Origin of the sequence: Pseudomonas sp. JV241A (assembly GCF_900275665.1) — a bacterium.
Taxonomy (GTDB): Bacteria; Pseudomonadota; Gammaproteobacteria; order Pseudomonadales; family Pseudomonadaceae; genus Aquipseudomonas; species Aquipseudomonas wadenswilerensis.
Map to the genome: position 1 here is coordinate 1 of NZ_OPYO01000037.1, position 228555 is coordinate 228555.

The window sequence follows — 228555 nt, forward strand, 5'->3', positions numbered from 1 at the left end:
AACTGGGGCAGTTGGACCGCCGTCAGATCGCCGCTCTGGTGGGCGTAGCGCCTTACAACAACGATAGTGGTAGCCATCGAGGGCACCGCCAGATATGGGGTGGTCGGGCCCATGTAAGGCGAGTGCTGTACATGTCGAGCTGGATCATCATCCGTCACAACACAGAATTTAAAGCACGCTACGAAGCACTTCGGGAGCGTGGGAAGTGCGCCAAGGTAGCCCTCGTAGCCTGTATGCGGGTGCTGATCGTCAGGCTGAATGCAATGCTGCGGGACAATACCCCTTGGCGAGAGCAAACAGCCTGATCAAGACAGTTGCTCCCACAGGGCTTGTCTCAACATAGAGACAAATTCAATTAAATTCATTAAAGAATTCATTTTTTACCTTTAAATTCAATAGCTTATAAACATGGCACGATTCCCGCTATCTCCTCCTAACCAACAAAAACAAGATGCACCCAAGGAGACACTCGATGAGTGTGATCATCGCCCTGGCAGCCCTGGCGCTGTTGATGCTGGCTGCCTACCGTGGTTATAGCGTTATCCTCTTCGCCCCCATTGCCGCCCTTGGCGCGGTGCTGTTGACTGACCCTTCCGCAGTCGCCCCGGCCTTTACCGGGGTGTTCATGGAAAAGATGGTCGGTTTCATCAAGCTGTACTTTCCGGTGTTCCTGCTCGGCGCCGTGTTCGGCAAGCTGATCGAGCTGTCGGGCTTCTCGCGCTCGATCGTCGCCGCCGCCATCCGCCTGCTCGGCACCCGTCAGGCGATGCTGGTGATCGTGCTGGTCTGCGCCCTGCTCACCTACGGCGGTGTGTCGCTGTTCGTGGTGGTGTTTGCGGTGTACCCGTTTGCCGCCGAGATGTTCCGCCAGAGCAATATCCCCAAGCGCCTGATCCCGGCCACCATCGCCCTGGGGGCGTTTTCCTTCACCATGGATGCGCTGCCCGGCACCCCGCAGATCCAGAACATCATCCCCAGCACCTTCTTCAACACCACCGCCTGGGCCGCGCCCTGGCTGGGCCTGATCGGCACCCTGTTCGTGTTCTGCACCGGCATGCTCTACCTGCAGCGCCAGCGCAACAAGGCCCAGCGCGCCGGTGAAGGCTATGGCAGCGAGCTGCGCAACGAGCCGGAAACCGCCGCCGACCTCACCCTGCCCAACCCGCTGCTGGCGTTGTCGCCGCTGCTGCTGGTGGGGGTGATGAACCTCCTGTTCACCCACTGGATTCCGGCCTGGTACGGCAAGACCCATAGCCTCAGCCTGCCGGGCATGAGCACGCCGGTGCAGACCGATATCGCCAAGCTCACGGCGATCTGGGCGGTGGAAGCGGCGTTGCTGCTGGGCATCCTGCTGGTGCTGGTGGCAGGCTTCGGCGCGATCAAGAACCGCCTGGCCGAGGGCAGCAAAAGCGCGGTGAGCGGCGCCTTGCTGGCAGCGATGAACACGGCCTCCGAATATGGCTTTGGCGCGGTGATCGCCTCGCTGCCGGGGTTTCTGGTGCTGGCCGATGCACTGCGGGCCATCCCTAACCCGCTGGTCAACGAAGCGATTACCGTGACCTTGCTGGCCGGTATCACCGGCTCCGCTTCCGGCGGCATGAGCATCGCCCTGGCGGCGATGTCCGACAGTTTTATTGCCGCCGCCAACGCCGCCAACATTCCCCTTGAAGTGCTGCACCGGGTCGCAGCCATGGCCAGCGGCGGCATGGACACCCTGCCGCACAACGGCGCGGTGATCACCCTGCTGGCGGTCACCGGCCTGACCCACCGCGAGGCCTACAAGGATATTTTCGGCATTACCCTGATCAAGACCCTGGCGGTGTTCGTGGTGATTGCTACGTTCTATGCCACCGGTATCGTTTAAGGAGCACCCTATGAGTCTCATCGGCAAGACAGCAGTCGTCACCGGCTCTACCAGCGGCATCGGCCTGGGCATTGCCCAGGTATTGGCCAAGGCCGGCGCCAACCTGATCCTCAATGGCTTTGGCGATGCCAGCGCGGCGATTGCCGAAGTCGCCCGCCACGGTACCCGGGTCGGCCATTACCCGGCGGACCTCAGCGACGTGGCGCAAATCCAGGACCTGTTCACCTACGCGATGCGCGAGTTCGGCGGCGTCGACATTCTCGTCAACAATGCCGGCATCCAGCATGTGGCGGCGGTCGAAGACTTCCCGGTGGAGCGCTGGGATTCGATCATCGCCGTCAACCTGTCGGCCGTGTTCCATGGTACCCGCCTGGTGCTGCCGGGCATGCGCGCGCGCAACTGGGGGCGGATCGTCAACATCGCGTCGGTGCACGGCCAGGTCGGCTCCACCGGCAAGGCTGCGTATGTGGCGGCCAAGCATGGGGTGGTGGGTCTGACCAAGGTGGTCGGGCTGGAAACCGCCACCAGCAACATTACCTGCAACGCGATTTGCCCGGGTTGGGTGCTGACGCCGCTGGTGCAGAAACAGATCGATGACCGTGCCGCCAACGGTGTCGATCCGCAGCAGGCCCAGCACGATCTGCTGGCCGAGAAGCAGCCGTCTTTGGCCTTCGTCACTCCCGAACACCTGGGTGAGCTGGTATTGTTCCTCTGTAGCGAGGCTGGCAGTCAGGTTCGTGGCGCTGCCTGGAACATCGATGGCGGCTGGCTGGCCCAGTGACGGGCAACCTGGCAACCTGGCTGCGGCATCGTGTTTTTTGACCTGCAAGGAGGCCTTATGCGCCCACTCTCCCTCACCGCGTTGTTCACCCTGACCCTGGCAGTCGGTACTTCGGTACAGGCCGCCAGCCTCAAGGACGTGGCGCCCTACCCCGAGGCCGAAAAAGGCTTTACCCGCCAGGTGATCCACCTGCCAAAGCAGGCTGACGAGTCGGCCTACAAACTCGAAGTGCTGGCTGGCAAGCAACTGGAAGTCGACTGCAACCGCCAGCACCTGGGCGGCAACCTCGAAGAGCAGACCCTGCAAGGTTGGGGTTACAACTACTACCGTCTGGAAAAAGTCATGGGCCCGGCCTCGACCTTGATGGCCTGCCCGGACGGCAAGAAAAAACAGGCATTCGTGCCGGTGGTCGGCGAAGGTTTTATGCTGCGTTACAACAGCAAGTTGCCGGTGGTGGTGTACGTGCCGGAAGGCGTTGAAGTACGTTACCGCGTCTGGTCGGCCTCGAACAAAGTGAAAAAAGCTACAGTGGAATAAAGCACTGCTGATCGCTGGCAATGCCAGCTCCCACAGGAATCGAGTGAACCCAGATCTTGTGGGAGCCGGCGTTGCCGGCGATGGGGTGCGAGCAGCCCTGGCCAACCGCAAAAAGGAACGCCCATGAACGAAGTGCTCTGGCGCCCGAGCAAGGCGCGTATTCAGGCCAGTCGGATGGATGCCTTTCGCCGGCAGGTCAATCAGCAGTTTGGCCTTGCGCTCAGCAACTACGCCGACCTGCACCGCTGGAGCATCGAACAGCGTCCCGCGTTCTGGCAAACCCTTGCCGACTACTTCCAGGTGCGCTGGCAGCAGCCGGCCACCCAGGTGCTCGACGAAGGCCCGCAGATGCCCGATGCGCGCTGGTTCCCCGGCGCCACTCTGAACTTTGCCGAACACCTGCTGCGCCGTCGCGATACTCATCCGGCATTGATCGTCGTGCGTGAAGACGGTGAGCAACGGGTCATCAGCCATGCCGAGCTGGCCGCACAGGTGGCCGGCCTGCAACGCAGTTTCAAGGCTGCAGGCATCGGCGTTGGCGACCGGGTTGCCGCCTGCATGCCGAACACCTGGCAAACCCTGGTGGCAATGCTGGCCTGCACCAGCCTTGGGGCGATCTGGTCGTGCTCGTCGCCCGAGTTCGGCACCCACGGCATCATCGACCGCTTCGGCCAGATCGAGCCAAAGCTGCTGATGATCTGCGCCGGTTACCAATACGCCGGCAAACAGATCGATCAAGTCGACAAGATCAACCAGGTACTGGCACAACTGCCGACCCTGCAACACCTGCTGGTGGTGCCCTACACCCGCGCGCACACCCGCACCGATGAATTCAACAGTCAGGCCCGGGTCAGCCTCTGGGACGACTTCTACCAATCCGGCGGCGAACCCCAGTTCACCCCGCTACCGTTCAATCACCCGCTGTACATCCTCTATTCCAGCGGCACCACCGGCGTGCCCAAGTGCATTGTCCACAGCGCCGGCGGCGTGTTGCTGCAGCACCTCAAGGAGCACGGCCTGCACAACGACCTGGGCGATGATGACGTGCTGTTCTACTACACCACCTGCGGCTGGATGATGTGGAACTGGCTGGTCAGCGGCCTGGCCGTGGGGGCAACCCTGGTGCTGTACGACGGCTCGCCTTTTCATCCGGGCCCCGAACGCCTGCTCGACCTGGTCGACAGCGAGCGCATCAGCGCATTCGGCACCAGCGCCAAGTACCTGGCGGCCCTGGAACAAGCCGGCCTGCAGCCACGCCTGAGTCATCGCCTGGACTCGCTGAAGTTGCTGCTGTCGACCGGCTCGCCGTTGTCGCCGGAAAGCTACGACTACGTCTACCGCGAATTCAAGCGCGACCTGTGCCTGGCGTCGATGTCGGGCGGTACCGATATTGTCTCTTGCTTCGTTATCGGCAACCCGCTGTTGCCGGTGCGCCGCGGCCAGATCCAGTGCAAGAGCCTGGGCATGGCGGTTGAGGTCTGGGATGACGCAGGCCATGCGCTGATCGGTGAAAAAGGCGAACTGGTCTGCACCCGGCACTTCCCGGCCATCCCCCTGGGTTTCTGGAATGACCCGCAAGGCGAACGCTTCCATGCCGCTTACTTCAGCCAGTTCCCCGGGGTCTGGGCCCAGGGCGATTATGCCGAGGAGCTGGCCGATGGCGGCATGTTGATCCATGGCCGCTCGGACGCGGTGTTGAATCCAGGCGGCGTGCGCATCGGCACGGCGGAAATCTACCGCCAGGTCGAGAAGATCCATGAGGTGGTCGAAAGCGTCGCCATCGGCCAGCGCTGGCATAACGATGTGCGTGTGGTACTGTTCGTGCGCCTGCGCGACGGCCTGCAACTGGATGACGCCTTGCAGGCACGCATCCGTCAGGTGATTCGCAGCAACACCACGCCGCGCCATGTGCCGGCAGTGATCGCGGCCGTGACGGACATCCCCCGTACTATCAGCGGCAAGATCGTTGAACTGGCGATACGCAACGTGGTGCACGGCGAGCCGGTGAAGAACACCGATGCCCTGGCCAACCCCGAGGCCCTGGGGCAATTTCGTGACCGCGAAGAATTGCGCGATCAGGCATAATGCGCGGTTTTTACCCTTTGCGAAGGTAGGTTGAGATGAAAGCACAGGCCCGGCATATTCTGGTCAAGACCGCTGAAGAGGCCGAACAGCTCAAGCAACGCATCGCCAAGGGCGAGGCATTCGATGTGCTGGCCAAGAAGTACTCCACGTGCCCGTCAGGCAAGCGCGGCGGCGACCTGGGCGAAGTGCGGCCGGGGCAGATGGTCGGCGCCATCGACCAGGTCATTTTCAAGAAACCGCTGCGTACCGTGCACGGCCCGATCAAGAGCAAGTTCGGCTATCACCTGGTGCAGGTGTTCTACCGCGATTAAAGGCTGTCGCGGCGCCGCTGCGAGCGTTGATTACGCTGATCTTCAAGGTCATTGCGCAGGCCGACGATCAGGTTGGAAATCGCCCGGCTGCTGGTCAGTTGCTCGGCACTGATGCCGGTGACCAACAGGTCGACCCGCTCGCAGCTGCGGTCGAACACCCGCACGGTCAGTGAACGGTCGGCGGCCAGGGTGCACTGGCAGCGGGTGGGTAAAAAACTGCTTTCTATGATGTTGCGCAACTCCAGGGTCGAGAGCATCGGTACGTCTCCTTGGCAGGTGGCGGACAGCGGTTCCGTGTTGCCCGGTCCAGCTGCAAGACTAGGTCATATTTCCCAATCGAATCAGACCCTTTCACTATAAGCACCTGAGGCTTTTGCCGGCTGCGGGGCAGTAGCGGCCATTCGCCACCTAGCATTTTTGCCAGTTGTCGATATTTCTGTTTGCTCTATACATCAACGCAGACCCCGTCCAGCGCTCACAGGGAAGCTGGATCTGCAGTGGTCAGCGCCCTGTATGGAAATGGAGCCTGCCTGATGCGAGCCTCGCTTATCGTGGTACTTAGCGCCCTGCCTTTGACTGCCTTGGCACAAAACCTTGTTGTCGGCCAAGGCCAGACTCTAGGCGCCCAGATCCAGACATCGGGAATCGATGACTTTCGCATGACCGGCGGGACTATCCAGTCGCTGGCTCAAGGCGACGGTCTTGATACCTTTTTCATGTCTCAGGGATGGATCATCAATTTCTTCGAAGACGGTGACTTTGCAATCTTCACGGGCGGACGTATTGGCCGCGTCAACATGAAGCTGGACGACAACACCTTCGACATGTCCGGCGGCACCATCGACGGTAATCTGGTCACCGGCTTTGGCAACGACACCATTATCCTCAGCGGCGGCACCATCGGCGGCAACATCAGCACCAGTGGCGGCACCGACACGTTCACCATCACCGGCGGCGAGCTGCTGGGCAACCTGCTCGCCAGTGTCGGCAACGACGTGCTTACCTGGCAAGGTGGCGGGGTTATACATGGCACGGTGGACATGGGCGGTGATAACGACCAGGCCACGTTGAGCGGCCTGGAGGCCAGCGTCCTGAACATCACGGTCAACGGTGGCGCCGGCCAGGACACCCTGACCTTCGACAACAGCAAGCCTGTCGGTGGCGCCCTCTATACCAACTGGGAAACGTTCAACCTCAACAACGGCAGTGCCTTCACCCTCAATGACACCCTGGCCCTTGGCGACGCCGCCAGTGCTAGCGGCGTGGTGAACATCGATGCCAGCAGCAGCCTGGTATCGCAAACGGGTGTTATCAGCCCGTTCACCAACGGACAGCCTGTCACCGTGACCAACGCCGGGCTGATCGACCTCAGCAGTGGCGGCAATGCCCAAGGCAGCCTGACTATCAACGGCAACTACACCGGCAACGGCGGCACGCTTGCACTCAACACGGTGCTGGCCGGCGATGACGCGCCTTCCGATCACCTGGTGGTAAACGGTGGGCTGATTTCCGGCTCGACCAATCTGCTGATCAATAACTTTGGAGGTACCGGGGCCGCCACTAACGTCAACGGTATTCCCGTGGTGATCGCCGCCAATGGCGCTACCAGTACCAATGGAGCATTTGTTCAGACCCAGGTACTGTCAGCTGGTGCCTTCGATTATCGCCTGGTCAAGGGCGGCTCCACTGCCGGTAGTGAGCAGAGCTGGTTTCTGGTCTCGAGTATCACCGCCCCGCCCGCGCCGCCGCCGGTGGATCAACCTCCTCCGGTCGACCAGCCGCCACCGGTAGTGCCACCGGCAGTTACCCCGCCGGTATTGGCTCCCGCACCCAATCAACCAGTCCTGTCCATTCCTCCGGCTGGCCAGAGCCTGGTGATCTACCGCCCGGCAGTACCGGTATATGCTGTCGCGCCGCGGGCCGCCGCGCTGGTATCGCGATTCAACCTGGGCACCTTCCACCAGCGCCACGGCGACCAGACGTCGCTCCGGGAGCAAGGTGCTTTCTCAGCCAGTTGGGGCCAGGCATATGGCTATAACTTTCACCAGCGCTGGTCCGGCACGGTAAGCCCGAGCCTGGATGGCAATCTCTACGGCTTCAAGGTCGGGCAGGACCTCTACGCGCAGGTCAGCGAAAGCGGCTACCGCCAGCATATCGGCTTTTACGTCAGCCACAGCCGCCTGGACGGCGACGTCAAGGGCTATGCCCAGGGCATCCAGGACCGCTCGGTTGGCGACCTGAAGCTGGACGGCGACAGTGTCGGTGCCTACTGGACCCTGATCGCTCCCCTGCAGTGGTATGTTGATGCAGTGGTGCAATACACCGACCTTGATGGCCGCGCCCGCACCGATCGAGGCGATAAGCTCGACCTGGACGGCGATGCCTGGACCGGCTCGCTCGAATTCGGCTACCCCTTCCTGCTGTCGACGGCCTGGACACTGGAGCCCCAGGCACAGTTGATTGCCCAGAAAGTGTCACTCAAAGGCCAACGTGATCAGGTATCCAAGGTTGACTTTGACAGTGATACCGAGCTGACCGGTCGCCTCGGGCTGCGCCTGGAGGGTGACTTCAAGGCGCAAACCGCAGACTGGCGTCCTTTCCTGCAAGCCAACATCTGGCACGTTGACGGTGGCCAGGACACTGTGACCTTTGATGATAGCGACAAGATCGAGACCGATTTCAAAGGCACTTCACTGGAAATCGAAGCTGGTCTCGTCGCCCAACTGACCAGTAATTTCGCGGTTCAGTTCAGCCTCAACCATCGTCGCAACCTCGATAGCTCGCAACTGGAAGGCACTGGCGCTAACGCCGGTGTGCGCTTCAGTTTCTAAGCCCGCCGCGCTGCCAGCAAGCCGATCCCGGCGCAGCTGAGCAGCGTGGCACTGACCCGATTGAACAGCCGCCGCGGCCCGGGCTGGTTGAACCAGCGCTGCAGGTAGGCGCCCAGCCAGGCGTAGATGGCGATGGCCAGCCACTCCAGCAGCAGGAACATACCGCCCAGCCAGGTGAACTGTTCGGCCACCGGCAGCGGGCTGCCGACGCTGATGAACTGCGGCAAAAAGGCAGTGAAGATCAGAATCGCCTTGGGGTTGCCGGCCGCCACCCAGAACTCCTGGCGCGCCAGGCGCAACGTACCGCGGCGGCGTTCGCTGACCAGCGCCGCCTCGCCCACAGGTGCCCGCCATAACTGCCAGGCGATGTAGAACAGGTACGCAGCGCCCAGCACCTTGATGGCCAGGAACAGGTACTCGCTGGTATGCAGCACCACCGCCAGGCCCATGGCCGCCAGCACGATCATCCCGGCAAAGGCGAACAACCGGCCAATCCCCGCCACACAGGCCGTTCGCAGGCCATACCGGCTGGCATTGTTCAGCGACAACAGGTTGTTCGGCCCGGGGGCCATGTTCAGGGCAAAGCAGGCCGGGATGAACAGGGCCAGGGTGGTCAGGTCCATGGGGGCGCTCCGGTGGCAAAGAACACAAGGTTCCGCTCGCCGCTGTACCCGCGTCAAGGTACAGCTGGACGGCAAAACTGTGCAGCCCCTGGCGGGCCATGCAGTGATAGACTTCTGGCCACGTTTTCATCGGCTCCTGCACATGCCCCAGCCAACTGACGCCGCCCGTACAGCGTTCTGGCGCGACCCGGCCTTGCCCTATATCGAAAGCCGCCGCGCCTGCGACAGCCGTGCCTGCTACAAGGCGCACAGCCATCCAACGTTCTCCATTGGTGCGGTCGATCAGGGCAGCAGTGTGTTTAGCGGCGCGAACAAAGCGCAAACACGCCTTCACCCTGGCACGCTGGTGTTCGTTCCGGCGCACTGCGTGCATGCCTGCAACCCCGAACCCGGGCTGAGCTGGAGTTACCAGATGATCCATCTGGACGCCGCCTGGCTGCAGACCTTGCGCCTGGAGTCGGCACTGGCGGCGCAGGTAGAGGGAACGCCGGCGCACGTCACGTGCAACCGGTCGACCTACGCCCGTTTTACCCGGCTCAACGATCTGTTGTTCTCTGCGGCCAGTGCCCATGAGAAAGAAGCCACTTTGATCGCGTTCATTGGCGATCACTACAGCCCGCCAACCCAGACCTTGTCGCCGCCACCGCAACGCCTTGAGCGCAACCTTGAAGCGTTGCTCCAACGGCTTGCCCAGGAAGACGCCCGCAGCGTGTCGCTGGGCGAACTGGCGGACAGCGTCGGCATGGGCCGATACCAACTGATCCGGGCGTTCCGTGCCGCGACCGGCCTTACCCCCCATGCCTGGCAATTGAACCTGCGCATCAACCGCGCGCGCCAGTGGTTGCGCAAGGGCCAGGACATGGCTGACATCGCCTATCGCCTGGGCTTTGCCGACCAGAGCCACTTCCAGCGCGTGTTCAAGGCCCACACCGGCGTAACACCTGGGCTGTACCGCGGCTGAACACGCAATTTCGTTCAATACAGGCCCCTCGCACGGCACCGACAATCAGCCCCCCTCTCGCTGAAGAAGTCCGTCATTCATGGAGCAGTTTCTGATCGTGGCGGCAGCGCATTTTCTTGCCCTGCTGTCCCCCGGCCCTGATTTTTTCCTGGTTGCGCGCACCTCGATGAGCGCCGGCTGGCTAAAGGCGACCGGCGCCTGCCTGGGTATCGCCCTGGCCAACGGCGTGTTCATTCTTGCCGCTTTCAGCGGAGTCTCGGCGCTGCGCCCGGACAGTGCGCTGTTCGTCGCCATCCAACTGGCCGGTTGCGCCTACCTGCTGTACATCGGCGTGTTGTTCATTCGCCATGCCGACAGCACCTCGCTGATTCAGGTAACCGCAGCGAATGACGGGCTGGCGAGCCCCTGGATTCAGGGTTTGCTGATGGGCTTTGTGTCCGGCATTCTCAACCCGAAAAACGCCCTGTTCTATGTCAGTCTGGCAAGCATGGTCAGTGGCAGCCACACCAGCCTGGGCTGGAAGCTGGTCTACGGCCTGTGGATGTTCAGCGCCGTGCTGCTGTGGGATGTTCTGGTCGCCGCAGCCATCGGCAACCTGCGAGTACGCCGGCGCTTTTCCCGGGCACTGCCGTGGCTTGAGCGGGTGTCCGGCGCCGTGCTGATCTTATTGGCACTGGCAGTGATCATTCACCTGGGCTGGCGCTGAGCGCGGTCAGGCTGGCCAGGTCCAGCAGGCTGAACTGGCCGCTGGCCCAGCCACCGGTATCGATATGCCATATATTGCCCAGCACCTTTACTTGCCGCTGGGGGGTATGGCCGACAATCAATGCGCGCAGCCCGTCGATGGGCGTGACATCGCCGACATACAGGCGCTTGCGCGACCATTGGCAGACCTCCTGGACCTCGCTCGGCGGGGTGCTCGCCAGTTGCTCACGCAAGTCGGCCCAACGGCGGTAAGGGCTATCGGCATGCAGCAGGCCGATCAGCCCCCCTGCGGTTTCGACCTCGATTGCCAGTGGCATGCGCCGAAAGCGTTCGGCAAAGCGCACCTGTTCAGCCTCGCTCAGGGCCAGGAACCAGCCGCCGCCCGCAGCGCGGTACTGGCTGTAATCAAGCAGGCCGCCATCAACGTGGGTGATCGCCAGCGCCTCGTGATTGCCTTGCACGGCGTGGAACCAGGGTTGCGCCAGCCACTGCAGCGCCTGCGGGCACTCCGGCCCGCGGTCGACCAGGTCGCCAACGCTGAACAGGCGGTCCGCCGCCGGATCGAAACCGATCGCCGTCAGCCGTTCCTGCAGGCGCGAGAAATACCCGTGGATGTCACCCACGGCGATGTCCCTGCCGCGCCGATTGGCGGTGAATCGCTCGATCCTGCGCACTACCCACTCCTCTGTTTTCAATCGCCACAGGCGTACAATGAAGCCTGTGCAGCGAACTGCGCAAGGCTGCACCTGGAGGTGAATCATGCGCCCTGCCCTGACCTTGGCCACATTGAGCCTGATGGCCTTCAACAGCCTGGCGCAAACCGCGGCCACGCCCAACGTTGAAGTCACCTTCGACAAACCCGAACACTTTCGCGACGCCAGCCTGGACAGCAACGGCTACCAACGCGGCGCCGATGCTTACGTCATGAAGGAGCTGAGCGCCTACCTGGTCAAACTGGGCCAACGCTACCTGCCCGCGGGCCAGACCCTGCGCATCGACATCCGCGACATCGACCTGGCCGGGCACTACGAGCCTTGGCGCAGCAATGCCTACTCGGTACGGATCCTGCGCGACGTCACCTGGCCCAGTATCGACCTGCACTACACCCTGTCGCAACCCGGCCAGGTGCTCAGCCAGGCCGACGCGCACCTGAGCGACAAGTTCTACCTGCAGCGCCCGGGCCGGCGCGCCGACACCGACCGCCTGTATGCCGAGAAGGCCATGCTCCAGGAGTGGTTTCGCAAGCAGTTCAGCGTGCAGCAACAGACCTCGGGTTTTTAGCCAACTCCAGTAGGTCTGTGTATACCAAACCTGTGGGAGCGGGACTTGCCCGCGATCGACCGCGCAGCGGTCGTAGTTCAGGCAACACAGAATGTACAGGCTGCAACAGCCTCAGGCACAGCTGTCATGCTCGCCAATTTCCGGCCGTCCGATGATGACTGCAAGCACGGATGCTTATGCACAAAACCACCCGCCCCCGGGATAGCCACACCCTGAGCCTCCTCGCCCTTGCCTTCGCCGCGCTGACTATGGATGACGCTGTTGGTCACCAGCGAGTAGCGCCGAACCTGCCCGTGCCCAAGCGGTCCAATCCTAAGAGCCTGTTGTCAAGCAACAGTGCCGAGGAGGATACCAATGGTCACCCACTACAAGACCGCCGGCCACCTTGCTTGCGGTCACCACGGCAAGAACCTGGTCACGACCACCGAACTCAATCGGGTCAAATGCCGCAGCTGTCGCAACACCGAGGCGTTCAAGACTGCCCGCAAGGACCAGCGCAATGCCGCTCGGCGCAGCGCACGCAAGGCCAGAACTCAACACACCGGCACTGACTGGCGCAGCGCCTGGGTCGAGCGCCTGAGCGCCCTGCCCGGCCGGCAGCGTTTGCCACGCGGGTTCGCCGGCCAAGGCTTCGTCTGAGGCAAGCCTTTACCTGGCGCGGATCAAGCGCTTGAGGGCGATGGGCGCGATAAATCGGTGAAACGGCGCGACCGGCAGCATGTACAACCGGCCGAGACGATTGTGGGTGTGCACCACGGTGGACACCACGATCTCGCGGCGGTTGTCGGCGTCCAAGGGTAGCCGCAGCAACGAGATGTAGACGTCCAGGTGCTTGTCGCGGTCGACCAGCAGCACTTCATCCGGGCTATTGCTGATCAGGGTGAAAATCCCGACGCGCTCATTGACCTGGTAAGACGCCTCGTCGCGCTGAAGGTCGACTCTCGACAAACGCCCCAGGTCTTTCAGGCCGCACAGTCGAACCAGGCGATTGCGCAGCACCATAAGGTTGTCGATCCAGCGCGGCATGCTGCTCATCAACGTCAGAAAATGCCCCAGCGCCGAGCGTTCGATATTGCCGACTGCGGCTCGGTGAGCGTCAACGAAGTCGGCGCCGGGCAGTTGCGGGTGGATCTGCGAGTTGGCAGGTACAGCACAGGCATTGATCGGTTGGTTCATCTGCAAGTGCCCTTACCGGCAGTTTCGCATTCCCAGGTTCTCGCTGAAACGCAACAGGTAGCCATCCGGGTCCTGGATGAGGAAGTTGCGCTGACCGTTCAGGCGGTCGTTACTGCGGTACCAATGCGCCTCGACCGCCCGGCGCAAGGGGTACCCCGCTGTTTCGAAGGCATCTGCCAGGTCCTGGGCGTTATCGCACAGGATCTGCAGATTGAGGCCTCGTCCGAACGGTTGTTCCAGCGGTTCCACGCGCCAGGGCGAATCGCTGTGCCAATCCTGCTCCAGCATCAGCTGACTTTGGCCAAACGACAGGAAGGCGAATTTGTCTTCAGGGCGCTGGTATTCCAGGGTGAAACCCGCGGTGCTGCAGTAGAACTGCAGGCTGCGCTGCAGGTCGCTTACGATCAGTTCGGGCACCAGGGCGTTCATCGTGAACATCGGGATCTCCATGGCAGGTTCAGGGGCCAAGCTGCGCGAGTCTACAACAGCGCGGTATCAGTATCACCCCTCCTTCTTCCTTGCTTGCGATCGGCTTCAGCCCGTTTCGGCGGGCTCTCTGTTGCAGTGGCATTCACAATCCTTTCACAAGCCAGGGTGCATAGTCTTGCCACTCCTCGTGACACCTTTGGCCCGCCTTCCTCTGCGGGCTTTTCTTTGCCAGGATGATGGGCTAAGTGCCCTGCCTTGAACGCTCGACAGCACGGGCAAGGAAGAACTGACGGGAGATCTCAGTCGGTTGCGCGACACCGGACACCCCAAAGCACTCCAAAAGCGATATTCGGCAACATCATGACCGCGAACATGCCCCAAAACCTCGTTTCAGCACACTGGGCTGGTGCACTACTCAAAGGAGATGAAATGGCATGAAAGATCAATCTGGCCCTATCCCACTTGTTATCCTTGACGTCCAAGATGCCATTGATCGGCCGAACTGGGATGGCAAAAATAATCCTGACTATTTGCTGGTCATCCTACGCCTTCTCAATCACTGGCGATTGATCGGTTGGCCGGTTCTTCACGTGAAGCACGATGAGCAGACTCCTACATCCAGCTATTACGTCCATGGCCCATGGAATGGCATTAAGAAGGACGTCGCCCCTATAAAGGGAGAAACCATCATCACCAAACAGGAAAACTGCGCTTTCATTGGCACCGAACTAGACGCCATTCTTAAACGGATGCAGGTTACGCGATTGGTGCTGACGGGTGTTGTCATTCACAACAGCATGGATGCCACAGTCCGTGCGGGAAAAGCACTCGGATACAGCATCATCCTTCCCTCAGACGCCACGACAGCTGTGCCCGTCATTGGGGCGCATGGAAAGTCATGGGACGCCATAACTGTCCATGAATTGACCTTGGCTATATTGGGTGATGAGTATGCCGATGTCATGTCATCGGATGAAGTGGTCGCTCAGTTCACCCTATGAAGTTATCTGCCGCCATGCACGGCGTGGGTTGACTATTCTCTGCGACTTCTCTTCCACCCTGAATAGGTCATGGCGAGACCAATAACCAGAAGAGAAATCACGGGAATATCAATTCTCTTCGACCTCAGAAAAAAGTTTATGGCCATCCCTGTCCCGGCCAGCAAAAGCAGAAGACCAGATACAAATGAGGAGCGATTAAAAGCCTTGTCCATAGCGAACTTCTCCTAAAACGTTACGCATTGATTGGGGCTGATCGCTTGACGCGCAGGGCCTTTAATCCAAGCGTTGGTATAGAGCCAATGTGCCGGGCGAACGAGTAAAAATTAACCGAGGCTTTGCCCGGAATCTTTAGGACAAGCCTGAAAAATTCAAAAAGTACCTGTCTTGCGATGAGCGACGGACAGCCGAACCACTTGCGTCCCCCTATCCATGGCAGCGGCGAGACTCCATTCCAGACCAAGGCAACCATCCGTGGCCATGAACTGGAGGGCAGTGTCAGGGCGGCCTGTGGGTGTCGGAGCGCGAGTGGCTGGGGCGTAGCCATGATCGCCACAATCGCCCCGCCCATCCCCGCCGTGAAGTACGCGGCGGCCATGGCCACGTCCACTGGTCAGCCTGGGGCGTGTATTGCGCAAACAAGCGTCTACTAGTGGTCATGCCCTCTGGCTCTACAAACAAGAAGCCAATCGAGGTGTGCCACCCATGAGACGCATCCAGAAGATCACCCAGCAGCGCCGCCGGCAACTGCATGTTCACTTGCCGCCAAGCGGATTAAAGGAGGCGTCACATGGCGATGGACCAGGCCGAGCGCGACCGGCGCAGGTGCGAGAAGTCCGCGAAGCTGCAGGAAGAAGACCTGCGCTTGAAGGTTCGACCAGGGACTAAGCAGGCCCTAGAATGGGTCAGGCTGATATTCGGCCAGATTTTCATTCAGAGACGAGGCTATCTCCTTCGCCTTTTCAACGATGAATTTGACGCGAGTCTTGTAGGCCATTCTCGCTCCTTGACCCGGCCCCATGCCGATCCCCCGCAATACCCCATCCCAAACCACATTGCCACCATGCCGCATCCGGCCACGGAGGACGGCGCATGCATGGAGAAAGCCACGAGCTGCTACAACTGCGACTACGTTCGCCGCCACTACAATGTGCCGGCCGAGATCGAGCGCCGCGCAATTGCCAACGGCGAGCCTGGAGTGCTCATACGGCGAAATGGCCGAGAAGCTACCGCTGAAGGAATGGAAAGTCATCCCGCCCTGGTGCGACTGGTTCAACGTCGAACACTGGGTTGGCGACGACCACCACTGGGTGCAACAGGTATGGGGCGCGACGCGCTCGCAGGCGAAGTACCTGGCCTACCAAGAGTTGCAGGACAAGCAAGGCGATGTGTTACTTCAAAGCACGGCTTGCCTGCCCCTCGTCTGCTACCCGCCAGCACACTGGTATATCAGTCCTGATCTGTCAGCTCGCACACTCCATTCGCACCACCCTTGCCGGTGTACGACACATCGGGCGAGCCATCGGGCTTGATGGTGAGCGAGATAGTTACCCCGCTGCCTTTGGCCTCGAAATAGTTGTCGTTGAATTTCTTCAGCTTCGCCTCTTTGCCATTGATGTAGATCGGGCCGCCTTCATCGGCATGCACCTCAATGTTTCCTGGGCAAGTTGCATTCACCAGTGGGATGTCCGCATTGGCAATGCCGGCGACGGAAACCAGCAAAGCGCCCAACAGTAGCTGCTTCATCGAATCACCTGCTGCTTATCGACCAGGGACAGTCACCTGACGTAGAAGATGAATATTGATATCAATCTTCGTTATCCAAGGTAGTTGCTTATTCACCGCTCGCATCGCCAGGTAGGTCCTCGTTCTGTCCTTATCGAGCCGCCACTCTCCTCTCAGGATCTGTTGGACTAAGAACCTCGGAACTCCGTAGTAGCCACACGCGGGGCAATCAACTTCGACAAATACAGCAGCTGTAGACAGTGCCCTCGCCTTCTCACCGCAGATTAAGCATTCCATGCTTCACCCGTTGTTTGTGCCAAAAAATCTCAATTTTAGTCGCTTCTCAGCGAGGTATCCCCATGCCCACAGAAAACCGATCCAGCAATACCGAACAGATGGTCAGCGTGCCGTGTGAGCAACTGACCGAGTGGCGGGTCGCTCCTTCCCAGAGTTGGCCCAGGCCATCCGTGCATTACCGCTGCCGCAGTAGCTTTTGATGCAAAGAGTACATTTGTACTCCGCCCGCTTTAACCCCTCTCCCCTGTATTGAACAGCCGTGATATGGCGGCAAGGACGAAGTCATGTCTGAAGAAAAAGTGGTGATGTACGAATCCCCTGAAGCCACCAACATCCGGACCGTGACAGGTTGGGTCGATCCTTCCGGCCGATTCTGGGGTAACGATGAACACGCCGAAGCATCCGGCGCATTATCGTCGATGGCCAGCCAGAAGACCGGACCAAGACAAAGCACCACCGGGTTTATCCTGCTCAATGAGCGCGCGCTCCACGCCCGGCGCCCGGCCGATCTGCGTCGGATTGCTTCGAAGTCCGCGACTCCCACCAGCCCATTTGTATTCCAACCGGGCAAAGGCGGGATGTGGATCAGAGAGCCAAGTTTTACAATCAAGCACTTCAAGCTCGCGCTCAAGGCGCTGGGCATCCGTGAACGTCGGCAGTACGACACGCGCCACACCTACGCAACCATGTGCCTGATGGCTTGGATGAACCCCGCGTTCATCGCGAACCAGCTCGGCCATAGCGTCGAGATGTTGCTCTCTACTTACGCAAAATGGATCAGCTCCTCCTCGGATTGGAGGGAGCTGGAGAAGCTGCCGGCTAGCGTCTGATCGGCCCAGAATTGGCCCCGATCAGGCGACGGCACCTAAACACACCTCTGGAACCCCCGCAGGATAAGCACTTGATTTCTACCGCTAACATCCCCATGCGCTATCAAACAGGTGTTAGCGGGTTCCGGTGAGTAGGTTTTACTGGGCCAAACCCCTCGCGCCTACCCACTGAAACACACCTGCTGGTCCGTGAATTGGTCCGGCAGGATATTCCCCTCTTCCATGCCGTTTCGGCATATCATGGCGTCCTGTCGACCGAACACAATCCCTTCCTCCTGCAACTCGTCAGCTTTCTAACCTGCCTCCTTCACATCCCGGAAATGTCCACTACCGTATATTCCCTGCACCGTTCAAAACGCACAGGGAATAGCCATGATAGGGAAGCAAATTGCCATCTGGTCAGCGGTGGTATTAAGCCCGTGGGCACATGCTGCCCCCATTACAGCCCCGTCCGATCCTAATGCTGAGTATTCGATTATCAGCGTGACCGAGACCGATCCAGGCCTTCAGGTGATCACTCAGAGAACAGGCATCAGCGGGATCAGCTACTCGAAGCGGCAGTTCGATTGCGTCCAGCGCAGGGTACTGTTCTTGGGCGCCGGCTCTTCGGTGACGGACCTTGAAAACGCCAGCGGTGACGATGAGCCTACGCCCTTGTTCAAAGGATCCCTTGCCCGGGCCATATCGGATGTAGTGTGCAGAGACTTCGTCGCCGGAGCACGCTAGCGCCAGAGTCCCGAAAGGTTAGTTCCCCAGACTGCTCTGCCTCTCGTCAGCTCCGATGGTCAGAATACGCCCACCTCGATTACTGTACATCCAAACAGTATTCATAGGCGGAACCGTGATCATCGAAGACGACAGCTTCGCGCTGGGCATGCCCACGCCTGTTCAAATGTTGCGCCAGCATGCGCGCCTGGTCGAAGCCGAGTGTGAGCAGTTGCGGCATGAGCTCGATCGGGCCAGAGAGAACATCGAGAAGCTGGTGGCCATTCATCAGGCCCAAGCCGCTGAGATCACCAAGCTGAACGCCAGGATCGAGCACATGACCTGGGAGCTGTCCGACGCACTCGTGGAAAATACAGAGCTGAAGAATCGGCAGATCGGCGGGATTCCTCGCACCTACGGCGGCATGCCGCCGACGCCAGACGGCCGGAGATAAGTTGAAATTAGTGCAACGAGCGTGCAGGCCCGCCGAGCGACCGCAGTTGGTACTCGGTGACAGCCTGGTACAGCGACTCGGCCTCCAGACGCAGGCGTTCGACTTCCTCTGCCGGCTGGCCGGCGTCCTGGGCTGCTTGGTAGCGCCGCTGCGCATCGATAGCCTGCTGAATCAGCGGCTCGCCAGCCTCAATTGCTCCCCCCAGGGTCTTCTTCACGCTACTGCTCCGGATATTTGGTCAGAACATTATAGGCCAACGGCTATTCGGGCCTGGCCGAAGATCAGCCGAGTCAGCGACGACCACCGACAACTACTTTAGGCCAGCTAAGGAGCGCCAGGGATGCCCGTAGAAGCCCGGAAAAGTACAGAATCGGTAAAACTTGTGTTCCAGAAACAGTGAGCTAATGTCTGGATTATGTTGACCAACTCTCGGCAGGGAGACATGGATGATTCGCTACCTATCGAAGGTTTTACTTATAGCTGCCATTGCATTTTCTGCTAAAGCCAGCGAAACAGAAAACCGTGTTGACAACGTATTTAATGTTGGATCCGAAATCCCTATAGAGCTCAGGTATTTCACACAGCTCATGGGCGGAAATTCACTTGCGGACGCTAAGAACAGGTTCAACTGTTTGAGAAAAACGAATCCTGACATCCCTGCCGCCATCGTCGCCTACCCTACCCCCCCCCTGAAGATCATGCAGTCTTCATCCATCGCAGGCATGCGTCAAACATTTCCATACTCGGTTGTCGTTGCTAGCTACGCTACGGAAATCGAAGCCCACGAATCTCTATACTGGGCAAGAAAGAGCATTGATTTCAAGCCTCTTTTTAAATGCCTTGGCTTCGACAAAACAGGCGATCCAACCATACTCGAAGGCCAATTCTATGTGTATGAATTACGCGTCGCAAAACAGAAGTGGCCACAACTGATCGCGAGAGCACCTCTACCGAGCTTTGATGGCATAGGTTATGCTAGGACCCAGTACGCAGGCGTCAGCCAGGACTTTATAGCGCTTATCAAAAGGAAGATTTATACCAATATTGAAATGGTGAAGGCCGAACTTGCGGCCATCCGTAACTTGTATCCTGAAGTGAGTTTTGCAGCCATCAAACAAGGCGAGTACTACTACCTCACGGTAGCGTCAAACGTGGAGAAGTCAACGCTTGACGAGGCCATCCTGCAGATGCGCAGACGTGGACTGTACGAATATACCTACCTTGCCAGCATTTCAAGTGAAGTGGAGGTCAGTAGAGTTCAGCAACCACCGCGTATTGTGGGCATCTTGAGCCAGGCATCCGACTTTGATGCGAAACCTCAATTAGGGACGGTGAAGTCGTCCCTGACAATTTCAGTTCTCGATATGCAGGACTTGGTAGCGCCAGTACAGGAACGGGTGAAGTCATGCTTCGACAAAGTTAAAACCAAAGTTTCGTCAACCGGTGAGGACATTGAGCTGGGCCTTCCAATAGAGGAATTTGCCGCGTGCTCGGGTGTGGTGCTGGACAACAAAAGCATCACAAAATGCCTGTTGGACTCAAGCTGCACCGGGCTTCGCGTACCGTTGCATTTCAATATTCCTCCCTCGAAACTGGTTCGTGAATGCCTGACAGGAAATGTCGAGCTTTGCACTGGCACCTTTTTGGACCCGCTATTTCAAACGACGTTCAACAGGCTAAACGGGGTGCAATGTCTCGACAACGGAGCGTCGCCGGCCTGCCTGCAAGTCATGTCACTGCTGGACAAGTTGTGTGATGACCCCGCGAACTTGGACAGTTGCACTCTCTATCCGACTTTGATGAGCAGTATCCCCAGACGGTTCTTGGATGTGCTGAGCTGTGTGAGGGATGGACATTGTCAGAACCTCGTGCCTAGGCCGCCAAATATTGATGTGATGGTTAACGAGGAAATCGAGCGGATCAAGACGACGACAGAGGGTTTGGTACGCCCGGTCAAGGAAGGCTTGGCAATGCTGAGTAAAAACACCGATGAGCTCGTTACGGCATTCAAGGCATGTCAGGACCTCGCAGCATCCAAGGACAACAAGGAGCAAGCCAAGGCCTGCTTTGCCAGGTTATCCCTGACTCCGGACGAGCAAAATACACTCAGTTGCTTCGCTGCTGGCGGCGAGCAAAGCAGAACCGATTGCTTTCTCAAGGATGATCGGCTCAAGGAAGTCGTGGAACAGGCAAACTGCTTGAAAGCTGCAGGTGCGGATCTGACGGAAATGGCCAAATGCAGTGGCGACGGAGACCTGGCCAAGATCGAGGAAAAATACAAGTGCGCAACCGGCGAGCAAAGTGCATTGAAGGCCGTGCTCAAATGCAATGACACCCTGCCTCCGGAGATGACCACAGCGATCAAATGCATCGAGTCCAGCAATAGTGTGGAAGACAAAGTGCTGGCTTGTCTTCCCGAACAAAGTGAGGGCGTGAAGACGGCGCGCTGCATTGCAACCTCAAAAAGTGATGCGCAGCGTCTGGCCTGTTTGAACGATAGCATCCCGATGGACCCTACCGCCAAGAAATCCCTGGCCTGCGTTATTGCGGCAAATGGTGACACCCAGGCGACAGCGAAGTGCGCCATCGGTGAAATCATCCCTGGTGACCTTGGTAAGGCATTGTCCTGTGGTACGACCTCGACAGGAGCGGTCGATTTTGCGCTTTGCGTCGCGGGGCCACAGATGAATGCCGAGCTTCGCATGGCTGCCGAATGCGCTGCATCCTCGGGCGGAGAGCCGATTTCGTTTGCAAGTTGTACGGCGGGGCGCCTCACTGTTGCAGAATTGACCAAGTGCATGAGTGGACAGATTGGTCAGGAAGGCGGCTGTTTCGGGCCGAACAATACAATCGTAAAAACGTTGAACAATGCGATTCACGATCTAACCCACGGCCTGGGCGATGGCAACGACCTGGTCAAGGGCTATCAAGAGCTGCAAGAAATTGGCAACAAGCTAGTCGTGCGGCTGGTTGATCTTGGACGTACCGTCGGCCGGGTACTCGACGACATCGTGAATGAAGCCAAGCGCGGGGATGTGGGTAGAACCCTGTGTAACTGGTTTGGTTGCTGATGACAGCATGAACACCAGCTGACCCAATATGCGAGGTATTTCCATGAAGTTTGCACATGCGTTTCTGTTGATGCCCCTGCTCTCTTCGACCGCGGCTGTGGGCTTGACCTTTGATGTGCTGAATGCGCCGCCGGCTCAATCGACCTCTTCGACCTGTCAGTCATATTCGATGGCCGTCGGTGTGTCTCTTCTATCGCTCAGCCCTTTCCTGATCGACTCCGAAGCTACCATGAAGGAAAGCGAAACCAGGATAAGGGCGGTGCTGAAAACGACGTGCCCGTCGTGCACTGAGTTCAATCGTGATCACTGGAAAATGGCGCTCGAAGCCTACAGCAGTAATAAGCTGACCCTCGGCAGTAAAGCGTTCTCCAATGTGCCCCTGCTTTACGAATACCTCTACCAAAATGCCGTGATCACAAAGAAAACTCCGCTCGACCCTGCTTTGCAAGTTTCCATATCAAAGCCCTCGACCGGCTTTTTCCTGTCGGTGACTGAACTCGACGGAAAAATCTATCCTAGCGGACACGTTGTTACCGTCCTGGGGGTTGATGCTCCCAAGACTAGCGACCCTAGTTACCGTCCTGCGCTGCTCATTCTCAACAGTGGGAACAAGAATGTCCCGGACCAGCCTGTCAGCGACACCCAATGTATCGCCTGGCCCGACAACGGAAAGCCGAAATATGTAGGCTCACTGACATGGATTTCAAACTACACGATCAAACACAATCGCCTGGATTGGGTTATCAAGAAGTAATGATTGCCCAATGCTTAAGAAGGTGCGTCGCTAAGTTGCAATCGCTACCGCCCCGATCAAAAAAGCAGGCTTGCCAGAGTTCCGAGAAACGTACAAGGATCCGCCTCATGGAAACCCTCATGTCAAGCACTCGCATAGAGCCGCGATTGCTTGCGCTCATCAATGATTCAGACGTTCTGAGCAGTTGCTCAGCCTCGGTACGTGGTACGTGCTAGGGAATTTGCAGGGATTGTCTTGGCTTACCAGTGAGCGCAATGATGTCCAGCAGACGGGCAACCTTGCTATCGAACGGGGCGCTACCAGATATGTCCGGTCGCTAGGAGTCGTGCTCGGCTATGTCCGCTTTGGGTCGAAAGCATCCGACGGGGCTTGCTGTTTTCCAGCTCACCGCCCGACCTCTCGAACGTAGGCCTGGCACGCCCGCAGGGCAATCAATCCTTGGTCACCGGCATCGGTGATGGCGACAATTCGTTGAGCAGCCGATGGGTCAAGTTCGCCTCGCGCGGTGCCATGAACCACGCCCCCGGGGCTGGAGGTGGCTGGCACCCCACTTCCACCACCCGGGGCGGCGAGAAGGACTGACAGCCGGAGATCAGAAGTAGCGAGGCGATCGCGCAGGCGAGCCTGGTTTGCTTGAGCATTGGTCAGCTCCTGGAGGTGGGTTTTATCGTTGGCCTGCAGCTGATCTTCAAGGGCGCGGCGCCGGGCCTGCTCTGCGCCCTGCCAGTCGATCACCGCCACAGCGGCCGCCTCTCTCTCTCGCTGGAACGCATTGGCCTGTTTCTCGCTTTTGGCCTGCCACTCGGCATCCATGGTCGAGCGCCCGTGCTCGTATGTGCCCCAGAACGCCCAGGCCACCAGCGCCAGCGATACCGCCGCGCCGGCCGTGCGCACGCTGATCATGCAGCCTCCAAGAACAGCGCCTGCTCGGCCTCCCGGCGGCGCACCAGACCGGTCAGGACCTTGCCCCCAGCTTTGTTCCAGCGCGGGAATTGCTCGGCAGCACCGGCATAGTCGCCACGGTTCAGCAGGCGCAGCAGGGTCGACGACTCGAGGTTGGCCGAGCCCAGGTTGTAGGTGAAGCTGATCAGGGCGTCATGCTGGTTGACGTTGAGCGGCACCTTTACCAAGCGCTCCATCTCCGCCTCGAAGCGCTGTACGTCATTGGCCAGCATGCGCTCGGCCTGTTCCTTGGTGATCGACATTCCAGGCTTGATGCCGCGAGTGGTGCCATAGCCGATGGTCCACACGCCGACGGCGTCCTGGTAGGACTGCAGACGCAGACCCTCGAAGGATTTGATGAGGCTCAGGCCTCGTTGCGATGTGCGCATTCACTTTCTCCAGGCAAAAATAAACCCGCTCGAGGGCGGGTGCGTTGGCTGCGATTGGTGTCAGGCCGGCGGCGCTGGCCAGTCGATCGTGTCGGGGTATTCCAGCTGATCCGGCACACGTATCAGCGCGATGCGGTATTTCTTCCAGGCCTTCAGCTGTGCCGTTTCTGTCTCAGTGGCCTCATCGAGATCCACGGCATCCTGTAACGGCTCTATCGCCGCATCTGCAACAGCGCGGCGGGCAGCGGTCTCTGCCACGATCTCGCTCAAATGGCGTACGACCGCAGCGCGATCCTTCATTTCCTGCGTGACCACCTGTGACCAGTCGATCACACCCTGCCCGACCGCAGCCGCTGGCTCGCCTACGCCCGTCGGCAGCAGAACAGGGCCATCAGCGGGATTGATGATGTCGCTCGGGAAGCGCACATGCTCTGGCGCATCATCGGGGTGCGGTAGCAGCAGCGTGATCTGCAGTGCGCCGTCGATCCGTTCGACCGGACCGATCACCCATTCACAGGCTACGGCCGCCACCGGCAGGGTTGCGCCATCCGGCAGCGGGCCGAAGTCGAATGACTTCAGCTCAACCACGTTCATTTCGCCACCATCTTGTGCGTCTCGGCATGGGCATGCCCCTGCAGAAGCGCAACGATCATGCCCTGCGGAAGCCCAGCAGACTTAGACTCGGCGATAGCCTTGATAAGGCTCGCGTCCAGACCATTGATTGCCGCTACCACATCAGGCGGTAAAGGTAGGGCGTGATGCAGGCGGGTTACGTTGCTCATGGGGCCTCCTCGCACTCAGCTTGCATACCTTCCGTCGAATCGTTCCGACCTTCGTGGCAGCTATCCAAATGAGTGACTAATAGTTAAATCTCTGCCTGGGGAGGCACAAAAAATGCAACCAAGATTCGTTATCGTTCCAGCAGTTCCAATAGCAACGGAGTCGTTTCAATCGGGTGGCCGCTTTTACGCCACTACTCTGTCGGGCGGCTTTGATATTTACGACAACCAGGAAAAGATGCGGCTCAAGCCAAGCTATGTAAACAAGGGCCTGGCAGGTGCGGCATGCGCAAAGATGAACATGGAATCGCGCAATCCCACTGAGCTATTTCCCCTGTTGCGAACGGACTGATCCACGAAAAGACGCGCACACAAATTGTGGGGCGGACTACAGCGTGTCCGCCTTGCGGCTCATGAACCGGTCAGAGTACTCGCGCAGCTTCTCCACCCCGATGAAGCCAACCATGCAGCCAGCAAACACCGCCAGGTTGGTGGGCAGCGAGAAGTACTCCAGCACCGGCATCAGGCTTGTGCCGATCAAGCCGCAGAGGATCCCTTCAAGGATAACCTTGCGGCGACCACCACCACCGTAGATAACGCGGCACATCGCAACGGCAGCTGCCGTTCCACCGGTGTACAGCTGGGGCTGGTGGGCAACCAACCAGGCCAACACTGCGGCCCAAAGGCCAGGATCTTTCTCAGGCATATGGGCCATTCCGGTTCCTCCCTTTCGGGGAGCGGTGAATAAAAAAGCCCGTTTAGGGCGGGCAGTGGCTCCGTGCTATGTTTAGGCGCTATCGCCGAGCTCTCCCGGCTTAGCGGCAGGTAAATCAACACCAACGACAACGAACATAGGACGTCTGGAGGTACATAAAGCAACACTCAGAGACCCATGCAGATATTTGTCTGCAAGAGCCTTAAAGGTCTCGACCTCATCCTCGAAACCCAAAAACAAACCATCCATGAACAGGCGCCCTCTTCGATCAAAGTTAACCGACCGCGCACTATAAGACATAGCTACACCCCTCTAAACAATAGATAAATCACGAAGGAGATGATAGTGAGCAATACAAAATCTAGAAAAAACATCCTAAGCACCACGACAATTCTGATTGAAACATCTGGATCTCGCGGAACCGGATTCATGTTCAACTTCATGATCAACAAGGACACTGGAGTCCCTCTACTAATTACCAACAAGCATGTATTAGCAGATGCAAGAAATCTGAAACTTCGCATTTCAACCTCATCCCCTGAAGACAACACCAAGAGAAGTGGGGTGGCTGAATATTTGATCTCAGGCGGCTTGGAACACATCATTATCCAGCACCCCGATCCAAATATAGACCTTGCAGCAATATGCATAGGGCCGATATTGAACGACATGACAAACAAAGGTCTCTTCGGCTATGGAAACATGTTCATGGAAACCGACATCATCACCACGGATGAACTTGAAAGCATTTCAATTGCAGACGATATCCTGATGGTGGGTTACCCCACCGGATTATCAGACTACAAGCACAACCTACCAATTGTAAGGCGAGGCATTATTGCTAGCGACCCGACCATTCCATTTGATGGCAAAGATCACTTCCTCATCGATTGCGCATGCTTCCCAGGTTCAAGCGGCAGCCCAGTTGTTACCAAAGAACAGTTTTTTTTCAGTGACACAACAGGAAGAATTATGGCTGGAAAAAAACGTAGCGCATTAATTGGAATACTTTGGGGCGGCCCAGTTCACAACTCCGAAGGAAAAATCGTTGTCCGTAGCATACCTACCGCCGCGACCCCAATCCCTCAAGTCCCGCAAATGATCAATCTGGGATTCGTAATCAGCGCAGCCCGAATTCTTGACTTGAAGACATACGTTCTGAATCAAAAGCAAATTGGAGGAATTGAATTTAGATTTTCTCACACATCAATTTGATACTAACTTTTAATTGGTAGTCCAGTGGCTGCTCAGATCCGGCTAAGTCACATGCCCGGCATCTCATGCTTTATCGACCTGAGGTGCAAGGCTTTGATCGACGCCGCTACCGACTTAGTGCAGCTGCTTACGCGCGTCATCTGCAGAAATGATAAAGCCCAGTATTCGAACTGGGCCTTATAGGTTGATTCATTCAGCGATTATCTGGATGAATCCATGCATTAAGGATCTCAGCCATCTCTTCGACTGAAAACTCGTAATCCCAGTGCCCTTTTCCAAGAGACTGGCTAGCATTAAGCATGCGACGGTATGCATCTGCCATCGGCATATGAGCGTTCAAGTCTCGCCCCCGGAAAGTGCTCCAGCGCTCGAGCTCTTCAATCATAATGCGCGCAATACTGTAGCCGTCGTAGTCGCTGCCATTACCATCAAAGCCCGGGAAGCGGACTCTCTCACCCATTTGGGACAATGTATTTAGAGTCGCTATGCCCTCTTGATTAAGCGCAGCGTGTGACTGCTCTAATCGCTCCCAAAGATCCAAAACGTCCGCAACAAACTTAACGTTCTCAGGAGGCTCGACGCTATCCTGAAAGAGGCCCGGATACTTCCAGCGCAACGCCCAAGTATTACCGCTACTAACCTTGTCCTGAATGAACTCGGGGTCAAGACCGTTTTCAATATCAAGCTCTTTGTGAATTTCCGTGAGCAAGGCGACGATCAATTTCTGCTCGTTCGTAAACTCCATCTACTCCACCTCCAAATGGACTGATGGCGGGATGCCATTCAGTCAATTGGTATCGTAACGGAACGAGGTACCCCAAAAACAGCAAAGCCCGACTCAATGGCCGGGCTTTCGAATGTCACTCCTAAACACGCGCAGGAATGACAGGATGGGTGAATATTCGGCGAACCGGCAGGCCCTGTCAAGGCCCTCTATGCAACATCTTGCTCATCGAAGAACACCCCCTCCTTGGTAAGGATCTCCCCAGCCTCAAGGAGCGCCTGATTCACCAGCGTATCCAACCCCTTGAATATCTTCCTGCGCCAGTCGCGCCTGGTGCGCTCCGGCGTCCCGTCGACGTCCCAGGTGTTCATGTCGTAGTTGTGGGCTGGCAGGATGATGACGCCTTCACATGGTGCCTCCTGACGCTGCTTGAGCTTGGCGTTGATAGCCTTCTGGGTTTTCGCCACAGCCGCCTTTCTCCAGGCCGGAGCATCATCATCCACCTCAAGCGATACTTTTTCCGCAGGCGCCCGCTCAGCGCCGCCCAGCTGCGGATATGCCCACGCTGTAACGGCCTTGGTCAGGAACAGGCGCGGGGCAGGCGAAGACACGTGCGATACGATCCGCCCGATAGCGCCGACCTTCGATGCCATGTGCGTTGAGTAGCAAGCGTTCAAGGCCATCCAGTGCTTAGGCTCCAGGCAAGAGTGGAGTCTGCCAAACACCCAGCAGTCGGAGAGAAAAGCCGCCTCTTTACCCACGATCTCGCCTTTGAGCTTGCTGGCCTGGATTTTTGGTGTGTAATCGCAGCCGCCGGCGCTATTGATCGTCTCGGATGCCAGTGCACGAATTACTGCGGAGATAACGTCGCGATAGATCATTGCCCACCCCCTGCCCGCTTGGATTTCCTCAAGATGAATTCTTCGTAGCTGCGCTTGCGGGCGACTGCGGCACCCCAGACAACCACGGCGCCGGATGCCACGAGCATCACGGCCAGAATGAAAAACGCCCATGGTGTGGTCATGCTGCAGCATCCTTCAGCTGTTTGATCTTTGCCCGGTACTCGGCCTTGATGGCTTTCAGGTCGTCGATGGTGTGCTTGCAGGCCTGATGAGGCCCTTCCAGCCAGGCCACCCGGTCGACGCCGATGCGCTGCACCAGCCGGATGCGGTACTCGACCGCATTACCGGACAGGTTGCGATTGCACTTCACGCATTGGCGGTGAACGTTGAGCGGCTCGAAGCGCAGCTCCGGGCAGGCGCCCACAGAGCGGTAGTGGCCAGCGTCCCAGCGGCTGCCGGTGATCAGGTCATAATCGCTGGGCAGCGAGTCGCAGCTGATGCACGGCTGACCGGCATCGCGCAGGCGGATGTAGGTGTTGAACTCGGCCTGGGCCTCGCGCATGTACGTGATCGTCGATATCTGCTTGCGGATGCTACAGCCCCCAGAGCTGTACCGGGCCCAGGGCTTCCCCGCTGACTACCGAATTGATGAGGGCGCCGACGGCAGGAAGTTCACCAAGACCGAGCAGGTGCACATGTGCGGCAACAGCGTCAGTCCGCCTCCGATGGCAGCCCTAGCTCAGGCCAATGATCCGTGGAGGAGGCAAAAGCAGGACGCCGTGGCCGCCTAGCCTCCCATCAGTACGGAGTGAATACGCACTTTAGACACTAACAGACGACCGGGGTACCAGTTCAACCTTGACGAAATCTTGAAGCATCGGGCCAACCGACTTTAGTATTGCTCTCAACTGCTGTCCGATGTGAAGATCCCAGTCATAAACAATGACTAATTTTAGGTTGAAGTCAGCAGGTGAAACAGCCGCCTTAACAATGCGAGCCTGGTTAATATATTTCACCAGCAGGTTTTTGAAACTTGATACAGACCGCAGATACTTCACCTCCAAACACTGCAACCCGGACTCTGTATAAGCAGCAGCATCGTATACAACTCCGGTCCCGCCCATTTTCACGTTAAGCTTTACATCAACACCAGAAAAGCGCTCATCAGAACTTATAAAATGCTGAGTAAGTTCAAATACTTCCTTCATTTGAAAAAGTTGCTTTTGTTTCTTAGCGTGCTCAATCAGATCCAAATCATTTTCAGTATCCGAAGCCGCGACAATAGTCGAAACATCCGACTCCTCAGCGACTTTGTTAATGGGATCTACGGCCTGTTCAGTCGCCGGACATGGCGCGGTGTCGTCGGCCTGCAAAACAGGAGCGTCGGCTGGATTAGCGTTGCCTTCAACACCAGATGCTATTTCAGCATTTTGATCGTCCTTCACTTGCAAATCATTCGAAGCCTGTGGAGTTTCGCCAGGGCGCTCCTGATTAGAACCAAACGTCTCAGTTGTCAGCCTCACAAAACTATCGAAGGGATTTAATGTCTGTAGAAACGACTCATCTTTATTATAATCTTTTGGCGCATAAAGCTTTCCATGATGATTAACAACCAGATAACAGAAAGCCCCTAGAATCAGCACAGGAAACAAAACTATGAACCAGATTATAATTATTCGCTCGCACGACACCAATGTATTTGCCGTACTACCTAACATCCAGTTAGCAAAACCATAAATAAGAGAAATAAAGAGCCCGATTATACCCAGTGGGTTTCGTGCGACATCGCCCAATTTCATGACATCCCTCCCTGACATTCAACTTCCAAGCTCACCACCCTCTAAAGCTGCGCTATCGAAACGACATCATCACAAATGCCAAAAGCCGAGGCAATGGGTTGCTGCATTTCATCAGCACCCCGAAAACCACAGGGCCTGTTCGAGAAAGCGACAGGCATCCGCATCATCAAGCAGTAACCCCTCTATTCACTGCCGCGATATGGCGGCCAAGGACGAAGTCATGCCTGCAAAACAGTATCCCCTGGAGGTGCAAAGCGTCGGTAGCGACACCTACATCGCGATGAGCAAGGGTCACCACGACCTTGAAGTGTTCATGGCCGCGGCTGTGAAGGAATGCCCGGGCTGGTTCCTGGGCGGCCCGCAGCACAAATGGTGCAAGACGATGCCGGATCGCTCCGGCGAGTTTGCATACCGGTACGTGTTCGTCGAGGAAGGCACCCCAGGCTCATGGCCGGCCACTTACTGCTGGGAGTTCGGCGAGGACTACAAGCGCTACAACGCCGAGGTGCAGCCATGACCCGCCTCGCCCTCTGCCTCCTGCTGCTGGCCACCGGCGCCAGCGCAACCGAGAACGTCATCGACGTGCAGCACGACAGCCAGCGCGGCGTCACCTGCTACCTGCTGAACGGGGTCGGCATCAGCTGCATCCCCAACAGCCAGCTGAGGGCCGGCAACGAGCGCCAGCTCTCCCCGCACGAACAAGACACCCCTACCCCTGCAAAGGCGCCAGTGCGCTGGAATGAAAAGAGGTATTCACTGTGATCGACAAAGAGAAGCTGAAGGCTCTGGCCGGAGATGCGGCGGGATTCACGGACATGAGCTTGCCGCCTGATGTCGTCCTGGCCTTGCTCGCGGAAATCGAACGGCTGCAGGGCCTTCAGCCTGTGCCCCCACCGCGCCCACCGGAAGGCGATGGCCTGCCCCGATACGGTCTTCGCTGGAATGGACCAAGCAGCCCACTGGCGGTACCGATGGAGGACGGTTACTGGACGCCCTGGCATCTGGCTGACCAGTTTAAGGCCGAGAATGGGGCATTGCGCAAGGATGCCGAGCGGTACCGTTGGCTGTGCGACAGGTTCGGCATCACCAAACTGCCGTGCGCCGTAGAGCGCATCCTCGGCGGAGAGGTATATGTCGCCGATGGCAAGGTCTCCATAGACGCCGCTGTCGACGCTGCAATGCAGGAAATCACGCCATGATCCTCCTACCCATCGCCGCCCCGCTCTACATGGCCTGGATGATCTGGAAGGGGCCAAGGCCCTGAGAAAAGGATAGAGCCGCCCAGCCAGGCTTACGTCGGTCTTGGACCCAGGACAACTGACTGTGCGAGCAAGAACATCATGTCGGCTGGCTTGATCAACGTCTGTAGGAAAATCCTGACTTACTCCCCCTACAACTCAAGCCAGCCGATATGCGCGGGCGAGGATCATGGCTTAGCCGAGGTTTTCAGGTAAGTCAGTGCATCGCTGAATCGCTGCGCTCGTTCCAGGCTACCGGTCCGGATTGAGCCAAGTTCTCTGCCGTCTTGTCCACGAATGACCACCGTGAAGCGGCTAGACCTGCCACGCTTTTGATAGATGGAGATATCGTCAATGGAATTCAGATAGATACGCCTGCTGGCGTCTTTGGTAACACTCCTGCTGCTGCCAGCAGCGATAGCGCCCGCGCCAAGAGGCGCAGCAGAAGCAAACCCCGTAGCCTCCGAAATCACGCCGTCGGACAAGATGATGATCTTGTCCGTGATCAAAACAGATTGCGGCCGGAATTTCTTTCCATAGTCCTCAAAAAACGCCTGCTCGACTAAATCGGCAGCCTGCTGACGATCACTGAATTGTGCAGCAGATGGTGCGTAGCTCAAGCGCTGGCTACCACAGCCTGCAAATAGAAAGCTCAGCAGGATAACTGCACACCATTTGATTCCATTCGACATGCGGCCCCCTGGCTTTGGAAATAGAAGCCGGAGATTACCCGCGACCAGATGAATTATCCATAGCCCAACCTGCCGCCGCTGGCGGCGTGGAGCCTATCCCATGGAAACCGAAACCAGCGGTGACGTCGACAAGGTCACCGAACAACGCATGGCTGAACTACTCGGCTGCACCAAACGAGCACTTGAAGGCCGGCGCCTGCGCGGCGTACTGCCCGAGGGCGTCTGGATGAAGCACCACGGCCGCATCATTTATAGCAAGAAGAGGTACGACGAATGGCTCGAAAACCAATGGATTTACCCCCAGGGATCGACATCAACCACGGATCGCTCCGCCTCCGTTTCATGTGGGAAGGTACTCGACGCACCGAAACCCTTCCCTACCCCACGACACCGAAAGGCCTCAAGGCTGCATCCCAGCTTCGCGATCAGGTAACAAGCCTCATCAAATACGGGTTACTGGACCAGGACAAATACGCGGAGTTGTTCCCAAACTCCGCCACCGTCGTCGGTGGGGTGCCGGTATTCGGTGAGTACGCTCAGCTGTGGCTGGATAGTCGCGAGATCGTCGACGGCACGCGCAATGGCTACAAGAGCGCGCTCAACCTTTACTGGATGCCGCACCTTGCGCTGGTCCGGATCGACCTGCTGTCAACGACGCGGATTCGCCAAATCGTCAGCACAACGAAATGGACCTCACCTTCGGTCAAGCGCAACGCACTGGTGAAGCTGTCGACCATCCTCAAGGCAGCCGTGGGTGACGGACTGATACTGCGCAACCCTGCAGAGTCGGTGCAGCTGCCCAAGCGAAGCAGAAAAGAGATCGAACCTTTCACCCTGGACGAGGCAAACCGCGTCGTCGCGAGGATGTACGCGGGAAAGCACTGGCCCAGCTCGATCTATGCCGCGTTCTACGAGTTCGTATTTTTCACTGGAATGAGGTTATCCGAAGCGCTGGCCCTTCGTTGGGACGCGGTGGATCTTGAGAAGCGAACGGCGCATGTGAAGCGCACCGTTGCATTAGGAAAGGTGGTGGAACGCACCAAGACAGGAAAGGATCGTTTCGTACTGCTGAATGAACGCGCGCTGCACGCGCTGGAGTTTGCCAGGCAGTACGCAGAGCGGCGCAAGCTGGGCAAAGGAAAGGTGACTGAGACGCCGTACATCTTCCCTCCGTCGAAAAACGCAGAATTCGTGCAGCAAACGTCCGATCTGCATCACCAATGGCGGCCAATCCTCAAGGAATTGGGGATCGGCTACCGGCGGCCATACAACTGCCGTCACACCTATGCGACAATATGCTTAATGTCTGGCCTCAACCCCGCATTTATCGCCCAACAGCTCGGGCATAGCGTGCAGATGCTCTTATCGACTTATGCACGTTGGATCAACTCGACCTCGGATTGGCAGGAGCTTGAAAAGCTCCAGATTGGTCTCAAATTGGTCTCAGGCTGTGAAAGCGTCACATAAGTTATTGATAGGTAAGCCCTTTGATCTCCACCGCTAACATCACCATGCAGTTCGGCGCCAAGCCCTTGTTCGAGAACGTCTCGGTCAAGTTCAACAACGGCAACCGCTACGGCCTGATCGGCGCCAACGGCTGCGGCAAGTCGACCTTCATGAAAATCCTCGGCAACGACCTGGAACCGTCCGCCGGCCAGGTCATGCTCGAGCCGAACGTACGCCTGGGCAAGCTGCGCCAGGATCAGTTCGCCTACGAAGAATTCACCGTGATCGACACCGTGATCATGGGCCACGAGGAGCTGTGGAAGGTCAAGGCCGAGCGCGATCGCATCTACTCGCTGCCGGAAATGACCGAAGAAGACGGCATGGCCGTTGCCGAGCTGGAAACCGAGTTCGCCGAGATGGACGGCTACACCGCCGAATCCCGCGCCGGTGAGCTGCTGCTGGGCCTGGGTATCCCGCTGGAACAGCATTTCGGCCCGATGACCGAAGTCGCGCCAGGCTGGAAGCTGCGTGTACTGCTGGCCCAGGCGCTGTTCTCGAACCCGGAAGTGCTGCTGCTCGACGAACCAACCAACCACCTGGACATCAACACCATCCGCTGGCTGGAAAACATTCTCACGGCGCGTAACAGCACCATGATCATCATTTCCCACGACCGGCACTTCCTCAACAGCGTCTGCACCCACATGGCCGACCTGGACTACGGTGAGCTGCGCCTGTTCCCGGGCAACTACGACGAGTACATGACCGCCGCGACCCAGTCGCGCGAGCAGCTGCTGTCGGACAACGCCAAGAAGAAAGCCCAGATCGCCGAGCTGCAGACCTTCGTCAGCCGCTTCTCGGCCAACGCCTCGAAAGCCAAGCAGGCCACTTCGCGGGCCAAGCAGATCGACAAGATCCAGCTGGCCGAGGTCAAGCCATCGAGCCGGGTCAGCCCGTTCATCCGCTTCGAGCAGACCAAAAAACTGCACCGCCAGGCCGTGACCATCGAGAAGATGTCCAAGGGCTTCGACGGCAAGACCCTGTTCGAGAACTTCAGCTTCACCGTTGAAGCCGGCGAGCGCGTGGCGATCATCGGCCCCAACGGTATCGGCAAGACCACCCTGCTGCGCACCCTGGTCGGTGAACTGGCCCCGGATGCCGGTGCGGTGAAATGGACCGAAAGCGCCGAACTGGGCTACTACGCCCAGGACCACGCCCACGACTTCGAAGAAGACCTCAGCCTGTTCGACTGGATGGGCCAGTGGACCCAGGGCGAGCAAGTGATCCGTGGCACCCTGGGGCGCATGCTGTTCTCCAACGACGAGATCCTCAAGTCGGTGAAGGTGATCTCCGGTGGTGAGCAAGGCCGCATGCTGTTCGGCAAGCTGATCCTGCAAAAGCCCAACGTACTGGTGATGGACGAACCGACCAACCACCTGGACATGGAATCGATCGAGGCGCTCAACCTGGCGCTGGAAAACTACCCGGGTACGCTGGTCTTCGTCAGCCACGACCGTGAGTTCGTGTCGTCGCTGGCCACCCGCATCATCGAGCTGAGCCCGAGCGGTGTGGTGGACTTCAGCGGTACCTACGATGACTACCTGCGCAGCCAGGGTGTGGTGATCTGATCCAGACCTGATCGCGGGGCAAGCCCGCTCCTACAATCCTGTAGGAGCGGGCTTGCCCCGCGATGCTGGAAAATCCGTTAGCCTGCTTCCTTTTCTCTTCGCACCCGGCGATCATGGGCCCTCTCCCACCGCCCGCCAGCGAACGAGCTCATGTCCGCGCAACAACCCGCTCCCGTCGACACCGGGTCGATCACCCGGCAAATCCTCTCGATTGTCTTCTACACCTTCATCGCCTTCCTCTGCATCGGCCTGCCGATCGCGGTACTGCCCAGCTATGTGCATGATCAATTGGGTTTCAGTGCGGTCATCGCCGGTATCACCATCGGCCTGCAGTACCTGGCCACCCTGCTCAGCCGGCCCTTTGCCGGACGGGCGGCGGACAGCCTGGGCAGCAAACGGGCAATCATCTACGGGCTGATCGGGATCGCCGCCAGTGGTGTGCTGACCTTTGCTTCGGCGCTGACTGTAACTGTGCCGCTGCTGAGCCTGCTGGCACTTCTGGGCGGGCGCGTGCTGCTGGGGGTTGCCCAAGGGCTGATTGGTGTTGGCACCTTGAGCTGGGGCATCGGTGCGGTAGGCGCCGAGCAGACTGCGCGGGTGATCTCCTGGAACGGGATTGCCTCGTACGGCGCCATCGCCATCGGCGCGCCGCTGGGGGTGATGCTGGTCGACCAGGTCAACTTCGCTACCCTGGGCCTGGCCTTGAGTGGCCTGGCGCTGTTGGCGTTGCTGGTAATCCGCAACAAGCCGTCGACGCCGGTGGTGCGCGGCGAACGCCTGCCGTTCTGGGCCGCATTCGGCCGAGTGGCGCCGTGCGGCGTCAGCCTGACCCTGGCATCGATCGGCTACGGCACCCTGACCACCTTTGTCACCCTGTTCTATCTTGAGCAGGGCTGGAGCGGTGCGGCCTGGTGCCTGAGTGCTTTCGGCGTGTGCTTCATTCTTTCGCGACTGCTGTTCGTCAACGCGGTCAACCGCTTCGGCGGCTATCAGGTGGCGGTGGCCTGCATGGCCACCGAAGCCCTCGGCCTGGCCTTGCTGTGGCTGGCGCCAAGCCCGGCGCTGGCGCTGATTGGCGCCGGGCTTGCGGGCTTTGGCCTGTCGCTGGTGTATCCGGCGCTGGGTGTGGAGGCGATCAAACAGGTACCCAGCTCCAGCCGCGGCGCGGGCCTGGGCGCCTATGCGGTGTTCTTCGACCTGGCCCTGGCGATTGCCGGGCCGGTGATGGGCGCGGTGGCCCTGTACCTGGGCTATGCCTGGATCTTCTGCGTGGCGGCCTTGCTGTCCCTGCTAGGGGTCGGCCTGACCGTGCTGCTGTCGCGTCGCGCCAACGCTCACTGATCGGCCATAGGCAGCCCGCCCCGGTGGCGGTCACCCAGGGTGTGGTTGAAAAACCGTGCGGCCTCCGCCTGCAACGACAGGTGAATATCCTCCCGGTCGACGCCGTCCGGGTCGTTGCACAAGGCGGCCATCTTCTGCCGCTGTTCGTCGTCGCACGGCGCCATGAAGACAAAATGCCCGGCGCCGGCCAGCAGCTTGTAGTTGGGTGTGACCGGCAGTTTGCGCGCCAGGGCCTGGGCGTTCTTGTCGATGGCCAGCAACTGGTCCTGGTCGCCGCTGTAGATCAACGCCGGCACCTTGACCTCGGCCAGGGCATGACGGCCGAACATCAGGCTCAGGGGCGCCATCAGCAGCAGCGCCTTGACCCGCGGATCAGGCGCAGCCCGCAGGTCGGCACGATCGGCGATCAGAATCCCCTGGGTCTTGCAGGCATCGGCGTCCAGCGGGCGCTCCCGACAGTAACGTTGCAGACGTTCCAGGTCCGGTTGCGCGCCGGACAGGATCAAGGCGGTCTCGCCACCGGCCGAGTAGCCGATCACACCCACCTGCGGGCCATTGATGTAAGGCGCCAGAAAGGCATCGCTCAGGCTGGCAGTGATCGCCGCGCTGATCTGCAAGGGACGTCCGTAGAGGTTGCTCAGGGTCCCCAGGCGGCTATGGTCGCGGGCATTGTCGCCCGGATGGGTCACGGCGACGACGATGAAGCCGCGACGTGCCAGGGCGGTCGCCAGGTCATGCAAGGCCAGGGGCGTACCGGTGTTGCCGTGGGAAAGCATCAACAGCGGATAGCGGCCCATGACCATCGGTGCGCCTTCCCAGGCCTGGATCCGATAGCCGTCGATACGGCTGCTGCGTTCGGGGCCGCTGGACGGATAGAACGCCAGTGCCTGCACCGGTTGCGCATCCAGCGGGTCGGCAAAGCTCAACCGGTGCACGCCGACACTCCAGTGCGCAGCCGGCTCGGCGTGCACCGTCAGTGGGCCGCCCAGCAGCACAAGCAGGAATAACGCGCCAAGACGCCGCATCGTTTTGCACCTTACCCAACGCTGTCGATCAATGCTGACAGTGCGCAGCATAGAACGGGCCGGATCGGCGCAGATGAAGACTCCATGAAAAAACCGACTGCAGGCCATGCCTGCAGTCGGTTTGGGTGGCGCTAGTGCAATCAGGCAGCGGCGAACAGGTCGTTGCTGATCTGCAACTGGGCAGCGTTCAGGGCCTTGACCCGGTGCTCATCACCGTAGGCCAGGCCATGGGCGCGGACGATTTCCAGGTCGGTGATGCCGATGAAGCCGAGGAACACCTTGAGGAACTCTTCATGCCCGACCGCGGTAGGCTGGCCGGCATGCAGGCCGCCGGCGGTCGATACCAGGATCACTTTCTTGTTGCCGCACAGGCCTTCAGGGCCGGCTTCGGTGTAGCGGAAGGTCTTGCCTGCCACGGCGACACGGTCGATCCAGGCCTTGAGCTGGGTCGGCACGGTGAAGTTGTACATCGGCGCAGCCAGCACCACGGCGTCGGCGTCGAGGAATTCCTGCAGGGTCTCGGCGCTGAGTTTGGCCTCGTGCTGTTGCGCGGCATCGCGCAGTTCTTCCGGGGTACTGGCAGCCACCAGGGTCGCGGCCGAGAAGTGGCTGATGGCGTCGCCGGCCAGGTCACGGTAGGTCACCTGCAGCGACGGGTCGGCGGCTTTCCAGGCTTCAACCACGCTGCGGCTCAGCTGACGGGAGGCGGAATTGTCGCCCAGAATGCTCGAATCGATATGCAACAGTTTCATGGGACTCTCCTGAATGAAGACCGCGAGTGGGCGATCACGATGGGGAGAATCCTACTTGGGTGGCGAATAGCTGATAAGTCAGCAAAAATGCGTTAGTTTGTCCTACTGGCAGGACAATGGTGATATCCCATGCAAGACCTCAACGATCTTTTCTACTTTGCCCGCGTGGTCGAAGCCGGCGGTTTTGCTGCCGCCGGCCGTCTGCTCGGTATTCCCAAATCACGCCTGTCCAGGCGTATCGCCGAGCTCGAAGAACGCCTGGGTACGCGTCTGCTGCAACGCACCACGCGCCAGCTGAAGCTGACGGCCGTGGGCGAACGCTACCTGCGCCACTGCCAGGCCATGCTGCTGAAGGCAGAGATGGCCGACGAAGCGGTGGCCAGCATGACCAGCGAACCACGCGGGCGCTTGCGGGTGTCGTGCCCGGTGGGCCTGGCCCATGAATTCTTGCCCGATGTGATCAGCCGCTTCCTGCAGCAATACCCGCAGGTGCAACTGGACATGATCCTGCTCAACCGCCGCGTCGACCTGATCACCGAGGGCGTCGACGTAGCCCTGCGCGTGCGCGACCTGGGTGATGAAGACCCGGCCCTGGTCACCCGCCGCCTGCGTCAGGCGCAGATGCTCCTGGTGGCCGCACCGCAATTCGCCGCCGCGCAGGTGCTCAATCACCCGCAAGACCTGGCCAGCCTGCCGGTACTTGGCGCGGTGGACGCCGACCGCCTGGTGCATCTGCGCCTGCTCGACGCCAAGGGTCACAAGCATGAGCTGGCCATGGAGGCACGGCTGGCGATCGACGACTTTGTCGTGCGCAAGGCCGCCGCCATTGCCGGGCTGGGCTTTACCGCCCTGCCGATCATGCACTGCGAAGAAGAACTCGACCGTGGCGAGCTGGTGCGGCTGCTGCCAGACTGGTCGCTGCCCGGCGGGTATCTGCAGGCAGTCTACCCACATCGGCGCGGGCTGCTGCCGGCGGTGCGGGTGTGGATCGATCATCTGGTGGCGGAATTCGCCCAATGCGGGGAACGTTATGTCTGAAGGGAAAATCACCGAAGCCCAGGTCGCGGCCTTGTGCCTGAGCCTGCCGGGTGCGCGGGAAGACTACAAGTGGGGCGGCGTGCGCGTGTTCTCGGTGGCCGGCAACAAGATGTTCGCCGTGCTTGACCTGGCCGGCGCCGGGTTGTCGTTCAAGGTCGATAGCGATCTGTTTCTGGGTTACGCCGACCGCCCCGGCGTGCGCCCGGCGCCTTATCTGGCGCGAGCGCACTGGATCAGCATGGCGCCACCCTACCCCATGGGCCGCGCTGAACTGAGCGAGCTGCTGCAACGCTCCCACCAACTGGTGGTCAGGCGCCTGCCCAAGCGCCTGCAACCGGGTTTGCTTATCTGAGCACTGGCGCCAACGCCGCACCCAACCAACGGCCGTCGAGCAGCAGGTGGTCGACCCAGAACAGCTGATGCACGGCGACAATGGCCCAAAAGCTCAGCTGGAACGACAGCTTGCGGGTCTTGTGCCGAAAGCGTTGCTGGGCGAGCAAGGCGCCCGGCCAGCCGCCACACAGCTCACTGGCGTGCAAAACCTTCTCCGGCGTGCGCCAGGCCTGGTTGCGGGCCTGCTGCTTGTCGCGCCAATACAGTACAAAGCTCACCAGGCTGGCCAGCGGATAGGCCAGCGCCGGCACCCAGGACTGCCCGCTCAGCAGCATCTGCAGGGCCCCGCCCACGGGCAGCAGGCACAGGGCGACAAAAACCAGCAGCTTGCTGCGCGGGTTTTGCATGGCGCCGCTGGTAGAGGCCGCGCGGCGCTGTTGGCTCTGGCTACGGCTCATCTCAACCGTGCGCCGTGGTCCAGTCGACCCAACCGAACAGCCAGGTGCCGAGAATGATCAGGCCGAACCCGATGCGGTACCAGGCGAAGGCCGCGTAGCTGTGGTTGGCGATGAACTTGAGCAGGCCGCGTACCGCGATCATGGCGAAAATGAACGACACCACGAAGCCGATGGCAAATACCGGGAAGTCGTCGGGCTGGAACAGCTCGCGGTATTTGTAGCCCGAGTACACCGCCGCACCGACCATGGTCGGCATGGCCAGGAAGAACGAGAACTCGGTGGCCGCCTTGCGCGACAGGCCGAACAGCAAGCCACCAATGATGGTCGAGCCGGAGCGCGAGGTACCCGGGATCATCGCCAGGCACTGGGCGCAACCAATCTTCAGGGCATCGCTCCAGCGCATGTCGTCGACCTGGTCAACGCGGATCACATGCTCGCGGCGCTCGGCCCAGAGCATGATCACACCACCGACCACCAGGGCTGCGGCCACAGTGATGGGGTTGAACAGGTACTCGTGGATCAGGTCGGCGAACAACACCCCCAGGACCACCGCCGGCATGAAGGCGATCAACAGGTTGACGGTAAAGCGCTGTGCTTCACGCTGACGTGGCAGCCCCACCACCACGTCGAAGATCTTGCGGCGAAACTCCCAGACCACCGCCAGGATCGCGCCCAGCTGGATGATGATGTTGAAGGCCATGGCCCGCTCACCACCGAAGTTGATCAGGTCGGCCACGACGATCTGGTGGCCGGTACTGGAAATCGGCAAGAACTCCGTCAAGCCTTCGACAATACCTAGAATGACAGCCTGCAGGCCGGTCCAAAGATCCATGCTTCCCCCGTGAGGCAATGCCTGCGGCATGCCCCTTTATAGTCTTTTAGTTGCCAATGGCTGTTCAGCGCCTGGCCGTTTTACAGCGACAGTCGGTCGCAAAGCCAGCAGAAAAGTTCACGCGGCCTTCAGGTTTACCCCGTCGAGGCCGAAATCCTATCAGACCTCTCGGATAAACGCTGCTGGGACGACGCAACAGACCTCAACGAATCAAGCACTTAGCCCTTGGTCGAGTAGGTTCGGGGGGCAAAGCATGCTTGGATGTAGGCAACAATAAAAAGAATTCGGGGTAAGCATTCCATGAAAACTCTTCGCAGTATGTCGATCAGCCGGCGCTTGTGGCTGATCCTGGTGGTGGCAGTGGTGATGCTGGTAACCCTGGGGCTGCTGATGCTGCGCCAGATCCATGGCGACCTGTACCAGGCCAAGGCCGAAAAGACCCGCCACGTGGTCGAGACCGCAGCCGGGGTGCTGGCGTATTACCAGGGCCTGGAAGCGGCCGGTACCCTCAGCCGCGATGCCGCCCAGCAACAAGCCTTGAGCGCGGTGCGCGGCCTGCGTTATGACCAGAATGACTACTTCTGGATCAATGACCTTGGGCCGAAGATGATCATGCACCCGACCAACCCCAAGCTCGACGGCCAGGACCTGTCGGCGATTCGCGACCCGGACGGCTTTGCCCTGTTCAACGAGATGGCCGCCCTGGCCAAGGCCAAGGGCGCCGGCAGTATCGACTACCGCTGGCCCAAGCCCGGTGCCAGCGAGCCGGTGAAAAAAACCTCCTACGTTCAACTGTTCAAGCCGTGGGGCTGGGTGATTGGCTCGGGCGTCTACATCGACGACATGCAGGCCGAGTTCATCCGCCAGTTGCGCGACGCCTCGATTCTCGGCCTGGGCATCGCCCTGGTGATGACTCTGCTGGTGGTGCTGATCGCCCGCAGCATTGCCCGGCCGCTGCAGGAGGCGGTCGATGCCATGGCCACCATCGCCAGTGGCGAGAGCGACCTGACCCGGCGCCTGGATACCCACGGCAGCGATGAAGTGACCCAGCTGGGTACCCACTTCAACAGCTTTACCGGCAAGTTGCAGGGCGTGGTCAGCCAGTTGCAGGGCGCAGTGCATGCCTTGGGGCAGTCGGCCACGGACGTTGGCAACAACGCCGGCCAGGCCCAGCAGCGTAGCGAGCAGCAGTCGCAGCAGATGGAACAGGTGGCCACGGCAATCAACGAAGTCACCTACGCGGTGCAGGATGTGGCCAAGAACGCAGAGCAAGCCTCCAGCGAGATGCACGATGCCCAGCTGCGCGCCGAACAAGGGCAGCACAGTATCCATGGCAGCCTGCAGCGTATCGATCAGCTGTCGGCGACCATCGATGAAGCCGTGCAGGTCATTCGTGCCCTGGCCGGCCAGAGCACACGCATCGGCAGCGTGCTTGAGGTGATTCGCTCGATTGCCGAGCAGACCAACCTGCTGGCCCTCAACGCCGCCATCGAAGCGGCCCGCGCCGGCGAACAAGGTCGCGGCTTTGCCGTGGTTGCCGACGAAGTACGCTTGCTGGCCCAGCGCACCCAGCAGTCCACCGCAGAAATCCAGAGCATGATCGAGCACCTGCAGGGCCAGTCCGAAGCGGCCGTCAAGGCCATCGACGCCAGCAGCGAGGCCTCGCGCCAGACCGTCGAGCAGGCCAGCGAAGCCGGGGTGAGCCTGGATGCCATCAGCCAGGCGCTGCACAACCTGACGGCGCTTAACGCCTCGATTGCCAGTGCCACCTTGCAGCAGTCCCATGTGGTCGAGGAGATCAACCGCAACGTGACCGAAACGGCAGACCTGTCCCAGCAAACCGCCCTGGCGGCGCAGCACTCCAGCGACTCGGGCAAAGCACTTGCGCGGCTGAGCACGCAGCTTGAACAACTACTGCGACAGTTCCGGGTTTAACGCAAATCATGTAAGACTTTTGCCAATAGACTGCCTGACGAAATTGCCCCTAAGGTAAAGCCTCCCCCATGGAAGGAGGCTACACCCATGCACAAGCACCCCTTGGCAATCGCCTTGCTGCTTTGCCTGCCGGCGGCACACGCAGCACAATCCGTTACCAGCGCACTCGATCCAGCCCATGCCCTTGAGCGGATCAACCGCAACTACAACACCGTCATCAGCGCCGCTGCGCCGTGCAAGGAGCCCGACACCGGAGCGCCGCGCGGGCACAACTACTGCAGCGGCGTGACCGTGCGCATGGTCGACGACGGGCCGTTCAACTTCTGGGATTACAGCGAGTTCGCGAAAAAGCTCGGCGCCAGCTCATTCACCTGGATTCGCAAAGACCTCAGCATCAGCAAACTGGTGCGCCCGGCCGGTTTCATCCTGCGCACCCCTGCCGATGCCTGGGCGTTGAAGCAGCCCGTCATGGAAACCGGCTACCTGTGCATCTTCGCCTTTGACGGCTACACCGGCACCGAACGCCAATGGCACGGTTGCGGCCTGTACAACCAGCCAATCCCGGCGGGTGCGGCGCCAACCCCCAACCAACCCAACAAGAACCGCAACCTGGCGTTCGGTAGCTGCGATATCAGTGGCGTCGACACCGCCGGCCAATGGCGGGCCAAGTACCGTAACGGTATCCAGCAGGGGCAATGCTCATGGAATGCCGAGCAGCCGGCCGACTGGGACGCGATGATCGATGTCCACCAGAACCCCGGCAAGCAAGGCGAAGCCTGGATTGCCAAGGACCAGTTCAACGAGTTCCTGATCCGTACCGCCACCGACACGGGTGACGGCAGCGCACGCCTGCCTCACATCGACGCGTTAGTGTACGACCCCAACAGTACCTTTGTTGCGCCCACCCGCGGCGACGTGAAAAGGCCGGTGCCCACCAATGGTCTGGAAGTGGCCCGCAGCTTTCAGCGCAAGCTGTTCGCCCAGGGCTATGCCGTGCCGGTGCTCAGGATGGACTTTCAGCAGCCTGCAGAAAACCGCTTCGCCTACCTTGCCAACGACCAGGTGGTCAGCCTCGGTATCAGCGGTGTGATCGAGCAAACGTACATCCAGTCGGCGAACTGGGAACTGCGCCTGGACCCGGGCAGCGGCCGCCAGGAGTGGACCCTGGTAGTCATCCCTACCGCGCTGGGCAAGGCCCGTCAGGCCAGCGACCAACAGGCGCTTTATGCTGAACTGTTCAGCTTGCGCGGCGCCGATCCGCAATGGCAGCAGCATGAAACCAGCGCGGGCAGCATGCGCCAGCAACTGGCCTGCCTGATCGGCAACTACCCGGCCAAGAGCCAATGGAACATCGAGCCGTTCCGGCCGAAGGTCAGTGACAGCGAGGCCGCCAAGGCAGGCTGCAACCCCTTTGCGCCGACAACGTCAGGGTTGATTGCCGCCTCGTCCTGGTCGCAGTTCAAGGACTCGGTCAGCGGCAGGCAGGTCTGGGGCTTGCGCGTGGTGCCGACCGCCGCGGGACGCACGGCCCCTGGCGAGCAGCTCTACGCTGAACTGCTGCGTCTGCGTGGCAACGATCCGCAGTGGCAGGAAGGCGGCCCGGGCAGCATGCGCGAACAACTCGATTGCTTGCAAAACAACTACCGGGCCAAGGCGGAGTGGAACCTTGAACCCTATCGCCCGGCAGCCGGCAAGGAGCAAACCAGGGCGCAGGGGTGCAATCCGGTCTAGGCAACTGCGCCTGTAGCAAAAAAGCCTGCCGCCCCCCCCTGAAGGGCTCGGCAGGCAGCAGCGTTCAGGCTGACAAAGCCCGGTTTATGTCAGTCAACCCGGCTCAGTACGGGTTGCACTGCATGGCCACGGCTTTCTGCTGATCGACATAGGGACGCGCCGGTTCCAGGTTCCACTCGGGCTTGTTGCGTACCGGCCGGCCATCGTAGACCGCCGCCAGATGGCAAACCAGTTGCCGGCGGAGGGAGCCACCATTGATGCTGTATTGCCTCCATTGATCGTCGTTTTTGTGGGCGTTGTACAGTTCGGCAAACATCCTGTCGGTTTCATTATCGGCGATCTGGCGTCCGCACTCGGTCGGTACTACCTGAAGCGACCAGGTGTTGGGGCCAAGTTTCGGGTCAGGACGTTGTACCCAGCTGCTGGACTGGATGTACTTGTCACAGAACGGCTTGGCGGGCGGTTGCGGTGCTGCGGCGCAGGAGAACGTCGCCTTGCCATTGGGGGTTCTCGGAAAGTCGATCTTGATGATATTGCGCTGCTTGCCGGTTTTTCTTTCATAGTCCTGCTGGTTGAGCTGGGCATCCCTCAAGCCGCGTGAGTCGCTGTAGAAAAAGGCCAGTATCGGCAGTTCATCTTCTTTCGGGTTGCCCAGGCGAAACTCCGTCTGGGTCTGGAACTCGCGGGTATTGATGACCTGCCGGGCGCCCATGAAGTTTTTAAACGCGTCCACCCGCTCCTTGCTGCTCATCGGGTTGCGCATGTTGAAGCCGCACTGCAACTGATCCTGCTTCCTGTCGTTGTTGAACCTGGTGAAATGCGCAACCCAGGCATTGGCACTGCTGATCGGTGGGTTCATGGCCTGGCAAACGGCCTCGGTCTGGGTTGTATTCCTGTTGTTGCCACAACCACGGTCGTCACGAAAGTCGGTCCAGGCATCATTGGGAAAAGCGCAGTAAACGTGCACCGGGGTCTCGGGTTTGCGAACCAGGTCGACCGGTGTAATAAGGTAGCCGTTCTGCGTACTCATGCCGGGGTCTTCATAGCTGATGCCGTCCGCGCGCATCCAGGAAGCGGCGAACGTGCCCAGTTCCTTGGCTTTCGGGCTGGGGTTCCACACATCCCATTGCTGGCCCTTCGCCGGGTCCGCACGGTGGGTGCCCCTGACCAGCAACCCCGAACAATCCGATGCCGGGTCTTCCCCGCAACTGGACACGGTCTTGTTGTACAACGTCTCGACCTGTTTGAGCGTCTCTGCGCATGATTCGGCATGGGCCGAGGTCGCTTGCAAGAGCAGCGGAAACACGAGGACCGGGATGATCTTGTTCAAACGTCTTTGCATGGCGTGCATCTCCCTGATTAGCCAAGCTCACAGCGTATGGGCGTGTATCTGAAGCAGCTTCAGCTACGGCGAGCCGTTGCAAACGTCAATTTGCCAAGTACGGCGTCCTGCCGAAACTGAGCAAAATTCTAGTTTGAAATCAGCACGACGAACGCTGTTAGCGTTAAGAATCTGTCCAGCGGCATGTCGTACGACTCATCTGCGAAAGACTGCATGGCAGTCAGAGGCGATGAGCCAGGTGGACGACCTAGGTGCAATCCTCGACCTTGAGCACCTCGAAAAGCTCAAACCCTTGCGCAAACTGTCGACCTTCAGCAACCACACCAAAATGTTCTCGCGTTACAATTTTGCAAAACTGAAAACAAAAAGACCGCTCCAAGTGGAACGGTCTGTTAAAACCCGATAACTTTTAAGTAAACGTCATGGTTTTGCTAATGCGCAGGGAGCCATGGGCCACGGTAACGACGACGGTTTGTCTAAGATTATTCGTCACATCAAAGAACACACCTGTTAATCCCCCTGTAACGGGCAGGCGTATTATTGCGGTTTGCTCTGGGTAGCCCACCAATCTGGCATTGCCCGACACACTGACAGTCGCATTCGGATTTGACGTGTAAAAATTGCCCTCAAAGACACATCGATTGATACTACGATTGTCACCCCGCGCTCCGCTAGCAACATTAAATCTCAGATTGTACAGCCCATCATTATCATCTACTGGAAAGCTGGTTCGGAAATTGAGATTGGCAATAACATCGGAATACCCAGTTTGAGACGCTGTGATTGTTGCATTAGGCATTGTACTTTTAACAGTGACTCGTGCCTCGCCGTAGCCGTCCAGTGTCACGTCACGTTCTTGGCTATCATCAGCGAAACTTGCACTACCAGACAGTTTTAGAGTAAGGGCACTACCCGCCACACCAATGACGGTGACGGCATTTGTCTCTCTCGCAAAATCCCAGTATGAAGACAGCAAATTGCTCGTTATACCTCCCGTGGATACCGCCAGCGCGGCGAGCGATCTGGTCAAGAGCTGATACCCGCGCACCGGCGCGTCGATGGCATTTTCCAGGTCACCTGTACCGCGTGGATCAACCTGTACATGAATCGTCAGACTTGAATCATGCACCAGTGTGTTCAGTGTCTGGCGCGAGAGCGCCCTGCTGACACCGCTGCCAAGTTCCTGTCGTGTTACAGGCGCTGCCTCAGCCAGCCAAACCTTCAACTCCTGGTTACTAGCCAGTCGCCCTATCACACTAATCCAGATAGTCTGACCTTCAGCTATGCCCGCCCATGGGGGCATCCAAACGGTGGCATCACCATTGAAGTATGCAAGATCCAGCACGGCGCCCCGGGCTTCAGTTATTTCAGGGGCGGTCAGAGCGACACTGAGCTGGCGAATCTGGTACCTGCGCAGTGGGAACCTGATTGCCTCGGCCTCCTCAGCATCCTCCCGCAGCCCAACCAGCATCTCCAGAACAATCTCGCTGAGATCAGCAAAGCCTTGGAGTTCAAAGCGCGTCAGCGTAGCGCGGATACCCAGGTCCACTTCGCCAGGCGCCACAAGCTGGCGCTCGGCAAGGACAATGGTCTTGTCGTTACCCTCATGGTCTACCCCCCGGCAACGGAACCAATACCGCTGGCGCAGATTGATCCCATTCCATTTCGCCACCGTGGCCAGCGCATTGCCCTGAAAACTCCGTAGATCGAGCACATCACCATTGGCCTCCTCGATCCGCGGCCGTGGCGGGTTGCTCAGCACCGGCCCGATGCCCAGGTGCAGGAAGTCCGAATAGCGTCGGCGTTCTGCAGGCTCAGTAACGAAGTAACGGACGCGCACCTCATGCCCCAGGCTGGGCACGATGTCTTCCTCGTAGACGGGGAACGCCACGTCATCGGCAATTTGCACCGGGAAGCTATCGAAGATGTCCGCGTCCTCTACCGGGCTCAGCCACTCCATAAACACCGTCTGCCCGGGTGCCATGCCGTCGTACAAGGGAGCCTCGACGGTGGCCACCACGATGCCGATCGGATCAAGGGTGTCGTTCTCCGCCTCCGGCACGGTCGGGCGGACCAGCTCGGGGGCCGGCTCACCGACCCACAGCGGCAACACCTGCGACTCCCGCGGCTCGCTGCTGCCGAAGTACACCCGGTAGAACAGTTCCAGGTTACCGCCCGACAGCGCGGCAATATGCTCGGCCGGTACGATAAGCACGACCGGGTTGTCCACTTGGGACCCGGTCAGGTACCAGTCGCGCATAAAGGCGTAGGCGTGGCCGTTCTCCCGTTTGCCTTGCCAGACCAGGCGGACCTGTTGGCCGGCAAACATGCCCACCCACGGCGGAATCCGCACCACGGCTTGCGGCAATGTGTCGGGCAGAAAGTCTTCCTCGCGACTATCCACATCCGGCGGCAGCAACTCGGCCGCCTTGCCCCTGACACCGACGGCAGTGGTTCTGGACGGTATCTGCTGCCCGTCGCGGGTCACCTTGTAGGAGACATAGGCCAGGCCACCGGCGATCGACTCGGCGATGCTGTTGGGTACTTCGTGCCTAATGGGACGAGGTGGCGGCATGATGCCCACCGGGTATTCAGGCGAAACATGCGGCGGGATCGCCACGACGTCTTCGGTATAACCGCGAAAGGTGAACACCACCCGATCACCGACCCGGAAGGGGTGCCCATCGGCGATAACCGATATGCCGACATCGGCGCCCTGCAGCACCCCCAGGTCGAGAAAACCTTCCTCGTCGATCCCAGCCACTGCTGGCCGTGGCAACAACACCAGGCTGACTTCGACAAAGGCATAGCTGGGCAACGAGGCACCGTCGGAGTCGTTGCCCACCTCGTCTTCCAGCCAGTACAGGACCAGCAGGCGCTCGTCATCGCCGCCCGCCTCGATGGTGGCAAAGTCGACGAACACCGGTATGACTTGGCGCACCTCGCCTTCCTGGACGACGTGTGTGACCTTGGCCCCGCCCCAGCTCAAATTGAGGGTGTCGCCGACTTCCATGTAGCGCCAGGGACTGACGCGCACCGTCACGCCATCCTGGGCCATCTCCCAGTCGATCAGGCCGAAGGGCACTTCCGGCGACATCAAGCCAGCATGATACTCACTGCCAGGCATGGGGTTTGGCCCGCCGGGCAAGGTGACCTTGACCTTGACTCGCAAGCGCGCAGACGCCCGTTTGTTGCCGCTGAGCGGCTCGACCGTGAACCATACCTCGCTGACGCCTTTGGGAATGCGGGCAGCCGGCACGAACAGGGTGACCAGGTTGTTCACGTCCTCGGGCAATACCACGATCGGCAATGGCGTGGCAGGCACCTCTTCGTCGCCGAAGTGCACGTGAATCTTGTCGCCGGCGGCCATTTGCAGGTAAGGCTCGACCAGCACCAGCAACCCCTTGCTGTCGGCTTCCATGGCCCGCACGCCAATGCCGCCATCAAGGCCTCTGGGATGATCGCTGAACTCGCGCATGTGCGGGATGCGCACATGGCTGGTTTCGACGCTGCTGATCTGGTTGACGCGCATGAACCAGGGAATGCCGTCGGTCGCCACACCCCGGGCCGCATAGCGTGAAGCCAGGCTGGAGAAGTACAGGGTCTTGCTGAAGCGGGTCCAGCTGCCGCCCTGGGGCAACAGAAAGGTCACCGTCACTTCTTCGGCGACGCTGTCGACCACGTCGAACTGGCAATCACCGGTCAGTACCGTCAACGGCAGGCTGACCACCTGGCCAGGGTGGCCGACAATCCGCGCACTGCCGCTCAGTTCAACCTGCACGTAAGTGACATCGGTGAGCCGCCAGCATCAAAACACACGCGGTTGGCGGCACGGCCGTTGGCCAGCGCACCGCTGGCCGCGCGGGCGCGCACGCGTTGATCTTCCTGCTGTTGATCGAACGGGAAGACATCGGTAAAGCGCACCGGCACATGCTGGGCCTGGCCCGTGCCGATCGCCGCGCTGACCAGCACCGTCTCGGCGTAGGGGTCGCCCAGCCAGGCAATGAACTCACCCTTGGCATCCAGGGTGAAGTCCAACTGCTGGCTGTCGTTGTCGAATTGCGCCGAGCCATTGACGCTGAGGCTGCCTTGCGCGCCCGACCGCCCGACCAGGGTCACCGCACAGGTCTGGGTCGGCAGCGTCCAGTCCTCGGGCAAGGCGGAACGGGCCAGGCCCGAATCGGAGACACCGATGTGCAGTTGCCCCTGGCGCACGGTGTAGGTTCTGACCGGGAAATCCAGCGTCGCAGCGCCACCGAAGTTGACCCTCAGGTGCAGCGACAACGCGCTGCCATCGTCGAGCTCGTCGAGAAATTCGCGCGGTAGCGCCACGGTCAGCCCCGCCACCTGCTCTACCGGGCTGTCCACCAACAGCGGCAGCGTGGCATTGGCGCTGCGCACCTCCAGCCACAGCCGCTGACCCAGAGCAATGAACGGCCAGGCGCTGACACTGATGCGGGCATCGCCCTCGAACAAGTCCAGGTCCAGTTCGCTGCCGTTAGCCTCATCGATCCTCGGGCGCGGCAAATCATCGGCGCTCGGCGCGCCAATTTGCACGGTTTGCCTGGGCGATTCGAGCGCCGCCAGTTCATTGCGCAGCACCTCATAATACAACTGCACCGAACCGTTGAAGTTCGCCGCCACCGCCGCCGCCGGCACGCTGATGGTGATGCTGCCGGTGTCACTGCCCGCACGCTCAGGCAGCACCGGGGTGCCAGCGCCCGCAGCGCCTTTCCAGAACAAGACAATCCGATCACTGTCGCGCATGCCCGGGTAGCTGATCAGCACCTGGGCGCCATGCAGCCCGAGCATCGGGTCGTAGCTGCCGTTCTGCGCGCCCGTCAGTTGCGGCAGTTGCGGCACTGGGGCGACTGAGCGCAACGCCAGCGCCCGCTCCTGGGACGGCAACGGCCGCCCGCCCAGCGCCGGCTCGACCTCGTAGCGCATCAATACCGTGCTACCCAGGCCGGCGTTGGCGATGGCCTGGGGTACACGGAACGTTGGCAGCGCGCCGCTGCTGTCGACTGCCTTGGTTTCGCTGTAGCTGCTCTCCGGTCCGGCGCCTTGCCAGGTGAACGTGACCTTGTCGCCTACCTGCTTGCCCGGGTAGTTGACCGTCACCTGCACCCCGAGAGGGTAGAAATGCGGGTCCAGTTCATTGACCGGCTCGTCCACCTCCGGCGCCGGCAACAATCCGGCGGCGCTGATGCGCAGTTCCAGCGGTTGCGATTGCCGAAAGCCGACGCTGCGCGTGCTGAGCATGCGCACCTGGTAGTAGACCTTGACCGAGCCCGACTCCAGCAGGCGGATGTGTTCCGTGCCGACATTGATCGCCAGCTCGCGGTCCCCTGCCCCCTCCGAGGCGGTCACCACACGCCGGACTTCATGCAGGGTTGGTCTGCCGCCAAGTTGGGTGCCCTGCCACACCAGGGTAATCTGGTGGCCCGCCGTGCGCCCCTGGTACTTGGGGATCATCACGGCAGCCCGGGCAACATCGTAAGGCAGTACGCCCGCCACAGCCTGCGCCACCCTCGGCACGCTCAACGCTTTGGGCTGCCCTTTGAAACCGATGCTCAGGCGCTGCGAGTGCTGCTCGCCGCCAGCCTTCACCAGCGTGTAGCCCACGACCGCCAGGCCGCTGGCCAGGGCCCAGGCTTTGTCATTGGCAATGCTGAAGGTCAGGGTCTGCGGCAAGCTCCCGCGGAGGGTCTGGTCCAGGTCGATTTGGGTCGGCTGGCCCGAATCGATGTAGCCGGTAAAGCGCAACCTGACCGTGTCGCCGATGGCGAACGCCGGTGCGCTGGCCAGCACATGTATCAGCAGGTCATCGCTACCCAGCACCTCGAGGTTGATATAGCCCTCGTTATCGAGCCCCGGTACCGAAACAGCCGGCAATTGCGCCTGGCCGGTATCGACCACCACCGACACATGGGGCGCCCAGCTCTGGCTGGTGTTGTGGACAATATCGTGCACTTCCCAGGTCACCACCAGGTTGGGGCTGTCACCGGCCTGGCGAATGACGCTGCCGGGCACCGTGAACACCACCGGCTGATTGAGATCGGCCTCGACCAGGGTATAGCTCAACATCACGCCGCCCCAGCTCAGGCGGATCACATCGCCAACGGCGCGGTGCTCGTAGAAATAGACCTGCACCTGGACGCCGTTCTCCAGGTGTTCAGCGGTCACCGGATTGACTGCGACATCCGCCGCCACCAGGCCCTGGTGCCCGGGCTCGGAACCGCCCGGGCGGTCCAGCTTGACCAGCACCGAGAGGTCGCGGGAATTGCCATACTCGATAGTGTTGCGGCTGAAGCGGTAGCGCAGCGCATGCGCGCCCGGGGTAAACCGCTCGGTGGGCAGGTGCAGGTGCAGGGGCCGGCCGAGATCGAAACCCTCGAGCACCAGCGGCGCAACAACCGGGGTGCTGTCCGCGTCCATGTACACCCGCAGCTCGTCGCCGGCACGCACGTCGGCGAACGCCGGCACGGTTGCCAGCACGCCTTTGTCGTCAGTGCTCAGGGTATGCAGGTTGACGCCCGCGTCGTAGCCGCTGACCGGCACTACCGAGGCGAACAGCGACAGCGCAGGCAGCTCGCTGGTGGTAGTGGATTCGATGGTATCGGTTTGCATGTCATTCATGGCAGACAGCCTCGGTAGCAGGGGAAACAGCGTTTCGGCCCTACGTGCTTACCGCCATGAAAAAGGGCCGACTGGGTGAGAGTCGACCCTTATTCAATACCTCGTTATCGAGGCCAACAACTGACAAAAATGCTAGGTGGCAGTCCGAACCTCATGCCTGGGCGTCCCGCGCGTATGCCAGAAGTGGCGCCAACGGGTACAATCACACCTTTGTGCAAACTACCAAGGAACGCCGATGTCCGGCCTCGAACTGTTCGCCGCCGTGCTCGGCGTCATCGCCGTCTGGCTCACTGCCAAGCAGAACCCCTGGTGCTGGCCGATCGGCCTGGTGATGGTGCTGCTCTACACCTGGGTCTTCTATGACGTGAAGCTGTATTCGGACATGCTCCTGCAACTGGTGTATGCCGTGCTGCAGCTTTATGGCTGGTGGCAATGGACGCGTCCGGACAGCGTGCGCGAGGCGCGCGAGGTCAGCCTGCTGACGCCGCAGGCGGTTGCCTTTGGCCTGGGCATAGGCTTGCTCGGCAGTCTGGGCCTGGGTGCGGCCATGGCCACCTGGACCGACGCCGCCCACCCTTGGCTGGACGCCGCCCTGACCGGCTTCAGCCTGGTCGCGCAGCTGTGGATGGCGCAAAAACGTCTGCAGTGCTGGCCGCTGTGGATCGTGCTGGATGTGATTTTCGTTGGCCTGTTCCTGTCCAAGGCCATGTACCTGACTGCCGCGCTGTATGCGCTGTTCACCCTGATCGCGGTGCAGGGCTGGCGCGATTGGCGGCGCGATCCGGCGCTGGCGTACACATGAAGGTACTGGTACTCACAGGCCCTGAATCCAGCGGCAAAAGCTGGCTCGGCAACGAAATCCAGGCGCACTTCGGTGGCGAGCTGGTGGGCGAGTTCGTACGTCACTTCATTGACGAACAGGCACGCGATACCTGCTATGCCGACATTCCGACCATTGCCCGCGGACAACTGGCCTGGGAAGACGCGGCCCGCGCCCGGCAACCGCAACTGCTGATTCTCGACACGCACCTGCTAAGCAACATGCTCTGGAGCCGTACGCTGTTTGACGATTGCCCGGCGTGGCTGGAACAAGCATTGTTGGCACGCCATTATGACCTGCACCTGCTGCTCAGCCCCGAGTCCATCGCCTGGCACGACGATGGGCAACGCTGCCAGCCGCAGTTGTCTGAGCGCCAGGCGTTTTTCCAGGCCACCGGTGACTGGCTGGTACGGCACCGGCAGCCTTGTCAGGTAGTCCAAGGCGACTGGGAGCAGCGCAGGTGCGCAGCCTTTGCAGCGGTAACGCGCTTGCTCAAGGTATAAATGGCCGCCCAATGCGGCCAGATGTCCATTCCTGAAACACTGCTCACGGCGCAAACCCGCGATCTAAAGCGGGCCCGGCGCGTGTACGCAAAAGTGTTAAACACCTGAAACAGCCGACCTCCGGGCCCCTTGATGAGCGCGGGCGCCCACTGGATCCAGGTTTGTACGATGCCTGTGTCTCAAAGGCGTTACACGAATTTTTCACAATTGCGGTGAATAAACTCAAACCGTTGTTTTTCCATGACAAATAAAAACCGGCACACCTTCTGCTCTCTTCCTCGCAACGCTGAACAGGCCTGCGCACCGAAGAAGGAATTGCCATCGTGGGAAATATTGGTAAAGGCATGTATCGCCTCCTGTTGCTCGGATGTGTACTGACACCGAGCGTCAGCCTGCCGGTTCAGGCCGAAAACGGGATCATCGTCATCACCCGCGATGTGCAACCGCGCAACGCAATGCGTCCCCCCCTGGTTCCCGACCCCTACCCGGTCACCGTCAATACCAACCCGTCCGCACATGTCATCAAACAAACCAACGAGTTGAGCGATGGTGACTTTGCCAGCATCAGCAGCGGTGCAGGCATTACCCCCCTGATCACGCAACAGACCAACAACCTGGGCGGCAACTTCGGTAATCAGACCCAACTGCCCAACCTGGCTGGCGGACGTTCCGGGGGCTCCGGCAATGGCATTTCCAACATGGTCAACTCCAACATCCAGAAAGGCCTTGCCCCCCTGCAGATCTTGACCGGAGGCCAGTGAGATGAGGCACACGCTGCTGATTCTGGCCACGTTTTGCAGTGCACCGGCCTTCGCCCAACCCCCAGTAATCAATAACGCCAACATCGACAGTTCCGGCAAGCAATACCAGGGCAACCTCACGGTCAACCAGGCTGCCGGCGATCAACAGCAGCAGGCTAACGCCCGGGCCATCGCGGTTGGCCATGGCGCCAGCGCAACCACACAGATTCGTCAACGCTTGCGCACCCATGTCGACCCGGCGATGGATGCCCGGTCCGGCATCCAGGGCGACGCCTTCAGTCACGGCAACGGTGCGCTGGGAGTCAACCAGAGCGCGGGCGCCAGTAACCAGCAAGCCAACGCACTGCGCATCAGCATCGGTGCTCAGCCGCAAAGTATCGACGACAGCGTCCTCCTGCAACAGAACGTGGCGCTGCTCAACAACTCCGATCCAACCGACTCTGCACCCGGCTATCGCCAGGTCACTACAAGTGACCAGGCTTTCACCGGTAGCCGTGGGGTGATTCAGTTGAATCAGAGTGCCGGGGTGGGAAATCGAACGGCCAACACCCTGAGCATACGGGTCGCGGACTGACCCAAACAGGTAGGAACAACACTTAACCTAAAATAAAGTACGGAGAATCACCATGAAACCCTCGATGGCATTAAAGCCTCTGGTTTTCGCAATTGCTGCGGTCATGGCTGTTGCTGTACAAGCTGGGCAGAACGATCGGCGTGGCAATGATCACCATAATAATGGTCATCATAACAACGGCCACCACACCCCTCCTCCAACCAAGATCCCTGTCTATGCGACTGCCAATGCCTATGACAGTCAGCGCAGCACCGGCAACCGGATCCACAACGAAGGGACCGAGAACTCAGCCGAGATGACCGATTCCGCCGAAGGCTCGAGCGGCAACGTCGGTGTCAACGTGGCGGCCGGTAACGGCAACCAACAAGACAACGCCGCGGCCATCGCCAACGCTCAGTCCGAATCGAGCGTCGACAACACCTTCGTGTTCGGCACTGCCGAAGCTACCGCCCGCGTCACGCAATACAGCAACAACAACAAGGTCAACAACTGGTCGACGCAAAACTCTGCGGTCATGAGCGGATCTGCCAGTGGTGCCAACGGCAACGTCGGTATCAACATTGCTGGTGGCGACCTTAACCAACAGAAAAACACCATGGCCATTGCCAATACCAATGCGCCACTCGGTAACGCAAGGGCCACCGCCTCTGCCAATCAAAACGGCCCTGGCCTGACTGTCAACAACTACGCCGATCGGGAAACCCGTCTGGATACGCTGACCTTTACCAAAACCATCAGCGGTTCGTCTTCTCGCGAAGGCACCTTCGACGCCAGTGTTGATAAGAGCGCTTCGTCGAGCTCCAGTGCCAGCGGTTCGCGCAGCTCTGAGGCCAGCGGTTCGAAGAGCTGGAGTGCCAGCGGTTCCAACAGCATGACTGCCAGCGGTTCCAACAGCTCGAGTGCCAGCGGCTCCAACAGCTCGAGTGCCAGCGGTTCGGGCAGCTCGAGTGCCAGCGGTTCCCACAGCTCGAATGCCAGTGGTTCCAACAGCCGCGATACCAGCGCAACCAGCAGTGCTTCGCTGGACGTCGCGCTGAACGCCGCCGCCGAGGCTGCCAGGTCCGTCACCACGGATGATGGCCGTCGCGAACGCACCCGCAGCGAAGAAGCCAGTGCATCGCTTGATGTAACGCTTAATGCATCGATCGATGCATCGCGCGAAACTTCGTTCGACTCTTCGTTCGACAGATCGCGCGACTCGTCGTGGGATAAATCGCGTGACTATGCGTACGATAAATCGCGTGATTCTTCCTACGATAGATCCCGTGATTCTTCTTACGATAAGTCCCGTGACTCTTCTTACGATAAGTCCCGTGAATCTTCGTACGATAAATCGTCGTCCTCCTCGTTCGAGAAAGCCTACGAAAAAGCTTCTGAGTCTTCGAGCTCCATCTCGAAAAGCTACAGCGAAGCCGACTCGTTTGAGCTGAGCAACAGTGTTTCCTTCCAAGTGCTGACTCCAATTGGCTGGGCAAACCCTGTGACCAACACTGCAACCCTGAACGGTTCGGTTAATGGTGGCAGTGGCAACCTGGGCGTCAACGTAGCTGCCGGTGTGGGCAACCAACAAAGCAACTCGCTGGCCATCTCCAACACCTCGATGTAATTGCCGTGGCCTGGAGGCCCCCTTCGGGGGGCCTTTTTTCACTACCAGCAGGGGGGCATCGAACATGCGCATTATCGCTTTGGCGTTTCTGCTTTGCCTGGCCAGTCTGAGTGAAGCTGCACAAATGCCACTTTCCGTATTGCCGGGTGGTGCGGTGATATTCAAGCCCATCCAGAGCATACGCGAGCGCAAATTCGCCGACCTGGTGCAACAGAAAACCGACTTCAGTTGCGGCGCCGCGGCCCTGGCGACCATATTGCGCCAGGCCTATTGGCTGGACGTGGATGAACAACAGATCATCGAAGGCATGCTGGCCCATGCCGATCAGGACCTGGTCCGTACCCAGGGCTTCTCCATGCTCGACATGAAGCGTTACGTGGAAAGCCTGGGCATGCGTGCCCGTGGTTACCGGGTGGCCGTCGAGACCTTGCACACCATCCGCATTCCGGTGGTGGTACTGATGGACATCCGTGGCTACAAGCATTTTGTGGTCATGCAAAAAGTCGCCAACGGCTGGGTATACATCGGTGACCCGGTACTTGGCCATAAGCGCTTCAAGGTCGACGACTTTGTCAAAGGCTGGAACGGCATCATCTTCGCCGTCATCGGCCAGGGTTACGACAAGACCAATGCCCTGCTCGACCCGCCTCTGCCGCTGACCGCCAAGAACCGCATCAACAACTTCACCCCGGTGCAAGACGCCGAGCTGATGGATTTCGGATTCATCCAAAGCGACTTCTTCTAATGACAAGGGAGCACGAGGCTCCGGGAGCATCCAATGAAGACCCCAATCTGGCTAGCGGCCGTTTGCCTGGCCGCCAGCCTGCCGACCCAGGCACAGACGCTCAAGCCGATTGAACTGAAGGATCAGGAACTGGCGAACCTGCGAGGCCGCTATGTCATGCCGGGGCGAATCATCAGTTTCGGCATTGTCATGACCAGCACCTGGCAAAATGCCAACGGTGAAGTGATCGGCGCCACGTCGTCGATGCAAATTCAACAATCGACGATCAAACCGCAGTTCTATGTGTCGATGATCGACGAAAAAGGTCATGCCTCGGCACACTCGCAAAGCAGCGGTACCGGTACCATCACGGGCGGCAGCGGCCTCAACAGTACCGAGGGCGTCACGCAGGTCGTGCGGGCTGCCGGAGACAACAACACGGCCTACAACAACGTTGATATCAACGTCACCAAGGCTAACCAGGCGCCAGCAACGCAGCAGCAGGGCCAGGTACTGGCCGCTGGCTCGACCCTGGTCGGCGCCAACGGCGCGGGCTCGCTGAGCGTTTCCTCGAGCGGTACCGGCGTGCAAATGAATATCGTCGCCAACAACAACCAGGGCAGCACCGCGCAACGCCTGGCCCAGGGTGGGCTGATGCAGAACACCACCTTGCTCGGCGGTGGCAACCGGGTCAGCAACCTCACGTCCCTCAATGTCGTGCTGCGTGACAACGCACCGACCGCAGGGTCGGTCAACGGCAACCTGGATCAGCTCAAAGGTCTTCGCACTCTCGGATTCTGATCTACGCTCAGTCTCATCAAATGTAGTCAGAAGGGACGGCCAACCCATGCATCGATCGTTAACGTTCAGAGCTATCGTCTGTTTGAGTAGCCTGACTCCGGCCACAATGCTTTACGCAGCCGCCGACCCTCAGGTAGAAGCATTAAAACAAGAACTCATGGAGTTGAAACAGCGTTACGAAGTACAGCAGCAAGCACTGATGGTCCTCGAACAACGCGTTCGCCAAGTCGAAGAAACACCTGCGACACCTGCTCCCAAACGCCTGACCAAATCCCCGGCTGAGACGGTCAAGGGTGGTCAGACAGTGGCCGCAGGCGCGCCGGGCACCACAGGCAGCTCATACGGCCAGTCACTCAAGGAAGATTCGGAGCCCGCGCAAAGCGTTTCCAACCTGTATGACGAGGCCAGCGGATTCTTCGGTGGCGGCAAGTTCAGCGTCGAAACCGGCCTGACCTACACCCATTACGATACCCGGGCGCTGGTGCTCAACGGGTTCCTGGCCCTGGACTCTATTTTCCTCGGTAACATCAACCTCGACCGCATCAAGGCGGATAACTGGACCCTGGACCTGACCGCCCGCTACAACCTGGATCAACGTTGGCAGTTCGACATCAACGTCCCGGTGGTCTACCGCCAATCCACGTATTCCTCTGGCGGCGCGGGTGGCGCCGGGCCGGTGTCATCCGACGCAACCGTCAGACGCGATCCCACAATCGGCGATGTCAACGTCGGCATAGCCTACAAGTTCCTGGACGAATCGGAAAACTGGCCCGACGCAGTCGCCACCTTGCGGATCAAGGCCCCCACCGGTGAGGAGCCCTATGGCATCAAACTGGTCAACGATCCCACCAACGACAACCTGTCGGTACCTGAAAGCCTCCCTACCGGCAACGGGGTCTGGGCCATCACCCCGGGTATCTCGCTGGTCAAGACCTTCGACCCTGCCGTGCTGTTCGGCAGCCTGTCCTATACCTACAACATGCAGGACTCCTTCAGCGACATCAGCCCTACCATCAACACCAAGGTCCCGGGTGACGTGAAACTCGGCGACTCATGGCAGATCGGCGCCGGTATTGCCTTTGCCTTGAACGAGAAGATGAGTATGTCGTTTTCGTTCTCCGACCAATTTGCCAGCAAAAGCAAGATCAAGCCTGATGGCGGCGACTGGCAGTCGGTTCCCAGCAGCGACTACAACTCGGCAAACTTCAACATCGGCATGACCCTGGCGGCCACCGATAACCTGACCATCGTCCCCAACCTCTCCATTGGCCTGACCGACGACTCGCCGGACTTCTCCTTCAGCCTGAAATTCCCTTACTACTTCTAAGCAAAAAGCCCGCTTCGGCGGGCTTGTGGTATCTACCAGGCTTAGCGGATCTGGTGCTTGTGCAGCAGCCGGTAGAAGGTCGGCCGGGAAACCCCGAGTACCTTGGCGGCAATGCTCAGGTTATCGCTGTGCCGGTTGAGCACATCGCACAAGGCCTGGCGCTCGGCCCGATGTTTGTAGTCTTCCAGGGTGCCCATGCTCGCTTCGAAATTCTGCTGGCTGTGCAACCCCAGGTCCTGCGCCTCGATCTGCCGGCCTTCGGCCAGAACCAGGCCCCGCCTCACCCGGTTGGCCAGTTCGCGCACATTGCCCGGCCAGTCATGCTTGCCCATGGCCGCCAGGGCTTCCTCGCTGAACGAACGTGGCCGGCGGCCGGTTTCCAGGCTGTAGAAGTGCGAAAAATGGCTGGCCAGCATCGACAGGTCGCCATGCCGGTCGCGCAGCGGCGCGGTCACGACCTGCAGCACATTGAGGCGGTAGTACAGGTCTTCGCGAAAGCGGCCGCTATCAATGGCTTTTTCCAGGTCCACGTGGGTTGCCGCCAATACCCGCACATCCACGGCAATCGGTTGGCTGCCGCCGACCCGCTCGATGTGCTTTTCCTGCAAAAACCGCAGCAGGTTGGCTTGCAGCTCCAGCGGCAGGTCGCCGATTTCGTCGAGAAACAAGGTGCCGCCGTTGGCCACTTCGATACGGCCGATCTTGCGTTGATGGGCGCCGGTAAAGGCGCCTTTCTCATGGCCGAACAGCTCGGACTGGATCAGGTGTTCGGGGATGGCACCACAGTTGATCGGCACGAAGGGCTTGTCGCGGCGCTGGGACTGGCGGTGCAAGGTCCGCGCGACCAGCTCCTTGCCCGTGCCGCTTTCGCCACGAATCAGCACCGGCGACTCGGTAGGCGCCAGCTTGCTCAGCAGCTTGCGCAGTTCGCGGATCGGACGGCTATCGCCCAACAGCTCATGCTCGGTCTCGTCGACATGCACATTGCCCTTGCCTCGCAGGCGCGCCATGCCAAAGGCGCGGCCGAGGGTGACCTGCACCCGCGAGACATCGAACGGCAAGGTATGAAAGTCAAAAAACCATTCACAGACAAAATCGCCGACATTCTGCGCTCGCAGCTCTTCGGCGCTCAAGACCGCGATCCATTCGGTGTTGCTGCGGCTGATCAGGTCCTTGACCGCATCCGGGGGCTGCAGGTGCGAAGCCTGCAAGCGCAACAGGCCTACGTCGCAGGGATGCTCAAGGGCCGAAGACAAGGTACAGCTATGCACATCCCAGCCCACACTGCGCAAGCCTGGCAACAGGCGATGACAGTCATCGCACGGATCGACGATCAGCAGGCGGCGGTTGGATGCAGGCTCTAGCATGACCTTTTCCTTGGCGCCAATAGTTGGAATTTTAAGTAGAAACAGGGTGTTGGCAGGCCCGTTTTAACAGTAGCAACGATGCGTCAATATCCCACTACCGTCTGTCTGTTGAGAGGGCGCATTGGTCGCGGGTTTCGGGTCAAAAGCGGCGCCGCAACGGGCTGGATACCGGGGCGGTATCACTGCGGCCACCGTGGGGGATTATGCAGTCAAGCGCATAAGGTGATCTGTGAGGCCTGGACTCAAGAACCGGACCGTTTCACAATTAATCCGCACCATCTCATTCTGGGACCGTACACCTAAGCCCAGTGCGCAGGGTCAGGCAAAGCAAGGGGAAGGTTACCGCATTACTTTCCTGCGGCGTCTGATCGAAGCTGACTTTGAATTCAACCCGAAACTCGGAGTTGTCCCGTAGCAGCAACAAACGATTGCGGGCAAGTACCCTGCTGAGGCCACTCGCAGCTTCATCTTCATTGAGCTCGCCTGCGCTGATCAACTCGATGAGATCCGGCTCACCATTGAGCTTCGTACCATGACAGCGTAGCCAGACCCTTTGACCCGCCCGGGCGTAACGCCAAAGTATTAACGAGACAGCCGAGTCGCCGACAAAACGATCAAGGTCCAGAGTCGACCCGACTGCACCCGCGACCTCGGGTAGTGGCAAGCCTGCCAGGGGCTGTATACCGAGTCTCAGTAGCGGTGACTCCTGCGCTTCAGCCCCCAGGCGAACCACGCCATAGCGGACCGCCACTTCGCGCTGGCTGGGGCCAATGTTTGCGCCTACAACGTCAGGGGAGGCGGTGAACTCAAGCTCACCGGCGGGATCGCCCGTAAGCGGCCCCAGCGTGGTCGACCCCAAAGCCGTGCCTGTCCAGTGCAAGGTGATTCTTTCCTGCGTGGTCATATGCGCATAGCGAATCTTGATCCTGACGCCAGACAACGCCAGCAGCGGATCAAGTTGGCCACCACAGGCCTGGACAACCGAGGGTAACTGTAGCTCCAGGGTCTTTAGCCTGATCTGCAGCAACAGAAACAACGAGTATCTGGCTCGTACACCCGCTTCAACCACCCAGTAATAGAAAATAATGTTGTGGCTAACGGCCGGGGTGATGAAGTCGACAGGTACGGCAAAGGTCAGATCTTGTATGTCGGTAACCTGGATATGCTGGGAATGGCGTCCGCCGACACCTGTTCTCACACACTCCAGGTACACCGTCTGCCCAGGTAACATGCCATCGTAGATTCCAACCCGCACGGTGGCGGCCGTCAGCCCGACAGGATCCAGCCTGCCGTTCTCGGATTCGTCCACCAACGGAGGGGGAAGTACCAGTTCAAGGCTACCCACCTCCAGGTCAAGGTATTCAGACTCGTGCCAGCCGCTGTCATAATCGAACACTCGATAGTGCACCGACACTGTACCGTTGTTGAGCGAAGCGATATGTTCCGCCAGCACGATGAAATCGATGGCCCCTCCCACCTCATCGGCTTCAATGACACGGTCCTCGCTATGAAAATAGTGCTGGTTGTTCGCCCGCCGGCCATCCCAGATCATTCGCACCAGCTGCTGGGCGGCCATTTGCGAGTACGCAGGAATTTGCACTGTCGCACGCTCAAGTGTATCGACGAGGTTGTTTCCCACGGCCTCGAGAACAACCGGAGACTGCAAGCCCTGCCTCGCTGATGTTCCTTGGCTCATGCCTCCCCCTGTCATCATTAGTGCCCTGCGGCCGAGACCTTATTCAACTCCCCTCCCAACCTGGCCGCTACTGACAAAAATGCCAGGTACCCCGGTATGAACCGATAAACGGTATTAAAATATTTTCCAAAGAAGTGTGACTTACCCCCCGGTCGGGTGCATCAGTACAAGTAACTCACCGCTGCGCAAACAGGCGCGCGGGTTTATTCCATGTTTGGGCCCACAGAGAGACCGAACCCATGAACGCCCCGCTGCGTATCAACGATGCCCTGCTGATTGCCGACCACGCCTTTGAACCTTTCCAGTGTGTTGCCTGGGATGTACCCAACGGTACCGGCGAGTTGAGCCTGGCGGTCATCGACCGGACCAGCACCCGCATTGGCAGCAAGCAAGTCCCTTGCAGCACCTACTCCGACCCTGCGCAACTGGCTCATTTGATTGAAGAAGTTCGCGCCGAGTTGAGCGAGAAAGGTTATGCGTTGCAGCCTTGGTCGATGCCCAAGTAATAGCGGTTAATTGCCAAAGGCGCTGTATTCGCGCACGCCTTTGGCAACTTTGCTATAACTCGCTGGACAAACTGCGACACTTGGCCGCAGTTGTTTTTATTGATACCAGGTTATCCGCCGAGCAGTGCCAGTGTCTCCAGGTGCTGGTAATCGGCATGCAGTTGTTGCGCAAGTAACTGTGCCCTTCCCAGCTTGACCGGCGAACTTTCGATATCCACCAACAGCGATTGGCAAGGCAGCGGCTGCAGCGCCTGCCAAGCCTTGAGTCGGCCATCGGTCACGATCAGGCATCGCTGCAGTTCTGCCGGATAGCGTCGTTGACGCTCCTGCAGCCAATTCCGTGCCTGCTCCAGTGCCGCCAGCAATGGCGTACCGCCCCCCGCCCCCAACGCCTCCAGCCACGGCTGCAAGCTCGCCGAGGCTTTTAGCCCGTGACGTTGCCAGCGCGGCGCATTGCCGCTGGCGGTGAGCAGGGTCAGTCGCGCGCGGTTGCGGTAGGCCTGATCGAAAAACCCCGCCAGCATGCCCTTGGCCCGGCTCAGGGCCTGGTGACGGCGGGTTGACGCCGAAGCATCGACAATCACCAGCCACAGCTCTTGGGCGCTGGCCGTGCGCTGCTGCCAGCACAGGTCGTTGCGCGTGCGCGGGCGGCCCTTGAGCAAGGTCGCCGGCCAGGCCACCGCGCCGGATGCAGCCTGCTTGCCACGCCCACGCGGGCCCGCAGTCAGTGCACCGGGTCGGGGTTTGGCATCCGCGCTGGTGTGCCGGCGGATGCTCAGGGCTTTTTTGCCCAGCTCGGTACCTCGCGCCGGGCGCCGCTCGGGGTGGCTTGTGGCGGCAGTTCGCCCCATTGACCCTGGCCTTGCTGGCCGGCCGATGGCGGCATCGCCCCACCGTTGTCTGGCGCTTGCGATTGTGGCGCCGGGGCTTCACGGCGGCGATGGCGCAAGGCGAATTCGGCCACGGCATCGATATCCTCAGCTTCGATCGCCAGCGCTCCGCGCCAGGCCGCGTGGGCCCGGGCCGCACGCAGCCAGACCAGGTCGGCACGCAGGCCATCGACGCCAGCGGCAAAGCAGCGCTCGGTAATCTGCGCCAGGGCCAGGTCGTCCAGGGCAATCTGTTGCAGGCGTTCACGGGCGCCATGGCAACGCTCGCGCAGGGCCGCCTGAGCGGGTGCCCACTGGGCACAGAACGCCTCGGGATCACTGTCGAAATCCAGGCGCCTGCGAATGATCTGGCCACGGGCTTCGGGCAACGGCTGGCCCTCGAGCAGCACATTGAGGCCGAAGCGGTCGAGCAATTGCGGGCGCAACTCGCCCTCTTCCGGGTTCATGGTGCCAATCAGCACGAAACGGGCACTGTGGCGGTGGGAAATGCCGTCGCGCTCGACCCGGTTGGTGCCACTGGCGGCGACGTCCAGCAACAGGTCGACCAGATGATCCGCCAGAAGATTGACTTCATCGACATACAGCACGCCGCCGTCGGCCTTGGCCAGCACCCCGGGGGAAAACTGCGCCTTGCCCTGGCCCAACGCCGCATCCAGGTCGAGGGTGCCGACCAGGCGCTCTTCGCTGGCACCCAGCGGCAAGGTCACGAACGGCCCCGCTCCGAGCAAATCCGCCAGGCCCCGGGCCAGGGTGCTCTTGGCCATGCCGCGCGGGCCTTCGATCAGCACGCCGCCGATCTTCGGGTCGATGGCGGTCAGGCACAGCGCCAGTTTCAGCTCATCGGCGCCGACCACGGCAGCCAGGGGGAAGTGTGCAGGTTCACTCATTTCAATTCTCTTCTTCGCCGTCCAGCAGCTGTTCTTCCAGGGCTTCGCGGTACTCGCCGGGCTCCTGCCAGAGCCCGCGTTGCTGGGCTTCGAGCAGGCGCTCGGTGATGTCGCGCAGCGCCTCGGGGTTGTGCTGGCGGATAAAGTCGCGGGTCGGGCCATCGAGCACATAGGCGTCGGCCAGCGACTGGTAATGGTGGTCGTCGATCAGCTGCGTGGTGGCATCGAACGCGAACAGATTGTCGACGGTGGCAGCCAGTTCGAAGGCACCTTTATAGCCGTGGCGCTTGACCCCGTCGATCCACTTGGGGTTCAGCGCCCGGGCACGGATCACCCGGTTCAGCTCTTCTTTCAGCGTGCGGATGCGCGGCCGATCCGGCTGGCTATGATCGCCGTGGTAGCTGGCGACGCTGCTGCCGCCCAGGCTTTCCACGGCGGCGAGCATGCCGCCCTGGAACTGGTAGTAGTCGTTGGAATCGAGCAGATCGTGCTCGTGGTTGTCCTGGTTCTGCACCACCGCCTGCACCTGGCTCAGGCGCCGGGCAAAGTGGGCGCGCGCCGGCGTGCCGTCATCGGCAGCGCCGTAGGCATAGCCACCGTGGTTCAGGTAAACCTCGGCCAGGTCCTGGCGGTCATTCCACAGGCGCCCGTCGATGGCATTCTGCACGCCAGCGCCATAGGCGCCCGGCTTGGCCCCGAACACCCGCCAGCCGGCCTGACGGCCCGCCTGTTCGGCATCCACACCCTGGGCCAGCAATTCAGTACGTTCGCTACGGACCTTGGCCGCCAGGGGGTTGAGGTCATCCGGTTCATCCAGTGCCGCCACCGCTTGCACAGCAGCGTCGAACAGTTTGATCAGGTTGCCGAAGGCATCGCGGAAAAAACCCGAGACGCGCAAGGTGACGTCCACCCGCGGCCGGTCGAGCAGGCTCAAGGGCAGGATTTCGAAATCGTCGACCCGCTGGCTGCCGCTGGCCCACACCGGTCGCACACCGAGCAAGGCCATGGCCTGGGCGATATCGTCACCACCGGTGCGCATGGTCGCCGTACCCCACACCGACAGGCCCAGTTGGCGCAGGTGATCGCCATGATCCTGCAGATGACGCTCGAGGATCAGGTTGGCCGAGGCAAAGCCGATGCGCCAGGCGGTGGTGGTCGGCAGGTTGCGCACATCGACAGTATAGAAGTTGCGCCCGGTCGGCAGCACGTCCAGGCGCCCGCGGCTTGGCGCGCCACTCGGGCCAGCGGGCACGAAACGGCCGTCGAGGGCAGCGAGCAGGCCGTGCATTTCTGCCGGGCCGCAGCCGTCCAGTCGCGGTGCGACCTGCTGCTCCAGCGCCTCGAGAATGGCCTGCACTTGCGCCCATTCCGGGCCGCCGGCAAGCTGCACGGTGCCGTCGAGCGTCTGCTCGATCAACTGGCTGGCATACAGCTCCAGGCGCTCGCGGGTATCGCCCGCCGTGCGCCATGCCTCGTCCAATGTAGCCAGCAGTGAAGGCCTCGGGCCCTGCCAGGGTTGGCCAAGGTCGCAATCGAGCGGATCGAAGTCCAGGTTCAGCGCCCTGGCCAGGGCCCGCAACAAACTGCCGTTGGCCCCGCGCCCATCACCGCGCTCCACCCGCAACAGGGCCAGCAAGGTATCGGTGCGCAAACGCCCGGCAGGCGACTCGCCGAACACATGCAGGCCATCGCGGATCTGCGACTCCTTGAGGTCGCACAGGTAGGTGTCCAGGCGCGGCAGCCACACCGCGGCATCGTCCAGCGCACCTTCGATCTGCAGCTCGCGGTCGATATGGTTGTCGCGCACCAGCGCCAGGATGTCGCGCTGCAGCTCGCGGGCCCGGCGCGGGTCGAGCAACTGCGCCTCGTAGTACTCGTCGGCCAGCAGTTCCAGGTGACGCAAGGGCCCATAGGTTTCGGCGCGGGTCAGCGGCGGCATCAGGTGGTCGATGATCACCGCCTGGGTGCGGCGCTTGGCCTGGGCGCCCTCACCCGGGTCGTTGACGATAAACGGGTAGATGTTCGGCAGCGGCCCGAGCAAGGCGTCCGGCCAGCAGCTGTCGGACAAGCCAACGCCCTTGCCCGGCAGCCATTCCAGGTTGCCGTGCTTGCCGACATGGATCAGCGCATCGGCGGCAAAGCCGTGACGCAGCCAGAAGTAGAACGCCAGGTAAGCGTGCGGCGGCACCAGGTCGGGGTCATGGTAGACCGCGCTCTGGTCCAGCTGGTAACCACGGGCCGGCTGGATGCCGACGAAGGTCAGGCCGTAGCGCAGGCCGGCGATCATCATCCGCCCGCTGCGGAACATCGGGTCCTGGCTCGGCTCGCCCCAGCGTTCGCGCACGGCTATCTGGTTGGCCTCGGGCAAGGCGGCAAACGCCGCCAGGTAATCGTCCAGGGCCATGCTCTGCATGCACGGGCGCAGGTCGAGGCTGTCCAGGTCATTGCTGACGCCACCGAGCAAGGCCTGGATCAGCGCCGTACCGCTGGCGGGCAAGGGGGCCAGGGGATAGCCCTGCGCCTGCAAGGCGCGCAGGATATTCAGCGCCGCGGCCGGGGTGTCGAGCCCCACGCCATTGCCGATGCGGCCATCGCGGGTCGGGTAGTTGGCGAGGATCAGCGCCACACGCTTCTGTGCGTTGGGTAGCTGCGCCAGGTCACACCAGCGCCGCGCCAGCTCGGCGACAAAGTCCATGCGCTCGGGCTGGGCGCGGTAGCAGACCACGTCGGACTGGCTGCGCTCGCTGCGCCAGGCCAGGTCCTTGAAGCTGATCGGCCGGGTGATGATGCGCCCGTCCAGCTCCGGCAAGGCGATGTGCATGGCCAGGTCGCGGGCACCCAGGCCCTGCTCGCTGGCCTCCCAGGCCGGCTCGTTGTCCTGGGCGCAGATCGCCTGCAACACCGGGATATCGCGGCGAAACGGCCGCAGGTGCGGCTGCTCGGGGCTCGACTGGGCAAAGCCTGTGGTGTTGATGATCAGTGCAGCGTCGACCTGGTCCAGCCAGTCCTCGACCTGCTGCAGGCAACCGGCCTCCTTGAGGCTGGCCACGGCAATCGGCAAGGGGTTGAGCCCGGCCAGCTGCAAACGCTCGCAGAATGTATCGATGAAGGCGGTGTTGGCCGCCTGCAGGTGCGAGCGATAGAACAGGATCGGCACCACCGGCTGCTCGACCTGCCACTCGCCGAACCAGTCCTCCAGCGCCGCAGCCGCCTTGCGCGGGTGATACACCGCAGTGCGCGGCAGTTGTTGCGGCTCGCTCCAGGAGTAGGCGCAATTCAAGTACTGGCTGGCGAGGCAGTTGAACAGGTTCAGGGCATTGGCCTTGCCGCCCTGGCGCAGAAAGTGCCAGAGCCGTTCGGCCTGCTCGGCCGGCACCGTGCTGAGGCTGGTCAGCTCCGGGTCCGGACGGTCGTCGCCCGGCACCAGGATCAGTTGTACACCACGGGCGGCCAGCTCCAGCAGCTGTTCCACACCATAGCGCCAGTAGCCGACGCCACCGTGCAGCGACACCAGGATGACCTTGGCATGGCGCAGCACCTGGTCGACATACAGGTCGACCGAGGCGTGATTCTGTACCTGCATCGGGTTGGCCAGACGCAGGCTGGGGAAATCCTCGGGCAACTGCTGGGCGGTTTCGGCCAGCAGCGCCAGGTGCGAGTCACTGCTGCAGAGGATTACCAGCTCGGCCGGGGTCTGGCCGAGGTCGGCAATGCTGTCGTCCGGTACAAAACCACCGGGCTGGGTCCGCAGCAGGTGCATCGGTCAAGCGCCCAGGGCGGCGCGCAGGCTCGCTTCCAGTTGTGCCGCATCCAGTTCCTGGCCAATCAGCACCAGGCGCGTGGTGCGCGGCTCTTCGCTGCGCCAGGCGCGGTCGAAGTGTTTGTCGAAACGGGTGCCCACGCCCTGGATCAGCAGGCGCATCGGCTTGCCCGGGATAGCGGCAAAGCCCTTGACCCGCAGGATGCCGTGCTGCACGACCAACTGGGTCAGGGCATCGAGCAGCAGGCTTTCGTCGGCTTGCGGCAGCTCGATGGAGATCGAGTCGAAGGCGTCGTGATCATGGTCGTCGTGATCGTCACCGTCGTGGTGCGAATCGTGGTGGGTGCGGCGGCCATCGATATGTGCCTCGGATTCGGCGCCCAGGCCCAGCAGCACGTCCAGCGGCAGACGGCCGCTGCTGGCTTCGATCACCTTCACCGCCGGTGGCAGCTCTTCTACGACTTCGGCGCGCACCTTGGCCAGGTCGTCGGCAGCGATCAGGTCGGCCTTGTTCAGGACCACCAGGTCGGCGCTGGCCAACTGGTCGGCGAACAGCTCGTGCAGCGGCGATTCGTGGTCCAGGTTGGGGTCGAGCTTGCGTTGGGCATCGACCTGGTCCGGGTAGGCGGCAAAGGTGCCGGCGGCGACGGCCGGGCTGTCGACCACGGTGATCACCGCATCGACCGTGCAGGCGTTACGAATCTCTGGCCACTGGAAGGCTTGCACCAGGGGCTTGGGCAGGGCCAGGCCGCTGGTTTCGATGAGGATATGGTCGAGGTCGCCGCGACGGGCCACCAATTCGCGCATCACCGGGAAGAACTCTTCCTGCACGGTGCAGCACAGGCAGCCGTTGGCCAGCTCATAGACGCGGCCGTTGGCCTCTTCTTCGCTGCAACCGATGCTGCACTGCTTGAGGATTTCGCCGTCGATGCCCAGCTCGCCAAACTCGTTGACGATCACCGCGATGCGCCGCCCCTGGGCGTTGTCGAGCATATGCCGCAGCAGCGTGGTCTTGCCCGAGCCGAGGAAGCCGGTAACGATGGTGACGGGGAGTTTGGCCAGTGTTTTCATGTCGATGCCCTTGGCAGGATGGCGGGCATGCGGGACGAGCGCCAAAGGTGTCACGCACCTGGCCTGTTCGCCACCGGATCACCCCGCCCGGTTGAATGTCGGAAACTGTCCGAGGCAGGTCTCCTGGCTTGCATTGCACCGGCGCCAGGGCCAGTCGAACGACGCCTTCCCGCACGCGGTGCAGTGGCTGTGTCGAACGCTTCAATGCTTACAGTTGCGGGGGCAGCCGCGGCTTCAACCGCGTTCCCGTCTTAGCTTCGGCCAGCGCCGAAGAACCTCGAAGCGGCTAGGCTACGCAGTGCCCGGTGAGCGGTCAACTGCTGTCACGATTGACGCCTGCCCGCGCCCGTGATTTGCTAACGCCATTCGTTTGGGTGCCCCTTGAGGGTGAAACTGGGAAACCGGTGCGTCATACACTCCTTTATTAGGTGTACGACAAGTCCGGTGCTGCCCCCGCAACGGTAAGTGAGAAAAGCGTCAGAACCACTGTGCCCGCTGCCTGGCATGGGAAGGTGACGCCTGTGGTGTGGCCAGCTGCCAACCCTCACCAGCCCGGAGACCGGCCCGACGCTTGACCGAACAAACCCGCGGTGGGCGGGCGCTGTTACACCCCCTGGGCGATCCTCGTGCAGGGGTTGGCTGCGCTTGCCTGTTGCCGACAACACCAAGAGGAAAGCGCCATGCGTACCAGTACCGCCAGTAATGAAGCCGTTACCCCTTCAAGCCTCAGCCAGCGCCTGCTGGTTGCTGTCGGCGCCTCGCTGCTGGGCCTGTGCCTGGTCTACTTCGCCGGTTTCTCGCACATCGAAGCGGTGCATAACGCCGCCCACGATACCCGCCACAGCGCCGCCTTCCCTTGCCACTGAGTGCTGCCCCGATGATCAAGCGTATCGCCAGTACTGCAGGCTTTACCGGCCTGCTGGCCGCCCTGCTGCTGACCCTGCTGCAAAGCTTCTGGGTCGCGCCGCTGATTCTCCAGGCGGAAACCTATGAAAGCGCCGCGCCTGCGGTCGAGGCGCCCCATGAACATGCGGCCGGTACCGCCGAGCATCATCACGACAGCGAAGCCTGGTCGCCGGAAGACGGCTGGCAGCGGGTGCTGTCGACCACCGGCGGCAACCTGGTGGTGGCGGTCGGTTTCGCCCTGATCCTCGCCGCGCTCTACACCCTGCGCGCACCGAAGACCGTGATCAGCGGCGCGCTCTGGGGCCTGGGCGGCTTTGCCGTGTTCTGCCTGGCGCCGACCCTGGGCCTGCCCCCGGAGCTGCCGGGTACTGCTGCCGCCGACCTGGCCCAGCGCCAAGCCTGGTGGGTCGGCACGGCTGCCGCCACCGCCGTCGGTCTGGCCTTGATCGTGTTCGCCCACAACTGGCTGCTGAAGATAGTCGGTGCAGTGTTGCTGGTGGTGCCTCACGTGATTGGCGCGCCGCAGCCTGAAGTCCACCAGATGCTCGCCCCAGAAGCCCTGGAAGCCGAGTTCAAGGTCGCTTCGCTGCTGACCAACGCCGCGTTCTGGCTGGCCCTGGGCCTGATCAGTGCCTGGCTGTATCGCCGTTCGAGCCAGGCCTGAACGGATGCAGCTGTACCTCGGCCTGGGTTGCCGTCGCGGCTGCCCGGCCGACGCCCTGAGCGACCTGCTCACGCGTACCCTGCTCGCCCATGACCTGCCGCCCGGCGCGGTCATGGGCCTAGCCAGCATCGACCTCAAGCACGACGAACCCGGCCTGCATGAACTGGCCCGGTGCCTGGGCGTGCCGCTGCTGTTCTTCAGTGCGGCGCAACTGGCTGTTTTCGAACAACGCCTGAGCCATCGTTCTGCGGTGGCTTACCGGCACAGTGGCTGTTATGGCGTGGCCGAGAGCGCCGCCCTGGCCCTGGCCGAGCAGCTTGGCAGCCCGGCCCGCCTACTGGTACCCCGCACCCTGCAGGCCGACGCCAGCCTGGCATTGGCCTGCACCAGCGGTTTTCGCTGATAATCAGCACTTTCCCCGCAAGGACTCCCCATGACCGTCTATTTCATCGGCGCCGGCCCCGGCGATCCGGAGCTGATCACCGTCAAGGGCCAGCGCCTGATCCAGCGCTGCCCGGTGATCATCTACGCCGGCTCCCTGGTCCCGGCCGCAGTGCTGGAAGGTCACCGCGCCGAGACCCTGATCAACAGCGCCGAACTGCACCTGGCGCAGATCATCGAGGCGATCAAGCGCGCCCATGATCAGGGCCATGATGTGGCCCGGGTGCACAGCGGCGACCCCAGCCTGTATGGCGCCATCGGCGAGCAGATCCGCTACCTGCGCGAGCTGAGCATTCCCTACGAGATCGTCCCCGGCGTCACCGCCGTTGCAGCCAGCGCCGCCCTGCTCGGCTGCGAGCTGACCTTGCCGGACATCGCCCAGAGCGTGATCCTCACTCGCTACGCCGACAAATCACCGATGCCCGCTGGCGAGCAGTTGGCCGACCTTGCCCGCCACCAGACCACCCTGGCTGTGCACCTGGGGGTCAAGCACCTGGCAAAAATCGTCGAAGAACTGCGTCCGCACTATGGCGCTGACTGCCCGATTGCCGTGGTGCACCGGGCGACCTGGCCGGATCAGGACTGGGTGCTGGGGACCCTGGAGACGATTGTCGAGCTGGCCGCGGCCAAGGATTTTCGCCGTACCGCGCTGATTCTGGTGGGCCGGGTGCTGGGTAACGACACCTTCTCGGAGTCGGCGCTGTACCGCGCCGGGCATGCCCACCTGTACCGGCCCTGAGCGTATACACTGACGATTCCGATCCGCCTGCGAGGACCTGACCATGCTCGAACTGCGCCCGAACTGTGAATGCTGTGGCACTGATCTACCCGGCGAGAGCCCGGACGCGTTGATCTGCTCGTTTGAATGTACCTTTTGCCGCGACTGCAATGAGCGTCAGCTCAAGGGCCAGTGTCCCAATTGCGGCGGTGAGCTGGTCAAGCGCCCGGCGCGCTCGGTGGCCAAGCTGGTCAACAACCCGGCGTCGACCCAGCGGATCGTCAAGGAACAGGGCTGCCCCACCCATTGAGGTAAACCTGACTGGCAAGGCTTTGCCTTGCATCGCCGGCAAGGCCGGCTCCCACAATTGATCTGTGTACGCCGCCAAACCTGTGGGAGCTGGCTTGCCAGCGATGGGTTTCATGGGCTCTGGTACTGGCTCAGGTATTTATCCAGCACCGCCTTGTCCCCCGCACCATCCCCGGCCACCTGCCACAAGCGCCGTTCAATGCCCTGGGCCAGCAAGTGCCCGACCGCCGCCTCGATCGCCGACAGCACGCAGAGCTGCGCGGGCTCGTTGGTGGTGTAGCCGACCTCGGCTTCCAGCAGCTTCTTGAACTCGATGAACTTGAACACCCCGGCGCTGCGCCCGACCGAGTAGATGGTCTTGCTGGTCATGACGTTGGCCAGCACCTGGCCGCTGCGCACATCCACCGCCCGCAGGTTGACCGAGACCTGGTCGACCCGGTACTCACGCGACAGGTCGATGCCCAGGTAACGTGCGCCCTCGCCGCCGCTGCGCACGTTGGTGTCGTAGGCGATGATACCGCCTTCGAGCATCAGGTTGGCCGCCTGCAGGGGCGGCAGTTCACCCAGGATATTCACCGGCGTATCGGGCTTTTTCTGCGAGGCGCGAATGATCTTGCGTTCGGTCAGCAGGTTCTGCAGCCCTTCGCGTTCGAGCACCACGAACCAGCCGCTGGCCTGCAGGGCATCCATCAGCATGCTCGCCGCCCCCTGGGTGACGCTGGTGGAAAACGAACTGGCCGGGGTCGGCTTGTATTGCCCGGTCTGGTCGCGAAAGCCATACACCACTGCCATCAGCCGGCCCTTGGGCCGCGGCATGTTGAGCAGGTCGTAGTAGGTCGAGGCCCGCGGCGTCAGGGTCGGGCTTTCGCTGTCCTGTTCGGCCGGCATCGGTTCGCGCAGGCTGCAGCCTTGCAAGGCGGCCAGGATCAGCAGTGTGCTCAGAAATCGTTTCATGGCTGTTTCTCCCCGTTGTCCTGTGCCCTTCAAGGGTTCAGGCCGTTGACCTGAATTTCCGAAATCTCACCGGTCACCCGATCGGTCACCTGAATGCTCAGGGCCCCCGAGTCGTCGATGACGTTGATGATGAAAGCGTCGGTCTGCAGGCTGCCGGTGTTGCCGTTGTTGATGTTGGTCAGCAGCTGCGACAGCAGGCGCGACTCCAGCTGGCTGGTGAAGCGCTCCAGCGCCGAGGTGCTGGCGAACGCCGAGGCGCGGTCCTTGATGGCCGGGTCTTCATGATCGTTCTGCGCCTGGGCGTTGTTGAGCAGCCAGGTGCCGTTCAGCGGGTTGCCGCCAAACGCCGGGTTGACCGGGGTGTAGACCAGTTCGGTGGCACTGGCCTGGCTGGCGAGGGCCGCCAGCAATACCAGGGAGGCCAGGCTGCAGGTTTTGTTGTTGTTCATAACTCATCCCTCTCCAGATCAGTGGTGTCCTGCAGCAGCATCTGCAGCTTGCGCTGGATAATCTGCGCCTTGACCAGGTCCGCAGCCTCATAGGCGGCGTCCTTGAGCTCAGTTGTGTTGGGTGGCAGAAAACGCCGGTACACCACCCGTTGCTCGTACTCGACCGTCACCAGGCTGCCCCAGCGCGGATCGGGCCGTTCGCGTACCACCAGGTTGAAATCCAGGCGGCTGGTGGCACGCAGCCGCTCGGCGAAGCTGTAATAGAAGTCGTGGCCGATGTGCGAAATGGTGTTGTCGACGATAAAGCCCATCATCTCGTCCTCGGCGCCGCCCCTGGCGCTGCCGGCCAGCAGCACCAGGGCCAGGGCCAAGGCACTCAGGCGGCGGTTCATTGCCCGGCTCCCTGGGCCAGGCCCTTGCGTGCGCCGGCGGCGGTCTCGGCAAAGGCCTTCTCGGCAACGAACTGCCAGTCGCTGTAGTGCTCCAGGCCCTCGAACTCCGACCACTGGGCGGCAAAGCCGGTTTGCTTGAGCGGCATGGCCTGTGAGCGGCTGTAGACGCCGGTGATGCGCCCGTCGATCGAACGCAGCAGGCCCCAGTCGTCGCTGACGGTGATCGGGTCCAGGTACAGCCTGCGCAAGTGCCGCTTGGGCTCGGGATAGCGGGCATCTTCCAGCAGTTCCTCAAGGCTCTGCGGGTACTGGGCCAGGCCCGGGGAACTGCGAAAGTAGCTGCGCAGGGCCTGGGCATACTGGCCGCCGACCCATAGCAGCTCGCGTTCGCGCTCGCGCTGGGCGACGGTCGACCACAGCGTGCCGGTGGCCGCCAGGGCCATGCCGGTGACGGCGATCAGCAGCAGCACGCCCAGGTAGGTGAAGCCTGCCTGCCCGGCATTACCACTCGGCATAAAGGCTGCCATCACGGGCCCTCCCGGTTGAACCGCTCTTGATGTCGGCGACGGAACCGGCAACGCCTTCGGGCGGCGCCACCACCTGCCAGAGGTCGCGGCGTTCGGTGATCGGGTCCAGCGGTGCGCTGCGCAGGTAGCGTTGCTCCACCAACTGTTCAAGCGACTCGGGGTAGCGGCCGGAGTCGCCGTAGTAGTGGTCCAGCGCCTCGCGCATCACCGCCAGGCTCTGGCGCAGGGTGGTCTCGCGCGAGGTTTCGAGGCTGTTGAAGTAGCGCGGCATGGCGATGGTCATCAGGGTGGCGATGATCGCCATCACCACCAGCAACTCGATCAAGGTAAAGCCCTGGCTGCGTTTCATCATGCTCACCACTGCCCGTAGGCGATGCCGTTGAGGCCCTTGCCACGGGCCCTGGAATACACGTCGAAAACATCCTGGCCGTCGCGCGGGTTCTGCGCCGAGCTGTCGTAGGCGCGTAGCCCCCAGCCGCCCTGCTCATCGTCCTTGCGCGCTGCTACCAGCGGGTCCTGGGGAATCCGGCGCAGGAAGTAGAACTTCGCACCTTTGGCGCTACGCACATCGCGCACGCCATCGACCAGTACCTGCAGGTTCGGCGGATAGCCGCTGGCATCGAGGGATTTCTCGATGTAGCCGGCGTCGAAGGCACGCTTGTAGGCATCGATGGCATCGCGCAGCTGGTACAGCGCAGTGCGCAGCGCCTGCTCCTTGTTGCGCCGCACCAGAGTCTCGGTCAGCGGCGCGGCAATCGAGGCCAGCAACCCGAGCAGCGCCAGGGTCAGCATCACTTCGATCAGGCTGAAACCTGCCATCGGCCGTTTCATGATTCAGGGCCTCACCGCGCCAGGTACCGCCACCAGCGTCTGTTCGTCCTCCACCTCGACGCTGCGGTTGAGGTTGCGGATCTGCATGCTGGTTTCGGTACCGGTGGCAAATTCCATGTCCGACGGGCTCTGGTACGGCAGGTTGCGGATGATTCGCGGGGTGATCGACAGCACCAGCTCCGACTGGCTGTTGTCGCTGCGGTTGCTGCCGAACAGCCGGCCCAGGCCGGGAATGTCGCCAAGGCCGGGGATCTTGTTGCCGCTGGCGCCCTGGTCGTTACGCACCAGGCCCGCCAGTACCTGGGTTTCGCCGTCGTGCAGGCGCAGGCTGGTCTGGGCGTTGCGGGTGTCGACCTGGACCGGGATGGTGCCCTGGCGGGTCGGCTCCAGCGGCTTGGCGTTGCTGACTTCCAGGGCCACCTTGATCGCCACTTCGTTGTTCAGGTGCACCACCGGGGTCACTTCGAGCTTGAGGCCGACATCCAGGTAGGTGACGCTTTCGGTGATCACCGGGCCCTGGGTCGAGGGCACCGAGGTGGCACTGATGATCGGTACCCGCTGGCCGATGTGGATGCGCGCCTGCTCGCGGTTGCTGACGCGGATCACCGGGCTTGCCAGGGTGTTGATGTCGTTGTCCTGGGCGTTGATCTTGGCTTGCGGTGCCGGCGCGATGCTGATGCGCGAGGAGTTGATGCCGCGCAGTTGGTCGAGAATGCCCACCGGGTTGCCGTCGGCGTTGAGCAAGCCGAAGGTGTTGGGCCATTGCAGGCCGAGCTCGAGGATCCGCGAGCGGGCCACTTCCATCACCTGCACTTCCAGCACCACTTCCGGGTTGGACTGATCCTGGGACTGCAACAGTTTCTCGGCCATGCGCACGGCATCGGGGGTGTCGCGCATGGTCAGGGTATTGAGGCGCTCGTCGACGAATACGTCGCGGGTCTTGAGCATGGTCTTGACCAGGTTCAGTGCAGTGTTGGAATCGATGCTGGTCAGGTAGAAGGTACGCATCACCAGTTCCTGGTAATCCTTGGTCTTCTGTGGCGAGTCCGGGTAGATCAGCAGGGTGTTGTCGTTCACCACCTTCTGGTGCAACTGGTTCTGCTCCAGCAGCAGGGCCACGGCGTCTTCGATACGCACGTCACGGACGAAGATGGTTGCCTTCATGTCCGGGCGCAGGTCCTTGTCGAAGATGAAGTTCAGCCCCGCCACCTGCGACAGCACCTCGAAGATGGTCTTCAGGTTGGCGTCGCGAAACTCCAGGGTCACCGGCCGTTCGAGCTTGCTGCGCAGTTGCGGGTTGGGCTGGGCGGTGCGGCTTTGCACCAGCTCGATGTCCTTGCGCAGGGCCAGGCCGCCTTCGTTCTGCGGGTCGAGCAGCAGCACTTCGCGCATGTGCCGCTCGGCGCCGAACAGATCGCCCCCACGCAGCGCCGCCTGGCCCAGGGCGATGCGCTCGCCAAGGTTGCGCATCTGTTCGATCTGGCGTACCGCATCCAGGGCCCGGCGGTTGTTCGGCTCCAGCGTCAGCACCCGGCCGTAGCCGCTGCGCGCACCGCCGAAATCATGGCGGCTGCGGTCGCTGTCGGCCTGGGTCAGCAGCGCTTCGATTGCCTGGCGCCGGCCCTGGATCAGGGCGATGTTCAGCTCGGTGTCGCGCGGGTGTTGCTTGAGCGCTTCTTCGAGCTGAGCGATCCCGGCCTCATATTGCCCTTCACCGATCAGGGCCTGGGCGTCCTTGCGCACACCGGCGGTGCCGCAACCGGCCAGGGCGACACACAGGGCAAGCATCAGGTACGGCGCTTTGTGGCTGAGCCTTGGCAAATTCATGGTGCGCTCCCTACAGACAAAGTCTGGGACAGGTGCAACGGCAGGTAGACCAGGCTCAGCTCCGTGGCGGAGATCTGCTCGATCCGGTAGGTGTCATCGATCACGTCGCCGCGACGCACGACATAGAGTTTTTCGCCGCTTTGCAGGAACACCTGCTGATCGTCGCGATCATCCAGGCGGCCAACGAACTGGAATGGCAGGGCTGGCACGGCAGGCGCCAAGGCCACCGGGGCCATGGCGACGGGTTGCTCGGTGACCGTGGTCATCTGCACCGCCGGCTTCCAGCTTTTGCTCGGGAACAGGTCGCGAGGCTTGAGGGCTGCGGGTTTGGCGTCTTTCTGCGCCAGCGCTGTCTCGGTTGCTACGGCCTTGCTGGTAACGACAATACCTGCCTCGCCGTCTTCAGCCGCCTCTTCGAAGAAGTACCCTGGCCCCCAGGCCAGCACCGCGGCGGTGCCGAGAAAAACCAGCCAGGCCAGGCTGCGTTGAGTGTTCATCATGACCTCGACAGGTAAAGGGTCATACGCAGGCGCCCGGTCAATTCGCGGTCGCCGATCTTCTTGCGTTGCAAGTCGATGTCTTCCAGCACCAGCGCCGGCAGCTGGCCGAGCAAGGCATGCACGTAGCGGCGGATCTGCGGGTAGCTGCCGCGCACCGGCAGGAGGATCTGGTAACGCGCCAGCTGGGTCTTGGGGTCGACACCCAGGGCGTACTCGCCGCGGGCCAGGGTGATCTGCTCGGCCTTGGCCAGGGCGTAGATGCGGTCGATGGCCACGGTGGCGTGGGGCTGGGCCGGCAGCTGCTTGTGGAAATCTTCCAGCTCGTGCTGTGGCACCTGCGGCAGCTTCCGCGTGCCCTGCTTGAACTGCGCGACCTGCGCCAGGGCCTGATCGCGTTGTTGCTCCAGCTGTTGCAGCTGTTGCCATTGCGCCAGCAGCACGGTGACGCCGTACAGCAGCGCCAGGACCAGCAGCCCGGCACCGGCCAGGCCGACTACACCGAGCTGGCGGGCGCGTTCATGAAGGATCAGGCTAGGGATGCGCATTGCCGTTCTCCCAGGTGGCCGACAGGTTGAACTGCACCGGATGCTCGGCCTGCTTGGCGATGATTTCGTGGTTGAGCAGCGACACATCGCGCAGCTCGGCACTGGCTTCCAGGCGCTTGTGGAAGGCCAGCATGGCTTCCAGGTCGCGGGCCTCGGCGCTGATGCGCAACTGGCCCTTGCGCGCGTCGGGGGTCAGGGTGAGCAAGGCGATGTCGTCTTGCGGCAGACCTTCGAGCATGCCGAACAGCCGCTCCCAAGGCCGTTGCAGTTGCTGCGAGACGCTACGCATCTGCGCCAGTTTCTCGGCCTGCTCGCGGCTTTGCGCGGCATTGAGCGGTTGCCCGGCCTGCGGACGTTTACCCAGTTGGCGGTCGAGCTGTTCGAGGTGCTGCTCAAGGTCGGCCTGTTGTTGATCGAGGCCGTGCTGCAGTAGCACGGCGCCGAGCAGCAGGCTCAGCCCGGCAGCCAACAGCACCCAGGCAGGCAGACCGGTACGGGCGGGCTGCAAATCCAGCATCAGGCGGCGCATCTCAGGCCACCGCCCGGGACATGCTGCACAGCACGTCGCGTACCGCTAACGGGGTGGGCGCCAGCTCGCACAGCTGCACACCCTGCAGCGCTGGCGGTTGTTCCAGGCGACCGGGCGCATGCAGGTACACCGGCAACTGCCCGTGGCCCTGGTGCAGCTCGGCCTGGCGGGCAATCAAGGCGTGCAGGGCCTGGTCGCTGTCAGCACAGCCCTGGGCGCTGACCTGTTGCCAGGCGCCGTTCTGTGCCAGCAGGCAGACACTGCGTTGCGGCTCGGCCAGGACGAAGAGAAAGTCGCCCTGCCCCAGTTGATCGGCAAAGTGGTTATAGGCCGCCATCAGGTAAGGCCGTGCCGAGCGCAGGCGCAGCCCCAGGCTGCGGCACAGGGCATCGAGCTGATCGAGCAAGGCCTGCGGCGTAGCGCTGGCGATGCGCGGGCAACCGGCGGCTTCGGGCGAGACGACGATGCGCCAGCCTTCCAGGCTCTGCCCGTAATGCGCCTCGAAGCAGGCGCGGGCGTACTGTTGGAGCTCGTCCGGACGGCTGATGGCGGCGCTCCAGGGCACCAGGCAGAAGCGGCTGTACTGGGCCGAGAGCAACACTTGCAACTGTGCGCCTTTGCACGGTTGTTCAGCCAGCAGGTGCTGCAGCGACTCCAGGGCAACCGCCCAGGCCTGGCTGCGTTCGGCGCTAAAGTCCAGGCTGCCGAGCCACTGTTGCCGGGTGCCCTGGCGTTGGCCCAAGCCCACACCCTGGGCGCCGAGCACGGCGATAAAGCGATCAGGCGATAAAAGTGACACGATTGATCTCCTCCAGGGTGGTCCGGCCATCACGCACCAGTTCCAGCGCCGAGCTGCGCAGCAGGCGCAGGCCGCGTTGACAGGCCAGGGTCTTGATCTGGGCCAGGGGCTTGCGCTCGACGATCATCTGGCGCAGGTCGTCGTCCAGGTGCAGCAGCTCGGCAATCGCCGTGCGCCCGCGGTAACCGCTGCCCCGGCACTGGCCGCAGCCGCTGCCGTGAACGAAGCGGTAATGGCCGACCTGGCCGGGCTCCAGGCCCGAGGCGCCGAGTTCGTCATCCGTGGGTTGCTGAGGGGCGGCGCAGTGCGGGCAGACCAGGCGAATCAGGCGCTGGGCCAGCACCGCGTTGAGCGCCGAGACGAAGCTGTAGGGGTCGACCTGCATCTGGCTGAAGCGGCCGATCACATCGAAGACGTTGTTGGCATGGATGGTGGTGAACACCAGGTGCCCGGTGAGCGCCGACTGCACGGCGATCTGCGCGGTGTCCGGGTCGCGGATCTCACCGACCATGATCTTGTCCGGGTCGTGGCGCAGGATCGAGCGCAGCCCGCGGGCGAAGGTCAGGCCCTTCTTCTCGTTGACCGGGATCTGCAGCACCCCCGGCAACTGGTATTCGACCGGGTCTTCGATGGTGATGATCTTGTCCACGCCATGGTTGATCTCGCTGATCATGGCGTAGAGGGTGGTGGTCTTGCCGCTGCCGGTGGGGCCGGTGACCAGGATCATGCCGTAGGGTTCGCTGGCCAGGCGGCGCAGGCTGCGCAGGGTCTGCTCTTCAAAGCCCAGAGCCTGCAGTTGCACGCCGCTGACGCGGTCGGCCAGGTCCTGTTTGTCGAGCACCCGCAGCACCGCGTCTTCACCGAAGATGCTCGGCATGATCGAGACCCGGAAGTCGATCTGCCGGGCGCTGATGCCGATCTTGAAGCGGCCGTCCTGGGGCACGCGTTTTTCGCCGATGTCCAGCTCGGCCATGACCTTGATCCGCGAGATCACCTGATCGGCGAACTCACTGCCGCTGACCTTGCTGATGCTGTTGAGCACGCCATCGATGCGGTACTTGATCACCAGGCCGCTGCCGGTCACGCCCAGGTGGATGTCGCTGGCGTGCATCTTCAGGGCGTCGTACAGGGTCGAGTTGACCAGCTTGACCACCCGGCTCTGGTCTTCGCTGATGCTGGCCAACGACAGGCTCTGCAGGCTGTCGAGCTCGTTGACCGTTTCGTTTTCGGTGTCCAGTGAATCGACGGCGTGAAAGCTTTCTTCGTGGCGGGCGAGAAAGCCCTTGAGTTCGGCGGCTTGCACCAGGTATAGCGGCGCACCTTGCAGGCACTCGTCGATCCAGGCCAGGCGGGCGTTGTCGAAGGGGTCGGCGAACACTCCGAGGGTCATGCCGGCATGTTGCAGGAGGATGAATTCGCGTTTCAGGCACTGCGCCAGGCTGACCCGTTCGAACAAGGGCATGGCGGCAAACAGCGACGGGCCATCGAGCACCGGGTAATGCAGGGTGGCGCCCAGGCACTGGACGAAATCGGCAGGTTCAAGACCGCTGAGTGCTTGCAGGGTATCGAGCAGGCGCTCGCCGCTGAGTTCGGCACTGGCCCTGGCCTGGGCCAGCAACGCGCGGCCAAGGGGCGCCGGGGTGCTGGCAACAACGGAAGGAACGAGCGACAACGGTTCCATGGCTTGCTCTCCAACGCGGGGCGCGGAGAGCCTGGTTCAGCCCTGCTCGCGCGTCATTCCCCGGTGAGCAGCTGGTCGTCGTCGGGCCCCGGCGGCCGTGCGCCATTACGTCGGCGATCGGCCAGGACCCAGCTACCGTCGAACAGCTGCAGGGGGAAACTCTCACTCCTGCTTTGGCGTCGTTCGACGAACCCTGTGTCCGTGTCGGCTACGCGTCGGTTTTCTCGCTTGATGCCCATCAGGTCGAGGACTGCGCGGGCCAGTTCCGCCAGGGGAAACGGCTTGAACAGGATATGACTGACACCCAGTTGGCCGGCCCGCTCACGGACCTCGGCGGTCGGGTGGGCGGTGATCAGCACGAAATGACAATCCCTGCGTTTGCGCACAGCGTCCAGAACCTGAAAACCCTCCATATCGGGCAAGCGATAATCCAGCACGATCACGTCAGGGGTGGTGCGCTCGGCCAGGCCGATGGCACTTGCTCCGTCGTGGGCAACATGGACGTTCAGGCCTTGGGCTTCCAGGTACGCCTGGATATTGCCGGCAAGGGTCTGTTCGTCATCGACTACCAATACTGTGTTCACCAAGGTCCACTCCCTGAAGCATTGCTGGCCCGGTTTCCCGACCCGGCAGAAGTGCGGCCTTGTAGAGGCTTACGCATGCTTCGTGCCAGGCGTGATACCGCGCAAATCGCTGTGCTATGTCGTTGATTCTGTAAGCATAGACGCAAACGGGCGCTAGCCCCTTCCCCAATCCCGGGGGGTAGATGGCGTTTTGCCCCTTGGCCTGCCCCAACATTGGGGGGCGGCCTGGCGCTCAGTCAATACGCTGCAGTTGGCCGCTCTCGCGCAGGCGTTGCAACAACGCCTGACGCGCCTGCGCCTGCAGCTGATCGATAAGAAGGGTTTTAGCCAGTGCAAGTCCCTGCTCGCGTTGGACAGGGCCTTGCTGGCTTTGGTTCTGCGCGCCGGCAAAGGTTTTGCCATTGGCCGCATAGAAGGCCAGGACCTGAGCCTGGCTGGGCTCTGGCACGCGGCTGGCGGCAAGGAACACCTGCTGCGCCGCCAGCTCCTGACGGGTATAGGCGGCAAAGCTCTGTACATCGAAGCCGGCTTCGGCCAGGCGCCGTTCGAACACTTCATTTGAGCCGAAGGCCTGGCGCAGGTGGCCGATACGCGCCTGGACTTCGTCATTGCTGACCGTCACGCCCTGGCGCTGGGCTTCCTGCCACAGCAGCTCGCGGTCGATCAGGTCGTTCAGCGCCTGTTCGCGCAGGCGCTTGTACACGCTGGGGTTGCGGATGCTGGTCAGCGCCCTGCCCTGGTCTTGCAGGTATTCGGCAAAATAGCGCTCCAGGCGCAACTGGCTGATTACCACGCCGTTGACCCGCGCCGCGGGCGGAGCGTCTGCGGCGTGCAGCGAAAGGGCCAACAGGCACAGCAGCAACGGCATCAGGCGGTTCATGGCGACCTCGTCTCAAGGACACTCTGGTAGGCGGCGACCGGGTAGAACACCGGGCCGGGCATTTCAACCGTTACCACATGGGCCCCGTTAAGGCCCTGGCGCCGGCCCGGGCCAAAACCCAGGGCCGGGGTCAGGCCGGTCTGCACGTCGTGCAGGCCTTCCAAAGCCTGGGTGAGTTTCTCGCGGCTGGCATCGCGCCCGGCGCGCTTGAGCGCTTCTTCCAGCAGTTGCATGGCGCACCAGGTGCTGACCTGCAACAAGCCCTGGCGGCCATCCAGGCCCTGGCGCTGGCGCATGGCGGTGAGCGCCGCGCGGCCTTGCGCTGTCCAGTCGCCGGGAATAAACGGATAGGCGAGAAACACGCGCCGCGACCAGGCTGGCGGCACCAGCAGCAGCTCACTGGCGACCTGGTTTGAAGACGCGAACAGGTAAGGCGTGCGCCCCGCCTGTTGCAGGGCTTCGGTCAACCGGCTGAAGCCCGAAGCCTTGCCCAGGTAAAACAGCGCCTGCGCCGCCGGTGCCTGCTGCTCGAATGGCTCGGCGCTGACGTTGCGCCAGCCACGCTCAAGCAATGCCTGACGCAGGTTGGCCGCCAGGGCGGCAAAACTTGCGTCGGCATATACGATGTTGACCTCGGCCCCCTGCAACGACAGGCTGCCCTGGGCGTAGTCGGCCAGGCTCAGCAGTTGTTCGCGCAAACCGGGCAACGGGTCGAACACCTGGCGGCTGCTGGCCAACTGCGGCGCTGCGCCGATCAAGGGCAGGCGCGCCTGTTCCAGGCGGGAGACCAGCGTGGCCTCCAGCCCCGGCGCCATGGGCGCGATCAAAGCAAACACCCGCTCCTGCCCGATCAGTTGCCCCAGCGCCTGCTCGGCACTGGCCTGATCGGGGCCGGGATCGAGGTTGATCAACTGCAAGGCGCGACCATGAATACCGCCCTGGCGGTTGATCTGGGCGATGCGGTCATTCAATACCGCCGCCACCACCCGCGCCGGCTCCGCCAGGGCGCCGCGGGTCGGCAGCAAGGTGCCCAGGCGCAGGGTCTGCTCCTCAAGCCCCGGGTCGCGGTCATCGGCCAGGCGCTTGAGGTAGGCGCTGAGGTTGCGCTGGTCGGCCATGCTCAGGACGAAGCGCGGCATCGCCGGGTCGAGGCGGTTACCGGCAGGGTCGCGGCCCTCCTGGATGGCCCGGGCAAGGCTGGCCTGGGAATAGGCCGGATAGCTGCGCCCGTTGGCCTGCCGCGCGCCCTGCCCGCCGGCCAGGCGCTGCCAGTTCAGCGACGGCGGGCGTACCCCGCCCTCGGCCCGGCCGAGGCCATCGTTGCCGTGACAACTGGCACAGGGCACGACACTAGCCGGCACCCGCATGTCGGCGGCGCCGACCCGTGCCGAGACCTGGGCATCGCTGCTCGACAGGCCTTCGCGGTACAGGCGCTTGCCGGCCTGCTCCTGCGGGTTGAGAGCGAGGGCGCTGGCCAGCGGGCTGACCAGCAGCACGCTCAACAGCAGACCGATGCGCAGGCGCGCGGACATGACTCAGCGCCCCGCCAAAGGTTGCGACAGCAACTGCAGGCGCTGGGCGATGGCTGGCGCCGGCGCGTCAGGGCGGATCTTGCTCCAGCGCTTGTTGGCCACGTCGCCGGCAATCAACTGGGTCGAGTGCTGCTCGGGGCTGGGAATCAGGTGGCCCAGGCGTGCCAGCACCCGATCCATCTGCGCTTTGTCGCCGGTGAGGAACAGCCAGTTGGGGCCATCTACTCCCTGTTTTTCGGCGAAGGCCTTGAGCACCGCCGGGGTGTCGTTCTGCGGGTCGCTGCTCAACGAAATGAACGTGACCTTGCTGGCCGCCTCCTCGCCCAGGGCTTCGCGCACTTCACGCAACTTGCGGGTGATCAGCGGGCAGGCATCGTTGCAGTGGGTGAAGATCACATTGAGCAGCACCACCCGGTCTTTCAGGACATCTTCGTAGAAGCGCAGGCTGCGGCCGTTCTGGTCCTGCAGCACGGTGTCGGTGAAGTAGCTGCGGGCGTCGCGGGTACCGCCCTCGGTGGTTACCGGGGTGGCGCTCGGGGTCGGCGAAGCGTGGCCTTCATGGGCCAGGGCCACGGAGCTGAGGATCCACAGGCACAGCGCCAGGGCCAACCAGTCGGTGCTGCGCATGCCACGGCTGGCGGCGCTCATGGTTGCACCTCCTGGGCAATGGCGGTGTGCTTGGCATGCACCCGGCGAGCGCTGAGGCGGTCGATCTCGCTGATCAGCAGTTGCGGGTCGGTGAAGCCGTAGAAACGGGTCCAGTGGCCGCTGTGGCCATCGCCGACGAGGATCAACGGCGGGTGCTGGCCCAGGTCGGCACTGAAGCTGCCCAGGCCCTTGAGGGTTTCGTTGATCGCATACGGGGTGCCGGTCAGCCAGCTCCAGCCCGGCCCGTTCTGGAAGGTCTGTGCGTAGCCGAGCAAGCGTTTGGGATCATCGCGCTGCGGGTCAACGCTGATCGACACCAGTTGCACCTCGGTGCCGACCCGGCCACCCAGCTGCTTCTGCACCTTGGCCATGATCGACGAGACCACCGGGCACACCGTGGTGCAGCTGGTGTAGATAAAGCCCATGACCACCAGGTGATCGGCTACCAGGTCCTGTTCCAGGCGCACCGGCATGCCGTTCTGATCAAGCAGCGAGACATCGGCAAAGCGCACCGAGGTCTTTTCCTGATGGGCGGCGGGCGCCCCGTGGGCACTGTGGTCGACACCGTTATGGGCCTGGGCGAGGCCGCAGCTGGCGGCGAGCAGGCAGAGGCTGAACAGTCTGCAGCGATCGAGCAGTTTCATTGCACACTCCTTGGTCCGGCGTCGGATGCTTGCTGTGCGCCAGCGGGCAGTACCCGCAAGCTGGTGTAGTTGTTCTCGGCAAAGCGCTTGCCCAGCGAGGGCGCCTGCACATGCAGGTACCAGGCGCCCGCTTCCAGTTGCTCCAGGGGCGCCTCGTAGATGCCCTCGCCCACTTCCCTGACCACGCTGGTGCGGGCCCGCGAGGTGGGTGCGAGGAAGTAGCGCAGGCTCAGGTCCTTGATTCCGGTACGCGGCGTGCCGTTGCCCTCGCTGATGCGAAAGCGCGCGACAACGGGCCGGCCCTGGTCCACCACCGAGGCGCCGATGAGGAATTCCACCTGCGGCGTCTGCCGGTGCGGTGCGCTGCTGGAGGCCGCCACTTCGGTGCTGAAGCAGTGGATGATCTGTGGCTGGTTGAGCAGGAAGGCGACATCGAAGGTACCGGCGGCCGGCAGCTTGACCGTCGAGCTATACACCCCCGGCGCCACCTCGCGCAGGCTGCGGTCGATGACCAGCGCGGCGCGGGCGCTGTGGCCACGGTTGGCGTAGCCGGACATCGGCGCGTTCATGCCTTCGGCGTAGAAGTAGGTGGTGTTGTCCACCGGGTTGACCACGAACACCGAGTTCTCGTCACGGGCCACGGTCAGGCCCTGGGCCAGCGGCAGGTCACCGGCCTGGCGCGGCGCCGCAGGCCCGGCTTCAAAGCCCTGGACAATCGGCTGGCGGCCTTCGCCCAGGCTGCCGAGGTTGATCATGCTGACCTTGGGCGACGCCAGGCCACGGATGTAGGCGTAGGCCTGGGTGAAGGTCAGCTGGTAGGGTTCGGTGGCCACCGGCAGGCTGTGGATCAACCGGTCGGTACTGGCGTCGATGACCATGGCCTGGCTTTCCAGGGTGTTGAGGACGATGCCGAAGCGCCCGTCATTGCTGAAGCGCATCGGCCCCAGGCCCTGCTGGCCTGCGATCAGGTGACGCTGGGTGTGGCTGCGGGCATCGATGACGCTGATGCTGCCGTCACGCCCATCGGCCACATACACCGCCTGGGACAGCGGCGAATAAGCCACCGACAAGGGGTGCGAGCCCACCTTGAGGGTTTTCACCAGGCGCATCTCGCTGGCGTCGATCACGCTCAGGGTGGCGCTGTCGCGGTTGCTGACAAAGGCGTAGCGCGAGTCGGCGCTGAAGGCGATTTCATGGTGGCCGGCGCCCGTGGCGAAAAACTTCAAGGTCGTGCGGCTGGGCACATCGATGACCGTCACCCCGCTGTTCTCAGGATCGCTGGCGTTGTTGCCGACCCACAGCAGGCGCTGGTCGGGCTGCATGGCCAGGCGCAGCGGTTGCTTGCCGGCCGGCAGGTTGGCGACGCGCTGGAAGGTCTCGGTGTCGATCAGCGCCACTTCACCGCGCTCGGGGATAGACACGTAGACCTGCTTGTCATCCTTGCTCGCCACCCAGTCCATCGGCGTGCCTGGCAGCTCGATGCGCGCCAGGGTGCTGGTGACGCCGCCCACCGACACCGACGGGTCGATCACGGTGAGGCTGGCATCCTTGTTCAGCACCAGCAGGAAGTAGCTGTTGAGGTCCAGCAACGGCCGCGCGCCGATGCTGCTTTTGAGGAACAGCGCCACCCGCGCCTTGCAGCTGTTGCTGCGGTCCTTGGCGGCATCCCCGGTCAGCGCCGGGTCCAGCCAGGCGCCGGGGGAAAGCCCCGACAATGGCTGACCGCTGTTCTGCTCGGTGATGGTGAAGCGCACATTGGCGAAGCTGCCTTCGGTCAGCGTCCCGCCCGAGCCCAACGGCCGCGCCTCGAACTCGACGGTGACACCGTCGCGGCTGAGGCTATGCAAGCCCTGCGGGTCACTCTCGGCCAGCTCGCTGCGCGGGTCGCACCACAGGCTTTCGTAACTCACCCCCAGGCCCATCAGGGTCAGGCCCGCCAGCAGGCCCAGGTACAGCGGTCGATTCTTCTTGGTCATGACCCTTCCCCTCACTCACTGTGCTGGCGGCGTGGCCGGTGGTGTTTCGTTGGTCACCCGCAGGATCCCCCACAAGCCGGACACGTTGCCGTAGGCGGCGTAGTCGCGGAACAGGTAGTCGCCCGGCACCGCGTTGCTGCCGCCGGCGCTGGGCAGCATGAAGCTGAAGTGCGCGGCCGGCAGCACGCTCTCCTGGGCGCCGATGTACATGGCCTGCGGGTTGTAGCCAAAGCGCACCGAACCGATACCCGGCAGGTACATCGGGTAGCCGCCCGGGTCGGCCTTCTCCGGCTGGTAGGCATGCAGCGGCCACAGGTGCCCGTCGAGCTGGTAGGTGATGCCGCGGCTGCCGCCGGTGGGCATCAGCACATGGTTGCGCAACGGCTGGCCAGGCTTGGCCCAGAGCACCGGGGTTTGTGGGTCGCCGCCGACCAGGGCATTGCTGTAGGCCATGTGGGCGTTGGGCACGTCGGCCCAGCCATTGCCATCGGCATGGCCGAACGGCGCATCCGGGGCCAGGCCGAAGCGGAACCACAACGGCTCGGTCTTGTAGTTGATGGCCATGTTCGAGTTGTCCTTCGGATCACCCGGCACGCCGTTGCCTTCAGTGGCAATGCCTTCCACCGGCCGGCCATCGGCCCAGCGCATGTTCAGCGAGCGCTGCCACAGCGTGGCGAAGTCGCGGTAGGCGGTTTGCCCCGGTACCTGCACCGTGGCCGAGGCCCGGCTTGCCGTGTCTTCGCTCCAGGTGGCGTTGAGCGGCAGGATGCTCATGGCGCCGATCAGGCCCTTCTGCCCCTGCTTGATGACATCGGCCGGGGTGATGTTCAGGCCGCCGAACTCGATGGCGGTGGTGTTGATGTTGTCCACCGCGCGGCCCATCTGCAGCACCGGCTTGCCTTCGCGCTCCAGATGCCCGGCGTAGTACTGGTAGACCTTGTTCGGGTACGCGCCGCTGTTGCCTGCGCGGGGCGGCACGGTCTGTACCGGGTTCTGGCCAACGTTGGCGCCGTCCGACTTGGTGATGTCGTAGGCCAGCAATTGGGTATGCAGGCCGACATGGCTGGAAGGACGCATCAGGTTGTTGTTGAAGGCGGTGGAGCCTTCACTGCCATTGCGGTCGCGCTTGACCACGTTCTGCATCACGGCGGTGCTGGCCAAGTCCGGCATGACCAGCGGCAGGCGGTTCTCCAGGGTGACCTTCAGGCACTCGCCGGCAGCGGCGCGCAGCACCAGCGGTTCCACCGGCACACCGGGCTTGAGTTTGCCGGTGCCGGGGTCGAGGTCGGCCTTGCGCACATAGAGGATCGCGGTTGGGTCATGCAGTGGCCCGCTATGGCCGCCGATGGTGAAGGTCTCGCCATCTTCCGGGTCGGTCACCGTCACCTGCGGGATGCTGGTACGCCGGCTGTTGTACACCAGGGTACCGCCGTTGGCCTTGAGCGGGCCGCCGACATGCTGGCCGACACCGGCCGGGTCGTTGATGCTCACACCCAACGCGTTGCCGAGGATGTCGTTGGCCAGGGCGGCGACGATTTCATAGCTGCGCTGCACCGTCGGCCGGGTGCCGATGCCGTTGCTGTTGGCGGTAAAGCGTGGGCAGATCCCGTCAAACGCCACGGTGTTGCGCGCCGCCATCGGCAGCGGGTTGTTGGGCAAGGCAAACAGGTCGTTGCGGCTGCTGGTGTAGTTGCGCATTACCCCCCAGATACCGTTCCAGTAGCCTTCGTGGGCGGCATCGAGCGAGTACAGGTAATCGCCGTTGGGCGCAGACGCGCTGGAGATCATCGACACCGGCGCCATGAAGCCCAGCTGTTCGGAAATGCCCACCATCTGCGAGGCTTTCCAGCCGGAGTTCGAGCTGTTGCCGAAGCCCGAGCCGTTCTGCAGCCACTTGACGCCGTGCAGGGTCACGTTGTGCTCCTCTTCATGGCCACCGGCATGCATGCGCAGGCGCACGTTGTCACCGGAGTAAGTGCGCAGCATCGGCGTGAACGGGTCGCCCGGCTCTGCCCCGGCGGTATTGATGTGCGGCGGGAACCGCGTGGTGCCACCGGTCGGGCCGACCGCCGAGGTAATCGCCGCCGGCGACAGGTTCATCGCCGGGATGGCGCGGTCGGTGCGACTTTGCATGGCGTAGGCCAGGTCACCGGCGAGGCCATCGGCCTGCATGCCGCGCTTGCCGTCCGGGGCCACCTTGTTGGGGTCGTAAACGCGCAGGGCCAGCGGTTCGTTGCGGTAGTTGACGACGAACATGCCTGGATCGTCCACCGAGATAGCCTGCGGGCACGGCCGGCTCGGGCAGCCCGGGTTCAGGCCGCCGCGCGATTCGACCACCGACTCCAGCAGGTTCGAGGCCTTCTGCCGTACCGGCGGGTTGATCGCATAGCGGAAGCTGTCGGCGCTGGCCGGGTACGCCTGGGCATTGGGGATGCCATCCGGGCCTGCACCGACATACACCCCGGCTTCATAGGCGTGCTGGAAGTCGCTGTACTCAAGGAAGAACTCACGGTAGCTGTCGTTGCGTCCGTCACCGTCGAGGTCGCCGGTTTTCACCACCGCCTGCCAGGACGTCGGCCCGCCGTCTTCGCGCAGGGCGCTGTTGTACAGCAGCTCGCCGGTTTCGGCGTGGTACCAGGTGGAACCGGCCGGTTCCGCCAGTACGGTGGCGTACAGGCCCAGTTGCTGGTGGGTCGATGGGCCGAGGTGGTCGTGGGTGAAGATGGTGCCCAGGCCACGGTCGACGTTATGCACGTTGACCACCGGGTCGACGAACCAGCGCTGCATGGCGGTACGTGCGCCCAGCCAGTCGGCGCGCCCGTAGCGGCCGAAGAACGGGTGAGCCTTGGCCACCGGGCACTCGGCCGTGCCTTCGCGGGGGTCACCGGCGCGGCATTGATTGAACTCGCGAATCGCATGAATGCGCTCGACCACGGTGCCTGGGGAAAGAATGCCGTCTTCGTAGTTCCAGCCGTTGGCCGAGCCGTCGGCGGCGGTCAGGTCCCATTTCGGCAGGTGGATATGCTGGCCGATGACGTCGGTCGGCGTGCGCACCTGGTAGTCGTCCATCTCGTAGTACGAGGGGATCAGGTTGGTGTGCTGGTACATCACGCAGTCGAAGGTGTTCATGCGCATCACCAGCGGCTCAGGTGGGCGCTGCTTGTTGATCACCGGCCAGGCGTCTTCCCAGAGGCTGATGATCCGCGCTTGCGGGAAGTGATAGCCGACCTTGTTGTACACCGCGTCGAACTGGATGTTGGCGCCCTTGTAGATGCGCGGGCGGTCGGCGGTAAAGGTCGAGCTGCCGGTAAAGCTCATGCCGTCCAGGCGCTCGCCGCTGTTGAACTCACCGGCCCCGGAGAACTGGGTCAGACGCTTGGCGCGGTCGTCCATGCACGGCTCGTAGTACGGTGCACCGGCGGTGGGCGCCGCGCCGTTGGTGCGAAAGTTACGCGCCACGGTCTGCTTGCCCGGCAGCACGGCATAGCTTGGGTGTTCCAGCTTGGAATGGAAGCTCATCGCCGCCTGTTCGACGTCGGTGCCCTCCTCGGGCAGGAACACCGCCTTGGCCTTGGTGATCGCCTTGGTGAAGTCCAGTGCGGTGGTCGTGACCACGGCTTCGCCACCGGCAGACAGTCCATCCAGGGCATGCCGTGGCAAGCCGCCGTCCCAGCCACCGACCTGGGCCGGGTCGAGGTTGGCCCACAGGGCGTTGCCGGAGTTCTTCAGCTGTTGCGCCTTGGCCGGATCGAGCATGTCCAGCGGTGGAGTTGGCGGGCGTTGGCCGACGGTGTTTTCCATGCCGCCGATCCAGAACGGGAAGCCCGGGTTCTTCAGGCTGCCGTCGGCGTTGCGGTTGGCTTCGCTGCGATCGACCAGGGCCAGGGAACCGACAGCGCGTGGCGCGGCGTCGTGATGGCCGGAGTCGTCATCGCCCTCCTCTTGCTCGTCGTCATCGTTTTCCGCGACCAAGGTTTGCGCCAGCTTCGGAATCACCGCGACCTTGCCCGGCATCGGCGCCATGGCCTTGCCTGGCAACGGTACGATGGCCGGGATGGGTGTACCAGCGATGATCTCACCGTCCGGCAAGGCCCGGGCGCCCGCGGCAGGCTTGCCGCTGCGCAAGGCGAACGGCACGCTGTGAAAACCGCTCTCGCTCTGGCCCGACACTTCCAGGCGGGTGCCTTCCTCGAACACATCGTGGACCCGCCACATGCTCCACATGCCCTGGGCAAAGTGCGGGTAGAAGTGGCAATGGTAGATAGCGTCGCCGGCCACGCGGTTGCGGTTGCCCGAGCCGCCGTTGGCGATTTCGTAGGTGTAGCCGACACCCGGGCCGATGCCCTGGGCATCGACATAGTCGGAGTTGTCGTCATTGGGGTTGAACAGCCACTGGTGACCGTGCAGGTGGAAGATATGCTGCTCGTGGCCGTTATGGGTGTTGCGGAACTTGACCATGTCGCCGATGTAGCTGTGGTTGACGTTGGCCGGTTCCGCCGGGTAAAGGGCCATGGTGGCCTTGACCCCGACCTGCTCGGCGCTCGGGGTCTGGCCCGGGCGAATGTTCTCAAGGCCGACGTTGGCCGGTACGTCCACCAGCATCGCCACGTCGCCGACGGTGTGCGAACTCAAGAAGAACTCTTCGTAGGCGCAGGACAGGCAGTCATGCATCGGGCCCACGCCCAGACGGTTGGCCACCACCTCGGCGCCCATGCCGCCGGAGCCGTAGTTGATCATGAACGAATCGCGGGTCGGCTCCAGAACATGCCCCATCACCGGGTCGGCCCAGTAAGCGGGAAAGGCCTGGGTCGAGGCGGCTTCATCGGTGAACTGCGCGGCGAAATCGCGAAACGGCTCCAGGCGGTTGGGGATGGCCGGGTTACGTTTGCCGAGGCTTTCCAGCGGGTAGGTCGAGGCCGGGAAGCTGCCATCGGCGTTGGGCCCCATGACGATGGCGTCGGACTCACTGGAGATGATCTCGTTGCCGTCGGTCATGGCAATGATCGGCGCGCCGGCCTTGCCCTCGCTGATCCAGGGTTCCTGCTGCGGGTAGCGCGCCTGGTAGTCGACGATCGGCTGGCCAGTGGGGGTGCGGCCGCTGCTGCTCAGGCGCATTTCTTCTTCGGTGAGGGTATTACGGAAGGTGCGCCCACCTTTGGGCAGCACCACGACCTGGCCGAACAGGCCGTTGGCGACGTTGCCGGCAGCGCCTTCACCGCCAAAGGTCGCGCCCTGGCTGGTGGCGGCAAACGCACCTTCGCGTTCGGCATACAAGGTGTAGGAGCGGCTGGCGCCGGGGGCGATCAGGAAGTTGCCATTGCGCCCGGTGTTGGCGGCGATGTCGGCGATGCTGTTGACCGCCTGCATGCCGTTGACCTGAAAGCCGACATGGCGGTCGGTAACCTGTTCGTCGGCGACAAAATGCTCGCCGCCTGGCTCGTTGCCTGCGGCGGCTTCGTTCTCTTCAGCTTCGTTTTCCTCGCCTTCGACCTCGTTCTCTTCTTCGTGGTCGATACCGTGCTTGTTCGGGTTGGCCTGGTAGGCCAGCAGGTTCTGCAGGTTGATGGTCAGGCAGTCGCCCGCCGCCACCCGCAGCACGATCGGCCGCGGGCGTTTGTCCGGGCGCAGGCTGACTTTACCCGGCACTGCCGCTCCGCCACTGGCCAGCGACACCTGGTGCTCGTCGACCACATCGCGGCGCAGGGCGAACATCATGCCGTTGGCATTCTGCGCACCCAGGCGGTTGAACATCAGTGGCTGATCGATCGCCACCACATTGGCCACCAGGTTGCGCTCGCAGCGCACGGCGGCTTCGCTGAGCGGCTGCCAGCCCAAGCTGGCGGCGGCGATCAGCAGTGAAGTCAGGACTGAGCCTTTGATTGGAGTCATCATGGCGTGCCTCTGTGGTGCAAGGGAACTCTGGAGGGGCTGGAGCAAGGCCCATGCCATATTTTTTATTGTTGTTTTTCAGTTACTTACAAAGATTAGTGAATCCTGATTGGGGGTGATTCCCCGGTATTCCCCACTAATCGGGGGTTGCCTCATCGCGGGGCAAGCCCGCTCCCACAGGTTCTGCGCCGATTACAGAGGCGCATCCACCGCCAGGCCCTGCAGCCGCCGGTACTGGCGCAACACCTTGGGCACATAGCGCTGGGTTTCGGCGAACGGCGGTACCACCCGGCCGCGGCGCAGCACCGCGTCGGGCCCGGCGTTATAGGCGGCCACTGCCAGGGTGATGTCGTTGTCGAACAGGGTGAGCATGCGTTTGAGGTAGCGCGCCCCACCCTGCACGTTCGCGGCCGGGTCGAGGACATTCTTCACCCCCATCTCCTTGGCGGTGTCCGGCATCAACTGCATCAGCCCCGCCGCGCCACTGGTGGAGCGGGCATTGGGGTCGTAGCGCGATTCGGCCTGGATCACTGCATGCAGCAACGCGGCTGGCAGGTCATGGGTTCTAGCGGCGGCCGCCACGACTTCGGCGTATGGCATGCCGGTGATCAATTGCCGACCATTGCCGGCCAGGCTCGGCGCTGTCTCGCTGACCACCCGCTGGTACGTTCGGCCCGGCCGGTGGACGTTGCTCAACACATAGCTGCCATCGGCCTTGACCGAGATGTACACATCGGCCTGAGCCGGATTGCTTGTGGCCAACCAGGCCAGGATTCCCGCAGTGAGCCAGCGCATCGTGCCACCCTCCCCGTTGCGTCCCCCAGAAAGTGGGGCATATGCCCCGATTGCCAGGGCTTCACCCTCCTGACGCAAGCACTGTGCCGCCTTGCCAGGGCCGTGCGGCAAAGGCCCGGCGCAGACGCGCACGGCATTTGCATAAGCCCTTGCAGCGCACCTACGGAGGGCCTGGCAATGAACAACAACCATCGCGCGCAACGTGGCTTCACCCTGCTTGAACTGTTGGTGGTCCTGGTGGTGCTGGGGCTGCTGGCCGGCATCGTCGCACCCAAGTACTTCAGTCAGCTGGGGCGCTCGGAGGCCAAGGTGGCCCGGGCCCAGATCGAAGGCCTGGGCAAGGCCCTGGACCTGTACCGGCTGGAGGTGGGGCACTACCCCAACTCCGAACAAGGCTTGCAGGCGCTGGTGGTCCCCCCCAGCGATGAGGTGCGCTGGTCAGGCCCGTACTTGCAGAAAAAGGTCCCGCAAGACCCCTGGGGGCGTAACTACATCTACCGCCAGCCCGGTGAAAACGGCGAGTACGACCTGCTGTCGATGGGCAAGGACGGCCAACCCGGCGGCGATGGCGAGAACGCCGAGATCACCAGTTGGCAATAGTCGGGAGGGGCTGCACATGCGCTACGAACTCAAGGCACTGGGCAAGGCCGGCGTGGTCTTGCTGCAGGTCGACGCCCAGGACGCAGGCCTCGCCCGCGAGCAGGTCGAGCAACAGGGCTTGCGGGTGGTCAGCGTGCGCAGTTGCCAGCGCCTGGCCGGCTTGCGCTGGCGGCGTGGCGAGGTGTTTGACCTGGTGCTGTTCAGCCAGGAGCTGACCACCCTGATCAACGCCGGCCTGCCGCTGATTGACGCCCTCGAGAGCCTGGCCGAGAAAGAGACCGCGCCCCAGGCGCGCAAGACCCTCGGTGAGCTGGTGCGCCTGCTGTACGAAGGCAAGTCGTTGTCCCAGGCCCTGGCGCAGTTGCCCAGCGTGTTCCCGCCGCTGTACGTGGCCCTGGTGCAGTCGAGCGAGAAGACCGGCGCCCTGGGCGATGCCCTCGGCCGCTATGTCGCCTACCGCCAGCGCATGGACGAAGTGCGCCAGAAGATCATCAGCGCCTCGATCTACCCGCTGCTGCTGTTGCTGGTCGGTGGTGGCGTGGTGCTGTTTCTGCTGGGGTATGTGGTACCGCGCTTCAGCCTGGTGTTCGAAGGCCTGGGCACCGAACTGCCGTGGATGTCGCGCTGGCTGATGCAGGCCGGGATGTTCCTGCACGCCCATCAGGTGGCCATGGGCAGCGGTTTCGTGCTGCTGATGGTGCTGCTGTTTGTCATGCGCCGCGAGCCACGGGTACGCCGCTGGCTGAACCGCCAGCTGGAGCGCCTGCCGGCCCTGCACAAGCGCCTGGTGATGTACGAACTGGCGCGTTTCTACCGCTCGCTGGGGATCCTCCTGCAAGGCGGCATCCCGATCCTCACCGCCATGGCCATGGCTCGCGGCCTGCTCGGTGCAGCCGGCGCGCAGCGCCTGGAACAGGCCTGTGAACGGGTCACTGAGGGCCTGTCGCTGTCGGCGGCGCTGGAAGCCGGGCAACTGGTGACGCCCGTGTCATTGCGCCTGCTGCGCGCTGGCGAGCAGTCCGGCAACCTCGGGCAGATGATGGAGCGCAGTGCCGACTTCTACGACGCGGAAATCAGCCGCTGGATCGAGTGGTTCGTGCGCCTGTTCGAGCCGCTGCTGATGACCTTCATCGGCCTGCTGATCGGCCTGATCGTGATCCTCATGTACATGCCGATCTTCGAACTGGCCTCGAGCATCCACTAGCACGCGACGTGACAATCATCGGCCCTTGCTGTATAGATTCGGCCACCAAGGGGAGCCCGGCAACGGGCTGAGAAACCGCTGGCACTTGCAGCGCGGTGACCCTTCGAACCTGATCCGGATCATGCCGGCGAAGGGATGGGTATTGTGCACCTGCCTTTTTGCCGGCCTCACTGCGGGGCCGACCATGCCTGACATTACCGGCTCCGCTGTCGTCACTCTAAAAAGGACAGCAGCATGAGCGCGCGCTTCACCGACAGCCTTCGCCAGCAAAGCGAGCCAAGCTGGACCCAGTGCATCGAGCACCGCTTCGTCAACGAACTGCTCGAGGGCCGTTTGGCCGACCCGGTACTGGTCAACTACCTGATCCAGGACCACCGTTTCATCGATGCCTTCCTGACCCTGCTCGGTGCAGCCATCGCCACGGCGGATACCTTCGAGGCGCGCATTCGCCTGGGGCGCTTTACCGGGGTGATTGCCGGTGAAGAGAACACCTACTTCCTGCGGGCCTTCGAAGCCCTTGGCGTCAGCGAGGCCCAGCGCCTCGAAGCGCCGGATTCAGTACCGACTGCCGGCTTCAAGGCGATCATGCGCGAAGCCGCGGCCACCCGCTCCTACGCCGCCGCCCTGGCGGTGCTCAACGTTGCCGAAGGCCTGTACCTGGACTGGGCCCTGCGGGCCAACCAGCAGCTGCCGCCGCGCTTCGAGCATGCCGAGTGGATCACCCTGCACGACAACCCGGCCTTCCAGGACTTCGTCGCCTTCCTGCGTGCCGAGCTGGACCGGGTCGGGCCCGATCACCCGCAAATCAGCAGCGACTTCTTCCTGCGCACTGTGGCGCTGGAGCAGGCGTTTTTCGACGCAGCCTACGACATCGAGGGGTAAGCCATGGATATCTTCGAGCGCCTGAAACAGGCCGCCAGCGCCGATTGGCACAGCTATGTAGAGCACGATTTCGTTCGCCAGATGGGCGCCGGCAACCTGGCGCAAGCGGCGTTTCGCAAGTACCTGGTGCAGGACTACCTGTTCCTGATCCAGTTCGCCCGCTCCTGGGCCCTGGCCGCCTACAAGAGCCGCACCCTCGCCGATATCCGCGCCGCCCAGGCCGGGCTTGCGGCGATCCTCGACGAAACCGAGCTGCACGTGCGTCTGTGCCAACGCTGGGGCCTGTCGCCCGAAGACCTCGCGGCGACGCCAGAGCACCAGGCCACCGTGGCCTACACCCGTTTCGTGCTGGACTGCGGCGCCGCCGGTGACCTGCTCGACCTGCACGTGGCCCTGGCGCCGTGCGTGATCGGTTACGCCGAGATCGGCCGCAACCTAACCCCCAATGGCGTTGAGGCGCTGGGCGATCATCCTTATCGCGAGTGGATTGGCGAATACGCCGGCGCCGGTTACCAGGGCGTGGCCACCGCTGCCCGCGCGCACCTGGATGACCTGGCTTCACGGACCATGACCGAACGCCGTTTCGAGGAACTGGTCAAGGTCTTCGCCCAGGCCTCGCGGCTGGAAGCGGACTTCTGGCAGATGGGGCTGGAGGCCGCGAGGCCGTAATACTGCACCGGCTCCCACAGGGGGCGTAGGCTGCAGGGCCCACAGGTCAGTAATCGTAGCGATCCACCGCCCGCCGCCGCTCGTTGTCATCGCGCATGTCGTAGTTGGCGGTGGTCTGGATGTTGGTGTGGTGGGCAAGCTTTTGCGCGATCGACAGGTCATGTTCCTCGATCACCCGGGTGATGAACGAGCGGCGAAAATCGTGGGGCATGATTTTCACGCCGACCTGGGTGCCGCGCTGACGGGCAATGTAGTAGATCGCGTGCTTGGTGATGCGCTCGCGGGTGATGTGGCTGCCGCGGCGGATGCGGTTGAACAGGAACTCGTCGTCAGCCTGCCCTTCAGGCAACTGCTCGCGGCGAAACGCCAGCCAGGCATTGAGCTTCTCGAAGGCCCAGGGCGGTGCGTACTTGATCAGTTGCTTGTTGCCTTTGCCCAGCACCTGCAGGCTACGTTCGTCGAAATCCACCTGGCTTAACGTCAGGTTGACCGACTCCGACTTGCGCATGCCGGTGCCGTACAGCAAGGCGATTACCGCCGCATCACGCAGGCCCTGGGGCCGCGGGTCGGCGGCGCAGGCATCCATCAGTTCGCGGATCAGGCTGCGCTTGAGATTGCGCCCGGCCGGCAGGCGCGTGCCCTGGGTCGGCTTGACCGTGCGAATCTTGAGCAACTGCTCCTGGCTGATCAGGCTCAGGCGCCACGCCTCGTTCATTACCCCACGCACCGCGTTGACGTACAGCGACGAGGTGTTCGGCGCATAGCCGTCGGCGCGCAAGGCCGCCACCAACGCGGTGACATGCCCGGGTTCAAGCTGGTGCCAGGGCACCTCGGCAATATCGCAATCCTCGAAACCCAGGCGGTCGGCGGCATCCTGGAGGATGTACTTCATGGTCAGCTGGCTGGAGGGCGCCAGGCGGGCGAGGTATTGCAGCAAGGGGTTTTGCAGTGAATCGGACAAACTGGGAATCCTGTAGAGCGCAACAGAGGTCAGGGGCCTGCAACGGGCCAGTCTGAATCGTCACAACGCCGCGGCAACTGACCTGCATCACAATCAGGTCATTGATTGGCAAGTCTTTTTAGCCACGGCAAGAATCCCGATAGTACCTCATCGATGCCCCCGGAATCGATTGAGGGCAATTTCATGGCACCGGATCTTCCACGTACAGCTTTACCGTCTCCCGGGTCAGCGACAGCACTTCATGGGTCAGGCCGTCGAAGTCGCTCTCGCCATGCTCCAGGTAGCCGTCACTGCGTTTGACCACGTACGGCACATAGCCGCGAGGTTTGCCGGTGTCGGTGTCGATGATCTGCATCCGGTCACTGTAGAGCGGCAACGGGTCGATCAGCGGCACCAGGGGCGCACGACCGACCACTATCGGGTCGGGCACCCACTCCGGCAGCCGGTCGCGGTGCTTGGCCACTTCGCTGAGCACCTGGGCGACCGGCAGTTGCATGGTTTTCGAGTAGTAGGCGTTGTAGGCGAAGGCGGTAATGCTCAGCTTGCAGGGGATGCTGGTCTTGCCCTCCAGCAGGCGATGGATTGCCGGCTTGAGCAGCGCCGTCTCGGTAGAACGGTCCGGGGTGGTCTTGTTGAAACGTGCCCAGACCACATAGTTGTAGCCCCGAATTTCAGAAATGCCCTCGAAGTCCACCCCGCCACCCAGGTTGTAGATCATTGCATGACCGACAGTGAAGTCCTGGTCGTCACCCAGGGCGCACTTGAGCCACTCACCGATCTGGCCATCGCCGGTGTGCCGTTTGAACAGGCTGACAATCTCTTCGTCGCTGCGAAAGCGCAGGTAATAGGAGCCGTCGTGATAGGTGAAGGAGCTGAACTCCAGCGGCATCGATTCGATACCGTGGCTGCAACCGCCGAGCGACAGTGCAGCGCCCAGGGCACAAGCGGCCAGGCGAAAAGAAGGGGCAAACAAAGGCGGCGTCATCCATGAGCATACAAGGCGCGCAAGGATGCCCAAGGCCACGCCTGCCAGCAAGCATTTCCGTGTCCGGTGGCCGCAGCAATGGGCTACAGTTGCCCAGGTACCCCCCGACCTGAGGCACCATGGCTTTCCATCGACTGACCCGCACCCACCCGCGCCTGAGCTTTTCTGCCGTCGCCGGTTGCCTGGGGGGCTGGCTGATTCCCGCCGACAACCTGGTCCAGCATATTCTTACCGGCTGGAACATCGGCGTCTGGCTGTACCTGCTGCTGGTGCTGTGGCTGACCTTGCGCGCCAGCCCCGAGAAGGTTCGCGAAGTCGCCTGCATCGAGGATGAAAACGCCGGCCTGGTGCTGTTCACCGTCAGCATCGCGGCGATCGCCAGCCTCGCCGCAGTGACCCTGCAACTGGCCGCCAGCCGAGGGCTGGCCGGTGGCCCGCAACTGCTGCATTACGCCTACACCGGCTTCACCGTCGCGGGCTCCTGGCTGATGATCGGCATGATCTTCAGCCTGCACTACGCCAGGCTGTTCTACACCACCGGCAGCAAGGAGCCTTTACTGCGCTTTGCCGACGGCGAGCTGAACCCCGATTACTGGGACTTTCATTATTTCTCGTTCACCCTCAACGTCGCGGTGCAGACTTCGGACGTGGGGGTTGCCGATCGGCAGATGCGCCGCATCGTCCTGGCCCACTCCCTGGTAGGCTTCGTGTTCAATACCGCGATTCTGGGCTTTACCATCAACATCGCGGCCGGTTTGCTGAACTGACGGCAAGCCTTCAAGGACTTGTACGGCGCAGCGGGCAATGCGCTGGCAGGCCTGCTCCAGGCGTTCGCTATCAAGTACCAGGCCAAAGCGCAGGTGCCCAGCGGCGCTGGGGCCGAAAGCATCACCGGCCAGCACCGACACCCCATGTTCCTCCAGCAGGCGCTCGGCAAAGGCCTGGGCGCCGATTCCGGTCTCGCGGATATCAATCATCACGAACATGCCGCCATCGGGCTTGTGCACGCGGATACCCGGGCAGCCTTCGAGGCTGGCGCAAACCCGGTCGCGCCGCTCGCGGTAGGTTTCGCGCATCTGCCGCACCTCGGGCAGATCCTGCTCCAACGCCACCTGGGCGGCGTTCTGGATAAAGTCCGGCAAGCCATAGAGCATGCACAGGGCCAGGTTGCCCAGGTGCTCGGCCAATACCTGCGGACCAATCACCCAGCCTACCCGCCAACCGGACATCGCGTGGGACTTGGACAGGCTGTTGATGGTCGCGCTGCGTGCGGCCATGCCCGGCAGGCTCGCCGGGCTGAAATGCTCGCCCTCAAACAGCAGCTCGCTGTACACCTCATCGGAGATCAGCCACAGGTCGTGGTCGATGCACAACTGCGCCAGGCGCTGCCAGGTAGCCTTGGGCAGGCTCGCGCCGGAGGGGTTGTGCGGACTGTTGAGCAGCAAGGCGCGCGTGCGTGCGGTGATCAGCCGGGCGACATCGTCGGGGTCGACCCGAAAGCCCTGCTCCGGGTGCACCGGCACCGGTACCACCCTCGCGGCGCAGGCGCCGAACACGGCCTCATAGGTGACGTACATCGGCTCGGCGACGATGACTTCGTCACCCGGGTCGAACAGGCACTGGGCCACGCCATACAGCGCGCATTGCGCACCGGCCAGCACCACGACTTCCAGCGGGTCGACCGGCTGCCCACTGCGGCGGGTGTGGTGAGCGGCGATGGCGCTGCGCAAAGCCTCGCTGCCGCGCACGTCGGAATAATGGGTATGGCCGGCACGCAGGCTGTCGATGGCGGCGTCGACGATGGGTTGTGGCGTATCGAAATCCGGGTCACCGATCGATAGCAGGATGATATCCCGGCCCTGGCCTTGCAATTCGACGGCGCGGTAGTGAATGTTCCAGGCTGCAGCACCGTCACCGGCGATACGTTGGGTGAGCGCGGAATAACGCATGGACGGTCTCCTTGACTGAACCTGGACGCGCCATTGGTCTGAAACTCCCTGGCAAGCATCCCAGCCGACTGCCGGTAAAAATAGCAGAACGGTATTGCCCGACGCGGGGAAATATTCCGTGCAAACGTTTGCCTGGCAAACAAATGTGTTCGCCCTGCCCTGCACCGCGCGTGACCTGGGTCAAACAAACGAAAAACCGTCATGATCGGCGGCGGACACTGATGCCGGTGATGCTATGTTTAGGTTTCTGTCCGGGTCACCTCGGCCCGCCCACTCTTGCGTGAGGTTCACCGTACAAGGAGGCCGGCATGAACAAGCTGACGTTCCCCAACGCCTGCCAGATGATGCGCTGGCATTTTCATCCGCTGGGCTTCGAGGCCAGCATGGACGCTCCGCGAAGCATGGTTGCGCGCCTGTTCGACCGGGCCACCGGCGAAACCCTGCTGGCGATTGCCGGCATTCCCTGTGCCACGCTGATGCAGGCGGCTGACGTCGAACGCATCATCGAAGCGGTGGAGGCGGAACTCGACGCCTTCGAACCCTCCTGCAACCTGCGCGCCGTCGGCTGATCAGCTGGCGGCCAGGGGCTCGCGCCCTCGCTCGATATCGGCAATGAAGCGCTCGGCCGGCTGTGGCTGGCCGAGCAGGTACCCTTGCAAGGAATCACAACCCAGCCGGGTCAGGAAGCTCTGCTGGCGATCGGTCTCTACGCCTTCGGCAACAATCCGCAACCCCAATGCCTGCCATAGCGCGACAATCGCCGAGACGATGGCGGCATCGTCGCTGTCCTGCTCCAGGTCGCGAACAAAGCCACGGTCGATCTTCAGCTCGTTGGCCGGCAGGCGCTTGAGGTACATCAGGCTCGAATAGCCGGTGCCGAAGTCGTCGATGGACAGGTCCACCCCCATGTCTGCAAGCTGTTGCAACACTTGCATGCTGGCGTCGGCATCGCGCATGGCGGTGGTTTCGGTGATCTCCAGGGTCAGGCTGTTGGCCGGCAACTGATGGCGCTCCAGGACCTTGGCCACGCTCTCGACCAGCCCGCTGTGGCAGAACTGGATGGCCGAGAGGTTCACGGCGATGCGCCAGTCGCTGTGGCCCTGGTCGATCCAGATGCGCATCTGCCGACAGGCCTCGTCCAGTACCCACTCGCCAATGGGGATGATCAACCCGGTTTTCTCCGCCTGGACGATAAAGCGGTCCGGCAGCAGCAGGCCGTGCTGCGGGTGTTCCCAGCGCAGCAGCGCTTCGGCACCGATCGGCTGGCAGTTGTGGGCATCGAACTTGGGCTGGTAATACAGGCGGAACTGGCCCTGCTCCAGGGCCACGCGCAAATCCTGCAGCAGTTGCAACTGCAGGCGCGCGTTGCTGTTCATTGACACGTCGAAGAAGCTGTAGCCGTTCTTGCCGGCGCTCTTGGCGTGGTACATGGCGGCATCGGCGTTGCGCAGCAGCTCGTGCTGGTCGATGCCATTACCCGGGTACAGGACGATACCGATGCTCGCCGAGATCTGCAGGTTCTGCTCGGCAACGCGAAAGCTGCGCGAGATCAGGTTGACCTGCTTGGCCGCCACGCCCACGGCGTCATCGGCTTCCTGCAGGTCCACCAGCAGCACGAACTCATCGCCGCCGATCCGCGCCAGGGTGTCCTGGCTATGCAGATGTCCGCGCAGGCGCAGGGCGACTTCCTTGAGCAACTGGTCGCCCATATGGTGGCCGAAGGCATCGTTGACCGGCTTGAAGCCATCCAGGTCGATGAACATCAGGGCGAAACAGCCACCCTGCTCGGCCACCTTGCTGATCGCCTGGTCGATTCGGTCGGCCAGCAGCGTGCGGTTGGGCAGGCCGGTGAGCGTGTCGTGCAGGGCCAGTTGGGTGAGTTCCTGATTGGCCAGGGTCAGCGAACGGGCAAGTTCGGCGGTCCGGGCTTCCAGGCGAGCATCCAGCACCGAGGTCAGCAAGGCCGCGGCCAGCACCGCCAGGGTGGTAATCAGCACCAGGTAATCCAGGCCGTTGCCGCTCAGGCCATTACCCAGGGCGCCGCAGTAACTGCCTTCAGGGAAGTTCGCCGCGGCCATGCCGGTGTAATGCATGCCGACGATTGCCACGCCCATGACGATCGCCGCGCCGCCACGGATCTGCCGCACGTAGAGGGTCTGCTGGCGCAGGCGGAAGGCGATCCACAAGGCCGCCGCCGAAGCGCCGACGGCGATCAGCAACGAGGCGCTGAACAACGTTGGGTCGTAGTCGATGCCCGGCGCCATGCGCAGCGCGGCCATGCCGGTGTAATGCATGCTGCTGATGCCGGTGCCCATGATCAGTGCGCCAAAACCCAGCTGCAACCAGGGCAAGGTCGGCTGGCTGACCAGCCACAGGGCAAAGCCCGACGACAGCCCGGCGATCAGCAGCGACAGCAGAGTCAGGGTAATGTCATAGCCCAGCTCGATCGGCAGGCTCAGGGCGAGCATGCCGATAAAGTGCATCGACCAGATCCCGGTGCCCATGGCCAGCGCCCCGCCAGCGATCCACAGGTACACCGCACGGCCCTTGGCGGTGGTGATCCGGCCGGTCAGGTCAAGGGCGGTATACGAAGCAAGGATGGCCACACACAGCGAAATCAATACCAGCGAAGAAGAGTAACTACCGATCAGCATGAGGCCTTCCACAACCCGTAGACCGGGCACTGGCAAGGCCCGGATAAAAGCCGATGATTGTACTCAACCTTTGGCGAAACGCACGGAGTTTCGGTGGAAGATGGCAATAACGAATCATCGCCTCTTCAGATGATTTCTAGAATATATTTATCATATAAAACAGTAAGTTAAGATCATAAATTAAAGCCATATGGCAGCATTCAATGCAATCTGCATCGAAAGCCGCCATACCGAACATACGACTTTAACAAGTTTATCTATTCACTTGTTTTATAAGGATTTATCTTCATCTTCCCGCTCAACAAACGCCGCCTGCGAGTCCCAGCCACCGCCCAGCGCCGCAATCAACTGCACGCTGGCCACCAGCCGCCCCTGCAGCAGGTTGAGCACGCTGCGCTCGTTGCTCAGGGCGGTGGTCTGCACGTTGACCACGTCCAGGTAGGCGATCAGCCCGGCCTTGTACTGGTTGTTGGTCAGGCGCAGGGATTCGCGGGCCGAGTCCAGGGCTTCGCTGCGCACCCGGGCTTCGTCTTCGTAGACCTTAAGCTGCACCAGGTAGTTTTCCACTTCCTTGAAGCCGTCGAGCACGGTCTGGCGGTACTGGGCCACGGTCTGGTCGTAGACCGCTTCGCTGCGGTCCACTTCGGCGGCGCGCTGGCCGGCGTCGAACAGGGTCATGGCCAACTGCGGGCCGACCGACCAGAAGCGATTCGGCAGGCTGATCCAGTCGCTGAAGCTGCTACTGCTGTAGCCACCGCTCATGCTCAGGGTCAGGTCCGGGAAGTAGGCGGCGCGGGCCACGCCGATGCTGGCGTTGGCCGACATCACGTTGCGCTCGGCCTTGGCGATGTCGGGGCGGCGTTCCAGCAGTTGCGAGGGCAAGGCCAGCGGTACCTGCGGCAGTGCCGGGATGTCCTTGCTGTCGGCCAGGGCGAACTCGGCCGGGGCCTTGCCCAGCAGCACGGCAATAGCGTTTTCCAGTTGCGCGCGCTGCCACACCAGGTCGATCAGGTCGGCCTGGGTGCTTTTCAGCTGGGTTTGCGCCTGGGCTACCGCGTCCTTGCCCGAGACGCCGGCACGGTACTGGTTCTCGGTCATTTTCAGCGAACGCTCATAGGCCTCGACGGTGGCCTCGAGCAGGCGCTTCTGCTCGTCGAGCACCCGCAGCTGCAGGTAGTTCTGCACCAGCTCCGACTGCAGGCTCAGGCGGATCGCCGCCATGTCGGCAAGGCTGGCCTCGGCGCTGGCCTGGTTGGCGGCCAGGCCGTCACGCAGCTTGCCCCACAGGTCGGCCTCCCAGCTCACCCCCAGCTGGGTGCTATAGGTGTTGCGGATGCCGCTGCTGTTGTTGCTCAGGCTCGAGCTTGAGCTGCCGGTGCCCTGGCTGGAACGGGTCTTGCCGGCCGACAGGTCGAGGCTTGGGAACAGTGCGCCACGGGCGCTGCGCACCAGGGCCTGGGCCTGGCGGTACTGGGCTTCGTACTGGGCGACGGTCTGGTTGCTGGCATTGAGCTGCTCGACCAGGCCATTGAGCTGGGCGTCGCCGTACAGCTCCCACCAGGCGCCGCGGGCAATGGCGTCCGAAGGGTTGGCCTGGGTCCAGCCTTCGGCGTGCTTGAACGCCACCGGCGCCGGGGTCTCGGGCCGGTGGTAATCCGGGCTCAGGGTACAAGCGCTGAGCATCGCCAGGCACAGGGCCGAGGCCAGCAGGCGCGAGCCGCGGGCAGCCAGCAGCGGCTGCAGCGAACGGTCGGAAAAAAGCGGACGTCGGGTCATAGCGGGGTTTCCAAAGCAGCGTCGGTACGCACGCCGCGCCAGCGGTTGAAGCGATGGCGCAGGCGGTCCAGATAGAGGTAGACCACCGGGGTGGTGTAAAGCGTGAGGATCTGGCTGAAGACCAGCCCGCCGATGATGGTCAGGCCCAGTGGCTGGCGCATCTCGGCGCCTTCAGCGTGGCTGAGCAGCAGCGGCAAGGCGCCGAGGATGGCCGCCAGGGTAGTCATCAGGATCGGCCGCAGGCGCAGCAGGCAGGCACGGCGGATCGATTCCTCCGGGCTCAGGTGCTCGTGACGCTCCAGTTGCAGGGCCAGGTCGATCATCATGATCGCGTTCTTCTTCACCACGCCGATCAGCAGGAACAAGCCGAGCAGGGAGATCAGGCTGAACTCGCTGCCGACCACGTAAAGGGTCAGCAAGGCCCCTACCCCGGCCGATGGCAGGGTCGAGAGGATGGTCAGCGGGTGAATGTAGCTTTCGTAGAGGATGCCCAGCACCAGGTACACCGCCAGCAAGGCGCCGAGAATCATGAACGGCTGGCCCTTCTGGCTTTCGGCGAAGGCATCGCCGGTACCGCCGAGCTTGGCGATCACGTCCTCGGGCAGGCCGACCTTGGCCACCGCCCGCTCCACCGCAGCCAGGGCCTGGTCCTGGCTGTAGCCTTCGGCGATGTCGAAGTTGATGCTCTCGGAGGCGAACTGGTCCTCGTGGCTGACGCGGTCGTCGGCCAGGCTGTTTTCGTAATGGGCGAAGGTGGCCAGCGGCACCCTTGCGCCATCGGCAGTAATCACCTGGACCTGCTCCAGGGTACGCGGGTCCTGGGCGTACCTGGGGTTGATCTCCATCACCACCTGATACTGGTTGAGGCTGTCGTAGATGGTCGAGATCTGCCGCTGGCTGTAGGCGTTGTTGAGCACCGAGGTGACCATGCTCATGTCGATGCCCAGGCGCTTGGCCTGCTCGCGGTCGACCACCAGGGTTATCTGCTGGGTGCCACCCCCCTCGCGGGCGTCGATGGCAGTCAGCTCCGGCAGCGCCTTGAACGCGGCGACCACCTTCGGGTACCACTCGCGCAGGGCCGACAGTTCGCTGCTTTGCAGGGTATAGAGGAACTGCGAGCTGCTCTGGTCGCGGCCGCCGCCGAACTGCAGGTCCTGGTCGGCCATCAGGAACAGCCGCCCGCCGGGCACCTTGGGCATCTCTTTGCGCAGGCGCTCGATGATCTTCTGCGCCGACACCTTGCGCTCGCTGAGCGGTTTGAGGCGCACGATCACCATGGCGTTGTTGGTGCCGCTGTTGCCGCCGATGAAACCGGCGACGCTTTCCACCGCCGGGTCGGCCAGCAAGGCGCGGCGGTAGATTTCCATCTTCGGCTGCATCACCTGGAACGACAGGCCGTCGTCGCCGCGGACAAAGCCCATCAGCTGGCCGGTGTCCTGCTGCGGCAGGAAGGTCTTGGGCACCACCACGTACAAGGCAATGTTGACCGCGATGGTCACCAGCAGGCTCAGCAGGGTCAGGCGCCGGTGGCGCATCACCCAGTCCAGGCTGCGCCCGTAACCGGCCATCATGCGCTGGTTGAGCTGCGCGCTCCAGCGTTGCAGGCGAGTCTGCTCGCCCTCTGGCTGGGCTTTGAGCCAGCGTGCGCAGAGCATCGGCGTGAGGGTCAGGGAGACCAGCAGCGACACCAGGATCGCCACCGCCAGGGTGATGGAGAACTCGCGAAACAGCGAACCGACGATACCGCCCATGAACAGGATCGAGACGAACACCACCACCAGCGACAGGTTCATCGACAGCAAGGTGAAGCCGACTTCCTTGGAGCCCAGGTACGCGGCGCGCATCGGCGGCACGCCCTCGTCGATATGCCGGGAGATGTTCTCCAGCACCACGATGGCGTCGTCGACCACCAGGCCGGTGGCGAGAATCAGGGCCATCAGCGACAGGTTGTTCAGCGAGAAGCCGCACAGGTACATGGCCGCAAACGTGCCGACCAGCGACACCGGCACCGCCAGGGTCGGGATCAACGATGCGCGCAGGTTGCCAAGGAACAGGAACACCACCAGGATCACCAGCACCACGGCGATGATCAGGGTGTGCTCGGCTTCCTTGAGGGTCGCCTTGATCACCGGCGAGCGGTCCATGGCCACGTCCAGCTTGACGCTGGCGGGCATCAGCGACTCCAGGGCCGGCAGCTGCTCCTTGATCTTGCTTACGGTCTCGATGATGTTGGCGCCGGTCTGGCGATTGATCACCAGCAGCACCGCGTCCTGATCATTGAAGAACCCGCTGTTGTAGCGGTTCTCCACGGCGTCGCTGAGCTTGGCCACGTGGCTCAGGCGCAGCACCGCGCCGTCCTGGTAGCGAATCACCAGGGGCTCGTAGTCCTTGGCTTTCTCCAGTTGGTCGTTGGCCTGCACCTGCCAGTTGCGCTGGCCATCTTCGATAAAGCCCTTGGGCCGGCGCTGGTTGGCATTGGCGATGGTCTGGCGCACGTCATCGAGGGCCACGCCATACTGGTTGAGCAACTGCGGCTCGAGTTCGACGCGCACCGCCGGCAGCGAACTGCCGCCGATCTGCACCTCGCCTACCCCCGGCACCTGGGACAGGCTCTGGGACAGGATGGTCGAGGCCAGGTCGTACAACTGGCCCTTCTGCAGCACGCTGGAGGTCAGTGCCAGGACCATGATCGGCGCCTGGGACGGATTGTATTTCTTGTAGGTGGGCATGCTGCGCATGCCGCTGGGCAACAGGTTGCGCGAGGCGTTGATGGCAGCCTGCACCTCGCGCGCCGCCGCGTCGATGTCACGGCCCTGGTCGAAGCCGAGGATTACCCGGGTCGAGCCCTGGCTGGAACTGCTGGTCAGGGTGTTGACCCCGGAGATCGCGCCCATGGAGCGCTCCAGCGGCGTGGCCACGGTCGAGGCCATGACCTCGGGGCTGGCGCCCGGCAGGCTGGCCTGGACCACGATCACCGGGAACTCGATCTGCGGCAGCGGCGCCACCGGCAACAGGCCGAAGCTGACGCCACCCAGCAGCATGATTGCCAGGCTCAGCAGCATCGTCGCCACTGGGCGGGCGATGAACGGAGCTGAGAGGTTCATGGGTGGCTCCAGTTGCAAGCTGCAAGCTGCAAGCTGCAAGCAACTTGAGGTGACCTTCGATGCACAGATCGAACACCGGACCGCTTGCAGCTTGCAGCTTGCGGCTTGTAGCTGGCGCCGATCATACCAAGTCTCCGGTCAAGCCACGGGAGCGAAGGCGCCTCGACAACCGATCGAAGTACAAGTAGATGACCGGCGTAGTGAACAGCGTCAGCACCTGGCTGACCAGCAGCCCACCGACCATCACCAGGCCCAGCGGCTGGCGCAGTTCGGCGCCGGAACCGGTGGCGAGCATCAGCGGGATGGCGCCGAACAACGCTGCCAGGGTGGTCATCAGGATCGGCCGGAAGCGCAGCAGCGCCGCCTGGTAGATCGCCGCCTCGGGCGCCATGCCCTGGTTGCGCTCGGCCTCCAGGGCGAAGTCGATCATCATGATCGCGTTCTTCTTGACGATACCAATGAGCAAAATGATGCCGATGATGGCGATCATGCCCAGGTCGTTGCCCGAGAGGATCAACGCCAGCAAGGCGCCCACCGCCGCCGACGGCAAGGTCGAAAGGATGGTCACCGGGTGGATGTAGCTCTCGTACAGCACACCGAGCACGATGTACATGGTCACCACCGCCGCCAGGATCAGCAGCAAGGTGCTCGACAGCGAGGCCTGGAAGGCTTCCGCCGCGCCCTGGAAGCGGGTTTGCACGCCCACCGGCATGCCGATGTCCTGCTGCACCTGCTCGATGACCTTGACCGCCTCACCCAGGGCCACGCCATCGCCCAGGTTGAACGACATCATCACCGCCGGGAACTGGCCGATATGGGCAATCGCCAGTTGCGCCTGGCGCTGCTCGATGCGCGCCAGGCTCGACAGCCGCACCTGGCCGCCGTCGCTGGCCTTGACGTGAATCTGCTCCAGCACCTGCGGACCGATGCTGGACGCGGCCTCGGCCTGCAGCACCACGCGGTACTGGCTGGCCTGGGTGTAAATGGTCGAGATCTGCCGCTGACCGAAGGCATCGTACAGGGCGTTGGTGATGTCGGCGACGTTGATGCCCAGGCGGCTGGCAGCGTCGCGGTCGATCACCAGGAACACCTGCAGGCCCTTGTCCTGCAGGTCGCTGGCGACATCCGTCAGCTCCGGACGCTGCTGCAGGGCATCGACCAGCTTGCCGCTCCACTGCGCCAGCAGCTCGGCATCGGGCGATGACAAACTGAACTGGTACTGGGTGCGGCTGACCCGGTCTTCGATGCTCAAGTCCTGCACCGGCTGCATGAACAGGCGGATGCCGACCAGCTTGTCGACCTCCCCCTGCAAGCGGGCAATTACCTGGGTAGCAGTGAGGTCACGCTCGCCATGGGGCTTGAGGTTGATCAGCAGGCGGCCGCTGTTGAGGGTGGCGTTGTCACCATCGACGCCGATATAGGACGACAGGCTCTGCACCGCCGGGTCCTTGAGGATCACTGCGCTGAGCTCCTGCTGGCGCTGGCTCATGGCGGTGAACGACACCGACTGCGGTGCCTCGGAAATACCCTGGATCACCCCGGTGTCCTGCACCGGGAAAAAGCCCTTGGGCACCACCAGGTACAGCAGCACGGTCAGCCCCAGGGTCGCCACGGCCACCAGCAGGGTCAGCGGCTGGTGCCTGAGCACCCACTGCAGGCCGCGGCCGTAGTAGTCGATCATCCAGTCGATCCAGGCACCGCTGGCCCGGTAGAAGCGCCCTTGTTCTTCTTCCTTGGGCTCGCGCTTGAGCAAGCGCGCGCACATCATCGGCGTCAGGGTCAGCGACACCACCAGGGAAATCAGGATCGCCACCGCCAGGGTAATGGCGAACTCGCGGAACAGCCGGCCGACCACGTCGGCCATGAACAGCAGCGGGATCAGTACCGCGATCAATGAGAAGGTCAGCGAAATCAGGGTGAAACCGATTTGCCGGGCGCCCTTGAGCGCGGCTTGCATCGGCGTTTCGCCCTCTTCGATATGCCGCGAGATGTTCTCCAGCATGACGATGGCATCGTCGACCACAAAGCCGGTGGCAATGGTCAGGGCCATCAGGGTCAGGTTGTTGATCGAAAAGCCGGCCAGGTGCATGACCGCAAAGGTGCCGATCAGCGACAGCGGCACGGCCACCGAGGGAATGAGGGTGGCACTGAAGCGGCGCAGGAACACGAAAGTGACCATGACCACCAGGACAATGGCGATCAACAGCTCGTGGCGTACGTCCTTGACCGAGGCGCGGATGGTCTGGGTGCGGTCGGTAAGCACACTGACGTCGAGGCCCGCCGGCAGGTTGTCGGTGATCGACGGCAGCATGGCCTTGATCCGGTCGACCACCTCGATGACATTGGCCCCGGGTTGGCGCTGGATGTTCAGCAGCACTGCCTGGTTCTGGTTGGCCCAGGCCGCCAGGCGCTCGTTCTCGGCGCCGTCGACGATCTCGGCGACGTCTTTCAGGCGCAGCGGCGCGCCGTTGTTGTAGGCGAGGATCAGGTTGGCGTATTCCTCGGGCGAACGCAGCTGGTCGTTGGCGTCGAGCATCGATACCCGGGTCGGGCCATCGAAGTTGCCTTTGGGCTGGTTGACGTTGGAAGCGCCGATCAGGGTGCGCACGTCAGCCAGGTTCAGCCCGGCCGAAGCCAGGGCGTCGGGGTTGACCTTGATCCGCACCGCCTGGCGCTGGCCGCCGGCGATGCTGACCATGCCGACGCCGCCAATCTGGGCGATCTTCTGTGCCACCCGGGTGTCGACCAGGTCGTTGAGCTTGGGCAACGGCATGGTTTTCGACGAAATCGCCAGGGTCAGCACCGGTGTGTCTGCCGGGTTGACTTTGTTGTACACCGGCGGTGCCGGCAGGTCGCTGGGCAGCAGGTTGCTGGCAGCGTTGATCGCCGCCTGCACCTGTTGCTCGGCAACGTCCATGTTCATGTCCAGGCTGAAGCGCAGGGTCAGCACCGAGGCGCCACCGGAGCTGGTCGAGGCCATCTGGGTCAGCCCGGGCATCTGCCCGAACTGGCGTTCAAGCGGCGCGGTGACCGCGCTGGTCATCACCTGCGGGCTGGCGCCGGGGTACAGGGTCATGACCCGGATGGTCGGGTAATCGACCTGGGGCAGTGCCGCCACCGGCAGCATCTTGTAGGCGATCAGGCCGGCCAGAACGATGGCCAGCATGCTCAGGGTGGTCGCCACCGGGCGCAGGATGAACAGCCGCGAGAGGTTCATGCGCCGGCCTTGCCCTGTTCAGCGGGAGCGACGGAGGCGTCTTTTTTATCCTGGCCCTGCAGGTGCTGGCCGGGGGTGACCGGTACTTCGGCGCTGTCGTTGACCACCTCGACGTCACTGCCATCACGCAGGCGGTCGGTGCCTTCGAGCACTACCCGCTCGCCCTGGGCCAGGCCCTCGTTGACCACGGTGTGGTCGCCATCGCTGGCGCCGAGGGTAAGTTTGCGGATACGCACCTTGTTGTCGCCTTCCATGACATAGACGAACGAGCCGTCGGTGCCGAACTGGATCGCCGCTGACGGTGCCAGCACCACGCCCTTCAGGGTATCGGCCAGCAGCCGCACGTTGACGAACTGGTTGGGGAACAGCGCTTCGTCCTGGTTCTCGAAGAAGGCCTTGAACTTCAGGGTGCCAGTGGTGGTGTCGATCTGGTTGTCGAGGCTGCGCAGCACGCCGACTGCCTGTTGCTTGATATCGCCACGGTCCCAGGCTTCAACGGGCAGCTGAGCGCCGCTGCGATAACGCGCCAGCACCGTGTTCAGCTCCGTTTCAGGCAAGGTGAAGGCCACGGTGATCGGCTGGGTCTGGGTGATGACCACCAAGGCGGTGGTGTCGTTGGCCGCCACCAGGTTGCCGACGTCAAGCTGGCGCAAGCCCAGGCGGCCGTTGATCGGCGCGCGGATACGGGTGAAGTCGAGGTTGAGCTTGGCGTCACCCACCGCCGCCTGGTTGGTCTTGATCGTGCCCTGGTACTGGCCGACCAGTGCTTCCTGGGTGTCCAGCGTCTGCTTGGCGATGCTGTCTTCGGCGTACAGGCCTTTATAACGCTGCAGGTCGATCTGGGCGTTTTTCAACTGCGCCTGGTTCTGCGCCAGCGTGCCTTCGGCCTGTTGCAGGGCGATCTGGTAAGTGCGCGGGTCGATCTCGGCCAGCAGGTCACCGGCCTTGACCTTCTGCCCTTCCTGGAAATTGACCTTGACCAGCTCGCCGCCCACCCGGCTGCGCACATTCACCGTGTTGGTCGCGGTCACCGTACCCAGGGCCTTGAGGTACACCGGGAAATCACCCACCGTCGCCGATTCAACCCGTACCGGCACCGGCCCACCGAACGCGCCAAAGCCCGGCCGCCCGCCCTTGCCGCCTGGCGCAGCGCCGGCCTTTTGCGCGGCCGGCGACGGCCACAGCCACCAGCACAGGCCGGCGACCAGCAACAGGATCAGCAGGCCGACAAGCCAGCGACGAGGGGAACGGGAACGAGAAAGCATCGGGTGATCGACCATTGTGCGGGAAAGAATTCTTTTGAGGAGGCTGAACGATAAGCACTGAAGACGGATAAGCAAAGCGCCTTTACCGGCACTTTACCTTGAGCTTACGTTGCTAAAGTAATGAACTATAAATAAAAACGGCCTGGACGAGGGCCAGGCCGCAACAACTCTTAGCAATTATTAACAATAATCGCGTCGCCTTCATCGCCGGCAAGGCCGGCTCCCACAGGAACAGCGTACGCAGGTGCATTGTGGGAGCTGGCCTTGCCAGCGATGGGCTGCGCAGCAGCCCCGGCGGGGTCGCTATTACTTCAGGACTGCCAAAGCAGCCTCATAGTTTGGTTCTTCGGCGATTTCGCCAACCAGCTCGCTGTGCAGCACCTTGTCGTTCTCATCCAGCACCACCACGGCACGGGCAGTCAGGCCGGCCAGCGGGCCGTCGGCGATTTCAACGCCGTAGTTGCCGAAGAACTCACGGCCGCGCAGCAGCGACAGGTTCTGTACGTTCTCCAGGCCTTCAGCACCGCAGAAGCGCGCTTGAGCGAATGGCAGGTCAGCGGAGATGCACAGCACGACGGTGTTGTTCAGTTCACCAGCCTTCTTGTTGAAGGTGCGCACGGAAGTCGCGCAGGTCGGGGTATCGACGCTTGGGAAGATGTTCAGCACTTTGCGCTTGCCGGCCAGGGAGGCCAGGGTCACGTCGGCCAGGCCAGCACCAACCAGGGAAAACGCAGGTGCCTGGGCGCCTACTTTCGGCAGTTCGCCTTTGACCTGAACCGGGTTGCCTTTGAGAGTCACTTGAGCCATGAACGAAGTCCTTATGCGGGGGTGAGTAAAGGACCAGAGTTAACCATGAAAGTGCCCGTCTACCTATGGGCCAGTGTTAAATTGTTGAATTGCCAGACAACTTTTGTGGACAATCTTTAGTTGTTCGGGAGCCGATTGCCGGCTCCCGAACCCAGCGGTTTAACTCAGCAGCGAGTAAACCAGCGCCGAAATGGCCACCAGGCCCACGGCGGCGACGAAGACGTTGGACATCTGCCCGCGGTACTTGCTCATGGCCGGCACCTTGCGGATGGCGTACATCGGCATCAGGAACAGGATCGCGGCAATGACCGGGCCGCCGAAGCTCTCGATCATGCCGAGAATGCTCGGGTTGAGGGTGGCGACGATCCAGCAGATGACCAGCATGAAGGCCGCGGTCATGCGATCCAGGGCCTTGGCGCCAGGGCGCTTGCCGGTCTTGACGACCAGGCCCTTGAGGCCTTCGCTGGCGCCAATGTAGTGGCCCAGGAACGACTTGGCGATGGCGATGAAGGCAATCAGCGGCGCGGCGAAGGCGATGGTCGGGTTACTGAAGTGGTTGGCCAGGTACGACAGGATCGACAGGTTCTGCGCCTTGGCCTCGGCCAGTTGCGCCGGGGTCAGGGTCAATACGCAACTGAACACGAAGAACATCACCATGGCCACCATCAGCAGGTGGGCACGGCACAGGATCTGCCCGCTGCGTTCGTCGGCGTGCACGCCATAACGGCGCTTCTGATCAACGGCAAAGGCCGAGATGATCGGCGAATGGTTGAACGAGAAGACCATCACCGGGATCGCCAGCCACAGGGTGTGCAGGAACGCCGAGCCCGATGGCAGTTCGGTAGCAGTGCTGAGGATGCCGCCGTTCCAGTGCGGAATCAGGAACACCGCCAGGAACGCCAGGGCGACGATGAACGGATAGACCAGCCAGCTCATGACCTTGACCGTGGCCTGTTCGCCACAGCGCACGATGGCCAGCAGGCCGAGGATCAGCACAAAGGACAATACCGCGCGCGGTGGCGGCTCGATGTGCAGCTGGTGCTCCATGAAGCTGCCGACGGTGTTGGTCAGGGCCACGCTATAGATCAGCAGGATCGGGAAGATGGCAAGGAAATACAGCAGGGTGATCAGGGCACCGGCGCTGAGGCCGAAATGCTCCTCGACCACGTCGGTGATGTCGGTGCCGTCGCGCCCGGAGAGCACGAAGCGGGTCAGGCCGCGGTGCGCGTAGAAGGTCATCGGGAACGCCAGCAGCGCCAGGATCAGCAGCGGCCAGAAGCCGCCGAGGCCGGCGTTGATCGGCAGGAACAGGGTCCCGGCGCCAATCGCCGTGCCAAACAGGCCCAGCATCCAGGTAGTGTCCTGACGGGCCCAGCTGCCGAGGGCGGCGGGGGTCGATTCGAAGCGTTGTTCAACGCTTGGGGCCTGCTCATTCATCCGGGTGCAACTCCACTCGCAAGACTGCAACAGGGCTGAGAGTGGCGAAACAGACGCCTCACCCCTCTTAGCCATACAAAGAGGGGCGCGATTGTGCGCCGTTTGGTTGCACTTGCAAAGCCCTGGCCGAGGAGTGGTTGCACCTTGGGCTGAAAGCATCGCGGGGCAAGCCTGCTCCCACCGGAACTACCCCATCCTTGAAATCAGGTGAGTAGCGGTGGGAGCGGGCTTGCCCCGCGATTGAAGTGACTTACTGAACCGCAGCGAACGCCTTGGCCACTTGCTGCAGGTTGTCCGGACGCAAGCCGGCCATGCACACCCGGCCGCTGTCGATCAGGTACACCCCGAACTCGTCACGCAGGCGCCGCACCTGCTCGACGCTGAAGCCGGTGTAGCTGAACATGCCGCGCTGGCGCAGGAAGAACTGGAAGTCCTGCCCCGGCAGCAGCTCGGCCAGGGTATCGACCAGGGCCTGGCGCATATCGAGGATACGCAGGCGCATCTTCTCCACTTCCGCTTCCCACTGGGCGTTGAGCTCAGCATCACCGAGCACCGCGGCCACCAACTGGGCACCGAAGCTTGGCGGGCTGGAGTAGTTGCGGCGCACGGTGGCCTTGAGCTGGCCGAGCACGCTTTGCGCGGTGTCGGCGTCATCACAGACCACCGACAGGCCGCCGACCCGCTCGCCATACAGCGAGAAGATCTTCGAGAACGAGTTGCTCACCAGACACGGCACGCCGGCGCGGGCCACTTCGCGAATGGCATAGGCATCTTCAGCCAGGCCTTCGCCAAAGCCCTGGTAGGCGATGTCGAGGAACGGGATCAGGTTGCGCGCCTTGACCACTTCAATTACTTGCTGCCATTGCGCCTGGCTCAGGTCGACCCCGGTGGGGTTGTGGCAGCACGGGTGCAACAGGACGACGCTGTTGGCCGGCAAGCCCTTGAGGGTGCCGAGCATGCCGTCGAAGTTGACGCCGCGGCTGGCCGGGTCGAAGTACGGGTAGCTGTTGACCTTGAAACCTGCGCCTTCGAAGATCGCCCGGTGGTTGTCCCAGGTCGGATCACTGACCCACACCTGCGACTCGGGGAAGTAGCGCTTGAGGAAGTCGGCACCGACTTTCAGCGCGCCGGAACCGCCGACCGTCTGCACGGTGGCGACGCGGCCGCTTTCAACGGCTGGATGGCCAGCACCGAACAACAACGCCTGGATCGCCTGGCGGTAGCTGCTCAGGCCTTCCATCGGCAGGTACATCGAGGCTTCGTGAGGCTGGGCGGCAAAGCGCTGCTCGGCTTCGCGCACCGCGGCCAACTGTGGCACCACGCCTGCGGCATCGTAATACAGGCCGATACTCAGGTTGACCTTGGCGGCGCGCGGATCGGCCTTGAAGGTCTCCATCAGGGAGAGAATCGGATCGCCGGCATAGGCATCGACATGTTTGAACACAGCGCACAGCTCCTTGGGTCAGGACAGTTCGGACTAAAAGCTGTGTCGAGGATACCTGTACCTGAGGCCGAGGAACATTACCTCTGGTGCAACTGATCAGTGCATGTGTGCACAGCTATCGCTGGCAAGCCAGCTCCCACAATGATCAGCAAAAACCCTGTGGGAGCTGGCGTGCCAGCGATAGCGTGCTCAAGTTCACTACTGGGCCAAGCCCTGCAACTGCTCAAGCTCCGCCACTGTCAGCGTCACGCCCTGCTTTGCCGACTGCTCACGCTCACGGAAGCGGCGCTCGCCCGGCAGGCGCTGCAAGCCCACCGCCTGCATCTGCCGCACCAGGTCACGGCTGCGTTCGGCAAAGCGGTTGCCCACCGACCTGGCCGGGTCGATGACGATGATCAGTTGCCCGGTCCAGGGCGTCTTCGCCCCCGGGTGCTGCGACCAGTCGAACTCGAACGAGAAATTGCCGCCGGTCAGCGCCGCCGCCAGCAGTTCGACCATCATCGACAGCGCCGAGCCCTTGTGCCCGCCAAACGGCAGCAGCGCACCGCCGTCGAGAATCGCCTGCGGGTCGCGGGTCGGCTCGCCTTTGTTGTCGACGCCCATGCCTTCAGGCAGCAGTTCACCCTTGCGCGCGGCGATCTGCACATCGCCGTGAGCCATGGCGCTGGTGGCCATGTCGAAGACGATCGGGTCGCTGCCGGCGCACGGCGCGGCAAAGGCGATCGGGTTGGTGCCGAACAACGGTTGCTGGGCACCATGGGGCACCATGCAAGTCATGCTGTTGACCACGCTCAGGGCCACCAGGCCTTCATCGGCAAAGGGCTCGACGTCCGGCCACAAGGCGGCGAAATGGTGGGAGTTGTGGATCGCCAGCACGGCAATCCCGGCACTGCGAGCCTTCTCTACCAGCAGCGTGCGGGCTGCCGCCAGGGCCGGCTGGGCAAAACCGCCCTTGGCGTCGACGCGCACATAACCGCTGGCAACATCTTCGACTTCGGGTACGGCCTGGCCATTGACCCAATGGCTGGCCAGGGTCGAGACATAACCGGGAATACGGAACACACCGTGGCTGTGCGCGCCATCGCGCTGGGCGCTGGCGCAGTTGAAGGCCAGGACCCGGGCCACCGCTTCGCTGCAACCATGACGGACGAAAATGCGCTGCAACAAGGCCTGCAGGTCGGCAAAAGCAATCTGCGCGACAGCAGTGTCGGGACGTGCGGACATCTGAAGCTCCCTTATTGGATTTGGAGTGGGCGACAGCGATGGGCAATGGCCAGACTTTCCTCCAGTGACAGCAAACTGTCAAATATTGACTTGATGACAGAAAACATTCATTTTCTGATTCACCTGCCGCCGCCTTCGAGAATCGCCCTGTGAGCCAACCGATCAAACAGCGCCTGGAACGCAGCCTGCACAACGCAGCAGCGTCCGGGCGCAAGATCGCCAGCCACATGCTCGCCAACCTCACCGACCTGCCCTTCGAAACCTCCGCAAGCCTTGCGGCAAAAATCGGCGTCAGCGAGTCGAGTGTCGGGCGCTTCTGCCGCTCGTTGGGTTACGAGCACCTCAAGGCCCTCAAACATGACCTCAAGGACGATCTGGGTGAAGGCCCGTGGCTGGTCGGTGATCGTCTGCAAGAATTTCGCCAGCAGCACGGCAAGGACGCCGCCGGCCTTGCGCGCAGCCTTGAACAGGAAGTTGGCGCGCTGGTGCGGGTTTACGAATACAGCCGCACCGCGGCGTGGGACACCGTCAGCCAGCGCCTGGCGCAGCGACGCAAGGTATTCGTCGCCGGCTTTCAGACCGAGCGCGGCATCGCCCAGTGCATGGCCCACCTGCTGCAATACCTGCGCGATGGCGTGCAGGTGGTCGATGGCAGTGCCGGGCATTTTGGCGAGGTACTGCTCAGCGCTCCGGCCGATTGCGCCCTGGTGGTGTTCGAGGCGCGCCGCTATTCCCGCCATGCCCTGACCCTGTGTCGCAAGGCGCATGCGGCAGGCATTCCGGTAACCCTGGTTACCGACACTTTTTGTGACTGGGCCGATGCCAACGCCAGTGAGGTGTTTCGCATCCCCACCGAATTCAATCTGTTCTGGGAGTCCACCGCGACGATGCTGTCGTGGGTACACCTGATGGTCAACGAGGTCTGCAAGAAGCTAGGACCGGATGTTGAAAAACGCTTGGAAGCAACTGCAGCTCTACACAACGAATTCGTTGGCTACACGTCAACGAGCAAACAATAGCAAGAGTGCAAACAACAACAGATCGAGGTGTGTCATGAAACCCGTTATCCGCTTCGCAGGGGCTTGCGCCCTGCTGCTCGCCGGCTCGACCATGGCCCAGGCCGAAACCCTGAAGATCGCCACCGAAGGCGCTTACCCTCCGTTCAACTACGTCGATTCAGACAACAAACTGCACGGCTTCGACGTCGACATCACCCACGCCCTGTGCGAGCAGATGAAGGTCGAATGCACCCTGGTGGCCCAGGACTGGGAAGGCATCATCCCGGCCTTGATGGCGAAGAAATACGACGCCGTGGTGGCGTCGATGATCAATACCGAAGAACGGCGCAAGAAGATCGCCTTCACCAACCACTACTACAAGACCCCGTTGTCGGTGGCCGTGGCCAAGGACAGTGAAATCACCGACGCGCAGACTGACTTCAAAGGCTACACGGTCGGCGCACAATCCTCCTCGACCCAGGCTATCTATGCCGAGGACGTCTACGGCAAGGCCGGCGCCGACGTCAAACTCTACCCGACCCTCGATGAAGCCAACGCCGACCTCGCCGCCGGGCGCCTGGACGGGGTGATTGCCGACAAGTTCCCGCTGACCGAATGGCTGGGCAAGGCCGGCAAGGACTGCTGCAAGATCCTTGGCGACGTCAACGGCACCAAGGCCGACGCCTCGATTGCCGTGCGCAAGGAAGATGAAGCGTTGCGCGAACGCCTGAACAAGGCCCTGGACGCAATCGTCGCCAACGGCACCTACCAGAAGATCGCCAGTCGTTACTTCGACTTCGATATCTACCAGTAAATCTCACGTCCTGTGAGGGACCTGTGGGAGCTGGCCTTGCCAGCGATGCAGACGCCGCGCACTGACTGACTGCGTGTCGATGCCATCGCCGGCAAGGCCGGCTCCCACGGGGCTGTGTGTCTATCTTGCGAGAGGGTTTGAGCATGCTCGAACAACTGTCACTGCTTTCCTTCGCCAGCGGCGGCTGGGGCCAGGCTCTGCTGGCCGGCGCCCTGGTGACCATTTCCCTGGCCCTGGCCTGCCTGCCCATCGGCTTGCCGCTGGGCCTGGGCGTCGCGCTCGCCGCCCGTTCCTCCAAGCGCTTCCCGCGTGCTGCCGCCACGGTGTTCTCCACCGTGTTTCGTGGCCTGCCGGAGCTTCTGACCCTGCTGATCATCTATTACGGCTGCCAGATTGCCGCGCAGAAAATTCTTGCCGCCATGGGCTACGAAGGTGAAGTGCTGATCAACACCTTCCTGGCGGCGATGATCGCCTTCAGCCTGGTGTTTGCCGCGTTCTCCAGCGAGATCTGGCTGGCGGCGTTCAAGACTGTCGCCAAAGGCCAGTACGAAGCCTCGGCGGCGCTGGGCCTGAGCAAGGCCACTACCTTTCGCAAGGTGGTCTTTCCACAGCTGGTGCGCATCGCCCTGCCGGGCCTGTCGAACAACTGGCTGTCGCTGCTCAAGGACACTTCGCTGGTGTCGACCATCTCCCTGGTCGACCTGATGCGCCAGACCAACCTTGCGGTCAGCGTGACCAAGGAGCCGATGTTCTTCTACGGCGTTGCCTGCCTGGGTTATCTGCTGTTCTCCGCGTTGTCGGGCCGGGTGTTCAATTTCATCGAGCAGTACTTCAGCCGTCATCTGCGGGGGGCACGTACATGAGCTTCGATCAACTGCTGGCCCTGGTGCTCGACCCCGACCTGCTGGAACGCTACGGCCCGCGCTTTATCGACGGCCTGCTGGTGACCGGCAAGCTGGTGGCACTGTCCTTCACCCTCGGCGCCCTGCTTGGCATGCTGCTGGCCCTGGCCAGGCTGTCGAACAACCTGGTGCTGCAACGCCTGAGCGCAGGTTACATCTACTTCTTCCGCGGCTCGCCGCTGCTCGCCCAGCTGTTCTTGCTGTACTACGGCCTGGGCTCGCTCAAGGGCTTCTGGCAGGACGTCGGTCTGTGGTGGTTCTTCCGGGATGCCTGGTACTGCACGGTGCTGGCCTTCACCCTCAACACCGCCGCTTACCAGGCCGAGATCTTCCGCGGCAGCCTGATGGCGGTCGCTCCCGGTCAGTACGAGGCAGCCAAGGCCCTCAGCCTGAAGCGCTCGACCACGTTCTTCAAGGTGATCCTGCCGCAATCACTGATCGTCGCCATCGGCCCGCTGGGCAACGAACTGATCCTGATGATCAAGGCCAGCGCCATCGCCTCGCTGGTGACCATCTACGACCTGATGGGGGTGACCAAGCTGGCGTTCTCGCGCAGTTTCGACTTCCAGATCTACCTGTGGGCCGCCGTGCTCTACCTGCTGATCGTCGAGATCGTGCGCCGCAGCCTCAAACACATAGAAGCCCGCCTGGGCCGCCACCTGCGCTGACCGCCTGCTTGTGAGGAACGTTCCAATGCATTGCCAAACCATTGTTCTGGGCGCCGGCATCGTCGGTGTCTCCACGGCCCTTCATCTGCAGGCACGCGGGCGCAAGGTGATCCTCATCGACCGCGAAGAGCCCGGCAGCGGCACCAGCCACGGCAACGCCGGGCTGATCGAGCGCTCCAGCGTCATCCCCTATGCCTTCCCCCATGATCTGTCGAGCCTGCTGCGCTATGGCCTGAACCGCCAGCCCGACGTGCGCTACAGTTTCACCCACTTGCCGAAGATCGGCCCGTGGCTGTTCAAGTACTGGAAAAACTCCTCGCCAGCGGGCCTGGCCGTGGCCACGCAGGCCATGCTGCCACTGGTGCAGCGTTGCGTCGAAGAACACGACGCGCTGATCGACGCGGCGGGCCTCGGCGAACTGGTCAAGGCCAACGGCTGGATCGAGGTGTACCGCAATGAGGACGCCTACAACAACGCCGTGGCCGGTGCCCACGCGCTGAAGTCATATGGTTTGAAATACGAAATCCTCGACCGCCAGCAACTGCACGAGCGCGAGGTCGACCTGAGCGACAATGCGGTCGGCGGCATCCACTGGCTCGACCCCAAGACCGTCAGCAACCCCGGCGGCCTGACCCGCGGCTATGCGGCGCTGTTCGTGCAGCGTGGCGGCCAGTTCATCCACGGCGACGCCCGCACCCTGCGCCAGATCGGCAGCGAGTGGCAGGTCGACAGCCGCCAGGGGCCAATCACCGCACCCGAGGTGGTGGTCGCCCTCGGGCCACAGTCGGCCGAGCTGTTCAAGCCGCTGGGTTATCGCATTCCGCTGGAGATCAAGCGCGGTTATCACATGCACTACCGGGCGCGTGACGGCGCCGAACTCAAGCATTCGATCTGCGATGCCCAGGGCGGTTATGTCCTGGCGCCGATGGCCATGGGCATCCGCCTGACCACCGGCATCGAGTTCGCCGCCAGCACCGATGCTGCCAACCAGATCCAGCTGCAGCGCTGCGAAGCCTTGGCGCGCAAGGTCTTCCCGCTGGGTGAGCGGGTCGATGCCGAGCCCTGGCTGGGCCGCCGCCCGTGCCTGCCGGACATGCGCCCGGTGATCGGCCCGGCCGCTCGCCACAAAGGCCTGTGGTTCAACTTCGGCCATGCCCACCACGGCCTGACCCTGGGCCCGGTGACCGGCCGCCTGCTGGCAGAAATGATGACCGGCGAAACACCATTCACCGATCCTGCGCCGTACCGCGCGGACCGCTTCAACTGACCGCGGGAGAATAACAACATGACCGCTTCACTGAGCCTTGCTAGCCCTTCCCCTGCCCCTCAGGTTGATCCACGCAAGATCGTGGTGACCATTGAGGGCCTGAACAAGCACTACGGCGCCTTCCATGTGCTGCGCGACATCAACCTCAACGTGCGTGAAGGCGAACGCATCGTCCTGTGCGGGCCTTCCGGGTCGGGTAAATCGACACTGATCCGCTGCATCAACCGCCTGGAAATTGCCGAACAGGGCAACATCCGTGTCAACGACACCGACCTTGCCCTGACCACTCGCCAGGCTGCCGACGTGCGCAGCGAAATCGGCATGGTGTTCCAGCACTTCAACCTGTTCCCGCACATGAGCGTGCTCGACAACTGCACCCTGGCCCCCATGAGCGTACGCGGCCTGTCGCGCAAGGAAGCCGAAGATCGAGCGCGTTTCTACCTGAACAAGGTGGGGATCGAAAGCCAGGCCGGCAAATACCCCAGCCAGCTGTCCGGCGGCCAGCAGCAACGGGTGGCGATAGCCCGGGCGCTGTGCATGAAACCGAAGATCATGCTGTTCGACGAGCCGACCTCGGCGCTGGACCCGGAGATGGTCGCCGAAGTGCTGGATGTGCTGGTGAAACTGGCCGATACCGGCATGACCATGCTCTGCGTCACCCATGAAATGGGCTTTGCCCGCCAGGTGGCGGAACGGGTGCTGTTTCTCGATGGTGGGCAGATCATTGAAGACGCCAGCCCCGAGGCGTTCTTCAACAACCCGCAGAGTGCGCGGGCCAAAGGGTTTCTGGCGCAGATACTGCACTGAGGCCTTTGGGCAAGGCTTCGCCTTGCATCGCCGGCAAAGCCAGCTCCCACAAGTTCTGCGCAGCTCTCAAGGCCAGCGCCAATCCTGTGGGAGCCGGCCTTGCCGGCGATGGGCTGCGCAGCAGCCCTTGTTCATTGCCTGGCATATTAGTTATGTTATAACGCATAACTTAGCAATTCCACGCCAGCGACCTCACCCATGCCAACCGCCCCACCCGCCAACCAACGCCTGCTCTGCATCGACGCCCTGCGCGGCCTGGTCATTGTCTTCATGCTGCTCGACCACGTGCGCGAAACCTTCTTCCTGCACCGTCAGGTCAGCGACCCGATGGACGTCGCCAACACCGACCCCTGGCTGTTCCTCAGCCGCACCCTCGCCCACCTGTGCGCCCCGGTGTTCGTCCTGCTCACCGGCCTGTCGGCTTATCTGTATGGTGAAAAGCACCAGGGCAAGGCCACGCTCTCGGCCTTCCTGTTCAAGCGCGGACTGGTGCTGGTGCTACTGGAATTTACCCTGGTCAGCCTGGCCTGGACCCTGGAGCTGCCACCCAAGGTGATCTACCTGCAGGTGATCTGGGCCATCGGCCTGAGCATGATCGCCCTGGCCGGCCTGGTGTGGCTGCCGCGATCGCTGGTGCTGGTGCTCGGCGCGCTGATCGTCGCCGGGCACAACCTGCTCGATCCGCTGCACTTCGCTGCAGGTTCGGCGATGCACATCCCTTGGGCGATCTTGCATGACCGCGGCTGGATCGAAGTGTCGGACAGCTTGCGCCTGCGCACCTCGTACCCACTGCTGCCGTGGATCGGCGTAATTGCCTTGGGCTATGCCATGGGCCCCTGGTTTGCCGGGGGTGCGGACGCGCTGGCACGTCAGCGCAAATTGCTAGTCACCGGCCTGGGCGCCCTCGTCGGCTTTGTGCTGCTGCGCCTGCTAAACGGTTACGGCGAAGCGCAGTGGCAGGTCGGTGAAACCACGCTGCGCACCCTGATGAGCGTCTTCAACATCACCAAATACCCGCCGTCGCTACTGTTCCTGGCCCTGACCCTGGGCGTCGGCGTGTTGCTGCTGCGCAGGTTCGAGCACCTGCAAAGCAACCGCGCGATACAGGTGCTGAGCGTGTTCGGCGCAGCACCGATGTTCTTCTACCTGCTGCACCTGTACGTACTGAAGTTGCTGTACCTGATCGCCGTCGCCTGCTTTGGCCTGAACCAGGACAGTTACTTTGGTTTCGACGGGGTCTGGGCGATATGGCTGACGGCAATTGTCTTGAGCATTGCGCTCTATCCGCCGGTTTGCTGGTTCGCCAGGCTCAAGGCCCGGCGCCGGGATATCGGCTGGCTCAAATACTTCTGAGCCAAGGCGTGCCCCTGCAAGCAGGGGCAGCCCCGTCACCGCTTACTGGGTATGCATTTTCGACTTTATAAAACCGGCAATGAAGGTCAGCACCGCGCCGCCGACACCGCCGCCGACGATACTGCTGATCAGCGCCGGCAGATCGAGTGAACCGCCCGCCGCCACTGCAGCGCCGGGTTCACCGGTCAAGGCCGCGAGTATCTGCCCGACGATCACCCCGCCAACCCCACCGAAAATCGAGTTGAGTAACGGGCCCATGCTCTGCTTGCTCATACCGGCTGCGTTGCCGCCCACCACACCGGCAACAATCTGAATGATCAGACTGACAATATCCATGATCCAACCCCTTTGTAGCGTTATGAATTGACGACTCGCGTCCGGCTACTACAGAAAGTCACGACCACGGGAACAGAGGCGCCTGGCTCCGGTCAACGACGGCACGCTGTTGCGGATGGGCACAGTATAGGTAGCAAGCGGCCAGCGCGCCAAAACGGCGCTCAGGGCTTGATGTTCTTCAGGCTATTGAGCAGCCCCAGCAGTGCTTGCAGTTTGTCTTCGCCGAACTGTTCGAGGATGCGCTGGTAGTTGTGCTCCATGTCTTCGCTCATGTCGACGAAGCATTGCTGGCCCTGTTCGGTCAGGCCTACGAACACCCGGCGCTGGTCCTGGGTCGACTTCTTGCGCCGCACCAGGCCATCGCGTTCCAGACGCGCCAGCACGCCGGTCATGCTCGGCTTGAGGATGCAGGCCTGCTCGGCCAGTTGATGGCTTTCCAGTTCGCCTTGCTGGCGCAGGATGCGGATTACCCGCCATTGTTGTTCGGTCAGGCCATGGGCATTGAGCGAGGGGCGGAAGAAGGCCATGGCGGCTTCGCGGGCTTGCAACAGGGTCAGGGTCAGGGACGGTCTTGGAGTGGGCATGGTTCAGGCTGGTAGTCATCGGTGACAGCCAGCTTAAGAGAAACTGCGCGATGCAGCAAAGCTGCACGGGCGCTGCTTCGGCCATACACCGGACGCTTGTTAAATATAATTAACTGGCCGCAGCAGGCGCCACACCGGTTACCGGGGCCTGCAGCCAATAATTGCATTCAGGCAATCTCAAGCTTCGCCCGTGCAATCTGAAGTCGTTTGACATATTAAACGGCTCTGGCAAGCTATATGACAGGTTTCGACCGGATACAGCCCCTTGCTTGGCGTACCGGCAGTGCTCGAAACCTCAGGCAGCGCAAAGGCTTCAGCGGCGCGCCTGCACAATAATGACAGGCTGCGCCTGTCCCAAGGTGACATATGCCCAACAGCAACATTGGCAATAAGAATCAAACCTCTCGCAAACCCGTCGTGCTGATGACCATGGGCTCCCAGGAGCGCAAAGGCCACGACTATCAGGTAATGACCCACAAATACATCGTACCGCTGGTTGAACACGCCGGTTGCGTACCTGTGCTGGTGCCGACCTGCTGCGGCACAGACGACCTCGAAGCCTACCTGGACATGGCTGACGGTGTTTACCTGACCGGCGCCGGCAGCAACATCGACCCGGCCCTTTATGGCCAGGAGAATGAAACCCCAGGCAAGGCCCAGGACCGTGACCGCGACCTGTTCGACCTGCCGCTGGTGCAACTGGCCATCGCCCGTGGCCTGCCGATCTTCGGCATCTGCCGTGGCATGCAGGAAATCAACGTGGCCCTGGGTGGTGACATCTACCAGAAGGTCTACGCCGAGCCAGGCTTCAACGACCACCGGGAAAACCCGGACGATCCGGTCGACGTGCAGTACAGCGCTGTTCACAGCGTCAAACTGGAGCAAGGCAGCTGGCTGCACAAGCTGCTGCAGAGCGATGAAATCCGCGTCAACTCGCTGCACGGCCAGGGCCTGAAAAACCTCGGCGAAGGCATCGAACCCCTGGCCCGCGCCGAAGACGGCCTGGTCGAAGCCATCCATGCCCCGAGCCTGTCGCCTTTCCTCTTCGCGGTGCAATGGCACCCGGAATGGCAAGCGGCGAAAAACCCGGACTCGGTGAAGATGTTCCAGGCCTTTGGTGAAGCCTGCCGCAAGCAGGCTGCCAAGGGTCAGGCGGTGAAGAAGCTGGGTACGGCTGCCTGATTGTTGATTGAACTGGTTCCTTCGTGATTCGTTGGGACCAGTTTGGTTTACTTTGACGAAAATCGGTCAATACCAAATGAATCAATCGCCACAGGTGGAGTCTCGCCCACTACCAAACTAGCAAGTACATCTCCAATCGCGGGTGCAAACTTAAATCCGTGACCTGAGCATGCAGAAGCCGCAAACATATTCTCATATCCTTGCACCCTACCGATACAGAAAGACTCGTCTTGACTCATTGTATAAATGCACGCCTTAGCTTTTGCGGGCATCATCTCTAGACCTGGAAGTATTCCACTCACGCTCTCGCTAATTTCTTTTACCAACAATAGCGACACCTCCTCTGAATTGGCACCTAGCATGCAAGAGGTTTGCTGACGATTATGAAACCCAATTTTTACACCCGGCTCCTTATGACTAATAGATGGCAACCCATACAGCAGCCCTCCATTACTCAGCTCATACAGAAACACCGGAAAATTCAAGTTATTAAAATGTGAAGCCATTCCTTTCCTCGGCTCGAACCAACAAACAGGAACCCTTCGGGGCAAAAGACGCGCCTTCAATTCTGGAACCCAGTCAGATAGCCACGGGCCTGCAGTTAATACAATAGAATTCGTTGTTACACACCGCCCACGACGGGTATAAACCCTAAACCCCTTGTGCTGCTTGCTAATACACACAACTGCATCACCATACAACAGCTCTGCCCCTTGACGAGTTGCCACCAATAACATTTTCGACCTTGCCCCCTGAGCAGCAATAGCGTAAGCACCTGGCTCATATACGGCATGACAGTTACTATCAACACTAAAGACGGGCAATGAGATTTTAACTTGCCGGGCACTCCATTCAGTATGTTCGACCAATGCCCGCCTTGCCGTATCAATACTGCCTGCAACCATGCCTGATCCTTTCGGACCAATAAAAACTCCCCCGGTCTCATAAATCAAAGGCGTTGCCGATAATTCCTGCAGACTTCGCCATCGCTGGTCAGCATGATTGAGCATGGAAATATACTGCTCTCCCTCCCAGTAAGCACGGCGAAAAATACGAGATGCGCCATGTGAAGAGCCTTCGCAATGCCCTGGCGCGCGAGCTTCAATACCTAATACTCGTAAATTTTGCTCTGCTAACCCCCAAAGCGTCGCTTCGCCCATCACACCCAGCCCAACGACAACCACATCGTAGATGGTTCCCACTACGCGCCCTCCTCCGATATTAAAATAACTTTTTTGCTGCAGAGAGCACCAGAGGAAAAATCATGAGGCCCCATACGGCTAGCACGACAATCACGACCGCCATGCTTAACGACTGCTGAAAGACGACTGATGCCAAAATAAACTGAGTTATAGGCAGCACAAACTGAAATACACTCATCACTGTTAAAGACAGATGCTTAACTGCATAAGCCAATAGCACCAATGGAAAGACCGAAACAAAACCAGAAAAAACAATAGATACCTTAGGAAAACCAAACACAGCGCTAGGTAACTCTAAACGCCATAACGCCATTGCGACAACTAACAAGCAACCCGATGCTAGAACCCCAGCCTCCAACGCACTCCCACTCAATACATCAAGCGAAGAAAACTTCTTCAAACAAACATACCCACCCCAACTAGCTGCTATTGCCAGATACACGCCATGCTGCAGTTCCTTTGAGCACATAACAAGAAACGCTACCCCACCCCCAACAAGAAGATAAACCATAACATGCTGACGACTTAACCTTTCATTTAGCCCCCAAACGCTTATCATCACAGTGACGCAGGGAGCAATGAGGTAACCCAATCCTGTCTCCAGCACATATCCCTGTACAGAGGCCCAAATAAATACACCCCAATTTACTACCAACAGCAGAGCAGCAGAAGCGTGAAGAGTTATGCTTCTCTTATTCAACTTCCCGCACAACCCCTTCAACCCCCCGACAACCATGAGCACGAGCAGCAGCAACGCCAATGAAAGAAAAATCCTATAAGCAAGCAACACCACTGGCGCCATCTGCCCCTGCGCATTCCAATACAACGATGAACCACCTAGCCAAATGTTTGCTCCAAGCCCTGCAAAAACCGCCAACAACTTTGAGCGCACCTTCGGAAAACGCTTCTTGGAAACCTCATTAAGGCGCATGGAAAAACTCAACAATTTCATAGGACCAATACATGTTGCCTTCTGAATCCGTTGAATATGCAGCCAACCCACGTTGTCGCAAACTTTGAAAACAATTCAATATCAGTCCCGAAAACCTGGACCACTCAGCATCATAGAGAAATAACGGAAAGGCGTGACGTTCTACAAGCCTATAATTTAATGGCGGAACACCATTGCATTCTAGTTTATACCGCTGAAGCACGTCCCTTATACCGACTAACGAGTTCAACCCCACCAGAGCGACACCCCCCCTATCTAAAACCCTTGGCAACAGATGGAGAAACCTCAACAAAACCTCATCCCCATAGAACATAGTGCGCAAAGGCATAGCAGTCGGCGCGTTGACTCCATGCAAACCCAACATCAATTCATCAGAGGGTGCGCGCCACCCTGGGGGATTAAAAACAACTCGATCAAACAAAAAATCACTTACCCCCTCAAAAAGATCACCAACCTCGAATGAAATACATTCATCCACAAAGTTATTTCGCTCATTTTGCCGCGCCAGCAAAACAGAGCGCTCACAGATATCAGTGGCACGAACATACTCATAACCTAATTGTCGTGCCAGCAATGCATGCACTCCGCTACCCGTTCCCACATCTAGAAAACGCAGACCTGACTTCACGTTTCCTGTCGACTTTACTAAGTAGGCACCCAACGCCAGACCTGCGGGACTTACTTCAAACACCCCGGGATTCCGTTTTAACTCCACGCAATGCCCCAAGCCAAAGTAAGCTGAAAGCGACGCGCCAATGAACTGTTTGGGAGGTGTTTGCTGCAACGGAAGTAAGCGCTCAACCATCCAGGCATTATCTATAAGACCTTCCATTTTCAGCCTCCTCCACCCTATAGCCTAACGATTGCGAGTGGGTCGTCGCCTTCAGCAAAGCATCGCCTACAACACCTTTAAAATTATTGCGCTCCAATACGTCGACGGCGCGGGCAGTTGTACCACCGGGGGTCATAACCTCTCGGCACAGCTGCATAGGCCGCCTATCCCCCACTGACAACAACGAACCTGTCCCGCGAAAAACTTGACCTACAATAAAGGCAGATTGAGCGTCATTAAAACCATGATCAACAGCGAAGCACCGCATGCACTCAGCAAAGTAACTTAAATAGGCTGGTCCTCCACCGCATATAGCAGTAGCTGGATCCATCAGCTCTTCGTTCTCAACCCGGACAGTCTCTCCTATAAGTGAGAACACACGCTCAGCAAGCTCCAGGCAAAAAAATGAAATTGATGCCGCAGCGCAGAATACGGTCATGCTTTTAAAAATCTCTGCAGGTGTATTAGGAATCGCTCGAACCACATTACAGACTTGTAATGCATGCTCAATAGTTGCGATACGAACCCCAGCCATGACAGATATCACCAAACCTGGATGCCCGCTTAACACCGAAGTACTGCTAGCGAATTCCGCGAAGCGATCTGGAGGTAGCGCCAACACAATTGTCGCCCCTCCACTAACATCGCCTATAGAACTGGAAACATCCACACCCATAGCGGCAATTTTTTTGCGCTGTGATGATGATGAATCAACTACCAGAATCCTCGACTTCTGAAATCCTTTAAAGAGACCAGGTAAAAGGGCTGCCCCCATACACCCGGCACCGACGAGCACAATGTCATTAGACATACCGCCTCCTGCACATTAAAAAAACGTGCTGAACCAGCAGCTAAACTTAAGCTCCTCATACGCAACTAAAGTACAAAGACCTCTCTGGATCGGCACCTGTATTGAACAATTCAAATGCTAGACCAAGAAAAATAATTACTTGCATAAGACCATTCCGACTCAGGCGAAGGAATGGTCCTAATCACCTAAAAAATGTCAGAGACTGGATTTTTGGCTGTTAACTACCACGTCCTGAATTACGCCGGGCAAGCCAATCAGCTTTATGTATTCCTTCCGATAAACTTTTCGTCCGAGCACCACGCTGATCGCCTTATCCGTAATAGATATTTGCGTTCTAAATCAATTCCCCAAGCCCCAGCGCTCCCCCTTCGCCTCACCAGTCCCCTTGAACCCGCCCTTGCCATCCGAGCGCCAGCCGCTGCCTTCATTGGCACCGGTACCGATGTAGCCACCCCGGCCATCCGGCTCCAGGCCCCGTCCTTTGTTCCTGCCGGTGCCTTCATAGCCGCCGTTGCCATCCGGCTTGTAACCGCGTCCGGTATACAACCCGGTGCCCTCGTAACCGCCCCTGCCGTCGGCCTGCCAGCCACCGCCGAATGCTTCGCGGCTGCCGGAATAGCGCGTGCTGTCATCTGGCTTGTAGTGTTCACCATAGTTACTGCCGGTACCTTCGTAGCCGCCTTGGCCGTCGTCCCTGAAGCCGCTGCCGCGATTACTCCCGGTACCGCTCAGGCCACCCCTGCCGTCAGGCTCGTAACCGCTGCCCCAGTTGCGCCCGGTGCCCTTGAGCGAGCCGTCCGCCTGCATCTCGTAATCGCCACCGGCATTGCTGCCGGTGCCCTTGAAGCCGCCGCGCCCATCCGGCTCGTAGCCACTGCCAAGGCTCACGCCAGCGCCAACATAACCACCTGCCGCAAACACAGCAGTGCCCAGGCCGAGCACGACTGCGCCCAGCAACGATTGCATGACTTTCTTCATGGGGTATTCCAGATCCTGTGGAATCGAGAGGTGCCGACTGGCGGCACACTCTAAAGACCGCCGCCGCGGAAAAGATTCCAAGGATGCTGGCAATTTGATACAGGAGCTTATTTCAAGATATTTCGACGCCCGGCCCTTGCAGCCGCGGTGCCCAGTCCTCGACTTCGGCCTTTTCCAGACGCCGCGAAAGCGTCCGGCGCCAGGAGGCAGCCAACGGCAGTTCCAGGCACTGGCGAATGACCTCAAGGTCGACCTGCTTGTCGAAGAGCACTGACGACAAGCGTGCCACCGACCACTGCGGATGCGGCCGCTCGATCAGCGCGATGCTCATACCGGCGGCCAGCACGCCCTCCTCCAACACCCGGTAGTACCAGCCGGTGCGGCCGCTTTGCTGCACCCGCAGCGACATGTCGTTCACGCCAAAGCGGTCATTGAGCTTCCAGCACGGCATGCGCCCCTGGGAGATTTCCAGCAGGGCGCTGCCAGCGCGAAAACGGTCGCCCAGGCAGACGGTCTGTTCGGTCCAGCCAAAAGTGCTGAGGTTTTCGCCGAAAGCACCCGGTGCTTGCAGCAGCGGATGCTCGCCCAACTCCGCAGCCCAGACGGCATAGTGCTCACGCGGATAGTGGTGGATGGCCTTTTCGATCCCGCCATGCACCCGCAGGTCGCCCTGCTCGTCGCCGGCCAGGCCCAACACGGTCACGGCCACCTCGCCGTCGCGCGGGGTCTTGGCGATGGCGCTGGCTGAACCCGGGCGGGTGAAGGGCACGGCACGGCCGGTCAGTACGCTTTGCAGTTGTAGTTGCAGTCCCAGCATGGGCGATTCATTCCTCTACACATTTGGCCAGCTCAAACACGTCCGGCGGCCTCAACGCAGCGAGCGTATCGGATAAATTCGCTACCGACAAAGCGCATCATCGAGCCCATGGCAGAGAGCAACGGATTCGCTATGCTGCAAGGCATGAACGCCACCCTGCCCACCCGCACCCCCTGCCCGCCCGGCGCCTGCGATTGCGGTCGCGAGACGCTGCAGGACCCGCGCATCCTGCTGCTGACCCGCCAGGAAGAAAAGCGCCTGCTCGAACGCCTGGAAAACCTGCAGAGCCTGGCGGAGCTGGAGCACATGCAACGACGCTTGTATGAGCAGTTGGGCATTCGCGTGCAGATCACCCCGAGCTTCAATGAAGTGCGGACCATGCGTGGCATCAATATTCAAATCGAGGACCTGCCGGGCTTGTGTCGCAAGACCCGGCAGAATATTCCGGCGGCGATCCGGCGGGCGCTGGAGAAGCAACCGGAGATTGCCTACCGGCTGCTCGATGCCCATGACCTGTTGCGCGATGCCTGACACAGCAGCGCGGCAAGCTGACTGCGACCTAAATATCCCGGCCGATAAAACTGTCCGGATCCTCCGCCGCCACCCGCCGCCACTTCAGCAAGCGCCCATCGATCGCCGCCAACCCCAGGGCAATCAGCCCCATACCGATAAAGTGCCTGGTCTCCAGACGCTCCCCCAGCACCAGCACGCCAAGCACGATGGCACTGAGCGGAATCAGGAAGGTCACCAGCATCAGGTTGGTCGCCCCGGCCGTGGCCAGGATACGAAAGAACACCACATAGGCCAGCGCGGTGGAAAGCAACACCAAACCGGCCACCGCCGCCCAGGTTGTCAGGCTTGGCGCGGCCAGCTTCCAGGGTAGGTCGATCAGCAACGCCAGCGGCACCAACAAGACGGCCGACGCACTGATCTGTCCGGCGGCAGTGATCAGCGGCGCCACCCCCATGACCTTGAAGCGCCGCCCGTAAACCCCGGCCACGGCGTATGACAAGGCCGCCGCCAACACTGCCAGTTGTGCCCACAGGTTGCCGTCCAGGCCGGACCAAGCCGCCGAGCCAATCATGATTGCCACTCCGACAAAGCCCAGCGCAACACCGGCCAGCTTGTTGACGCTGATGTTTTCGTCCTCGGTCAGCAGGTGCGCAACGATCACCGCAAACAGCGGCGTGGTGGCATTGAGGATCGAGGCCAGGCCGCTGCCGATGCGGGCCTGGCCCCAGACGATCAGGCAGAATGGCAACAGGTTGTTGAGCAGCCCCATGGCCAAAAACGCCCGCCAGATCCGCCACTCTCGCGGCATGTACAGCCCCAGCAGCCGTACCAGCGCAAGCAGTACCAGCGCCGCCAGCCCCACGCGCAGCATCACCAGGGTGAAAGGCGGCAGTTCCTTCACGGCAATACCATTGAAGAAGAACGAACCACCCCACAGTAGCGACAGGGCAATCAACAGGCCCCACTCCCTCAGGCTCATGACTTTGTTCATCGTGGCTAACTCCTCAAACGGGCGATCGAGATTGAGCTCTGCTAAGGTCAATTGGCAGCCTCTGGAGCCCTTCAATGCCAGTATTCATGGGCACCAGCACCACGACAAACGAGCATTTTTCGCCAGATGATTGAGGTGAACTAAAGCATCATGACCCTACCCTCACTCAGCGCCTTGCGCGCCTTCGAAGCCGCCGCCCGGCATGTCAGTATCACCCTTGCCGCCCGCGAGTTGTGCGTCACCCCCGGTGCGGTCAGCCTGCAGATCAAGGAACTGGAAGCGGCCCTGGGCGTGCAGTTGTTCGTCCGCCGCCCGCGCAGCCTCAGCCTCACCCCGGAGGGCGAGGACTATTTCGCGCCCCTGCGCAGCGCCTTTCGCATGATTCGTGAGGCCACCAGTGCCCTCACTGCTCGCGCCAGACAACAGGTACTGACGCTCAGTTGCACACCCGGGTTTGCCGTACAGTGGCTGCTGCCACGGCTAGGCGGTTTCGAGGCGCAGCAGAGCGGTGTCGATGTACGCATCAGCGCCTGCAAGCGCCTGGTGGATTTCGCCCGCGACGGCATCGACCTGGCAGTGCGTCATGGCTATGGCCGCTATGACGGGCTGGTCGCCGAACGCTTGCTGGATGACGATCTGGTGCCGGTGTGCAGCCCGCACTTGCGCAACATCCACGCCCTGCACCAACCCGGCGACCTTGCCAGCGTGCACCTGCTGCACGATGAGCACCGCCACGACTGGCGGATGTGGCTGGATGCAGCCGGGGCGCCACAGGTGGAGGCCAGTGGCGGTACCTTGTTCGTAGACAGCAACGGCGCGATTGAAGCGGCCAAAGCGGGGCTTGGCGTGGCGCTGGTGCGCCGCGGCTTTGTCCAGCGGGAGCTGGATGAAGGCATGCTGGTGACGCCCTTTGCACAGGGCATCGCCAGTGAGCTGGCGTATTACCTGGTGTACCCGGCGACGGCACTGGAACGGCCGCAGGTGGCCGGGTTTCGTCAGTGGTTGCTGGCTTGTCGCTAGCAGGGATTGCTTTGCAGCCCATCGCCGGGCAAGTCGGTCTTACCAGTTATAGGTCAGGTCAGTGGTAATGGTCCGCCCTTCGCCGTAGTAGCAATCCACGTCACTGGTGCAACGGCTGACATACACCTTGTCTTCCAGGTTCTGCAGGTTGACCTGCAACTTCACCCCTTTCAGGCGCAATGGCGACTGCTGCAAATCGTAGGAGACCATGCCGTCGTACACGGTGTAGGACGGGATGCTGAAGTGGCCATCGGCAAAATCGGTGCCGTCACTGCCGCGCACATAACGTGCACCCAACCCCATGCCCAGGCCGGCAATCGGGGTATCACCGGTGAAGTGATAGTCCAGCCACAGCGATGCGGTCATCGGCGGGGTGCCCGACGGATGACGACCTTCACGGCCATCGTTGTCCTTGGTGTAAACCACGTCGTTGCGCGATACCGAAGCGATCAGGCCCAGGTTATCGGTGAGGTTGGCCTTTCCTTCAAGCTCGACGCCGCGTGAGCGCAGTTCGCCGACCTGGCTGTTGAAGCCGGGGTTGCCGACGTCGGCGGTGAGGATGTTCTGCTGGTTGATCTCGTACACCGACAACTGAATGAAGCTGTCCTGGCCAGGCGGTTGGTACTTGATACCCGCCTCGACCTGCTTGCCGGTGGACGGCTCGAACGCCTTGCCCGCGTAGTCGGCACCGCTCAGCGGCAGGAACGACTCGGAGTAGCTGACATAAGGCGTCACGCCATTGTCGAAGGCATAGCCAAGCCCCGCGCGGCCGGTGAACTTCTCGTCCTTGACGGTGGTATGGGTGCCAGCGATCGGCTCCTTGTTATCGGCCTCGGCCCAGTCGTAGCGGCCACCGAGGGTCAGGAACCAGTTGTCCCGCTTGAGCTGATCCTGCACGTACAGGCCGGTCTGATTGATGGTGCGGTCCCACTTGAACGGCTGGCCGAAGTTCATTGGCTTGCCGTACACCGGGTTGTACAGGTCGATGACCGGCGGATTGCGGTCGTACAGGCCGAGGAATTTGGAGTTGGAGTGGTAGTAATCAACGCCGATCAACAGGGTGTGGGCGACGTCGAAAGTGTTGAACTTGGCCTGGGCCATGTTATCGATGCCAAACACCTTGTTGCGCTGGGCCCAGTCGACCCCGTAGCGGGTCATCGCGCTCTGGTCGTCAGCCCCGGTGACCGGGTTGGGCACGAAGGCGTAGCCGTGCAGCGGCGCCCGGTATTTGTCATCGACGTAGGCGTAGCGGGTGTTCTGCTTGAAGGTCCAGACGTCGTCCAGCTCATGACTGACTTCATAGCCAAAGGTGTACTGCTCGCGATCGTAGGAGTTGACCCCCGGCTCGCCGATGAATCGGCTGCGCTTGATCCGCCCATTGGGGCTGGCAAACACCGTGCCCACCGCTGGCAGGCCCTGGGCTTCCGGCACGCCGTTGTCGCGCTGGTAGTGGCCGTAAACGGTCAGGCGCGTCTGCTCGTTGGGGTTCCAGGTCAGGCTCGGGGCGATCATGTAGCGCTGCTGTTCGACGTAGTCGGCCTCGCCGTTCTTGTCCAGGCCCATGCCGGTCACGCGGTACTGGTACTCGCCCTGGTCATCCACCGGGCCGGCAAAATCGAACGCGCCGTAACGCCGGTCCTGGCTGCCGCCACCGAGTTTGATTTCATGCAGCGGCGTCGCGGTCGGGCGCTTGGAGACCATGTTGATCAGGCCACCTGGCTGGTTCTGGCCATAGAGCACCGAGGCCGGGCCCTTCATCACCTCGATACGTTCCAGCGCGTACGGATCGATCTGCAGCGCACCGCCAGTACTGCCGCCGCCATAAGGCAGGTGCAGGCCGTCCAGGTACAGCGGCGTCGGGCTGAAGCCGCGGGAGGTCGGCTCGTCGAAGATCCCGACCCGGTCGGAGAAACCACCACCGGTGATACCCGGGGTGTAGCGCAGGGCCTGGGTGACCGTCTGCGAGCCAAGCGCCTTGATTTCATCCTGGGTGATGACGTTGATGGTCTGCGGCACTTCCAGCACTGAGGTGTCGGTCTTGGTCGCAGTGCCGGTGCGCTTGGCCACATAGCCCTGGACCGGCCCCCAGGCATCTTCGCCGGCGTTGGAAACGATCTGGGTCAGGCCCAGTTCCAGCGCCCCGCTCTGCTCGGCCGGCACCAGGTTCCAGGTGCCGCCGACGGTGATGTTGAGGTTGAGACCGCTGCCATTGAGGGCCTGGGTCGCCGCTTGCTCGGGAGTGAACTGACCGCTGACCGCTGCCGAGCGCTTGCCCTGCAACAGTGCCGGCTTGACCGACAGCACCCGGCCGGACTGGCGGGCAATGTGGCTCAAGGCTTCGCCCAGGTCCCCGGCCGGGATATCAAAACGCTGGCTGGCGCTGACGCTGCTGTCGGTTTGCGCCTGCGCGTACAGCGGCGCACTACTGCCCAGGGCGATGGCAAGGGCCAGCAGGCTGGGGCGGATCATGGAGTCGGGCATGGAGGTGTTGGCTCGTTCGAGGTTGTTGTCCATAACGAGGACACGCCAGTGACCGAATCCCCTCAGCGAAATCGTAATTATTTTTATTCAGATCACATCGATACGGGTCAGCCAGCCGCCAAAGCTGTCGATCCGGATCGGCAGGGTCTCGGCCAGGGAGCGCAAGGTGCGCTCGCTGTCATCCAGCGGGAAGCTGCCATAGACGCGCACCTGCGCGGCCTGCGGGCTGATGCGCAACAGCCCGGCGCGGTACGGGCGCAAGGCCTCGATCAGCTCGCCCAGAGGCTCGTCGCGGACATCGATACGGCCATCGGCCCAGCTCGCCCGGGTGCGCAGTGAGGCCGCCACAGGCTGGCTGCCGTGGCCATCAAAACGGAAGGCCTGGCCCTCTTCCACACGCTGGGCTGGCGCGCTGCCGCTGCTGAGCATGACGCTGTGCTGTTGCACCGAAACCAGGCTCTGGCGCTCTTCCTGGCGCACGCTAAAGCGCGTGCCCAGGGCTTGCACCTGGCCTTCGCGGGTAGCGACGATAAAGGGTCGGCCCGGCTCTGCGGCCACATCGGCTTGCAGCTCACCGTCGCGCAGCAGCACCAGCCGCTGCCCGGCGCTGAAACGCACATCCACCGCGCTGCGCGCGTTCAGGCACAGGCGCGAACCATCGGCCAGGGTGAAGGTACGCCGTTCACCGGTGCCGGTGCGCAGGTCGGCAAGCAAATCGCCCAGCGGCGCCACCCGATTACCAATTGCCCCGGCGCCCAGCCCCAGCAACAACATCGCCAGACCGCCGCCCAGTGCCTTGCGCCGCGACGGCGAAGGCAAGGCACGCAAACTGCGGCTGGCCATGGCCAGCTGGCCGGGGTTGCGCTGTTCGGCTTGCTGCAGATCGGCCAGGGGGTCGCCGAGCAAGGCATTGACCCGCTGCCAAGCGGCCTGATGGCCGGGAGACTGTTCGAGCCAGCTGTTGAACGCCACCAGCAACGGGCTGCCGGCAGCAACATTCTCCAGCTTGAGCAGCCAGTCCACTGCTTCGTGGGTGGCGCGGTCCAGTTGTGTGTTGCTCATTCCGGCCTCGCGCTCAGGCAATGCACGAAGGCCCGGCGCAGGTCGCGCTCGACCGTGGCCAGCGACACCCCCAGATGCTCGGCAATGCTCGGCTGGCTCATGCCTTCGAGGCGATGCAGGATAAAGGCGTGACGCACCCGCACCGGCAGGCCATCGAGCACGCGGTCGATTTCGGCCAGCGCTTCACGCACCAGCACCACGTCTTCGGCCGAGGGCATGCAGTGTTCGGGCAGGCACGCCAGCTCGTCGAGGTAGGCCTGCTCCAGCGCACGACGCCGAAACAAGTTGCTCAGCAGGCGGCGGGCGACGGTGGCGAGAAAGGCGCGGGGTTCTTCAAGGGCGGGCAAGGCGCTGCTGGTCATGGCCCGGACAAAGGTGTCCTGGGCCAGGTCCGCTGCATCGTGCGGGCAGTTCAGCCGGCGGTACAGCCAGGCGCGCAACCAGCGATGATGGTCGCTATAGAGGTGGGCGACGATAGCCTTGGAGTCGACAGAGCTCGGCACGAGGGTGATCACACATTAATGGTAATTACTCTCATTATCATGATGCGTGGGAAATTTCACAATCCCCTTTTCGCGGGGCAAGTCGGATCGCCGCACCGCCGCTCCTACAGATCTTGCCCCGCCACCACGGTCGCCAGCTTCTGTGGCTGAACGACGCGCTTGAACGCCGCCTTGACTTGCGCAGGCGTCACCGCCTCAAGCTGTTGGCGCCAGGTCACCAGGGTATCGTCCGGCAAGCCGTTCAAGGCGATCTGCGCAACATGCTCAAGCAGGCGGTGGCGGCTGGTGCCGGCAAAAAGCTCGAGTAGCCGCGCCTTGGCCTCAGCCAGTTCCTCGGCGCTCGGGCCCTCGCTGACAAAGCGCGTCAACGCCTGATGGGCCGCCTTCTGTGCCTGCTCCTGATGCCCGGCAGGGACTTCCAGCGAGATCACGAAGGCCCCGGCCTGTTGGCCCATGGCGAAGTAGCTGGCCGATTCCCAGCTGACATCGCCGCCAAGCTCAGCGCCCACGGCCCGATTGAGCCGCGTCGGCCAGTGCTCGCCACCGAGAATGTCGCTGCCCAGCAGCAACGGGAAAAAGTCCGGGTCGCTGCGTGGCACTGCCGGCTGGCCGATCTGTATCCAGATCGTACCCTGCTGCGGTTCCAGTTGCTCGCGGCTGGCCTGGCTCAACGCCTGCACTTTGGGCAGCGCTGGCAACGCGGTGCAATCACCGCTCGGCAAGCGCCCAAGCACTGCATTGGCCACGGCATCGGCCTGAGCCCGGTCAAGATTGCCGACCAGGCTGACCGTGGCCCGGCATGGCAGCATCATTGCACGGTAATGCGTGCGCAAATCTTCCATGCGGGTGCGCTCGAGCATGGCCGGGGTCAGAGCATAGCCGAACGGTAGCGCGTACTCGTCCAGGTCAATCTGCTTGTTGCGCTGCAGCCCTGGGCGGGTCAGTTCGCGGCCATAGGGATGGTCGCCATACACCGCCTGGGCAAAGCGTTGCCCTACCCCGGCAAAACGCCGGGTGGTTTCGCCGTTGACCTGGCGAATGTAATACGGCTTGGCCCGGAACCAGATGCTGCCGGCAAAGGCGGGTTCGGCAATCTGCCGACCGAGCAACGCCGTGGCCTCGGCCTGGCGCTGGGCACTGGTGTCGGTGATCTTCAGGATGTAGCTGAAGCGGTCGGCATCGACCTGGGTATTCAGTTCACTGTCCAGGCGCATCCAGGCCATTCGCAGCGCGTTGCCGTTCAGCTCCGGGGCATCGCCCTGGGCATGGATACCTTCCACCGCAAGCGCTGCGCCAAGCACCGCCAGGCCCGGTTGGTCCAGTGGGTCGCGGCGGCTGCCGGCATCGAAGTCAACCTGGATCTGCAGGTCGCTGGCCTGGCTTTGAGGCAACAGGTAGACCCGCGCGCCACTGGGCTGGGTCCAGTGTTGAATGGCCAGGTTGTCGGCAGCCAGGGCCGGGGCCATTGCGCTCAATCCAAACGCGCAGGTGAAGAGTCGTTCCATCAGGGTCATAGCGGTTACTCAAAAGGCCAAGGCGCGGACGCTACGCACTTGGCCGCGGCAGATCAAGCCCTGGCGCACTGGCTGACACTGGCGCCGGCAGGCTTTATGCTCAAACCCCATTTTGCCTATGCCATGCACCTTGAGAGGGGGAACCGATGCCAGCCCTGAGCGCCCGTGAGGTTTGCCAGCAACTGCGTGATGCCGCCCTGGGCGTTCGTCCGTTGCGGCGTGTCGGCACTGAAGTCGACATTGACGGTTGGCGCCTGAGCCTGGATTTCGACGGTACCCGCCTGCACCATTGCCTCAAGTGCTGCAGCAGTGACGGCCGTGAGGGCACGCTGGACCGTTGGCAATGGGGCGCCGATCCGGTGAGTTTGCTCAGCACCTGGGAGCTGGCGCAGGTCGAGCGCTTGTTGCGCGGGGCTACTGCGTAGCCCATCGCCGGCAAGGCCGGCTCCCACAGGGTTGGTGCAGGGCCTGTAGGAGCTGGCTTGCAGCAATGAGGCCTTACAACAACTGGCGCTTGACCGCCTCGTCCAGCGTGCTTTGGGTCAACTGGCGGACCAGTTCGCGGGTGTCCTGCTGGAACGGAATCCCGACGATCAGCACCAGGTGCATCCAGGTGCGTACCGACTCGCTTTTGCTGATGCGCCCCAGCTCCTTGCCGTCCTTGTCCTTGAACACCGTGTCGAGGGTAAAGGTGTTGCGCGCCGTCGACGGGATGATGAAGAAGGTCGCCCCGGTAATGATCGCCGACGCCACGCTGTACTGCTCATGGTTGGTCAGGGTCGATTCGGCGTAGATATCCGCCGCGACTTTCTCGGTGCTCACCCGGGCGAAGCGCCCGGACTGATTGTAGGTCTCGACCAGCGCTTTCTCCCAGGCTTCGGCCGGCCCGCCGGCGGTGGCATTGGGCTGGCCGCGATTGACCTGGTACTGGGCGGTGGTACGTACGTAGGCGGTCGGCTTAACCGCCTGCGCTTGTGCCTGTGGCGGCCAGCTCTGGACCGGCGCCAATTCGTGTTGCGAGTAAGAGACGCAGCCAGTCAGCAGCACAGCGCCGAGCAGCAGGTTGGCCTTGATGATACGCAGCATGGGAATCTTCCTGGAAATTACTGTTTGGCCAGTTTCAGCGTGGCGTCGTCAAGCAGCTTGGCAACCACTTCGTTGAGTTGCGGCGCACCCAGGGTCGGGGCCCAGTATTCGCGGCGGTAGAGGCCGACATTGCGCTCGAGCTTGAGCGCCTGGCGGGAGCTGGCCAGGGTCTTGCCGTTGCGATCCTCGATCACCAGGTCACCGGCGACGTCGAAGCTGTCGACATAGATCGGGCCGTTGACCCAGATCCACACGGTCAGGGTCAGCAAGGCCCCCGGCACGTAGCCTGGATGTGGCCCGCGATGGCCCTTGAGCGAGGTCATGTTGAACTTGAGCATCACGTCCTGCTCATCCAGGCGGGTCGGGTATTCGCTGACCTGCTTGAAGTACTTGCCGGCCTCGACGTACTGGTCGAGCTGCGCAGTCAGCGAGCGGCTGATGGCCTTGCGCGTGGCCTCGTCGATACCCGGTGCGGTGACCGCCACATCGGCCACTTGCGCCGTGCGCGGGCTGGTGCTGGCGGCAGGATGTTGCGGGGCGCCCAATGGGCCGGTGACGTTGTAGGACACGCAGCCAGTCATCGACAGGGTGGCGATGATAGCGGTGGCCTGGAGCAGCTTTCTCAACACGGGATGTCCTTATTTTTGAGCGGAGGGCCAGAGTGCTTCGGCGCAAGATGGCGAAACTTGAGCGCGGCATGCACCGAAGCTGATGTGCTGGCTGCACCGGCCTCATCTTGGCACCAGCCCTGGCCTTAGAAGCTCCAGCGCGTGGTCAGCATGAAGTTGCGCGGATCGCCGTACAGGTTGCCGCCGTAGCCGGTATTGCCGGCAATGCTCTGGTAGTACTTCTTGTCGAACACGTTGTTGAGGTTCAAGCGCACATCGAGGTGCTCGGAAGCCTGGTAGTTGAGCATCAGATCGACCAGGGTATAGGCCTCCTGCTCGATACGGTAACGGCTCTCGGTGGCATAGAAATTGTTGCCCTTGTTGTAGATCTGGTTCTGCCGGTACAGGCCGCCACCGACCTTCCAGCGTTGCAGTTCACCCGGCAGTTGATAGGTGGTGAAGGCCTTGAACACATGCCGGGGAATGTCAGTATCGAACAGGCGTCCCTCGTTGGCCGGGTTGCTGTCCTTGACGTATTTGACCTGGGCAAAGGTATAGCCCGCGCCCAACTCCCAGCCCGGCAGAACGGTGCCGTTGAGCTCAAGTTCGATCCCTTCGCTGCGCAATTTGCCGGCAGCCTCCGCGCAACTGGGCACCAGCGCCGAGCACTCATTGAGCTCAAGCGTCTTGGCGCGGTTTTGCTGGTCGATGCGAAACACTGCGGCACTGGCATTCAAGCTGCCGTCGAAGTACTCGCCCTTGATCCCGAGCTCATAGTTCTTGCCCTCCATCGGCTCGATCGCGGCGCCCGCCGCGTCCAGTTCCGACTGCGGCTTGAAGATGTCGGTGTAGCTGGCGTATAGCGAATGGTGCACATCCAGGTCATAGATGATGCCGGCGTAACGCGTGACATGGCGCGTCACCGAGTAGTCGCTGCCGGTTGGCGCGCGGCTGCCGTTGCGGGTGCTGGTGTCGTTGTCGTACCAGTCCAGGCGCCCGCCGAGGATCAGCTTCAGGTCATCGGCCAGGTTGAAGCGGGTGGTCAGGTAGGCGCCGGTCTGCGAGGTCTCGCGGTCCTGATGCCAGTAGCTCAGGTCCAGCTCGCGCTTGGGCAGCGAGCCCGGGTCCCAGTTGTAGATATCCATGCCGATTGCGTCGTCGCTGTAGTTGCCCTTGCCTTCGAAGGTCAGCTCACGCCGGCTGGCCCCGACCACCAGTTCATGGGTCCGCCCGAGCAACTGGAAAGGCCCCGATGCGTAGGCGTCGTAACTGCTCTGCTCATCGTCATAGTGGTACTGGCCCAGGTACTGACCGAACACCTCGCCCCCGTCGCCCATGCGTTCGGTCATGCTGCCCAGCATCTTCAGGTCCGACCAGGTGCGGCTGGCGGCCAACAGCAGTTTCCAGTCGTTGTCGAAGCGGTAATCCAGGCGGCTGAACACCGTGGTGTTGTCCTGGTCCCAGTACTCCCAGTCATTGCCCAGGTAGGTCTTGCGGGACAAATGCAGGTCGCTGCCATCGATGGCCGTTGGCAAGCCGCCCCAGGTCGCGGTGTTGTTGACACGCTGGTTGGAGACGCCGAGGGTCAGGGTGCTGTTGTCGCTGAGGTCGGCTTCGCCAATGGCGTAGAACACCGAACGCTCGCTGTCGGTGACATCCTGAAAGCTGTTGCGCGTCTGGTACGCCGTGACCACCCGCCCGCGCAAGGTGGCGTTGTCGTTGAGTGGCCCGGAAGCATCCACTTCGCTGCGGTAGTTGTCCCAGCTACCGGCGCTGGCGGTGATGCTCACGCGCGGGTCCGCGGTCGGGCGCTTGCGCACCATGTTGATGGCCGCCGACGGCGTACCCGCCCCCTGCATCAACCCGGTGGCGCCGCGCACCACTTCGACGTGGTCGTAGATGGCCATGTCCGGCGCCGAGTTCATGTCCCGCGACAGGTAATGCGACAGGTCGTTGGACAGCCCGTCGTTCATCAGGTTTTCCACGGTAAAGCCACGCGCGTAGAACGTCGGGCGCTGCGGGCCATCCTTGGTCATGGACATGCCCGGGGTGCTCTTGAGCACATCTTCAAGGCTGCGCAGGTTCTGGTCGTCCATGCGCTGACGGGTGATCACCGTCACTGACTGCGGCGTCTCGCGGATAGTCAGCGGCAGTTTGGTCGCCGTCTGCATCGGCCCGGTGGTGTAGGAACCACTGTCTTCGGTGATGCTTCCCAGCATCTGTCCATTGATACTGGTGGCGCCCAGTTCCAATGCCCCATTGGCGGCGGGCACCTCGACCAGCACATAGCCATCGCTGCTCGCCTGTGCCTGCAATGCATGGCCCCGCAGGACCTGGGCGAACCCTTCCTGCACCGCGTAACTGCCCTGCAGACCGGCACTGGCAAGGCCTGCCACTTGCCCGGCATTGAACGAGATGGCCAGGCCGCTCTCGCGGGCAAAGCGGCTCAGCACGTCACCCAAAGGGCCGCCAGGAATGTCGTAGCGTTTTATCTGCTGCTGGGCCTGTAGCGGCTGGGCTGCCAGCAGAGGCACGGCGCCAAGGGCGAAATGGACCGCCAGGGTCAACGCACGGCAGGGCTTGAATGGCTTGGGTGAAAACATGTTCCCGACTCTCCGATGTATTGGGCTAATACAAGGACGCTCGGGTAACAAGAACTGGAAGCGCTTGATAATAATTTTTATTCGAGTCTGACACGGGTCAGCCAAGGCGTGTAGTGCTCCACCCGGATCGGGAAACTGCGCGCCAGCAGGCGCAAGGCCCGCTCACTGTCGTCGGCAGGCAGCACCGCAGTGACGTTCAGGTGCGCCAGGGCCTTGGCGTCGAACAGCAGGTAGCCCTGATGATTGCGGGCCAGGCGCTCCAGCACCTCGCTCAAGGGTTGTTCGCGCACCAGCATCTGCTGCCTGGCCCATGCCTGCTCCAGGCCCGAGGCATCCACTGCCTGCAGCGCCTGCATGCCCGCGGCACTGAACTGCACCTGCTGCCCGGCACTCACCGTCTGGGTGCTGGCGCCGCTGCGCACTTCGGTGCTCGACTCGATCATCACCAGGCGCGTGCTATCGCCCAGGCGCTCCACTACGAAGCGCGTGCCCAGCGCGCGAATACTGCCGTGCTCGGTGACCACCTTGAATGGCCGAGTGGCGTCCTTGGCCACTTCCACGAGGATCTCGCCACTGACCAGGCGCAAGGTGCGGGTCTGTGCATCGAACTGCAGGTCGACCGCCGAACGGCCATCCAGGCTGATGCGGCTGCCGTCCGGCAATTGCTCGCTGCGCCACTGGCCAGTGCCCGTGCGCAGATCGGCCATCAGGTAGGCTGGCGGATAATGCTGGAGCAACGCCGCGGTCGGCAACAACAGTGCCAGGCCGACGGCCAGCGCCTTGAGTGCGTGCTTGCCGGGGCTTGCTGCCGTCACCCGCTGCAAGGCAGCGCGGGCCGGGGCACGAGGCAGCTGGCGCAGCGACGCGAGGCTACCTTGCAAGCGTTGCACGGCGTCCAGGTGTTCGTCGGATTCAGCCAACCAGGCGCCGAACGCCTGCTGGTCGGCAGCGCTCGGCTCATCGTCCAGGCGCACCAACCATTCGGCAGCCTCGCGCAATACCGCGGCGCTGGGTGACGGGCTCATCGTGCCGACTCGCTGGCGGCGTGACACTGCAACAGAGCCTGGACCAGATCGTTCTGCACGGTTTTGCTCGAGACCTGAAAGCGCTCGGCGATTTGCGCATGGCTCAGGCCTTCCAGGTGACGCAGGATGAACACCTGACGTACGCGAGAGCTCATCTGTTCCAGGGCGCGGGCAATGTGTTCAAGGGCATTTACCGCCGCCAGCAGTTGTTCGGGGGATGGGGCCTGGTCGAGGTGCTCGACGTACCGGGCAAGTTCTTCACGGTAAGCTTGTTCGAGCTTTTGCCGACGGCTGCGGTCGACCAGCAGCCGTCGCGCCACCGTGGCCAGAAACGCCCGTGGCTCGCGCGGCGCCACGTAGGCACCCGCACTGAGCAGGCGCACGAAGGTGTCCTGCGCCAGGTCGGCGGCATTGTGCGGACAGTCCAGGCGTCGCCGCAGCCACCCCAGCAACCAGCCGTGATAGCCCTTGTACAAGGTGTCGAGACTGTCAGCAGGAGGAGGCACGTTCATTGGCGCAGGCATTAAATGAGAATGGTTATATCTTAAGTGCCTGAGCCGGGCGGACGCAATCCGCCAGGGCCCTACCGGATGGAAATGCAGGTTAAATATTCTACAGTAAGTTGATATTTCAACTATCTGTTGATAGCTTGATCGCCATTATTCAACTCTCTCGAAGGTCCTGATGAAGGTTTCCAGCGCATTGAGCAGCGAACGACGGCTGATTCTTGGTGTACTGCACAGCACGCTGAAAATGCTCAGCCATGCACTCGGCTCCCACACCGAAATTGTCCTGCATGACCTGCTCAAGCCGCAGCGCTCCATCCTCGCCATCGCCAACGGCCATGTCACCGGACGCCAGGTCGGTGGTTCGGTTTTGGGCGGGCCACGCCATGATCTGGGTTTCGCCGCCGTGCGCCGGGCTATGGAGGATCGCTCAAGTAGCGATCCCGTCGTGATCGAGAACTACGCCACCCTCGCCCCCGACGGCCGTCCCTTGCGCAGCGCTACCGTGGTGTATCGCGACAGCAGCGGGCAGCCGTTTGCCAGCCTGTGCATCAACACTGACCTCAGCGCAATCGCTGCCGCGCATCAAGTGCTCGGTGGGCTACTGGGGCTGGCGAGCGCACCTGCGCCAGCACCGGATGAATCCAGAGACATGACGCAGCTGATGGCCGAGATCATCCAGGACGCCTGCCCCGGTGGCGTGCTCGGCATGAAGAAAGCGCAAAAAATCGAGGCCGTGCGGCAAATGCAGGAGCGCGGCCTGTTCATCGTCAAGGGCGGCATCGAAAAGGCCGCCGCCACACTCGGCGTAACCCGCTACACCATCTACAACTACCTGGAGCAGATCCGGGCAGCAGATAACGGACAGGAATGATCAGCATGCAACTTGAAATGTTCCAGGTAGACGCTTTCTCGGCCACGGCGTTTGGCGGCAATCCGGCCGCGGTGTGCCCATTGGAAGCCTGGCTGCCGGATGCCACGCTGCAGCAGATTGCTGCCGAGAACAACCTGTCGGAAACCGCCTATGTAGTAGGCAACGGCGAGCTGTTCGAGCTGCGCTGGTTTACCCCGACGGTAGAGGTCGACCTGTGCGGCCACGCCACCCTGGCGACCGCCTGGGTATTGTTCGAGCAACTGGGTGAACAGTGCGACACCCTGCGCTTTGCCACCCGTAGCGGCGAATTGCGGGTTCGCCGTGACGGTGCTCGCCTGGCCATGGACTTCCCGGCCAAGCAGCCACAAGCCGTGGCAGTGCCCGATGGCTTGTTGCAGGCCCTGGGCCTGGAGCGGATCGAGGCGCTGTACCGCACCGATGACTACCTGGTGGTGGTCGAGGATCAAGCGCTGATTGCCGGTCTTGAACCCGACTTTGCAGCGCTGGCCGCGTTTGACGTGCGCGGCATTGCGGTCACTGCCGCCGGCACGCACTTCGACTTCGTCTCGCGCTGGTTCGGCCCGCGGGTAGGCGTCAACGAAGACCCGGTCACCGGTTCCGCCCACACTTCGCTCGCGCCCTACTGGGCCGAGCGCCTGGGCAAGCGCAGCCTGACAGCCGAGCAAGGCGGTGCGCGCAAGGGCCAGTTGCACTGTGAAGTGCAGGACAACGGCCGGGTGATCATCAGCGGTCAGGCTGCGCTGTTCATGCGCGGTACGATCTTCATCTGAGCAGGCTCAACAACTGGCCGCCCAGGCCACAAGCAATCACCACCAGCCAGGGCGGCAGTTTCCAGAACAGCAGCGCCACCAGTGCCAGCAGCGCCAGGCCAAAGTCCAGGGGCTGGAGGATGGCGCTGGTCCACACCGGCTGATAAAGCGCCGCCAGCAACAGCCCCACCACCGCCGCATTGATGCCGAGCATCGCCGCCTGCATGCGCTGGTTGGTGCGCAAGCGCTCCCAGAACGGCAGCGCACCGAGCACCAGCAAAAACGACGGCAGGAAGATTGCCAGCAGGCACAGGACGGCCCCCGGCCAGCCGGACTGCGGCCCGTGCATCGAGGCACCGAGAAAGGCGGCAAAGGTGAACAGCGGGCCGGGGACTGCCTGGGTGGCGCCGTACCCCGCCAGAAACGTCTCGTTGCTGACCCAGCCAGTGGGCACCACCTCGGCCTGCAGCAACGGCAGCATCACGTGACCGCCACCGAACACCAGGGAGCCGGTGCGGTAGAAGGCATCGATCATGTTCAGGGTCGGGCTGGCCCAGAGTTCGGCCAACAGTGGCAAACCTAGCAACAGGGCAAAAAACAGCAGCAGCCAGAGGCTGCCCGCGCGGTGGCCGATGGCGATCGGCAAGGGATCGTGTTCGACGCTGTTGCCCGGCTTGAACAGCAACAGGCCGGCGACGCCAGCGGCGGCAATTATCGCTACCTGGGCCCAGGCCGCAGGCACCAGCAGCACCAGGCAGGTGGCAATTGCCATCAGGGAGATCCGTGGCACATCCGGGCACAGGTTGCGTGCCATGCCCCAGACCGCCTGGGCGACGATCGCCACAGCCACCACTTTCAAACCATGGAGGATGCCGGCGGGTACCGCTTCAGCGTAACCGGCCAGCCCCAGGGCAAGCAGGATCAGCGCCAGTGCCGAGGGCAGCGTAAACCCGGCCCACGCAGCCAGCGCTCCGGCATAACCTGCGCGCGACAGCCCCAGGGCGATGCCGACCTGGCTGCTGGCCGGCCCCGGCAGAAACTGGCAAAGCGTCACAAGATCGGCATAACTGCGCTCGCTCAGCCAGCGACGGCGGCTGACGAACTCGTCGCGAAAGTAGCCAAGATGGGCGATGGGGCCGCCGAAGGAGGTCAGGCCCAGGCGCAGGAAGATCAGGAATATCTGCCATGGCGTGTGATCGTTGGCGTGGGGCATACGACGCTCGTTTTACCGGACTGCGCCCATCTTGCCAGCGATGGGCTTTGTGCAGCCAGCAAATTACGAGCGCTGCGCGCTCGATCGCGGGGCAAGCCCGCTCCCACAGGTTTGGCGCTACCTACAGGATTGGATTGATGCTGGCTTAGAACGCCTTGCTGGCACTCACCACCACGGTCGCCGAGCACAGGTCGTCATAGCCATACCAACTGCTGCATTCGCTTTTGGACAGGTCGGTATCGATATAGCTCAAGCCCCAGGTCACGCCGACGAACTCGCGACTCAGCCTGGCCTCCCACTCATAGTACGTATTGCGCTCATCACCACTGGCCGACCAGAACGCCGGGTCCTTGACATCGTTGCGCCCTGCCCGCAACTCCAGGCCAACCTCGGCCGGCAAGGCGAAACTGTAGGCAACATAGCTGTACAACGTGTCCTGGTCCTTGCCAAAGGCATTTGGCGCATCATTGGAATAGTAGGCGCCAAGCTTGAGCCCATAGAGGTCAACAATGGCGTAAACCTCGCTCATGTTGAACTGGCCTTCCTTGGGGTAGCTGTACTTGAGATAACCAAGGTCCAGGCTGATGGCCTCGGTAGCCTGCCAGTACCAGCCGGCGTAGTACTCGATTTCCTGGCGGGTCTTGTAGTCGAAGCCGTAATCCACCGTCGAGGCCCAGGCGCCGACGTACAGGCCACTGCTGTGCATCAGCGTGGCACCGGCCTGCAGCGCCGGGTCGCCGAGGCTTTGCGAGATGCCACGGGAGCGGTAGTCGCTGGTGGCGGCAAGGCTCATGTCGAGGCTGAAGTCATCGTTGAGTGGCAGTGCCTGGGCCGTCAGCGGCGCCAGGCAGGCGAAAGCAATGAGCAAGCGTGTGTTCATACCAGACCCTTGTTGTTATGAGTGTGCGGGTAACAGCGGTTTCAGGACTCGCTGGCGTAGACCTGCTTGCCGGCGAAGTAGGTGTTGAGCACCCGGGTCTCGAACAGGTCCTCGGCACTGACCTTGAACACATCGCGATCGAGCACGATCAGGTCGGCCTGCTTGCCGGGCGCCAGCGAGCCGATCTGCCGCTCCAGGCGCAGGGCTTTGGCGGCATTGAGGGTGTAGGCCTGGAACATGACCTGGCGATCGACGCTTTCCCCGGCGTTGAGCACACCCAGCGGGCCCTTGCGGGTCATGGCCTGGGCAATGGCGTTCCACGGGTTGGGGCTGGACACCGGCCAGTCGCTGGCGCCGGCGATCACTGCACCGGCCTGTTGCAGCGAGTGCGCCGGGTATTGGTAGGCGTAGGCCTGGGCGCTGACGTAAGGTTTGACCAGCTCGACCGTGTAGTTCTCGCCGGTTGCCCACAGCAGTTGCATGGAGGCGATTACCCCCAGTTGCTTGAAGCGCGCAAAGTCCTTGGGGTCGACCAATTGCAGGTGGCTGATGCTGTGGGCGAGCGGCGTGCCCTGCAGCGTGCGCGCATAGGCGACGCCATTGAGCGACTCGCGCACCGCCCGGTCGCCGACCGCATGCATGTGCACGATCCAGTCACGCTGCTCGGCCGCCGCCACCAACTCGCCGAAGTGCTGCGGCTCGATCAGCAGTTGGCCATTTTTGTGGCTGTTGCTGTACGGGGTGATCACCGCCGCCGTCTGCCCGGGGTATTCCAGCACGCCATCGACGAACACCTTGATGCCCGGAAAGCTCAGGTTGGGCACGCCTTCGAACTGCTTCACGACCTTGGCTAGCACCTCAAGGTCCGCCGGCCGGCTCTTGGGGTTGGTGATCATCAGCGCCGCGACATGGGCATTGAGCTCGCCCCGTTCGGCCAGTGCCCGGTACAACGGCAGCACGCCAACCGTCTGCGCGGTGGCCTTGAAGTCGAACAGCGAGTCACCGCTGCCGGCATTGGCCGCGGCATCCATCCAGGCGGTGACGCCGTACTGGTTGTTGACCCTGACCGCCTCGCGCGCGGCCTTGAGCATCACTTCCTGGCTGGCCGCAGGAATCTGGCTGCGTACCTGGTCCCAGCGCGCTTCGGCAAAGTAGCCGTTGGGGGTGAAGTCGACGTCATGCCCGACATAGCTGCGGTCCTGTTCGGACAGGCCCTTGACCAGCGCAGCATCGATCTGCAAACGCTTGAGCATGGCCTGGTTGGCCCAGCCGGTGTGGCCGTCGATGCCACTGAGCACCAGCGGCTGGCGGGCCCAGCGGCCCTGGTTGAACAGCTGGCCAAGCTCGCGGCTGTTGTCCCAGTAGGCCGAACTCACCCCGGCGATACTGATCACCTCACCCGCCTTGCCACGGCCTTGCCCGACCTCGGCGAGGATCCACTGCTCAAGCTCGGGCAGCGGCTTGACCTCATCCTGCAGGTTGGCCCCGAGGCTGTCGAAGGCCGCCACCACCGGGTGGCTGTGGCTGTCAATCATGCCGGGCATCAGCACCTTGCCCGCCAGGTCGATACGTTGCGTGTGGGCATCGGCCAGGGCCTGGATCTGTGCGTCGCTGCCCACTTGCAGGACCTTGCCATCCTTGACCGCGACCGCTTGCATCAGGCCCTGGCCGGGTTCGGCGGTGAACACCTTGCCGTTGAACAGCACCAGGTCCGCAGCGGCCAATGCCGGCAGCGCAGAACAGGCCAGCGCAGTGGCCAACAGCGTGGGAATCAATCGTTGCATTGCAGCGCTCTCTTGTTGTTATCGGGGCTGGTCACACCCTATAGAGCGCAGCAAGGCAAGGGACCTCTGCAAATGAGGAGGGTCAGGCAGTTTTTTCCGCCACCGGCAGCGCCGCACGCAAGGCCGCGCCCAGTTCCACCTTGCTCTTGACCCCCAGTTGCACGTAGCAATTGCGCAGGTAGGTGCGCACGGTTGCCGGGCTCAAGGACAGGATCCGGGCGATTTCCTTGTAGGAGTGACCGGCAGCGAACAGCATGGCTGCGGTGCGCTCGCGGGGGGCCAACAGCACCCCTGGGGGTGGCGCCTCCAGCGACAGGATTACATGCTCGCCGTTGCCACTGAGGGTCAGGCTGCTGCGGCCCAGGCGCATCACGCAGGGCGCCCTGGCAAGTTGCGCGCTCACCTGCGGCGGCAGCAGCGAGCCGCTCCAGCCCGGCAGCGCTTGCTCGATCGCCGCGCACACGCGCGCGCCCACATACAGCAGGCTGCCATCCAGACGGGCAATGCCAAAATCGGCAGCGGCGTTGCCGGTATCGAGACGGATCATGTCCTGCACCTGAAAGCGCCACAGTTGCAGCAGTTGCTCGCAGAAGGCGGCGAACAGTTCATCCTCGCTGTCGCTGAAAGCAGCGTCGTGCTGGCCTCGGTACAGGCAGACGTAGAAATTCAGACCGCTCTGTGGCAACTCGAAGGTGATGCACATCAGGTGGTAGAGGTCGTAACGGCGGGCGAACACATTGACCGCTTCGTTGGGGTCGGTGAACTCGCTGTCGCGCACGACCTGCCCCGGCCGCTCCAGGGTGGTGTGGGCGAAGCAGTCGATGCCGGCGACCTCGCTCCATTCGCGGGCAAAGGCCGGCGGCAGGTCGATGCGCCCGTGCATCCAGCTTTGCGGCGGCGCACTGGCGACAGCGCCGGACATCTCGCCCCACCAGGCCGAGGCGAACGGCACGAGCGCGCGAAACGCCTGCAGGCCCTCGGCGATGAAATGCGAACCGCCGCGCTCGCGGGCAAGGCTGGCCAGTTGCAGGACACAACGATTGAATGCCTTGAACTGGGTACTGCTGAGCATTGGCCAACCCCGCTTGCTGCCGATCTGTGGCGCCGACAGTGCCACAGGGGGTGGGATAGCGTCCAGCCTGCGCCGCTGTGGCTAAACGGTCGTCGGCAAACCCGATTGCAGTTGCCGCTCTACCCACCAGGACAGCGGCAGGGTCAGCAGCAGGATTGCCGCGAGCGTCATCACTGCCGCCGTGATGCCGGCCCCATCGCCTACCCGCCCAAACACCACCGGTGCCAGCGCGCCACCGCCGATGGTGCCGGTGTAGAACAAGGCAAAGGCCTGATCGCGCTTGCCCGCCCCCGTCAGTTCCGGCACCACCCCGTACAGCACTGACGAAGTGCCATTGAGCACCAGGCCCAGCAGCGGCAACAGCGCCAGCATCGCCGTCAGCGGCAAAAACAGCATCAACACGATCAGCAGCGCGGTCAGCGACTCGGTGCACCACACGGTTTTCATCATGCCGATGCGCGCGCCCAGGTAGCCGCACAGCAGCTTGCCGAAAGCGCCGCCGACGAACAGCAGCATCAACGCCAGGCCGATACCCGCAGAGCCTGCGCCCTTGCCTTGCAGCAGGAACGGCAGAAAGGTCAGAAAACCCATGCGCACTGCGCTATCGAGGGTGCCGGTCAGCAGCAATGCGGCCAGGCCATTGCTGGACTCGTTGCCACTGGCAATGACGGGTTTGCGCGGGCTCGACGCCAACGAGGTCTGCGGTGCAACCAGCCACCAGAGCACGGCAGCGACAGCCAGGCCTAGCAGGCCCAGCACGGTCACACTGGTTTGCCAGCTGGTCACCAGCAACAGCAAGCCGACCCCGGCGGGCACCAGCATCTTGCCGATATCACCGGCAAAATTGTAATGCGCCAGCGCCTCCTTGACCCCGCCCCCGGCCTCATGGGTGTCGGTGACCAACGAGGACGCCAGGGGGTGTTGGGTACTGGCGCCAAGGCCGCCCAGCAACAACGCGAACAGCAGCATGCCCAGGCCACCGGCCTGCCCGGCAACCAGGTAAGCCAGCCCGGCCAGGGCGGTGCCGCCCACTAACAGCCGCTCCCGGCCCCAGCGTTTCGCTGCGCGGCTGGCCAGCAGCTGCAGGCCAGCCATCATCCCGGCATAGGCGCCACGCAGCAGGCCGACCTGGACGAAGCTCAGGGCAAACTGCGCCTGCCACAGCGGCAGCAATACGTAGATGACGTCGGTGAGGCCATCGTGCACGGCGTGGGCCATGCTCGCGGCGAACAGTGAACGGCGACGGATGTTCATGCAGTGAAGGCTCTGGCCGGAAGACCAGAGCCTTTATAGACCACAGGTTTTGCTGAACACCAATACCGATTTCAGACCGATTGATACCGGAATCAGTACACCGCGCCCACCGGATAGACGAACGCATTGACGTCATAGAACGGCGTGCGCTGGTAGAACCAGTGCAGGCGGGCGCTGGGGCTGGCGGCGAAGGCCTTGTCGCTCTTGAGTTTCTTGTCGAACTCGGCCTTCAAGTCCGGACTCTCGGCGAGCATCTTGCGCGCCATTGGCTCCATCACGTATTCCTCGGGCTCTTCAGCCGCCACCAGGGTCGCGTTGAAAAAGCCCCAGGCCCAGAACGAGTCCGGGCTTTCGGGGTACAGCAGGTTGACCGCCAGCACGCCCAACGGCTGGTCGGTATCGATCACCACCGAACCCGCCGGGAAGGTCTGCAAGCGCTCCAGCGGTTTGGCCACGCCGCTGACCAGCAAACGCCCTTCGTAACCCGGGATCTGGTTGCTTTGCGTGCGATCGGGCTCGAAGCCACCTGCCACTTTCACCTCATCCATGCGATACAGCGTCACCGCAATCGGCGTCGGTTTGTCGAGGGTAGTCATGTGAATGCCATGGGCCTTGAGCCGGGCAATCACCTCGCGCCACTGCCCCGGCACCACGTACTGCCGGGGCCGTTTGACCACCAGGTCGGGCTCGGTGTTGCCGGTGACCGGCACGTTGAGTTTTTTCGGTGTGTTGCTCCAGACGATAGTCCTGGCGCCGGTGATCGGCGACTGCTCATAGCGGTAGTCACCGACGGTGAACGCCGTGGTCTGGGCCTTGCCCGGTTTCCAGGTCAGGGTCACCTGCTCCTGGGCCTCCAGGCGCTCGCGGTCCTGGCGGATGGCTTCGTTGAGCGACACTGCCTGATCGCCGATCACCTGGAACATGCTCTTGAGCATCACGTAGTTACCCAGCACCTGGGTCTGGTAAGGGTGCAAGGCGTGTTGCTCGATCAGGATCGACGGTACGTTGCGAATGTCGCCGTACTGGTTGGAAAAGCGCGCATAGTCGGTGCGGTACGGGTAGTAACCCTGGCCCGGGTCCTGGTTGCTGTTGAGGCTGATGCACTCATGCACCACATGGCCGTCGGCCTCCAGCGCCTGGTACACCGGCGCACGCATGACGTTGTCCATCCAGGCGCTGCTGGCTGGCGACCAGCCGTTGCCGTTGTGGCAATAGGAACTGTCGTAGGGGTACATGGCGCCGTCGGTGGAATGGGTGTCGGCAAAAAAACTCAGCTGGTAGGTGTTGAACACCCAGGCGACGTTACGGATCTCGGCGCTGTCGAGCTTGGTGAAGTCACGGTTGAGGTTGTAGTTCAGGCCATTGACCCGCCAGCCGGTTTCGTCCGGGCCATTCTGGTTGATCCGCCCGTAGGCGCTGCGGCGCAGGTCGCCGTCGACGTTGACGGTGGGAATGAACAGGATGTTGACCTTCTCCAGCAAGGCGGCCAGCGGCTTGTCACCGGTGGTCATGTCACGCAGGAGCATGAACATCGCGTCCTTGCCATTGGCCTCGCCCGGGTGAATTTCGGCTTCGACGAAGATCGTCGGCTTGCCGGACTCATTCAACCCGGCGGGTGATTTGTCGACCTCAAGGGAGGCAATGGCCATCAACATCGGGTGGCCTTCGGCGCTTTTCTCCGGCAGGTCGTTGAGCACGATGCTGCCACCGGAGGCGGCGGCCAGGCGGGTCATGTAGGCGCGGGTTTCATCGTAGTTGCTGGTCTGGCGGAATTCGCTGGCTTCGGCCTGGGTGATCAGCGGGTTGTCCGGCTTGGCAAGGTAGCGGGTGCTGGCCAGGGTCTGGGCGAACATCGGCGGCAGGATGCGCTGCTTGGCAGCCGGCGAATACAGGCTATCGTCGATGTAGGACGGTGCGCTGGGCAAGGCCGCCAGGGCTGGCAGCGCAGTGCCCAGCAACATCGCGACAACGAGGGGCTGCAAAAGCGGGTGTTTCATGATCGATCCCTGTCATGAGAAGCAGGTGCCCACCTTAAACCACAATCTGCAACCAGACGAGAGCCAGGCCGCCATGCTCGACAACCTGTTCAACCCCCTCCCCACTCCCGGCGCGCAAGAGCACTTCGAAGCCCTGCTGGCCCGGCCGGGGCTGCGCATCGAGCGTATCGTCTCCCATGGCCAGGCCAGCCCGCCGGGGTTCTGGTACAACCAGGCGCAGGGGGAATGGGTGGTGTTGCTGGCGGGGTCTGCCGGGTTGCGGCTGGAGCATGAGCCTGCCGAGCGAGTGCTGCGGCCGGGGGATTTTATCGAGATTCCGGCGCACTGCCGGCATCGGGTGGAGTGGACCGACAGCACCCAGGCCACGGTGTGGCTCGCCGTGCATTATGACTGATGGGTAGGAGCGGGCTTGCCCCGCGATGAGGCCCGTGCAACCAGCACATCATCTGTCGCCTGGATTGCGACCGCTTCGCGCTCGATCGCGGGCAAGTCCCGCTCCCACAGGTGTAGCGCTACCGATACAGCTGTTCTTCCCCCGGGCTGCGCTCGAAATAGCGTTTGTACTCGCGGCTGAACTGCGACGTGCTCTGGTAGCCCACCCGGTGCGCCGCCTGGGCCACGCCCAGGCCTTCACCAATCAGCATCTGCTGGGCCTTGAGCAAGCGCAGGCGCTTGAGGTACTGCATCGGCGACAGCAAGGTGCTGCGCTTGAAATGCTCGTGAAAGGTCGAGGCACTCATGTTTGCACACGCCGCCAGGGCTTCGACGCTCAGCGGCTCGGCATAGTGCTCGCGCAAGTAGCTGAGCGCCGCCGCGATGCGGGCAAAGTGGCCCTGCTGCTCCACCAGGGCCCGCAACACCCCGGATTGCGGCCCGCGCAAGGCCACATACAGCACTTCCCTCACCCGCGCCTGGCCCATCACCTGGCAGTCCAGCGGGTCGTGCAGGCAGCGCAGCAAACGCTCGACACTGTCGCGCATGGCCTCATCCAGCGCCGCCGAAGTCATCGACTCCGGGGTCTGCGCCTTGATCGCCCGGTCCGGCGCCAGGCCCATGCTCTGCACCAGCTCACCCAGGACGATCCGGTCGATGGCCACCGACACCCCCAGCAACGGCTCTTGCGGGGTGGCGAAGGTCTCGCACATGAACGGCACCGACAGCGCCTGCACCAGGTAATGCCCGGCGCCGTATTCCAGGGTACGCGGCCCGAGGCGCGCCAGTTTGCTGCCCTGGGCGAGGATCATCAGGCTCGGCTCGTAGATCTGCGGGCTGCTGGCCACGTAGTGACTGGCCGACAGCACCTGCACCTGCGCCAGGCGCGTGTCGACGAAGCCCGGGCGCAGCGCCAGGGAGCGGATCAGGGAGCACAGGGTGGCGTTGGCATCGGAGTGGCGAGTGAGCTGCATGGAGAACCGCACGGAGGATTGGACACTGACATCATCGCAGCTTCGCAGCCAGGCGCCAGGGCCCGGCGACCAACTACGGAGTTTTAGGCATGACAGGCGGAGGAATGACGATGGGCGGCGCGGCGCTTGATGCGCAGAATGCGCAGCCTTCACTGATCACCGTTTTTGAGGCCCTATGTACACAGCCATCGGTTACGCCGCCCAGTCTGCCACCGCGCCCCTGGCGCCCATGACCTTCCAGCGCCGCAGCCCGCGTGCCGACGATGTGGCGATCGAGATTCTCTACTGTGGCGTGTGCCACTCCGACATTCACCAGGCCCGCAACGAATGGGGCATCGCCGTCTACCCGCTGATGCCCGGCCACGAAATCGTCGGCAAGGTCACCGCCGTCGGCGCCAACGTCAGCCGCTATCAGGTCGGTGACCTGGTCGGCGTCGGCTGCATGGTCGACTCCTGCCGTCACTGTGAAGCATGCCAGGCGGACCTTGAGCAATACTGCCTGGAAGGCCCGACCATGACCTACGCCACCCCCGACCGGGTCGACGGCAGCAACACCATGGGCGGTTACTCCAGCAGCATCGTGGTCAGCGAGCACTTCGTCGTGCGCATTCCGCAAGGCCTGGACCTGCCCAGCGCCGCGCCGATCCTCTGCGCCGGCATCACCACCTACTCGCCGCTCAAGCATTACGGGGTCAAGGCCGGCGACCGCGTCGGCATCCTCGGCATGGGCGGCCTGGGCCATATGGGCATCAAGTTCGCCAAAGCCATGGGCGCCGAAGTCACCCTCTTCACCCGTTCACCGGGCAAGGCCGAAGAAGCGCGGCGCCAGGGTGCCGACCATGTGATCGTGTCCACTGACGCAGCGCAGATGCAGGCCGCCGCCGGCTGCTTTGATTTTCTCCTCGACACCATCCCGGTCCAGCACGATCTCAACCCCTACCTGGAAACCCTCACGTTCGACGGCGTGCACATCCTCGTCGGCCTGATCGAACCGGTCGACCCGGCGCTGCATGCGGCCAACCTGGTAATGAAGCGCCGGGTACTGGCCGGTTCGTTGATCGGCGGCATCGCTGAAACCCAGGAAGTGCTGGAGTTCTGCGCCGAACACGGCATCAGCTGCGATATCGAGATGCTTGATATCGGCAACATCAACGAGGCTTTCAGCCGCATGATTGCCGGCGATGTGAAGTACCGCTTCGTGATTGACATGGCCACGCTAAAGGCCTGAGCCCTTCAGGCGAACACCACGCTGTACTCATGAGCGCGGTGCAGGGAAATGCCCTTGGCCTGCTCCACGGCCAACGGGTGGCTGCTGGTGCTCAGCGTCACACTGGGGCGCGAGGTCGGGCCGCTCAATTGCAGCAGGCCTTCGAGCCCCAGGGTCTGTGGCAGGGTCGGGATACTGTTGGCCAGGCGCACGGTAAAGGGCGGCTCGGCCGCCTGGCGTTCATCGCGCCACAGCTCGCAGACGCGCTCAAAAGCGCTCGGCTGCAGTTCGACCCAAATGCCGATGCAGTAGCTGTCGTTAAGCTCCACCACGCTCAGTGGCAGTAATGCCCGCTGGAAAAACCGCTCGCCGGCGATCACACACCAGTCGTTGCTTTGCTTGACGTTGTGCTCGCGTTCTTCGGGGGAAAGTTCGAATAGCGCATCGGGGCGGCGAAACGCCAGTTCCCCCAGGTCATCCGCATGGTCCTTGCCGCACTGACTGCACGTGTTCAAAGCTGCCTCCTGCAATGGGTCGAGTCATCAGGGGGGCGACTTTATCAGGCCGGCAGCGCAATGTTGAGCTGCGGCTGATTGCCCTACTCGGCAAGCCGCCGGTTTTCTGGTCTATGGTTAAAGGTTCAGCCCTTGCAACCCACCTGCGCAGGACGCCCAGGTGCTCATTGAAAGGAATGCCTCATGGACGAGAAACCGCTGCTGCATAAATGCCTCGGATTGCTCTACAGCCTGTTCTGCTATGTCTACTCGATGCTGGTGCTGGTGTATTTCGTGGGCTTCATCGGGCCGCCGCAGGTGCCCAAGGACATCGACTCGGGACCGGCGACTGCCTGGTATTTCGCGGCTTTGATCGACGTAGCGCTGATCAGCCTGTTCGCTCTGCAACACAGTGGCATGGCGCGCAAAAGCTTCAAATCATTCTGGTTGCAGTGGGTAGCGGCCCCCATCGAAAGGGCCACCTATGTGCTGTTCAGCAGCCTGGCGCTGAGCCTGATGTTCCTGCTCTGGCAACCGATCCCGCTGACCCTTTGGGATATCGAGACACCTGCGGCGCGCGGGCTGATCAACGGCCTTTACTGGCTCGGCTGGATCATCGCCCTGCTGGCCACCTTCCTGCTCAGCCACTTCGAACTGTTCGGCCTCAAGCAGGCGCTGGACGTTTTTCGCCCGCACCGGGGTGAATCCCGCACCTTCAAGACGCCCTGGCTGTACAAGCTGGTGCGTCATCCGCTGTACCTGGGATTTGTCATGACCTTCTGGGCGACACCGCACATGACGGTTGGCCACTTGCTGTTTGCCGGGGTGGGTACCTTGTACATCCTGATTGGCACGCTGCTGGAGGAGAAGGACCTGGTGCAGTTGTTTGGCGAGCAGTATCGGCAGTATCAGCGCAAGGTCGGGATGTTGTTGCCGTTTCTGGGGCGTAGATAGATTTATCGCGGGGCAAGCCCGTTCCCACAGGATTGCGCGGCCCCGCGATGCTTTTGGCTACACCGGCACTTTCAACATCCCCCGCTCGACGATGAAATCGATCACCCGCTGCAAGCCCTGCCCGGTCTTGAGGTTGGTGAACGTCCACGGCCGTTCCGGGCGCATGCGCTGGGTGTCTTTTTCCATCACCTCCAGCGAAGCACCGACGTAAGGTGCCAGGTCGATCTTGTTGATCACCAGGAAATCCGACTTGGTGATGCCCGGCCCGCCCTTGCGCGGGATCTTCTCGCCCTCGGCGACGTCGATCACATACACGGTCAGGTCCGCCAGTTCCGGGCTGAAGGTGGCGCTGAGGTTGTCGCCGCCGCTCTCGACGAAGATCACTTCGAGGTTGCCGAACTTGCGCGCCAGCGCTTCCACCGCCGCCAGGTTCATCGAGGCGTCTTCGCGGATCGCCGTATGCGGGCAACCGCCGGTTTCCACCCCGACGATACGTTCCGGCTCCAGGGCGCCGGCCTCGGTGAGGATGCGCTGGTCTTCCTTGGTATAGATGTCGTTGGTCACCACGGCGATTTCATAATGGTCGCGCATGGCCTTGCACAGCGCTTCGAGCAGCGCGGTCTTGCCGGAGCCGACCGGGCCGCCGACACCGACGCGCAGGGGTTGCTGATAGCTTTGCATGGGGCTTTCCTCAGGATCGGAACAATCGGGTGTATTGGGTTTCGTGCCGCGCCGAGGCGATGGCCAGCAACGGCAGGCCGCCGCCGAGCTGGTCATCGCCGAGGGCCAGGGCGGTTGCCAGGGCATCGGGCAAGGCTTCGCTCAGATCACGCAACAGGGTTTGCGCCGCTTGCTGGCCGAACGGCACCAGCTTGACCCCGGCCATCACTGCACCTTCGAGCCAGGCATAGCCGTGAGCGAGGGCCAGATCAGGCAACGGGAGCCGCCAGTGCACCGCCAGCCAGGCCATGCCGCCAAGCTGGCTGAGCTCCAGCGACGCACGCCATTCGGGCGCCTGGCCCAGTTGCCAGCCATCGAGCAGGCGGGTCAGGGCCATGCCACGCTGGCGCTCTTCCAGGCGCAGTTCGGCGGTTTCGCGGTTGGCCAGCAAAAAGCGGCTCCAGCGCGCGAACGCCTCGGCATCGTCATCGAGGCAGGCTTGATACAGCCGCGCCAGCAGCGGCCAGTCGAGGTGGCACAGGGTGTCCTCGACCTGCTGGCGTTGCCAGGCGCGAAAGCCTTCGGCGCCCTGCACCCAGCCGGCCTCCACCGCCCACTCCAGGCCTTGCGAATAGGTAAAACCACCCACCGGCAGACTCGGGCTGGCCAGTTGCAGCAGGCGCAGCAGCTTGAGGTCGTTGCCCATCAGCCAGCCAGCACGAACGCGGCACCGGCCAGCAGCCCGCCAGCGAAGGCTTTCTGCAGGCCCTGGTGCCGGCGCAGCAGGCAACCGGCGCCAAAGCCGACCAGCAGCAACAAGCCACTGACAGTGACGAAACCTGCGCTGAACACCCAGAACGCACCCGGGCTGGCTTCAACGCCATGGGCCCAGCCATGGAACAGGGCAAACAGCGGCATGGCCAGGGCCAGCAATACCTGACGGCTGGGCAACAGCAGCGCGGCGGCGGCCACCAACAGTGAACCGATGATCATTGCTTCCATGCCGATCACACCACCGAACAGGTGGCCCATCAGCGCCCCGCCGAACATCGCGCCCAAGGTCAGCAACGGCAGTGCCAGGGTGCGCCCGGTCAGGGCTGCGAGCACGCCGGTACCGAGCAGCATCAACAGGTGATCAAGGCCGGTCAGCGGGTGCAGCAAACCGTCCTGCAGCGGGTTGGCGTCATGGCCAGGGTGGGCGAAAGCCGGTACGGCCACCAGCAGCAGTACGAGGGGGACGAGTTTTTTCATGGGGCAATCTCCTTATCAGTAATCAGTGGTGAGCGACGCGAACGAACAGGTGGTCACTGTGGGCGTGGCTGTGCGGTGCACTCTGGTAGGCACCGGCTTCAGGCTCGAACGGCGCCTGCTCGACCGTCACCTGCAGGCCCAGGCCACGGACCATCTCGTCCAGCACATGGTCGTGCTGATAACGCACCAGCCCGGCCTCGATCTGCAGCGGTACATGGCGGTTGCCCAGGTGATAGGCGGCGCGGGTCAGCAACAGCGGATCGGCGCAGCGCACGCTGGACACCTGCTCGGCCGCCGCCAGCACGCGGATCACCTCGCCGCCCTGCGCCTCGCCGAGCAGTTCGCCACCGCGCAGCAACTGGCCGCGCTCAAGCATCAAGCCGGCCTCGCGGCCATCGTCGAGGGTGACGCGCACACGGCTCTTGATGCGCGTGTCGACAGTGAGGGTGACGGTGCCGCTTACCGTGGCGGCGGCGCTCAGGCGACGGGTCAACAGGATCATGCTCGCTCCTTAAAACAGAAAATAACGCTGGGCCATCGGCAGCACCGTGGCGGGTTCGCACACCAGCAGTTCACCGTCGGCGCGCACCTCGTAGGTTTGCGAGTCAACCTCGATCATCGGCAACAGGCCGTTATGGACCATGTCGCCCTTGCGCACCGTGCGGCAGCCCCGGGCCTCGCCGATCAGGCTGTGCAGCCCCAGTTGCCGGTGCACGCCACGGTCGATCGCCGCCTTGGACAGAAACGTCATGCGCGTGGCATGGCGCGCGGCCCCCAGGGCGCCGAACATCGGCCGGTAATGCACCGGTTGCGGGGTCGGGATCGAACCGTTGATATCGCCCATGGGCGCCATGGCGATCATCCCGCCCTTGATCACCAGCGCAGGCTTGACCCCGAAGAACGCCGGGGCCCAGAGCACCAGGTCGGCCAGCTTGCCAGCCTCCACCGAGCCCACTTCGTGGGCGATGCCATGGGTCAGCGCCGGGTTGATGGTGTACTTGGCGATGTAGCGCTTGACCCGGAAGTTGTCGCTGCGTGCGCTATCCGGTGCCAGGGGCCCACGGCGCAGTTTCATCTGGTGGGCCACCTGCCAGGTGCGCAGCACCACTTCGCCGACCCGGCCCATGGCCTGGGAGTCGGACGAAGTCATGGAGAACGCGCCCAGGTCGTGGAGGATGTCTTCGGCGGCAATCGTCTCGCGGCGGATGCGCGACTCGGCGAAGGCCACGTCTTCGGCAATGCTCGGGTCCAGGTGGTGGCAGACCATGAGCATGTCCAGGTGCTCATCGACAGTGTTCTGGGTGTAGGGCAAGGTCGGGTTGGTCGAGGACGGCAGCACGTTGGCAAAGGCCGCGGCGCGGATGATGTCCGGCGCATGGCCACCGCCCGCGCCTTCGGTGTGGAAGGTATGGATGGTGCGATCGCCGATGGCCGCCAGGGTGTCCTCGATGCAGCCGGACTCGTTGAGGGTGTCGGTGTGGATCGCCACCTGCACGTCATGTTCTTCAGCCACGCTCAGGCAGCAGTCGATGGCCGCCGGGGTCGACCCCCAGTCTTCGTGCAGCTTCAGGCCCACGGCCCCGGCTTCGATCTGCTCGCGCAGGGCTTCGGGCCGCGAGGCGTTGCCCTTGCCCAGCAAGCCGATATTGATCGGCAACTGGTCGGCGGCCTGGAGCATGCGCGCCAGGTACCAGGGCCCGGAGGTGCAGGTGGTGGCATTGGTGCCCGTGGCCGGCCCGGTGCCGCCGCCGATGAAGGTGGTAATGCCCGAGGTCAGCGCCTCTTCAACCTGCTGCGGGCAGATGAAGTGAATGTGCGAGTCGATGCCGCCAGCGGTGACGATCTTGCCTTCGGCGGCGATCACCTCGGTGCCCGGCCCCACCGGCAGGGTCACCCCCGGTTGCACATCGGGGTTGCCGGCCTTGCCGACGCCGACGATGCGCCCGTTCTTGATGCCGATATCAGCCTTGACGATGCCCCAGTGGTCGATGATCAGCGCGTTGGTCAACACCAGGTCCAGCGCCTCGCTGGCGAGCATCTGGCCCTGGCCCATGCCGTCGCGGATGACCTTGCCGCCGCCGAACTTGACCTCCTCGCCATAGATCGTGAAGTCCTTCTCGACCTCGACCCACAGCTCGGTGTCGGCCAGGCGCACGCGGTCGCCGACCGTGGGGCCGAACATGTCGGCATAGGCCCTGCGGGAAATCCGGCTCATGCCTGCGCCTCCAGCTTGCCCATGACCTTGCCCTGAAAGCCGTAGACCTCGCGCTTGCCGCGATACGGCACCAGGTTGACGGTGCGCGCCTGACCCGGCTCGAAACGCACGGCGGTACCGGCGGCGATGTCCAGGCGAAAGCCGCGGGTGGGCTCGCGCTCGAACACCAGGGCGTTGTTCACCTCAAAAAAGTGATAGTGCGAGCCGACCTGCACCGGACGGTCGCCGTGGTTGGCGACGGTGACGCTGATCAGCGCCAGGCCGGCATTGAGTTCGATGTCGCCGTCGGCAACCTGTATTTCTCCGGGAATCATCCTGTGCTCCTAGACGATCGGGTCATGGACGGTGACCAGCTTGGTGCCGTCGGGAAAGGTCGCTTCCACCTGCACATCGGGGATCATTTCGCTGACCCCGGCCATCACCTGGTCGCGACGCAGCACCTCGCGGCCCAGGTTCATCAGCTCGGCCACCGTGCGCCCATCGCGGGCGCCTTCCATCACCGTGGCGCTGATCAATGCCACCGCCTCCGGGTAGTTGAGCTTCAGGCCACGGGCCAGGCGCCGCTCGGCCAGCAGCGCGGCGGTGAACAGCAGCAGTTTGTCTTTCTCTCGCGGGGTCAGCTCCATGGTGCTCTCTCAAGTGGCCCAGATACGCGGCGGGCATGGCGCCAGGCCGACCACGGCGGGTCGCAAGGCATACCAGAGCCGCTGCAAGGTGGATTGCAGGCGTTGGTTGTCGTGGTCGAGCAGGCGCACCACCAGCAGTTGGCCGAGCAGGGTCGCGCCGGCGGGGGCGCCAAGGTCTTCAATCAGTGCGCGGCTCTGCTCAAGCAGTTCGGTACTGGCCGGATAGGCGCAAAAGGTCGCTTGCAGGGGGAAGCCGGCGAGTTTTTCCAGGTGCCCGCCTTCGATGCGCAGGCGCTCGTGCAGGCCCGGGTCATCGGGCACTTCTATCTGCAGGCGGCTGTCGAGCGCGCCGTGACTGAAAGTCTCACCCATCACCGGGCGGCCCAGGCACAGGGTCTCCCAGGCCAGCAGGCGGGCGCCGGGCGCGAGGGTAAAACGGTTTTCCAGGCGTACTCTGGCGCCGGCAAAGCAGATGCTGCCCTGGGGCAGCCATTCGAGAATGCTGGCTTCGCCCAGGTAAAAATGCTGCTGGAGAACCGAGGTCGGGCCGCCACTGCGGTAGAACTTAGTCGCCCCGGGCATGGTCAGCAGCGCATGGCTACTTGGCTCCAGGTGCACATCGAGCAGCAGTTTGTCGCCACCGACCACACCGCCAGGCGGGTGCAGTACATAGACGTGGCACGGCGCACCCTCGGGATAGAACGGTCGCTGCACCAAAAGAGGACCGAAATGCCGCCGCGCACCAATACAGGTCTTGCTCTCGCCCCGGACGAAACGCAGCCTCAGCTCGGCGCGCCAGCCGGCGTCAGCGGTGACCAGGTCGGGGGTTTCGGGGAGCGACATGCCTCAGGTTCCAGTAAACGCTGCACCTCTCCGGGTGCAGACGCATTTGCAAGAAACAACCTGCGCGCTCAAGCGAATGCGGCGACGTGCAGGTTTGACCAATCGATCAGTAATCGATGGGTGAGGCAAAGCACATAGCGGGCCAAGATGGCGCGCTGGAGGGGTTTGTTTAAACAGCGGGCATGCACCGGTTTAGCGCTGCCCGGTTGCCGCGTGTTTAAACCTGGGCATCAGACCCTGCCTACGGGCGGCTACTCCTGGCGCAGGCGCTTACGGTGTTCGGCGACCTTATGCCGGTTGCCGCACACCGCCATGCTGCACCAGCGCCGGCGGTGGGATTTGGTGCGGTCGTAGAACCAGAGGATGCAGTCCGGGTGTTCGCAGGTTCTGACCAGGCTGAAGTCGCCGCCCGCCAGCAGCTCGGCTGCTTGCTCGGCCAGGGGCGCCAACAGTTGCTCGGCCGAACGCTGCTCGGCCACTCGCCTCAGCTTCGGCTGGTCGTCCTTGTCCCACACCAGCTGCGCATGGCTGGCGCCCTGGGCCAGGAAGCGGTTCAGGGTAGCCGGATCGCCGCGCCCGCCCGCCTTGCGTTGCTCGACCAGCGCGCGCAACGACTCGCGCAAGGTAACTGCCGCCTCCAGCAACGCGCCCTTGGCCAGGCGTGGCGCGGGTCCCTCTTGCAAGCCCATACGTTGCAGCCAGGCCAGTACGTCGGCATCGCTGTGCCAGAAATCGGTGCGCTGGCCGTCGACGATGGCGACGGTGTTGAGCATGTCCAGCACCGGGTGGTCGGCAAGGACATAGGGTTCGGTGATGGCGTCGGTCATGGCCGTTCTCGGCAGCGGGCGTTGCTCCATGGTAACCCTTATTTTCAGCGTTTCAAGTTACACGGCCGATCATCACCGCACCTTGGTAACCTCTTAAATTGTATTTGACAGGTTACGAACTCCATGCAAGATTTGTTTGCGCAGTAACCTAATAAATCAATTTACCCGGTTACAGAGGACCAGTCCGATGAGCACTCCCGCCCCAACCGTGCGCTACCAGTTCGTCGACGCCGACGGCGTTCGCGTGTTCTACCGTGAAGCCGGCGAGCCCGGTGCCCCGGTGTTGCTCCTGCTGCATGGCTTCCCCAGTTCATCCCATCAGTTTCGCGACCTGATCCCGCTGCTGGCCGCGCACTTTCACCTGATCGCCCCGGACCTGCCGGGTTTCGGCTTCACTGAAGTACCGGCCGAGCGCGAGTACCGTTACAACTTCGATGCCCTGGCGCAGACCCTGGGCGCCTTTGTCGATGCGCTGAACCTCAAGCGCTATGCAATGTATGTGTTCGACTACGGCGCGCCCACCGGCCTGCGCCTGGCCGTGGCGCACCCGCAGCGGGTCACGGGGTTCGTGTCGCAAAATGGCAACGCCTATCTCGAAGGACTGGGCGATGCCTGGGCGCCGATTCGCCAGTACTGGGCTGACCCGTCGGCGGCCAACCGCAAGACGGTTGGCGATGCGGTTCTGCATCTGGAAGGCACTCGCTGGCAGTACCTGCATGGCGTGGCCGATCCGACCCTGGTCGCCCCGGAGTCCTACACCCTCGATGCACTGTTGCTGGAGCGCCCGGGCAACAAGGAGATCCAGCTCGACCTGTTCCTCGACTACGCCAACAACCTTGGGCGCTACCCGCAGTTCCAGGCGTTTTTCCGCGAGTATCCGGTGCCGTCGCTGATCATCTGGGGCAAGCATGACCCGTTCTTCATTCCACCAGGGGCTGAGGCCTACAAGCGTGACAACCCCAACGCCGTGGTGGAGCTGCTGGATACCGGCCACTTTGCCCTGGAGACCCATGCGGCGCACATTGCCCGGCGGATTGTCGAGGTGCTGGGTTGAGCATCGCGGGGCTTCGACTTGCCCCGCGATAGGGTCACAACCCATGCATCAGGTGCAGCAATGATCTGCAACCAACCCGATTGCTGCGCCATGACCGGATCAATACCCTCGACCACACTCACACTGTGCTCCAGGAACCCGATCATGGTCATGCAAATCCGCCTTCAGCAAACCGGTGCCCCCGCCGTCCTGCACCTCGAACAGACCAGCGCGCAAGCACCCGGCCCCGGCGAGGTCTGGCTCGAACAGGCGGCCATCGGCGTCAACCCGCTGGACGTCAGCCAGCGCAAGGGCGATGTGCCTATCGCCCTGCCTTCGGGCCTTGGCCTGGAAGGGGCCGGAACCGTGGCCGCAATCGGCGCACAGGTCACCGGGATCAATGTCGGCGACCGCGTCGGCTATGCCACCGGCCCGCTCGGCGCCTACGCCAGCGCCCGGCTGTACCCCGCCGAGCGCCTGGTCAAACTCCCGGACAATCTCGGCCTGGACGAAGCGGCCGCCCTGCTGTTCAAGGGCATCACCGCCCACTACCTGCTTCACAGCACCTACCCGGTCGGGCCCGGCACGCGGCTGATGATCTACGGCGCGGCAGGCGCGCTGGGGCAGTTGCTGGTGCCCTGGGCCAAACATCTGGGCGCGTTTGTCATCGGCGTGGTATCGAAGCCGCAAAGTGTCGCCCGGGCCCGCGCCTCCGGGTGCGATGAAGTGCTGGTGTTCGACGCCGCCACCCTGGCCGCGCAGGTGCTGGACGTGACCCACGGGCAAAAACTCGATGTGGTCTACGACCCGATCGGCCGGGTGTCCTTCGAGGCTTCGCTGGACAGCTTGCGGCCGCGCGGCCTGCTGGTGTCTTGCGGCATGGCCTCGGGCGCGCCACCGGCCATCGAGCTCAGTACCCTCAACGCCAAGGGTTCGTTGTTCATCACCCGCCCGTCGCTGGCCGCGCACACGGCAACTGCCGGCGAGTACCAGCAACGTGCCGGGGAGGTGCTGGCGGCGGTGGCGACAGGTATCATTCGGCCGCAGATCTGGAAGCGTTATGCACTGGCCGACGCCGCCATGGCCCATGACGACTTGCAACAAGGACGCTCACAGGGCGCGGTCATCCTGACGCCCTGACCCACCGAGGTAACCCCCATGGACCCGTTCGACAGTCGCCAGGCCGATGAGCTTGCCACCCTCCTGGCGTTGTTCGAGCAAGGCTCCTTTGCCGCTGCCGGGCGCCTGCTGCAGCGCCATCCCTCAGTGCTGTCCAAGCGCCTTGGCGCACTGGAGCAGCGCCTGGGTATTCGCCTGGTCGAGCGAACCACCCGCCAGTTGCGTTTCACCGATGAAGGCGCGCGGCTGGTAGAGCGCCTGCGCCAGGCCGCGAGCCTGATCAGCGAGGCCGAACGCGAAGCAGCCCAAGGCGCTACGCAGATTCGCGGGCGGCTGCGCATCGCCCTGCCCTCGTCCATGGGCCGGCTGTGGCTGAGCCCGATGCTCGCCGAGTTTGCCCTGGCGTTTCCCCAGGTACAGCTTGAGACCGAATACGCCGAACGCTTTGTCGATATCGTCGCCGAAGGCTTCGATGCCGCAATCCGTATTGGCGAGCTGGCCGACAGCCGCCTGGTGGCGCGCAAGCTCTGTGAGCATCGGCGCATCCTCTGCGCGGCGCCGGCCTACCTGCAACAGCACGGCCAGCCGCAGACACCGGCCGACCTTGCCAACCATAACTGCCTGGGGTTTACCGGGCTGCGCTCGTACCCGGAATGGCGCCTGGCCAGCCAGGGCCAGCAGCAGACGGTGAAGGTGCGCGGCTCGCTGGTCAGCAACGACAACGAAGCGCTACTGGCCGCCGCCCGCGCCGGGGTCGGCATCCTCGCCGGCGGTGACTGGCTGATGCAGCACGACCTGGACAGCGGCCGCCTGCTGCCGGTGCTGCCCGACTGGCAACTGGATGCCGACGCCGGCATTTACCTGGTGCGCCCGGGCGCCCGCTACAACAGTGCCGCGACCCTCGCCTTCAAGCAGTGGATCGAGGCGCGTTTTGCCAACGGCGCGCCCTGGCGCAGCCGCTAAAGCGCTGCTGCCAATCTCGGCGTATGGGCGAGCAGGCTCTGGGTGTAGCCGTCGACGGGCCGGTCCAGCACCTCATCCACAGGGCCCTGCTCGACAATCCGTCCTTGCTTGATCACCACCAGCCGATCGGCAATCGCCCGCACCACACCCAGGTCGTGGGTGACGAACACCAGGGTCATGCCCTCACCTTGCAATTGCTTGAGCAGGGCCAGGATCGCCGCCTGGACTGAAACGTCCAGTGCCGAAGTCACTTCATCGCAGATCAGCACGCTCGGTTTGCACACCAGCGCGCGGGCAATCGCCACCCGCTGGCGCTCGCCGCCGGAGAGGTGATGGGGATACTTGGCGGCCACCGAAACCGGCAAGGCCACCCGCTGCAGCGCCGCCTCGATACGCGCCCGGCACGCCTGGCCCTTGAGCTTGAAGAAGTGCTCCAGCGGTGCCTGCAGGCACTGGGCCACAGTCTGCCGGGGGTTCAAGGCCCGGTACGGGTTCTGGAAGATGTACTGGATGCGATGACGGGTTGTGCCGGGACGTTGCCGGGCCAGCAGGCTCAGCGGCTGGCCCTCGAAGCTCAGCTCACCGCTGGCATTGTCGCCCAGGCCTGCCAGGGTGCGGGCCAGGCTGGTCTTGCCCGAGCCAGACTCGCCGACCACTGCCAGGCATTCCCCGGCCTGTACTTCGAGGGCCAGGTCAAACAGCACCTGGCGGTCGTAGGTCAGGTTCAGGTTGCTGATCGCCATTAATGGCGCCTGATCCACCCGCGTCGCCCGTACCTGCAGCGCCGCTGTGGGCGCCGGCGCCTCAAGCTGTGGATGCAGGCAAGCCACTTGCTGATGGGGCTCAAGTGTTTGCAGGCCCGGCTCAGCCTGCTCGCAGGCCGCCGTACGCCGCGGGCAGCGTGGCGCGAAAGCACAGCCGTTGGGGCGCTGGCCCGGCGCCGGGGCATGGCCGGGAATCGCCTGCAGCGGGTGCTGGCGGGCAACATCCGGGATCGCCGCCAGCAAGCCCAAGGTGTAGGGATGGCTGGGACGGGCGAACAGCCGTTGGCGACTGGCGACTTCAACGATGCGCCCGGCGTACATGACCATCACCCGGTCGACCAGGTCCTTGATTACCGCCAGGTCGTGGGACACATACACCGCCGCCACGCCCTGCTCCTTGCACAGCCGGCGCAGGGTTTGCAGGATGTGCGCCTGGGTGCTGACGTCCAGTGCCGTGGTCGGTTCGTCGAGGACAATCAGCCGCGGGCGCAGGACGAACGCCAGGGCGAGCATCACCCGCTGCTGCTGGCCGCCGGACAGTTGATGGGGGAAGCGCCGCAGGAATTCCGCGTCGCCGGGCAGGCCGACGTCGATCAGGGTCTGTTGCAGGCGCTGTTGCTGCGCATTTTTTTGCAACTGCGGTTCATGGGCGTGCAGGGTTTCCAGTAATAAAGGCCCGATGCGCAGGGCCGGGTTCAGGGCTTGCGCCGGGTCCTGGGCGACATAGCCGATCAGCCCGCCGCGGGCCTGGCGCAGGGCCTCGCCGCGCAGCTCGAGCAGGCTGGCGTCGGCGACCTGGATGCGGCCTGCGGCGATGCGCGCACCGCGCCGGGCATGGGCCAGCAAGGCGGTGGCCAGGGTGGTCTTGCCCGAGCCGGACTCACCGACCAGGCCAAGGATTTCGCCGGGGGCCAGGGTGAAGTTGATGTGGTCGATGATGTCGGCGCCAGTGTTGAGCTCAACCCGCAGGTTTTGCACTTGCAGGGCCGGCCTCTCGCTGGCAAGACCAGCTCCCACAGGTTCGGCAGCAGGCCAAGAATCCTGTGGGAGCTGGCTTGCCAGCGATGGGGCCAGTGGGGCATATGAGTTCATCGACGTTCTCCCGCGCTATGCCGGGCAATGCCTTCGGCGAAGATATTGGTGCCGTAGGCGAACACCCCGATCAGCAGCGCCGGGGCCAACACTGCCCAGGGCTGGACCAGCAGGCCAGCCTGGTTTTCATTGATCATCAGGCCCCAGTCGGCGGCCGGTGGCGCCACGCCGTAACCCAGGTAGCTCAGCCCCGAGAGCATGCCGATGCCCCAGGTGAGCATATTGCCAAAGTGCACCAGCAACGGCGTCAACACGTTGGGCAGGATCTCGCGCAAGAGGATGCGCGTGCGCGAGAAACCCATCATCTGCGCTGCCTCGACGAACTCCTGGCTGGCCACCGCCACCGCGCTGCCACGGGCCAGGCGGATCACCCCGGGGGTGAAGGCGATGGCCACGGTGAGCACGATCAGCCACGGCGCCCGGCCCAGCATCGAGACAATCAACAGCACCAGGATCAGGTCGGGAAACGCCAGCCAGACATCCGCCAGCCAAGTGATCGCCTGATCCAGGCGCTGGCGCGACAAACCGGCCAGCAGCCCCAGCACGGTACCGGCAATCAGCGCGATGGCGGCCGCCGCCAGCGACATCCACAAGATCGACAGCCCGCCATTGAGCAACCGCGACAGCACGTCATGGCCGAGAAAATCATGGCCCAGCGGTGCGTCGCCGGCGGGGGCGCCATACACCCCGCCAACCATGTCGGTGGGGGCATGGGGCGCCAGCCAGGGACCGAACAGGGCCAGGAGGGCGATGGCCAGGGTCACCAGGCCGCCGCGGCGAATCTGTGGCTCACGCCACCAGCGTGCATTGAACATGGACTACTCCTCTCAAGGGGCTTTGGCCGCCGGGCGCCGCCACCAGCTCTGGATGCCGCGGCGGTTGCGCTGGATCAGCGTGGCGCGGCGGGCGGTGCGCAGTTTCGGGGTGAGCAAGACGGTGAGCAGGTCAGCCACCAGGTTGATCAGCACCACCCCCAGGGTGATGACCAGCACCACGCCCTGCACCAGCGGCAGGTCGCGCATCTGGATCGCGCTGTTGAGCTGGGTGCCGATGCCCGGGTAGCTGAAGATCACCTCGGCCAGCAAGGCGCCGCCGATCAGCGTGCGCAGGGTCAGGGCCACGCCCTGGATCGCTGGCACCAGGGCATTGGGCAAGGTGTGGCGCCAGACGATGCGCCATTCGGCGATGCCGCGCAGGCGCGCCGCGCTGACGTAATCCGAGTCCAGCGCTTCGATCATCGAGGCGCGGACCATGCGCGCCAGGTACGGCAGCGACGACAGGCTCAGGGCGAAGATCGGCAGCAACAGGTATTCAAGCTGCTGCCACAGGGCTTTGTCCGGATCGAGGATCGACACCGCCGGCAGCAGGTTGACCTGGGGCATGGAGAACAGCAGCACCAGGCCGATGGCGAGCAGAAAGCCCGGCGTGGCCTTGAGGAAAATCAGCGCCGACAGGCCAAAGCGGTCCAGGCGGCTGTCGCGGCGCAGGGCCAGGCTGACGCCGATGCTCAAGGCCAGCGGCACCACCAGCACCAGCACCCCGGCCAGCAGCGCCAGGGTATTGCCGAAGCGGCTGAAGATGATCGCCGCCACCGGCTGGTTGGAGTCCAGGGAAACCCCCAGGTCGCCGCGCAGCACCTGGCCGAGCCAGCTGAAGTACTGCACCAGGATCGGCCGGTTCAGGCCCAGTTGCTCGCGCAGGGTCAGCACGCTTTCCAGCGGTGCCTCGGGGCCGAGGATGACCCGCGCCGGGTCCGAGGGCAGCGCCTGGGTGGCGATGAACACCACCAGGCTGATGACCCAGGCGGTGAGCAGGCCGTAGCCCAGGCGGCCGATGAACCACGGCAACCTGGCAGGGAGTCGGGAAGTGCGTGCGCAAGGTTCAGGCATGGTTCAACCACAGGCTGTCAAAGCGCCAGGAGGCGAAAGTGGTCTGTTCGCCGTGCAAGCCGCCGACCTTGCTGGAGGCGGCATCGAGCACGTCGGTAAAGCCCCAGATCAGCAAGCCGCCGCGCTGGTGCTGGATGGTCTGGGCCTCGTGCACCAGTTGCTTGCGTCGCTCAAGGTCAGGCTGGCCGAGGGCCTGGGTGAACAGCTCAGAGAAACGCTCGTCGCGAAAATTGCTGCGGTTGTAGATCGCCAGCGGCGCGTCGTTGTGCAGGCCGGTGGCCAGGAAGCCACGGGCCGGCGTGGAGCCTGGCGACATCAGCCACTGCTCTTTCTGCGGGCCGTTGAACACCGAGCTGTCCACCGGGGTGACCTTGACCTCGACCCCGGCCTTCTTCGCCTGCTGGGCGAACACCAGGGCGGCGTTGACTTCGTTGGCGGTGGTGGTCAGCTCGACCCGCAGGTCGCTGGCGCCGGCCTGGCGCAACAGCGAGCGGGCCTGGTCGAGGTCATAGCCGCGCTGGGCAATGGCGTGGTTGTAGGTCGGGTCCTGCGGCGAGTACAGGTCGTTGGCGATGCGCCCGAAGCCATTGAGGCCACGGCCGATCAGCTCCTGACGATCGGCCAGCAGGCGGAAGGCCTGGCGTACCCGTTCGTCCTGGAACGGCGCCTTGGCGGTGTTGAGGTTGAAGCCGCTGAACGAAGTGCTCGGCGACACCACCAGTTGCAGCCGCGGGTCGGCCTTGATCAAGGCGCTGTGCTCGGCCTGCACGCCGCTGGCAACATCGATCTGCCCGGCACGCAGGGCCGCAACCCGCGACACCTGGTCCTTGAATTCGATGATCTCCAGCTCGTCGGCATACGGCTGGTTGGGTTTGAAATAGTTCTCGAACCGGGTGAACAGCGCGCGCTGGCCCGGCACGAAGCTTTTCAGCCGGTACGGCCCCGCCCCCACCGGGTTGCTCACCGGGTCGTAATCGGTCGGCACGATGCCGCCGAAGGCGATCAGGGTTTCATCCAGCGGGAAGAAGCTGCGGCCCTGCTTGAAGCGGATCTCGATGGTGCGCTCGTCGAGCTTGCGCAAGGCCTGGCGGTCGATGGCGCCGACCAGCCCGGCAAACGGCGAGGCCAGTTTTGGGTCGGTCAGGCGCAGGATCGAGAACAGCATGTCATCGGCGGTGATGCTCTTGCCGTGGTGGAACTCCAGGCCCGGCTTGATGCGGATGGTCCAGGCGCTGGCATCGGCGTTGGGCTCGGCGAATTCGGCCAGGCCCAGGCGCGTGCTGACGTCGTCGTTCCACTCCCAGAACTTGCTGTACAGCGCCCAGCCGCGAATGATCCCGCCGCCAGACGGCTTGTGCGCATCGAGGTTGCCGGCCTGGTCGCCGTCGATGATGCCGACGCGCAGGCGCCCGCCACGCACCGGCTGGGTCGGCCGGGCGATGGCTGCGCCTGCGGCCGGTTCAGCACCGCCGCAACCTGTGAGCAGGCTGGAGCCGAGCAACAGGCCGCCACCGACGGCCAGGCTGTTGCCGAGGAACACCCGGCGGGAAAATTCGTTTGGCATGGGCAACTCCTTAAGCCGGTTCGGCAACCGTGCGCGCACTCAGGCGCGGAATGTCGAAACCGTGGTCCAGGTCGAGCAAGGGGAACAGCAGGTCGGCGACCCGGTGGGCTTCATCGATCAGCGGGAAACCCGAGAGAATGAACGCCGAGGTGCCCTGGGCTTCGTACTCGCGAATCCGTGCGGCCACCTGCTCGGCGCTGCCGACCAGGTAGGTGCCGGCCGCAGGACCGAGGATGTTGAAGCCGAACAGGCTCGGGCCGGTCCAGACGTTGGGGTAGATCTCAAGCTCGCGGGCCGTGGGCAGGCGGCCGTCGCGGATGCTCTGCACATTGCGCTGGATTTGCGGATTGTCGCTGCTGAAGGTCTCCAGGGTCTGGCCCGCAGGCAGTTGGCGTTCAATGGCGGCGCGGGCGGTTGCCAGCGAGGTCTGTTGCAGCAGCTTTTCAGCGTGGGCCCAGGCCTCTTCTGCGGTTTCGCGGACGATGATCTGCAGGCGCGTGCCGAAGCTCAGTTCGCGGCCGATCTTCGCGGCCTCTGCCGCTACCCGGCGGAACTTCTCGCCCAGCCTTGGCGGGGTGTCGGCGAAGCTCAGGTAGACATCCAGCAACTGCACCGAATGGGCCACGCCCGGGCCGGAAGTGCCCGCCCCCCACAGCGGCACGGAGGCGCGTTGTGGCGGATGCCAGCCGCCCAGCGGGTGACGTGCCGCCGCAGCCGGACGTGGCGCCAGCTTGACGTACTGGCCGTCAAAGCCTGCGGTTTCACCGGCATAAATACTCTGGAAGGCGCGCCAGTACTCCAGGCTGAACTGGTAGCGCTCATCGTGCGGGTAATGCACGCCCAGGGTGGCCAGGCCGGCGTCGCTGCCGTTGACCACGTTGAACAACAGGCGGCCGTTGGAGAACTCATCAAAAGTCAGCGCCCACTTGGCCAGTACCGCCGGCGATAACTCGCCCGGATGCTGGGCCACCAGAAAGCGCAGGCGCTCGGTGGCGTCGATCAGTGCGGCAGCCACCGCCAGGCTCTCGTTGGGGCTCGAGCCCAGCAGCGAGCCGTAATAGCCCAGGCGGTCGCTGGCCACCGCCAGTTGCTTGAGGTGGGCGAAATCGGTTTTCCAGCGTCCTTGCGGCTCCCACGGATAGGGACCATCGGGGCTGGTGAGGTACCAGAGAATCTTGACAGCCATGGTCTTTCCTCAGGCGCGAATGCGGTCGGTGGCGGGAATCAGGCCCAGCTCGTTGGCCTTGTCGATCAGCTTGCTCATCCGCCATTGCTGGGTGAGCACGCCCGGGCCGAAGGGCCGCGAGCCGCCGATGGCTTCGGCCAGCAGTTGCAGTTGCGCCCCCTCCTCCAGCAGCACGATGAACTCGGCGGTCGCGCGCAGGCCCTGCTGGCCCCAGACCGTGGCGCCACCGTTGGCTTCGAGGATGGCCGGGGTGAACGGGTTCTCGGCCAGGCGTTCGAGGATGAAATCCACCTCGTCCTGGCGCCGGTCGATGTAGGTCGGCAGCTCGCGGGCCAGCTGGAAGCGCTGCACCGGCACGTAGTTGAACGGCAAGGTACGCTGGGTCTGGGCCCAGGCACCGAGGTACGGCGAGTGCACATGCGACACCGTGGTGATCTGCGGTTGTTCGCGAAACAGCTTGGCGTAACGGCCCAGGCCACCCTTGCCCTGACCATGCACCAGGTTGCCGGCCAGGTCGCTGACCGTGGCCTGCAGCGGCTTGCGGTAATCCCACGGCCCCGGGTATGTGACCGATACCAGCAACTCGCGGCCCGGTACCCGTTCGATAAAGCCGACGGTGCCGTTGGCGCTGATGGTGTTGGTTTCACGGAACACGGTGAAGGCCTGGTCGGCCTCGTTGATCACCTGCTCGATGAAGGTGTTCAGCGCGGCATCGATCAGGTGTTCGGTAGTCAGTACGGTCATGGCATTGCTCCTTTAAGCGCGGGCGCGGCGTTCGGCCAGCAGTTGCTGGGCGGCTTGCAGTGGGCGCGGGTCGACCCAGTCGGCCAGGGCAAAATCGGCTTCGAGAAAGCCGTGCAGGTTGAGGAAGGTTTTCTGGATATCGAGAAACGCCAGGCGCTCGCTCGAGAGGTCCGGGGCCAGGGTGGTATGGAAGTCGCCGCGGTAGGCTTGATCGACGCCCTGGGCGCCGGCGCGGGTTTCGTCCTGAAGGATGCGCAGCAGGCCGTCGCGGTTGTCGCGGGCCCAGTCGGCGGCGCGCAGGGTCTGGGCGAGAAAGCGCACCACCAGGTCGAAGTGATCGTCGAGCAGGCTCTGGTGCACGGTGATCGGCCGTGGCGTGCCGTTGTTGATGCGCAAGCGCGGGTCTGCGATCTGGTCCAGGTCGATCCCCACCACCAGGCCCAGGCGCCGGGCCGCATCGGCGGCGGCAGCGCCCTTGACGTAGACCGCATCGACCTCGCCGCGCACCAGGTAATCCAGGCCCGACCACAGACGCTGCAACCCCTGCTGCGGGGTCGGCGCATCGTCCTGGGATTGCAGCGCCACTTCCACCAGCTGGACATCATCGAAGCTCAGCCCGGCCAGACTCAGGGCGCCTTTGTAGCCGTGCAGGCTCATGGCCCGGGCGATGCTGCCGGGGCGGTTGGCGCCCCAGGCCGGCAGGGCCAGACGCTTGCCTTTAAGGTCGGCGGCGCTGCGAATGCCTGAGTCGGGGCGAACCAGGATAGTCTGCCATTCCTCGATCCAGGTCAGGCCGATCAGCCGGCTCGGGGCGCCAGCAGCGCGCGCCGCCAGGGCCGGGACATTACCGCCCTCGCGAAACAGCCCGGGCAGTTGGTGATCGTAGTGGTGATGGCCCAGCTGCCGGGCTTCCTGCAGGGTTTCCACCGGCAGGCCGTCGGCGGCGAACTCTGCCGTGAGCCAGCCCAGGGTGTAGGCGATACCGGAAGCGGTCGGCACCGGGCAGCGGGTGAACCAGAGTTGCTCCAGCGCCGTTGCGGTGGGCAGCGGCAAGGTGGCGGCGATTGTCATGGGCATGCTCCATCAAGCGGATCGAATCGGCCGGCTGGCCTTTGCCTGAGGTATTGCAGCGCCCGTGCCAACTCGGCAAAGTCCTGAATTCATTGGGCTTTGCGCCTTTGCGTGAAGGTTGACTGCTGATCTGCCAGCAGTGCTGGCGCAGCCCTGCTGCTGCCAGAGCAACAATCGGCAGCCGATTGCTGCCCCAGCAACACCCGCCTTCGGCAAATTCGGCGTAAGCCTTGCTGCACGGGGCTTTGCGGCCACTGGCACAGAACCTGCTCAAGGCCCTGGGTACCCGTTCATTCAAGGAAGCCCTATCGTGAGTACCCTGCCCCGTCGCCTGCACAGCCCCGCCCAGGCCATCGCCGCGGCCCATGAGATTGCCGAGGAAATCGCCGCCCTCGCCGCCGACCCGTTGCTCAACCGCGAACTGCCCCGGCGCCAGGCGCAGTTGCTGTCCGACAGCGGCATCACCGCCATCGGCGTGCCCGCGGCGCTGGGTGGCCTTGGCGCGTCGGTGGCGACGATCGTTGAAACCGTGCGCATCGTCTCCCGCGCCGACGGCGGCGTCGGCCAGTTGCTGCAGATTCACAACGTCATGTTGCGCGGCGTGCTCAGCGGCTACCCGGACGAAGTGCGCGATGGCGTGGTCAGCGACGTGCTGGCCGGCAAGCGCCTGGGCAATGCCCTGGCCGAGGTCGGCGGCAAGAACAAGTTCGCCCTCAAGACCCGGGTCGAGCGCCGCGCCGATGGCAAGCTGATCCTCAACGGCAGCAAGTTCTACTCCACCGGCTCTTATCTCGCCGAGTGGATCTCGCTGACCGCCGCCAGCGATGACGGCGGCGCCGGCGTGCTGCTGCACCGCGACACGCCCGGCCTGACCCTGGTCGACGACTGGGACGCCTTCGGCCAGAACAACTCGGTCAGCGGCACGGTGATCTTCGACAACATTGAACTGGACGAGCGCTACGTGCTGCGCCGCCAGGGCCCGATGAAGCGCACCGGCCTGACCTTCCCGCAGATCCTCCACGCCGCCATCGACACCGGCATCGCCGCCGGTGCCCTGCAGGCCGGCATCGACTACCTCAACCAGCACGCCCGGCCGTGGGTCGAGAGCGAGGTGGAACGGGCCAGTGACGAGCCGCATATCATCCGCCAGATCGGCGAGTACGCGGTGGCCCTGCGCGCCGCCGAATCGTTGCTGCGCGACGCCGCGCGGACCTTCGACGCCCATGAGCAGGACCCGGACAACAAGGCCCTGCAAGATGAGCTGATCCTTTCGGTGGCCACCGCCCGCGCCCATTCCGATGGCGCTTCGCTGAAGATCTCCAGCGACATCTTCTCGCTGCTCGGTGCCAGCTCCTCCTTGAGCAAGTGGAACCTCGACCGCTTCTGGCGCAACGCCCGGGTGCACACCACCCACGACCCGATCCGCTGGCGCCTGCACCACGTCGGCAACTACTACCTCAACGGCATCGACCCGGACGAATACACCGCCATCCTCAATGCCAAGCAAAAGGCCGGCGCCAGCCGCTGAGCACACACTTTCCTTCTGCCGCGAGTCCTTCATGAGCCCTCGACACCCGCTGCTGCGCAGCCTGGCGATCTACCGCGAAATGCCCTGGCGTTTCGCCCTGGTCGCCGGGCTGTTCGTTTCCATCAACCTCGGGCTGGTCTGGCAGCAATGGCTGATCGGCCACGCCCTCAACGACGTCAGCGCCGGCACGGCGGTGCAGCGCCTGGCCGATGGCAGCCTCGACGGCCAGCGCGCCTGGGGCTGGTTCTGGCTGATCCTCGGCGTGGCCCTGGGCCGGGCGCTGTTGCAGTACGCCGCCGCCATCGGCTCGCTGATCCTTGGCCAGGCGTTGCTGACGCGCCTGCGCGAGCGCCTGCTCGAACAAGTGCTGCGCCTGCACCTGGGTTATCACTGGCAACACGGCATGGGCGAGATGGTCACCCGCACCACCCGCGATGCCGACAAGGTTCGCGATGCGCTGGTGAGCTTCTGGCGGCAACTGGTCGAAACGCCGCTGGTGATACTGGCCACCGTCGGCCTGCTGGCCTGGTACGACCCGTTGCTGGCACTCGGGCCGCTGCTGCTGACGGTGGTCGGGGTGTGGATTTTCGTGTTGCAGACCGAGCGCCTGGTCAACCTCGACCGCGCGGTCGGCGCCGCCTACGACCGGGTCAACCAGGACCTGGCCGAAGGCATTGGCGCGGTGCGGGTGATCAAGTCGTTCGGCCTGCAGGCCCAGCGCATCGACGGCTTCGAGCGCCAGGTTGTGCAGTTCAGCGCCCTGGCGCGCCAGGCCCTGGCCTATGCCAGCTCGCGGATTCCGCTGCCGCAGGCGGTGGTGGCGCTGGGGCATGTGTGGATACTCGTGATCGGTGCACGATTGGTCGCAGAAGGCCGGATCGGCATTGGCGAACTGGTGACCTCGCTGCTGATCGCCACCACCCTGGTGTTTCGCATCGAAGGCGTAGGCCGGGTGATGCAGACCTTCGCCGACGCCCGCGCCTCGGCCGGGCGTATCTGGCAGTTGCTGGATGCACCGGCGCTGATTGTCGGGGGGCGTCAGCGCCTCCCCGAAGGACCGTTGGGGCTGAAGCTGGAAAACGTCAGCGTTGCCGCCCCCGGCGGTGGCCAGGCGATCCTGCGCCACTGCTCTTTCCAGCTGGCGCCGGGTGAAACCGTCGCCCTGGTCGGCGCCACCGGCACCGGCAAGAGCCTGCTGGCAAGCCTGCTGCCGCGCCTGACCGACATTGCCGAAGGGCGTGTACTGCTGGGCAATCCGCAGTCAGGCTGGCAGGACATTCGCGAACTGGACCTGAGCGACCTGCGCCGGCGCGTGCACGTACTGCCCCAGGAGAGCTTCCTGTTCGCCGACAGCCTGGCCGCCAACCTGCGCCTGAGCGCACCCGGCGCCAGCGATGAACAACTGCTCCAGGCCCTGCACCAGGCCGCCGCCGAGGATATCCTCGAACGCCTGCCCGATGGCCTCGACAGCCCGCTCGGCGATCGCGGCGTGACCCTCTCCGGCGGCCAGCGCCAGCGCTTGTGCCTGGCCCGGGCATTGCTCGCAGCGCCCGCCATCCTCTGCCTGGACGACGCCACCAGCGCGCTCGACGCGCACAGCGAAGGCCGGGTGCTGGACAACCTGCGCCGGCAACCACAGGCCACCACCCTGCTGTTGATCGCCAGCAAGGTTTCCACCGTGCAACGCGCCGACCGCGTGCTGCTGCTCGACAACGGCGCCATCGCCGACAGCGGTACCCACGCGCAACTGTTGCAACGCAATCCGACCTACCGTGACCTGCTGGGGATCGACCATGGCTAAGCCACTGCCGGGCAACGCCCTGAGCGATATCGAAATCGAAGAACTGCTGGCCAAAAAAGCCCTCGACCGCAGCATGTTCCAGCGCCTGCTGCCGTTGCTGCGGCCGGTGCGCAAGCAGATCGCCTGGGTGATTGTCCTGGAGCTGGTGCTGGTGTTCACCGTGTTCCTGCGCCCCTGGTTCGTCCGTGAACTGCTCGACCGCGGCCTGATCCACGACGGCAACCGCTGGCTGCTCGACCAGCCGCTGGTGCTGTGGTTGGGGTTGGGTCTGGCGGCCAGTTGGCTGGGGCGCTTTTTGCTCGCCGGGGTGTCGCAGTACATTGCCGGCAGCGCCGCCATCGGCGTGCTCAACCAGTTGCGGGTGCGGGTGTTTGCCCATGTCCAGGCCTTGAGCGTCGGCTACTTCGATCGCACCCGCGCCGGGCGCATCATTTCCCGCGCCGACCGCGACGTCGATGCCCTGGAGCCGCTACTCATCCAGGGCCCGCCCGAGCTGCTCGGCGCCCTGCTGCGCTGTAGCCTGGCGGCCGTGATGCTGTGGCTGATCGAACCGCTGTTCTTCTTCAGCCTGATCGGTAGCGTGCCCTTGCTGCTGGCGGCGACCTGGGCCTTCAAACGCATCGCCCAGCGCAACTGGGCGAAGGTCGCCGAACAACGCAGCCGCTTTACCGCGCACCTGGTCGAGAGCGTCAGCGGCGTGCGCCTGTTGCAGCAGACCGGCCAGCAAGCGCCGAACCTGGCGCGCTACCAGCAGTTGCTGCACGCCTTCAACAACGCGCTGATCGTCGGCAGTGTGCGCTCGGGCTGGTTCGCACCCTTTACCGCCCTGCTTACCGCGGCCGGCATGGCGGTGCTGGTGCTGGTCGGCGGCTACAGCCTGGCCGCGGGCACCGTCACAGTCGGCCAGGTGGGCGAGAGCCTGTTCTACGTGATGCTGTTCCTGGGCCCCTTGCAAGAGCTGACCGACCTGTTCGAACGCTATGCCACCGGTTCCGCCTCGGCCCAGCGGATCTTCCTGTTGCTCGACACGGCGCCGCAGATCCTCGACCCGCTTGAGCCGGTTGACTTGCCCCGGGCCCGTGGCGAGGTGCATTTCCAGCAGGTGCGTTTTGCCTATCTGCCACAACCCACCCGCCCGGTGATCGACGGCCTCGACCTGCACATCGATGCCGGTGAAGTGCTGGCCATTGTCGGCCCGTCCGGGCATGGCAAAAGTACCCTGGTGCAATTGCTCACGCGCTTCTACGAAGTCGACCAGGGCCGCGTGACCCTGGATGGCGTCGATATCCGCCAGCTCAGCCAGCAGCAACTGCGCCGGCATGTAGGCGTGGTACTGCAGGACAACGTGTTGTTCAACGGCAGCATTCTCGACAACCTGCGCCTGGCCGCACCTGCTGCTGATGATCAAACCCTGATTGCTGCGGTGCGCGAGCTCGGTGCCGACGAGGTGCTGGAGCGCCTGCCGCATCGCTACGACACCCAGGTCGGGCCGCTGGGCAGCCACCTGAGCCAGGGCCAGCGCCAGCTGGTGTGCCTGGTGCGCGCCTACCTGGCCGACCCGGCGGTGCTGGTGCTCGACGAGGCCACCTCGGCGGTCGATGTGCACACCGAGCGGCGCATCCAGCGAGCGCTGCGGCGGCTGTGCGAGGGGCGCACGGCGATCATCATCGCCCACCGCCTGGCGACCATCCGCGATGCCGAGCGGATCGTGCTGATTCGCGAGGGCAAGCTGGTGGAACAAGGGCCGCATCAACAGTTGCTGGAAAGGGGTGGCGAATATGCAGCGTTGTACCGGCGCTATCAGCACAGTGCCGAGTTACAGGGGGAAGCTTGCTGACAAGCAGGAAGGCTTTGCCTTCCATCGCCGGCAAGACCGGCTCCCACAGTGGATCTGTGTACACCAAACCTGTGGGAGCTGGCTTGCCAGCGATGCTGTTGTGCTGCAACCGCCGCAGCCACTGCTGACCGATTGCTGCCCTGGCAACACCCCTGCCCTCAACCCCCGGTGATTCCGGGCCCGCGCGGCGTGGCATGGGCGTTGCACCACTGTCCTTACATTCACCGAGGAACAGCCATGAGCACCGAATTCTTCTGGCGTCTGCCCCTGGGCACCGACGGCCCGCAACTGAGCACCGACAAACACAACCGCGGCAGCTTCAGCCGCACGCCCGGGCATATCGCCCCCGGCCTGCTGCAGGACGGCAGCGCCGACGGTTTCACCTACATCGACTACATCGCCCAGGTGGCCAAGGCCGCGGAACTTGCAGGCTTCGAAGGCGCGCTGTTGCCCACCGGCCCCGAGCCGTGGATCGCCGCCGCGGCCCTGGCCCGGGAAACCCGCCGGCTGCGCTTTCTGATCGCCTTCCAGGCCACCTGGACCCTGCCCGCCTACGCCGCCCAGCAGGCAGCGATCCTCCAGCACCTGAGCCACGGGCGCCTGGACTGGAACATCATCACCGGCGGCAACCCGGCCAGCCAGCGTGCCCAGGGCGACTTTCTCGACCACGACCAGCGCTACCAGCGCACTGGCGAGTTCCTCGACATCATCCAAGGGCTGTGGAACAACGAACGCTTCTCCTACAACGGCAACATCTACCGCCTGGAGAACGGCGCCCTGCCGCCGCACCTGGGCAACGAACGCAAACCCGGCGTGTACTTCTCCGGTTTCTCCGACCCGGCGCTGGACGTGGCCGCCCGTCACGCCGATGTCTACCTGAACTGGGCAGAGCCTGTTGAGCAGCTCAAACCGCATATCGAACGGGTGCGCGAACTGGCCGACAAGCAAGGCCGCACGGTGCGTTTCGGCCTGCGTGTCGACCTGTTCGCCCGTGAAACCGAAGACGCCGCCTGGCGCGACCTGCGCCGCCAGTTCGACAAACTCGACGGCAAGCCCAGCACCCTCTCCAAGGCCTTCACCAGCACCAGCGACTCGGTCGGCGGCGCACGGCAAACGGCCTATCACCAGAACATCCAGCGCTTCGACGACCTGATCATCGGTCCCAACCTCTGGGCCGGATTTGCCAAGGCCAAGCCGGGGCCGACCGTGGGCCTGGTGGGCAGCCACGAGAACATCGCCGAACGCCTGGCCGAATACCGCGACGCCGGCTTCTCGACCTTCATCCTGGCCGGCAACCCGCACCTGGAAGAGGCCCTGCGCATCGGCCAGGAGGTGCTGCCGCTGGTGCGCCAGGCGCCGGTCGCCAGCCTGCCCCTGACCGCCAGCGCCTGACCGGAGCCTTTCATGAACACACCCCTCGATACCCTCTGGTACACCCGCTGCCCGGTGCCCACGGGCCTGGGCATCGCCGTGCAGCAAGGCTGGCTGCAGGACAGCCTGCGCACTCTCGGCACCCAGGTGCAATCGATCCGCGAAGCCGACGATGCGGCGGTGCGCGAGTCGCACTTCGATCACAGCCTGCGCCATTCGGTGCGCCATGGCGGCAGCATTCCGGCGATCTGGGCCCGCGCCCAGGGCCGCGCCACGCGCCTGATCGGGCTGTCCTGGGCCGATGAGGCGCAGTTGATCCTGACCCGTGCCGACAGCGGCATTCACAGCATCAAGCAACTGGCCGGCAAGCGTTTCGGCTTGCCCGACCGCGCCCGCGCGCAGATCGACTTCACCCGCGCCCAGGCCCTGCGCGGGCTGGAGAACGCGCTGAAACTCGATGGTTTGCAGGTCGGTGACCTGCAACTGGTCAACTACCGCTACGACAGCGGCTTCAGCGACAGCCCGGTGCGCAACGTCGCCGGCAGCACAGTGGCCAGCAGTGAAGAGGCGCGCAACCTGGAGCTGATCGGCCTGCTGCGCGGCGAAGTCGACGCGATCTTCCTCAAGGGCGCCAGCGCCGTACAGCAGGCCCATGATTTCGGCCTGCGCACGCTGCTGGATGTTGGCGCCCACCCCGACCCGCTGATCCGCAGCAACAACGGTACGCCGCGCACCCTCAGCGTCGATCAGGAACTGCTCGACCAGCACCTGCCGGTCGCCACCCAGGTGCTCGACAGCGTGCTGCGCGCCGAAGCCTGGGCCCACCAGCACCCCGAACAGACCCGCCGCTACCTGGCCCTGGAAACCAACAGCAGCGAGTACTGGGTCAGCCGCGCCTACGGTGAAGACGCCCACAAGCGCCTGCACACCGCCCTCGACGAACACGCCATCGCCGCCCTGCAGGACTTCGTTGCCTTCCTGCAGCGCTGGCGCTTTATCCGCACGGCGTTCGATGTACGCCAATGGATCGACCGCCGCCCCATGGACGGGCTGCATACCGCACTGGCCGGCTAACCGGCCACCAGACAAGGACTAGAACCGACGATGAGCACACCCCTCGACACCCTCTGGTACACCCACAGCCCGGTGCCTACCGGCCTTGGCATCGCCGTGCAAAGCGGGCGCCTGGCCGAAGCCTTCCAGCCCCTGGGCACCTCGATCCAGTCGCTGCGCGAATCCAGCGAACGCGAAGTGCGCGAAGCCCATTACGACCATCACCTGCGCAACTCGGTGCGCCACGGCGGCAACATTCCGGCGATCTGGGCCTACGCCAGCGGCGTGCAGACCCGCGTGCTGGGCCTGAGCTGGGCCGATGAGGTGCAGTTGATCCTGACCACAGAAGACAGTGGCGTGCGCACTGTGCGCGACCTGAAGAACCGCCGCTTCGGCCTACCGAAATGGGCCAACGTGCAGATCGACTTCACCCGCGCCCAGGCCCTGCGCGGGCTGGAGAACGCGCTGAAGCTCGAAGGCCTGAACGTCGCCGATGTCGAGCTGGTCGACTACCCCTATGGCGGCACCCACAGTGATGAGCAGGTCACCCATGTGCATGGCGCCGCGGTGACCCTCGGCGTCAACCGGGTCAGCCGCCGTAACAACGAGCTGATCGGCCTGCTGCGCGGCGATATCGACGCGATCTTTTTGAAAGGCGCCGCCGCCCTGCAACTGGCCCACGAGTTCGGCTTGCGGGTGGTGATCGACACCGGTTCCCACCCTGACCCGCTGATTCGCTCGAACAACGGCACGCCGCGCACCCTGACCGTGGATATCAACCTGCTGGAGCAGCACTTCGGTGCCTGCAAGCGCATCGTTGATGTGCTGCTGCGCACCGAGCAGTGGGCCTGGGCCAATGCCGATGAAACCCGGCGCTACCTGGCCCGTGAGTTGAATACCAGCGAGTACTGGGTGGCGGCGGCCTATGGCGAGGATGCCCATCGGCGCTTGCGCACCACGCTCGATGGGCGCTCGATCGAGGCGTTGCAGGACTTCACTGACTTCCTGCATCGCTGGGACTTTATTCCGCGACGTTTCGATGTGCGTGAGTGGATTGATTTCAGGGTGCTGGAGGCGGTGATCGGCTCCACTTCGCGGGTGGCGACCTGAGGTTTTTTGGGGCTGCTTTGCAGCCCATCGCTGGCAAGCCAGCTCCCACAGAGGTCCTGCAATCACCCACTTCTGTGGGAGCCGGACTTGCCGGCGATCGAGCGCGAAGCGGTCGTAATTAGGCCGACACCTGATGTACTGGCTGTACCGGACTCATCGCTGGCAAGCCAGCTTCCACAGGGTTGGCGATTGCTGCTGGAGCAACAGGCATTCCACAGCGCCCTGCTGGATAGCTAGCAATCACCCACCAAAAAACCGATAAAACCCTTTAAATACAGTGCCTTACAAACATGGCACAAACCCTGCTCTATCCCCTTCAACTGCACATCCGGGGAGACCAGCAGCATGCACACACTTAACCCAATCGCCAAAGGCATCGGCCTGAGCATCCTCCTGGCCAGCCAGTCGGAACTGCTCAGGGCCGAGGACGGCACCAGCAGCACACCGGCTCTGAAGACCGTCACGGTCACCGCCCAGCACCGCGAAGAAACCCTGCAGGAAGTACCTGTTGCGGTCACTGCCGTGCAAGGCACTAGCATCACCGCCGACGGCGTTCGCGCCATGGGCGATATCACCACCTTCATCCCCAACGCCTCGGCGAAGAACCCCGACGGCGACGGCCGCCCGCGCTGGTACATTCGCGGCCTGGGCACCGGTGACACCGGCGCCGCCACCGTCTACCCGGTGGGCATCTACGCCGACGACGTCTACCTCAATGCACCGGTGGCAGGCGGCGGCCCGCTGTTCGACCTGGAGCGCATCGAGATCCTGCGCGGCCCGCAAGGCACCCTGTACGGCAAGAACACCACCGCCGGCGCGGTGAACATCATCTCCAAGAAGCCGGGCTTCGAGACCGACGGCTTCGGCACAATCGGTTTTGGCAGCAAGAACGAGCGCATCCTCAGTGGCGCCATCGGCGGCGCCCTGGTCGATGAACGCCTGGCGGCGCGGGTGTCGCTGTACTCAGAAGAGCGCGATGGCTTCACCCATAACCTGACCAACGACCAGACCTACGGCGACGTCAACAAGAAAGCCGTACGCGTGCAGTTCCTGGCCAGGCTCAACCCCGACCTGGAAGCGCTGTGGAAGATCCACGGCCGCCAGTTCAAGGGTGATGGCAGCAGCGGCTCGCTGCCCCTGGGCCGTTACTACAACGTCGGTTACCAGCGCCCGGAAGGCCGGCGCATCGAGCTGAACGTCGATGAAGATGCCAAGCTCGACCACAACGGCACCTCGCTGACCCTGAACTGGGACATCGGCGACTACACGCTGACCTCGATCAGCGCCTACGACTACATCCGCAACCAGCAGCTCAGCGACGCCGACTACACCCCCTATGAAGTCAACGGCGCCGCCGACAGCGACAACCGCTACGACCAGTATTCCCAGGAATTTCGCCTGGCCTCGCCGCAGCAGGAAACCCTGCGCTGGATGCTCGGCGCCCACTACTTCCACGAAACCCTCGACAGCAGCGCCCTGCGCACCGTCACCCCGGGGCCGACTCCGAATGGCACTGGTTCCAACCAGACTGGCGGCGTGGTGGACTTTCGCGACCTGAGCTACACCCACAAAACCGACAGCTACGCGCTGTTCGGCAACCTGGCTTACGACGTCACCGACAACCTGACGGTGACCGGCGGCCTGCGCTGGACCACCGAGAAAAAGGACATCGACCTGGACCTGGTGCAACTGACCCGCGCCACCGCCAACGGCCCGCTGATCCCGCTGACCGCCAATGGCAGCAACGGCTCCCAGGAAGAAGCCAAGCGCTGGGATGCCTGGACCTACGACCTGACCCCCGAGTACCGTATCAACGACAACCTGCGGGTGTTCTTCCGCTACGCCCATGGCTTTCGTTCCGGTGGGTTCAACACCGGGCTGTCGACCAGCCTCGCGCAGTTGACCACGGTCGATCCGGAAGAGCTGGACGCCTACGAGCTGGGGCTTAAATCCGAATGGCTCGACCATCGCCTGACGGTCAACGCCAACCTGTTCTACTACGACTACCAGGACATCCAGGTCAACCTGCTGACGGTCAACAACGGCATCCTCACCACGGCGCTGACCAACGGTGCCAAGGGCAAGGTCAAGGGCGCCGAGCTCGAAATCGAGGGCCAGCCAACCGACGCCCTGCACCTGCGCGCGGCGCTGTCGTTCCTCGACACCGAATACACCGACTTCAAGAACACCAACCCCACCACCGGCGCGGTAACCGCCGACTACAGCGGCAACAGCTTCGTCCGTTCACCACGCTACGTGGTGTCGCTGGGGGGCGACTACACCATCCCCCTGGAAGTCGGCGGCAAGCTGGTGGCCGGTGCCGATGTCAGCTTCCGGGACCGCGAGTACTTTCTCGCCGATCGCCAGAGCAGTGCCGACCAGCCCCTCAACCAGCCGCACTACACCCTGGCCAACACCCGCCTGACCTGGTTCAGCCCGGATGAAAAACTCAGCGTCACCGGCTTCGTCAACAACCTCACCGACCGCCGCTACCAGGTCCACGGCCGCCCCAACGGCACCGCCGGCCAGTACGTGATCACCTATGGCGACCCGCGCACCGTGGGCCTGAGTGTCACCAGCCGGTTCTGATCGCTGCACCTCTTTCGCCTTACAGGAGTCCGTTGCCATGTTCCGACCTACCTCCAAGGCCAGCGCCATCGCGCTGGTCATCGGCGGCTTCGGCGCGCCCGACGTTTACGCCCAGGCGCCGGGCGCCAGCGACAGCAAGCTCGACACCGTGGTGGTGGTCGGCACCCGCCGCAGTGATGTCACCGCCCTGGAAAGCGCCGCCCCCGTGGATGTGCTCAGTGCTGAACAATTGCAGGAAACCGGCGCCCAGGACCTGTCCGGTGCCCTCACCGCGCTGTCGCCGTCGTTCAGTTTCCCGCAGTCGCCGCAAGGTGCCTTTGCCGGCTCCATCGCCCAGGGCGCTTCGTTGCGCGGCCTGGCTTCCGACCAGGTGCTGGTACTGGTCAACGGCAAGCGCCGGCACAGCAGTGCCAACGTCACCCGCCAGGGCCTGGCCAACGGCCGCGGTGCGGCGGCGGTGGATTTGAGCCTGATCCCGCTGAGCGCCATCTCGCGGGTGGAGATCCTGCGTGATGGCGCTGCTGCCCAGTACGGCTCGGATGCCATCGCCGGGGTAATCAACATCGTGCTCAAGGAGAACGATGCCGGTGGCAACATCGGCTATCGCTTTGGCGGCTACGCCAAGGGCGACGGCCTGCAGCGCAAGCTCAGCGGCTGGAAAGGCCTGGCCCTGCCCAACGATGGTTTTCTCAACCTGAGTTTCGACGCCGGCAGCCAGGACCCGGCCAGCGACACCCGCCCGGACAACCGCATTTTCTACCCCGGCTCCCCCAGCATCAACAGCGAGCGCGAACAGAACAACCGCTACCGCACCTGGAACTGGGGCTCGGGCAATGTCTCCGACCAGTACAACCTCGTGGCCAACAGCGAGCTCGGCATCGGCGACGGCCTGACCGCCTACGGCTTTGCCACCTACGCGCACAAGAACACCGACGCCGAAGGCTTCTTCGACCCGCCGACAACCCTGCGCAACAACTACGGCAGCGTGGCCCTGCAGCGCTACCCGGACGGTCGTTTGCCGATCACCCGCTACAACCTTGAAGACTATGCCGTGACCGGTGGCGTGCGTTACGAAGACGAGCAACTGGGCAAGTTCGACCTGGCCGCCAACTACGGCAACGACACGCTGAAGTCCACCGACCGCAATGCCATCAACCCCAGCTGGGGCAACGCCAGCCCGCAGAAGATCTACACCGGCGAGCGCGAGAACGAACAGACCAACCTGACCCTGGACTGGGTGCGCGACTTCCCCACCGACCTGCTGGCCAAGCCGTTGACACTGTCGGCGGGCCTGGCCTGGCGCAAGGAGCACTACAGCCTGAGTGCCGGTGAAGCGGCTGGCTGGCAGAACGGGCCGCTGTTCAATACCCTCGATCCACTGAGTGGCCGGCGCATTCCCGGTTACTACTCAGGCATCACCCAGGTCGATGCCGCGTCGCTTGAGCGCAAGGTGTTCGGTGCCTATGTCGATGTCGAAGGGCAGATCACCGACAAGTTCCAGGCCGGGGTTGCGGTGCGTTCCGAGCATTATTCGGACTTTGGCGACACCACCAACGGCAAGCTGTCGCTGCGCTACGACTTCACCCCGCAAATCGCCGCACGCGGCAGCATCAGTTCCGGCTACCGCGCGCCGTCGCTGGTGCAGAGCGGTCTGTCGTCGTTCAGCGTGCAGGTGGTCGAACAGCCTTCAGGCAGTGGCAACTGGGTCGAAGTGCAGCAGCGCACCCTGCGCGCCGACAGCCCGGAGGCGGCCTTGCTCGGTGGCCGCACGTTGAAGCCCGAGGAGTCTACCAACCTGTCCCTGGGCCTGGTCTGGCGCCCGCTGAACAACGCTTCGGTGACCCTGGATGCCTACCGCATCGACATCGACAACCGCATCACCCTCTCCGACCAGTTGCCGAGCAACGTGGTCGGGCCGATCTTTGCCGGCACGCCCTACGCCAACATCCAGAGTGCGGCGTTCTACACCAACATCGCCGACACCCGCACCGATGGCGTCGAGCTGGCCGGGCAATACCAATGGGACCTGCAGCGGTTCGGCCGGCTCAACCTCAACGCGGGCTTTGCCAAGACCCGCACACGGATCACCGAGCTGCGCGATGTCGGCGGTATCAGCGGCGAGCAAATCGTCGGCCGCGCCACCCAGGGCCTGATCGAACACGGCACACCGGAAGACAAGCTGACCTTGAGCGCCAACTGGCTGTATGAGAACTGGGGCGTGACCCTGACCCAGCGCCGTTATGGCGAGTGGCAGAGCCTGAACAGCAGCAACCCGAACCTGGACCAGACCTTCAGCCCGCAGTGGATCACCGACCTGGACCTGAGCTATAGCTTCGACCAGGGGCTGAAACTGTCGGTGGGCGCGATCAACCTGTTCGACAGCCATCCGGACAAGCTCGAAGGGCCGCAGTTGTACGGGGTGCCGAAGTATTCGATTACGTCGCCGGAGGGGGCGCAGGGGGCGTTTTACTATGCGAGTGTCAGTTATGACTTTTGAGGCTTGAAGACCGCCATCGCTGGCAAGCCAGCTCCCACAGGTACAGCATGCACCGAACCTTGTGGGAGCTGGCTTGCCAGCGATGGGGCCTATGGAGCTAGTAGTAGGCGTTCTCTTTCTGACTGTGGTCAGTCACATCACGCACACCCTTGAGCTGCGGAATACGCTCGAGCAAGGTCCGCTCGATGCCTTCCTTCAAGGTCACGTCGGCCTGGCCGCAACCCTGGCAGCCGCCACCGAACTGCAGCACGGCGATGCCGTCCTCGACCACTTCGATCAGGCTGACCTGGCCGCCGTGGCTGGCCAGCCCCGGGTTGATCTCGGTTTGCAGGTAGTAGTTGATACGCTCGTTGATCGGGCTGTCTTCGTTGACCATCGGCACCTTGGCGTTCGGCGCCTTGATGGTCAGCTGGCCGCCCATGCGGTCGGTGGCGTAGTCAACCACGGCGTCCTCGAGAAACGGCACGCTGACCGCGTCGAGGTAAGCGGTGAAGGTCTTGAGACCGACCGCTTCGTCTTCCGGCTTCTCTTCGCCCGGCTTGCAGTAGGCAATGCAAGTCTCAGCGTAGGTGGTGCCCGGTTGGGTAATGAAAATGCGAATGCCAATACCCGGGGTGTTCTGCTTTTCCAGCAGATCGGCCAGGTAATCATGCGCGGCGTCGGTAATAGTTATGGCGCTCATGGAAGTTCCTCACAGACTTGTCGGCAGTTTACGCCAACCTGGCCGCCGAACAAAGTCCTAGTAATTCTGTCAGGAAAGGGTTACCGCCACCGGCGTGCCGCGCCGCGCCTCGAACCAGGCGCTCATGTGCCGGTACAAGCGTTTTTCCAGCAGCAGGTAACTGGCCCACGACAGCCCGGCGATCAACGGCACGCACAGGGCGAACACCGCATAGGGGCTGAGGTTCAGGCGCTCGCTGGCAAACCAGCCGGCATACAGCACCAGCACGTGGATCAGGTACACCGAATACGAGCAATCACCCAGCGCCTTGAGCAAGCGGTTGCCCTTGAAGTACGGCTCCAGGGCAATGCAGGCGAACACGATCAGCGCACTGGGCAAGCCCCAGTGCAGCAGGCGCATCGAGGCATCCAGGTGATAGATCGCCAGCCCCGCCGCCACCAGGATCGCCAGCGGCAGCCACAGGCCCTGGGCAATCCAGCCTCGGCAGTAGAGCACACCGATGCCGATGCCAAGCAGAAACTCGTAGACGATGTTGTTGCGATAAAAGTGGTTGAGCAGCCCGGCCCGGGTCAGCACCTCGCTGACCAGCAGCAAGGCCGCCGCCAGCAAAAGCAGGCGGTGTTGCTGGCGCACCACGAACACCAGAGAGAACAGCAGGTAGAAGAACATCTCGTAGTTCAACGTCCAGCCGACATTCAAGGTCGGGTATTGGCCATAACCACCCGGGTTCTCCGCCGGAATGAACAGCAGCGACAAGACAAAATGCTCAAGCTCGATGGCCTGGTGCGGCATCCACTGGCTGGCAGAAACCAGCAGCAGGGCCATCAGCGCGGTATAGAACCAGTAGGCCGGAGCGATGCGCAGCGCCCGGTTGAGCAGAAAGCGCCGGGCCGGCATGGCCTTGTCGCGGGTCGACAGGTAAATCACCAAGCCACTGATCACGAAGAACACATCCACGCCCACTGCACCGCGGTCAGTCAGAAACTGGCCAATCGGGCCGCTGGCATGGAAGTCGAAAAAAATCTGCATGAAGTGATGGCAGACCACCACCCAGGCGGCAAGCGCCCTTAAAGCCTGAAGCGAATACAGCATCCGGTTACCTGCGTCTCAAGTCCCACTCAAGCCCCGGCCGGAACCGGGGCCGCATGAGTGCTCGGACCACAAGTTGCCGGGAAAGGTCAGGCGACCTTCCCGGCGGTCATCTTCACAGGTTCTCGTAGCGGTTCATGTCGAGCACGCCCGACTCCACCGCATCGGTCTCCTTGATGTAGCTATTGAGGTCATGGAAGTACTGCCAGAACTGCGGATGGCTGCGGCGCACGCCCCAGCGCATGACGATGCGCTCGAACCTGGCGGTGTCGTCGCGGGCGGCTTCCAGGTCCTCGACGAACTCCGGCACATCACTGGCCGGGACGTTGAAGATGAAGTTCGGGTAGCTGCTGAGCACGCCCGGCACCAGGGTCAGGGTGTCCAGGCCCGGCTGGTAACGGTAGGCCTCGCCGAGCATGAAGGCGACGTTGCTGTGGGCGCGGTTGCGCAGCAGGCTGTAGACCTGACGCTGGCCACCCGGCCCTTCGATGCGCAGCATGGTCGCTTCCGGCAACTGGTTGATCACCTTAAGGCCGGCCGCCGGGCGTGATACCAGGCGGCTCAGGGCCTGTTCGACATCGCGGAACGTTTCGCTCATCTGCGGGCGCGAGCAGTAGGCGCCCTGGCAACGGTTGATCGGGTCGGGCGCGGCATTGAGGCTGCCGGTGCGCTGGATCAGCTTGAGGCCGAAGTCGCGTTTGGGGTCGCGTTTATCCAGCTTCAGCGCGCTCGGGGTGTCGGTGTCAATGTCCTCATAGTCCATCCACATCTTCACCTTGCCGCTGTTCTGGTACCAGTCGCCGAGGATCGCACCACGGGCATCGGCCGGCATCAGGCGCAGGAAGTTGACCTCGGCGCCATTGCGGATCAGGTCGAAGTACAGCCGCGTCTGCGCCTGGTGCGAGACGTTGCCATAGACGTCGAAGTTGACCGCCAGCTGGTAATAGGTGCGCTCGAACAGCGGGTAGTCGAACAGCCAGATGGTCTTCGGCACGTCACCGATCAGGCCCTTGCTCACCGAGGCGCTGTCGAAGTGGCGGAAGATGGTCAGCAGCGCGTTGTCATTGCCGGCCCACAGGGTCGACCAGCTCGGCGGCGGGGCTTCGGCATAGGCATCGCGGCGCAGCTTTTCGTACTCGTTGCGCTTGTCGCGGTAGGCATGCCAGAGGGTCAGGATGCTGCCGACGTCGTCGATCTGCCCGGGCATGGCCAGCAGCGGTGTGGCCTGGCCGCGATACTCGGCATCGGTCAGGTAGCGGTCGTGGGCCGGCTCCTGGAACAGCGTCCAGAAGTTGTCGCGGATCACGTCGGTGGCGATCTGGCCACGGCACACCGGGCCACGGATGAAGGTGCGTACGAAGTACTCGGCGTTATCGAGCATGAACTGGTAACGAGCCACCGCCGGAATCGCTTCGAAGGTCTCGAACGGGTTGGCACGGTGGCGCGGGCCGTAGCCGGGCAGCGCATTGGCGTGCCAGTCGCCGCTGTAGAACAGCTGCTTGACGCGCTTGAGCTTGTGCGGGCCCATCGGGTAGGTGATGTGGGTTTTATGCACGATCACGCCCTGCACCGGCATCAGCCGGTAATAGAAGTCGGTGCCCGGCGGGTCGTTGGGCCGGCGCGTGGCAATCAGGTCGATCGGCTGGCCGCTTGGCGTGCGCGAACGCACCCACTGGAAGAAGTGCCCCTGCTCGCCGCCGACAAAATGAATGTGGGCGAGGAACAGGTGCTCGTACAGCCAGCGGCCGACCAGCGCTTCGGTCGAACCCGGGCGGTTGAGCAGCGCTTCCCAGTCGGCGATCTGCGCGGCCTCGTTGGCGCTCGGCTGAATCGGGTTGTGCTCCACCGGCGCACCGGCCGCCAGCCAGCGTTGCAGGGTCTGGTACTGGGCATCGGTGAGGCCGGTGACCGCCAGCGGCATGCCCTCTTTCGGGTGCGCGCCGGCATAGGCGTCGAACTCGCCTGGCAGCGGGCACATGTTGTTGCGGTTCAGGCCCAGGACGATCTCTTCGGGCAGCTTGGCGTTGGGCGTCAGCGGGGTCTTGTGCCCCAGCTCGAGCATCCGCGCCATCAGCGCAGCCTGGCTGCCCTGGTTGTCGAGTACCGAGTAAAAGCCCTTGCGCTGCCAGGCTTGCATGCTGTTGGCATCGTAGAACAGCCGCGTCGGCGCCACCGCCGTACTGCGGTCGCCCTGGTACACCGGCACTTTCGAAGCGCCCCGCGAGGCACCCTCGGCACTGCCCAGGTTCAGCTGGCAGGCCGCGTCGTTGCAGGCGTGGCAGGCCACGCATTTCTCGGTGAAGATCGGTTGGATGTCCCGGGTATACGAAATAGCCGAGCTTGATTGAGGGGCTTGCCCCAACGCCACGCCGCTGATGAACAGAGCGAAAGCGCCGGCAAGTAAGCGATGCACCATGTGCCGAATGTCCTGGGTATTGATAGCTTCACGATTCTACCGGTGCTGGCGGCGTGCCAACATGAATGAAATTCATGTAAATCTTCAACACGTCTAAAAACCGCGCAGCTTTGTTATTATTCCGCAACTTTTGTATTTGCCCGACCAGGTAGTCCTATGTCTGACCGCAGCGCTCGTTTCCAAGCACTTCAGCAAGCACTCAAAGAGCGCATCCTGATTCTCGATGGCGGCATGGGTACTATGATCCAAAGCTACCGCCTCGAGGAACACGACTATCGTGGCACGCGCTTCGCCGATTGGCCAAGCGATGTCAAAGGCAACAACGACCTGTTGCTGCTGTCGCGCCCCGACGTCATCGCCGCCATCGAGAAGGCCTACCTGGACGCCGGCGCCGACATTCTCGAAACCAACACCTTCAACGCCACGCAGATTTCCCAGGCCGACTACGGCATGGAAGCGCTGGTCTACGAGCTCAACGTGCAAGGCGCGCGCATCGCCCGCCAGGTGGCCGACGCCAAGACCCTCGAAACCCCGGACAAACCGCGCTTCGTCGCCGGCGTGCTCGGCCCGACCAGCCGCACCTGCTCGATCTCCCCCGACGTCAACGACCCGGGCTACCGCAACGTCACCTTCGATCTGTTGGTAGAAAACTACATCGAGGCGACCCGTGGCCTGATCGAGGGCGGCGCCGACCTGATCCTGATCGAGACCATCTTCGACACCCTCAATGCCAAGGCGGCGATCTTCGCCGTGCAGCAGGTGTTCGAAGAAGACGGCGTCGAATTGCCGATCATGATTTCCGGGACCATCACCGACGCCTCCGGCCGTACCCTGTCCGGGCAGACCACCGAAGCTTTCTGGAACTCGGTGCGCCATGCCAACCCGATCTCGGTGGGCCTGAACTGCGCCCTCGGCGCCAAGGACCTGCGGCCGTACCTCGAAGAGCTGTCGACCAAGGCCGGCACCCATGTTTCGGCGCACCCCAACGCCGGCCTGCCCAACGCCTTCGGTGAGTACGACGAAACCCCGGCCGAGATGGCCGAGGTGGTCGAGGAATTCGCCGCCAGCGGCTTCTTGAACATCATCGGCGGCTGCTGCGGCACCACGCCGGGGCATATCCAGGCGATTGCCGAGGCGGTCAGCAAGTACCCGCCACGGGCCATTCCGGACATTCCCAAGGCGTGCCGGCTGTCGGGTCTGGAGCCGTTCACCATTGACCGCAACTCGTTGTTCGTCAACGTCGGTGAGCGCACCAACATCACCGGTTCCGCCAAGTTCGCCCGGCTGATCCGCGAAGAGAACTACACCGAAGCCCTGGAAGTCGCCCTGCAGCAGGTCGAGGCCGGCGCCCAGGTGATCGACATCAACATGGACGAAGGGATGCTCGATTCCCAGGCGGCCATGGTCAAGTTCCTCAACCTGATCGCCGGTGAGCCGGACATCTCCCGCGTACCGATCATGATCGACTCCTCCAAATGGGACGTGATCGAAGCCGGTCTCAAGTGCATCCAGGGCAAGGGCATCGTCAACTCGATCTCGATGAAGGAAGGCGTCGAGGCCTTCAAGCATCACGCCAAGCTGTGCAAGCGCTACGGCGCCGCCGTGGTGGTGATGGCCTTCGACGAGGTCGGCCAGGCCGACACCGCCGCGCGCAAGCGCGAGATCTGCCAGCGCAGCTACGACATCCTGGTCAATGAAGTGGGCTTCCCGCCGGAAGACATCATCTTCGACCCGAACATCTTCGCCGTCGCCACCGGCATCGAAGAGCACAACAACTACGCCGTCGACTTCATCGAAGCCTGCGCCTACATTCGCGACCATCTGCCCTACGCCCTGACCTCGGGCGGGGTATCCAACGTGTCGTTCTCGTTCCGTGGCAACAACCCGGTGCGCGAGGCGATCCACTCGGTGTTCCTCTACCACGCGATCCAGAATGGCCTGACCATGGGTATCGTCAACGCCGGGCAGCTGGAGATCTACGACGAGATCCCGCCAGCCTTGCGCGAGAAGGTCGAGGACGTGGTGCTCAACCGCACCCCGCATGGCACCGACGCCCTGCTCGCTATCGCCGACGACTACAAGGGCGGCGGCGCGGTCAAGGAAGTCGAGAACGAGGAATGGCGCTCGCTGCCGGTGGGCAAGCGCCTGGAACACGCGCTGGTCAAGGGCATCACCGCCTTCATCGTCGAAGACACCGAAGAATGCCGCCAGCAGTGCGCGCGCCCCATCGAGGTGATTGAAGGCCCGCTGATGAGCGGCATGAACGTGGTCGGCGACCTGTTCGGCGCCGGCAAGATGTTCCTGCCCCAGGTGGTCAAATCGGCGCGGGTAATGAAGCAGGCGGTGGCCCACCTGATCCCGTTCATCGAACTGGAAAAAGGCGACAAGCCCCAAGCCAAGGGCAAGATCCTCATGGCCACGGTCAAGGGTGACGTGCACGACATCGGCAAGAACATCGTCGGCGTGGTGCTGGGTTGCAACGGTTATGACATCGTCGACCTCGGCGTCATGGTGCCGGCCGAGAAGATCCTGCAGACTGCCCGCGAGCAGAAGTGCGACATCATCGGCCTGTCCGGGCTGATCACCCCGTCGCTGGACGAGATGGTCCATGTTGCCCGCGAGATGCAGCGCCAGGACTTCCACCTGCCGCTGATGATCGGCGGCGCCACCACCTCCAAGGCGCACACGGCGGTGAAGATCGAGCCCAAGTACAGCAACGACGCGGTGATCTACGTCACCGACGCCTCGCGTGCCGTGGGGGTCGCCACCCAGTTGCTGTCCAAGGAGCTCAAGCCGGGCTTCGTCGAAAAGACCCGCCAGGACTACGTTGAAGTCCGCGAGCGCACCGCCAACCGCAGCGCCCGCACCGAGCGCCTGAGCTACGAACAGTCGATTGCCGCCAAGCCACAATACGACTGGGCCGCTTATCAGCCGGTGGTACCGAGCTTCACCGGGGTGAAAGTGCTGGAGGACATCGACCTCAAGGTGCTGGCCGAATACATCGACTGGACGCCGTTCTTCATCTCCTGGGACCTGGCCGGCAAGTACCCGCGCATCCTCACCGACGAAGTGGTCGGTGAAGCGGCCACTGCGCTGTTCAAGGATGCCCAGGACATGCTCGCCAAGCTGATCGACGAGAAGCTGATCAGCGCCCGCGCGGTGTTCGGCTTCTGGCCGGCCAACCAGGTCAACCATGACGACATCGAAGTCTATGGCGCCGACGGCCAGCCGCTGGCGCAACTGCACCACCTGCGCCAGCAGACCATCAAGCCGGACAACAAGCCGAACTTCTCCCTGGCCGACTTCGTCGCGCCAAAGGAAACCGGTATCACCGACTACGTCGGTGGCTTCATCACCACCGCCGGCATCGGCGCCGAGGAAGTGGCCAAGGCTTACCAGGACAAGGGCGACGACTACAACTCGATCATGGTCAAGGCCCTCGCCGACCGCCTGGCCGAGGCCTGCGCCGAGTGGCTGCACGAACAGGTGCGTAAAACCTATTGGGGTTACGCCAAGGACGAGCACCTGAACAACGAAGCGCTGATCAAGGAACAGTACTCGGGTATCCGCCCTGCCCCGGGCTACCCGGCCTGCCCGGACCATACCGAGAAGGAAACCCTGTTCCGCCTGCTCGACGGCACCGCCATCGGCGAAACCGGGCCGAGCGGCGTGTTCCTCACCGAGCACTTCGCCATGTTCCCGGCGGCGGCGGTCAGCGGCTGGTACTTCGCCCACCCGCAGGCGCAGTACTTTGCCGTGGGCAAGGTCGACAAGGACCAGGTGCAGAGCTACACGGCGCGCAAGGGGCAGGACCTGAGCGTGAGTGAACGCTGGTTGGCGCCTAACCTCGGCTATGACATCTGAAGCTGCAAGCTACAAGCTGCAAGCGGGCGCATCAGCCTCTTGTAGCTTGAGGCTCATAGCTTGCAGCGTCCGTCTACACTGAGGGAGATGCCTTCTACAAGGAGCCCCTCATGGACGAACCCGCCCAAGGCAAACCCCCGACTTTCTGGCAGATGCTGCAAAGCATCCTGGCAGCAGCCTTCGGGGTGCAGAGCGGCAAGAACCGCGCCCGCGACTTCAACCACGGCAAGGCCAGCCATTTCATTGCGCTGGGCACCGTGTTCACCTTGCTCTTCATTCTGGTACTGATCGGGCTGGTGCAATTGGCCATGCACCTTACCGCCCGCTGAACAGCAGTCCGCCCGCAGATGTCCATTCTGCGGGCGGTTTACTGTTACCCATCGCGTGATGTCACTGGTGGCTGACCCAATACACCGCGGTCACCACAACCAGGATGATCAGACAGAGTATCGCCCAGGCATCGACACTGCTGTCATTCTTACCCGCTTTGGTCGAGTTTCCCATTGCATCGCCTCTTGTAGTGGTTATGGGAATGCATGTCACCCGTTGCAGTTAAGTCCAGCAATGCCCATTGCTCAAGCAGGGGCTTTTCAATAATCGACGGGGGCCTTGAGAAACGGATAACGGTAATCGGCCGGATGCCCCTGGGCGCTGTAGCGGTTGAAATCCAGGCCGTAGTCGGCCTGCTCCTGCAGGTTCAACCAGCGCCGCGCCCGCAGCGGGTCGATCAACTGCAGGACCGGTACCTGAAATTCGCGACGGCCATCGAGCTCGCTTGGCAGTTTCAGCGCATCATCGTGCAGTAACACCATAGCCCAGCCGCCCAGCGAGAAGTGCCCGCCCATCAGCACGCTCAGGCGCCCGTCAATGCGCGCCTGCAAGGCCGCCTGCGAACTGTTGACGGCGCTGAACAGCACGTCCTTGCCCGGCACGCGCCCAACTTCTTCAAACGCCTGCATGGCACCCAAGGCCATCTCGTCGTTGGCCGACCACACCAGCTCGATCTTCGGGTAACGCTGCAACAGTTGCGTTGCCTGCTCGTACGCGCGCTGCCTGCCCCAGCCGCCATACACCACCTGGCGCAGACGCACTTCAGGGTGCTCGGCCAGGGCGCGGCGCATGCCTTGCTCGCGCAGCTGCGAAGCCGGAGTGTTCTTGAGCCCGGAAAACGCCAGTAATTCCAGCGGCCGGGTCAGGCCCGGCTGGGCACGCAAGGCTATCAGCATCTTGAGCATCTGGTAGCCGGCCTGCTCGTCATTGCCCACCAGGGTCCCGAGCAACGGCGGGTACTTGTCCGGGTTGTTGTCGATCAGCTCGGCCTGGTTCGGCGTCAGGCCGTTGTTGACCAGAAACAGCTTGACCCCGCTGCCGCGGGACAGGCGGATAATCTCCGGAGCGATGTACTGTTCGTTGACCAGCACCAGGTAGTCCGGGCGCTGCTGGCCCTCGAGCACTTCAACGGCCTGGGTCAGTGCCAGCTCCGGCCGGCGCTCGCTGTACCTGATACTCAACTGCATGCCCAGGTCGTCGGCGGCGGCCTGCATGAAACGCGAATAACTGACCCAGAAGGTCTCGTTGGAATAGCCCGGATTGAGAAACACCACTGAAGCCGCCTGCGCGCCAGCCACCAGTGGCAGGCTCAGGCAAAGGCTTTGGCACAAGGCCTTGAGCATGCGTTGACGCTCCCGCTATTCAAACCACTCATTATAACCGGCCGTAGTGGCACATTGGCTAAACGCCATTCAGTCTCACTTAGTCCAAATGGTTCTTTTCATATGCAAAAACTTCACTTTTGCGCATAAACGCAAACTGCTATCTTTCTTCGGCTCCGCATCGGAGTGCGCGGCCGTGCGCGCGATTAGCTGCAAGCAGCTTGAGAACAGGACCCCTATGTACGTATACGACGAGTACGATCAGCGGATCATCGAGGACCGCGTCAAGCAGTTCCGTGATCAGACCCGCCGCTACCTGGCCGGTGAACTGAGCGAAGAAGAGTTCCGCCCCCTGCGCCTGCAAAATGGCCTCTATGTCCAACGTTTTGCCCCGATGTTGCGGGTCGCCGTGCCGTATGGCCAGCTGACGTCGCGCCAGACACGGATGCTGGCGAAGATCGCGCGCGACTACGACAAGGGCTACGCCCACATCAGCACCCGGCAGAACGTGCAATACAACTGGCCAGCCCTGGAAGACATCCCGGAAATTCTGGCAGAGCTGGCCACCGTGCAGATGCACGCGATCCAGACCAGCGGCAACTGCCTGCGCAACGTCACCACCGACCAGTTCGCCGGTGTCGCTGCCGATGAAGTGATCGACCCGCGCCCATGGTGCGAGATCGTCCGCCAGTGGACCACCTTCCACCCGGAATTCGCCTACCTGCCGCGCAAGTTCAAGATCGCCATCAATGGCTCGAGCAGCGACCGCGCGGCCATCGAAGTGCACGATATCGGCCTGGAGCCGGTGTACAACGCAGCCGGCGAGCTGGGTTTCCGCGTGCTGGTCGGTGGCGGCCTGGGCCGTACCCCGGTAGTCGGCGCCTTCATCAACGAGTTCCTGCCCTGGCAGGACCTGCTCAGCTACCTTGACGCGATCCTGCGGGTGTACAACCGCTACGGCCGTCGCGACAACAAGTACAAGGCGCGGATCAAGATCCTGGTCAAGGCGCTCACCCCTGAAGTGTTTGCCGAGAAGGTCGAGGCCGAGATGGTCCACCTGCGCGGCGGCAGCAGCACCCTGACCGAAGCCGAAGTGCACCGCGTGGCCAAGCACTTCGTCGACCCGGACTACCAGGCGCTGGACAACCTCGACTTCAGCGAACTCGAACAACAGCACCCGGGCTTTGCCCGCTGGCGCACGCGCAACGTGCTGGCGCACAAGAAGCCCGGCTACGTGGCCGTGACCCTGTCGCTCAAGCCCACCGGCGTGGCGCCAGGCGACCTGACCGACAAGCAACTGGATGCCGTCGCCGACCTCGCCGAGCGCTACAGCTTCGGCCAGCTGCGCACCTCCCACGAGCAGAACATCATCCTCGCCGACGTCGAGCAGAGCCAGTTGCACGCCCTGTGGCTGGAGCTGCGCGAAAATGGCCTGGCCACGCCGAACATCGGCCTGCTGACCGACATCATCTGCTGCCCGGGCGGTGACTTCTGCTCCCTGGCCAACGCCAAGTCGATCCCGATCGCCGAATCCATCCAGCGCCGTTTCGACGACCTCGATTACCTGTTCGACATCGGTGAGCTGGACCTGAACATCTCCGGTTGCATGAACGCCTGTGGTCACCACCACGTCGGCCATATCGGCATCCTCGGGGTGGACAAGAAAGGCGAAGAGTTCTACCAGGTCTCCCTGGGTGGCAGCGCCAGCCGCGACGCCAGCCTGGGCAAGATCCTCGGCCCTTCCTTTGCCCAGGACGACATGCCGGATGTGATCGAGAAGCTGATCGACGTCTACGTTGAAAGACGTACCGAAGACGAGCGCTTCATCGACACCTACCAACGTATTGGCATCGACCCATTCAAGGAACGCGTCTATGCAGCGAATCATTAAGAACAACGAGATTGTCGATGAAACCTGGCACCTGCTGCCCAAGGACTTCAGCATCGACGAAGTGACCAACTGCGACGACTACATTGTTCCGCTGCAGCTGTGGCGTGAACACGGCCATATGCTCATGGCCCGCGACGGCGGCCTGGGCGTATGGCTGGACGCCGATGAAGAAGCGGAAGAGATCGGCGAAGTCGCCAACCAGTTCCAGGTCATTGCCCTGAACTTCCCGGCCTTCACCGACGGGCGCAACTACTCCAATGCGCGCCTGCTGCGCGACCGCTACAAGTTCACCGGCGAACTGCGCGCCATTGGCGACGTGCTGCGTGACCAGCTGTTCTACATGAAGCGTTGCGGCTTCGATGCCTTCGCCCTGCGTGCCGACAAGGACCCGGTCGAAGCGCTGCAAAGCCTGCAAGACTTTTCGGTGACCTACCAGGCCGCCACTGACGAACCGCAGCCGCTGTTCCGTCGTCGCTGAATGCATCGCGGGGCAAGCCCGCTCCTACCGATGTCATCTGGTGGGAGCGGGTTTGCCGGCTATTTACAGACGGGTGACCTGATCGGGGATGCTGTTCCAGATCTGCGTGGTCAAGGTCTCGATCAAACGCTGCTCATCGGCGCCGCGACGTTGCTGGATGGTTTCCACTCGCGTGCGATAAACCTGATCGCGCATTGAACCCTTGTCTGCCTCCAGCGCTTCGAGCCGGGCAAAGAAAGGCTTGTTGACCTCGTCGAAACGCTCACCGTAGCGCGATTTGAGAAAGGTTATCCAGAAGTCCCGACTGGCAATCGCGCTTTTCATGGCCTCGGGGGTCTCCGCTGCCAGCACTTCGGCTGCGGCGCTGTCCAGTTGCGCCGCAGTGACATTGGCCATGTTCGCGAACCGCATGGTTTGCGGTTGCCCCGGAAGCCCCAGACGCTGCGCCAGCTTTATTCGATAGAACAGGCGTACTTCCACCTCGTCCACGCGAATTCTGGCTGCACGGCGCGCGGCGATGTCGCGCAAGGCAATGCGCTCGACACTGTCCAGGCGACCCAGGCCACGCGCCAGGTCGATCAGCGCATATTCCGTGCCCACCGCAGTGCCTGCCTCGTAGGCCTCTTGCACCAGCACCAGTACCTCCAACTGGCTGAACACCAGGATGACGCCGTCTGAACAGGTATTCGGATGCGCCACGAACTCGAACAGCTCTTCACGCAGACGGGTACTGTCGCTGGCGGCCTTGAGCATCCGCCAGACCCGCTCACACAACGCCCGGTAAGCCTGAGTGAAATCGGTACTCTCACCCAGATCATTGAGCAAGCGGAAGAACTCGCCACTGGCCGGGTCTTCCGACAACGCCTGCCAGTAGCCGCGGATCTGCGCCGCTCGGCTCGCGTCCGCCCCCACCAGCCAGCGCGCCGAGGCTTGCGCCGTTGATGCAGGCGCCTGCAGATGCGCACCGCGCACCGTCGGCAGCACCCCCAGGGTCACGCCCGTGCGCTGACGATAGGCCTCCAGGCGTTCGAGGCTGCCTGCATCCAGCGGGTTGCCATGCAGACTGGTGATGCCATTGATCCGCTCGACTCGCTGCGCCTGGCCGGCCGGCTCGAAAACGGTGTCGGGGATGTGGATGATACGGTTGTCGCGCAGGTCCAGTACCGCCAGGTTTTCAAGCTCGAACACGCCGACTGGCCAAGTACTGATAGCGGTGTTTTTCAAGGACAGGTTGATCAGCTCCGGCATCGTCGCAACAGCGGGTGGCTGACCAAGCGGGTTGTCGTTCAAGTACAGCAGCTTCAACCCCGGCAATCGCGAAAGTACCGCGCTCATCGCCTCGTTCATCACCAGACGGTTGCGTTGCAGCTCCAACTTGGTCAAACCCTGCAACTCAGCCAGCGCATCGGCAAGCCCGGTCAGGCGATTATTACTGAGGTTGAGCCAGCGCAGCCTGGTGAACACCTGCAAAAAACCCGACGGCACCGATTGCAGGTTCATGCCTGAAAGGCGCACGTCAGCCACATGACTGAAGTCTGCCGTCAACGTCGGCAGCGCGCCGAGGCGCAGGTTGCTCAGATCCAGTTGGTAACCAATGAAACGCCCGTCGCCGGCATGCGCGCGGGCCGTTTCCCGGCGCCAGGCTTTCTTGATTTTCTCGGCAACCTGGCGCAACACCCGTTCATGGACAACTTGGATGCGATCGTCGCCAGCATCAGTGTATTGCCCACGCTCGACCCACTGATTCAAGGCATCGGTCAGCTGCCTGTACTCACTGCGACGACGTTCCAGTGCTTCGAGCCTGTCGGCATCGGTCAGCCCCAGCTCTTCAAGGAAGCGTTCAGCTTGCTCCGGCTCCAGGATCGGGTAGAGGCTACGCAACTGATTGAGCAAGCCACTGTCGAAACGGCGGTCGGCAGCACCGCGACCGCTGAGCGGATAGCCGATGCGGCCATCGGCCAGGCGCATGGGCGTACGCAGCCAGGGGCGTACAGGTTGCTGGCCGATTAATTTCGAGGCCCGAAGCCGGTCACTGCTCGCCAGTGCCGTCAATTGCGTACGCAGGCGCATGGGTTGGTAAAGCTGCAGCCCCAGCGCCTGACGCTCACTGTCAGGCAGGGCCTTGAGCAGTGCGCCGGCCATATCATCGTTGACCGTCAACTCGTTACCTTCGGCATCATAGGCACTGTAACGGCCGTCCTTGCGCAGCAAGGTCTTCAGTGTTGCGTCAGGCTCTCCGGCGGCCATAAGCAACTGGCCATCAGCCGAACCTTCATGCACCTGCAGGCGCACCTGGCCACTCCAGCCGGGCAAGTGCTCCAGCAGGCGGACCATCAGCCGGTCACTGTCCAGGCTCGCCAGCCTAGGCTCGAACATCCCTTCCATGGCGCGGTTCAAGCGAACCTGGCGCTGGTACAGCCGGGCTTCCTCCGCCAGACGCAGGGGAACCCGGGCGAGCACTTGGCGCATTTGCTCCAGCTCAGCCGGGGTCGCATGGCCAACCAGCTCTTCGGCGGCTTGCAGCGCCAGCGAAGGGAAGCTTCGCTGCAGCAGGCGCACTTCAGCGCTGGCCTGCTCGCCTGGGGTGGCATAGATACTGTCGAAAATGGCCACGCGCCGTTGTTCAGCACGGGTCGCCAAGGCGTCGCGCAGCACCTGCAGTCGTTCGCTTCGCGGCACGTGGACACCTACCAGGCGCTTGATGGCCGGTTCATCCAGACGCTGCAGAATCACTTCCGGCAAGCGGTTGTCGTGCAGCTCACTCATCAACACCTTGAACGTCTCGGTATCGGGCCACCGATCGAGGCCGTAGATCGCTGAGTCGCCCGATAACCCGGCGCCTCGAAATACCTCGATCGGCAGGTTCAGCCAGCCTGGCAGCTCTGTCGCCAGTACCGCACTGAATCCGCGGCCAATACCTCCTGGCGAGCCGCTGCGCAGCTTGCCGATCCAGGTATCGAGCTGACGGTCCAGGCGCAAACGCTGCAGGGTATCGGCCAGCAGCGGCGGCAGCGCCCGCTGGCCAGCATGGACCGCACGCAAGGTATTGTCATCGATACCACTGATTTCGCCCGCCTGAAGCAACTCGGTGTCAGTCAGCCCCTCGGTGGCGTGCCCTGAACGGCGCAGCAGCTGCAGACGGCTCCAGCCCAATGGCTGCTCACCATGGGCCAGCCAGGCACCGTCGTTATTGTGATCGAGCAAGGGGCGGTAGGCCGTTGGGTCAGATGGATGCAAGACCTGCCACTGGCCGTCGCCTGCCTGGGCAACCTCGAAGGTGTCGCTGCCCAGGCGGATGTAGCGCTTGCCATCTGCCAGGTAATGGCCATTGGCATCAGGCTCGATCCCTTGCAGATTAACTTCACGGGCGTAGTCGCCCAGCGCAGGCTGCCACAATCGCTGCTGACCGTCTGGCAGCCTGACCTTGACCAGACCATTGATCGCCTCGCTGGCCGCGACCGGCTCGAACGCCCTGCCGGCGACGCCCAGCCCGGCGACGACGGCGATGTTGAGGCCGACCGATTTGAGGTGCGCCCAGGCTTCGTCCAGATCGCCAGCCTCCCAGGCATGGGCCCCCTCTACCACCTCGCAGATCAACTGCGCCGCAGCCGCTGCAGCCATCACGACACCGAGCGAGGGGACAAAGAACGCGGCGGCATTGAGCAGGTTGAAACCGATCGACTCCCAGTAAGCGAGACGGGCGCGCCAGGCCTGGTCGTCGACGTCAGCACTCGGCACCGCCAGGGCACGGGCGTCATCCTTGATCTTCTGCACATGGCGATCCTGCAAATAGCCAAACAGCTCCTGGTCGATGAACGTCTCGCGCACATGCAGGTTGGCGCCCGGGTTCGGCCGCCGCCAGTACAGGCCATCGCCATCATTGACCAGGTGATACAGGGTATCCTGCAGCCGCGACAACACATGTTCTTGCGACGAGTGCGGCACATAGCTGCGCAGCAGTGCCTGGTAGGCGGGTTGGCGTAATCTGACCTTGAGGTCATCCCTGGCCGCGCGCACCGACGGGTACTCCTTGAGCGGCGCGTCAGGGGCCCCCGGCAGGTAGAGGAGCACCGGCTCGACGCCATTGTCGTCACGCTCGGGACCGATCACCAGCACCTCGGACAACGGCACGCCAAACATGCTCAGCTGGCTGCAGCGCACCGGCTTGCCACCCCAGCGTGGTGCCCGCCCGTCCTGGACCAGCTCCAGCAGCACCGCGCGGGCCTGCTCGCTGATCTGCTGTTTGAGAAAAGCGACCTGCAGACGGACCCGCAGCAGGTCCTTGTTCAGTTCGATGGCCAGGCTACGGCGCCTGGTGCTGCTGCGCGGATGCTCGAACACCTCGCCCAGGTGGCGCTGGTACTGCCCACCCAGATCCAGGTCATGGCACAAGCGGGCAAACGCCTGGGGTTCGATATCGAGCTTTTGCGAGTAGCGGTAGCGAAAACGCGGGTAGCCCTGCTCGCTACCCGGCACCAGCTCAAGGAAGAACGCATCCTTGGGGGCCAGCGCGGTACCGTCTTCAAACTCGCTGTCGGCGGCAAAGTTCTGCAACGCGGCCTGCATCAGGCGCTGGCGGCGCGGGCCGGTCTTGAGCATTGACCCCAGCAACACCGATTCGCGCTCGATACGCACGAACTCATCGTTGTCGATATCAGGCTCGACACCGAGGTCAGCCTTGAGGCGGGCCTTGAGCAAGGGTTCGCAAAACGCGCCGATGCCCTTGAAGTCCTTCAGCTCACGGGCCAGGCGCTGCCCGGAACGGCGGCTGCGCACCTGGTAATCGGCCAACAGTTTTTTTTCAACTTCGCTGGCGCTCGCAAACCAGTCGCCCTGGTCGCGACCATGCTGTTCCGGCAGCAGGTGGGCGCCCATCTGGTCGAAGTTTTCGGGCCTGGCGTGCCTGATCCAGGCGGGCAGGCGTTGCAAGATGAAGGGGCCATGCAGGCCGGGAACGGATACTGGAGGGGGGGTGGTCATGGCAGGTCTCCTGTTGGCTTGAACGCCTAGGAGACCTGCCGGCAGCACCACCTGGGTGCTAATTAATGCTTGCGCATTGCGCGCCGCGGGGGTTTCCGGTTACCAAAGACGCCCACTGAGACGGCTCCAGAGCTTGACCGCCAGATGCTCGAGCGAACCACTGGCCGCCAGGCCGACGCGCTCCTGCAGGCTTTTGCGTTCGGCAAAGTGCAGGTGGTAGAGGTTGGCTTCGCGGGCTCGCTGACTCAGGTACTCATCGCTGGTCATCAACTGGTCGACCAGTTGCTTGTTCAGCGCCGCAACGCCGAGCCAGACTTCACCGGTAGCCACATCATCAATGTGCAACTGCGGGCGATAGCGCGAAACAAAATCCTTGAACAGCTGGTGGGTGATATCCAGGTCTTCCTGGAACTTTTCCCGGCCCTTCTCGGTGTTCTCGCCAAACACGGTCACGGTGCGTTTGTATTCACCGGCGGTGAACACCTCGAAGTCGACATCGTGCTTTTTCAGCAGGCGGTTGACGTTGGGCAACTGCGCCACCACGCCGATCGAACCGAGGATGGCAAACGGCGCGCTGACGATCTTGTCGCCGATGCAGGCCATCATGTAACCACCACTGGCAGCGACCTTGTCGATGCACACCGTCAATGGCACGCCGGCCTGGCGAATTCGCGCCAGTTGCGAAGCGGCCAGGCCATAGCTGTGAACCATGCCGCCGCCGCTTTCCAGGCGCAGCACCACCTCGTCCTGGGCCGTGGCCAGGCTCAGCACGGCGCTGATTTCATGGCGCAGGCTCTCGGTGGCCGAGGCCTTGATGTCGCCGTCAAAGTCGAGGACGAACACCCGGCTTTTTTCTTCGGGCTTTTTCTTCTGCTGTTTTTCGGCCTTGGCCTGCTGCTTGCGCAAGGCCTTGAGCTGGGCCTTGTCCAGCAGGCTGCTTTCCAGGCGCTCGCGCAAGTCCTTGTAGAACTCGTTGAGCTTGTTGACCTGCAACTGCCCGCCGCCCTTGCGCCGGCCCTTGCCGCGCAAACCGGCAATCGCCGAGAGGACAATCAGAAACGCGATCACCAGGGTCGCGGTCTTGGCGAGAAAGCTTGCGTACTCTGCAAGAAACTCCACAGTAACTCCTTAACATGCCTGCGCCCGTACGGCGCGAACCGATAGTCAAGCATACCGAGGCCGCCCTGCCCCTGCCAGCGTAGGAAATGTTCGGCAATGCAGTTCAAACGCTCTTTTCAAACGCTTGTATGTTTTTTCGTTGACAGCCCGACGGTGGCAACCTAACCTCGGCTCATCCTTAGCGCAGGCGGACGACGTGGGCAGTATCTACCTGATTCGACATGGCCAGGCTTCATTTGGTGCAGACGACTATGACGTCCTCTCGCCCGTGGGCATGCGCCAGAGCGAGGCCCTCGGCGAGCATCTGGCGCAACTGGGCCTGCGCCTGGACCGCTGCCTGGCCGGCGACCTGCGCCGCCAGCAGGATACCGCGCGCCTGGCCCTGGCACGCCTGCAGGCAGCCGGTGCTGCGGTACCGGCGCTGGAAACCGACAACGCCTTCAACGAATTCGATGCCGATGGTGTAATCCGCGGCCTGCTGCCCGGCCTGTTGCCGGACGAGCCTGAGGCCTTGCACGTGTTGCGCAACGGCACGCAGAACCGCAGCGAGTTCCAGCGCCTGTTCGCCTTGCTGGTGCAGCGCTGGCACGCTGGCGAACATGCCTGCGAAGGCGCCGAGAGCTGGCAGGGGTTTGTCCAGCGTGTCGACGGCGGCCTGCAGCGGGTGCTGCAACAGGCCGGCAACGGCGACAACATTGCGATCTTTACTTCGGGCGGCACCATCGCCGCCCTGCTCCACCTGGTGACCCGTATCACTGCCGGCCAGGCTTTCGAGCTGAACTGGCAGATCATCAACACCTCGCTCAGCCAATTGAAGTTTCGTGGCCGCGAGGTGGCCCTGGCTTCCTTCAACAGCCAGGCCCATGTGCAGCTGTTGAAGGCGCCGGAGCTCATCACCTACCGATGAACCCCGGCTCGTTGTGACCTCAACCGTCACGCAAATCACTTAATAAGGAACACACCATGAGCGATGTAGCAAAAGCCGTCGAAGCGATGAAAGCCAAATTCAACCCAGCCGCTGCCGCCGGCCTGGACCTGGTTTTCGGTTTCAACATCACTGACGAAGACAAGCACTACGCCCTCATCGTCAAGGATGGCACCTGCGAAATCCAGGAAGGCGAAAACGCCGACGCCAACTGCACCCTGGTGCTGGACAGCGAAACCCTCAAGGGTATCGTCAGCGGCGACACCGACGGCATGCAGGCTTTCATGGGCGGCAAGCTGCGCGTTGAAGGCGACATGATGCTGTCGATGAAACTGAGCGAGCTGTTCCCGGCCTGATCGGCTTGCAGCGATAAAAAACCGAAGCCTGGGCTTCGGTTTTTTTTTGCCGTACATCGCAGTGTCAGGCCGGCGCCACCGGTGTGATGACTTCCTCGGTCAATGTCACAGACAGCGCTGCACGCTGCTGACCGACAAGGGTCTCCAACCTGTCACGCCATTGCGTCATACGCTCAGGATCATGAGCCACCGTCGCAACCGATGCCGGCTGCACTTGCATGGCCATCGCCAGCAGATCTCTCACTTCATCGTCCAGCGCCTCTGGTTGCTCGCGCCCTTCAGCCAGCGCATTGAGGTAATCCCTGGCCATTCGTGCGCGCTCATTGAGCAACCCATAACGCTCTGCAAACACCGCTCGCAGGTAGCCGGCCCAGTAGCCTTCAGTGCGAAGCCAATTGCCCAGTTCACGGGCTTCGCTGCTCGACACCGCATCCAGCGCCGCTTGCAAGTGGGTCTCTGTGATCCAGTCGTGGGGGGTGCGAATCGCCCGCCCCAGCAATGGCAGGGTCATCGGCAAACGCTGGGCCAACCTGAAGTGGAAGTCCTCGAACACCTCGTACAGTTCGATTGCCCGCCCAGGCTGGCGCCACTCATGAAAATGCGCCTCGACGTAACGAAACAAGGCGCGCGAGCGGCCGCGCAAACGCCCTTGAGTGATCAATACGCTGCGTGCGTCCCCCCTCTGCTGGATGGCTCGTTGCGCCTGCGCGTACTCCAGCACCTGGTCAAGGATGTAGAAGTCATCACGCGCCTCGTTGGTGTAGAGCACCACGGCTCTACCAATCGCTTCGCGCAGCACCTGCCGCTCATACATCTGGTCAAACAGAGAATGCACTGTTTGCAAGAATGCATCGCGGTTGAGCCAGGCGGACTCGGTACGACTCATGCGTTCAAGGACATCGAAGAGCAGACGCATGCCAACGCCCTGATTCTCGCGCATGATCTGCCAATTGACTCTTTGCAAAGCATTACCACCTTCGACCAGGTTCATGACCGGTTCGTGCTGCGCCCACTCCATCGCACGATGGGGGTTGCCCGCTGCGATCATTTCCCCCTCCACCCTGGCGCGTTCAGCCTGCGGCAGGTACGGCAGCGTCAGCCTCAATCCCGGCACCCGCCCAGCCCCCGCCGGGACTTGTGTGAAATGGTTACCCAGCAGCGATACCAGGGTCAACGAGGGCAAGGTTTCCAGGCCCTGCGGCCACTCGGTGATCCCGGTCTGGTCCAGGCGCAATCGCTGCAGCCCCGTCAGGCTGCCCAGCTGAGGCGCCCTCCCCAGAGGGTTGCCGGAGAGGTCAAGGTGCTGCAGGCGGGTCAAACCCTGCCACTGGCCCGCGGTGTCGGCGTCGAGGGTGATCTGGTTGTTGATCAGCATTAGTCGGTGCAACTGCACCAACGACGCCAATGCCCCAGCTTCGAACCGGGCCTGACTGGCAAAAATGGACAACTCCCTGAGGGTATCGATGGCAGCCAGTGCCGCAAGATGCTCCGTGGTCCAGAGCGTCGGGGCAGGTGTGGCAAACTCGATGTACAACGCTGTAAGACTGGTTGAGTGGCGCAATGGCGCCAAGGCTTCGGGGCTCATACCCGGACAGGTAAGGAGCAGATACTCCAGCGCCGGCAACTGACCGATGTCGGTGGGCAAGGATTGCAGCGCAATACCTTCGATCTGCAGGTCGCGCAGATTGGGAAACGCCCGCAGAAATCCATCGGGAATGCTGGTGATGTCCAGGGCGCTGAGCACCAGAATCTCCACCCCCGCCAGCTCGCCGTTCAATACTGGCAGGCTGTCGAGCGCCAGCCCGCTCAGACGCAACTGGATGCCGCCCGATGGCAGCCTGATAACCCGATCTTCGACCGCGCGAAAGCGCCACGCAGCGCTAAGCAGTTGGGCAATTTGCTGGCGTTGCTGACTCCTCACCCAGTAATGCTGGTCATGCCCGTGCAGCACGACATCGAATGCACGGCCCTCTACCCAGTTGTCCAGTGAAACGCTGAATGCAATCGATGCTCGCTCAAGCGCTGCCACGGCTTGTTCACTCTGCTCCTGACTGCCGGTCAGGCGCTCAAACCGCACGGCGATCTGCTCGGGCGTGTCGTCGACGAACATGGCTTCCAGGCGCTGTTGCAGTGTGCGCGAGCCGAACAACCTGTTGATCACGCTATGGCCCGGGTAGGCCCGGCGCCCCGCCACAGCCGGCAGACTGGCTTCAAGCCAGCGCGGCGGTGCCGCGATCCCCAGCAGCCTGCGCGCGCGCTCCGGCTGTTCGGTCGCCAGGTCACGCAGCCTGCGGCGCAACGCTTCGGCACTGGCCATGGAGGTCGGCAAGGCGTTTCTCGTGAGTGCCGGCAAAGCGGCGAACAGGCCGGCAAAAAACCCATAGCGTGCGCTGCTGGCACCAATGCCCAGGCCGCCGGCGTCATACAGGTGCCAGTTCTGTTCGGTGCGCACCAGCACACGGCTGTTGGTTGCGCTTACCTCGCCCACGCTCGCTACCAGGCGGCCAGTGCGGGTGGACTCACGTAACTCCAGGCGCAATTGCCCAGGCCAGCCGGGTAGATACTCCAGGAGGCTCAATGCCAGTCGCTGGGTGTCTTCGTTGTGCAGATAGCCAAGCTCGAAGTCGGTGAAAGCCTGACTCAGCCGAACACGGCGCGAGACTTCCACCACACGCTCGGTCAATTCCATGGATGGCTCTTGTCTGACTTGCCAAAGTGCTCGCTCGCGTACATCCACCGTACGTAGCACCTGCGCCGCTACCGACCGGGTCAAGCCGGGGAACAGTCGCTGCAAGGTCATCAGTACCTGCTCGTCATCCACCGGTACATCCAGCAAGGAGGGCGCAGAATGGTGGTAGAACTGTTCGAAAAGGGCGCGACGCACGCGCTCCAGGCCGTTCGCCAGGTCGGCGCACACTGAAGCCCACCGGGATGCGTTACCCTCCTGCGGTTCTTCCTCGTCGTCGCTCAGGTCACGTCGACGCCGTGGCGCATCCGCCAGCACCTCGACTACCCGGTCGATCAGGCGATTATGCTGCAGATCAGCGCGAGACACCTTCAAGGGCTCTACCCCTTCTTGGCCATCACCGTGCACTTGTAACGGCGCCCCCCAATACTCGACGCTGTCATAGAGCTCTATGGTTTTACCAGGTGGCCAGTTCGGCAGCTTCACCAGAATTTGCACGACGGGCGAGTAGTCCTCAGCCAGCAGGCTTCCCCGGCGAGCCCGGCTGATCAAACCCAGCACCTGACGATCCGCGGCAAGGCGCAACAGCGTTTCGTGCAGCACGATAGGTAGTGGCAGGTCGTCTCGGAAAACCTGACGCAGTTCATCGATCGTCACGCCGCTGATGTCGCCAAGCAGTTGCAGTTCTGCTGCTGCGAACCGCTCAACGACAGTTCCCAGGCGGCGCAGCAAGGTCGCTTTGCTCCAGCGTTGCGGTTGCTCCATCACATGGTGCCAGGCGCCCTGACCATTATGTTCCAGCACCGGGCGGAACAACGACGGGTCCCTGGGCGACAGGATTCGCCATCTATCCAGTTCGGTGTCTTTCTCGACCTGGTAGATATCGTTGTCGATCCGTACCCACTGTTTACCGTCGGCATCATAGATTCCGTTCTGACGGTTCGGCGCCAACTGGTTCTTCCAGCGCACGTCCTGCGCATAAGGCAACAGGTCGGGATGCCATAGCTGTTCACGGCCATCGTCCAGGCGAATCACAACCAGGCGGGCCATGGCTGAAGGCACCGTCAGCTCATCCTCTTCTTCGCCATCGGCAATCGCGGCGTTGAGCAAGATCGCGCGCAAGAAAGCTTGCCCGGTCTCCTGCACCCTTACATTCCAGTGATCGGCGCCATGGAAGAGTCTCGCCAGCAGTTTTGCCGCCAGAACGACAGTGAAGGCTACCCCCATCACGGGCATGAACAGCGTCGCGCCCCCCAGAACCGCCAAAGTGGTGTTGTAGCCTGCGTCCAGATCACCACGAAGCATCTCATCACAGTCCTGACTGCTCACCACCAGCGCACGAGACTGATCCTTGATGTACTGAACGCTTTCGTTATAGAGCACATCGAACAGCTCGCGGCGTACGTCAACCTGCTGCCAATGCTGGGCACGGCGCAGACTTTGCGGGTCCACCAGCAGGTCAAGAAAACCTGGCCGTTCCTTGATTGTGGCAAAGCTGGCGAGAAACCGCCGAAACCCCCGATCCGCCAGTCGACTGATCAGGTCAGTCTTGAAGGCCTCGAGCGATGCATACTGCTTGAACGGATGCAGCGGATCGCCCGGGATGTAGACAATGCAGGGGACAATCTCAGTCGAGTCGACTGTGGAAGGCGCTATGATCACGATCTGCGTCAACGCCACACCGAACAGCGCCAGACGGGTACACAGGCTGGCGTCGAAAACATTGCCCTGGGCCAAGGCAACTTTCAGGGGCGCATCGGCCGGTGCGTCAGCGGACTGTCTCAGCAACGCCCGCACCGTTGCATACCCCTGTTCGTCGAGATCGTCCCTGATACGGGCAATGTTGGCTTGCACCTCCATCAGGTCGCGCATAGCGGTCTTTTTCTTGCTGCGCAGAACATCCTTGTCGCCGCCCATGAGCAGCACGTTTTCCAGGTGTTCCTGATAGCGTTTGCCCAGGTCCAGCTCGCGACAACCCTCAGCGAAATCAGCCGCAGAGATCGAGAGCAGGTCAGGATAGGGAGCTTCACTGTCGGTTGCGGTCAGCACGCTGGTCTTGTCGCTGGCCAGCGCGCTCAGTTCATCGCGGCTGAAGTTCTTCAACGCTGCCTCGAACAGCGAAACGCTGGAAATTCGAAAGCCGGCGGTGCGCCTCACAAAACGAGCCTCGAGGATATCAACAGTCACGTTGAAGCGGGTCTGGAGCCAGTTTTCAAGTACAGGTTCGCAAAATTCATAGGCGCTTTGCAGGTCGGCGAAGGCCCGGGCAGCTTCGTGGCGCGAAGCATGGCTGCGGGCCTGGCTGGCATGCAAGGCGTTGCGCATTGGCCGGGAGGCGCTGCGCAACCATTGCGGCTGGCTGGAGGTTGCACTGTCGGGCAGCATGGCCGCCAGCTCCGAGCGTTTGAGCCGCGCGATCCAGGAGGGGACGCGCGCCTGTAGAAAGGCGACGTTAGGGTGAGAGGATGTCATGGTGTACGTCACTCCAGCGGTTTGGGATAGGCCAGTTGAATTCAACCCGCCCGCTTCGGTGCGTTAGATATATGTAGCCTTGCCGGTCATGGCGGCGCAGGCACATCAGGCACAGTGATCGCAGCGCAACACAGCGGTCTATAACAGCTGGGCAACGCTTGTTAGGGGATGGGCAACCTATTAAATTGCCAATGATCCGCCCCACCGATCATAAGGGAAACGAATGACGCTCACCGACCAGTCCACCCAGGTCCGCCCCGGCGAAGAACTCGACGCTGCGGTGATCGACCCTTATCTGAAGGCGCACATCCCGGGCCTGAGCGGCTCACCGAGCATCAGCCAGTTCCCTGGCGGCGCCTCGAACCTGACCTATCTGGTGCAGTACCCCGGGCGCGAGTTCGTACTGCGTCGGCCACCCTTTGGCCACAAGGCCAAATCCGCCCATGACATGGGCCGCGAGTTTCGCATCCTCAACCAGCTCAACAGCGGTTTCCCCTACTGCCCCAAGGCTTACGTGCACTGCACCGACGAGGCGCTGATCGGCGGTGAGTTCTACGTCATGGACCGGGTCAAGGGCATCATCCTGCGCTCGGACCTGCCACCGGAGCTGGGCCTGGATGCGCAGCGTACCGAGGCGCTGTGCAAGAGCTTCATCGAGCGCATGGTCGAACTCCACCAGGTGGACTACAACGCTTGCGGCCTGGGTGACCTGGGTAAACCCGAAGGCTATGTGCAACGCCAGATCGAAGGCTGGGCCAGCCGCTACGAAAAAGCCCTGACCGCGGATGCGCCACGCTGGGAAAAGGTCATCGCCTGGCTGCGCGAGAAGATGCCCGCCGATCACCCCAAGCCTGCGATCGTGCACAACGACTATCGCTTCGACAACGTCATCCTCGATGCCGACAACCCCATGCGCATCATCGGTGTGCTCGACTGGGAAATGACCACCCTCGGCGACCCGCTGATGGACCTGGGCAACACCCTGGCCTACTGGATTCAAGCCGACGACCCGGCGCCGGTGCAGCTGATGCGCCGCCAACCGAGCAATGCCCCGGGCATGCTGACCCGCCAGCAGTTCGTCGACTACTACGCTGAACGCGCCGGCATCAAAATCGACAACTATGACTTCTATTACACCTACGGCCTGTTCCGCCTGGCCGGCATTGTCCAGCAGATCTACTACCGGTTCTTCCACGGCCAGACCCAGGACAAGCGCTTCGCCCAGTTCATTCACATGAACAAGCTGCTGGAGCACATGAGCCTGCAGGTCATCGCCAAGTCCCCACTCTGACGACTACAACAAGGAAAAGACCATGTCCAAGACTCACCTGTTCGACCTCGACGGCAAAGTCGCCTTCGTTTCCGGCGCCAGTCGCGGCATCGGCGAAGCCATCGCCCACCTGCTGGCCCAGCAAGGCGCCCATGTGATCGTCTCCAGCCGCAAGCTCGAGGGCTGCCAGCAGGTTGCCGATGCAATCATCGCCGCCGGTGGCAAGGCCACTGCGGTTGCCTGCCATATCGGTGAGATGGAGCAGATCGGCCAAGTCTTCGCCGGCATTCGCGAGCAGTTCGGGCGCCTGGACATCCTGGTCAACAACGCTGCCACCAACCCGCAGTTCTGCAATGTGCTGGACACTGATCTTGGCGCCTTTCAGAAGACCGTCGACGTCAACATCCGCGGTTATTTCTTCATGTCGGTGGAAGCCGGCAAGCTGATGCGCGACAACGGTGGCGGCAGCATCATCAACGTCGCCTCGATCAACGGCGTGTCGCCGGGGATCTTCCAGGGTATCTACTCGGTGACCAAGGCGGCGGTGATCAACATGACCAAGGTCTTCGCCAAGGAATGCGCGCCGTTCGGTATCCGCTGCAACGCCCTGCTGCCGGGCCTGACCGACACCAAGTTCGCCTCGGCGCTGGTCAAGAACGATGCGATCCTCAACACCGCCCTGCAGCAGATCCCGCTCAAGCGCGTGGCCGATCCGAAGGAGATGGCCGGCGCGGTGCTGTACCTGGCCAGTGATGCGTCGAGCTATACCACCGGTGTGGCGTTGAATGTCGATGGTGGGTTTTTGTCCTGAGTACCGTGTGGGAGCTGGCTTGCCAGCGATGAGGCCATTGCAGCCTACGACCGCTTCGCGCTCGATCGCGGGCAAGTCCCGCTCCCACACGTTCGCGGCTGCCTTCAGGATCGATGAGGCGCCTGACAGACGGCCTCGATCTCCATTACCATATCGACCCTTCGGCGCAGCCCTTCTGCGCCCAGTCGATTAAGCCCAGACCATGCCTTTCGAACTCAGCGTAGACCTCACCACCCTCGCGATTCTTGCCGCCGTCGCTTTCGTTGCCGGCTTCATCGATGCCATTGCCGGAGGCGGCGGCCTGCTCACCACCCCCGCCCTGCTCACCGCCGGCATGCCACCGCACCTGGTGCTGGGCACCAACAAGCTCAGCTCGACCTTCGGCTCGGCCACCGCCGGGTTCACCTATTACCGGCGCAAGCTGTTCCATCCGGCGCAATGGCGCCACGCCCTGGTCGGCACGTTTATCGGCGCCTTGATTGGCGCGGTGGTGGCCCACTACCTGCCAGCCGAATGGCTGAACAAGATGCTGCCGGTGATCGTCTTCCTCTGCGGCGTGTACCTGCTGTTCGGCGGCACGCCCAAGGCGCCGCTGGACGCCGACGCGCCGGTGAAAAAGAAGTGGCAGATCCCCCAGGGCTTCACCCTGGGTTTCTATGACGGCGTGGCCGGCCCCGGCACCGGGGCGTTCTGGACCGTCAGCACGCTGCTGCTCTACCCCATCGACCTGGTCAAGGCCAGCGGCGTGGCGCGCAGCATGAACTTCGTCAGCAACGCTGCAGCCCTGTCGGTGTTCATCTTCTCCGGCCAGGTCGACTGGCTGGTCGGTCTGTCGATGGGCTCGGCGCTGATGGTCGGCGCATTTTTCGGCGCGCGCACCGCCATCAGCGGCGGCAGCAAGTTCATCCGCCCGGTGTTCATCACCGTGGTGCTGGCATTGACCGTGCGTCTAGCGTGGCAGCATTGGTTCGGGCAGGTGTAAGCCCTGCGCCCGCCCATTGAATGCAATAGGCAGGCGCTGGATCAAAGGCGGGTAATTTCGACACCGGCGAAATGATCGATCACCAACTGTTTGAACACGTCGATCTCGTCTTTGGCCTTGTCACAGCTCAACTGCTCGATATAAAAACGGTACAGCCCGTCCTCCAGATGGGGCTGGGCTGCTTCAAGGTCTTCAAAGCGTTCGTTGAAGACTGCGTCATGCTCGCGAAAACGCGTGGGATGCTCCTCTCTGAAGAACCCTTGCCACTCGCTTTGTGCATCAAGCAGAAACTCCGGCACAGCGGCCTTGAGTTGTCGCTCGTCCATTCTGAAAGCCTGTGCAAGCTGCGTCAGCTCAGCAAGCATGTTGTCCTGGCCTTTTCGCTCAATCGCTCCCCACCCCTCATCAGGGCCCAGCAGAAGGCGGCCACTTTCAATAATTACCGCATTGCGCCGCTCCAGGCGCTGGACCGGGATATCAAGCAGTGCGCTGAATGGATTACCCGGTGGCGATGGGCGGACTTCAAGCTCCCAGGGGAAGCTCTCCAACAGGGCATCTGCACCCGAGAACGCGTCCGCGCCGCCGGTACGATCGAAATACACGCACGCCCCCAGATCGCTGTCCTCAAATACCGCCACCCCAAGCTGATGTTCAGGCGCCCCCTCCTGCGCAGGTGCCGACACGTTACGGGGCAGAAGTCGGGGTAGCAGTTCGAAGGGGTTGGCGTCAGTGCCAGAGAGCCCTGCCTGATACAGTATCTGCTCAGCCAGCGCCTGCTGTTCTGACGACATTTGCGTTTCGCTGATACTTGCCGCCAGAAACGCCAATAGATTTTGATAGGCCTCGGGACGTGAACCCCGGCCCTCGCCCAACGCCACGCAAGCCTGCTCCAGCTGCTCGCGTAGTTCATAAGCGCCCGGCGACTCTGCCTGAAGGTCAACAGAATGACTGTAGCTGCTGGCTGCTGGATTCAACTCCACGACGATCTTTCCCGGCTGGTTAGTAAAGTCGGGCAGTTTCTTCTGATAGGGTCCAGGCACCTAGAGGGAATACTTTCCCTGTCAGCTTGTGTCAGCTGAGCAGCACCGGCTCCTGCAACCCCAAGCGCCGCGCCACGTACAAGTCGATCAGGTAACGGGCAATCGAGCGCCCCGCCGGCAACGGCGGCAGCGCATCGACCCGGAACCACTGGGCGTCCTCGATCTCGTCCGCCTGCATGATGATCTCGCCGCCGGCGTACTCGGCATGAAAGCCGAGCATCATCGAATGCGGGAACGGCCAGCACTGGCTACCGACGTACTGGATGTTCTGCACCTCGATCGCCACCTCTTCGCGCACCTCGCGCACCAGGCAATCCTCAGCCGACTCACCCGGCTCGGCAAAACCGGCCAAGGTGCTGTACACGCCGGTGACAAAGCGTGGAGAACGGGCCAGGAGGATTTCATCGCCACGGGTGACCAGCACAATCATGCTCGGCGAGATGCGTGGGTAGCTGCGCAGCTCGCACGGCGCGCAGTACATGGCCCGCTCCCAGTGGATCTGCGCCATGGGCTGGCCGCAGCTGCCGCAGAAGCGGTGCTCGCGGGCCCAGGTGCCGATCTGCGCGGCGTAGCCGAGGATCTTGTAGGTATCGAAGTCGCCTTCGAGCATGAACTGACGCAAGCCGCGCCAGCTGCAGCCCGCTACCGCCTGCGGGCTGCGCAGCTCGAGAAGGAACACCGGCTGGCCATCGAAATGGCCAATGCCGTGCTCGCACAGTACGTCCAGTTCCTGACGCCTGAGCCAGTCGCGCGGGAACAGCGCACCATTGTCATCGACCAGGAACCCTTCGCTGCTGCGGGCTACTGCCCAGCCGCCGCTGATGTTCGTATCCAGTACTGCGGTGATCCAGCGCGCTGACATCGTGCGGTTCCTTGCGGGGGTTCGCCGCCGGGCGTCAGTCGGCGAACTCGGGTTTCTGTTTGCTCATGTGGGCGGCAACCGCCACCCGCAGATCGGTGGACTGCAGCATGGCGGCGTTCCAGGTGGCGATGTACTCCAGGCCATCGTCGATGCGGTGATCGCGCATGTAGCTGATCATGTGCTTGGTGCCGGCCACGGCAAGCGGCGATTTTCCCGCAATTTCAGCGGCAATGGCAAAGACTCCGTCAAGCAGCGCCTCATTCGTGTCGAACACCCGGTTGACCAGGCCGATGCGCAGGGCTTCGTCAGCCGCGACATTGCGCCCGGTGTAGGCCAGCTCGCGCATGATGCCGTCGCCGATGATTCGTGGCAGGCGCTGCAGGGTGCCGACGTCGGCGGCCATGCCCATGTCGACCTCCTTGATCGAGAACTGCGCGTCACTGCTGCAGTAGCGCATGTCACAGGCCGAGACCAGGTCGATGGCGCCGCCGATGCAATAGCCCTGAATCGCCGCCAGCACCGGCTTGCGGCAGTTGTCCACGGCATTGAACGACGCTTGCATGCGCAGGATGGTCCGGCGCAGCAGGCGTGCGTTGCGGCCGACGTCCTTGCCCAGCTCGTTGGCCACCGAGGCCAGCAGCATCAGGTCGATACCCGCGGAGAAATGCTTGCCCGCGCCGCTGATCACCACCGCGCGCACTTCGTCGGTTTCATCGATCCAGCGGAAGATCTCGACGATTTCGCTCCAGAACGCCGCGTTCATGGCGTTGTACTTTTCCGGGCGGTTGATCTGCACGTGGGCGATGTGGTGAATCAGTTCGACCTTGAACGCTTGGTAGTCAGTCACGGTGCTTTCCTTGATGGCGGCGAGGTTGATCGCAGGACTATAACAAGGTGGGCGTCGGCGCCAAGGCCGCGCTTGTGCCAAAACCGGGACTTTTACCTTGATCTCCTTTCGCACATGCGGCACTTTGCCCAGCTGTTGAATCATAAGGATACATTTTCATGTCCCGCTCCCTGGCCGGCGCCCTGGCCCACAATTTTCTCGGTCAGTCGCCGCGCTGGTACAAGGCCACCTTGTGCCTGTTCCTGCTGCTCAATCCCCTGCTGCTGTTCACCCTTGGCCCCGTGGTGGCCGGCTGGGTGCTGGTGATCGAGTTCATCTTTACCCTCGGCATGGCACTCAAGTGCTACCCGCTGATGCCCGGCGGCCTGCTGATGGTCGAAGCCCTGCTGCTGGGCATGACCACGCCGCAAGCGCTGTATGAAGAGCTGCAGCACAACTTTCCGGTGATCCTGCTGCTGATGTTCATGGTCGCCGGCATCTACTTCATGAAAGACCTGCTGCTGTTCGTGTTTTCGCGCATCCTGCTCGGGGTAAAGTCCAAGACCCTGCTGGCCTTGCTCTTCTGCTTTCTCTCGGCGTTTCTCTCGGCGTTTCTCGATGCCCTGACGGTCACGGCGGTGATCATCAGCGCGGCGGTGGGCTTCTACTCGGTGTATCACCGGGTCGCTTCCGGCGGCAACCCGCGGGAAGACTCGGACCTGGACAGCGACCAGCAGATCGCTCACCTGCACCGTGACGACCTGCAGCAGTTCCGCGCCTTTTTGCGCAGCCTGCTGATGCATGGCGCCGTCGGTACGGCCCTGGGCGGTGTGTGCACCCTGGTGGGTGAACCGCAGAACCTGCTGATCGGCCACGAGATGGGCTGGCACTTCGCCGAGTTCTTCCTCAAGGTTGCGCCGGTGTCGCTGCCGGTGCTGGCCGCCGGCCTGGTGACCTGCGTACTGCTGGAGAAACTGCGCTGGTTCGGCTATGGCACCCTGCTGCCGGACAACGTGCGCCAAGTGCTGGCCGCCTATGCCGCCGAAGACGACGCCCAGCGCACGACTCATCAACGTGCCGCCTTAGTGGTGCAAGGCCTGGCGGCGCTGATCCTGATCATCGGCCTGGGCCTGCATGTGGCCGAAGTCGGCCTGATCGGCCTGCTGGTGATCGTGTTGATCACCGCCTTTACCGGCATCACCGACGAACACCGCCTGGGCCGCGCGTTCCAGGACGCCATGCCGTTTACTTCGCTGCTGGTGGTGTTCTTTGCCGTGGTGGCGGTGATTCACCAGCAGCAGCTGTTTACCCCGCTGATCCAGTGGGTGCTGGCGCTGCCGGCGGATCAGCAGCCGGGCATGCTGTTTATCGCCAACGGCCTGTTGTCGGCGATCAGCGACAACGTGTTCGTTGCCACCATCTATATCACCGAGGTCAAGCAGGCGTTTGTCAACGGTGGCATGAGTCGCGAGCACTTCGAGACCCTGGCGGTGGCGATCAATACCGGCACCAACCTGCCAAGCGTGGCCACGCCCAATGGCCAGGCGGCGTTCCTGTTCCTGCTGACTTCGGCGATCGCCCCGCTGATTCGCCTGTCGTATGGGCGGATGGTGTGGATGGCGCTGCCCTACACCGTGGTCATGGGTGGGCTGGGGTGGTGGGCGGTGACTTACTGGTTGTAGGAGCGGGCTTGTCCCGCGATGGGTTTCACCCGATGCGGTGCCAGACCCTCCGGTCCCGGGCCAGCAACTCATCCGCCGCCGTCGGGCCATTTTCGCCGGCGGCATAGGGCTGCACCTCGCCGCCCTCCTTCCAGGCATCGAGAAACGGTTGCACTGCGCGCCAGCCGTTCTCGATGTTGTCGGCGCGCTGGAACAACGTCTGGTCGCCGGTCAGGCAATCGTAGATCAGCGTCTCGTAGCCCGTGGACGGCTGCATCTTGAAAAAGTCCTTGTAGGCAAAACCCAGCTCGACGTTCTCCATGGCCAGGGCCGGGCCCGGGCGCTTGGCCTGCAGGTCGAACCACATGCCTTCGTTGGGCTGGATCTGGATCTTCAGGTAGTTGGGCTTGAGCCGCTCGACCTCGGTGTCACGAAACTGGGCATAGGGCGCTGGCTTGAAGCAGATGGCAATCTCGGTATCGCGCACGCTCATGCGCTTGCCGGTGCGCAGGTAGAACGGCACGCCGACCCAGCGCCAATTGTCGATCATCACCTTGAGCGCGACGAAGGTTTCGGTGTTGCTGTCGGGCTCGACCCGCGGCTCTTCGCGGTAACCGGGCACGTTCTTGCGCCCCTGCTTGCCCGCCGTGTACTGGCCGCGCACCGAGTGCTTCAGGGCCATGTTTTTCGACCAGGGCCGGATCGCGCCGATGACCTTGGCTTTCTCGCTTCGGACCGCATCGGCGCCAAAGGCTGCCGGCGGCTCCATGGCGACCATGGCCAGTAACTGGAACAAGTGGTTGGGCACCATGTCCCGTAATGCGCCGGTATTGTCGTAGAAGGCGCCGCGGCTTTCGACGCCGACGGTTTCGGCAGCGGTAATCTGCACATGATCGATGTAGTGGTTGTTCCAGAACGCTTCGAACAGGCCGTTGGAAAAGCGGCTGACGAGGATGTTCTGCACCGTCTCTTTGCCCAGATAGTGGTCGATGCGATAGATCTGCTTTTCGCTCATGACCTTGAGCAGGCAGGCGTTGAGCGCTTCGGCACTGGCCAGGTCCGAGCCGAAGGGTTTTTCCACCACCACCCGGCGAAAGCCATCGGTTTCGTCGAGCAGGCCGGCGGCGCCCAGGCGCTGCACCACTTCGCTGAAAAAGCGCGGCGAGGTGGCCAGGTAGAACACCGCGTTGGCACTGGGGTTGCTGCGGATGCGTTCGGCGATGGCCTGGTAGGTAGCTTCGTCGAGAAAGTCGCCGGTCAGGTAGCCGATGCGCTTGGCCAGGCGCGCCCAGAGCTTGTCATCCAGGCACTTGCTGGCGCCTTCACTGGCCTTGTCGCGCTCGCGCATGAAGGCTTCCAGGCGCGCGGCGAATTCACGGTCGGTGGCGGCGTTATGGTCGACGCCGATGATCCGCAGGCCCTTGTCGAGCAAGCCGTCGCGGCTCAGGTTGTACAGCGCCGGCATCAACAGGCGTTTGACCAGGTCGCCGTTGGCGCCAAACAGGAACAGGTTGCAAGGCGGGGCCGCTTCGATTTGTGTTTTGCTCATTCGGCGTTCTTCTCGACATGACCACCAAAGCCGAAGCGCATGGCCGACAGCATGCGGTCGGCATAGGTGCCCTGCTGCTGGCGCGAACGAAAGCGGGCGAACAGGGCGCTGGACAACACCGGCACCGGCACCGCCTGCTCCACCGCCGCATCGATGGTCCAGCGCCCTTCGCCGCTGTCTGCCACCGAGCCGCTGTAGCCACCCAGTTGCGGATCGGCCACCAGGGCATCGGCGGTGAGGTCGAGCAGCCAGGAGGTGACCACGCTGCCACGGCGCCAGACTTCAGCGATTTCGGCCAGGTTCAGGTCAAAGCGCTGCTCGGCCGGCAAGGCATCGCTGCCCTTGCTCTTGAGCAGGTCGAAACCTTCGGCATAGGCCTGCATCAGGCCGTACTCGATGCCGTTGTGGATCATCTTCACGTAGTGTCCGGCACCTGCAGGACCGGCATGGATATAGCCTTGCTCGGCACGCTCGGCCGGGCCCTGGCGGCCCCGGGTGCGAGGAATCTCACCGACCCCGGGGGCGAGGGTTGCGAACAGCGGATCGAGACGATCGACCACGGCCTTTTCGCCGCCGATCATCATGCAGTAGCCCCGTTCCAGGCCCCAGACACCGCCCGAGGTGCCGACGTCGATATAGTGCAGGTTGCGCGTGCCCAGCTCGGCGGCACGGCGCATATCGTCCTTGTAGAAGGTGTTGCCGCCATCGATGATCACATCGTCGGCATCCAGCAGGTCGGCCAGTTGCGCAATGGTCTGCTCGGTCGGCTCACCGGCCGGCAACATCACCCACACCGCGCGTGGTTTCTCCAGCTTGCCCACCAGTGCGCCAAGGTCGTGGGCGCCATTGGCACCTTCCTTGACCAGGGTTTCCACCGCCTGGCGATCACGGTCATGCACCACCATCCGGTGCCCGCCACGCATCAAGCGCCGTGCAATATTGCCGCCCATGCGGCCCAGCCCCACGATTCCCAATTGCATGTGCGATGCTCCCCTGGAATGAAAAATGCCGGTTCAGGCCTTCAAGGTTAGTCCAGCCATCGCCCACTTGGTTCAGCGACGAACGGCAAGACACCCAGAAACAAAAAAGTTCCCATGACCGACAAAAGAATTCAGAATCGCCGCCGATCAAGCAGCTACGCTGTTAGAAAAACGACCCACCCTATGCGAGGTGTGCAATGGGAACCCTTCTGCCGAAAATGCCTGCCCAGACCCTCTACGTGACGGTTCACCGCGACGAGTTGCGTCGCCTCAAAGAAGAACGCGACCAGTTGCAACAACAAGTCGCCCGGCTCAACCTGCTGCTGCAGCAAGCGCAGGACGGCCAGGTGCCCGCTCGCGCCTGACGGCGCCGCCTCTATCGTTGGAATGGCCAGCAGTGGCTGATCAGCAGCCACCATTCCTCGCTGTTGCCGCGCGGCTGAATTTGCGCCATGACCTGCGGTACAAATGCTGCAGGTTTTCCCGCCAGCAAAAGTGACCAGCGGGTCACATATTTCACGATATCTCTCCTACACTCGGTATTCGGCCAGACATCGCCCGGAAAACTCGACTGAAATTAGTCGAAACTTCTGGAATCGCGGTAGGTCAGGAACTAAGTAGGCCATCGATTCCGCTTCAACGGACGCGGCCCACCCATCCCATATCGTCACCACGCCGTCGGCAGGACGCCGGCTTGCGTAGCGCTTGTGCGCTTGGCTTCGGGGCATGGAATGCAAGGCAAGACCACTTATAGAGAGAAGTATCAGCAGAGAAACAACAACGGGCGCCCACGCCCGCACAACATAGGGACGGAGAGAAGTATGATCAGTGCCGCTGTCGAACCTCATGTAGAGCATTTCACCCCGGATACGCGTGAGTCGCTTGGAGCGGATTTCACGCCGACAGCCAAGGCACTGGGTGCTGACCCCAGACATTCATCGAAGAAGCGCAAAGTGTTGTTCGTTACCTCGGAAATCGCCGACCTGGTCAAGACCGGCGGCCTGGGCGATGTCTCGGCGGCATTGCCACGAGCCATGCGCCACTTGCACGATGTGCGGGTGCTGATCCCCGGTTACCCGCAAGTGCTGGAGAGCGACAACCCGATCCACCTGGTCGGCGAACTGGGCGGCCACGCAGCGCTGCCGCCATGCAAGATCGGCCGCATGGACCTGGCCGACGGCCTGGTGATCTACGTGCTGATCTGTCCCGAGTTGTACCAGCGTGAAGGCACCCCCTACGGTGCCAACAACGGCCGCGACTGGCCCGA

Annotated in this window: 204 protein-coding genes, 3 pseudogenes and 3 riboswitches (1 of these 210 only partly in view); of the genes and pseudogenes, 88 read left to right on the forward strand and 119 right to left on the reverse strand. The window is 62.7% G+C overall.

What is annotated here, in order from left to right; genetic code table 11:
- From JV241A_RS24895 to JV241A_RS24920, 6 genes are all read left to right on the forward strand, one after another.
- The coding region (locus JV241A_RS24895; RefSeq protein WP_134064939.1) for a transposase at positions 1-305 on the forward strand (305 nt) is incomplete at its 5' end.
- A 167-nt stretch (positions 306-472) separates the two neighbouring features.
- A complete protein-coding gene (locus tag JV241A_RS24900; RefSeq protein WP_134064942.1) occupies positions 473-1864 on the forward strand; it encodes a GntP family permease in 1392 nt (463 codons plus the stop codon).
- A gap of 10 nt (positions 1865-1874) precedes the next feature.
- Positions 1875-2645, forward strand: a complete 771-nt coding sequence (hbdH, locus tag JV241A_RS24905) for a 3-hydroxybutyrate dehydrogenase (RefSeq protein WP_134064944.1) — start codon at positions 1875-1877, stop codon at positions 2643-2645.
- A 57-nt stretch (positions 2646-2702) separates the two neighbouring features.
- On the forward strand, positions 2703-3182 hold the full coding sequence (gene eco, locus JV241A_RS24910; RefSeq protein ID WP_115086722.1) for a serine protease inhibitor ecotin: 480 nt from the start codon (positions 2703-2705) through the stop codon (positions 3180-3182).
- A gap of 123 nt (positions 3183-3305) precedes the next feature.
- A complete protein-coding gene (locus JV241A_RS24915; RefSeq protein ID WP_134064946.1) occupies positions 3306-5267 on the forward strand; it encodes an acetoacetate--CoA ligase in 1962 nt (653 codons plus the stop codon).
- Positions 5268-5302: 35 nt separating this feature from the next.
- Entirely contained in the window at positions 5303-5578 is a 276-nt protein-coding gene (locus tag JV241A_RS24920; protein ID WP_007932676.1) for a peptidylprolyl isomerase, read from the forward strand.
- On the opposite strand, the gene JV241A_RS24925 is transcribed toward JV241A_RS24920, so the two are convergent.
- Positions 5575-5835: a DUF1652 domain-containing protein gene (locus tag JV241A_RS24925; RefSeq protein ID WP_115086724.1), complete on the reverse strand. Its 261-nt coding sequence runs from the start codon at positions 5833-5835 to the stop codon at positions 5575-5577. The two genes, JV241A_RS24920 and JV241A_RS24925, sit on opposite strands and share 4 nt — an antisense overlap.
- Before the next feature lie 276 nt (positions 5836-6111).
- Here JV241A_RS24925 and JV241A_RS24930 point away from each other — a divergent pair, with 276 nt between their 5' ends.
- Positions 6112-8409 (forward strand): autotransporter outer membrane beta-barrel domain-containing protein, encoded by a 2298-nt coding sequence (locus JV241A_RS24930; protein WP_134064948.1) that lies wholly within the window; start codon positions 6112-6114, stop codon positions 8407-8409.
- Here the strand turns inward: JV241A_RS24930 and JV241A_RS24935 are convergent.
- Complete coding sequence (locus tag JV241A_RS24935) at positions 8406-9032, reverse strand: LysE family translocator (protein ID WP_115086726.1); 627 nt, start codon at positions 9030-9032, stop codon at positions 8406-8408. The two genes, JV241A_RS24930 and JV241A_RS24935, sit on opposite strands and share 4 nt — an antisense overlap.
- A 142-nt stretch (positions 9033-9174) precedes the next feature.
- Here JV241A_RS24935 and JV241A_RS24940 point away from each other — a divergent pair, with 142 nt between their 5' ends.
- Both JV241A_RS24940 and JV241A_RS24945 read left to right on the forward strand, forming a co-directional pair.
- A complete protein-coding gene (locus tag JV241A_RS24940) occupies positions 9175-9993 on the forward strand; it encodes an AraC family transcriptional regulator (protein ID WP_115086727.1) in 819 nt (272 codons plus the stop codon).
- Between the two features lie 79 nt (positions 9994-10072).
- Positions 10073-10699, forward strand: a complete 627-nt coding sequence (locus JV241A_RS24945) for a LysE family translocator (RefSeq protein WP_134064950.1) — start codon at positions 10073-10075, stop codon at positions 10697-10699.
- On the opposite strand, the gene JV241A_RS24950 is transcribed toward JV241A_RS24945, so the two are convergent.
- Complete coding sequence (locus JV241A_RS24950) at positions 10677-11372, reverse strand: metallophosphoesterase (RefSeq protein ID WP_240047904.1); 696 nt, start codon at positions 11370-11372, stop codon at positions 10677-10679. The genes JV241A_RS24945 and JV241A_RS24950 overlap by 23 nt on opposite strands.
- A gap of 85 nt (positions 11373-11457) precedes the next feature.
- On the opposite strand from JV241A_RS24950, the gene JV241A_RS24955 reads away from it, so the two are divergent.
- Positions 11458-11979, forward strand: coding sequence for a DUF3016 domain-containing protein (locus JV241A_RS24955; protein WP_134064954.1), 522 nt, complete (start codon positions 11458-11460; stop codon positions 11977-11979).
- Between the two features lie 354 nt (positions 11980-12333).
- Positions 12334-12618, forward strand: a complete 285-nt coding sequence (locus tag JV241A_RS24960; RefSeq protein WP_115086731.1) for a hypothetical protein — start codon at positions 12334-12336, stop codon at positions 12616-12618.
- A 9-nt stretch (positions 12619-12627) separates the two neighbouring features.
- Here the strand turns inward: JV241A_RS24960 and JV241A_RS24965 are convergent, their stop codons facing one another.
- Both JV241A_RS24965 and JV241A_RS24970 read right to left on the reverse strand, forming a co-directional pair.
- Complete coding sequence (locus tag JV241A_RS24965; RefSeq protein ID WP_134064956.1) at positions 12628-13155, reverse strand: DUF2867 domain-containing protein; 528 nt, start codon at positions 13153-13155, stop codon at positions 12628-12630.
- A 12-nt stretch (positions 13156-13167) separates the two neighbouring features.
- A complete protein-coding gene (locus JV241A_RS24970; RefSeq protein ID WP_134064958.1) occupies positions 13168-13593 on the reverse strand; it encodes a VOC family protein in 426 nt (141 codons plus the stop codon).
- A gap of 425 nt (positions 13594-14018) precedes the next feature.
- Here JV241A_RS24970 and JV241A_RS24975 point away from each other — a divergent pair, with 425 nt between their 5' ends.
- Entirely contained in the window at positions 14019-14585 is a 567-nt protein-coding gene (locus JV241A_RS24975; RefSeq protein WP_134064960.1) for an isochorismatase family protein, read from the forward strand.
- Between the two features lie 892 nt (positions 14586-15477).
- Here the strand turns inward: JV241A_RS24975 and JV241A_RS27865 are convergent.
- Both JV241A_RS27865 and JV241A_RS24985 read right to left on the reverse strand, forming a co-directional pair.
- Entirely contained in the window at positions 15478-15858 is a 381-nt protein-coding gene (locus JV241A_RS27865; RefSeq protein ID WP_166675752.1) for a hypothetical protein, read from the reverse strand.
- 173 nt (positions 15859-16031) lie between these two features.
- Complete coding sequence (locus JV241A_RS24985; protein WP_115086738.1) at positions 16032-16328, reverse strand: hypothetical protein; 297 nt, start codon at positions 16326-16328, stop codon at positions 16032-16034.
- A 695-nt stretch (positions 16329-17023) separates the two neighbouring features.
- Between JV241A_RS24985 and JV241A_RS24990 the strand changes: the two genes are divergently transcribed.
- A complete protein-coding gene (locus JV241A_RS24990) occupies positions 17024-17434 on the forward strand; it encodes an integrase (protein ID WP_134065340.1) in 411 nt (136 codons plus the stop codon).
- A gap of 841 nt (positions 17435-18275) precedes the next feature.
- The gene (locus JV241A_RS24995) at positions 18276-18593 is read left to right on the forward strand and encodes a hypothetical protein (protein WP_134064964.1); all 318 of its coding nucleotides are present in this window, start codon (positions 18276-18278) and stop codon (positions 18591-18593) included.
- A gap of 7 nt (positions 18594-18600) precedes the next feature.
- On the opposite strand, the gene JV241A_RS25000 is transcribed toward JV241A_RS24995, so the two are convergent.
- On the reverse strand, positions 18601-18810 hold the full coding sequence (locus JV241A_RS25000; protein ID WP_134064966.1) for a hypothetical protein: 210 nt from the start codon (positions 18808-18810) through the stop codon (positions 18601-18603).
- 229 nt (positions 18811-19039) lie between these two features.
- Here JV241A_RS25000 and JV241A_RS25005 point away from each other — a divergent pair, with 229 nt between their 5' ends.
- On the forward strand, positions 19040-21664 hold the full coding sequence (locus JV241A_RS25005) for a hypothetical protein (RefSeq protein ID WP_134064968.1): 2625 nt from the start codon (positions 19040-19042) through the stop codon (positions 21662-21664).
- 43 nt (positions 21665-21707) lie between these two features.
- Positions 21708-22418, forward strand: a complete 711-nt coding sequence (locus tag JV241A_RS25010; protein ID WP_134064970.1) for a hypothetical protein — start codon at positions 21708-21710, stop codon at positions 22416-22418.
- 384 nt (positions 22419-22802) lie between these two features.
- Here the strand turns inward: JV241A_RS25010 and JV241A_RS25015 are convergent, their stop codons facing one another.
- From JV241A_RS25015 to JV241A_RS25030, 4 genes are all read right to left on the reverse strand, one after another.
- The gene (locus JV241A_RS25015; protein WP_134065342.1) at positions 22803-23231 is read right to left on the reverse strand and encodes a lysis system i-spanin subunit Rz; all 429 of its coding nucleotides are present in this window, start codon (positions 23229-23231) and stop codon (positions 22803-22805) included.
- A gap of 86 nt (positions 23232-23317) precedes the next feature.
- Positions 23318-23749 carry a lysozyme gene (locus JV241A_RS25020; RefSeq protein ID WP_134064972.1) on the reverse strand — a complete coding sequence of 144 codons (432 nt, stop codon included), beginning with the start codon at positions 23747-23749 and terminating at the stop codon, positions 23318-23320.
- 60 nt (positions 23750-23809) lie between these two features.
- A complete protein-coding gene (locus JV241A_RS27850; RefSeq protein ID WP_134064974.1) occupies positions 23810-24343 on the reverse strand; it encodes a tail fiber assembly protein in 534 nt (177 codons plus the stop codon).
- On the reverse strand, positions 24340-24531 hold the full coding sequence (locus JV241A_RS25030) for a hypothetical protein (protein WP_134064976.1): 192 nt from the start codon (positions 24529-24531) through the stop codon (positions 24340-24342). The genes JV241A_RS27850 and JV241A_RS25030 overlap by 4 nt, the downstream gene beginning before the upstream one ends.
- Positions 24532-24643: 112 nt before the next feature.
- Between JV241A_RS25030 and JV241A_RS25035 the strand changes: the two genes are divergently transcribed.
- Positions 24644-24880, forward strand: coding sequence for a hypothetical protein (locus JV241A_RS25035; protein ID WP_134064978.1), 237 nt, complete (start codon positions 24644-24646; stop codon positions 24878-24880).
- A 36-nt stretch (positions 24881-24916) separates the two neighbouring features.
- Here JV241A_RS25035 and JV241A_RS25040 read toward each other — a convergent pair whose 3' ends face one another.
- Complete coding sequence (locus tag JV241A_RS25040) at positions 24917-25243, reverse strand: phage holin, lambda family (RefSeq protein ID WP_134064980.1); 327 nt, start codon at positions 25241-25243, stop codon at positions 24917-24919.
- Positions 25244-25588: 345 nt separating this feature from the next.
- Between JV241A_RS25040 and JV241A_RS25045 the strand changes: the two genes are divergently transcribed.
- Positions 25589-26458 carry a serine protease gene (locus JV241A_RS25045; RefSeq protein ID WP_134064982.1) on the forward strand — a complete coding sequence of 290 codons (870 nt, stop codon included), beginning with the start codon at positions 25589-25591 and terminating at the stop codon, positions 26456-26458.
- A 193-nt stretch (positions 26459-26651) separates the two neighbouring features.
- Here the strand turns inward: JV241A_RS25045 and JV241A_RS25050 are convergent, their stop codons facing one another.
- The 4 genes and pseudogenes from JV241A_RS25050 to JV241A_RS25060 form a co-directional block, all read right to left on the reverse strand.
- Positions 26652-27203 carry a YfbU family protein gene (locus JV241A_RS25050; RefSeq protein ID WP_134064984.1) on the reverse strand — a complete coding sequence of 184 codons (552 nt, stop codon included), beginning with the start codon at positions 27201-27203 and terminating at the stop codon, positions 26652-26654.
- Positions 27204-27391: 188 nt separating this feature from the next.
- A complete protein-coding gene (locus JV241A_RS25055; protein WP_134064986.1) occupies positions 27392-28063 on the reverse strand; it encodes a hypothetical protein in 672 nt (223 codons plus the stop codon).
- A complete protein-coding gene (locus tag JV241A_RS27525; protein ID WP_166675753.1) occupies positions 28060-28206 on the reverse strand; it encodes a hypothetical protein in 147 nt (48 codons plus the stop codon). Before JV241A_RS27525 ends, JV241A_RS25055 begins: the two co-directional genes overlap by 4 nt.
- Positions 28203-28589: pseudogene (locus JV241A_RS25060) on the reverse strand (recombination protein NinG); the annotation flags it as partial. The gene JV241A_RS27525 and the pseudogene JV241A_RS25060, both read right to left, overlap by 4 nt.
- On the opposite strand from JV241A_RS25060, the pseudogene JV241A_RS25065 reads away from it, so the two are divergent.
- Positions 28588-28815 (forward strand): annotated as a pseudogene (locus JV241A_RS25065) (DNA cytosine methyltransferase); the annotation flags it as partial. The pseudogenes JV241A_RS25060 and JV241A_RS25065 overlap by 2 nt on opposite strands.
- Before the next feature lie 30 nt (positions 28816-28845).
- On the opposite strand, the gene JV241A_RS25070 reads toward JV241A_RS25065, so the two are convergent.
- The gene (locus tag JV241A_RS25070) at positions 28846-29823 is read right to left on the reverse strand and encodes a hypothetical protein (protein WP_134064990.1); all 978 of its coding nucleotides are present in this window, start codon (positions 29821-29823) and stop codon (positions 28846-28848) included.
- A gap of 220 nt (positions 29824-30043) precedes the next feature.
- Here JV241A_RS25070 and JV241A_RS25075 point away from each other — a divergent pair, with 220 nt between their 5' ends.
- The 3 genes from JV241A_RS25075 to JV241A_RS27565 are packed head-to-tail and all read left to right on the forward strand — an operon-like array spanning position 30044 to position 31022.
- Complete coding sequence (locus JV241A_RS25075; protein ID WP_134064992.1) at positions 30044-30340, forward strand: hypothetical protein; 297 nt, start codon at positions 30044-30046, stop codon at positions 30338-30340.
- Positions 30337-30585, forward strand: a complete 249-nt coding sequence (locus tag JV241A_RS25080) for a hypothetical protein (protein ID WP_134064994.1) — start codon at positions 30337-30339, stop codon at positions 30583-30585. The genes JV241A_RS25075 and JV241A_RS25080 overlap by 4 nt, the downstream gene beginning before the upstream one ends.
- Positions 30582-31022, forward strand: a complete 441-nt coding sequence (locus JV241A_RS27565) for a hypothetical protein (protein WP_177414926.1) — start codon at positions 30582-30584, stop codon at positions 31020-31022. Before JV241A_RS25080 ends, JV241A_RS27565 begins: the two co-directional genes overlap by 4 nt.
- A gap of 227 nt (positions 31023-31249) precedes the next feature.
- Here JV241A_RS27565 and JV241A_RS25090 read toward each other — a convergent pair whose 3' ends face one another.
- On the reverse strand, positions 31250-31753 hold the full coding sequence (locus JV241A_RS25090) for a hypothetical protein (protein ID WP_134064996.1): 504 nt from the start codon (positions 31751-31753) through the stop codon (positions 31250-31252).
- A 273-nt stretch (positions 31754-32026) separates the two neighbouring features.
- Here JV241A_RS25090 and JV241A_RS25095 point away from each other — a divergent pair, with 273 nt between their 5' ends.
- From JV241A_RS25095 to JV241A_RS25105, 3 genes are all read left to right on the forward strand, one after another.
- Positions 32027-33220 carry a tyrosine-type recombinase/integrase gene (locus JV241A_RS25095; protein WP_134064998.1) on the forward strand — a complete coding sequence of 398 codons (1194 nt, stop codon included), beginning with the start codon at positions 32027-32029 and terminating at the stop codon, positions 33218-33220.
- 20 nt (positions 33221-33240) lie between these two features.
- Positions 33241-34827: an ABC-F family ATPase gene (locus JV241A_RS25100; RefSeq protein ID WP_115086750.1), complete on the forward strand. Its 1587-nt coding sequence runs from the start codon at positions 33241-33243 to the stop codon at positions 34825-34827.
- A gap of 150 nt (positions 34828-34977) precedes the next feature.
- The gene (locus JV241A_RS25105; RefSeq protein WP_134065000.1) at positions 34978-36168 is read left to right on the forward strand and encodes an MFS transporter; all 1191 of its coding nucleotides are present in this window, start codon (positions 34978-34980) and stop codon (positions 36166-36168) included.
- Here the strand turns inward: JV241A_RS25105 and JV241A_RS25110 are convergent.
- Together JV241A_RS25110 and JV241A_RS25115 are read right to left on the reverse strand one after the other, a co-directional pair.
- A complete protein-coding gene (locus JV241A_RS25110; protein ID WP_115086752.1) occupies positions 36162-37193 on the reverse strand; it encodes a dienelactone hydrolase in 1032 nt (343 codons plus the stop codon). The two genes, JV241A_RS25105 and JV241A_RS25110, sit on opposite strands and share 7 nt — an antisense overlap.
- 140 nt (positions 37194-37333) lie before the next feature.
- Entirely contained in the window at positions 37334-37945 is a 612-nt protein-coding gene (locus JV241A_RS25115) for an FMN-dependent NADH-azoreductase (protein ID WP_134065002.1), read from the reverse strand.
- A 129-nt stretch (positions 37946-38074) separates the two neighbouring features.
- On the opposite strand from JV241A_RS25115, the gene JV241A_RS25120 reads away from it, so the two are divergent.
- Together JV241A_RS25120 and JV241A_RS25125 are read left to right on the forward strand one after the other, a co-directional pair.
- Entirely contained in the window at positions 38075-38983 is a 909-nt protein-coding gene (locus JV241A_RS25120) for a LysR substrate-binding domain-containing protein (protein ID WP_134065004.1), read from the forward strand.
- A complete protein-coding gene (locus JV241A_RS25125) occupies positions 38976-39335 on the forward strand; it encodes an MmcQ/YjbR family DNA-binding protein (RefSeq protein ID WP_115086755.1) in 360 nt (119 codons plus the stop codon). The genes JV241A_RS25120 and JV241A_RS25125 overlap by 8 nt, the downstream gene beginning before the upstream one ends.
- On the opposite strand, the gene JV241A_RS25130 is transcribed toward JV241A_RS25125, so the two are convergent.
- On the reverse strand, positions 39328-39774 hold the full coding sequence (locus JV241A_RS25130; protein ID WP_134065006.1) for a DUF1294 domain-containing protein: 447 nt from the start codon (positions 39772-39774) through the stop codon (positions 39328-39330). The genes JV241A_RS25125 and JV241A_RS25130 overlap by 8 nt on opposite strands.
- 1 nt (position 39775) lies before the next feature.
- Positions 39776-40606 carry an undecaprenyl-diphosphate phosphatase gene (locus JV241A_RS25135; protein WP_100782726.1) on the reverse strand — a complete coding sequence of 277 codons (831 nt, stop codon included), beginning with the start codon at positions 40604-40606 and terminating at the stop codon, positions 39776-39778.
- A gap of 300 nt (positions 40607-40906) precedes the next feature.
- Between JV241A_RS25135 and JV241A_RS25140 the strand changes: the two genes are divergently transcribed.
- Both JV241A_RS25140 and JV241A_RS25145 read left to right on the forward strand, forming a co-directional pair.
- The gene (locus JV241A_RS25140; protein WP_134065008.1) at positions 40907-42541 is read left to right on the forward strand and encodes a methyl-accepting chemotaxis protein; all 1635 of its coding nucleotides are present in this window, start codon (positions 40907-40909) and stop codon (positions 42539-42541) included.
- 87 nt (positions 42542-42628) lie between these two features.
- A complete protein-coding gene (locus JV241A_RS25145) occupies positions 42629-44272 on the forward strand; it encodes a DUF2599 domain-containing protein (RefSeq protein ID WP_134065010.1) in 1644 nt (547 codons plus the stop codon).
- A 103-nt stretch (positions 44273-44375) separates the two neighbouring features.
- Here the strand turns inward: JV241A_RS25145 and JV241A_RS25150 are convergent, their stop codons facing one another.
- From JV241A_RS25150 to JV241A_RS25160, 3 genes are all read right to left on the reverse strand, one after another.
- Positions 44376-45614 carry a DUF2599 domain-containing protein gene (locus JV241A_RS25150; RefSeq protein ID WP_134065344.1) on the reverse strand — a complete coding sequence of 413 codons (1239 nt, stop codon included), beginning with the start codon at positions 45612-45614 and terminating at the stop codon, positions 44376-44378.
- 409 nt (positions 45615-46023) lie between these two features.
- Positions 46024-49395, reverse strand: a complete 3372-nt coding sequence (locus JV241A_RS25155; RefSeq protein ID WP_134065011.1) for a hypothetical protein — start codon at positions 49393-49395, stop codon at positions 46024-46026.
- Positions 49380-52253 (reverse strand): hypothetical protein, encoded by a 2874-nt coding sequence (locus JV241A_RS25160; RefSeq protein WP_134065013.1) that lies wholly within the window; start codon positions 52251-52253, stop codon positions 49380-49382. The genes JV241A_RS25155 and JV241A_RS25160 overlap by 16 nt, the downstream gene beginning before the upstream one ends.
- Positions 52254-52488: 235 nt before the next feature.
- On the opposite strand from JV241A_RS25160, the gene pnuC reads away from it, so the two are divergent.
- The 8 genes from pnuC (at position 52489) to JV241A_RS25200 (ending at position 59369) form a co-directional block, all read left to right on the forward strand.
- A complete protein-coding gene (gene pnuC / locus JV241A_RS25165) occupies positions 52489-53055 on the forward strand; it encodes a nicotinamide riboside transporter PnuC (protein WP_115086761.1) in 567 nt (188 codons plus the stop codon).
- On the forward strand, positions 53052-53576 hold the full coding sequence (locus JV241A_RS25170; RefSeq protein WP_115086762.1) for an AAA family ATPase: 525 nt from the start codon (positions 53052-53054) through the stop codon (positions 53574-53576). The genes pnuC and JV241A_RS25170 overlap by 4 nt, the downstream gene beginning before the upstream one ends.
- Before the next feature lie 344 nt (positions 53577-53920).
- A complete protein-coding gene (locus tag JV241A_RS25175) occupies positions 53921-54337 on the forward strand; it encodes a hypothetical protein (protein WP_134065346.1) in 417 nt (138 codons plus the stop codon).
- A gap of 1 nt (position 54338) precedes the next feature.
- Positions 54339-54911: an adhesin gene (locus JV241A_RS25180; protein WP_115086764.1), complete on the forward strand. Its 573-nt coding sequence runs from the start codon at positions 54339-54341 to the stop codon at positions 54909-54911.
- 52 nt (positions 54912-54963) lie between these two features.
- Positions 54964-56517: a heme utilization protein gene (locus JV241A_RS25185; protein ID WP_115086765.1), complete on the forward strand. Its 1554-nt coding sequence runs from the start codon at positions 54964-54966 to the stop codon at positions 56515-56517.
- Between the two features lie 64 nt (positions 56518-56581).
- Positions 56582-57262: a C39 family peptidase gene (locus JV241A_RS25190; RefSeq protein WP_115086766.1), complete on the forward strand. Its 681-nt coding sequence runs from the start codon at positions 56582-56584 to the stop codon at positions 57260-57262.
- Between the two features lie 33 nt (positions 57263-57295).
- A complete protein-coding gene (locus JV241A_RS25195) occupies positions 57296-58042 on the forward strand; it encodes a hypothetical protein (RefSeq protein ID WP_134065015.1) in 747 nt (248 codons plus the stop codon).
- A 46-nt stretch (positions 58043-58088) separates the two neighbouring features.
- A complete protein-coding gene (locus JV241A_RS25200; RefSeq protein WP_038995107.1) occupies positions 58089-59369 on the forward strand; it encodes a hypothetical protein in 1281 nt (426 codons plus the stop codon).
- A gap of 41 nt (positions 59370-59410) precedes the next feature.
- Here the strand turns inward: JV241A_RS25200 and JV241A_RS25205 are convergent, their stop codons facing one another.
- A complete protein-coding gene (locus JV241A_RS25205) occupies positions 59411-60736 on the reverse strand; it encodes a sigma-54 dependent transcriptional regulator (protein WP_115086769.1) in 1326 nt (441 codons plus the stop codon).
- Between the two features lie 280 nt (positions 60737-61016).
- On the reverse strand, positions 61017-62432 hold the full coding sequence (locus tag JV241A_RS25210) for a hypothetical protein (protein WP_134065017.1): 1416 nt from the start codon (positions 62430-62432) through the stop codon (positions 61017-61019).
- Positions 62433-62671: 239 nt separating this feature from the next.
- Between JV241A_RS25210 and JV241A_RS25215 the strand changes: the two genes are divergently transcribed.
- Positions 62672-62938 (forward strand): hypothetical protein, encoded by a 267-nt coding sequence (locus tag JV241A_RS25215; protein WP_134065019.1) that lies wholly within the window; start codon positions 62672-62674, stop codon positions 62936-62938.
- Between the two features lie 110 nt (positions 62939-63048).
- Here JV241A_RS25215 and JV241A_RS25220 read toward each other — a convergent pair whose 3' ends face one another.
- From JV241A_RS25220 to cobW, 4 genes are read right to left on the reverse strand one after another with little or no spacing between them, the layout of a single operon-like run.
- Entirely contained in the window at positions 63049-63789 is a 741-nt protein-coding gene (locus tag JV241A_RS25220) for a VWA domain-containing protein (RefSeq protein WP_134065021.1), read from the reverse strand.
- Positions 63714-64715 (reverse strand): ATP-binding protein, encoded by a 1002-nt coding sequence (locus JV241A_RS25225; protein ID WP_134065023.1) that lies wholly within the window; start codon positions 64713-64715, stop codon positions 63714-63716. Before JV241A_RS25225 ends, JV241A_RS25220 begins: the two co-directional genes overlap by 76 nt.
- 1 nt (position 64716) lies before the next feature.
- Positions 64717-68475 carry a cobaltochelatase subunit CobN gene (cobN, locus tag JV241A_RS25230; RefSeq protein ID WP_134065025.1) on the reverse strand — a complete coding sequence of 1253 codons (3759 nt, stop codon included), beginning with the start codon at positions 68473-68475 and terminating at the stop codon, positions 64717-64719.
- Positions 68476-68478: 3 nt separating this feature from the next.
- Positions 68479-69546 (reverse strand): cobalamin biosynthesis protein CobW, encoded by a 1068-nt coding sequence (gene cobW / locus JV241A_RS25235; protein ID WP_115087114.1) that lies wholly within the window; start codon positions 69544-69546, stop codon positions 68479-68481.
- 95 nt (positions 69547-69641) lie between these two features.
- A riboswitch (cobalamin riboswitch) is annotated at positions 69642-69841 on the reverse strand.
- A 60-nt stretch (positions 69842-69901) separates the two neighbouring features.
- Positions 69902-70129: riboswitch (cobalamin riboswitch) on the forward strand.
- A 97-nt stretch (positions 70130-70226) separates the two neighbouring features.
- Here cobW and JV241A_RS25240 point away from each other — a divergent pair.
- From JV241A_RS25240 to JV241A_RS25260, 5 genes are read left to right on the forward strand one after another with little or no spacing between them, the layout of a single operon-like run.
- Positions 70227-70412, forward strand: coding sequence for a CbtB domain-containing protein (locus JV241A_RS25240; protein ID WP_115086775.1), 186 nt, complete (start codon positions 70227-70229; stop codon positions 70410-70412).
- Positions 70413-70423: 11 nt separating this feature from the next.
- A complete protein-coding gene (locus JV241A_RS25245) occupies positions 70424-71116 on the forward strand; it encodes a CbtA family protein (protein WP_115086776.1) in 693 nt (230 codons plus the stop codon).
- A gap of 4 nt (positions 71117-71120) precedes the next feature.
- Complete coding sequence (locus JV241A_RS25250) at positions 71121-71519, forward strand: cobalamin biosynthesis protein (RefSeq protein WP_115086777.1); 399 nt, start codon at positions 71121-71123, stop codon at positions 71517-71519.
- A 30-nt stretch (positions 71520-71549) separates the two neighbouring features.
- Positions 71550-72296, forward strand: coding sequence for a precorrin-4 C(11)-methyltransferase (cobM, locus tag JV241A_RS25255; protein WP_134065027.1), 747 nt, complete (start codon positions 71550-71552; stop codon positions 72294-72296).
- A gap of 43 nt (positions 72297-72339) precedes the next feature.
- Entirely contained in the window at positions 72340-72585 is a 246-nt protein-coding gene (locus JV241A_RS25260) for a DUF1272 domain-containing protein (RefSeq protein WP_134065029.1), read from the forward strand.
- A 110-nt stretch (positions 72586-72695) separates the two neighbouring features.
- Here the strand turns inward: JV241A_RS25260 and JV241A_RS25265 are convergent, their stop codons facing one another.
- The 20 genes from JV241A_RS25265 to JV241A_RS25360 all read right to left on the reverse strand — a co-directional run bounded on the left by JV241A_RS25265 (position 72696) and on the right by JV241A_RS25360 (position 94566).
- A complete protein-coding gene (locus tag JV241A_RS25265) occupies positions 72696-73538 on the reverse strand; it encodes a CsgG/HfaB family protein (RefSeq protein ID WP_115086780.1) in 843 nt (280 codons plus the stop codon).
- A 29-nt stretch (positions 73539-73567) separates the two neighbouring features.
- A complete protein-coding gene (locus JV241A_RS25270) occupies positions 73568-73987 on the reverse strand; it encodes a curli assembly protein CsgF (RefSeq protein ID WP_115086781.1) in 420 nt (139 codons plus the stop codon).
- The gene (csgE, locus tag JV241A_RS25275) at positions 73984-74379 is read right to left on the reverse strand and encodes a curli production assembly/transport protein CsgE (RefSeq protein ID WP_115086782.1); all 396 of its coding nucleotides are present in this window, start codon (positions 74377-74379) and stop codon (positions 73984-73986) included. The genes JV241A_RS25270 and csgE overlap by 4 nt, the downstream gene beginning before the upstream one ends.
- Positions 74376-74906, reverse strand: a complete 531-nt coding sequence (locus tag JV241A_RS25280; RefSeq protein WP_115086783.1) for a type II secretion system protein — start codon at positions 74904-74906, stop codon at positions 74376-74378. Before JV241A_RS25280 ends, csgE begins: the two co-directional genes overlap by 4 nt.
- Entirely contained in the window at positions 74881-75255 is a 375-nt protein-coding gene (locus JV241A_RS25285; RefSeq protein ID WP_115087115.1) for a type II secretion system protein, read from the reverse strand. Before JV241A_RS25285 ends, JV241A_RS25280 begins: the two co-directional genes overlap by 26 nt.
- 5 nt (positions 75256-75260) lie before the next feature.
- Positions 75261-75737 (reverse strand): type II secretion system protein, encoded by a 477-nt coding sequence (locus tag JV241A_RS25290; protein ID WP_115086784.1) that lies wholly within the window; start codon positions 75735-75737, stop codon positions 75261-75263.
- 3 nt (positions 75738-75740) lie between these two features.
- A complete protein-coding gene (locus JV241A_RS25295; protein ID WP_134065031.1) occupies positions 75741-77564 on the reverse strand; it encodes a secretin N-terminal domain-containing protein in 1824 nt (607 codons plus the stop codon).
- Positions 77561-78061 carry a hypothetical protein gene (locus JV241A_RS25300; protein WP_115086786.1) on the reverse strand — a complete coding sequence of 167 codons (501 nt, stop codon included), beginning with the start codon at positions 78059-78061 and terminating at the stop codon, positions 77561-77563. Before JV241A_RS25300 ends, JV241A_RS25295 begins: the two co-directional genes overlap by 4 nt.
- On the reverse strand, positions 78061-78609 hold the full coding sequence (gene pilO, locus JV241A_RS25305) for a type 4a pilus biogenesis protein PilO (protein ID WP_134065033.1): 549 nt from the start codon (positions 78607-78609) through the stop codon (positions 78061-78063). The genes JV241A_RS25300 and pilO overlap by 1 nt, the downstream gene beginning before the upstream one ends.
- Positions 78596-79138 carry a pilus assembly protein gene (locus JV241A_RS25310; protein WP_134065035.1) on the reverse strand — a complete coding sequence of 181 codons (543 nt, stop codon included), beginning with the start codon at positions 79136-79138 and terminating at the stop codon, positions 78596-78598. The genes pilO and JV241A_RS25310 overlap by 14 nt, the downstream gene beginning before the upstream one ends.
- 1 nt (position 79139) lies before the next feature.
- Positions 79140-79967, reverse strand: a complete 828-nt coding sequence (locus JV241A_RS25315) for a hypothetical protein (RefSeq protein WP_134065037.1) — start codon at positions 79965-79967, stop codon at positions 79140-79142.
- Complete coding sequence (locus tag JV241A_RS25320; RefSeq protein ID WP_115086790.1) at positions 79918-81618, reverse strand: GspE/PulE family protein; 1701 nt, start codon at positions 81616-81618, stop codon at positions 79918-79920. Before JV241A_RS25320 ends, JV241A_RS25315 begins: the two co-directional genes overlap by 50 nt.
- A 53-nt stretch (positions 81619-81671) precedes the next feature.
- On the reverse strand, positions 81672-82205 hold the full coding sequence (locus JV241A_RS25325; protein WP_115086791.1) for a response regulator: 534 nt from the start codon (positions 82203-82205) through the stop codon (positions 81672-81674).
- Between the two features lie 229 nt (positions 82206-82434).
- Positions 82435-83082 carry a SurA N-terminal domain-containing protein gene (locus JV241A_RS25330; protein ID WP_134065039.1) on the reverse strand — a complete coding sequence of 216 codons (648 nt, stop codon included), beginning with the start codon at positions 83080-83082 and terminating at the stop codon, positions 82435-82437.
- A complete protein-coding gene (locus JV241A_RS25335) occupies positions 83079-84614 on the reverse strand; it encodes an ABC transporter substrate-binding protein (protein WP_134065041.1) in 1536 nt (511 codons plus the stop codon). Before JV241A_RS25335 ends, JV241A_RS25330 begins: the two co-directional genes overlap by 4 nt.
- Positions 84615-84617: 3 nt before the next feature.
- A complete protein-coding gene (locus JV241A_RS25340; protein WP_115087116.1) occupies positions 84618-85241 on the reverse strand; it encodes an SCO family protein in 624 nt (207 codons plus the stop codon).
- Between the two features lie 17 nt (positions 85242-85258).
- Positions 85259-85906, reverse strand: coding sequence for an SCO family protein (locus tag JV241A_RS25345; protein WP_134065043.1), 648 nt, complete (start codon positions 85904-85906; stop codon positions 85259-85261).
- Entirely contained in the window at positions 85903-87882 is a 1980-nt protein-coding gene (locus JV241A_RS25350; RefSeq protein WP_134065045.1) for a cytochrome D1 domain-containing protein, read from the reverse strand. The genes JV241A_RS25345 and JV241A_RS25350 overlap by 4 nt, the downstream gene beginning before the upstream one ends.
- 15 nt (positions 87883-87897) lie before the next feature.
- Positions 87898-93774 (reverse strand): manganese-oxidizing multicopper oxidase MnxG, encoded by a 5877-nt coding sequence (gene mnxG, locus JV241A_RS25355; RefSeq protein ID WP_134065047.1) that lies wholly within the window; start codon positions 93772-93774, stop codon positions 87898-87900.
- Between the two features lie 189 nt (positions 93775-93963).
- Complete coding sequence (locus tag JV241A_RS25360) at positions 93964-94566, reverse strand: lytic transglycosylase domain-containing protein (protein WP_115086797.1); 603 nt, start codon at positions 94564-94566, stop codon at positions 93964-93966.
- 177 nt (positions 94567-94743) lie between these two features.
- On the opposite strand from JV241A_RS25360, the gene gspG reads away from it, so the two are divergent.
- From gspG to JV241A_RS25380, 4 genes are all read left to right on the forward strand, one after another.
- Positions 94744-95166: a type II secretion system major pseudopilin GspG gene (gspG, locus tag JV241A_RS25365; RefSeq protein WP_115086798.1), complete on the forward strand. Its 423-nt coding sequence runs from the start codon at positions 94744-94746 to the stop codon at positions 95164-95166.
- A gap of 16 nt (positions 95167-95182) precedes the next feature.
- The gene (locus tag JV241A_RS25370) at positions 95183-96370 is read left to right on the forward strand and encodes a type II secretion system F family protein (RefSeq protein WP_134065049.1); all 1188 of its coding nucleotides are present in this window, start codon (positions 95183-95185) and stop codon (positions 96368-96370) included.
- Positions 96371-96408: 38 nt separating this feature from the next.
- Positions 96409-96523: riboswitch (TPP riboswitch) on the forward strand.
- 81 nt (positions 96524-96604) lie between these two features.
- Positions 96605-97252, forward strand: a complete 648-nt coding sequence (locus JV241A_RS25375) for a TenA family protein (protein ID WP_134065051.1) — start codon at positions 96605-96607, stop codon at positions 97250-97252.
- Positions 97253-97255: 3 nt separating this feature from the next.
- The gene (locus JV241A_RS25380) at positions 97256-97921 is read left to right on the forward strand and encodes a TenA family protein (protein WP_115086801.1); all 666 of its coding nucleotides are present in this window, start codon (positions 97256-97258) and stop codon (positions 97919-97921) included.
- A 46-nt stretch (positions 97922-97967) separates the two neighbouring features.
- On the opposite strand, the gene JV241A_RS25385 is transcribed toward JV241A_RS25380, so the two are convergent.
- Both JV241A_RS25385 and JV241A_RS25390 read right to left on the reverse strand, forming a co-directional pair.
- Complete coding sequence (locus JV241A_RS25385; RefSeq protein ID WP_115086802.1) at positions 97968-98882, reverse strand: tyrosine-type recombinase/integrase; 915 nt, start codon at positions 98880-98882, stop codon at positions 97968-97970.
- A 181-nt stretch (positions 98883-99063) separates the two neighbouring features.
- Positions 99064-99855, reverse strand: a complete 792-nt coding sequence (locus JV241A_RS25390; RefSeq protein ID WP_115086803.1) for a hypothetical protein — start codon at positions 99853-99855, stop codon at positions 99064-99066.
- 131 nt (positions 99856-99986) lie between these two features.
- Between JV241A_RS25390 and JV241A_RS25395 the strand changes: the two genes are divergently transcribed.
- Complete coding sequence (locus JV241A_RS25395; protein WP_134065053.1) at positions 99987-100634, forward strand: DUF1345 domain-containing protein; 648 nt, start codon at positions 99987-99989, stop codon at positions 100632-100634.
- A gap of 6 nt (positions 100635-100640) precedes the next feature.
- Here the strand turns inward: JV241A_RS25395 and JV241A_RS25400 are convergent.
- Positions 100641-101816: pseudogene (locus tag JV241A_RS25400) on the reverse strand (aminotransferase class I/II-fold pyridoxal phosphate-dependent enzyme); the annotation flags it as partial.
- A 308-nt stretch (positions 101817-102124) separates the two neighbouring features.
- Here JV241A_RS25400 and JV241A_RS25405 point away from each other — a divergent pair.
- Positions 102125-102385: a DUF1652 domain-containing protein gene (locus tag JV241A_RS25405; protein ID WP_115086805.1), complete on the forward strand. Its 261-nt coding sequence runs from the start codon at positions 102125-102127 to the stop codon at positions 102383-102385.
- Here JV241A_RS25405 and JV241A_RS25410 read toward each other — a convergent pair whose 3' ends face one another.
- The 9 genes from JV241A_RS25410 to JV241A_RS25450 all read right to left on the reverse strand — a co-directional run bounded on the left by JV241A_RS25410 (position 102386) and on the right by JV241A_RS25450 (position 118744).
- The gene (locus JV241A_RS25410; protein WP_134065055.1) at positions 102386-104470 is read right to left on the reverse strand and encodes an EAL domain-containing protein; all 2085 of its coding nucleotides are present in this window, start codon (positions 104468-104470) and stop codon (positions 102386-102388) included. It abuts the gene before it with no gap.
- Between the two features lie 270 nt (positions 104471-104740).
- A complete protein-coding gene (locus JV241A_RS25415) occupies positions 104741-106246 on the reverse strand; it encodes an efflux transporter outer membrane subunit (RefSeq protein WP_134065057.1) in 1506 nt (501 codons plus the stop codon).
- Positions 106243-109350 (reverse strand): efflux RND transporter permease subunit, encoded by a 3108-nt coding sequence (locus JV241A_RS25420; protein WP_115086808.1) that lies wholly within the window; start codon positions 109348-109350, stop codon positions 106243-106245. The genes JV241A_RS25415 and JV241A_RS25420 overlap by 4 nt, the downstream gene beginning before the upstream one ends.
- Before the next feature lie 121 nt (positions 109351-109471).
- Positions 109472-112567 carry an MdtB/MuxB family multidrug efflux RND transporter permease subunit gene (locus tag JV241A_RS25425; protein WP_134065059.1) on the reverse strand — a complete coding sequence of 1032 codons (3096 nt, stop codon included), beginning with the start codon at positions 112565-112567 and terminating at the stop codon, positions 109472-109474.
- Positions 112564-113847, reverse strand: coding sequence for an MdtA/MuxA family multidrug efflux RND transporter periplasmic adaptor subunit (locus tag JV241A_RS25430; protein ID WP_115086810.1), 1284 nt, complete (start codon positions 113845-113847; stop codon positions 112564-112566). Before JV241A_RS25430 ends, JV241A_RS25425 begins: the two co-directional genes overlap by 4 nt.
- Positions 113848-114138: 291 nt before the next feature.
- Positions 114139-114639 carry a thiol peroxidase gene (gene tpx, locus JV241A_RS25435; protein ID WP_115086811.1) on the reverse strand — a complete coding sequence of 167 codons (501 nt, stop codon included), beginning with the start codon at positions 114637-114639 and terminating at the stop codon, positions 114139-114141.
- Positions 114640-114798: 159 nt separating this feature from the next.
- A complete protein-coding gene (locus tag JV241A_RS25440; protein WP_134065061.1) occupies positions 114799-116076 on the reverse strand; it encodes a serine/threonine transporter in 1278 nt (425 codons plus the stop codon).
- 250 nt (positions 116077-116326) lie between these two features.
- Positions 116327-117520 carry an amino acid aminotransferase gene (locus JV241A_RS25445; RefSeq protein ID WP_115086813.1) on the reverse strand — a complete coding sequence of 398 codons (1194 nt, stop codon included), beginning with the start codon at positions 117518-117520 and terminating at the stop codon, positions 116327-116329.
- A gap of 198 nt (positions 117521-117718) precedes the next feature.
- Entirely contained in the window at positions 117719-118744 is a 1026-nt protein-coding gene (locus JV241A_RS25450) for an Ldh family oxidoreductase (RefSeq protein WP_134065063.1), read from the reverse strand.
- Between the two features lie 149 nt (positions 118745-118893).
- On the opposite strand from JV241A_RS25450, the gene JV241A_RS25455 reads away from it, so the two are divergent.
- From JV241A_RS25455 to JV241A_RS25485, 7 genes are all read left to right on the forward strand, one after another.
- The gene (locus JV241A_RS25455) at positions 118894-119763 is read left to right on the forward strand and encodes a MurR/RpiR family transcriptional regulator (RefSeq protein ID WP_134065065.1); all 870 of its coding nucleotides are present in this window, start codon (positions 118894-118896) and stop codon (positions 119761-119763) included.
- A 34-nt stretch (positions 119764-119797) separates the two neighbouring features.
- Complete coding sequence (locus JV241A_RS25460; RefSeq protein WP_010222010.1) at positions 119798-120556, forward strand: transporter substrate-binding domain-containing protein; 759 nt, start codon at positions 119798-119800, stop codon at positions 120554-120556.
- Positions 120557-120699: 143 nt separating this feature from the next.
- Entirely contained in the window at positions 120700-121419 is a 720-nt protein-coding gene (locus tag JV241A_RS25465) for an ABC transporter permease subunit (protein WP_115086816.1), read from the forward strand.
- Complete coding sequence (locus tag JV241A_RS25470; RefSeq protein ID WP_115086817.1) at positions 121416-122126, forward strand: ABC transporter permease subunit; 711 nt, start codon at positions 121416-121418, stop codon at positions 122124-122126. Before JV241A_RS25465 ends, JV241A_RS25470 begins: the two co-directional genes overlap by 4 nt.
- Positions 122127-122151: 25 nt before the next feature.
- Positions 122152-123393, forward strand: a complete 1242-nt coding sequence (locus JV241A_RS25475) for an FAD-binding oxidoreductase (RefSeq protein ID WP_134065067.1) — start codon at positions 122152-122154, stop codon at positions 123391-123393.
- 18 nt (positions 123394-123411) lie between these two features.
- Positions 123412-124200, forward strand: coding sequence for an amino acid ABC transporter ATP-binding protein (locus tag JV241A_RS25480; RefSeq protein ID WP_115086819.1), 789 nt, complete (start codon positions 123412-123414; stop codon positions 124198-124200).
- Positions 124201-124398: 198 nt separating this feature from the next.
- Positions 124399-125553 carry a DUF1624 domain-containing protein gene (locus JV241A_RS25485; protein WP_115086820.1) on the forward strand — a complete coding sequence of 385 codons (1155 nt, stop codon included), beginning with the start codon at positions 124399-124401 and terminating at the stop codon, positions 125551-125553.
- 42 nt (positions 125554-125595) lie between these two features.
- Here the strand turns inward: JV241A_RS25485 and JV241A_RS25490 are convergent, their stop codons facing one another.
- Entirely contained in the window at positions 125596-125889 is a 294-nt protein-coding gene (locus JV241A_RS25490; protein WP_115086821.1) for a hypothetical protein, read from the reverse strand.
- 161 nt (positions 125890-126050) lie between these two features.
- Positions 126051-126473, reverse strand: a complete 423-nt coding sequence (gene hpaR, locus JV241A_RS25495) for a homoprotocatechuate degradation operon regulator HpaR (RefSeq protein ID WP_010222002.1) — start codon at positions 126471-126473, stop codon at positions 126051-126053.
- Positions 126474-126839: 366 nt separating this feature from the next.
- On the opposite strand from hpaR, the gene JV241A_RS25500 reads away from it, so the two are divergent.
- Positions 126840-127655, forward strand: a complete 816-nt coding sequence (locus tag JV241A_RS25500; protein ID WP_134065069.1) for a type 1 glutamine amidotransferase — start codon at positions 126840-126842, stop codon at positions 127653-127655.
- A 47-nt stretch (positions 127656-127702) separates the two neighbouring features.
- On the opposite strand, the gene solA is transcribed toward JV241A_RS25500, so the two are convergent.
- From solA to JV241A_RS25530, 6 genes are all read right to left on the reverse strand, one after another.
- Complete coding sequence (gene solA, locus JV241A_RS25505) at positions 127703-128857, reverse strand: N-methyl-L-tryptophan oxidase (RefSeq protein ID WP_134065071.1); 1155 nt, start codon at positions 128855-128857, stop codon at positions 127703-127705.
- Positions 128858-128876: 19 nt separating this feature from the next.
- Positions 128877-129809, reverse strand: coding sequence for a rarD protein (locus JV241A_RS25510; RefSeq protein WP_134065073.1), 933 nt, complete (start codon positions 129807-129809; stop codon positions 128877-128879).
- Complete coding sequence (locus JV241A_RS25515; protein WP_134065075.1) at positions 129778-130641, reverse strand: methyltransferase; 864 nt, start codon at positions 130639-130641, stop codon at positions 129778-129780. The genes JV241A_RS25510 and JV241A_RS25515 overlap by 32 nt, the downstream gene beginning before the upstream one ends.
- Positions 130622-131452: a pyrroline-5-carboxylate reductase gene (locus tag JV241A_RS25520; RefSeq protein ID WP_134065077.1), complete on the reverse strand. Its 831-nt coding sequence runs from the start codon at positions 131450-131452 to the stop codon at positions 130622-130624. Before JV241A_RS25520 ends, JV241A_RS25515 begins: the two co-directional genes overlap by 20 nt.
- A 339-nt stretch (positions 131453-131791) precedes the next feature.
- Positions 131792-132430 carry a hypothetical protein gene (locus JV241A_RS25525; protein ID WP_134065079.1) on the reverse strand — a complete coding sequence of 213 codons (639 nt, stop codon included), beginning with the start codon at positions 132428-132430 and terminating at the stop codon, positions 131792-131794.
- Positions 132431-132542: 112 nt separating this feature from the next.
- Positions 132543-133247: an MOSC domain-containing protein gene (locus JV241A_RS25530; protein WP_134065081.1), complete on the reverse strand. Its 705-nt coding sequence runs from the start codon at positions 133245-133247 to the stop codon at positions 132543-132545.
- A gap of 144 nt (positions 133248-133391) precedes the next feature.
- Here JV241A_RS25530 and JV241A_RS25535 point away from each other — a divergent pair, with 144 nt between their 5' ends.
- A complete protein-coding gene (locus tag JV241A_RS25535) occupies positions 133392-133778 on the forward strand; it encodes a hypothetical protein (RefSeq protein WP_177414930.1) in 387 nt (128 codons plus the stop codon).
- A 28-nt stretch (positions 133779-133806) separates the two neighbouring features.
- Here JV241A_RS25535 and JV241A_RS25540 read toward each other — a convergent pair whose 3' ends face one another.
- The gene (locus JV241A_RS25540; protein WP_115086824.1) at positions 133807-134751 is read right to left on the reverse strand and encodes a DMT family transporter; all 945 of its coding nucleotides are present in this window, start codon (positions 134749-134751) and stop codon (positions 133807-133809) included.
- Between the two features lie 150 nt (positions 134752-134901).
- On the opposite strand from JV241A_RS25540, the gene gcvA reads away from it, so the two are divergent.
- Entirely contained in the window at positions 134902-135771 is an 870-nt protein-coding gene (gcvA, locus tag JV241A_RS25545; RefSeq protein WP_134065083.1) for a transcriptional regulator GcvA, read from the forward strand.
- Positions 135772-135810: 39 nt separating this feature from the next.
- On the opposite strand, the gene JV241A_RS25550 is transcribed toward gcvA, so the two are convergent.
- The 4 genes from JV241A_RS25550 to JV241A_RS25565 all read right to left on the reverse strand — a co-directional run bounded on the left by JV241A_RS25550 (position 135811) and on the right by JV241A_RS25565 (position 141283).
- The gene (locus tag JV241A_RS25550; protein ID WP_134065350.1) at positions 135811-138252 is read right to left on the reverse strand and encodes a TonB-dependent siderophore receptor; all 2442 of its coding nucleotides are present in this window, start codon (positions 138250-138252) and stop codon (positions 135811-135813) included.
- Positions 138253-138339: 87 nt separating this feature from the next.
- Positions 138340-139314 carry a FecR family protein gene (locus JV241A_RS25555; RefSeq protein WP_134065085.1) on the reverse strand — a complete coding sequence of 325 codons (975 nt, stop codon included), beginning with the start codon at positions 139312-139314 and terminating at the stop codon, positions 138340-138342.
- Positions 139311-139817 carry a sigma-70 family RNA polymerase sigma factor gene (locus tag JV241A_RS25560; protein WP_134065087.1) on the reverse strand — a complete coding sequence of 169 codons (507 nt, stop codon included), beginning with the start codon at positions 139815-139817 and terminating at the stop codon, positions 139311-139313. Before JV241A_RS25560 ends, JV241A_RS25555 begins: the two co-directional genes overlap by 4 nt.
- Before the next feature lie 104 nt (positions 139818-139921).
- Entirely contained in the window at positions 139922-141283 is a 1362-nt protein-coding gene (locus tag JV241A_RS25565) for an insulinase family protein (RefSeq protein ID WP_166675754.1), read from the reverse strand.
- Positions 141284-141477: 194 nt separating this feature from the next.
- On the opposite strand from JV241A_RS25565, the gene JV241A_RS25570 reads away from it, so the two are divergent.
- The gene (locus tag JV241A_RS25570) at positions 141478-141756 is read left to right on the forward strand and encodes a hypothetical protein (protein WP_134065089.1); all 279 of its coding nucleotides are present in this window, start codon (positions 141478-141480) and stop codon (positions 141754-141756) included.
- A 73-nt stretch (positions 141757-141829) separates the two neighbouring features.
- On the opposite strand, the gene JV241A_RS25575 is transcribed toward JV241A_RS25570, so the two are convergent.
- From JV241A_RS25575 to JV241A_RS25595, 5 genes are all read right to left on the reverse strand, one after another.
- Positions 141830-142417: a hypothetical protein gene (locus JV241A_RS25575; RefSeq protein ID WP_115086828.1), complete on the reverse strand. Its 588-nt coding sequence runs from the start codon at positions 142415-142417 to the stop codon at positions 141830-141832.
- Positions 142418-142434: 17 nt separating this feature from the next.
- Positions 142435-143046 carry a hypothetical protein gene (locus JV241A_RS25580; protein WP_115086829.1) on the reverse strand — a complete coding sequence of 204 codons (612 nt, stop codon included), beginning with the start codon at positions 143044-143046 and terminating at the stop codon, positions 142435-142437.
- A 125-nt stretch (positions 143047-143171) separates the two neighbouring features.
- Positions 143172-145628 (reverse strand): TonB-dependent siderophore receptor, encoded by a 2457-nt coding sequence (locus tag JV241A_RS25585; RefSeq protein ID WP_134065091.1) that lies wholly within the window; start codon positions 145626-145628, stop codon positions 143172-143174.
- Between the two features lie 77 nt (positions 145629-145705).
- On the reverse strand, positions 145706-146653 hold the full coding sequence (locus tag JV241A_RS25590) for a FecR domain-containing protein (protein WP_134065093.1): 948 nt from the start codon (positions 146651-146653) through the stop codon (positions 145706-145708).
- Positions 146650-147165, reverse strand: a complete 516-nt coding sequence (locus JV241A_RS25595; RefSeq protein ID WP_166675755.1) for a sigma-70 family RNA polymerase sigma factor — start codon at positions 147163-147165, stop codon at positions 146650-146652. Before JV241A_RS25595 ends, JV241A_RS25590 begins: the two co-directional genes overlap by 4 nt.
- Before the next feature lie 172 nt (positions 147166-147337).
- Here JV241A_RS25595 and JV241A_RS25600 point away from each other — a divergent pair, with 172 nt between their 5' ends.
- Both JV241A_RS25600 and JV241A_RS25605 read left to right on the forward strand, forming a co-directional pair.
- Entirely contained in the window at positions 147338-148033 is a 696-nt protein-coding gene (locus JV241A_RS25600) for a PAS domain-containing protein (protein ID WP_134065095.1), read from the forward strand.
- Positions 148034-148038: 5 nt separating this feature from the next.
- On the forward strand, positions 148039-148824 hold the full coding sequence (locus tag JV241A_RS25605; protein ID WP_115087121.1) for a PhzF family phenazine biosynthesis protein: 786 nt from the start codon (positions 148039-148041) through the stop codon (positions 148822-148824).
- Here the strand turns inward: JV241A_RS25605 and chrA are convergent.
- The 6 genes from chrA to JV241A_RS25635 form a co-directional block, all read right to left on the reverse strand.
- A complete protein-coding gene (gene chrA / locus JV241A_RS25610) occupies positions 148817-150016 on the reverse strand; it encodes a chromate efflux transporter (RefSeq protein WP_115086834.1) in 1200 nt (399 codons plus the stop codon). The genes JV241A_RS25605 and chrA overlap by 8 nt on opposite strands.
- Before the next feature lie 145 nt (positions 150017-150161).
- The gene (locus JV241A_RS25615) at positions 150162-150896 is read right to left on the reverse strand and encodes a TorF family putative porin (RefSeq protein WP_115086835.1); all 735 of its coding nucleotides are present in this window, start codon (positions 150894-150896) and stop codon (positions 150162-150164) included.
- 41 nt (positions 150897-150937) lie between these two features.
- A complete protein-coding gene (locus JV241A_RS25620; protein ID WP_134065097.1) occupies positions 150938-152680 on the reverse strand; it encodes an amidohydrolase in 1743 nt (580 codons plus the stop codon).
- Between the two features lie 82 nt (positions 152681-152762).
- Entirely contained in the window at positions 152763-153752 is a 990-nt protein-coding gene (locus tag JV241A_RS25625; protein ID WP_115086837.1) for a LuxR C-terminal-related transcriptional regulator, read from the reverse strand.
- 81 nt (positions 153753-153833) lie between these two features.
- Positions 153834-155006, reverse strand: coding sequence for an MFS transporter (locus JV241A_RS25630; protein ID WP_134065099.1), 1173 nt, complete (start codon positions 155004-155006; stop codon positions 153834-153836).
- Between the two features lie 92 nt (positions 155007-155098).
- On the reverse strand, positions 155099-157003 hold the full coding sequence (locus JV241A_RS25635) for a M14 family metallopeptidase (protein WP_115086839.1): 1905 nt from the start codon (positions 157001-157003) through the stop codon (positions 155099-155101).
- Between the two features lie 73 nt (positions 157004-157076).
- On the opposite strand from JV241A_RS25635, the gene JV241A_RS25640 reads away from it, so the two are divergent.
- The gene (locus JV241A_RS25640; protein ID WP_166675763.1) at positions 157077-157397 is read left to right on the forward strand and encodes a cupin domain-containing protein; all 321 of its coding nucleotides are present in this window, start codon (positions 157077-157079) and stop codon (positions 157395-157397) included.
- A gap of 118 nt (positions 157398-157515) precedes the next feature.
- Here JV241A_RS25640 and JV241A_RS25645 read toward each other — a convergent pair whose 3' ends face one another.
- Positions 157516-158409, reverse strand: coding sequence for an AraC family transcriptional regulator (locus JV241A_RS25645; protein ID WP_134065103.1), 894 nt, complete (start codon positions 158407-158409; stop codon positions 157516-157518).
- A 175-nt stretch (positions 158410-158584) separates the two neighbouring features.
- Here JV241A_RS25645 and JV241A_RS25650 point away from each other — a divergent pair, with 175 nt between their 5' ends.
- A complete protein-coding gene (locus JV241A_RS25650; RefSeq protein WP_115086842.1) occupies positions 158585-159637 on the forward strand; it encodes an NAD(P)-dependent alcohol dehydrogenase in 1053 nt (350 codons plus the stop codon).
- A 5-nt stretch (positions 159638-159642) separates the two neighbouring features.
- On the opposite strand, the gene JV241A_RS25655 is transcribed toward JV241A_RS25650, so the two are convergent.
- Entirely contained in the window at positions 159643-160131 is a 489-nt protein-coding gene (locus JV241A_RS25655) for a DUF2199 domain-containing protein (protein WP_134065105.1), read from the reverse strand.
- Between the two features lie 183 nt (positions 160132-160314).
- On the opposite strand from JV241A_RS25655, the gene mddA reads away from it, so the two are divergent.
- Positions 160315-161064 carry a methanethiol S-methyltransferase gene (gene mddA / locus JV241A_RS25660; RefSeq protein WP_134065107.1) on the forward strand — a complete coding sequence of 250 codons (750 nt, stop codon included), beginning with the start codon at positions 160315-160317 and terminating at the stop codon, positions 161062-161064.
- A 57-nt stretch (positions 161065-161121) separates the two neighbouring features.
- Here mddA and ureG read toward each other — a convergent pair whose 3' ends face one another.
- The 9 genes from ureG to JV241A_RS25705 all read right to left on the reverse strand — a co-directional run bounded on the left by ureG (position 161122) and on the right by JV241A_RS25705 (position 167486).
- Positions 161122-161745, reverse strand: coding sequence for an urease accessory protein UreG (gene ureG, locus JV241A_RS25665; RefSeq protein ID WP_115086845.1), 624 nt, complete (start codon positions 161743-161745; stop codon positions 161122-161124).
- 10 nt (positions 161746-161755) lie between these two features.
- Complete coding sequence (locus JV241A_RS25670) at positions 161756-162430, reverse strand: urease accessory protein UreF (RefSeq protein ID WP_115086846.1); 675 nt, start codon at positions 162428-162430, stop codon at positions 161756-161758.
- Positions 162430-162975, reverse strand: a complete 546-nt coding sequence (locus JV241A_RS25675) for a HupE/UreJ family protein (RefSeq protein ID WP_134065109.1) — start codon at positions 162973-162975, stop codon at positions 162430-162432. Before JV241A_RS25675 ends, JV241A_RS25670 begins: the two co-directional genes overlap by 1 nt.
- A 22-nt stretch (positions 162976-162997) precedes the next feature.
- Positions 162998-163477, reverse strand: coding sequence for an urease accessory protein UreE (gene ureE / locus JV241A_RS25680; RefSeq protein WP_134065111.1), 480 nt, complete (start codon positions 163475-163477; stop codon positions 162998-163000).
- Positions 163478-163486: 9 nt separating this feature from the next.
- Positions 163487-165190 (reverse strand): urease subunit alpha, encoded by a 1704-nt coding sequence (gene ureC, locus JV241A_RS25685; RefSeq protein WP_115086849.1) that lies wholly within the window; start codon positions 165188-165190, stop codon positions 163487-163489.
- Entirely contained in the window at positions 165187-165504 is a 318-nt protein-coding gene (locus JV241A_RS25690; RefSeq protein WP_115086850.1) for an urease subunit beta, read from the reverse strand. The genes ureC and JV241A_RS25690 overlap by 4 nt, the downstream gene beginning before the upstream one ends.
- Positions 165505-165513: 9 nt before the next feature.
- Positions 165514-165816 (reverse strand): urease subunit gamma, encoded by a 303-nt coding sequence (locus tag JV241A_RS25695; RefSeq protein ID WP_038994905.1) that lies wholly within the window; start codon positions 165814-165816, stop codon positions 165514-165516.
- A 9-nt stretch (positions 165817-165825) separates the two neighbouring features.
- Entirely contained in the window at positions 165826-166659 is an 834-nt protein-coding gene (locus tag JV241A_RS25700) for an urease accessory protein UreD (protein ID WP_134065114.1), read from the reverse strand.
- Positions 166660-166910: 251 nt separating this feature from the next.
- Positions 166911-167486: an ABATE domain-containing protein gene (locus JV241A_RS25705; RefSeq protein WP_166675756.1), complete on the reverse strand. Its 576-nt coding sequence runs from the start codon at positions 167484-167486 to the stop codon at positions 166911-166913.
- Positions 167487-167673: 187 nt separating this feature from the next.
- On the opposite strand from JV241A_RS25705, the gene JV241A_RS25710 reads away from it, so the two are divergent.
- From JV241A_RS25710 to JV241A_RS25720, 3 genes are all read left to right on the forward strand, one after another.
- A complete protein-coding gene (locus JV241A_RS25710) occupies positions 167674-168540 on the forward strand; it encodes an alpha/beta hydrolase (protein WP_134065118.1) in 867 nt (288 codons plus the stop codon).
- Between the two features lie 144 nt (positions 168541-168684).
- A complete protein-coding gene (locus JV241A_RS25715) occupies positions 168685-169659 on the forward strand; it encodes a quinone oxidoreductase (RefSeq protein ID WP_134065120.1) in 975 nt (324 codons plus the stop codon).
- Between the two features lie 18 nt (positions 169660-169677).
- Positions 169678-170601, forward strand: a complete 924-nt coding sequence (locus tag JV241A_RS25720) for a LysR family transcriptional regulator (protein ID WP_134065122.1) — start codon at positions 169678-169680, stop codon at positions 170599-170601.
- Here the strand turns inward: JV241A_RS25720 and JV241A_RS25725 are convergent.
- The 7 genes from JV241A_RS25725 to JV241A_RS25755 are packed head-to-tail and all read right to left on the reverse strand — an operon-like array spanning position 170598 to position 178911.
- Entirely contained in the window at positions 170598-172457 is a 1860-nt protein-coding gene (locus tag JV241A_RS25725) for an ABC transporter ATP-binding protein (protein ID WP_240047906.1), read from the reverse strand. The two genes, JV241A_RS25720 and JV241A_RS25725, sit on opposite strands and share 4 nt — an antisense overlap.
- Positions 172454-173272, reverse strand: a complete 819-nt coding sequence (locus JV241A_RS25730; RefSeq protein ID WP_134065126.1) for an ABC transporter permease — start codon at positions 173270-173272, stop codon at positions 172454-172456. Before JV241A_RS25730 ends, JV241A_RS25725 begins: the two co-directional genes overlap by 4 nt.
- A gap of 12 nt (positions 173273-173284) precedes the next feature.
- Positions 173285-174346, reverse strand: a complete 1062-nt coding sequence (locus tag JV241A_RS25735; RefSeq protein WP_134065128.1) for an ABC transporter permease — start codon at positions 174344-174346, stop codon at positions 173285-173287.
- Entirely contained in the window at positions 174339-175910 is a 1572-nt protein-coding gene (locus JV241A_RS25740; RefSeq protein WP_115086858.1) for an ABC transporter substrate-binding protein, read from the reverse strand. Before JV241A_RS25740 ends, JV241A_RS25735 begins: the two co-directional genes overlap by 8 nt.
- A gap of 10 nt (positions 175911-175920) precedes the next feature.
- On the reverse strand, positions 175921-177096 hold the full coding sequence (locus JV241A_RS25745) for an LLM class flavin-dependent oxidoreductase (protein WP_134065130.1): 1176 nt from the start codon (positions 177094-177096) through the stop codon (positions 175921-175923).
- Positions 177097-177105: 9 nt separating this feature from the next.
- Positions 177106-177840, reverse strand: coding sequence for a class II aldolase/adducin family protein (locus JV241A_RS25750; RefSeq protein WP_134065132.1), 735 nt, complete (start codon positions 177838-177840; stop codon positions 177106-177108).
- A 12-nt stretch (positions 177841-177852) separates the two neighbouring features.
- Entirely contained in the window at positions 177853-178911 is a 1059-nt protein-coding gene (locus tag JV241A_RS25755; protein WP_134065134.1) for an ABC transporter substrate-binding protein, read from the reverse strand.
- 310 nt (positions 178912-179221) lie between these two features.
- Here JV241A_RS25755 and JV241A_RS25760 point away from each other — a divergent pair, with 310 nt between their 5' ends.
- The 8 genes from JV241A_RS25760 (at position 179222) to JV241A_RS25795 (ending at position 192697) form a co-directional block, all read left to right on the forward strand.
- Positions 179222-180439 (forward strand): acyl-CoA dehydrogenase family protein, encoded by a 1218-nt coding sequence (locus JV241A_RS25760; protein WP_134065136.1) that lies wholly within the window; start codon positions 179222-179224, stop codon positions 180437-180439.
- Positions 180440-180470: 31 nt separating this feature from the next.
- Positions 180471-182240 carry an ABC transporter ATP-binding protein gene (locus JV241A_RS25765; RefSeq protein ID WP_134065138.1) on the forward strand — a complete coding sequence of 590 codons (1770 nt, stop codon included), beginning with the start codon at positions 180471-180473 and terminating at the stop codon, positions 182238-182240.
- A complete protein-coding gene (locus JV241A_RS25770) occupies positions 182233-184077 on the forward strand; it encodes an ABC transporter ATP-binding protein (protein ID WP_134065140.1) in 1845 nt (614 codons plus the stop codon). Before JV241A_RS25765 ends, JV241A_RS25770 begins: the two co-directional genes overlap by 8 nt.
- 237 nt (positions 184078-184314) lie before the next feature.
- Positions 184315-185469 (forward strand): LLM class flavin-dependent oxidoreductase, encoded by a 1155-nt coding sequence (locus JV241A_RS25775; protein WP_115086865.1) that lies wholly within the window; start codon positions 184315-184317, stop codon positions 185467-185469.
- A 12-nt stretch (positions 185470-185481) separates the two neighbouring features.
- Complete coding sequence (locus JV241A_RS25780) at positions 185482-186522, forward strand: ABC transporter substrate-binding protein (RefSeq protein WP_134065142.1); 1041 nt, start codon at positions 185482-185484, stop codon at positions 186520-186522.
- A gap of 30 nt (positions 186523-186552) precedes the next feature.
- Positions 186553-187611 carry an ABC transporter substrate-binding protein gene (locus JV241A_RS25785; protein ID WP_134065144.1) on the forward strand — a complete coding sequence of 353 codons (1059 nt, stop codon included), beginning with the start codon at positions 186553-186555 and terminating at the stop codon, positions 187609-187611.
- Positions 187612-187956: 345 nt separating this feature from the next.
- A complete protein-coding gene (locus tag JV241A_RS25790; protein ID WP_115086868.1) occupies positions 187957-190200 on the forward strand; it encodes a TonB-dependent receptor in 2244 nt (747 codons plus the stop codon).
- A gap of 37 nt (positions 190201-190237) precedes the next feature.
- Complete coding sequence (locus JV241A_RS25795) at positions 190238-192697, forward strand: TonB-dependent receptor (RefSeq protein WP_134065146.1); 2460 nt, start codon at positions 190238-190240, stop codon at positions 192695-192697.
- Positions 192698-192794: 97 nt separating this feature from the next.
- Here the strand turns inward: JV241A_RS25795 and nfuA are convergent, their stop codons facing one another.
- From nfuA to JV241A_RS25810, 3 genes are all read right to left on the reverse strand, one after another.
- The gene (gene nfuA, locus JV241A_RS25800; RefSeq protein ID WP_115086870.1) at positions 192795-193379 is read right to left on the reverse strand and encodes a Fe-S biogenesis protein NfuA; all 585 of its coding nucleotides are present in this window, start codon (positions 193377-193379) and stop codon (positions 192795-192797) included.
- Between the two features lie 69 nt (positions 193380-193448).
- Positions 193449-194471 carry an acyltransferase gene (locus JV241A_RS25805; RefSeq protein ID WP_134065148.1) on the reverse strand — a complete coding sequence of 341 codons (1023 nt, stop codon included), beginning with the start codon at positions 194469-194471 and terminating at the stop codon, positions 193449-193451.
- 112 nt (positions 194472-194583) lie between these two features.
- Entirely contained in the window at positions 194584-196884 is a 2301-nt protein-coding gene (locus tag JV241A_RS25810) for a fatty acid cis/trans isomerase (RefSeq protein WP_115086872.1), read from the reverse strand.
- 156 nt (positions 196885-197040) lie between these two features.
- Between JV241A_RS25810 and metH the strand changes: the two genes are divergently transcribed.
- Positions 197041-200748: a methionine synthase gene (gene metH, locus JV241A_RS25815; protein ID WP_134065150.1), complete on the forward strand. Its 3708-nt coding sequence runs from the start codon at positions 197041-197043 to the stop codon at positions 200746-200748.
- A 110-nt stretch (positions 200749-200858) separates the two neighbouring features.
- The gene (locus JV241A_RS25820) at positions 200859-201077 is read left to right on the forward strand and encodes a DUF2970 domain-containing protein (protein WP_010223692.1); all 219 of its coding nucleotides are present in this window, start codon (positions 200859-200861) and stop codon (positions 201075-201077) included.
- A 261-nt stretch (positions 201078-201338) separates the two neighbouring features.
- Here JV241A_RS25820 and JV241A_RS25825 read toward each other — a convergent pair whose 3' ends face one another.
- On the reverse strand, positions 201339-202421 hold the full coding sequence (locus JV241A_RS25825; RefSeq protein ID WP_115086874.1) for an ABC transporter substrate-binding protein: 1083 nt from the start codon (positions 202419-202421) through the stop codon (positions 201339-201341).
- A gap of 217 nt (positions 202422-202638) precedes the next feature.
- On the opposite strand from JV241A_RS25825, the gene JV241A_RS25830 reads away from it, so the two are divergent.
- The gene (locus tag JV241A_RS25830) at positions 202639-204291 is read left to right on the forward strand and encodes a nitrite/sulfite reductase (protein ID WP_134065152.1); all 1653 of its coding nucleotides are present in this window, start codon (positions 202639-202641) and stop codon (positions 204289-204291) included.
- Complete coding sequence (locus JV241A_RS25835) at positions 204275-204769, forward strand: DUF934 domain-containing protein (protein WP_115086876.1); 495 nt, start codon at positions 204275-204277, stop codon at positions 204767-204769. Before JV241A_RS25830 ends, JV241A_RS25835 begins: the two co-directional genes overlap by 17 nt.
- Positions 204770-204832: 63 nt before the next feature.
- Here the strand turns inward: JV241A_RS25835 and JV241A_RS25840 are convergent, their stop codons facing one another.
- Together JV241A_RS25840 and sohB are read right to left on the reverse strand one after the other, a co-directional pair.
- A complete protein-coding gene (locus tag JV241A_RS25840; RefSeq protein ID WP_134065154.1) occupies positions 204833-209749 on the reverse strand; it encodes an NEL-type E3 ubiquitin ligase domain-containing protein in 4917 nt (1638 codons plus the stop codon).
- 99 nt (positions 209750-209848) lie between these two features.
- Entirely contained in the window at positions 209849-210868 is a 1020-nt protein-coding gene (gene sohB / locus JV241A_RS25845; RefSeq protein ID WP_115086878.1) for a protease SohB, read from the reverse strand.
- Positions 210869-211064: 196 nt separating this feature from the next.
- Here sohB and JV241A_RS25850 point away from each other — a divergent pair, with 196 nt between their 5' ends.
- On the forward strand, positions 211065-211775 hold the full coding sequence (locus JV241A_RS25850; RefSeq protein ID WP_115086879.1) for a histidine phosphatase family protein: 711 nt from the start codon (positions 211065-211067) through the stop codon (positions 211773-211775).
- 56 nt (positions 211776-211831) lie between these two features.
- Positions 211832-212149, forward strand: coding sequence for an SCP2 sterol-binding domain-containing protein (locus JV241A_RS25855; RefSeq protein WP_028941938.1), 318 nt, complete (start codon positions 211832-211834; stop codon positions 212147-212149).
- Between the two features lie 64 nt (positions 212150-212213).
- Here the strand turns inward: JV241A_RS25855 and JV241A_RS25860 are convergent, their stop codons facing one another.
- Complete coding sequence (locus JV241A_RS25860) at positions 212214-217307, reverse strand: DUF6543 domain-containing protein (protein ID WP_134065156.1); 5094 nt, start codon at positions 217305-217307, stop codon at positions 212214-212216.
- 223 nt (positions 217308-217530) lie between these two features.
- Between JV241A_RS25860 and JV241A_RS25865 the strand changes: the two genes are divergently transcribed.
- The 3 genes from JV241A_RS25865 (at position 217531) to JV241A_RS25875 (ending at position 220370) form a co-directional block, all read left to right on the forward strand.
- Positions 217531-218598 carry a phosphotransferase family protein gene (locus tag JV241A_RS25865; RefSeq protein WP_115086881.1) on the forward strand — a complete coding sequence of 356 codons (1068 nt, stop codon included), beginning with the start codon at positions 217531-217533 and terminating at the stop codon, positions 218596-218598.
- Positions 218599-218620: 22 nt separating this feature from the next.
- A complete protein-coding gene (locus JV241A_RS25870; RefSeq protein ID WP_115086882.1) occupies positions 218621-219388 on the forward strand; it encodes an SDR family oxidoreductase in 768 nt (255 codons plus the stop codon).
- Positions 219389-219590: 202 nt separating this feature from the next.
- Entirely contained in the window at positions 219591-220370 is a 780-nt protein-coding gene (locus JV241A_RS25875; protein WP_115086883.1) for a TSUP family transporter, read from the forward strand.
- Positions 220371-220411: 41 nt separating this feature from the next.
- Here the strand turns inward: JV241A_RS25875 and JV241A_RS25880 are convergent, their stop codons facing one another.
- Genes JV241A_RS25880 through JV241A_RS25890 form a run of 3 tightly spaced genes read right to left on the reverse strand, consistent with a single transcriptional unit; the run spans position 220412 to position 223119 of the window.
- Entirely contained in the window at positions 220412-221410 is a 999-nt protein-coding gene (locus tag JV241A_RS25880; RefSeq protein ID WP_134065158.1) for a hypothetical protein, read from the reverse strand.
- Between the two features lie 31 nt (positions 221411-221441).
- Positions 221442-222272 (reverse strand): NAD(+) diphosphatase, encoded by an 831-nt coding sequence (gene nudC, locus JV241A_RS25885; RefSeq protein ID WP_115086885.1) that lies wholly within the window; start codon positions 222270-222272, stop codon positions 221442-221444.
- Between the two features lie 34 nt (positions 222273-222306).
- Entirely contained in the window at positions 222307-223119 is an 813-nt protein-coding gene (locus JV241A_RS25890) for a crotonase/enoyl-CoA hydratase family protein (RefSeq protein WP_115087123.1), read from the reverse strand.
- Between the two features lie 158 nt (positions 223120-223277).
- Here JV241A_RS25890 and nhaB point away from each other — a divergent pair, with 158 nt between their 5' ends.
- On the forward strand, positions 223278-224780 hold the full coding sequence (gene nhaB, locus JV241A_RS25895) for a sodium/proton antiporter NhaB (RefSeq protein WP_115086886.1): 1503 nt from the start codon (positions 223278-223280) through the stop codon (positions 224778-224780).
- A gap of 25 nt (positions 224781-224805) precedes the next feature.
- Here the strand turns inward: nhaB and zwf are convergent, their stop codons facing one another.
- The gene (gene zwf / locus JV241A_RS25900; RefSeq protein ID WP_115086887.1) at positions 224806-226308 is read right to left on the reverse strand and encodes a glucose-6-phosphate dehydrogenase; all 1503 of its coding nucleotides are present in this window, start codon (positions 226306-226308) and stop codon (positions 224806-224808) included.
- Positions 226305-227315, reverse strand: coding sequence for a phosphogluconate dehydrogenase (NAD(+)-dependent, decarboxylating) (gnd, locus tag JV241A_RS25905; RefSeq protein WP_275670898.1), 1011 nt, complete (start codon positions 227313-227315; stop codon positions 226305-226307). Before gnd ends, zwf begins: the two co-directional genes overlap by 4 nt.
- 170 nt (positions 227316-227485) lie before the next feature.
- Between gnd and JV241A_RS27530 the strand changes: the two genes are divergently transcribed.
- On the forward strand, positions 227486-227653 hold the full coding sequence (locus JV241A_RS27530) for a DUF6026 family protein (RefSeq protein ID WP_166675757.1): 168 nt from the start codon (positions 227486-227488) through the stop codon (positions 227651-227653).
- 11 nt (positions 227654-227664) lie between these two features.
- On the opposite strand, the gene JV241A_RS27535 is transcribed toward JV241A_RS27530, so the two are convergent.
- Positions 227665-227808: a hypothetical protein gene (locus JV241A_RS27535; protein WP_166675758.1), complete on the reverse strand. Its 144-nt coding sequence runs from the start codon at positions 227806-227808 to the stop codon at positions 227665-227667.
- Between the two features lie 301 nt (positions 227809-228109).
- Between JV241A_RS27535 and glgA the strand changes: the two genes are divergently transcribed.
- A protein-coding gene (gene glgA / locus JV241A_RS25910) for a glycogen synthase GlgA (RefSeq protein ID WP_115086889.1) crosses the window boundary here: on the forward strand, positions 228110-228555 show its 5' end (the start). 1114 nt of this gene lie beyond the right edge of the window; only the first 446 of its 1560 coding nucleotides appear in the window; the start codon lies at positions 228110-228112; its stop codon lies off the right edge, out of view.

Bases quoted from the DNA above. Each gene is read 5' to 3' on its own strand.
- JV241A_RS25805 (WP_134065148.1), bottom strand. From the start codon at position 194,471: ATGCTGTATTCGCTTCAGGCTTTAAGGGCGCTTGCCGCCTGGGTGGTG.
- JV241A_RS25835 (WP_115086876.1), top strand. From the start codon at position 204,275: ATGCAGCGAATCATTAAGAACAACGAGATTGTCGATGAAACCTGGCAC.
- JV241A_RS25625 (WP_115086837.1), bottom strand. From the start codon at position 153,752: ATGCTCAGCAGTACCCAGTTCAAGGCATTCAATCGTTGTGTCCTGCAA.
- JV241A_RS25585 (WP_134065091.1), bottom strand. From the start codon at position 145,628: ATGTTTTCACCCAAGCCATTCAAGCCCTGCCGTGCGTTGACCCTGGCG.
- JV241A_RS24915 (WP_134064946.1), top strand. From the start codon at position 3,306: ATGAACGAAGTGCTCTGGCGCCCGAGCAAGGCGCGTATTCAGGCCAGT.
- JV241A_RS24935 (WP_115086726.1), bottom strand. From the start codon at position 9,032: ATGGACCTGACCACCCTGGCCCTGTTCATCCCGGCCTGCTTTGCCCTG.
- ureC (WP_115086849.1), bottom strand. From the start codon at position 165,190: ATGAGCCGGATTTCCCGCAGGGCCTATGCCGACATGTTCGGCCCCACG.
- JV241A_RS25190 (WP_115086766.1), top strand. From the start codon at position 56,582: ATGCGCATTATCGCTTTGGCGTTTCTGCTTTGCCTGGCCAGTCTGAGT.
- JV241A_RS25615 (WP_115086835.1), bottom strand. From the start codon at position 150,896: ATGAACACACGCTTGCTCATTGCTTTCGCCTGCCTGGCGCCGCTGACG.
- chrA (WP_115086834.1), bottom strand. From the start codon at position 150,016: ATGCCCCACGCCAACGATCACACGCCATGGCAGATATTCCTGATCTTC.
- JV241A_RS25605 (WP_115087121.1), top strand. From the start codon at position 148,039: ATGCAACTTGAAATGTTCCAGGTAGACGCTTTCTCGGCCACGGCGTTT.
- JV241A_RS25285 (WP_115087115.1), bottom strand. From the start codon at position 75,255: ATGAAACGCAGCCAGGGCTTTACCTTGATCGAGTTGCTGGTGGTGATG.
- JV241A_RS25170 (WP_115086762.1), top strand. From the start codon at position 53,052: ATGAAGGTACTGGTACTCACAGGCCCTGAATCCAGCGGCAAAAGCTGG.
- JV241A_RS24960 (WP_115086731.1), top strand. From the start codon at position 12,334: ATGGTCACCCACTACAAGACCGCCGGCCACCTTGCTTGCGGTCACCAC.
- JV241A_RS25415 (WP_134065057.1), bottom strand. From the start codon at position 106,246: ATGACCCGACGTCCGCTTTTTTCCGACCGTTCGCTGCAGCCGCTGCTG.
- JV241A_RS25250 (WP_115086777.1), top strand. From the start codon at position 71,121: ATGCAGCTGTACCTCGGCCTGGGTTGCCGTCGCGGCTGCCCGGCCGAC.
- JV241A_RS25005 (WP_134064968.1), top strand. From the start codon at position 19,040: ATGATTCGCTACCTATCGAAGGTTTTACTTATAGCTGCCATTGCATTT.
- mnxG (WP_134065047.1), bottom strand. From the start codon at position 93,774: ATGATGACTCCAATCAAAGGCTCAGTCCTGACTTCACTGCTGATCGCC.
- JV241A_RS25345 (WP_134065043.1), bottom strand. From the start codon at position 85,906: ATGAAACTGCTCGATCGCTGCAGACTGTTCAGCCTCTGCCTGCTCGCC.
- eco (WP_115086722.1), top strand. From the start codon at position 2,703: ATGCGCCCACTCTCCCTCACCGCGTTGTTCACCCTGACCCTGGCAGTC.
- JV241A_RS25200 (WP_038995107.1), top strand. From the start codon at position 58,089: ATGCATCGATCGTTAACGTTCAGAGCTATCGTCTGTTTGAGTAGCCTG.
- JV241A_RS25715 (WP_134065120.1), top strand. From the start codon at position 168,685: ATGGTCATGCAAATCCGCCTTCAGCAAACCGGTGCCCCCGCCGTCCTG.
- JV241A_RS24925 (WP_115086724.1), bottom strand. From the start codon at position 5,835: ATGCTCTCGACCCTGGAGTTGCGCAACATCATAGAAAGCAGTTTTTTA.
- cobN (WP_134065025.1), bottom strand. From the start codon at position 68,475: ATGCACCTGCTGCGGACCCAGCCCGGTGGTTTTGTACCGGACGACAGC.
- JV241A_RS25765 (WP_134065138.1), top strand. From the start codon at position 180,471: ATGAGCCCTCGACACCCGCTGCTGCGCAGCCTGGCGATCTACCGCGAA.
- JV241A_RS25030 (WP_134064976.1), bottom strand. From the start codon at position 24,531: ATGAGCAACGTAACCCGCCTGCATCACGCCCTACCTTTACCGCCTGAT.
- JV241A_RS25510 (WP_134065073.1), bottom strand. From the start codon at position 129,809: ATGAAATTGTTGAGTTTTTCCATGCGCCTTAATGAGGTTTCCAAGAAG.
- JV241A_RS25535 (WP_177414930.1), top strand. From the start codon at position 133,392: ATGAACGCCACCCTGCCCACCCGCACCCCCTGCCCGCCCGGCGCCTGC.
- JV241A_RS25440 (WP_134065061.1), bottom strand. From the start codon at position 116,076: ATGAATGAGCAGGCCCCAAGCGTTGAACAACGCTTCGAATCGACCCCC.
- hbdH (WP_134064944.1), top strand. From the start codon at position 1,875: ATGAGTCTCATCGGCAAGACAGCAGTCGTCACCGGCTCTACCAGCGGC.
- JV241A_RS24945 (WP_134064950.1), top strand. From the start codon at position 10,073: ATGGAGCAGTTTCTGATCGTGGCGGCAGCGCATTTTCTTGCCCTGCTG.
- JV241A_RS25105 (WP_134065000.1), top strand. From the start codon at position 34,978: ATGTCCGCGCAACAACCCGCTCCCGTCGACACCGGGTCGATCACCCGG.
- JV241A_RS25550 (WP_134065350.1), bottom strand. From the start codon at position 138,252: ATGCCCGACTCCATGATCCGCCCCAGCCTGCTGGCCCTTGCCATCGCC.
- JV241A_RS25040 (WP_134064980.1), bottom strand. From the start codon at position 25,243: ATGGCCCATATGCCTGAGAAAGATCCTGGCCTTTGGGCCGCAGTGTTG.
- JV241A_RS25315 (WP_134065037.1), bottom strand. From the start codon at position 79,967: ATGGCCGGACCACCCTGGAGGAGATCAATCGTGTCACTTTTATCGCCT.
- JV241A_RS25075 (WP_134064992.1), top strand. From the start codon at position 30,044: ATGCCTGCAAAACAGTATCCCCTGGAGGTGCAAAGCGTCGGTAGCGAC.
- JV241A_RS25515 (WP_134065075.1), bottom strand. From the start codon at position 130,641: ATGGAAGGTCTTATAGATAATGCCTGGATGGTTGAGCGCTTACTTCCG.
- JV241A_RS25795 (WP_134065146.1), top strand. From the start codon at position 190,238: ATGTTCCGACCTACCTCCAAGGCCAGCGCCATCGCGCTGGTCATCGGC.
- JV241A_RS25525 (WP_134065079.1), bottom strand. From the start codon at position 132,430: ATGAAGAAAGTCATGCAATCGTTGCTGGGCGCAGTCGTGCTCGGCCTG.
- JV241A_RS25695 (WP_038994905.1), bottom strand. From the start codon at position 165,816: ATGGAGCTGACCCCGCGAGAGAAAGACAAACTGCTGCTGTTCACCGCC.
- JV241A_RS24940 (WP_115086727.1), top strand. From the start codon at position 9,175: ATGCCCCAGCCAACTGACGCCGCCCGTACAGCGTTCTGGCGCGACCCG.
- JV241A_RS24955 (WP_134064954.1), top strand. From the start codon at position 11,458: ATGCGCCCTGCCCTGACCTTGGCCACATTGAGCCTGATGGCCTTCAAC.
- JV241A_RS24930 (WP_134064948.1), top strand. From the start codon at position 6,112: ATGCGAGCCTCGCTTATCGTGGTACTTAGCGCCCTGCCTTTGACTGCC.
- JV241A_RS25095 (WP_134064998.1), top strand. From the start codon at position 32,027: ATGGCTCGAAAACCAATGGATTTACCCCCAGGGATCGACATCAACCAC.
- JV241A_RS24990 (WP_134065340.1), top strand. From the start codon at position 17,024: ATGGCCAGCCAGAAGACCGGACCAAGACAAAGCACCACCGGGTTTATC.
- JV241A_RS25280 (WP_115086783.1), bottom strand. From the start codon at position 74,906: ATGGCAGCCTTTATGCCGAGTGGTAATGCCGGGCAGGCAGGCTTCACC.
- JV241A_RS25650 (WP_115086842.1), top strand. From the start codon at position 158,585: ATGTACACAGCCATCGGTTACGCCGCCCAGTCTGCCACCGCGCCCCTG.
- tpx (WP_115086811.1), bottom strand. From the start codon at position 114,639: ATGGCTCAAGTGACTCTCAAAGGCAACCCGGTTCAGGTCAAAGGCGAA.
- JV241A_RS25425 (WP_134065059.1), bottom strand. From the start codon at position 112,567: ATGAACCTCTCGCGGCTGTTCATCCTGCGCCCGGTGGCGACCACCCTG.
- JV241A_RS25010 (WP_134064970.1), top strand. From the start codon at position 21,708: ATGAAGTTTGCACATGCGTTTCTGTTGATGCCCCTGCTCTCTTCGACC.
- JV241A_RS25070 (WP_134064990.1), bottom strand. From the start codon at position 29,823: ATGAAATTGGGCGATGTCGCACGAAACCCACTGGGTATAATCGGGCTC.
- JV241A_RS25870 (WP_115086882.1), top strand. From the start codon at position 218,621: ATGTCCAAGACTCACCTGTTCGACCTCGACGGCAAAGTCGCCTTCGTT.
- JV241A_RS25175 (WP_134065346.1), top strand. From the start codon at position 53,921: ATGTATCGCCTCCTGTTGCTCGGATGTGTACTGACACCGAGCGTCAGC.
- JV241A_RS25635 (WP_115086839.1), bottom strand. From the start codon at position 157,003: ATGAAACACCCGCTTTTGCAGCCCCTCGTTGTCGCGATGTTGCTGGGC.
- JV241A_RS25640 (WP_166675763.1), top strand. From the start codon at position 157,077: ATGCTCGACAACCTGTTCAACCCCCTCCCCACTCCCGGCGCGCAAGAG.
- JV241A_RS25735 (WP_134065128.1), bottom strand. From the start codon at position 174,346: ATGCCTGAACCTTGCGCACGCACTTCCCGACTCCCTGCCAGGTTGCCG.
- JV241A_RS25350 (WP_134065045.1), bottom strand. From the start codon at position 87,882: ATGACCAAGAAGAATCGACCGCTGTACCTGGGCCTGCTGGCGGGCCTG.
- JV241A_RS24965 (WP_134064956.1), bottom strand. From the start codon at position 13,155: ATGAACCAACCGATCAATGCCTGTGCTGTACCTGCCAACTCGCAGATC.
- JV241A_RS25135 (WP_100782726.1), bottom strand. From the start codon at position 40,606: ATGGATCTTTGGACCGGCCTGCAGGCTGTCATTCTAGGTATTGTCGAA.
- JV241A_RS25860 (WP_134065156.1), bottom strand. From the start codon at position 217,307: ATGACATCCTCTCACCCTAACGTCGCCTTTCTACAGGCGCGCGTCCCC.
- JV241A_RS25335 (WP_134065041.1), bottom strand. From the start codon at position 84,614: ATGTCCGCGCGCCTGCGCATCGGTCTGCTGTTGAGCGTGCTGCTGGTC.
- nfuA (WP_115086870.1), bottom strand. From the start codon at position 193,379: ATGAGCGCCATAACTATTACCGACGCCGCGCATGATTACCTGGCCGAT.
- nudC (WP_115086885.1), bottom strand. From the start codon at position 222,272: ATGTCAGCGCGCTGGATCACCGCAGTACTGGATACGAACATCAGCGGC.
- JV241A_RS25755 (WP_134065134.1), bottom strand. From the start codon at position 178,911: ATGACAATCGCCGCCACCTTGCCGCTGCCCACCGCAACGGCGCTGGAG.
- JV241A_RS25570 (WP_134065089.1), top strand. From the start codon at position 141,478: ATGCCAGCCCTGAGCGCCCGTGAGGTTTGCCAGCAACTGCGTGATGCC.
- ureG (WP_115086845.1), bottom strand. From the start codon at position 161,745: ATGCAAAGCTATCAGCAACCCCTGCGCGTCGGTGTCGGCGGCCCGGTC.
- zwf (WP_115086887.1), bottom strand. From the start codon at position 226,308: ATGAGCAAAACACAAATCGAAGCGGCCCCGCCTTGCAACCTGTTCCTG.
- JV241A_RS25015 (WP_134065342.1), bottom strand. From the start codon at position 23,231: ATGGATGCCGAGTGGCAGGCCAAAAGCGAGAAACAGGCCAATGCGTTC.
- JV241A_RS25780 (WP_134065142.1), top strand. From the start codon at position 185,482: ATGAACACACCCCTCGATACCCTCTGGTACACCCGCTGCCCGGTGCCC.
- JV241A_RS25205 (WP_115086769.1), bottom strand. From the start codon at position 60,736: ATGCTAGAGCCTGCATCCAACCGCCGCCTGCTGATCGTCGATCCGTGC.
- JV241A_RS25520 (WP_134065077.1), bottom strand. From the start codon at position 131,452: ATGTCTAATGACATTGTGCTCGTCGGTGCCGGGTGTATGGGGGCAGCC.
- JV241A_RS25405 (WP_115086805.1), top strand. From the start codon at position 102,125: ATGAACAAGCTGACGTTCCCCAACGCCTGCCAGATGATGCGCTGGCAT.
- JV241A_RS25145 (WP_134065010.1), top strand. From the start codon at position 42,629: ATGCACAAGCACCCCTTGGCAATCGCCTTGCTGCTTTGCCTGCCGGCG.
- JV241A_RS25450 (WP_134065063.1), bottom strand. From the start codon at position 118,744: ATGTCCGCACGTCCCGACACTGCTGTCGCGCAGATTGCTTTTGCCGAC.
- JV241A_RS25865 (WP_115086881.1), top strand. From the start codon at position 217,531: ATGACGCTCACCGACCAGTCCACCCAGGTCCGCCCCGGCGAAGAACTC.
- JV241A_RS25185 (WP_115086765.1), top strand. From the start codon at position 54,964: ATGAAACCCTCGATGGCATTAAAGCCTCTGGTTTTCGCAATTGCTGCG.
- JV241A_RS25160 (WP_134065013.1), bottom strand. From the start codon at position 52,253: ATGAATGACATGCAAACCGATACCATCGAATCCACTACCACCAGCGAG.
- JV241A_RS25215 (WP_134065019.1), top strand. From the start codon at position 62,672: ATGAACGCCCCGCTGCGTATCAACGATGCCCTGCTGATTGCCGACCAC.
- JV241A_RS24970 (WP_134064958.1), bottom strand. From the start codon at position 13,593: ATGTTCACGATGAACGCCCTGGTGCCCGAACTGATCGTAAGCGACCTG.
- JV241A_RS25745 (WP_134065130.1), bottom strand. From the start codon at position 177,096: ATGGCTGTCAAGATTCTCTGGTACCTCACCAGCCCCGATGGTCCCTAT.
- JV241A_RS25140 (WP_134065008.1), top strand. From the start codon at position 40,907: ATGAAAACTCTTCGCAGTATGTCGATCAGCCGGCGCTTGTGGCTGATC.
- JV241A_RS25360 (WP_115086797.1), bottom strand. From the start codon at position 94,566: ATGCGCTGGCTCACTGCGGGAATCCTGGCCTGGTTGGCCACAAGCAAT.
- cobW (WP_115087114.1), bottom strand. From the start codon at position 69,546: ATGAAAACACTGGCCAAACTCCCCGTCACCATCGTTACCGGCTTCCTC.
- JV241A_RS25240 (WP_115086775.1), top strand. From the start codon at position 70,227: ATGCGTACCAGTACCGCCAGTAATGAAGCCGTTACCCCTTCAAGCCTC.
- csgE (WP_115086782.1), bottom strand. From the start codon at position 74,379: ATGAACCGCCGCCTGAGTGCCTTGGCCCTGGCCCTGGTGCTGCTGGCC.
- JV241A_RS25770 (WP_134065140.1), top strand. From the start codon at position 182,233: ATGGCTAAGCCACTGCCGGGCAACGCCCTGAGCGATATCGAAATCGAA.
- metH (WP_134065150.1), top strand. From the start codon at position 197,041: ATGTCTGACCGCAGCGCTCGTTTCCAAGCACTTCAGCAAGCACTCAAA.
- mddA (WP_134065107.1), top strand. From the start codon at position 160,315: ATGGACGAGAAACCGCTGCTGCATAAATGCCTCGGATTGCTCTACAGC.
- hpaR (WP_010222002.1), bottom strand. From the start codon at position 126,473: ATGCCCACTCCAAGACCGTCCCTGACCCTGACCCTGTTGCAAGCCCGC.
- JV241A_RS25330 (WP_134065039.1), bottom strand. From the start codon at position 83,082: ATGAACCGCCTGATGCCGTTGCTGCTGTGCCTGTTGGCCCTTTCGCTG.
- JV241A_RS24985 (WP_115086738.1), bottom strand. From the start codon at position 16,328: ATGAAGCAGCTACTGTTGGGCGCTTTGCTGGTTTCCGTCGCCGGCATT.
- JV241A_RS25705 (WP_166675756.1), bottom strand. From the start codon at position 167,486: ATGACCGACGCCATCACCGAACCCTATGTCCTTGCCGACCACCCGGTG.
- JV241A_RS27850 (WP_134064974.1), bottom strand. From the start codon at position 24,343: ATGAACGTGGTTGAGCTGAAGTCATTCGACTTCGGCCCGCTGCCGGAT.
- JV241A_RS25130 (WP_134065006.1), bottom strand. From the start codon at position 39,774: ATGAGCCGTAGCCAGAGCCAACAGCGCCGCGCGGCCTCTACCAGCGGC.
- JV241A_RS25875 (WP_115086883.1), top strand. From the start codon at position 219,591: ATGCCTTTCGAACTCAGCGTAGACCTCACCACCCTCGCGATTCTTGCC.
- JV241A_RS25490 (WP_115086821.1), bottom strand. From the start codon at position 125,889: ATGGATATTGTCAGTCTGATCATTCAGATTGTTGCCGGTGTGGTGGGC.
- JV241A_RS25020 (WP_134064972.1), bottom strand. From the start codon at position 23,749: ATGCGCACATCGCAACGAGGCCTGAGCCTCATCAAATCCTTCGAGGGT.
- JV241A_RS25220 (WP_134065021.1), bottom strand. From the start codon at position 63,789: ATGGGGCGAACTGCCGCCACAAGCCACCCCGAGCGGCGCCCGGCGCGA.
- JV241A_RS27525 (WP_166675753.1), bottom strand. From the start codon at position 28,206: ATGACCACACCATGGGCGTTTTTCATTCTGGCCGTGATGCTCGTGGCA.
- JV241A_RS24900 (WP_134064942.1), top strand. From the start codon at position 473: ATGAGTGTGATCATCGCCCTGGCAGCCCTGGCGCTGTTGATGCTGGCT.
- JV241A_RS25720 (WP_134065122.1), top strand. From the start codon at position 169,678: ATGGACCCGTTCGACAGTCGCCAGGCCGATGAGCTTGCCACCCTCCTG.
- JV241A_RS25485 (WP_115086820.1), top strand. From the start codon at position 124,399: ATGCCAACCGCCCCACCCGCCAACCAACGCCTGCTCTGCATCGACGCC.
- JV241A_RS25125 (WP_115086755.1), top strand. From the start codon at position 38,976: ATGTCTGAAGGGAAAATCACCGAAGCCCAGGTCGCGGCCTTGTGCCTG.
- JV241A_RS25700 (WP_134065114.1), bottom strand. From the start codon at position 166,659: ATGTCGCTCCCCGAAACCCCCGACCTGGTCACCGCTGACGCCGGCTGG.
- JV241A_RS25080 (WP_134064994.1), top strand. From the start codon at position 30,337: ATGACCCGCCTCGCCCTCTGCCTCCTGCTGCTGGCCACCGGCGCCAGC.
- JV241A_RS25195 (WP_134065015.1), top strand. From the start codon at position 57,296: ATGAAGACCCCAATCTGGCTAGCGGCCGTTTGCCTGGCCGCCAGCCTG.
- JV241A_RS25590 (WP_134065093.1), bottom strand. From the start codon at position 146,653: ATGAGCCCGTCACCCAGCGCCGCGGTATTGCGCGAGGCTGCCGAATGG.
- JV241A_RS24920 (WP_007932676.1), top strand. From the start codon at position 5,303: ATGAAAGCACAGGCCCGGCATATTCTGGTCAAGACCGCTGAAGAGGCC.
- JV241A_RS27530 (WP_166675757.1), top strand. From the start codon at position 227,486: ATGGGAACCCTTCTGCCGAAAATGCCTGCCCAGACCCTCTACGTGACG.
- JV241A_RS25620 (WP_134065097.1), bottom strand. From the start codon at position 152,680: ATGCAACGATTGATTCCCACGCTGTTGGCCACTGCGCTGGCCTGTTCT.
- nhaB (WP_115086886.1), top strand. From the start codon at position 223,278: ATGTCCCGCTCCCTGGCCGGCGCCCTGGCCCACAATTTTCTCGGTCAG.
- JV241A_RS25740 (WP_115086858.1), bottom strand. From the start codon at position 175,910: ATGCCAAACGAATTTTCCCGCCGGGTGTTCCTCGGCAACAGCCTGGCC.
- JV241A_RS25565 (WP_166675754.1), bottom strand. From the start codon at position 141,283: ATGGCCCCGGCCCTGGCTGCCGACAACCTGGCCATTCAACACTGGACC.
- JV241A_RS25420 (WP_115086808.1), bottom strand. From the start codon at position 109,350: ATGAACCTCTCAGCTCCGTTCATCGCCCGCCCAGTGGCGACGATGCTG.
- JV241A_RS25055 (WP_134064986.1), bottom strand. From the start codon at position 28,063: ATGATCTATCGCGACGTTATCTCCGCAGTAATTCGTGCACTGGCATCC.
- JV241A_RS25540 (WP_115086824.1), bottom strand. From the start codon at position 134,751: ATGAACAAAGTCATGAGCCTGAGGGAGTGGGGCCTGTTGATTGCCCTG.
- JV241A_RS25775 (WP_115086865.1), top strand. From the start codon at position 184,315: ATGAGCACCGAATTCTTCTGGCGTCTGCCCCTGGGCACCGACGGCCCG.
- JV241A_RS25150 (WP_134065344.1), bottom strand. From the start codon at position 45,614: ATGCAAAGACGTTTGAACAAGATCATCCCGGTCCTCGTGTTTCCGCTG.
- JV241A_RS25110 (WP_115086752.1), bottom strand. From the start codon at position 37,193: ATGCGGCGTCTTGGCGCGTTATTCCTGCTTGTGCTGCTGGGCGGCCCA.
- JV241A_RS25725 (WP_240047906.1), bottom strand. From the start codon at position 172,457: ATGAACTCATATGCCCCACTGGCCCCATCGCTGGCAAGCCAGCTCCCA.
- JV241A_RS25785 (WP_134065144.1), top strand. From the start codon at position 186,553: ATGAGCACACCCCTCGACACCCTCTGGTACACCCACAGCCCGGTGCCT.
- JV241A_RS25575 (WP_115086828.1), bottom strand. From the start codon at position 142,417: ATGCTGCGTATCATCAAGGCCAACCTGCTGCTCGGCGCTGTGCTGCTG.
- JV241A_RS25825 (WP_115086874.1), bottom strand. From the start codon at position 202,421: ATGCTCAAGGCCTTGTGCCAAAGCCTTTGCCTGAGCCTGCCACTGGTG.
- JV241A_RS25035 (WP_134064978.1), top strand. From the start codon at position 24,644: ATGCAACCAAGATTCGTTATCGTTCCAGCAGTTCCAATAGCAACGGAG.
- JV241A_RS25310 (WP_134065035.1), bottom strand. From the start codon at position 79,138: ATGCGCCGCCTGATGCTGGATTTGCAGCCCGCCCGTACCGGTCTGCCT.
- JV241A_RS25225 (WP_134065023.1), bottom strand. From the start codon at position 64,715: ATGAGTGAACCTGCACACTTCCCCCTGGCTGCCGTGGTCGGCGCCGAT.
- JV241A_RS25370 (WP_134065049.1), top strand. From the start codon at position 95,183: ATGCGCTACGAACTCAAGGCACTGGGCAAGGCCGGCGTGGTCTTGCTG.
- JV241A_RS25470 (WP_115086817.1), top strand. From the start codon at position 121,416: ATGAGCTTCGATCAACTGCTGGCCCTGGTGCTCGACCCCGACCTGCTG.
- JV241A_RS25480 (WP_115086819.1), top strand. From the start codon at position 123,412: ATGACCGCTTCACTGAGCCTTGCTAGCCCTTCCCCTGCCCCTCAGGTT.
- JV241A_RS25600 (WP_134065095.1), top strand. From the start codon at position 147,338: ATGAAGGTTTCCAGCGCATTGAGCAGCGAACGACGGCTGATTCTTGGT.
- pilO (WP_134065033.1), bottom strand. From the start codon at position 78,609: ATGCGCATCCCTAGCCTGATCCTTCATGAACGCGCCCGCCAGCTCGGT.
- JV241A_RS25120 (WP_134065004.1), top strand. From the start codon at position 38,075: ATGCAAGACCTCAACGATCTTTTCTACTTTGCCCGCGTGGTCGAAGCC.
- JV241A_RS25410 (WP_134065055.1), bottom strand. From the start codon at position 104,470: ATGCTGATCGGTAGTTACTCTTCTTCGCTGGTATTGATTTCGCTGTGT.
- JV241A_RS25530 (WP_134065081.1), bottom strand. From the start codon at position 133,247: ATGCTGGGACTGCAACTACAACTGCAAAGCGTACTGACCGGCCGTGCC.
- JV241A_RS25295 (WP_134065031.1), bottom strand. From the start codon at position 77,564: ATGAATTTGCCAAGGCTCAGCCACAAAGCGCCGTACCTGATGCTTGCC.
- JV241A_RS25810 (WP_115086872.1), bottom strand. From the start codon at position 196,884: ATGGTGCATCGCTTACTTGCCGGCGCTTTCGCTCTGTTCATCAGCGGC.
- JV241A_RS25380 (WP_115086801.1), top strand. From the start codon at position 97,256: ATGGATATCTTCGAGCGCCTGAAACAGGCCGCCAGCGCCGATTGGCAC.
- JV241A_RS25830 (WP_134065152.1), top strand. From the start codon at position 202,639: ATGTACGTATACGACGAGTACGATCAGCGGATCATCGAGGACCGCGTC.
- JV241A_RS25500 (WP_134065069.1), top strand. From the start codon at position 126,840: ATGCCCAACAGCAACATTGGCAATAAGAATCAAACCTCTCGCAAACCC.
- JV241A_RS25750 (WP_134065132.1), bottom strand. From the start codon at position 177,840: ATGACCGTACTGACTACCGAACACCTGATCGATGCCGCGCTGAACACC.
- JV241A_RS25475 (WP_134065067.1), top strand. From the start codon at position 122,152: ATGCATTGCCAAACCATTGTTCTGGGCGCCGGCATCGTCGGTGTCTCC.
- JV241A_RS25270 (WP_115086781.1), bottom strand. From the start codon at position 73,987: ATGAACAACAACAAAACCTGCAGCCTGGCCTCCCTGGTATTGCTGGCG.
- JV241A_RS25790 (WP_115086868.1), top strand. From the start codon at position 187,957: ATGCACACACTTAACCCAATCGCCAAAGGCATCGGCCTGAGCATCCTC.
- JV241A_RS25340 (WP_115087116.1), bottom strand. From the start codon at position 85,241: ATGCGCAGCACCGACTGGTTGGCCCTGGCGCTGTGCCTGTGGATCCTC.
- JV241A_RS25840 (WP_134065154.1), bottom strand. From the start codon at position 209,749: ATGACCACCCCCCCTCCAGTATCCGTTCCCGGCCTGCATGGCCCCTTC.
- JV241A_RS25290 (WP_115086784.1), bottom strand. From the start codon at position 75,737: ATGAAACGGCCGATGGCAGGTTTCAGCCTGATCGAAGTGATGCTGACC.
- pnuC (WP_115086761.1), top strand. From the start codon at position 52,489: ATGTCCGGCCTCGAACTGTTCGCCGCCGTGCTCGGCGTCATCGCCGTC.
- cobM (WP_134065027.1), top strand. From the start codon at position 71,550: ATGACCGTCTATTTCATCGGCGCCGGCCCCGGCGATCCGGAGCTGATC.
- JV241A_RS25265 (WP_115086780.1), bottom strand. From the start codon at position 73,538: ATGAAACGATTTCTGAGCACACTGCTGATCCTGGCCGCCTTGCAAGGC.
- JV241A_RS25555 (WP_134065085.1), bottom strand. From the start codon at position 139,314: ATGAGCAACACACAACTGGACCGCGCCACCCACGAAGCAGTGGACTGG.
- JV241A_RS25260 (WP_134065029.1), top strand. From the start codon at position 72,340: ATGCTCGAACTGCGCCCGAACTGTGAATGCTGTGGCACTGATCTACCC.
- JV241A_RS25690 (WP_115086850.1), bottom strand. From the start codon at position 165,504: ATGATTCCCGGAGAAATACAGGTTGCCGACGGCGACATCGAACTCAAT.
- JV241A_RS25855 (WP_028941938.1), top strand. From the start codon at position 211,832: ATGAGCGATGTAGCAAAAGCCGTCGAAGCGATGAAAGCCAAATTCAAC.
- JV241A_RS25115 (WP_134065002.1), bottom strand. From the start codon at position 37,945: ATGAAACTGTTGCATATCGATTCGAGCATTCTGGGCGACAATTCCGCC.
- gspG (WP_115086798.1), top strand. From the start codon at position 94,744: ATGAACAACAACCATCGCGCGCAACGTGGCTTCACCCTGCTTGAACTG.
- JV241A_RS25730 (WP_134065126.1), bottom strand. From the start codon at position 173,272: ATGTTCAATGCACGCTGGTGGCGTGAGCCACAGATTCGCCGCGGCGGC.
- JV241A_RS25820 (WP_010223692.1), top strand. From the start codon at position 200,859: ATGGACGAACCCGCCCAAGGCAAACCCCCGACTTTCTGGCAGATGCTG.
- JV241A_RS25090 (WP_134064996.1), bottom strand. From the start codon at position 31,753: ATGTCGAATGGAATCAAATGGTGTGCAGTTATCCTGCTGAGCTTTCTA.
- JV241A_RS25645 (WP_134065103.1), bottom strand. From the start codon at position 158,409: ATGCAGCTCACTCGCCACTCCGATGCCAACGCCACCCTGTGCTCCCTG.
- JV241A_RS25670 (WP_115086846.1), bottom strand. From the start codon at position 162,430: ATGGGCAACGACCTCAAGCTGCTGCGCCTGCTGCAACTGGCCAGCCCG.
- gcvA (WP_134065083.1), top strand. From the start codon at position 134,902: ATGACCCTACCCTCACTCAGCGCCTTGCGCGCCTTCGAAGCCGCCGCC.
- ureE (WP_134065111.1), bottom strand. From the start codon at position 163,477: ATGATCCTGTTGACCCGTCGCCTGAGCGCCGCCGCCACGGTAAGCGGC.
- JV241A_RS25465 (WP_115086816.1), top strand. From the start codon at position 120,700: ATGCTCGAACAACTGTCACTGCTTTCCTTCGCCAGCGGCGGCTGGGGC.
- JV241A_RS25245 (WP_115086776.1), top strand. From the start codon at position 70,424: ATGATCAAGCGTATCGCCAGTACTGCAGGCTTTACCGGCCTGCTGGCC.
- JV241A_RS25375 (WP_134065051.1), top strand. From the start codon at position 96,605: ATGAGCGCGCGCTTCACCGACAGCCTTCGCCAGCAAAGCGAGCCAAGC.
- JV241A_RS25180 (WP_115086764.1), top strand. From the start codon at position 54,339: ATGAGGCACACGCTGCTGATTCTGGCCACGTTTTGCAGTGCACCGGCC.
- JV241A_RS25210 (WP_134065017.1), bottom strand. From the start codon at position 62,432: ATGAGCCAAGGAACATCAGCGAGGCAGGGCTTGCAGTCTCCGGTTGTT.
- JV241A_RS25675 (WP_134065109.1), bottom strand. From the start codon at position 162,975: ATGAAAAAACTCGTCCCCCTCGTACTGCTGCTGGTGGCCGTACCGGCT.
- JV241A_RS25630 (WP_134065099.1), bottom strand. From the start codon at position 155,006: ATGAACATCCGTCGCCGTTCACTGTTCGCCGCGAGCATGGCCCACGCC.
- JV241A_RS25320 (WP_115086790.1), bottom strand. From the start codon at position 81,618: ATGGAACCGTTGTCGCTCGTTCCTTCCGTTGTTGCCAGCACCCCGGCG.
- JV241A_RS25050 (WP_134064984.1), bottom strand. From the start codon at position 27,203: ATGGAGTTTACGAACGAGCAGAAATTGATCGTCGCCTTGCTCACGGAA.
- JV241A_RS25300 (WP_115086786.1), bottom strand. From the start codon at position 78,061: ATGAACACTCAACGCAGCCTGGCCTGGCTGGTTTTTCTCGGCACCGCC.
- JV241A_RS25460 (WP_010222010.1), top strand. From the start codon at position 119,798: ATGAAACCCGTTATCCGCTTCGCAGGGGCTTGCGCCCTGCTGCTCGCC.
- JV241A_RS24975 (WP_134064960.1), top strand. From the start codon at position 14,019: ATGAAAGATCAATCTGGCCCTATCCCACTTGTTATCCTTGACGTCCAA.
- JV241A_RS25595 (WP_166675755.1), bottom strand. From the start codon at position 147,165: ATGAACGTGCCTCCTCCTGCTGACAGTCTCGACACCTTGTACAAGGGC.
- JV241A_RS25710 (WP_134065118.1), top strand. From the start codon at position 167,674: ATGAGCACTCCCGCCCCAACCGTGCGCTACCAGTTCGTCGACGCCGAC.
- JV241A_RS25395 (WP_134065053.1), top strand. From the start codon at position 99,987: ATGGCTTTCCATCGACTGACCCGCACCCACCCGCGCCTGAGCTTTTCT.
- JV241A_RS25430 (WP_115086810.1), bottom strand. From the start codon at position 113,847: ATGGTCGATCACCCGATGCTTTCTCGTTCCCGTTCCCCTCGTCGCTGG.